This is a genomic window from Flavobacterium proteolyticum (assembly GCF_015223105.1).
In the GTDB taxonomy this organism is placed as follows: Bacteria; Bacteroidota; Bacteroidia; order Flavobacteriales; family Flavobacteriaceae; genus Flavobacterium; species Flavobacterium proteolyticum.
Genome location: NZ_JADFTZ010000002.1, coordinates 230,687 through 461,372, shown reverse-complemented (window position 1 = coordinate 461,372; position 230,686 = coordinate 230,687). Strand labels below are relative to the sequence as shown.

Here is a 230,686-nt window from a genome sequence, read left to right as displayed (position 1 = left end):
GGGTTTGGATATAATTTAAAATCTAGTTTTGTTACTTCTTCTTTGGTGTTTTCAACAACAGTTACTTCTTGTGAATTTCTTGTAATAGCTGCTGATGTTATGTTGATGGTATAATCTTCAACTTCTCCTGCAGAGAATGTTTCACATGGAGTTGGTAATACATTATATTTCATAGAAACTCTCATTCTAGTAGAACCTGTAAGTGCATCTGTAGGAATAGTTAAACTTCCACTAACTGATGATGTTTTTGATTTTGATTTAGTAAATACTAATTCTGTTGATTCAAAGGTTCCATTTTTATTAAAATCAATCCATACATTATAAGATTCAGCTCTTGAGGCACCAATCCATATTGGAGTAATCGTAATTTTTGATGTAGAGCCTAGAGCTAAATCGGTAGACATAGTAGTGTAGTTGCCATATCCATTGTTATTTCCAGAGGTGTTATTGATTGTGCCAACAATAACATTGTTGATATATTCTCTTGATGTTCCACCTGTTGAATTACAAAATGTAGGAGTAGTTACTAAACTTGTTATTGAAGAAGTTGTTATCGTAACGATATTACTAGCAGCAGATACATTACCAGTTACATCTTTTGCTTTTACATAGAAGTTATAAGTTGTTGAAGCAGTTAAACCTGTTATTGTAATCGATGTGTTAATTGTACTGGTTCTGTATACACCATTTTGATAGATATCATAACTTGAAACTCCTACATTATCAGTAGCAATAGTCCAAGATAAGTTTGTACTTGATGTTGTGGTGCCTGAAGCTGAAAGTGTTGAAGTTGACGGAGCAGTTATATCTGCCGGTGTTAGTGTTGTTATATTTACAGTATTACTAGCAGTTGAAACATTTCCGGCCGCATCTTTTGCTTTTACATAGAAGTCATATGCTGTGGAAGCATTTAAACCAGTTACAGATAGCGTAGTAGCATTTGTAGTAGTTTTTAACGTACCATTTTGGTATACATCATAACCTGTAATACCAATATTGTCTGTTGCAGAGGTCCAAGATAGATTTGTGCTAGTAGTTGTTGTTCCGGAAGCAGAAAGTATTGAAACTGTTGGAGCAGTAGTGTCAGTATTGACGTTGCCAGTAATAGTAAAGTTAGCATTGTTCACATCAAAGAAAATGTGGTTGGTTCCTTTCACCATTATTCGGTTAGTAGTTCCTGGAATATTTGGTATTACAATATTTTGAGTTCCATCATTTGGAGTTCCAGCAACTAAAACTGTTGGGAAGGTTTGTCCTCCATCTGTAGATAGTAAAATATCTACAAAGGCACAATTTACTCCATTTGCATCAGTACCTGCAACCGACCAATTAATTGTTTGAGTAGTTCCAACTACATATGTCATAGTTGTGTTTTGTGAATCTACTGTAAATGGGCCAGCTACATCATTAACAGTAATAATCATGTCATCTGAATTATTTGCTCCACCTCCAATTCTATTATCTCTTACTGTTAAGCGAAAATTTAAAGTACGAGCAACTCCAGGTAATTCTTCAACAGGAATTTGTGCTCCTGAAGTAGTTGTTAATCCTGCTAAAATAGTACTCATGTTAGGAAAATATCGTATTGGCGATGTTGACGGTGCATAGGATCTAAATAGAGGTCCTGTTGTTGCACTTGCGCTGGGTACAGATGTTGTAGCGGTTCCTAAATCCATTTCTTCCCAGCTATATGTTAATAAGTCGTTAGTGTTTTCATCAGTTGCAGAACCAATTAACATAAAAGGAGTTCTTTTAGGTATAGTATAATCCATTCCAGAATTCACAACAGGAACAGCATTTCCAGTTGAAATTACTATTGGACAGGTTTTTGTTTTAATATTATCAGTTACTTGTTGAATACTAATTGCATGAAAATAAGCATCTTTATTGTTTTGAACATTTTTACTTGTACCTCCAGCATAACTCATAATAGTAGAGCCACTTCCTGGTTCTAATTGTGCAATTGTTCCTTCGTTTACATGTGTAAAAGTGTGATTTGCACCTAATTGATGTGCCATCTCATGGGCAACTATATCGATAGTATAAAAGTCTGAATCTGGTCTGTAGGTTGCTGAATTTGATCTTGAGTAACCTCGTCCTTTTGAGGTGTCATTACAAACACATCCTCTACAACCAGCATCTCCACTGCCTACAGTTCCTAGGCCAAATAAATGTCCGATATCATAATTTGAAGCTCCAATAACAGTTGTTAAATTATTTTGGTTTTCTGTTCCCCAATTTGGATAGTTTGCTGGGTCTGAAAATGGATCTGTTGCTGTGTTTGTATAGATTATAGCATCATTATTAGCAATTAGTATCAATTTAACTCCGAAGTCTTTTTCAAAAACTCCATTAATTCTTGTCATAGAGTTATTCATTGCAGCTAATGCTCCTGCTTTAGTTCCTCCAAAGTAGTTAGCATATTCTCCAGTACAAGATAGAGCTAATCTAAAAGTTCTAAGTTTGGCATCATCAGCTCCTCTTAAATTATAATCTGTATTGCTTGGTTGAATTGCATCAATAGTCTCATCAATTACTCCGCATTCAAATTTTCCAAATCCTTTTTTCTTATCAGATTTTTTATAAACAGAGTAAGTAGTAAGATCACTTGATATAGGTTCAATAAAAACAGCAGATTGATCCGGATATAATATCATTGAATTGAATCCTAAAGGGGAAAAGCTAAAATAGGCACGAGCATTTGGGTTTTCAATACCAACAGCTAAATAAGATTTAATTTCAGGATATTTTGCCGCTAATTCTGGTACCATTATGGCATTTTCATAAACATAAAAATTTTCAAGTTGTCCTTCTCCGTTTGGTAATGTGATAATTAACTTAGATGCAGTATTAATATTTTCTCTCTTAGTAGAAGTACTTAACAATTTTTTCATTGTAGGTACATCTAATTCGAATACATTTTTTTGAGGTAAGTCTGTTTTTGTGATTTGTTTAGAACTTTCATTTGAATTACTTTTTTTCCACAAATTATTTTTGTTTTGTGCTATTCCGAAAGTAATTGTAAAAAGTAGAGCGGTAGAAATTAGTTTTTTCATTGTCATTGTCATTTTGTTAACCGCTTCAAAACTAAGTATTTAAAAATACATCATCGACGAAATTAACAATAAAATCGATGAAATACATTGTTTTTTAAAAGTTTGTAAGATATAAGCTAAAATTTCTGATATGTTTTTTAAGAAAAAAGTAACTATTTGATAATCAATTGATTTTTTATAAAGACACTAATTATTTTCTCTTTTGATTAAAAACAAAAAAACAGGATAAAAGTAACTCAAGTTATTTTTTTTAAATTTCTTTTTACAAATAAAAAGTACTTAAACGTTTTTTTTAATCGTTATATCTTATAATCTTAATTTTGATAAAAATATTGCCTTTTATGTTAGGTTTAAAAAATGTAAGTAATTGATAATTAATGTTTTGTTAAATAGTTAAAGTTTTAAAAACTCTCTTGATTGGGTTGGAATATTGATGGTAAATAAGTTAACTTTGACAAAACAAATCTGAATTATGTTTGTTTAAATGCGATAATGCTAGATTAGATTTAATGAATTAAATATTCTTTAATTTTTCTAATCAGTTTATGGGACGGTTCTATTGATTGTGTGATTGCAAATCGCAATTTTTCCCTTACAATAATCAATTAACAGTTTTCTTTTCTTTTATATTTAATTCTTTTTTAAAATTTCAATTCATGATTGGAAAGTTTTCATCTTTTTTTGATGCTCCTTCTATCTGAACTTACTAATGATATGGCACTAAAACCGTATTATTATGAAAAAATTTATTCTATTTTATCGTGAGAATACCCAATCGTTTGTTTGCTTGTGGCAAAAATTAACAAGGGTGTTTAAAGATTGGTCTTCCTATTTACAGGAAGTTGAATTTAATAAAAATTGGGTCTGTCGTTTTACAATTTTATTCCTAGTGTTAGGTCAGGTTTCTTTTTATGGACAGTCAAACACAAATAATTCTCAGTGGGGTAAAAATGGACCCGCTTCAGCGCCTGAAAGTCCAGTTAATTGGGCTAATGGTAATGCTCAAGGAACAAATTCTCATTTTACAGAAGGAGAATCTATTCCTACTCGTATCGAATTAGCTGGGTTAACTCCTAATGTTCCCGCATCTGTTACATTTGATATTAATATTATTCAAGGTACAGATGGTCAACATGCTTTTGATTTCTTTACTGGACCTAATCGTATTGAAGAAATTGTCAATCCACTAGACGGTTTAACAGGTTATAATCCAACAAAGTCAACTTACGTATTTCCTATACCTAATGCTGGAAATACAGGTGGAGTTCCTGCTAGTTATTATAATGAGACAGCACTTAAAATGGCTTGTCAACAGAATGCTGATGCAGCTTTTCCTGATAAAAATTCTCTTTGGATTTATAATGGTACGATTTCTAATATTACCTATGTTTGGGGAAATGAGAATGCTAGTAGTACTCAGAAAACCTATTGTACAGTTACATTTACACCTACTTCAACAAAAGCTTTGTTAGTATTGGGATGTCATATTGCTGCTGAATTAACTGTTTCTTGCGAAGGTTGGGGTGTTGGAAATGGAGCATCAACAATTAGTGGTTCTCCTTACCATTTTCATATCCAAAACATATGTTCTCCACTTAGTAATTGTGTAACATTAGGAAGTCAGGATCAACAAATGGCTTCTAGTTCTGTAATTGTTCCACCAACTTGTTCAATTACACCTTTATCTGCTTCAGTATGTTCTGGTGATACAGCTACTTTCACAGCAACAGGAATTAACGGTTCCGGAGGTGCACCATATACTTTTGTCTGGACAGGTCCAAATGGATTTACCGCCACAACGGCTTCAATAACGGTTGGTGTAGCAGGAACTTATTCGGTTGTAGTGAAAGATAAAAATGGTGTTCCAACTGAGAATCCTTGTTCGGTGAATTTGGTAGTTAATAATAACCCATCGCCATCTGTTGATGATGAACAAGCATGTGTAGGCGCTACTGCTACTTTTGCTACTGCATCTGTTCCAGGTTATACTTATCAATGGTATTTAAACAATGTTTTGATATCCGGAGCGACAAACAATAGTTATACTACTCCAATTCTTACTTCAGCTGATAATGGTGGCGTTTATAAAGTAATTGTTATAGATGGTAGTCATAATACAGCATGTGATGGAGAAGATGCAGGTATTTTAACCGTTAATGCATTACCAATAGTTGCTGCCAATGATGTATCTGTTTGTGCTGGATTTACCGTGCAATTAACAGCTTCACCAGCTGGAGGAACATGGAGTGGCAATCATGTAAGAGCTTCAGGATTATTTGATGCCTCAGGATTAGCTGCTGGTTCTTATAATGTAACCTATACTTATTCAGATGCAAATCAATGTAGTAATAGCGATGTTGCAGTTGTTACCGTAAATGGATTACCAATAGTTGCTGCCAATGATGCATCTGTTTGTACAGGATTTACTGTGCAATTAACAGCTTCACCAGCAGGAGGAACATGGAGTGGCGATCACGTAAGTGCTTCAGGATTATTTGATGCCTCAGGATTAGTTGCGGGTTCTTATAATGTGACATATACTTATTCAGATGCAAATCAATGTAGTAATAGCGATGTTGCAGTTGTCACCGTAAATGCATTACCAATAGTTGTTGCCAATGATGCATCTGTTTGTACAGGATTTACTGTGCAATTAACAGCTTCACCAGCGGGAGGAACATGGAGCGGCGATCACGTAAGTGCTTCAGGATTATTTGATGCCTCAGGATTAGTTGCTGGTTCTTATAATGTAACCTATACTTATTCCGATGCAAATCAATGTAGTAATAGTGATGTTGCAGTTGTTACCGTTAATGCATTACCGATAGTTGCCGCCAATGATACATCTGTTTGTACAGGATTTACTGTGCAATTAACAGCTTCACCAGCGGGAGGAACATGGAGTGGGGATCACGTAAGTGCTTCAGGATTATTTGATGCCTCAGGATTAGTTGCAGGTTCTTATAATGTAACCTATACTTATTCCGATGCAAATCAATGTAGTAATAGCGATGTTGCAGTTATTACTGTAAATGCATTACCAATAGTTGTTGCCAATGATGCATCTATTTGTACAGGATTTACTGAGCAATTAACAGCTTCACCAGCAGGAGGAACATGGAGTGGCGATCACGTAAGTGCTTCAGGATTATTTGATGCCTCAGGATTAGCTGCTGGTCCTTATAATGTAACTTATACATATTCCGATGCAAATCAATGTAGCAATAGTGATGTTGCAGTTATTACTGTAAATGGATTGCCAATAGTTGCTGCCAATGATGCATCTGTTTGTACTGGATTTACCGTGCAATTAACAGCTTCACCAGCGGGAGGAACATGGAGTGGCGATCACGTAAGTGCTTCAGGATTATTTGATGCCTCAGGATTAGCTGCTGGTTCTTATAATGTAACCTATACTTATTCAGACGCAAATCAATGTACCAATAGTGATGTTGCAGTTGTTACCGTAAATGGATTACCAATAGTTGCTGCCAATGACGCATCTGTTTGTACAGGATTTACTGTGCAATTAACAGCTTCACCAGCAGGAGGAACATGGAGTGGCGATCACGTAAGTGCTTCAGGATTATTTGATGCCTCAGGATTAGCTGCTGGTCCTTATAATGTAACTTATACATATTCCGATGCAAATCAATGTAGCAATAGTGATGTTGCAGTTATTACTGTAAATGCATTACCAATAGTTGTTGCCAATGACGCATCTGTTTGTACAGGATTTACCGTTCAATTAACAGCTTTACCAGCAGGAGGAACATGGAGCGGCGATCACGTAAGTGCTTCAGGATTATTTAATGCTTCAGGATTAACTGCGGGTTCGTATAATGTGACTTACACATATTCAGATGCAAATCAATGTAGTAATAGCGATGTTGCAGTTGTTACCGTTAATGCATTACCAATAGTTGCTGCCAATGACGCATCTGTTTGTACAGGATTTACCGTGCAATTAACAGCTTCACCAGCAGGAGGAACATGGAGTGGCGATCACGTAAGTGCTTCAGGATTGTTTGATGCCTCAGGATTAGTTGCAGGTTCTTATAATGTAACCTATACTTATTCCGATTCAAATCAATGTAGTAATAGTGATGTTGCAGTTGTTACCGTTAATGCATTACCGATAGTTGCCGCCAATGATACATCTGTTTGTACAGGATTTACTGTGCAATTAACAGCTTCACCAGCGGGAGGAACATGGAGTGGGGATCACGTAAGTGCTTCAGGATTATTTGATGCCTCAGGATTAGTTGCTGGTTCTTATAATGTAACCTATACTTATTCCGATGCAAATCAATGTAGTAATAGTGATGTTGCAGTTGTTACCGTTAATGCATTACCGATAGTTGTCGCCAATGATACATCTGTTTGTTCAGGATTTACTGTGCAATTAACAGCTTCACCAGCGGGAGGAACATGGAGTGGGGATCACGTAAGTGCTTCAGGATTATTTGATGCCTCAGGATTAGTTGCTGGTTCTTATAATGTAACCTATACATATTCCGATGCAAATCAATGTAGCAATAGTGATGTTGCAGTTGTTACCGTAAATGGATTGCCAATTGTTAATGCCAATGATGCATCTGTTTGTACAGGATTTACTGTGCAATTAACAGCTTCACCAGCGGGAGGAACATGGAGTGGCGATCACGTAAGTGCTTCAGGATTATTTGACTCCGAAGGTCTTGCACCAGGAACTTATAATGTAACTTACACATATAACGATGGGAATGAATGTACTAATAGTGATGGGGCAGTTGTAATTATAAATGCACTTCCAGTGCTTGAATGTCCTGATGATTCAATGGATAATCAAGTTCAATGTGGTGTTTCGGTTGCCTTAGCTCAATCTACTACAAATTCTAATTTTGATGCTTGGTTTAATTCTTTTGCAACATTAAATTCAGATCCTGATTTTGAAGTTATTAATGTAACCTACGTTTATACTCCACTGAATGCGGAACCAACTGAAGGTCATGCACCATTAAATCCTACACTTGGAGTAGCTGATGTTGTGGAGACATCTGTCCTTGTTACATGGACAGTTCAAGATGAAAACGGATGTTCTTCTTCTTGTTCAGCATCATTTAGGTTGTCGTATAATTGTAATTTGACTTGTGAGGCTTCTGTTACTCCTGTTCTTTGTAGTGGGGATAATTCGGGATCAATAAGAGTGATTTCAGGGGGTTCAACTCCTCCTTATACTTTGGTTATTTCTGGCGCAAATCTTCAAGAACCAATTGTTAAGGTATTTCAAGGTGATTTCGATGATACAACATCCAACTTGTTAGCAGGTACCTATGAATATTTGGTAACAGACGCTGTTGGAATTACTTGTAATACAGGCTCTCCACTTGAAATTATTCAACCTAATGCATTATCATTGTCATTAGAAATGAGACCAGAAAATTGTTCAGGTTCTGCAACTGGTAGTATTCAAGCTGTATTTTCAGGAGGTACACCTCCTTACTTTGTGAGTATTGATGGTGGAGTTGCTACAGAGCAGTCTTCTCCCTATACTTTTTTGGGTCTAAGTTCTGGTAGTCATTCTATTAGTATTGTTGATGCTAATGATTGTGAAATTTTAGATGAAATTAATGTGGAACTTATCCCATGTGATAATGATTACTGTACTTATACTCAAGGATTCTATGGTAATTATGCGGGACTTGGTTGTACGCAAGATTTAGGAGTCGTTAATTCTCAAATAATGATGAGAAAAGCGTTAGAGTTAGTTGGAGGTAGTTATAATTTTGGAAGTGTAACAACTGGAAATTTCTTTACTCTTAAACTAAGCGATGTTATTGGAATTGCAAACCCTAGAGATAACAATATTTATAAAATGTTACCAGGAGGTGGTAGTCCAAGAAAATTAATTGGTTTTGCAACATACGATATGTATTCAACTTGGTCTGATAATGATCCTCTTACTTCTAAAGGTTCGAGAAAAGGTTCAATTAATAATAACTTATTGAGTCAAACCATGACACTATTCTTTAATATTCAAGTGGATGGTGATTTAGGAGGTTTAGAGTTAGAAGCTACTTTTGCAACAGCGAAAACTATTGAATGTGGATCGAATATTCCTAACATGGAAACAGTTCAAGTATTTAGTATTCCGCAAAATGTTATTAATTATTTGAATTCAAATGGTGGTGCCACAGTTGGAAACTTGTTTGTCTTAGCGAATAAAGCTTTAGGAGGAGAAAATATTGGTGTACTTTCTCATTCCAATATTAATGCTGCGGTAGATGCTATTAATAGAGGTTATGATGAATGTAGAGTTGGAGTTCCAATACCTGAAGAAACAGATATTGCTGTTTCAGGTGATTTGGGAGATTTAAATATTACTGCTTATCCCAATCCTTTTAAAGAGTACATAACTTTAAATTATCAATTTGATTATGATTCGAGTGTGACTATTCAAATTTATGATATTAAAGGAACATTATTATATCAATTTGAAGATAAAGATGTTTACTTTGGAAAAGAATTAAAAATAGATCTTAATTTCAATCACTCAGGTGGAGAATTGTATATTCTGAAATTGATGACTACGAAAGAAGTTGTAACTCATAAAATAGTTTCTGGAAATCAATAGTTTAAATTTAAAAAAAGTGCTATCAATTTATTGATAGCACTTTTTCTTTATATTAATTCTAAAGTTTTTTCAAGAGCCATTCCTCTTGATCCCTTTATTAAGATTAAACTTTCTTCTGGTTGGGTTGCATTTAAAAACTTAGCAAATTGTTCAAAATTTTCAAAGAATTTAATGTGAGTATTTTGAATTTGATTAGCATAAAAATCTTTTCCAATGAAGTAGGTTGCTATATCGGTTTCAGGAATTAATAAATTTATTATTTTTTCATGTTCATCAAGACTTTCTTCCCCTAACTCGAACATGTCGCCAAGAATGGCAATTTTCTTCTTTTTTTCTAATTGAATAAAATTAGTAATTGCAGCTGACATACTACTTGGATTAGCATTGTAAGCATCTAAAATTATTTCATTTCCATTTTTTTGTATTAATTGAGAGCGGTTGTTTTCTGGAATGTAGTTTTCAATTGCTTCTTTAATTAATTCATCAGAAACTTTGAAATAATTTCCTATTGTAATAGCAGCATTGATGTTGTTTGCGTTGTAAATTCCAATGAGATGAGATTCAATAGTTTGATTGTTAAACATAATTCTAACCATTGGATTCGCTTCAATACTCGAAATTTTCACATCTGCTGTTAAGTCATTTAAGGAATAACTAAATCTTTTAATATTAGTTGATTTTTCTTTTTGTATCGAATCATCTAAATTTACAAAAACTATCTTGTTATTGTCTCTAAGGTAATCATACATTTCACTTTTACCTTTAATTACTCCTTCAACTCCACCAAAGCCTTCTAAATGTGCCTTTCCAAAATTTGTTATATAACCATAATCTGGTTGTGCAATTTTACATAAGAATTCAATTTCTTTCTGGTGATTGGCTCCCATTTCCACAATCCCAATTTCAGTTTCTTTGGTAAATCGTAATAAGGTAAGAGGAACACCTATATGGTTATTTAAATTACCAATTGTAGCAAGAGTATTGTATTTTTTAGAAAGAACTGCATGGATTAATTCCTTTGTAGTGGTTTTGCCATTACTTCCTGTTAAAGCTATGATTGGTAATCCTAAAAAAGTTCTATGATATTTAGCCAACTCTTGTAAGCCAACTAGTGAATCTTTTACTAGTAAAGTACGATTGTCAATTAGATAAGTTGGATTGTCAATTACCACATATTTTGCTCCTTTTTCTAATGCTTCTTTAGCAAAAGTGTTGGCATCAAAATTATCGCCTTTTAATGCAACGAATAAAGAGTTTTTTTCAATTTTACGCGTATCTGTTGAAACACTCGAACACTCTAAAAATAAAGAATGCAAATTTGCAATTGTGGTCATATAAGTTTTATTAAATTGAAACGAAGATAAAAAAAAGCCCTTTCGTTTGAAAGGGCTTTTTAAAGTATTTTGTATGAAAATTATTTTTTTGGATTTCCTCTAGGAGTCTTTTTGTTTGACTTAGGACCTACTTTAGACATTGCACATCTAAATCCGATGTAGTCTGTAGCCATATCTTGAGGGAAGAATCTTCTAGAAGCAGGGTCTAACCAATAAGCTCTATCTCTCCATGAACCTCCTTTGTAAACTCTAACATTGTCATCAATTAATGTAGTTCTTTTGTTAGATTTATCAAATTTCTTGTCCATTTTACCTAAACTATCTGCTGTAATAGAGTGTTTAGGAGCTTCGTACATTCTGAATTTTTCTTCGCTTCCGCCTTCACTTCCTTCTTCTGAATCATTAAATTTATAGTAACGAGTAGATTGTCTATCACCATCTCTATAATTTCTGTTGTCAGAAGTTGAGAATTGAGTTCTTAAATAAGTCTCGTTTTCATCAACTGGTACTTGAGCAATTTGACCAGGGAAATTTCTAGCCATAATTCTACCATTACTTAAAGTATCGTAAGTAATATTGTCAGAAGTCACTAATTCAACAACTCCATCTTCACCAATTTTGTTTTTTGTATAAACGTTACCTCTGAAGTAGTTGAAGTCATTTGCTTCGTCATCAACCATTGGTCTGTAAACGTCTTGTACCCATTCAGCTACGTTACCTGCCATATCGTATAATCCGAAATCATTTGGCGCATAACTTTTTACTTTATTAGTAATATCAGCTCCATCATCAGACCATCCAGCAATTCCTCCGTAGTCTCCTTTTCCTTGTTTAAAGTTGGCTAATTGGTCACCTCTGTATTGTCTTTTAGACGAACGAGTATATTGACCACTCCAAGGGTATTTCTTTTGTCCTTTGTAAATATTGTACTCTCTATTTCCTACTAAAGCAGTAGCAGCATATTCCCACTCAGCTTCTGTTGGTAATCTGTATTCAGGTAAAATTAAACCTGAACTTCTTTGAGCATAAACATTTTTAGCCGTGTCAGCTGCAGGTCTTCTTCCTCCACCCATTTCTTTTTTCAAAACAACTTCTTCATTACCACCAAATGTTTTAGATGGAGTATTGATATAAGTTTCAGTACTAAATGAGTTTTCAGCAGTTACATCAGAACCTAATTTGATTTTGTTGTCTTTTTTAAGATAACCTTCACGCTCTAAAATATTTTCATTTACACGATCAGTTCTCCATTTGCTAAATTCAACTGCTTGAATCCAGTTAACTCCAACTACAGGGTAGTCAGCGTATGCAGGGTGTCTTAAGTAGTTATTAGTCATCGTTTCGTTGTATCCTAAACGATTTCTCCATACTAAAGTATCTGGAATTGCTCCGTTGTAGATGTGTTTGTAATTTTCTTCTGTTGGAGGAAATACAGTTTTTACCCAAAATAAGTATTCAGAATACATTTTGTTTGTAACTTCTGTTTCATCCATGAAAAATGATTGTACGTGTTGTTGATTTGGAGAGTTATTCCAATCATGCATAACATCGTCTTGTACTTTACCCATTGTAAAAGTACCACCCTCTACCGAAATCATTCCTGGAGGTGTTTCTTGTTGTTTAAACTTGTCGTTAAACTGAAATCCACCTTTTTTGTCATTGATTTTCCATCCCGTAGCAGTAGAACCACCTTTGGTGCTTCCTTTTTTGCTACAACCCGTAAAACCTAATGCCAGTGCTAATACCACTAACACTTTTAAAGCCATAATTTTCTTAATTTTCATACTTTAGTAGGTAATAAATTTAGTGTCGCAAGATAATAATTATGAATTAAAATGCAACATGTTTTTAAAAATTTGTAAAAAAAAATTAATGTTATGTTAAAATCCTTTCTCTTACAACGTTTTATACTAAGTTTTATTGTAAAAAATTAGAATAAAATAAATAATTTTTTTCTCTTTGTAATATATATGTGTTATTCACGTTTTATAGCTAATGAAAAAGACTCTATTATTTTTGTTTTTATTTTATTTTGCGTTTGCTACTGCTCAGCAATCGGAAAAAGTTACGATTAATTGGAAATCGAATTCAGATTATAATATAGGTGAAACTACTATTAAAGTTCCGCAGTTTGATTTAGAGTTTTATAATTTGGATATTCCTTTGAAGAAAATTCAGTTTAGAAAGATTGTTTCTGTTTCAGCTGCCACTAATTCTTCTAGCCTTGTTATTTCAAATGTGTTATATCAAAATCTATCAGAATCTGAACTTTACGATTTAAATAAGGCTCAAATTCCAAATAAAATTCAAGCTTCTTTAGAAGTGGTTCGTGCTCGCGATGATTATAAAGGATTGTTGATTGTAAGTCCTATCATAAAAGAAGGTGGTGTTTATAAAAAAGTCCTGTCTTTCAATTATTCTTATCAAAATAATTTGTCAAACAGAAATCAAAGTTCAAATACGGTTCAATCGATTTCTAATTCCGTTTTGGCTACAGGTAGCTGGTATCGTTTTTATGTTGAGAAATCTGGGATTTATAAAATTTCAAAATCGTTTCTTCAAAGTTTAGGTTTTAATGTAAATGTAGATCCAAGAAATATCAAGATTTATGGAAATGGAGGAAGAATGTTGCCTTTGAATAATTCCTTGTCTTATTCGGATGATTTAGTGGAAAATGCCATTCAGTTTTCGGGTGAAGATGACGGTGTTTTTGATAATAATGACTATATTTTATTTTATGCTGAAGGAATAGATACATGGAATACAGAAAGTTTGACAAGTGTAAATTTGTTTGCAGATAAATCGTATTATTATGTTACTTCTTCAGGTGGCGCAGGAAAAAGAATTCAATTAGCCACAGAGCCATCAGGCACACCAACTTTTACTTTTTCTAAATTTGATGATGTTTTGTATTATGAGAAAGACCTAGTAAACGTTGGTAAAGTAGGGAGAAGATGGTTTGGAGAACAATTTAATATTACAAATGAACAAACTTTTGATTTTACAATTCCCAATCTTGATAACATTACTCCTGTTTCTATTTATGTAAATACGGCATCAAAATCTTTTGGAAATTCTTCATTTGCTTGTAAGGTGAATAATCAAGATTTTGGAACCATAAACTTTCCTGCATTAGTTGCTTTTAGTGGTGTTGAAGGTTATGAGTCGGCAATTAATAATACTATTTCTTTGACTTCAAATACTATTAGTCTTAAATTAACTTATAATAATGGTGGCGTTCCTAGTTCGAATGGCTATTTAGATTTTATCAAAATTTCTTCAAAGCGAAATTTGGTTGGTTATGGTAAGCAGTTTTCCTTTTTTAATAATGACGAATTAAGTAATGTTGGAATTGGGCAATATACAATTACATCTGCTGCCAATATTCCACAGGTTTGGGATGTGACGGATTTATCAAATGTGATCAAATACGAAAATACTTCTGGAGCTACTTTTGCCTTCAAGGTAAATCTTGGTAATCAGAAAAAGTATGTAGCGCTTGATTTGTCAGATACTTATACTCCTTTAAAAGAAGGAAATAGTGTGGTTCAAAACCAAAACTTAAAAGGAACAATTTTTAATAATAATCAAGGCAATTTTCAAGATATCGATTATTTAATCATAACTCCTCAATTCTTAATTACTCAAGCAGAACGTTTGGCTAATTTTCATAGAAATAATTCTGGATTAAGTGTTCGTGTTGTTACATTAGAAAAAATCTATCAAGAATTTTCATCCGGTAAACAAGATATAGCGGCTATTCGTAATTTAATTAAGTATGTATATTGGAATGCTTCTGCTCCTGATAAAAGAGTGAAGTATGTTAATTTATTTGGAGATGCTTCTTATGACTACAAAAGCAGGCTTTTTAGTAACACTAATATAGTTCCTGTTTTTCATGGTTTTAATCCTTTTTCTTCTGATATTAATAACATTTCTAATATGTCCTTGTATTCGTCTTTCATGTCAGATGACTTTTTTGGTTTAATGGATGCTGGAGAAGGGCAAATGATTGGTGGTTTTGATGGTATTGATATTGCTGTTGGTCGTATGTTAGTTTCTAATTTGAATCAGGCAAAAGAAATGGTGGATAAAGTTGTTGAGTATCATGATGAGAAATCCTATGGTAGATGGCGAAATAATTATGTTATTTATTCTGATGATGCTGATAATGATACCGATGCTACACTTCAATTTGGATTAGACAACTTAGCGAATACACTAACAGCTCAAAAGCCTTTTGTAAATGTAAAAAAAATACACACCGATGCATACATTCAGCAAGTGGCAGCTGGTGGTGAACGTTATCCAGAAGCTAAAAGTGACTTCTTAGATGCTTTAGAGCAAGGAGCGTTAGTTTTTAATTATTTTGGTCACGGAAACGAGGAAGCGTTAGCTCGTGAACGGCTATTTGAAAAATTAGATGCCCAAAATTTAACCAATCGATACCGATATCCGCTTTTTATCACAATAACTTGTGAATTTACACGTTTTGATGATCCAAACCGTTTTACAGGTGGCGAATATATGTATTGGAATAAAAGTGGTGGAGCCATCGCTTTAGTTGCAACAACACGTCAAATAGGAGTTACTACTGGGTTTGTTATGAATAACTATTTGAGTGAATATTTATATGCTTTTGGGTCTACGAATTATCCAACAATTTCTGAGGCACTTCGATTGACCAAGTTGTCCACAACATCAGATAACAGAAGAGTTGTTTCTTTTATAGGAGATCCGGCGGTTAAATTGGCAATTCCAAGACCGAAAGTGGTTTTAACAAAAGTAAATGATGTTCCAGTGAATCAACCACTACCTGTTTTGCAAGCACTGAGTTTGGTTAAAATTTCAGGAGAAGTTTGGGATGAAAATAATGCTGTGATTTCAAATTATAATGGTGATTTAGCGGTTCAGATTTTTGATAAAGATATTAACAGAAGCACCTTAGGTAATAATGGTGTTACCGATGCAAACGGACTTATAATAATGAATTTTGTAACTTTAGGGGAAACTGTTTTTAGAGGTAATGCATCTGTAATAAATGGTCAGTTTGAGTTTAGTTTTGTTGTGCCTCAAGACATTAGAGTTCCGGTTGGAAATGGTAAAATTAGTTTTTATGCAAAACGCAATGTGCCAAATCTTGATAATCAATCAGGTTATGATAAAACAATCCAAATAGGAGGGGTTAACGTAAATGCTCCTAGTGATAGCAATCCGCCAACGGTTCGTTTGCATATGAATGATGAAGGTTTTGTTTCGGGTGGAATTACAAATTGTTCTCCAATATTGTTGGCCTTTTTGGAGGATGAAAATGGGATTAACACAGCAAGTGGAATTGGTCATGATATTGTGGCTATTTTAGATGGAGATGAATCAAATCCATATGTATTGAATGAATATTATGAAACTGAAAATGATGATTATACTTCGGGAAGATTACGATTTCCGTTCCGAAATTTAACGCCTGGCATGCATACCATTTTGTTCAAAGCTTGGGATGTGTATAATAATTTGGTAACGGCTGAAATTCAATTTAATGCAGTTTGCTCTGATGACGGTTTGCGTATTGAAAAAGTGTTGAATTACCCAAATCCATTCGTGAGTTACACCGAATTTTGGTTCAATCATAATATGCCATTTGAGCCTTTAGATGTTCAAGTTCAAATTTTAACAGTTTCGGGGAAATTGGTTAAAACGATTAATCAACAAGTAACTACAGACGGATTCTTGTGTAGAGAAGTTACTTGGGATGGGAGAGATGATTTTGGAGATAAAATCGGTAAGGGTGTTTATGTTTACAAACTCACAGTTAGATCAGCTACGACAGGTAAATCTGCAGAAAAATATGAGAAACTTGTTATCCTATAATAAAATACTATATTTGTCAAATTAATATTAATGAAAAAAATGAAAAAAATTGCTTTATTATTAACCCTTATGGTGGTTAGTCAATATGCAAAAGCACAAGAAGATAATCGTGTAATTACTACAGGTGTTCCATTTTTACTTATAGCTGCTGACGCTCGCTCAGCAGGTATGGCAGATATGGGTGTTGCAACGTCAACTGATGCTTTTTCACAACAATATAATCCAGCAAAATATGCTTTTTCTCTAGAAAAACAAGGTTTTTCTGTAAGTTATACTCCATATTTAACTAGTATCGCAAATGATATTTCTTTAGGTCAATTGACTTATTTTAATAAGATTAATGATAGAAGTGCTTTTGCAGGTTCTTTTCGTTTTTTTGGATTAGGAGATATTGAATTAAGAGAAACTGGTGATCCAAATGAAATTCCAAGAACAGTAAATCCGAATGAGTTGGCTCTAGATGGTTCTTACTCACTAAAATTAAGTGAACGATTTTCAATGGCAGTTGGAGGTAGATTTATTCGCTCAAATTTAAAAATTGCTGGTGCTGGTACCGATGCAACTGCTGCTTCAACTTTTGCTGTTGATATAGCGGGTTATTATCAGTCTGAAGAAATTGCTTATGATGACTTTAATGGTCGTTGGAGAGCAGGTTTCAATTTTCAAAACATGGGACCAAAAATTAGTTATGATAATGATGATTTAAATGATAATTTCCTGCCAGCTAATATGCGACTTGGTGGAGGTTTTGATTTTATTTTTGATGAATATAATAAAGTGAGTGTTAGTGCTGAGGTTACGAAGCTATTGGTCCCAACTCCACAGAAAGTTATAGATTTTGATGAAGATGGAGATATTGATAGTTCTGATTATGCTGAAGCAAATAATAGATACAGAAAAACAAGTTGGGTAAGTGGTATCTTTAAATCATTTAATGATGCGCCTGATGGGTTATCTGAAGAGTTAAAAGAATTTACATGGGCTTTAGGAGCTGAATATTGGTACCAAGACTCATTTGCATTACGAATGGGTTATTTTAATGAAAATGAATTAAAAGGAGCAAGAAAGTATTTTACCTTAGGAGCTGGATTTAAATACAATATTGTTAAAATCGATGTGTCGTATTTGTTTTCTACTTCAACAGTTAAAAATCCATTGGAAAACACATTGCGTTTCTCGCTTACATTTAATTTCGGTGATAAATACGATGAACTGTAATTTTTAAAATAAATTAATAAACAATCCAAATTCTTATTTTAGAATTTGGATTTTTTTTCCTAACATATGAAGCAAATTTCAATAAACACTACCATTTCGGTACTGTCAAAAGACGAATTATCGCAAGAAGAAACAAGTTTAATGTCTCAAGCATTTGAAGCAAGAAGTAAAGCCTATGCGCCTTATTCTAAATTTACTGTAGGAGCAGCCATTCTTTTAGATAACGGAATCGTAGTTCAAGGTTCGAATCAAGAAAATGCAGCTTATCCTTCAGGTTTGTGTGCTGAGCGCGTTGCTATTTATTATGCAGGTGCAACTTATCCGAATGCAAAAATTGTGAAAATGTTTATCACAGCATCTCCTCAAGATAGAGATTTAGAAGAGCCAATTCCACCATGCGGAAGCTGCAGACAAGCTATTGCTGAGTACGAGTTCAAACAAGATACACCAATCGCTATTTTCTTTATGGGAGCAAAAGGAGATATTTATAAATCAGATTCGCTGAAAAATATCTTACCATTAGTTTTCGATAAAAATCATCTATAACGATTTCGTAACTTTTTTTATCGATTTTGTTATAAAAAATACAAAAATCGTAGAATTTAATTTTTTCAATCAGGTTCTATGTAGTATTTTTGCTGTTCGTAAAATTGGGATTGATAAATAATGTCTTTACCAATTCAATTGTATTAAAAAAACAAACAAAAATGAAACCAATTACAAGAGAAGTTTACCTAAAATGGTATGAAGATATGCTATTTTGGAGAAAGTTTGAAGATAAACTTGCCGCTGTTTATATCCAACAAAAAGTTAGAGGATTTTTGCACCTTTATAATGGTCAAGAAGCAGTTTTAGCTGGAGCTTTACATGCAATGGACTTGTCTAAAGATAAAATGATTACCGCTTACCGTAACCACGTTCAGCCAATTGGAATGGGTGTAGATCCAAGAAAAGTTATGGCGGAGTTGTACGGAAAAGTAACAGGTACTTCAAAAGGTATGGGTGGATCGATGCATATCTTCTCTAAAGAACATGGTTTTTATGGAGGACATGGTATCGTTGGAGCACAAATTCCAGTAGGAGCAGGTATTGCTTTTGCAGACAAATATTTTGAAACTGGCGGAGTAACTTTAACTTATTTTGGTGATGGTGCTGCACGTCAAGGTTCATTACATGAAGCGTTCAATATGGCAATGAACTGGAAATTACCAGTGGTTTTCATCGTTGAAAATAACGGTTATGCCATGGGAACTTCAGTAGAAAGAACTGCAAATCATACAGATATTTGGAAACTTGGTTTAGGATACGAAATGCCTTGTGGACCAGTTGACGGAATGAATCCAGTAAAAGTAGCTGAAGCAATGCATGAAGCAATGGAAAGAGCTCGTCGTGGAGATGGACCAACTTTCTTAGAAATGAAAACGTATCGTTACAGAGGACACTCAATGTCTGATGCACAATTGTATAGAACTAAAGAAGAAGTGGAAGAATACAAAAAAATCGATCCAATTATTCAAGTTTTAGATGTAATCAAAGAAAACAACTACGCTACAGAAGCTGAAATTGAGGCAATCGATCAAAGAGTAGCTGATTTAGTGGCTGAATGTGAGAAATTCGCTGAAGAATCACCATTCCCAGAAGCACAACAGCTATATGACGTAGTATACGAACAAGAAAATTATCCTTTCATTCCACATAAATTATAAGAACTATGGCACAAATTATAACAATGCCCCGTTTGAGTGATACGATGACCGAAGGAGTTGTAGCAACTTGGTTAAAAAAAGTGGGTGATACAATCAAAACAGGTGATATTCTTGCCGAAATTGAAACGGATAAAGCTACAATGGAATTCGAATCTTTCTATGACGGTGTTTTATTACACATCGGAATTCAAGAAGGACAATCTGCTCCAGTAGATTCTTTATTAGCTATCATTGGAACAGCTGGTGAAGATATTGCTGCTTTATTAAATGGTGGAACTGCTACTGAAACTAAAGAAGAAAAAGTAGTTGAAGAAGCAAAACCAACTTCTGCTGCAGTTGAAATTCCAGCTGGAGTAAAAGTAGTAACAATGCCTCGTTTGTCTGATACTATGACAACAGGAACAGTTGCAACTTGGTTAAAGAAAGTTGGAGATACTGTAAAAGAAGGCGACATTTTAGCAGAAATCGAAACAGATAAAGCTACGATGGAATTTGAATCTTTCAATGCAGGAACTTTATTATATATCGGAGTTCAAGAAGGTGATTCTGCTCCAGTTGATACCATCTTAGCAATTTTAGGACCAGCAGGAACTGATGTTTCAGGAATTGCTGCTAACTACAAAGTAGGTGCAGTTGTTGAAGCTCCAAAAGCAGAAGAAGTAAAAGCTGTTGCTCAAGAAGTTGTAGTAACAGAACAAACTACTTCAGGAAGAGTTTTCGCTTCTCCATTAGCTAAAAAAATTGCTCAAGATAAAGGAATCAACTTGTCTCAAGTAAAAGGTTCAGGTGAAAATGGAAGAATTGTAAAATCGGATGTAGAGAATTTCTCTCCATCTGCAGTTGCAACCCCAGCACAAGCGGTTGCAGAAGCTACAAATGCCGTTACAGCAGTTAAACCATTTGTTCCAGCAGGAGAAGTATTCCAAGAAGAAATCAAAAATTCGCAAATGCGTAAAACCATTGCGAGACGATTATCAGAATCTAAATTTACAGCACCGCATTACTATTTAACCATTGAGTTAGATATGGACAATGCAATTGCTTCAAGAAATATGATTAACGGATTACCAGATACGAAAGTTTCTTTCAACGACATGGTAATCAAAGCAAGTGCGATGGCATTGAAAAAACATCCACAAGTAAATTCACAATGGAGAGATGATGCAATGGTAATCAATCACCACGTGAATATTGGTGTTGCTGTTGCTGTTGAAGACGGTTTAATGGTTCCAGTATTGAAATTTACAGACCAAATGAGTTTAACTCAAATTGGTGCAAATGTGAAAGATTTAGCTGGAAAAGCAAAATCGAAAAAAATTCAACCAGCTGAAATGGAAGGAAGTACGTTTACAATTTCTAACTTAGGAATGTTCGGAATTCAATCATTTACATCGATTATCAATCAACCAAATTCAGCTATTTTATCTGTTGGTGCTATTATTGAAAAACCAGTAGTCAAAAATGGTCAAATAGTAGTTGGAAATACAATGACAGTTACTTTAGCTTGCGATCACAGAACAGTGGACGGGGCAACAGGAGCTCAATTCTTACAAACGTTCAAAGCGTTTATGGAAAATCCAGTAACAATGTTAGCTTAATAAGTGTTAAATTTATCATACTAAATCCCGATTTACTCGGGATTTTTTTATTTTTACTTAAAACTATAAACTATGAAAAAAATCATATTCCTAATTTCTTTCGTTGGATTGTCAATGCATGCACAAACCAATGTTACTTCCAAAAACATTTCTAATGTCAATTACCAAGTTTCAGAAGAAAACGTTATTAAGACTTTATCTTATTTGACTTCTGATGAATTAGAAGGAAGAGATTCGGGAAGTGAAGGAATTGAAAAGGCTGCGGTTTATTTAGAAAATCTATTAAAAGAAAACGGAATCAAACCGTATTTTAAAACTTATCGTGATACGTTATCAAATTTTGACAAACCTGCTTTCAATATTGTAGGTTATATTGAAGGAACGGATAAAAAATTAAAAAATGAATTTGTTGTAATCGGAGCGCATTATGATCATATTGGCATGTTGCAAAATGGAGTAAATGGCGATGTAATTGTAAATGGTGCAAACGACAACGCAACAGGAACCACAGCGGTTACTGAAGTAGCTAAATATTTCGCTAAATTCAAAAATAATAAGCGAAGTGTACTTTTTGTATTCTTCTCTGCAGAAGAAAAAGGACTTTTAGGTTCAAAACATTTGGCTGCGAAATTAAAAAGCCAAAAAATGGATTTGTATTTCATGTTCAATTTTGAAATGATAGGAGTGCCAATGAAAGACAAAGGAATGGATTTCTATCTTACAGGTTTCGGAAAATCTAACATGGCGACGACAATGAACGAATATGCAAGAGAAAAGTTAGTGGGTTATTTACCAATTGAAACCAAATATATGTTGTTCAGAGCTTCGGACAATTATCCGTTTTTCACTGAATTTAATGTTCCAGCACAAACGGTTTCGACTTTTGATTTTGAAAATTTTCAATTCTATCACCAACCTGATGATGAGTTTGAATTAATGGATACAAAACACATGACCACTGTAATTTCAAAAACAATTCCAGTTTTAGAAAAAATGATTAATGCGCCTAAAAAAGAAATTAAATTGAATTAAATTCCGTTCATTCGATTCAAAATTTCTAATAAACTGGCTTTCTTTCTTTTGGAAACAGGTAACGAACTTTTGTCGCTCATTACCACATAACCGCCATCTTTAAAAATAAAACTGGTAAGATGGTTGAGGTTGATTATATGTGAATGATGAATGCGCTCAAAACCATTATTGCAAAGTAAATCTTCAAATTCTTTCAACGGTTTTGAAATGAGTAGTTTCTTTCCATCGATGAAGTGAATGTGAGTGTAATTTCCTTCTGAAGTACATTTTAAAATGGATTTAATTTCATGAATAAAAATACCTTGAGAAGTTTGTAATGCTATGCGCTTATTTTGATTTTGAAGCGATTGATTTTTAATAAAATTCTCAATTTGAACCTGAACTTCGGAGGAGTTTATGGTTTTTGCTTTGGCTACAGCTGCTTTTAATTCATCGCCATTTATAGGTTTTAATAGATAATCTAAAGCACTAAATTTAATTGCATTAATCGCATATTGACTATAAGCAGTAGTGAAAATTACATGAAATTCGCCTTTCTGAAACGCTTCTAAAATTTCAAAACCCAATCCGTCTGTTAATTGAATATCCAAGAAAACTAGTTCAGGTTTATTCTCTTTTATTAATTGAATAGCCTCGTCAACACTGCCTGAAGTTCCAATAACTTTTAGTTCGGGACAATAGCGATTTATATCTGCTATTAGAGCAGAAATTGCTTGTATTTCGTCTTCAATTATTATTGTTTTCATTACCAAATGGTTTTATATGGGATTTGAATTATTACCTTAGTTCCTGATGAGTTTCCTAAACTATCTGTTATTTCATTAATTTCAAAAATTACTTCAGTCGCTTCCTCGTTTTCAATTAAGGCTAGACGTTCTTTAGTTATGGAAATCGCTTTCGATTCGTGTTGACGTTGTTTTTGTTTTTCTAATGATGCTTTAATGCCAATTCCGTTATCAATAACTTGACATAAAAGCGAATTTTTATTTTTGGTAAACGAAATGGTAAGTTGTCCGTGTTCTTTTTTCGGAGCTAAACCATGAATTATCGCATTTTCAACAATAGGTTGTAGTAATAAAGTTGGAATTGCCGTGTCTTCCAAGTTTATTTCTGGGTCAATTGAAATGTGATAATCAAAAACGTTTTTATATCTAATTTGAGTCAATTCAATATACAATTTTAGCATTTTTACTTCGGTTCCTAATGGAATTGTTTGTTCGGTGTTTTCTAATAACATTCGGAGCAACATCGAAAATTTCGAAATATAATCTCCCGCTTTTTCATCATTTCCTTCCGAATAATAACCTTTAATCGTATTCAAAGCATTAAAAATAAAATGCGGATTCATTTGCATTCGCAACGCTTTTTGTTCTAATTCAATCATTTGTTTTTCTAGATTGGCTTTGTCGCGTTCCATTTCAATTTGGTGGCGTTCTGTTTCAAATTTTTGATTTAAATTTCGAATCCTTTTTTTCCAAATAATAAAAAATGCCAATCCAAACATGCCAAATAGAATAGCTAAAAACCAATACGTTTTCCAAAAAGGTTTCTTGATAGTGAATGCTATCTTTTCAACTTTACTTTTTACTCCAGAAGCATTGGTGGCATAAATTTGAAATTCGTAATCACCGGGTTCTAACCCTTGATAATTAATTTGACGTGTTTTTGTGGTATTCCATTTTTCGTTTTGTTTGCCTAATTTAAAAAAATAGGTAATGTTTTTTTGTGAGTTAAATGAAAGTCCAGTGTAGTTTATGCTAATATCGTTTTCTGAATATCGAAATGATAGCTCGGGTTTCATGGCTATGTTTTTGCCATTTACTAAGAATTCTTCAATTTTTAGATTTGGAAGAACCGTACTCGCTTGCAATGAATTAATGTCTAGATATAACAAACCATCGTCGGAAGCAATGAGTAATTCGGAATCAATAATTTCGGTATCGTTAACTTTTAGATTTTCTACACCAATGTATTTATTTAAGTTTTCAAAAATGAATTTTTTATCAGAAAAAGTAATTTGATTCACACCTAAATTAGTGCTAATTAGTAACGAATTTGGACGAAACCCTGTTTTAATCGAATATAGAATATTACTATTTAATCCATCTTTTTTTGTAAAATGTTGGATGAGTTTATCGTTTTGAAAAACAAATAAGCCATTAGAATTAGTGGCAACAAAAAGTAAATTCGTTCCTTTGTCAAAATATAATTTTGAAATTATGGTTTGGGTTTTCGGATAGTTTTTGGATAAATAAATTGGTGTGTTGTTTTCAATCTTATAAATACCATTATTTGTTCCTGCCCAAATGGTTTTATCATTTCTAATTAGCGTATTAGTTCTTTCTTTTAAAATTACTCTTTTATCAAAAGAGTAAAGATTAAAATTTGAAAGTTTATCGACTTCATTTTTTGGAACCTTTAAAAGGTAATTGGCGCCAATCCATAAATCACCAAATTCGTCCTCAATTATAGTTTTAGCTCCAATAAATGGGATGTTTTTATTTTTTTTACCTTGAATTAAAATGGCGTGTTTCCCAATGACATATTGATTTTCGTTAGAAAAGTAAATTTGAAAAATATAGTTTTTAGATTGAATACTTGATTTGGCATCAAAACCTTTAATTACTTTTGACTTTTCAACTTTATAGAATAAATCATTAGCCGTTCCACACCATAAGTTTCCAAATTTATCTTTAGTTAAACAAGTTGAAATCAGTGGTTCTTTAGTGTTGGTTTTTAAGATTTTAGCAGTTGTGTTTGGAATGTAGTAAATGCCGTTATCAAGTGTTGTTATCCAAATTCTATTCTCAAAATCTTTTTGAACACTTGAAATAGCGTTTTCTTTAAAGAAAATTTCAAAATTTGGTTTTATGTTGTTTAAATCGTTTACATAAATACCATTTCGAGTACCTATCCAAATTTTATTTTCAGCATCTATAAATAAACTAATTATGCCTGTTTCAGGTACAGGAACGTCAAATAATTTGGTACAAACATTATTCTTGATTGTGTAAATCGTATTCAGGTGTGAAAAATAGAGCGTATTGTCCTTAAGAATAGAGCGTACGATTACAAATCCGTTTAAGTTTTTTTGAGGTAATTTTTTAATTAATTTAAACTTGTTGTTATGAATTCCGGTAGGATTAATGAAGTAGTCTTTATTATTTTGGATGTAATGTAATATGATTTGTTTTCCATCTATAAAGGTATTAGAGTTTTTTTTCAAATTCAAAATGCGAACATTACCATTTGAATAAATTATAATGATTTCCTCTTTTGTGTTTTCGGTAATGCGCGAAATGTAACCGTTCTTTTTGTTAGTCTTTAAAAGAGCATAGTTGGATTCATTATATATTTTATTATCAAATAAGAATGAAATTTTTCCATTGTAAGAAAGAAACCAAATTCGATCTTTTGAATCCTGAAAGCAACTAAAATTTTCATTATCAGCTAATCCATCCTCCGTACTTAATAATGAAAAAGAATAACCATCATATTTTAAGATTCCTAAATCACTAGAAAACCACTGGTAACCATTTTTATCTTGTAGTGAATGATAAATATTTAATGAAGGCAATCCATCTTTTCTTGCAAAAGAAACATGATATGGTTCTTGAGAAAGAGCAATTTGAGTGATTAAAATCAGAAAAATGTAGACTTGTTTTAGATGCATTTTTGTTCCTTATGATAACAAATGTAAAATATTTAATTTATTTGAAATTGAAATCTCATTACAATTACAACTTCTTGCTGACCACTTTTCCTTTTTTATAATTCATTTAATAAATAATGTCGACCACTTTTCATTTATAAAAATCCCACTTTACTATAATTTGTTGTTTTGTTTCATAATAATTCAAAATCAAACAATTATGAAAAGAATTTTACTTTACTCGTTTGGCTTTTTTTTAATTCAAAATTTAAATGCTCAAACACAGATTGGATCAAATATTACAGGTAGTTCTGATAATGTTTTAGGGTTTACTGTATCATTAAGTTCAAATGGTTCGCGTGTTGCTGCTGGAGCACCTTATAATACAGGTACAACTGTTAATGGTTATGCGCATGTACATGAAAAAGTAAGTAATGTTTGGACTTTAAAAGGTACAGCTATTAGTGGAGAAGCAAGTGGAGATAATTTTGGAAAAGTAGCTTTGTCTGGAAACGGAAATAGATTGGCTGTTGGGGGTAATACTAATGATGGTAATGGTGCAGATTCTGGACACGTAAGGGTGTATAATTTTAATGGGACAAACTGGGCTCAAATGGGTACAGATATAAATGGGGAAGCTGCTGGAGACAATTCAGGTGTACGAGTGTCACTTTCAGAAGATGGTTCGGTTGTTGCGATTGGCGCACATTTAAATGATGGTGCAGGCGCAGATGCAGGTCATGTAAGAGTATATTCTTGGAATGGAACTACGTGGACTCAAAGAGGAGCTGATATAAATGGAGCTGCTGCAGGTGATGAGTTTGGAGCTGCGTTATCCTTATCTCCTGATGGAACAAAATTGGCAGTGGGTGCAAAAAAATATGATGGTTTTGCACAAAATACGGGACATGTGAAAGTATATAGTTGGAACGGTACAAGTTGGGTGCTAATGGGATCTGAAATTCAAATAACATCAGGTGCGCTTGCCAATGATAACTTTGGATCTTCAGTGGCGATTTCAAATACAGGAACTAGAGTTGTTGTTGGAGCATCTTTAGCAGATAATGGAGCTACTACAAACTGTGGTCAGGTTCGTGTTTATAATTATAATGGTTCGGCATGGTCGCAATTAGGAAGTACTATTTTTGGTAGCCAAGTAGATATGTATCTTGGTAATGCGGTTGCGATTAACGGAGCGGGTGATGCTATTTTTATTGGTGCGCCAGGTTATGACACATCAGCAACAAATACAAATAGAGGTTGGGCAAGATATTATAAATGGAATGGAACAGCATGGAATACTGTTGGAACAGCAATTACAGGAAATGGTCAAAATGGAGAGCAATTAGGTTATGCTGTTGCTTTGTCAAACGACGGAAATACAGCTGCTGTAGGTATTCCAACAAATCCAGCATATGGATATGTTCAATTATATGATTATACAGCAGCACTTTCAACTAATGATTTTCAATTAAATAATAAATTCTCGGTTTATCCTAATCCAATGACTAATCAGTTCCAATTAAAAACTGATATTTCAATTGAAAAGGTAGAAATATTAAATCTTCAAGGACAAGTTATCAAAACATTTGAAAGTCAAGAATATTATAATATTAATGATTTATCTGCTGGGATTTATTTAGTGATGATTCATTCAGAAGAAGGAAAAGGAATCAAAAAAGTAATTAAAAATTAGTAATATGAAAAAGTTTTTAAAATCGATTTTATTGGTTGCTGTAACATTAACTATTAGTTCGTGTAGTAATGACGATGATAATCAAGCTTCAAATAATATGAGTTTTACTCAAGTGGTAACTACGGGTGCGTTGCCATTAGGATTGAGAGGACATCAAATGATTGAATTTAATAATAAATTATGGATTATTGGAGGTACAAATGATTCTAATGTCATTACAAATACAGTTTTAAATAGTGTTGATGGAATTGTTTGGAATTCAGTAACCACAACTGGCGATGCAATTCCAGCTAGATCTTATCATAAATGTATTGTTTTTAATAGTAAACTTTGGATTATTGCAGGTTACGATGGCTCTGGGCGAAGTGATGTATTTTCATCTACTGATGGTGTAAACTGGGTTGAAGAAACTACAAACGTTGCTTTTGGTAATCGTTATGCGTTTGATGTTGTGGTTTACAATAGTAAATTGTGGTTAATTGGAGGTGTAAGCGGAAATAACACGAATTTTCACAACGATGTTTGGTCGAGTACAGATGGTATTTCATGGACAGAAGAAGAAGATTTAACTTCTTTTGAAAAACGCGGTCATCATAAAGCATTTGTTTACAACAATAGAATGTGGATTTGCGGAGGTAACGGTGACGGAAATACTTACGGAGATATTCAATCTTCTACTGATGGAATAAACTGGACACAAGAAGTAATTACGGGTTTTAATCCAGTTTACGGGCATCAATTAGTTGTGAAAAATAATGAATTTTATATTCTAGGTGGTCGCGATGCCAATTTCTATTACAATACTATTATGAAATCAACAGATGGTAAAAATTGGTCAGAAGTTGAGGTTTCAAATCCTTTTACAGCTAGTTGTTATCATCAAGCAACTTTATTTGATGGTGATATCTTTGTGTATGGGGGTTCAGATGGAAGTTCTTTAAATGTTTCTAGTATGTGGAAATCCAACTAAAACGATTTGTCATGAAACAACTTTTTTCATCCATAGATAAATACAGATTAGAGTTATTGCTTTTGTTGTTATATATTCTAATAGGTTTGGTTATTATTGCTATTGTATAATTTAGTTTGTTAATCTAAATCCCGAAATTTCTTCGGGATTTTTTTTATTCCTATTTTTACAAAAAAATAAAGTTGTGAGTAAAAACATCATCATCACAGGAACGTCTCGCGGAATTGGTTACGAGTTAGCATTGCAATTTGCAAATTCCGGACATCAAGTTTTAGCAATTTCTCGAAAAACACCAAAAGAGTTAATCGAAAATCCAAATATTACGTGTTTGTCTATTGATATTTCAAATCCAGAAGAATTGCTTCAAGTGGAAAATTTTATTAATAGAACTTGGAAAAAAGTTGATGTTTTAATTCATAATGCAGGAAGTTTGTTGCATAAACCATTCACACAAATTACTTCAGAAGAATTCCAAAACATATATAAAGTCAATGTTTTTGCTGTTGCTGAATTGACAAAAATCTGTATTCCATTCATGGAAAAAGGAAGTCATGTGGTAACTATAAGTTCAATGGGTGGAATTCAAGGAAGTATGAAATTCGCAGGTTTAGCTGCTTATTCATCAAGCAAAGGAGCGGTAATTACCTTGTCAGAATTATTAGCGGAAGAATACAAAGAACAAGGAATTGCTTTCAATGTTTTAGCACTTGGGGCAGTAAATACCGAAATGTTACAAGAAGCTTTTCCAGGTTACGAAGCGCCACTTTCAGCAAAAGAAATGGCAGATTATATCTTTAATTTCGCCTTAACCGGAAACAAATATTACAACGGAAAAGTATTGCAAGTTTCATCTTCAACGCCTTAAATATGAAAAGCATTATTTCATTTTTATTTTTCATTTTTTGGATAAATTTTTCATTTTCTCAATTGAAAGATACTCTTTATGGTAATGTAAAATCGGTTAGAGAGGAATTAACCTTCTTAGACAAAGACAGACAAAATTATAGACTCTTTAGTGTTGATGGAGATTATGGTCATTCAGGATTTTCAAGTAATGTTTATACTAAATCGAGATTTTACAATAATTGGTACCATTCTTCTTTCGTACATTATCTGAATTACTATAAAGAATTTAATGAAAAAGGGAAAGCAACTATTGAATATTGGTTTTATAAAAATGGTGATACAGTAAGATCATATAATTACAAATACAACGAAAAAGACAAACTAATTCAAGTTAAAGAAATTTTTGATTCGGATTATTTTAAAGTAACAAATTATAGTTATAATAGATATGATGGTAATTTAATTTCTGAATTGGTATATTATTCAGACACTCCGGAGGTGTATAGATATGATTACTATGTTTATGACAAAGAGAGTAAAAATTTAATTGAAGCGAATAATTTTAATTATGAAGGGCATGTTGGAGGCTTAAAATTTGTCTATGATGAATTTGGAAGGAAAAAGAAGAAAATTAGCCAAGATTACTGGGTTTATGAATCTCATAATGATGGGTCTAGTTCGGTTTTTTTAGGAAATGTAAAAAGAGATAAAATAAAAGAAGAATATTTTTATGATGAAAAAGGTAATCTTCAAGAAACATGGCTTTATAAAAATAAACCTAAAGATGAAAATCAAGTTGAGTTAGGTAGTAAAACAAAATATTACTATTCAAATAAAGGATTGCTTGAGTATTCAATTGTAACCACTGCACACGATACTCTCACTAGTTTAATTGAATATAGATATGATAATAGAGGTAGAAAAACAGAAGAGATTTATATAAATAGAAAATTTATAAAGGATAAATCTGATATTTTATTTGATAAGAAAGACATAAAAATAAATAGTATAAAATTCCCCAAAAATAATCTCATTATTCAGAGAAAATTGAGTTATAAATATGATAAAAATAATCTTATCGAGTTAAAAGAAACAGATACTTTTGGAGATATTGTCACAATAACTTGTAAATTTGAATATGTTTTTGATGAAAAAAATAATTGGATTGAACAAGTAAAATATATTAATGGTGAAAAGTTATATGTTTGGAAGAGAAAAATTGTGTATTGGTAAATAATAATGAGCGACGTATTAAAAAAATACTTACCTGAACACGCAGTTCATCCTTGTTTTGAATTAATCAAAGCGAATCATGTGCATCTAAAAATCGTGAACGAACGCCAAACACGTCATGGTGATTATCGAAAAGATGCGCAAGGTTATCATTTGATTACCGTAAATTCAAGTTTGAATAAATACCGATTCTTAATTACACTAATTCACGAAATTGCTCATTTGGTAGCTTTTGAAAAATATGGCAGAAACATAAAACCGCATGGCGACGAATGGAAACTTACTTTTCAACGCATGATGGTGCCGTTTATTCGACCTGAAATATTTCCAAATCAATTGTTGCCGTTGCTTGCGAAACATTTTAGAAATCCAAAAGCGAGTAGTGATACTGATACAAAATTAGCCATTGCATTAAAACAATTTGACCAAAAAGAAACCGATAAAAATTATATCTTTGAAATTCCTATGGGAAGTCATTTTAGAATTCACAATGGAAAAATTTTTAAGAAAATTGCATTACGAGTAAAGCGATACGAATGTTTAGAAATAAGTTCTGGACGTTTGTATTTGTTTCAACCTAATGCTGAAGTCGAATTGTTGCCAAATAAGTTCTAGCAACAAAAAATATACAAAATGAACAAAAATTATTACGCAATTATAATGGCTGGAGGAGTTGGATCTCGTTTTTGGCCAGTCAGTACTACCGAGTTCCCTAAACAATTTCATGATATGTTAGGAACAGGTGAAACTTTAATTCAAAAAACCTTTACTCGTTTGTCTCAAATTATTCCTAAAGAGAATATATTGATACTAACAAACGAGGTTTACAATGATATCGTTTTGGAACAATTGCCTATGATTCAACAAGAACAAATTGTTTTAGAACCTGCAATGAGAAATACAGCACCTTGTATTTTATATGCTTCTTTAAAAATTAAAAAACAAAATCCAGATGCTGTCATGGTGGTGGCGCCCTCTGATCATTGGATTGAGGATGAGTTGCAGTTTTGTTCTAATCTTCAGTATGCTTTTGATTTTTGTGAGCGTGATGAAAACTTAATGACATTAGGTATTTTACCCACATTTGCCAACACAGGTTATGGCTACATTGAATTCGATAAATTGGATTCTAGACCTATTAAAAAAGTAAAACAATTCAGAGAAAAACCAGATTATGCAACTGCAAGAAAGTTTATACAAAGCCGAAATTTCCTTTGGAATGCAGGAATTTTTGTGTGGAGTGCGAAAACGGTTTTAAAAGCGTATGAAGAGTTTCAACCTGTGATGTATGATCATTTCATGAACGGTTATGAAGCTTTAAATACACCAAAAGAAGAAGCTTTTATAAGAGATAATTATCCGCTAGCGCAAAACATTTCAGTAGATTATGCTATCTTAGAGAAAGCGCAAAATGTTTATGTGTTACCCGCTACTTTCGATTGGAATGATTTGGGAACTTGGGGTTCGTTATACGATAAATTACCAAAAGACGAACAAGAAAATGCCGTAGTGAATGCTTCTGTTTATCTAGAAAATGCAACGAATAACATCATCAGAACAGAAGGTAAAAAACTAGTCGTAATTGATGGATTAACCGATTACATCATTGTAGATAAAGATGATGTTTTGTTGATTTATCCAAAGAATAAAGAGCAAGATATCAAGCAAATAGTATCTAAAATTCAGTAATACTATTTTACATCATCTTCTAAATACATTTTTCTAACGCGCTTGAATAATTCAGAAGAATAAACAAAATCGGTAACGGCTTCGTTATCGGTTTTGAATATTTCTTTGTTCGAACCTTCCCATTCTAATAGACCATTTTTCAAGAAAACAATTTTTTCTCCAATTTCCATTACCGAGTTCATATCGTGCGTATTAATCACTGTAGTAATGTTGTATTCTTGCGTAATTTCCTGAATCAAATTATCAATTACAATTGCCGTTTTTGGGTCTAATCCCGAATTTGGTTCATCGCAAAACAAATATTTCGGATTATTTACAATTGCTCTAGCAATGGCAACACGCTTTTGCATTCCACCCGAAATTTCAGATGGTCGTTTTTGATGCGCATTAACTAAGTGAACTCTGTCAATAACAAAATCAACGCGTTCTTTAATTTCTTTTGCCGATTTATTCGTAAACATTTTCAAAGGGAATCCAATATTTTCCTCAACTGTCATACTATCAAAAAGCGCACTTCCTTGAAATACCATTCCAATTTCGGTTCTCAATTCACGTCTCTCATCATTAGAAAGTTCAGAATAAATTCTGCCGTCAAAAGAAATTGTACCACTATCTGGCGTGTGAATTCCTAATAACGATTTTAAGAAAACAGTTTTTCCAGAACCACTTTGTCCAATGATTAGATTGGTCATTCCTGCTTCAAAACGAGTAGAAACTCCTTTTAAAACGGTTTGTTCGCCAAACTTTTTTACGATATTTTTTACTTCGATCATTAGCTTAAAAGAAGTTGTGTTAATATAAAGTTCATTAAAATGATAACTACTGATGTCCAAACGAATGAAACGGTACTCGCTTTTCCTACTTCTAAAGCGCCACCTTTCATATAATAACCATGAAAAGAAGGAATTGTAGCTAAAATGAAAGCAAAAACAATAGTTTTTATAAAGGCATAAGCAATATGAAACGGAATAAATTCAGTTTGAAGCCCGGTTGTGAACTCGAAGCTTGTGGTAAAACCACCATAAACTGCTGCCATCCAACCTCCAAAAACGCCTAAAAACATACTCATTCCAATTACGAATGGATATAAAAGTAAAGCAATTATTTTTGGAAAAACTAAGTAATTCAGGGAGTTAACGCCCATAACTTCTAGTGCGTCAATTTGTTCGGTTACACGCATGGTTCCTATACTTGATGTAATGAATGAACCCATTTTACCCGCCATAATAATGGAAATAAAAGTAGGGGCAAATTCTAATACAACCGATTGACGTGTTGCAAATCCAATCAAATATTTTGGTATTAACGGATTGGTTAAATTTAATGCGGTTTGAATAGCTACAACGCCACCTACGAAAAATGATATAAAAGAAACAATTCCAAGCGAGTCGATAATTAAATCATCAATTTCTTTAAGAATTAGTTGTTTCATCGCCGACCATTTAGTAGGCTTGTTGAAAATTTCTTTCAACATGATGAAGTATTTTCCTATTTGCGATAAGTAGCGAATGAGCATCATTTTGATAGTGTTCTGTATTCAGTTTCTTGTAAGCAGTAAAAATACTATATTTTTATGTAAAAGATTAAAATAACTTCTTTTTCATCTTCTTCCAACGATATTTTCTAACAAATTTTGCTTGCTCAGGAGTAACCAACATGGTTTTGTTTTCTCTTTTGGCTTTCCAAAAACCTTTGATGTAATCTAAAAATAATAAAGGTTTTCCTTTTCGCATCGCTAATTTTAAGGAAGCAACAGCTGTGATGAAAAATCCATAACCTAGAGTGTAAAACGCTTCCCCTTGTTTGAATCTAGCGGCTTGATTGTAGCTAGCGCCTGTAGGTTTTAGGTGTTTTACGTGTAAACTTTCATCAGTTACCACTTTCCAATTGTAAAATTTACAAAGTAATTCGTCAACGGTATCCCAACCCATTTGTGGTTTTAGTCCGCCTATTTGTTTAAAGGTTTCTTTTCTGTATGCCTTTAAAGCACCACGAATATGGTCTTTATCGGTTAAATTCTCTAAAATCCAATTGCCGTTTTTTTCGATGTAACAAAAGCCACCCACCATTCCAATTTTATCGTCTGATTGAAAATGTTTGATGATGGTTTCGAAATAGTTTTTTGGAAAAATCAAATCAGCATCTACTTTTACAATGATATCGTACTTGTCGTCGATGTGTTTTTCTCCTTCATGGAATGCTTGAATCACTTTACTTCCAGGTAAATGAATAGCATTCGATTTTTTATTCACTAAGGTAATAAATGGATATTTGGAAGCAAATTCAGAAACAATTTCCGGAGTTTTATCGGTAGAATTATCATTTACCACTACAATTTTTGTTGGTATAACAGTTTGTTCTACTAACGATTGCAAAGTTAAGCTCATAAAAGCTTCTTCGTTGTAAGCTGGAATGATAACGTAATATTTCATTTGATTTATCACTTTTTACTTGTCACTTTTCACTCTTTCGGCGTAAACCAAATAATATCTCGGAGTAAACCATCTCAACAATGGTCTAAAACCTAATTTCTTAACTGGATGTGTAAATTTCACTCGGTCTACAATTTTAAAACCAGCTTTTTCCAAAAGCCAATCCAATTGCCAATCTTCAAATTCGTGATAATGTCTGTCCCACATATCGGTTTTACTTCTATACGCAGAAGAAAACCACAAACGTAAAGGAATCGAAATCAAAATTTTATCCGCTTTTACGTTTTGTAAAACAGTGTATGGATTTAGTAAATGTTCGAAAATTTCAAAACCCGTAAACACATCGTAATTCTCAGTTTGAAGCGCCGATTGGTCGTTGTCAATGTCTTCTCCTTTAGTATTGATAACAGCATAACCATTATCTACCATAATTTTTGAAAAAGGATTTGGAACGCCTAAATCAAAAATGGTTTCAGACGTTTTAATGTGTTTTTTTAGAAAATCTAAAGTGATATTAAATCGTTTACTCGGGTATGTTTTTTCGTACATTAATTAACTTTTGAATATTGTTTTAGCAAAAGTAATATAAAGACAGTTTATTATATCAATATTGGTCAATTTTCTGAATTATCTCTTTACAACTTTTATCAAATCTATTATTTTTTCAACTTTCTCGTTTGTAATTGGTAAATGTTCTTTATTGGTTAATTCAATGCTTCCGCCTTCCGATTTTGTATATGAAACAATTTCATTAACGTTGACAATATATGATTTATGAATTCTAATTAATTCTGGTTGGTCTTCTATGGTTTCTTCAAAGTTTTTTAAGTTTCTGCTTACGGTATGTTTTGTGCCATTTTTTAAAACTACAACCGTATATGAGCCGTCGCCTCTTATATATAAAATATTTTTTGTTTCAATGAAGAGTAAGGAACTTCCTGAAGGAATAGCAATTTTTCCTATGGATTTAGATAAGATATTTTCTTTTAAAATTTCATAGCTATGTTTTGTGTTTATAATCTTACTTGCTCTTTTTACTGCATCTTGTAATAATAACTCGTCTATAGGTTTTAATAAATAATCTACTGCAGAAAGTTTAAAAGCTTTAAGAGCGAATTCATTATAAGCGGTAGTAAATATAATTTGAAATTTAATGTCTTCATCATCAAAAAAATCTAAAAGTTCTAAGCCACTATGTCCTGGCATTTCAATATCTAAAAACACTAAATTGGGTTTTTTCTTTATTATAGCTTTCACACCTGAGGATAAATTTTCACATTCTTCCAAAATTTCAACTTCAGGGCAATATTCGTTCAATAAATATCGAAGAGAAACTCGAGCTCTTTGTTCGTCATCAATTAAAATTGCTGTCATCTTAAATAGGTATTTGAATAGTAACAATAGTGCCGCTTTCTAATGAGTCCTCTATATCGGTATACTGAATACTAATTTTTTTATTTTGGTTTAGGTTTAATATTTCAATTCTCTTCATCAATGCTTCGGTAGCAAAAGAGATATGATTTCCCCTTTTTAGTAGGTTTAATTCTTGGCTTTTTTTTCTACCAATGCCGTTGTCCTCTATTGAAATAGTTAAATATTCTTTGTGTTGATTAAATTGAATTGCAATCTTTTTTATTCCATTTTTATGAAGTAAGCCATGTTTAACTGCATTTTCAATAAAAGGTTGTAAAAGCATGGCGGGTACTTTTATTGATTCTTTTTGTGTAGATATTTGGGTTTCAATATTAAAGAAAAATTCATTTTCATTAAATCGTGCTTTTTCAATTTCAAGATATAATTCTAGAGTTTTTATTTCATCTTCTAATGAGATGTATTCTTTTTCTGATGTTTCTAATATATTTCGTGTCAAAACTGAAAATTTCTTCAAATAATACAACGCTTTTTTATTATCCCTAGTTAAGATATATGATTGGATTGTATTTAGAGCATTAAAAAAGAAATGAGGATTCATTTGCGATTTTATAGCTGTTAATCGTGATTTGTTTAGTTCGTTTTCTAAGTTAACTTTTTCTAATTTCTCCTTGTTTCTTAAATTAATTTTTTTGACATGATTTTTAAAAACTAAATAACATAATATAAAAATGAATGCTAAGAGCGCACTTAAAAAAAGAGGCGTTTTCCAAAATGGTGGTTTTATTTCAAATGTGTAACTTAATAGATCGTATTTTTGAATAGAGGGATTGTATACTCTGAATTCAAGTTGATAAGTGCCAGGAGAAAGTTCGTTTAAAATTAATTTTCTACTGTTGTTTTCTAAGGTATACCATTTGTTATTATTGATTTTATATGATATCGCATTGGAATAACTTGTGCTAAAATTTAAAACTGAGAAATTAAATTTTATATTATTTTGATCAAAACTCAATGTTTTAGGTAATTGAGAGTAATCTACATCGTTTATAGTTATGTGGTTTAATATGAATTTTTGATTATGTATTAAATTTATATCCTCAAGGTTTTGGGCTATCATTCCTTTTTTTGTAGCAAATAGGATTTGATTATTTAATTCCCCTATGTCTGTTACATCAAATTCTTGATTGTTTGTTAATATTTCAATTTTAGTTTTATTAGATAAATTATATAGAAGAATATTTTTTTTGGTAATTATAAACAAATGATTTCTGATGATTTTGATTTTATTAATTTCTTCAGATGTTATTGGAATCGTTTTAATCTTGTTTTGATTATCAATTTGAATGAGACTTCCGTTTGCATTAACTCCAAAAATGTAATTCTTCCATGTGTTTAGATGATTAATGTAGAGCGGTTTATTTTTGTAAAAAAGTGTTTTTTTTTCGTGAAATGTTTGTGTTATTACTCCTAAGTTAGTGCTTATGTATATAGTTTTGTTTACAGGGTTATAAGCTATTGATTTAGCTTTGATATTCGACTCGATTCGAGCTTCATTTAAGACGTCTTTTTCTTTTTTTCTTATATTATAAAAAGTGTCCCATTCGCTCTTAAGTTTTGTGTCGAAGCATAAAATCCCACAAAACCCACTTGCAGCTACTCCAAAGTATTTGTGGTCAATAGGGATGATATTTTTTACAGCTACTTTTTTTTCTAGAATTAATTTTGTTTTATTGTTGTAAACTCTAAATTGTGAAGAAGTTGCAAAAAAATAGTCATTTACTTTTTTTAATAAATAAATTTCATGATTATCGAGATCCTTATGTATTTTTTGTTGTTTATGAAGGGTTAAATCAAAAGAGTAAATAGAGTTATTTACTGTTCCTATAAGAAGTTTGTCTTCTAAGAAGTCAAATTGAGAAATTGTCTCTGGAAATTGATAAAGCTTGGTGTTTAAATTAGGTATTAAAAACAAACCCTCATTTAAAGTTGAAATCCAATAATTTTGAAAACTGTCTTTGAAAAAATAAGATATGTTATGATTTTTAAACCAATGTTCAACATCATTTTTATCATTTAATTTAAAAATTCCATTTGTTGTACATAACCAAATCTGATTATCAACAAATGCAATATTTTGTATGATGTTTTCTGGAATAGGTAAATAATGTTTTTTGAAAGAACCCTTTTCAAAAATGAAATAAGATTGTCTGTACTTATTAAAAAAATATAGTTTTCCATTTCCGTATTTTAATAATTTAGCTTCACTTATATTATTTAATTCTTCTGGAAGTTTTATTTTTTCAATCTTTAAATTTTGATCAATTTTATAAAGACAATCACTTAGAATATAATAACAATTATCGCCTCTTGTTGAGGTAACAAAGGTGTTATGATTAAATGCGAATTTTTTAATGATTTTCAAATCATTAATGTCATAAACAATAATATTATTTTTTTCAGTAGTTAAGATTTTGTTGTTTAAAATTCCAATTGGACTATAACCTAAAGGTTGATTTTGAGGGACGGGTTCTAATATTTCATTTTTATTATAGTAAATATATCCATCAAAATTACAATAGTATATAGTATTGTTGTTGTCTACAACTAAACTTGAACCAGCTTTTGAAGTAACTTTTTTTGTGCTTAAGTTAGAAAATGAAACTCCATCATATTTACATACACCTTCATTAGTTGCAAACCACATAAACCCTTTTTGGTCTTGTGTAATGTCGTAAATCGTATTACTTGGTAATCCTGTCGACTTATCAATTTTATTGAAGTACGGATTTTGTCCTGATAAATTATAGGTTACAATTAAAAGTAGTAGTAGAATTGACTTGTGATTGTGCATTATTGCGTTCAAATTTCTTGTTTACAAATGTATAACTATGTTCTTTTAAAAAAAACAGCTAAACAAACTCAAAGTGGGTTTTTACAAACTTGAAAATTGTAATACCTTTTTTTGAAAATACTTTTGATAAGAATTAAAAATAAAATATGAAAAAATTATTACATTTAGTTACGATTTTGTTAGTCTCCACAAGCTTTTATGGACAAACTCCACTGTGTCAGTTTAATTTCGATAATTCAATTGCTAATGTAGGAAACACAGTTATATTATCAAATTTAGGTGACCCAGTAACTTATGTTGCTGACAGATTTGGGAATGCCAATGCGGCTATTAATTTTGCTGCCAATAATGTACTATGGAGTAATTCAATGACAAATTTACCTACAGGAAACGCAACTTTATCTGTTTCGTTTTGGGTAAAGTATAACGCTGTAGCTACAAATGATATTTTTGGTTATGGAACGAATTCTTCTTATGGAGCAATTGGTTTTCAGGAGTATGTTAGCAACAGTTCTACATCTTCATCGGGTATAGCAATAAGGCAACCAAGTGGAACAGTATCATTATCTGTTAATCATTTTACATTTATTAATACTTGGTATCATTATGTTGTAACAACAGCGCCTGGCTCAGGTGGTTCTGTTACAAAAGTTTATAGAAATGGTGCGTTGATTTATAATACTACTGCTCCTTTTCGAAATATTCAATTAGATACGTTTACAATTGGTAATTATATTTTTTCAAGTAGTTCAAGTTTTAATGGTGCTTTAGACGACTTTAGAGTGTATAATTCTGAGTTAAATACAACACAAATAAATCAAATTTATACAGAAAATAATCCAACTGTAACAGCACCAACAATTAGTTCTATTACTACCTCAAATATTACATCTAACTCTGCAACAATTGGCTATGGAATTAACGCCAATGGTGCAAATGCTACAACTGTAATTCGTTATGGCACTAATTCTTCAAATTTGAATCTTACTTACAATTGCCCAAGTACAACCACAACTGCCGTTTTTTCAGAAACTTTAGTCGGTTTAACTCCAAGTACAACGTATTATTATAAAATTGAATCTACCAATTCTTCAGGTACAACAATTACTCCGATAACGTATACGTTTACCACAACTGCAGCATCATCAAGTATAACTAATGGATTAGTAGCGTATTATGGTTTTGAAAATTTTAATAGTCATAATGGTTTACACAATTTAACACAGTCTGCCTCAGCGCCAATATTGGACGGAGTAGGAGGAAAGGTAGGTTTAGGAGCAAGATTTGAACCTGCTTTACAGCAACAGCTGGTTAATACTTCTTCATTAAATACAGCATTAGATGGTACAGAGTTTACAATTTGTTATTGGGTAAATTCACAAGCAAATTCATCAAGCATGACTTTTCCTACTCATTTTGAAATGTTTGGTTCTGGTTTCGTTAGGCAACAACAAAATACGGGCTATGCTTCTCTGACTAAAGGATATGCAATTAATGCAACAACATTTAATACAGGTAACACCACTGTAACAAACATCAATGGGACATGGAAACACATTGCATTAGTGCACAAATCGGGTACCACAAATAACAAGCAAATAGAATTATATGTTGATGGCGTTTTACAAGGTGGATTTTCTCCAATAGCGAATGTACCAGTTTTGTATAAATTTAATACTGATTTTTACATTGGAGGAGGTGGCTCGGCTGTTAAATATTTTAAAGGCTATATTGATGAGTTTTACATTTACAATAGAGTATTAGATGGAACAGAGATTAATGCAGTAAAAGATAATACAAACGCTCCACTTACTTCAGAAAGTCATAACTCAGCTTTAAAATTCAGTATGTATCCAAATCCTGCGAATGATTGGGTCACTTTAGAAACTGAAGAAGAAATTAAATTGATTGAAGTATATTCTTTACAAGGACAAACAGTGCTTTCGTCGACAGAAAAGCAATTAAATATCTCAAGTCTATCTAGCGGAATATATGTGATTAAAATAGAAGATGTTGAAGGGAAAATTAGTATACAAAAATTAATAAAAAATTAGTAAAAAAATTAATTAAAATTTAAATTATGAAAAAAATATTTATCACTCTGATGATTCTTTTGCAAGTAAACATAATGCTTGCACAAAATGATGCTGACGTAGACTTGCCATTTATTAATGGAATTGCTCCCCCTGGTGCAGGAATAACAGTAAATTCTGTAGCCAATCAGACTGACGGTAAAATGTTTGCGGGCGGTTTTTTTACTTTTGCTAATAGTACAGCAATTAATCATTTAGCTAGGTTTAATTCTAATGGTACAACTGATACAAGTTTTAATACAGGATCTGGATTTAGTCATGAAGTTAAAGTTGTTTTTGTGCAACCTGATGGTAAAATTTTAGTTGGTGGTGATTTTAATTCTTTTAACGGAAGTGCTCAAAATTATCTAGTTAGATTAAATTCAGACGGAACCAAAGATACAACTTTTAACATTGGTACAGGATTTAATACTTCTGTATATGCAATTACTTTACAGAGTGATGGTAAAATTTTAGTAGGAGGTAATTTTACCAATTTTAATGGATTGACTCAATCGAGTTTAGTTCGATTAAATACAAATGGAACAAAAGATACTACTTTTTCTATTGGCACAGGCTTTGACGGAATGGTTATGTCACTTGCAATTCAGCCAAATGGTAAAATAATTGTAGGGGGCTATTTTTCTAATTATAATGGAGTTGTTCAAAATTCACTGATACGATTAAATGCAGATGGGACTAAGGATACTACATTTAATGTAGGAACAGGTTTTACTCCAGCAGCTAGTGTTGGTGTTAAAGCTATTTCTATCCAAAATGATGGAAAAATTGTTGTAGGAGGAGATTTTACAATATATAATGGAGTGCAATCAAGAAGAATTATCCGCTTAAATACTGATGGTACTAGAGATAGTACCTATATGATAGGAACAGGCTTTAATGCCCCGGTTATCGCAGTTTTAAAACAAGCAGATGGCAAAATGTTAGTTGGAGGCCAATTTTCAGATTATAATGGGAATTCTCCAAACAATAAAATTATTAGACTAAATACTGACGGAACAAAAGATGCAACTTTTAATAGTTTAGGAGGATTTAACGGCACTGTTGTTAATTCATTTGCTATTAACTCGAGTGGTAATATTCTTGTTGGAGGCATGTATACAACTTACAGGGGTAATATTTCTCATTATATTACAAGGTTGTTAGGTAATACAACGTTATCAAATGAGAATTTTAATACAAGATTAAAATTCTCATTATATCCAAATCCAGCTTCTGATATTTTGAATATTGAATTGGATTCAGATATAAGAAATATAGAAGTGTATTCATTACAAGGTCAATTAGTAATGCAGTCTACAATGAAAAGTTTTTCTGTAAATTCATTAAATCAAGGCGTTTATCTTGTAAAAATTACAGATGTAAATGGGGTTACAAGTACTCAGAAATTTGTTAAAAATTAGTCCTATGAAAATAATTACTAAATATCGGTTAGAATTAACCTTAACAGTTTTGTATTTATCACTGTTTTTAATAATTTTTAATTTAATATAATTATAATAGAATGAAAAAGAGGGAAGAAATTCCCTCTTTACAATAAATAATATATATGAAAAAAGTGTTTTTTATAAATTTTATGAATAACAACATGCTAATTTTTAAAAATTAGCTATATTATCGTTTAATTAAGGTGATTTTTTCCATTATAAAATCTACTTTATCTAGCGAAATTGGGATGCAAGTTTTATTATTAAATTCTAAATTTCCACCATCAGATTTATTGTAAACAGAAACATAGTTTAGATTGGCAATATATGATTTTTGTACCCGTAAAAAGTTACTGTAATTTGAAAGTATGTCTTCGAAATTTTTTAAATAGCGACTACATATTATCTTTTCGCCATTTAATAAGACAATTTCGCAATAAGAACCTTCGCCTTTTACATATAAAATTTGGTCGGTTTCTAAGAATAAAATGCTATTACCTGTTGGAACAGCAATTTTGTTTAATTTGTTTTGGTCTAAATTTTCTTTAAGTATTTTGATGTTTTGCGATTTAATTTTTTCAAAACGTTTTACAGCCTCTACAAGCTCTTCAGGATGAATGGGTTTAAGCAAATAATCAATTGCTGAAAATTTAAACGCTTTTATTGCGTATTGACTATAAGCTGTAGTAAATATTACCGAAAAGTCAATTTCTTCTTCGTTGAAAAAGTCAAATAATTCTAAGCCGCTATGTGCTGGCATTTCAATATCTAAAAATACGATATTTGGTTTAAATTTATTGATTGCTTTGATACCTTCAGCTAGTGTTTCGCATTGTTCTATAACTTTAATATTTGGGCAATATTCTTCCAAAAGTAATTGTAATGAAACACGAGCTCTAACTTCATCATCTATAATAATTGCATTTATTTCCATGTTGTAGGTATGTTTATAATTACTGTTGTTCCTATAGCTTCATCAAATTTATATTTGTCAATATATGCAACGGTAATTTTATTGGTTTTGTTCAAATTTAAAATCTCTAATCTTTTTTCAATTGCATTTGTTGCAAATGAAATGTGGTCTTTTCTGTTGTTGAGGTTGAGTTCTTCGCTTCTTTTTCTTCCTATACCATTATCATCAATGCTAATTTCTAAAGAATGATTGGTTTTTTTAAATACAATGTTTATTGTTTTTTCACCTTTTAAATGTAAAAGTCCATGTTTTATAGCGTTTTCTATAAAAGGTTGCAATAACATGGTTGGTATTTTAATAGATTCGGTATCAATTTCTTTGTCAATTGAAATGGTGTAATTAAAATCGTTAAAAAAACGGGCTTTTTCTAAATCGAGATATAACGTAATTGTTTTGATTTCTTCATTTATAGAAAGGTAATTTTTTTCGGTTAATTCTAAAATGGTTCTGGTTAACGAAGAAAATTTATTTAAGTAAATAATGGCTTCTTTTTTATCGTTTGACAAAATATAGGATTGAATTGTGTTTAACGCATTGTAAAAAAAATGCGGATTCATTTGCGATTTAATAGCCGTTAATTTTGACTGATTCAGATTGTTTTCTAAAGTAATTCGATTGAGCTCAATTTGGTTTTTTTTCTGAATTTTTTTAAGCTTCGATTTGTAAAGAAAATAGAATAGAATTGCCAAAAGTAAAATAGAAAATAAGATGAAAATTGTACTTTCCCAAAATGGTTTCTGAATTGAGAAATTATAATTGATAATGTTTTTATCTGTTTTTTCTATGTTTTCAATCTTAAATTGGATGGAATAATCCCCAGCAGCTAGTGATGATAGTTTTAAACTTCTTTGATTATCCTCTAAAGTTACCCAATTTCCATTATTAATTTTATATGAAATAGGAAATTTTGTATTTGGTAAATATGCTAAAACCGAAAAATCAAAGCTTAAATTGTTTTCATCAAATTCAAAATTAGTCGCTGTTTTTTGTTTATCGTTGATGAGTACTTTATTTAAAATAAATTTTGGTAACGATTCGTCGTTTAAGTTAGTATTTGATTTTATTATAAGTCCGCTAGAGGTTGCAAGTATAGTTTTATTAGATAAAGTAGCAATATCACTAACTGAAATATTAGGAGTAATATTCTGAATTTTTGTTGCTTTTTTTGTAGATAAGTTAAATTGAAAAATAGCATTGTTTGTAAAAATATAAAGAATATCATCAATTAGTTTAATGTTTTTAATTTCGTCAGTAATTAAATTTTTAGAAACCGTTTCAATTGAAATAGTGTTGTTGTCATCAATTTTTAATAACTCATATTCGTTTGATAACAAGTAGATGCAATTGTTGTAATAGTATATTTTTTGACAAAAAACAGGTTTGTTTTTATACTGTATTTCTTTCTGTGTATTTAAGGTTTGAGCGTAAAGCCCCACATTTGTTGCAAAAAAGATAGTCTTGTTGTTTGGATTATAAGCAACCGATTTTCCTCTAACGCCAACTAAAATTTTTGACTCATTTAAATCAGACGGTGTTTCAGTAAAATATTTGGTGTATAAATTATCCCATTCAGATGTTTTTTTATTATCTAAGCTAAATAATCCACAAAGTCCACTAGCAGCAAAAGCATAATATTTATCATCAACTTTTACAAGATCTTTAACTGCTATGTTTACTTCCTTTATTTTGTTATTTATAATTTTAAAGTTATTTGATGTGATGAAATAGTTGGTTTCATCTTTAAAAACTTTATAAATTTCATGATTAGAATTGCCTTTGAAAATTATTTTTTCTTCGTAATTATTTGGGTTGAACTCACTTAAAATATCATTTTCATAACCAATAGCAATTGTGTTATTGTCAGAATTTAAGGTAACAGGTTTGTAATTGCATTTCCACAAAATGGAAGAAAAATTTGGAATATAGAGTAATCCATTTGTTAAGGTAGAAATCCAAAATTTATTTTCTTGGTCTTTAAAAATGGTTGAAATATTGATTTCTCTATAGTAATTGACAAAACTCTTGTTTTTATATTCAAACAAACCACTAGTGGTGGCGAGCCATAATTTATTGTCAACAAAACTTAGATTTTGAATGATGTTTCCCTTTAAAACAGCTTCTTTTTCAAAAGTTTGATTAGAGTATTTGTAGAGTTGTCCATTTGCTTTTGATACAATAAATAAATCATCTAAGTGGCTTTCAACAACAATAGATTTTGTAGTAACAAGTTCGCTTGGTAAACTGGTTATTGTTGTGTTTAAGTTAGAATCAATTTTTAGTAATTTATTGGTAAAAACATAGAAATATTTTTTTGATAAATGTGTAGCTTTGAAGTAGGTGTTGTCAAATTTTATCTTTTTAATGAGTTTTAAATTTTTCAAATCATAAACTTCAATTGAATTTTTTTGAATTGTAAAAAGTTTATTGCCAATAATTCCAAATTCATAATAACCAATGCTGTTTTTTTGTTTAAAAGCTTGCAATTGATTGTTTTCGACATAATATAAATAACCATCAAAATTTATGTACCAAACCCTGCCAAAATTATCTTCAATAATATTCGAACCACTTTTACTCGTTTGATTTTTTGTGGTGAATGAATAAAATTTTGTTCCGTCATATTTGCTCAAGCCTTCGCCAGTAGCAAACCACATAAAACCTTTTTTGTCTTGATAAACATCATAAACTGAATTGGAAGGTAATCCAACAGATTTATCGATTACATATGAGTATGGATTTTGAGCAACTAATTTATAACAGTTGAGTGATAGTGATATGAATAGTAGAAAAAAGGTTTTCAATAGCATCAGTTATTAATATTACAAATATAGAAGTTAAGTTGATTGAGGACAATTTAATGATGATTTATAAACTGAATTTGATGAACTCGAAACCTAGTTTAATGAATTTGACTTATAATTTTAGAAGCTACATCTGTAGTTTTGAGTCAAATTTTAAAATTATAATTATGAAAAGATTATTACAATTACTGTTTTTACTTAGTGTATTTACCTCATTTGCTCAAGCTCCTTTAGTAAGTAATCCAACACAAGTAAGTTCAACTATTAAATCAATTACATTGTCAACAAGCATAACAGCATATGGTACTGCTAATGTTTCATTATTGGTTTCAACTAGTCCCTTTTTTACAGATCCACTTACTATTAGAGAAATACCATCAGTAGGTAATGTAAATGGGTCAACAGCTGTTACGGTTAGCTACATGATAGAATGTTTAAAACCACAAACAACATTTTATGTAAAAGTAAAAGCAACTAATGCTAACGGGACAACTACCTCTGGTTATACGACAATGACAACAAATTCTTATGCAGGTGTAGGTGTTAATTCGCTTCAAGCTTTGGATGTTGACTCTAATTCAGCTTTGATTAGAGCTTCTTTATTTGTGCCCAGTGGTGTTACAGATGCCACTGCTCAAATTTATTACGGTACAAATCAAACAAATTTAAACTTCGCTGTTTCATTATCAGGTATCACTACAGGAACTAATATTGTTATAGATCAGCTTTTAACTAATGGTTTGTCGCCAAATACAACATATTTTGCATACTTAGAACTTAATCACAGTTCAGGTTCAGTTTGTTACAGAAGTGAGTTTATAAGATTTACAACGCCTCCTGCAGCTTCTTTACTATATCATTTTCCATTTAATAATTCGTATTCTTCGGTTACTTCAAATCCAGGCACTTTTTTTTCAATGCAAGGAGCTCCATTTGTGTCTAATCAAAGTGCCGCGGCAAGTGCAATAAGAGTCGCAGTAGGAGATAATGATACTTCAAGAGCAACAAGTGCACCAACTGCAAATTTACCGTTATTGCCAGTTGGAGGAGCTGCAAGATCTGTAGTCTACAGAGTAAAATTTAATACTTTGGGTTCATCAAGTAATTTTGTTTTTTCTTACGGTACAGGTTCTGCTAATCAGGCTTTTGGTGTAAATAATACGGCCTTAACTTCTACATTTTATGCATGGTCTAATGATATTTCTTATAATCCTTCATTTAACACTACAAATTGGTACACAATAACAGTTGTTTATAATGGGGCTAATATTAAGCATTATGTAAACGGAGTATTCGTACAAAGAAATTATTTGTCTAATTCAGTATTAAATACTACTGGAACGAATTTTAATATTGGAAAATCTCCTACTACAAATTTTGGATATGGAAACTTTGATATAGATGATTTAAGAATTTACTCAGGAGTTTTAACGCCTTCAGAAATTTCTTCATTGCACAATAATTTACTTTCAAGTACTGATTTTAATAATGGTAATTTAAATTTCAAACTTTATCCTAATCCTACTAATGATATTATCAATTTAGAATTGAACAATGAAGTAAAAAATGTTGAGATATATTCATTACAAGGACAAAAAGTATTGGCTTCAACAGAAAAACAAATAAATGTTTCAAATCTTGCTAATGGTATTTACATGGTAAGAGTTGAAGATGAAAATGGAGCAGTAGCTACTCAAAAATTAATTAAAAGGTAATGAAGGTAATTGCTAAATATCGTTTAGAATTAACACTGACAGTAATGTATTTACTTATATTTCTAATTATTCTGAGTTTGTTATATTAATATAAAGTTTTAAAAAGAGGGAAGAAATTCCCTCTTTTACATTTCATATACAATCGCATTAATATTCATTCCAGAGCCAACGGATGCAAAAATGATAACATCACCTTTCTTAAGTTCCTGATTTTCTAATTTGCCTTTCATCATTAAATCGAAAAGTGTAGGCACTGTTGCAACACTAGAATTTCCTAATTTATGAATACTCATTGGCATAATACCTTCTGGTGGGGATTGTTTATATTGTTTGAAAAATCGATGAATAATGGCTTCATCCATTTTTTCATTAGCTTGATGAATCAATACTTTTTTGACTTTTTCTATTGGGACGCCACTTTTTTCTAAACAAGAAGCCATTGCTTTCGGAACGTTACTCAGTGCAAATTCGTAAATTTTTCTTCCGTGCATTTTAATGTAGCGCACATCTGGGTCGTGGTCTTTGTTGAAAGAATTTCCAAAAAACAAATAATAAGCTTCGTCATAAGTAAATGTAGCGGTTTCGTGTGCCAAAATTCCACCTTCGTCATCCGTTGCTTCTACGATTGTAGCGCCAGCACCATCGGAATAAATCATAGAATCTCTGTCGTGTAAATCTACTACTCTTGACAAAGTTTCGGCACCGATTACCAAACATTTCTTAGCCATCCCCGCTTTGATAAAGGCGTAAGCTTGTATGACACCTTCTACCCAACCAGGGCAACCAAAAAGAATATCATAAGCAACACATTTCGGATTTTTAATTTTTAATCCATGTTTTACTCTAGTGGCTAAACTTGGTAAAATATCTGATTGAATGGCTCCTTTTTTTACATCACCAAAATTGTGTGCTAAAATGATATAATCAATAGTTTCTCTATCAATTTTAGCATCTTCAATCGCTTTTTCTGCAGCAATTAAAGCGATGTCAGAAGTACATAAATTATCAGTTACATAACGGCGTTCTTGAATTCCTGTAATTTCTAAAAATTTTTCAGCTACGACATCATTTGGATGAGGAAACGGAGTTCCGTCATCATTTAAAAAAGTGTGTTGCGCAAAATCGATATTGGAAACTACTTCGGTAGGAATATAGCTTCCTGAACCTGTTATTTTGATATTCATTCTATTGTTTTTTGGTTACTCGAATTTACAAAATATTGTTGTTAATGATTTGGTAACCTATTGGTTTTTACCATTTTTATGAATATCGTAGTAAAATTGGTTTAAAAAAGTGAAATTCTAAAATTAATACCTTTTAATTGAATTTTATCTGCATTATGGTCGCCATACTCAGCGCTTGTGTTTTCATTTGTTCGGCATATTTACCTGCAAAATGCTCATCAATTGTCGAATTGAAATGGCTTAACCAAGTTTCAAAGTGTTCTTTAGTAAAAGCATGCTTGTCATGAACGTCTTTATGAATAGAAAACATGTTATTAAAATAACCGCCTTTTAAAAATAACGATTGCTCCCAAAATGTAGCCAAAATCTCGAAATGCGCTTCTAAATGTTGGTCAACAGAAGTAACTTTGGTAAAGAAAAAATTAATCGAATCATCCGCTAAAAGTTTATCGTAAAACTTGCGCATGATAAGTAAAATATCTTCTCTGTTCTCAATATCATTCATTGTAAAATTTATTAAAAAAGGCTCAAAGTAAAAACTTGAGCCTTTTGATTTATTACTTTGTACTTTTAATTTTGTACTTCGTATTTCGAATTACATATAAGCTTCAATTGGTGCACAAGAACAAACTAAATTTCTGTCACCATACGCTTCATCAATACGACGAACTGTTGGCCAAAATTTATTCTCAGCAATGTAATCCAATGCATAAGCAGCTTGTTCTCTTGTATAAGGGAAAACCCATTCGTTAGCTGTAACCATTGCTAATGTATGTGGCGCATTTCTTAAGATGTTGTTCGCATCTTCTTTAGTTGAAGCTTCAATTTCTTTGCGAATTGAAATCATTGCATCACAAAAACGATCTAATTCTGCTAAATCTTCTGATTCAGTTGGTTCAATCATTAACGTTCCAGCTACAGGGAAAGAAACGGTTGGTGCATGGAAACCATAATCCATTAAACGTTTTGCAATATCCGTTACTTTGATTCCTTTTTCTTCGAATGCTCTACAATCTAAAATCATTTCGTGAGCGGCTCTTCCCATTTCTCCAGAATATAAAACTGGATAATGTGCTTCTAAACGCGCTTTCATGTAATTTGCATTTAAGATAGCATATTTAGTAGCGTTTGTTAAGCCTTCAGCACCTAACATTGTAATATAGCCATAAGAAATCAAACAAACTAAAGCTGAGCCATAAGGAGCAGAAGAAATCGCTGTGATTGCTTGACTCCCTCCAGTAGGAATAACTGGATTCGTTGGTAAGAATGGAACTAATTTTTCATTTACACAAATTGGTCCAACACCTGGTCCACCACCACCGTGAGGAATAGCGAAGGTTTTGTGTAAGTTTAAGTGACAAACATCAGCACCGATAGTAGCAGGATTCGTTAATCCAACTTGAGCATTCATGTTCGCACCGTCCATATATACTAAACCTCCATTTTCGTGGATGATATTTGTAATTTCGATAATAGCACTTTCAAAAACTCCGTGAGTTGATGGATAAGTTACCATTAAACAAGATAAGTTGTCTTTATGAAGAATTGCTTTTGCTCTTAAATCTTCCACATCGATATTTCCATTATCCATGGTTTTAGTTACGATGATTTCCATTCCTGCCATAGCAGCAGAAGCTGGATTCGTTCCGTGAGCAGACGCTGGAATCAAACACACATTTCTGTGGTTATCGCCTCTTGATAAATGGTAAGCACGAATCGCCATTAAACCAGCGTATTCACCTTGAGCGCCTGAATTTGGTTGTAACGTTGTTCCTTGGAAACCAGTTACTACATTCAATTGTTGCTCTAATTTTTTCAACATGATTTGGTAACCTTCTGCTTGTTCAATTGGTGCAAAAGGGTGAATGCTGTTCCAATTTGCCATAGATAAAGGCAACATTTCTGCGGCAGCATTTAATTTCATCGTACAAGAGCCTAATGAAATCATGGAATGATTCAACGATAAATCTTTACGCTCTAATTTTTTGATATAACGCATCAATTGCGATTCTGAATGATGGTTGTTGAAAACATCATATTGTAAGAAAGTTGATTTTCTCACTAAATTTTCAGGAACCATAACTTCATTTGCTAATTGATTTATCGTAAACGCATCTTTTCCAGTAGCTTCAGCAAAAATGGCAATAATTTGGTTAACGTCATTTACAGAAGTCGTTTCGTTAAATGAAATCGAGATCGTTTCAGCATCTGGATAGAAGAAGTTTACTTCGTGTTTTTCAGCAATAGCTTTTACTTTAGCAGCATCAGCTTTTACTAAAATCGTATCGAAGAAAGCCGTATTGGTTTGGTAAACCCCTAATTTATTTAAAGCATCGGCAGTGGTAACCGCAGAAGCATGAACTTTATTAGCAATATATTGTAAACCTTTTGGTCCGTGATATACGGCATACATTCCAGCCATCACCGCCAATAAAACTTGAGCTGTACAAATGTTTGAAGTTGCTTTTTCACGTTTGATGTGTTGCTCACGAGTTCCTAAAGCCATACGTAGCGCACGGTTTCCGTTAGCATCAATAGAAACACCGATGATTCTTCCTGGCATCGAACGTTTGTATTCTTCTTTCGTTGCGAAATAGCCAGCATGAGGTCCGCCGTAACCCATTGGAATACCAAAACGTTGCGTAGTTCCAACTACAACTGCAGCGCCCATTTCACCTGGAGGCGTTAATTTTGCTAACGATAAAATATCAGCAGCAACTGCTACTTTGATTTCGTTTTCAGCCGCTTTTGCAATGAATCCCGCATAGTCATAAACTTGACCGTATTTTCCTGGATATTGTAAAATAGCACCAAAGAAATCAGTAGAGAAATCAAATGTTTCGTGATTTCCAACTACTAATTCAATATTTAATGGAGTTGAACGTGTTTGTAAAACCGATAAGGTTTGTGGTAAAATTTCTTCCGAAACGAAGAATTTCGATACATTATTTTTCTTTTGATCGCGAGTTCTTACATCAAAAAGTAACGCCATTGCTTCTGCAGCAGCTGTTCCTTCATCAAGTAACGATGCATTTGCGATTTCCATTCCAGTTAACTCGATAACGGTAGTTTGGAAATTCAAAATCGCTTCTAAACGACCTTGCGCAATTTCGGCTTGATAAGGAGTGTAAGCTGTGTACCATCCTGGGTTTTCAAAAATATTTCTTTGAATAACCGCCGGAACGATTGCTGGGTGATATCCTAAACCGATATACGATTTGAATACTTTATTTTTCTTTCCTAATTCTTGAATGTGAGTTAAATACTCATACTCAGTCATTGGAGCGTCTAAATTTAAGTCGTTTTTTAAACGAATATCATCTGGAATTGTTTCGAAAATTAATTGGTCTAAAGTTTCTACACCAACCGTTTTAAACATGTGATTTAAGTCACTTTCACGTGGCCCTAAATGTCTCAAAGCGAATGCATCTGTTCTCATTTATTAAAAATGTGTATGTGTGTTATTATGTGTTGTTTTGGACAACAAAAGTAATTATTAATCTTGTAATTTTTTGTTTTTAAAATGTGAAATTTTGTGATTTTATCAACTAATTTCAAGTCTTATTAACAGATTGATTAATTTTGTTGAATGTTGATTTTTAAGAAAATTCTCGATTTTTATATCAATAGTAGTTTGCATGTCGCATTATCAGCTTTTGCGCTGGTATCGATGACGCAATATTTCTTTGGTGTTGAAGGTGATTTTTCGGTAACTTTATTTGCTTTTTTTGGAACTGTGGTTGGTTATAATTTCGTGAAGTACGATGCCATTACAAGGTTAAACAAAACCGAAATCAAAAAAGAATTAAAAGCCATCGTTTTTTTGAGTTTTATTTCGTTGTTGGCTTGTTTTTATTTTTTCTTGCAATTGAGTTGGGATTCTAAACTAAGTGCTTTCATTTTTTTTGGACTAACACTTTTATACACATTACCCTTTTTTCCAAACAAACAAAATGCCCGAAATTGGAAAGGCGTAAAAATCTATATCGTTGGAATTACTTGGGTAGGCGTAACGGTGATTTTACCTTTGGTAGAAGCTGAAATTCCGTTTTCTACAGATGTGCTTTTAATGGCTTTTCAGCGATTTTTATTAGTATTCTCCATTGTTTTAGTGTTTGATATTGTAGATGTAAAATACGACGATATTCATTTACAAACTGTTCCACAGAAAATAGGAGTGAAGTTGACGAAAAAACTTGGTTATCTATTATTGTTTTTATTACTGCTTTTAGAGTTTTTCTATACCAATAATCAACATTTTTTACCATTCTTTTTCAAACTTTTGGTTTGCGGAACGATTGCAATTTTTCTCTTTTTTGCCAATGAAAATCGTTCCCGATATTACGCTTCATTTTGGTTAGAAAGCGTTCCGATTTTGTGGTGGTTGGTGTTAATCCTGACAGGTTTCAAAAACCTGTCAGGATTGTGAATTTATCCATTAATCACAATTCGTTGTTCTACTTGTGCTTGACTTGCTTTTCGTTTTCCTCTAAAGAAGAAATATAAGTTTAAGAACAGCATAATACCTAAATAAATTGAAAATCCACCAATTTTATAACTCAGTTTTTCAATTAGCACTTGATAACTATCATCATACATATTCATTTCTAATATCATAAGTGCAAAACCTAAATTCAATAAATAAAATCCGGTTTCGAATAGTTTGTTGGTGGCGTTTGCAATTTCATCTCGACCTTTAAAAATATCCAACATATAAATTTTACTGTTTTTAAAAAGCGTTTTTGAAACATAGTAGGTTAAAAATAAAGCAATGGGAAGATAAATTGCATAACCGATTAAAATTTTTGTAGTTTCCATAATACGAGTGTTTAAATTAATTTTTTGATGTAATTCGTTAATAAGATAATATTGATGTAATGCATCACGGCAATCGCGATAATAATAAAAGCCGATTTTGAAGTAATCACTTCAATGAGTTGTTTTATATTTTCAATTTGTTCCCAAGAAATTATCGTCATCGCACAATAACCAATATTTAAGAGATAATATCCCACCAAAAGCAATTGATTTATTTTATGACACAAGTCTTTATGATTTGGAATCAATTGTGAAACGAATATGTTTCCATTGTTGTAGCAAATTCTTCCAACCTTCACAATGATAATCCCTGTGATGCTGAAATAGATGAGATAGGCGATGATGTTGAGGTTCATGATAATAAGTTTTTAAACGTTTTATCTAAATCACCAAATTCAAACTCAAAGCCGTTTTCTGTTAATCGTTTTGGGATTACATTTCTACTTTTTAAAACCAATTCAATTTCAGTTTTGATGATTTTTGCCCCAAATTCAAGTAGTGATTTTGAGATAGGTAATCCAAACGGAATTCCAATTGCTTTTTGAAGTTTTTTCATAAATTCTTTATTTCGAATCGGTTTTGGAGAAACAACATTGATGCTCCCAGAAAGTTCTTTTTCAATTATAAATTCGACAGCTTTTGCAAAATCTTTTTCGTGAATCCAACTAACAAATTGACTTCCATTTCCGTTTTTTCCACCTAATCCAAAAAGTGTTAGTTTTTTTAAAGGAATAAAACCGCCTCCATTTTTACCTAATACAATTGAAGTCCTTATTGCTGTTTTCAATGTTTTTGGTGTTTCAACTTCGTAAAATGTTTTTTCCCAAGTTTTGGCAACGTTCATAGAAAAATCATTACCAATTTCTCCTGTATATTCATCCATTTCTTTATCTTCTGAATGACTATAAATAGTTGCAGTTGATGAGTTGATAAAATGTTTTGGTGGATTTTCGCATTGTAAAATGGCTTCGTTTAAAATTTTGGTACTATCAATTCTTGAAGCTAAAATTTCGGCTTTATTTTTTTTGGTATATCTACAATCAACGGATTTTCCAGCTAAGTTTATGACAACATCTACATTTTCTAATTCTTTTTCCCAACCTGAAAATGATTTAGCATTCCAATTTACATATTTGATTTGGTTCTTAATTTCAGATTTTCCTCTGGTTAAGATTACAATTTCTTCAAATTTATTTTTGAAATGTTGGATTAAAACGTTTCCTAAGAATCCGGTTCCTGCTGCTATGATTAGTTTATTTTTCATTTTGTTTTGCTATTTTATTTAATGTTATTGTAAAATATATTGCAATTGTCATTGGTAGGATCATTATAGTTGTAAGCAATATTATGTAATTGTCTAAAATACTTTTCTCTTCTAAAAACAAGTAAGTGGAAAAGGAAAAATATAAGAAAACATAAATCCAATAATTTATAATTTGATATTTGAGTTTTTTCTCAAGTCTTTTAAAGTTGAATGAAATATATAGAGCAATACACAGTTGAGTGAACCTAAGTATAATCTGCGCATATAAACCAAATAGAATTGTAAAGTCTAATATTATCGTTATTATTAATAGAGCTTTATTGATTTTATTAATTATTTTCATATTATCTATATTTTTAAACTTTCAGAAATAATTGAAAGTTTTAATTAAATTTTTTATTTCATAATCTTTACCACCAGTTTTGCTAACCAATTGTCTTTGTATTCTGTGATTTTATCCAAAACGTTATCCGCTTTTAATACGAAGTCGTACAATTTTGTGGTTTGATCTACGAAATGTTTTTCCGCTTCGGTTCCATCAGATTTTATTGTAGAAACTTCTTTTAAAACTTTTAAAGCGGGTTTGATTTCACGTTTGCTTCTTTCTCTTGAAATTTTAACTGCCAATTCATCTAAATCTTTTTCTGCGGTGAAAAATTCACGTCTTTCGCCTGCTTTGTATTCTTTGTACACGATGCCCCAATCCATCAACGCTCTTAAATTCATAGAAGCATTACCGCGCGAAATTTGTAATTCTTCCATAATGTCTTCCATAGAAACAGGTTCGTGCGAAACCATTAACAACGCATGTATCTGTGCCATGGTTTTGTTAATGCCCCATTGAGAACCTAAAGCTCCCCAGGTTTGAACGAATTTATTTTTTGCTTCTTTGAATTCCATTTTTTAGAATTATTTCATTTTGATAGGACAAAGTTAAGTAAAAGTTTTTAAAGTTTCAAAAAAAAATGAAAGTTTTTTTCAAATTGTAAAAAAGTTAATATTGGTGAATATAATCACTAAAAAATATATAAATTTGGTGAATACAATCACTGAAAAATATATAAATTTGGTTAATACAATCACTGAAAAATATATAAATTTGGTGAATAGAAATAAAATATATAATTTTGTTTAAAATTTAAGGTATGATTTTTAGAGATTTAACTGCTAATTTGGAAGCAAAATTACACAAAGGAAAAGTTATTGTGTTAATTGGTCCAAGACAAGTAGGAAAAACAACTTTAATTAATTCCATTTTAAAAGATAAAGAGTATTTGTTTTTGGATGGAGATGATAATACTGTTGCTGAAACTTTAGCGAATGCTAACACAGAAATTTTGAAAAGTATTATTGGTAATTATAAATATATTTTTATTGATGAGGTACAACGTATTCCAAATATTGGTTTGAAGTTGAAAATTATAGTAGATCAAATAAAAGATGTGCAAGTTGTTGTTAGTGGATCTTCTTCTTTAGATATTAATAACGTTACGCAAGAACCATTAACAGGGAGAAAGTTCGAGTTTCATATGTTTCCCGTTTCATGGAAGGAATTTGAAAATAGTGTGGGTTACATGAAAGCCCAACAACAACTTGAAATTCGATTACTGTACGGAATGTATCCAGATGTAATTAATAATTTTGGTACTGAATATGAAATTTTGAAAAACTTGGTTTCGAGTTATTTGTACAAAGATATTTTAGCTTTGGCAGGTATAAGAAAATCTGAAGTTTTGGAGAAAATATTACGTGCTCTTGCTATGCAAGTGGGAAGTGAAGTTAGCTACAACGAAATTGCTCAGTTGGTTGGAGTTGATAAAAACACTGTAAATAATTATATCGATTTGTTAGAAAAAAGCTTTGTGATTTTCCGTTTGACAAGTTTTTCAAAGAATATTCGAAACGAAATTAAAGCAAATAAAAAAATATACTTTTATGATAATGGTGTGCTGAATATGTTAATTGGTAATTTTAATGCTTTTGAATTCAGACAAGATAAAGGTGCATTGTGGGAAAATTTTTTAGTTTCTGAACGATTGAAGCAATTATCTTATACACAAAGTATAGCAAAATCTTATTTTTGGAGAACCACAACCCAACAAGAAATTGATTATATTGAAGTCAATACAGATGAAATTAGTGCTTTTGAATTCAAATGGGCAACCACTAAAAAAGCAAAATTGCCAAAATCTTTTTCGGATGCTTATAACCCAAGTTTTTTGGTGGTGAATAAGGATAATTTTAGGGAGTTTTTGAAGTAGATTTTAAATAACACCGACAGAATTAAGAATTCTATCGGTGTTGATTATTTTACAAAAGTCCCGCTCTCTTCAACAACGCCTCAACTTTTGGTTCCTGACCTCTGAATTTTTTATACAATTCCATTGGTAATTCGGTGCCGCCTTTTGAAAGTACGTTGTCTTTGAATTTGGTTGCGACTTCTTTATTGAAAATTCCTTTTTCTTGGAAATACGCAAATGCATCGGCATCTAAAACTTCCGCCCATTTGTAGCTGTAATATCCCGAAGAATATCCGCCTTGGAATATATGTGAAAACGAAGTACTCATGCAATTTTCTTCCACATCTGGATATAACGATGCGATTTCCATAGCTTGTTTTTCAAAGGCTTTTACATCAGCAATTGTTTGTGATTTGCCATGATACGCCATGTCTAAAATTCCGAAACTTAATTGTCGTAATGTTGCCATTCCTTCTAAGAAACTCGCACTTTCTTTGATTTTTTCTACATACTGATGCGGAATAATTTCACCTGTTTCGTAATGTTTTGCAAATAAAGCCAATGCTTCAGGTTCATAACACCAGTTTTCCATGACTTGACTTGGTAATTCCACAAAATCCCAATACACCGAAGTTCCTGATAAACTTGGATAAGTAGTATTGGCTAACATGCCGTGTAAAGCGTGCCCAAATTCGTGAAACAAGGTCGTTACTTCGTTGAAAGTCAATAATGATGGTTTCGTTTCGGTTGGTGGTGTGAAATTACACACTATAGAAACATGTGGTCGTTCGTTGATTCCGTCCTTAATATATTGTGGTTTGTAGGATGTCATCCAAGCGCCATTTCGTTTTCCTTTTCTCGGAAAGAAATCTGAATAGAAAACAGCGACTAATTGTTCTTCGAAATCTAAAACTTCAAAAGTTTGAACGTCTTCGTGGTATTTGTCAATATCAAAAACTTCTTTGAACGTGATTCCAAATAACTTTTCAGCAATTTTAAAAGCGCCGTTCAACACATTTTCCAATTGGAAATAGGGTTTCAACAACTCATCATCCAAACTGAATAATTTTTGCTTCAATTTTTCCGAATAATAAGCGCCGTCCCATTTCTCTAATTGGTTAATTCTGTCTAATTCTTTGGCGAAAGCGGTTAATTCAGCAAATTCTTTATGAGCAGCTGGTTTTGCTTTTTCCAATAAATCATTCAAAAACGATTGTACTTTTTCTGGATTTTGCGCCATTCGTTCCTCCAAAACAAAATGCGAATGAGATTGATAGCCCAATAAATTAGCGCGTTTGTGACGTAATTCAACAATGCGTTTTACGTTTTCTGTGTTATCGAATTCGTTATTTTGAAACGCTTTTTTTCCAGCTGCGATTGCAATTTCTTTTCGCAATTCACGATTTTCGACATAAGTGACAAAAGGCAAATAACTTGGAAAATCTAAAGTAAAAACCCAACCTTCCAAATTTTTTGATTTTGCCAAACTTGCCGCCATTTCTTTAGCACCATCAGGTAACCCTTTTAAATCGGCTTCGTTAGTAATGTGTAATTGATAGTTATTTGTTTCTGCCAAAACATTTTCTCCGAAAGTCAACTTTAATTTCGCTAGCTCAGTATCAATTTCGCGTAGTTTTAATTTATCTTCTTCCGAAAGTAACGCTCCATTTCTAGAAAAACCTTTGAATTTTTTATCTAATAAAGTCGCTTGCTCAGTAGTTAATGTCAAAGTATCTTTTTGATCATAAACTGCTTTTACTCGTTTGAATAAGTCTTCGTTCAAAGCAATATCATTACTAAATGCTGTAAGTAAAGGCGAAACTTCTTGCGCAATTTTTTGCATTTCTTCACAAGTTTCTGCCGAATTCAAATTGAAGAAAATATTCGATAAACGATCTAATTGTTCTCCAGAATAATCCAAAGCTTCAATTGTATTTGAAAAAGTAGGTGCTTCTGTGTTTTTTACGATGTTATCGATTTCAGCACGAGCGAGTTCGATGGTTTTTTCGAAAGCCTCTTTATAATCTGAAAGATTAATCTTACTAAAAGGTGCTGTATTGTGCTTTGTTGTAAATTTTTTTAAAAAAAGTGTCATAAAAATTTGTTTTTATCGATAAAGTGTATAATTTTGTCGATGAAATGATGTAGGAACATCCTTTTTGCCCCAAACAGAGAGAGAGTAGAATTTTTTTATAGTTGTCACTTAATTGTGAGTAGAAATCCCGAATTAGCAATAACTCGGGATTTTCTATTTTTATTTCAATCCTTCTGAAGCTTTTAAAACGGCTTGTTTTAATCCTTCTTTGTAAGCGATTATTTTGTCTAAAACGCATTTATCAGAACTTCCGATAATTTGTGCGGCTAAGATTCCCGCATTTTTTGCTCCGTTTAAAGCAACGGTTGCTACAGGAACTCCACCTGGCATTTGAAGAATCGATAAAACCGAATCCCATCCATCAATAGAATTACTCGATTTTACAGGAACTCCAATTACAGGAAGTGGCGACATAGAAGCAACCATTCCAGGTAAATGAGCCGCACCACCAGCTCCAGCAATAATTACTGAAATACCTCTTTCGTGTGCATTTTTACTGAAATCAAATAATTTTTCAGGTGTTCTGTGTGCCGAAACAATATCTACTTCAGTTTCGATATCAAATCCTTTTAATATGTCGATGGCTTCTTGCATTACCGGCATATCCGAAATGCTGCCCATTATTATTGCTACTTTACTCATTTGTTTTAATTGTTTAACACGAATTCCACTAATTTACACCAATTAAATTAGTGATAATTCGTGAAATTGGTGTTTATTTTACTTCGCTAATAACTCTAATGCTATTCTTTACTTCTTCCGCAATTTTTCTCGCTTCCGTCATGTCTTCATTTACGATGGTAACGTGTCCCATTTTTCTGAAAGGTCTTGTTTCTCTTTTTCCGTAAATGTGTGGAGTTACGCCATCAATTGCCATGATTTTCTCTATGTTTTCGTAAACTACTTGTCCAGAATAACCTTCTTCACCTACCAAATTTACCATAATTCCGGCAACTTTGCTATCGGTATTTCCTAAAGGTAAGTTTAAAATCGCACGTAAATGATTTTCGAATTGCGAAGTATAACTCGCTTCAATCGAATAATGTCCCGAATTATGTGGGCGAGGAGCAACTTCGTTTACCAAAATTTCATCGTCTTCCGTTTGAAACATTTCAACTGCTAATAAACCAACATGATTGAAAGCTTGCGAAACTTTTAAGGCAACTTCAGTAGCTTTTTGCGCTACTTTTTCATCAATTCGAGCAGGACAAATTACATATTCTACTTGATTCGCTTCAGGATGAAATTCCATTTCTACCACTGGATAGGTTTTTACTTCTCCAGAAACAGAACGCGCTACAATTACGGCTAATTCATTTTTGAACGGAACCATTTCTTCGGCAATACATTCCACATCGGGTAATTTTACCAAGTCTAATGCAGAACGACAAATTTTAACACCATTCCCGTCGTAACCAAATTGCGCACATTTCCATACGAATGGAAATTCTAGTTCGTCTTTCGCTAATGCAGTTCTCAAATCGTTCAAATCAACAAATCGTTGGTGTGACGAGGTGGGAATATCGTTTGAAACGTAATAATCTTTTTGTTTTCCTTTGTTTTGAATCAAACGTAAGGTTTTTGGCGAAGGGTAAATCGGTAATCCTTCTGCTTCTAATTTATCTAAAGCGTCTAAATTTACATTTTCAATTTCGATAGTTAACAAATTTACCATCTTACCAAATTGATAAACGGTGTTAAAATCCATTAAACTGCCTTTGTAAAATCCGTTGCAACTGTATCGTGCTGGAGCTTCTTCACTTGGTTCTAAAACTAAAGTTTGAATATCGAATTTTCGAGTTTCGGTCAAAAGCATTTTTCCTAATTGACCTCCTCCTAAAATTCCTAATTTAAAATCAGAAGAAAAATAATTCATTTGTTGTAGTTGTTGTTTGCGCAAAGATACTCAGACAATTGATAATTAACAATTGATAATTAACAATTTGTTACTTGTTGAGTTTTTTCAAAAGATTTCGTGTTGCCGCTTGGTAAGCCGCGGTATGATTCGAATAATCTTGAGAAATAATCGTTTTTAATTCTTCGTGAACCCAATCGTATTTCTTTCCCAAGACAAAAAGGGCTTTCATGGCATACACTTTTGCTGCTACTTTTTCGTCTTGAATCAATCGGTCAATTAAGGCTTCAATTAAATTGTGTTCTTGTTGTTGTGTGAGAGAAATTCCGTTTTTTCTGTGATTACTTTTGGCGAGAAAAAAGGCAATTTTAGTCGCTGGTCGTAATGCTGAATCGTCTTTTATTTTTGGAAGAATGGTACAGAAATCTTCAATGTAAGGAACAAATTGTTTCAGTTTCTTTTCGCAAACCAAATCCAAACTCCAAAAGGCTTTTACATGTAATTCATGTTTTGTGTCAAAAGCTAATTCAATCATTTTGCTAAGATTTTTTTTATCTTTCATAGCAAAATTGCTTACCATTTTTCGGCTGGCAACATGACAAGTGCTTTCTTCGATTTTCTGATATATTTGGCTTTTCATCCGGTAAATATATCAAATTTGCAAAAAAGTTGAAATACTTTGTAGCTATTCATTTGACTTTCTTAAATTTGTTGTTTATTTCTAAATCTAACCAAAGTGATACAACTACAAGATAAGAAATTTGAAGTTTTTATTTCGGGAGAGGAAATTAACTTCGCCATTGAAAACATGGCAAAACAAATTGAAGACGATTTTTGCGATGATGTTCCTGTTTTTATTGGCGTTTTGAATGGTGCTTTCATGGTCGTGGCTGATTTATTGAAAAAATACAGTCACAATTGCGAAGTTTCATTCGTAAAAATGGCTTCGTATGAAGGAACGCAAACTACTAATGAAGTAAAAGAACTAATTGGTTTGAACCAAAGTTTAGAAGGTCGTTCTGTAATTATCGTGGAAGATATTGTAGATACTGGAAATACAATTGAAGAATTAAAAGCAATTATGAAACAACACAATGTGAAACATTTCAAAATTGCTACTTTGTTTTTAAAACCTGAAGCTTATAAAAAAGATATTAAATTGGATTATGTTGGGATTCGAATTCCTAATAAATTTATTGTAGGCTATGGTTTAGACTATGATGGTTTAGGAAGAAATTTAAAAGACATTTATCAATTATCTGAGTAAAGAAAATAGAATAGAGAAAATAGAATAAAGACTAAAATTTATAAACACAACAAAAACAATGATCAATATCGTATTATTTGGAAAACCTGGTGCAGGAAAGGGAACGCAAGCCGATTTTTTAAAACACAAATACAATTTAGTACATTTATCTACTGGTGATATTTTTAGATTTAACATGAAAAATGACACTGAATTAGGAAAATTAGCAAAATCATACATTGATAATGGTGATTTGGTTCCAGATGAAGTGACCATTAATATGCTGCAAGATGAAGTAGAGAAAAATCCACAAGCAAAAGGATTTTTATTTGATGGTTTTCCAAGAACAATTGCACAAGCGGAAGCTTTAGATAAATTTTTGGCAGGAAAAAATCAAGAAATAACAGCTACAGTTGCTTTGGAAGCAAATGATGAAATCCTAGTACAACGTTTATTAGAACGAGGAAAAACTTCGGGAAGAGCGGATGACCAAGACGAAGAAAAAATCAGAAATCGTTACCAAGAATACAACGAAAAAACTGCGCCATTAATGGATTATTATAAAGCCCAACACAAATTTTACGCAGTGGATGGCATTGGAACAATTGAAGAAGTTACCGAGAGATTAAGTTTAGTTTTAGATACATTTCAATAAGAAAATAAGGGCCGAGAGATAAATTTCGGGCTTTCATTTTTTTTTTCGATATTTGCAAACGGAAAAGAGCGATTTCTTAAAACGGAATCTTGCTCTTTTTTTGTAATTTTAACTATGGAAATTTTAATTATTCTTTTTCTTATTGTCTTGAATGGCGTTTTTTCAATGTCGGAAATCGCATTGATTTCGGCTAGAAAGAATCGACTAGAAACTGCGGCTAAAAAAGGAAATAAAAATGCTAAAGCCGCTTTAGATTTAGCCAATTCACCAAACGAATTTTTGTCAACCGTTCAAATTGGAATTACCTTAATTGGAATTTTAACGGGTATTTATTCAGGAGATAAAATCACGACTGATGTTCAGAATTTTGTTTCAGGGTTTGAAGCATTAAAACCGTATTCGGAATCAATTGCTGTTGGAATTGTAGTTGTAGTGTTAACCTTTTTCTCTCTAGTTTTAGGAGAATTATTGCCAAAAAGAATCGGTTTGAATTATCCTGAAGGAATTGCAAAAGCAGTTGCTGTTCCAATGAAATTGGTTTCAACAGTTACGATGCCTTTTATTTGGTTGCTTACTACATCAACAGAGTTTTTATTGAAAATTTTTCAAATAAAACCAACAGCTGATGGAAAAGTTACGGAAGAAGAAATCAAAGCTATTATTAAAGAAGGGACAGAAGTAGGTGAGGTTCAAGAAATTGAACAAGATATAGTAGAGCGAGTTTTCCATATTGGCGATAGAAAAGTCAATTCGTTAATGACGCATCGAAAATCGATTGTTTATTTGTCATACGAAGATACAATTGAAGAAATCAAAGCAAAAGTTTTAGATGAATTACACTCGGTTTATCCCGTTTGTGAAGATAATTTAGATGATGTAGAAGGAGTAGTTTCTTTAAAAGATTTGTTTGCTAGTTTTGAGCAAGGTAATTTTGATTTGAAGAAAATTACTCAAGAACCTGTTTATTTTATTGAACATACTTCGGCTTACAAAGCATTAGAAAATTTCAAAAAAACAAAAGTGCATTACGCATTAGTTACCGATGAACACGGAGTTTTTCAAGGAATTATCACATTGAATGATATTTTAGAAGCTTTAGTAGGTGATGCAGCAGATTTCTATGAAGATGAATTTAAATTAGTAGCAAGAGAAGATGGTTCGTGGTTGGTTGACGGACATTATTCTTTGCACGATTTCTTAACTTATTTTGATATGGATGATTTAATTGGTGATTACGAGGTAACTACTGTGAGTGGTTTAATCGTTACCGAATTAGGAGTAATCCCCAAACAAGGACAAAAGTTAATTTGGAACAAACTAGAGTTTGAAGTTATTGATATGGACGGTGTTAAAATTGACAAAGTTTTAATTACCAATTTAAAAGAATAATAATTAAGTATTCAGTGTTCAGTATTTAGTAATCAGTTCTAAATAGTGTACATTGAGAATAACAAATTGTCATTTGAAGAGTTTTTTAGATTTTAAGAATCACTGAACACTCAAAACTGGCAACTGAACACTCAAAAAAATGACAGAGGGAAATTTTGTAGACTACGTAAAAATATATGTTTCTTCCGGAAAAGGAGGAAAAGGGTCTTCGCATTTACACAGAGAAAAATTTATTGAAAAAGGTGGGCCAGATGGTGGAGATGGTGGTCGTGGTGGACACGTATATATAAAAGGAAATAAAAACCTTTGGACATTATTTCATTTGAAATTTTTGAAACACGTTCGTGCGGGTCATGGAGGTGATGGTGGAAGTTCAAGAAGTACAGGACATGATGGAGAAGATAAAATTATTGAAGTACCATTAGGAACAGTTGTAAAAGATCAAGAAACAGGTGATGTTTTGTTTGAAATTACAGAGCATGATGAGATGAAAATCCTAGCAGAGGGCGGAAAAGGTGGTTTAGGAAACTGGCATTTTAGAAGTGCTACGAATCAAACGCCTCGTTATGCGCAACCGGGTATGCCTGTAAAAGAAGTAGATGTTACTTTAGAATTAAAAGTCTTAGCGGATGTAGGTTTAGTAGGTTTTCCAAATGCAGGAAAATCAACCTTACTTTCTGTTTTAACTTCGGCCAAGCCAAAAATTGCCGATTATCCGTTTACAACTTTAAAACCTAATTTAGGAATTGTAGCTTACAGAGATTTTCAATCGTTTGTAATGGCTGATATTCCAGGTATTATTGAAGGTGCTGCTGAAGGGAAAGGATTGGGACATTACTTCTTGCGTCATATAGAAAGAAATTCCACTTTGTTATTTTTAATTCCTGCTGATGCGGATGATATTAAAAAAGAATACGAAATTCTGTTAGATGAATTACGTCGTTACAATCCAGAAATGTTAGACAAAGATCGTTTGGTTGTCATTTCAAAATGCGATATGTTAGACGATGAATTAAAAGCAGAATTGAAAAAACAATTGGATAAGGAATTTAAAGGAACTCCATATATGTTTATTTCTTCTGTTGCGCAACAAGGTTTACAAGAGTTGAAAGACAAATTGTGGCAAATGTTGAATGTAGAAGAAAAATAAAAGATTATAAAAAGTAAGAAAAAGCATCTTCATTTTGAAGGTGCTTTTTTGTTTTTAAATCAGTTTATATAATAAAAAGTTAAAATTACTTCAATCTAATCTTATTTTGAAATGATAATTTTATCGAAATCGTATTTTTAAGTATATTCGCCACACAAATCAAAAGAACACAGATTTATTATGAAAAAATTATTATTATTTGTCGTTTCTGCTATTATGCTTGTGCCAGCTTCGGTAAAAGCAGACGAAGGAATGTGGTTTTTAATGTTCATTGAGCGTTTAAATCACCGCGACATGCAAAAAATGGGCTTACAATTAACAGCCGAAGAAATTTACAGTATCAACAACCACAGTTTAAAAGATGCTATTGTGCAATTTAACGGTGGATGTACTGCAGAATTAATTTCTAAAGACGGATTAGTATTAACCAATCACCACTGTGGATATGATGCCATTGCAGAATTGTCATCAGCAGAAAAAAACTACTTAAAAAACGGGTATTGGGCAAAAAACAGATCAGAAGAACTTAAACCATCAAGTTTATATGTACGTTTCTTTGTACGTATGGACGATTGTACAAAAAGAATCTTATCTGTTGTTAATCCAAGTATGAGCGAAGCGGATAGAGAAAAAGCTATCAATGCTGAAATCGCTAAAATTGAAAAAGAAAACAACGATGGTGGGAAATATACGGTTTCTGTTCGTCCGTTTTTCCAAGGAAATGAATACTACTATTTCGTTTATCAAGACTACAAAGACGTTCGTTTAGTAGGAACTCCACCAGAAAGTTTAGGAAAATTTGGTGGTGATACTGACAACTGGGAGTGGCCACGTCATACAGCAGATTTCTCTATGTTTAGAGTGTATGCTGATGCAAACGGTAATCCAGCTGACTATTCTCCAAACAATGTTCCATTACAACCAAAACACTATTTACCTGTAAACATTGGAGGAGTTAAAGAAAATGACTTCGCTATGATTTTAGGTTATCCAGGTAGAACTAACCGTTGGATGCCAGCAGGTGGAATTGAGCAAAACGTAAAATTTGCTTATCTAGCTTGGGTTGAGGGTTCTAAAACAGGAATGGACAACATGAAAAAATACATGGTTCAATCTGATGCTTTAAACCTTATCTATGCTTCTAAATTTGCAGGAGTAGCAAACTACTGGAAAAATCGTCAAGGAATGATTGATGCATTATCAAAATTTGGTACAGCTAAAACAAAAGCAGCTCAAGAAGCTAAATTCCACAAATGGGCTAACCAACCAGCGAACAAAGCTAAATATGGTAATGTAGTTCCTACAATCAATAAATATTATGCAATGACGAATGAAAAATCTCGTCATGATAATTATATGATGCAATTGTTTAGAACTTCTGCATTCGGTACAGTAAGTAGAGGTTTAGGAAGACAGTTAGAAAACTATGCTAAAGCAGATGCTACAAAAAGAGCGCAAATGGCTCCAGCAATTATAGAAATGGCTGAAGGAATGCATAGTGAATTACATATTCCTGCAGAAAAAGATATTTTAGCAGCTCAATTGAATTTATATGCTAAAAAAGCAGGATATAAATTAGCTCCAATGGTTGAGAAATTAGCTGCAGAAAACAATGGTGATTTTACAAAATATGTAAACGCAGCATTCGATTTAAGTATTTTTACTTCTGTTGATAGAGTAAAAGCATTCTTAGATTTACCATCTGAAGAATTACTTAAAAACGATCCACTTTATGTTTTAACTAATGATTTATTTACACACTACAGCTTTAGAAGTGAGGAGTTAATTAAAGCGCAAAACGATTTTGGAGCTTCTTTCCGTTTATTAGTTGAAGGGTTAAGAGAATCTAAAATTGGAGAAATCAAATATCCAGATGCAAATTCAACGTTACGTTTAACCTATGGAAAAGTTCGTTCTTTACCAGCTGACAAACGTAATGATGCAACAATTAATAACTACACTACATTAGCAGGTCAAGTTAAAAAATACAAAAAAGGGGATTTAGAATTTGATTTACCTACAAGAGTATTAGAAATGAATGCTAAAAAAGAGTTTGGTCGTTATGCAGATAAAGACGGTTCTTTACACGTTTGTTTCTTGACAGACAACGATATTACAGGTGGAAATTCAGGTTCTCCAGTATTAAACGGAAAAGGTGAGTTAATTGGTTTAGCATTCGACGGAAACATTGAAGCTATGGCTGGTGACGTAATCTTCGACAAAAAATTACAAAGAACAATCAACGTTGATATTCGTTACGTGTTATGGGTAATTGAGAATTTCTCAGGAGCTAAACACATTGTAGACGAAATGACAATTGTGAAGTAATTTCTAAATACAATAAAATTAAAACGACTTGAGAAATCAGGTCGTTTTTTTATGTGAAATATCCAAAATCATTTCACTATTTTTGAAAAATGAAAATTATCCAAATCTTTTTTCTATTGCTTTCGTTTTCAGTCTTTTCACAATCAACGTTTGAAAAGGCGGAAAAATTGTATGCACAAAAAAAATACAACGAAGCCGAGAAACTATTTTCCGAATATTTAAAATCGCAACCTAATCACGCTAAAACAATTGAATATCTTGGCGATATTGCCGGACATCAAAAAGATTGGGATGCTGCGATTACCAACTATAAGAAACTAAAAGTTAGTTATCCCAAAAACGCTAATTATTGGTACAAATATGGTGGCGCATTAGGAATGAAAGCTAAAGAGTCCAATAAATTCAAAGCCTTAGGAATGATTGACGAAGTAGAAGAATCGTTTTTAACCGCTGCAAAATTAGATCCAAGACATATCGATACACGTTGGGCATTAGTGATGTTATATATCGAATTGCCAGGAATCATTGGAGGAAGCGAAAAAAAAGCACAAAAATATGCCGATGAATTAATGGTGCTTTCAAAAGTCGATGGTTATTTAGCAAAAGGATATATTGATGTCTATTTCAGTCGCTATGCAAAAGCCGAAATCCATTATAAAAAAGCACACGAAATTGGCAATTCAAAAACTACTTTCGAAAAATTATATGACTTATATTTGAATAAGTTAAAAGATAAAGCGAAAGCCAATAAGTTAAAAGAACAATTTGAAAAATAGGTTAAAAGGTTATAGGTTTAATAGTTTAAAAGGCAATGTGCCCAAACTTTTCAACTCATAAACTTTTCAACTCATAAACTATACTAATGAGAACACATTTCATAGCAATCGGCGGAGCAGCCATGCACAATTTAGCATTAGCTTTACACAACAAAGGATATCACGTAACAGGTAGCGATGACGCTATTTTCGAACCATCCAAATCACGTTTAGAGAAAAAAGGATTGTTGCCAGCAGAGGAAGGTTGGTTTCCAGAAAAAATAACAACCGATATTGAAGCGATTATTCTGGGAATGCACGCAAAAGCGGATAATCCGGAATTATTGAAAGCTCAAGAATTAGGTTTGAAAATATATTCATATCCCGAATTTTTATACGAACAATCGAAAAACAAAACCCGAGTAGTAATCGGAGGTTCGCACGGAAAAACCACAATTACTTCGATGATTTTACACGTAATGCATTATCACAATATTGAAGTGGATTATATGGTGGGGGCTCAATTAGAAGGTTTCGATACGATGGTGCATTTAACCGAAGATAACGATTTTATTGTGTTAGAAGGCGATGAATATTTGACTTCTCCAATCGATTTGCGACCAAAATTCCATTTGTACCAACCCAATATTGCGTTGTTATCTGGAATTGCTTGGGATCATATCAACGTATTTCCAACGTTTGATAATTATGTAGAACAATTTAGAATTTTTGCCAACCAAATCACGCGTGGCGGAATTTTGGTGTACAACGAAGAAGACGAAGCCGTAAAAGCAGTAGCCGAAGGAACCGAAAATCCAATCCGAAAAATTGCGTACCAAACACCAATTTACACTGTAGAAAACGGAACCACTTTATTAGACACACCAGAAGGTCCAATGCCAATCGAAGTTTTCGGCGCACACAATTTAAGTAATTTAGCTGGTGCTAAATGGATTTGCCAATGCATGGGCGTGGACGAAGCCGAATTTTACGAAGCCATTGCTAGTTTCAAAGGCGCTTCAAAACGTTTAGAAAAAATCGCCGAAAGCAAGAATAAAGTTGCTTATAAAGATTTTGCACATTCTCCAAGTAAAGTTTCAGCTACTACAAAAGCGGTAAAAGCTCAATATCCAGATAGAAAATTAGTTGCTTGTTTAGAATTGCACACCTACAGCAGTTTAAATGCCGAGTTCTTAAAAGAATACCAAGGTGCTTTAGACGCAGCCGATGTTGCGGTTGTTTTCTATTCACCCGATGCAGTAAAAATTAAACGCTTGGAAGAAGTAACTTATGATCAAATTGCACAATCGTTCCAAAGAGAAGATTTGATTATTTATACCAATCCAACCGAATTTAAAGACTTTTTATTCAGCCAAAATTTAGAAAATTCAGCTTTATTATTAATGAGTTCAGGAAATTATGGCGGATTGAATTTTGATGAAGTGAAAGATTTAATCAATTAGTCAATATGCCAATTGATCAATGTGTCAATTTTACTAGAGATTTAATTGGCACATTGAAAATTGTCTAATTGCCATATTTATAATGCCCCACAATTTTCCAACTCAGCAAACAATCTTCCAAAACTTGTCCGCTTCCTACGTTGTGAACAATCATAGGGTTTCCGTTTTCTGATTTAATATGTGTTACAATACCAATATGTGGTAATTTATCACCAATCATCCAAGTAACTAAATCACCTGCTTTGTAATCGTTTGGATTTTGGGTAATGGGTAAAGTTGTTCCTTTTCGTGTAAAGAAAACTTCTAAATTTGGAACTCTTCTGTGGTCGATGTTTTTATCTGTAGTTTTCAAACCCCATTTTTCTAAATTGGGATACAATGAAAAGTTCGCTTTCATATCTTCATGAACTTCTTTCTGCAAATCAATTCCTAATTTTCGATACGCACGAATCACCACATCCGTACAAACGCCCGTTTTTGCAGGAACATCACCATTTGGATATTTTATCCCAACATATGCTGGAGTATAAACCACTTCAGGGTCAATTATCGAAATTGCTGCATTGGATAGTTTTTGATAGAAATCAGTTGGTTTTTCTATGGGTTGAGTTGTTGGTTTTGATTCTGTTATGTTTTCAGAAATAGTTTCAGATTTCTTGCATCCAAAAGAAAAGCAGATTAAAAGTAATGGAATAAATAGTTTCATGTTTTATTTATGGTTTGTTGAATTAAACGCAATTTTTAAGCCATTTATTTTGAAGATTTTCTATAACCACATAGAAACATAGAAAAATAAGAATTTTATAGTCAATAAATTGATTCACGTAGCTTCTTTGTGACCTATCTAAAATAAAATGCCTAATTAAATGAAAAGTAAACCTATGCTTCTATGTGGTAAAACTTTTGATTTTTTTCATTTTTTAGATTTTTTCAATTATTTTTGTTCTCATTAAACGCCAAAATAAATTTTTATGTACACGCCAATCAATCAATGGGCTGAAGACGATCGCCCACGTGAAAAATTTCTTCTAAAAGGTAAATCTACCTTATCTGATTCCGAATTACTTGCTATTTTAATTGGTTCCGGTTCTCGAAATGAGAGTGCGGTGCAATTGTGCCAACGTGTTTTAGCTTCCTCCGAAAACAACCTGAATACCTTAGGAAAAATGTCAGTTTCCCAACTCATGCAATTCAAAGGAATTGGAGAAGCTAAAGCCATTTCAATCGCCGCTGCATTAGAATTAGGAAGAAGACGCAGAGCCGAAGACGCTATTGAACTCGAAAAAATCACATCCAGTAAAGCCGTTTTTGATATCATGCAACCTATTATTGGTGAATTGCCTCACGAAGAATTTTGGGTTCTATATCTTAATAATTCCAATAAAGTCATCTACAAAGCCCAACTCTCAAAAGGCGGAATCACAGGAACTGTTGTAGATATTCGATTGATTTTTAAAATAGGTTTTGAACAAAATGCAACAGGAATAATCTTAACGCATAATCATCCGTCAGGAAAATTAATGGCTAGTGAAGCGGATTTGAAAATAACCAAACGAATCAAAGAAGCAGGTCAAACCTTAGAAATTCAAGTTTTAGATCATCTTATTATTATCGAAAATGGGTATTTGAGTTTTCAGGATGAAGGGATTTTTTGATTTTTTTTGAAACACATAGTCACATAGTTTTTTTATTATGACAAAAAAGGAAATTGATAATTTGTCGTTTCAAATTATTGGAGCGGCAATTGAAGTGCATAAAAATTTGGGAGCAGGTTTGTTAGAATCGGTTTATCATGAATGTATGAAAGAAGAGTTACGATTAAGGAAAATAAATTTTCACACAGAGAGAATAGTGCCAATTATTTACAAAGGAAATCAGTTAGAAGCTAATTTAAGATGCGATTTGTATGTCGAAAATCTTATTGTAGTAGAATTAAAATCTACTATTGAAATGCATAAAGTTTTTGAATCTCAAATTCTAACGTATATGAATTTACTCAATGCTCCAAAAGGAATTTTGATCAATTTTAATTGTAAAAATATTTTCAAAGAAGGACAAAAAACATTTGTAAATGAAATCTACAGAAATTTACCATAAAGCTATGTTTCTCTATTGACAAAGTAAAACCACTTTTTATACACAAACATAAGCTTATGTGTTTGTGTGTTTCAAAAATTAAATTAAACGCATAGTCATATAGCAAACTTGATTCTATGTTTTTTTAATGTCAGAGTGAAACGACTTTTTTTACACAATCCTAAACTTATGTGGCTATGTGTTTAAAAAAGTTACATAGTTTTTAATTACAATCTATGCGTTTAAACCCAACAATTATGGAAATTTTAAGATTTGGTAGTTTTTTATCTAATCAATAAGCCGTATTTTTATCAAAAATTAAAATATCATGAAAAATATAAAACTTTTAGTTGTAACCCTTTTAGTAACAATATCCGCTTCGGCGCAGTTTACACAAAAAGCTTTGCCTTATGCGTACAGTGCTTTGGAGCCATTTGTAGATGCGCAAACTATGGAAATTCATTACAGTAAGCATCATGCAGGATATGTGAAAAATTTAAATAAAGCCTTAGAAGGTACTGCAGATGAAAAATTAAGTTTAAACGAAATCTTAGCTAAAGTTTCTACTTTATCCACAGCTATCAGAAATAACGCAGGAGGTCACTATAATCATGAGTTGTTTTGGTCAGTTTTAACACCTGAGAAAAACACTAAAATGTCGGCTGATTTAGAAAAAGCTATTAATGAAACTTTCGGAAGTTTAGACGGATTGAAAGAAAAATTAAATGCCGCTGGAGCAAGTCGTTTTGGTTCGGGTTGGGCTTGGTTGGTGGTTACTAAAGAAGGAAAATTAGTAGTAACTTCAACTCCAAATCAAGATAATCCATTAATGGATATTGCAGAAGTAAAAGGAACTCCAATCTTTGGAATCGATGTTTGGGAACACGCTTATTACTTAAAATACCAAAATAAAAGAGGCGATTATCTATCTGCTTTATGGAATGTTGTTAACTGGACAGAAGTTAGCAAAAGATACAAAACAGCAATGCCAAAACCAGATACTTTTGCTTCTTGGCCAGAAATTAAAGCTTTTCATAAAGTAATGTCGCAAACATTCCATCCAAGTGAAGAAGGAAACTTACAACCTATAAAAGAAAGAAGTGCTGAAATGGCTGAAAAAGCAAACGCTTTAAAAATGGCTAAAATTCCAGCTGAATTCAACAAAAAAGAAATTATGGCTGCCGTTAATAAATTAGCAAAAGACAGTAAAGCATTAGATAAATTAGTAAAATCAAAAGCTTCTGACGAGAAAATCACTAAAGCTTTAAAAGGTTTACATGACACTTTTCATACAATTGTGGGATTGTGTACTCATGATGAAGATTAAATATTGAATTTATATAGAAAAACCTTGTACTTCCATACAGTGCAAGGTTTTTTATTAAAACTTAATTGAGAAATTTTTCTTTGTAATTTGTTATATTGCAACACTAAAATTAATGTTGGTTGAACTATGATTAGCACAAAAAAAATAACATTTTCTTATAATAAAGATCAACTGTTTCATATGCCCGATTTGCATTGTGATGCAGGAAGTACTATTTTAATAACTGGAGATTCTGGTAAAGGAAAAACTACTTACTTACATATTTTAGCGGGTTTGTTGAAACCTAAAACTGGAGAAATTGTAATTGATAACACCGATATTGTTTCTCTTTCAGAAAAGGCAACCGATAAATTTAGAGGAAAACACATTGGTGTGGTTTTTCAAAAATCGCATTTTATTGGCGCTTTAACTGTTTTAGAAAATTTGGAAATGGCAAGTTGGTTAGCAACGGGTAAAAAACATACCAAACGTGCAAAGAAATTATTAGAACAATTGGGAATCGAAAACCAAGCATCTAAATTGCCATCGCAATTAAGTATTGGTCAACAACAACGTGTTTCGATTGCGCGAGCTTTAATTAACGAACCAAAAGTGTTATTGGCAGACGAACCCACATCAAGTTTAGATGATAAAAATGCGGAAAAAGTAATCGAATTGTTGACTTCTTTATCGAAAGAATACAAAGCGGCTTTGCTAATCGTTACGCACGACAACCGAATTAAAGAAAGATTTATCAATAAAATTACCTTGATATGATAGCAAAATTAGCATGGAAAAATATATGGTTCAAACCATTAAATACCATCTTGAGTGTTGTTTTGCTAACCTCAAGTGTTGCGATTATTACCACTTTAGTTTTAGTCGAAAAACAATTTGAAGAAAAGTTTTCAAGCAATATTGACGGAGTTGATTTGGTAATGGGCGCTCAAGGAAGTCCGTTACAATTGATATTGTCTTCGGTGTATCAAGTAGATTCTCCTACAGGAAATATTAGTTACGATTCGGCAAAAGTTTGGATGCAACATCCGTTTGTTCAAAAAGCGATTCCGTTAGCGTTTGGTGACAATTATCGCGGTTATAAAATCTTAGGAACAACGCCCGATTATTTAGAAAAATATGGAGCAACAATTTCCGAAGGAAAACTATTTGAAAAAAACTTCGAAGTCGTAATCGGAAGTGATATCGCTCAAAAATTAAGTTTGAAAATTGGAGATGAGTTCTTTGGTTCGCACGGTGATGCAGCAGAAGGAGAAGTTCATGATCATTACGGATATAAAGTAGTTGGAATTGCAAAACCAACAGGAAAAGTAGTCGATAATTTAATTTTATGTACAATTCCAAGTGTTTGGCAAATGCACGGCGGACATGGTGAAGAAGAAAATCCGGCTCACGGGGAAGAAGGTCACGTTCATGTAGAAGGAGAAGAACATCATGAAGAAGCTGATATGACTTTAGACGAACCTGGAATGGAAATCACAGCCGTTTTACTAAAATTCCGCAACAAAATGGGAATTGTAACTTGGCCAAGAATCATCGCACAAAATACTAAAATGCAAGTTGCTTCACCAGCAATTGAAGTAAATCGTTTGTTTTCTTTATTCGGAATTGGAATTTCAGCTTTGCAATATTTGGCATACGGAATCATGTTGATTTCAGGAATTTCGATTTTCATTGCACTTTACAACACATTAAAAGAACGTGAAAAGGAATTTGCCTTAATGCGTGTCAACGGAGCCAAAAGACTACAACTTTTAAAAGTCGTGATGATTGAAAGTTTGCTTTTATGTGTTGTTGGGTTTATTTTTGGTACGATTTTGGGAAGAGTAGGATTAAGTATGTTGTCCAACTCAGCCGAAGAAGATTTTAAAATGAGTTTTAATCCATACGAATTTATTTGGGAGAAAGAGGGAACTTTATTTTTACTAACTATATTTGTGGGCTTTATTGCTGCGTTAATTCCAGCTATAAAAGCATACAATTTAAATATTTCAAAAACATTAGCAAATGCGTAATTATATTAAATTAAGTTTGGCTTTAGTCGTTTTTATTTCGATGATGAGCTTTTCAGATAGAACAACTTCAGTTGTAAAAGCTACTACTAAAACATCAGTAGCAGCAGATACACTAACATGGAAAATGTTGGGCGATATCAAATACGTTCGTAAAAAACACGCAACGTATGGTGAAGTGGAATTCCCTCAAGTGAACATGAAATTAAAAATGATGCAAAAGAAAACCGTTTTCATGAGCGGATTTATTGTACCAATCGATAACAAAAACTATGCGTTAAGTAAAAACGTTTTTGCCGCTTGTTTCTTCTGTGGAAAATCAGGACCAGAGACTATTGCTGGAATCAAATTTAAAGGTGGCGCTTTTCCAAAATTAAAAACAGATACTTACGTGACTTTAAAAGGAACTTTTAGATACAACGAAACCGACGTAGAAGATTGGATTTACCATATCGAAGACGCCGTAATTATATCTCAAAGTAAATAATTTAGAAGCCCATTCGTTTGGGCTTTTTTTAATGGTTTGGACCCGCTGTCCGCTATACAAGGTGTCGCTCCCATCGGGGCTAAAACAATCATAAGGCTAAAAAATCAGTAGTAAATTAGAAACATCCCGAAATTCAAAATTGGTGACAATTCGTGAAATTCGCGTTTAAAAGTAAAATGAAATCATTCCAACATAAGAAACATCTCTTTTTCGATTTAGATCATACGCTTTGGGATTTCGATAAAAATTCGGGATTTGCGTTTGACATGATTTTCAAACAGCAAGGTTTTGATATTGAGTTATCGGATTTTCTCAATATTTACATTCCAAGAAATCAGCATTATTGGAAATTGTACCAAGTGAATCAAATCTCGCATGATGATTTACGGTATTATCGTTTAAAAGACGTTTTCGATGCCTTGAATTTTGAAGTTTCAGACGAAATGATTCATCATTTATCAGAAGAATACATCAAATATTTACCCGAATACAATCATCTTTTTGATGGCGCTATTGAGTTATTGGATTATCTAAAACCGAAATATCAATTGCATATTATTACGAATGGTTTTGCATCGGTTCAAACCAAAAAGATGAAAAATTCCAAGATTGATCATTATTTTGAAACGATTACCAATTCGGAAATGGCAGGAGTTAAAAAACCACATAAAAACATATTCGATTTTGCATTATCTTTGGCAAACGCTTCAAAAGAAGAAAGTGTAATGATTGGCGATAGTTACGAAGCGGATATCATTGGAGCACAAGAAGCCGGAATAGAAGCTATATTTTTCAATGAGCAAAATATTGAAGTAGAAAATCCTGTTTTTCAGGTAAAACATTTATTAGAATTAAAAAATATTTTATAGTTATGAAGAAGTTAGTTTTGTTATTCGTTTTGTTTGTTTCCTCATTTTCTTTTGCCCAAGAGAATTATAAATATATTATTGTTCCTAAAAAGTTTAGTTTCTTTAAAGAAGAAAATAAATATAATTTGAATACGACTACTAAAGCTTTCTTTGAAAATAATGGTTTTGAAGTGTATTTTGATACCGATGAATTTCCTAAAGAATTAGCTGAGAATCGTTGCTTAGCATTAACTGTTAATGCAATTGAAAACAATAATGTATTCCTGACTAGAATAAATATCGAGTTAATAGATTGTTATAACAAATCGATACTGCTAAGTGATCTTGGAACAAGTAGAGAAAAGGAATATCAAAAAGCCTATACCGAAGCATTTAGAAATGCATTGACTTCGTTAAAAGGTCAATTGAATGTTAAAAGAACTTCTCCTAAATCTACTGTTTTGATAGATAATATGGTTGCATCAAATCCAATTTCTGTAAAAGCTAATACAATTATCGATGTTTCTCAATTGAAAGCTATTCCAACTGAAACAGGCTATAATTTAGTGAATCATACAAATAATATAGTTGTAATATTACATAGTACTTCCTTAGAAAACGTTTTTATCGCTTCTAAAGATATTTTTAAAGGAGTATTAATTAAAAAAAATACCGGTTGGTTTTTTGAATATGATTTTGAAAATAAAGTGTATTCAGAAAAAATAGAGGTTAAGTTTTAATCTTAATATCCATATTTATCCTTCCAACGATTCTTTAAAAACTGACGTAATTCTTTTTCACGAGCATTTTCTCCTGGTTCAAAAAACTTAGTTTCGGATATTTCAGTAGGTAAAAACTCTTGTTCGGCAAAGTTGTTGGGGAAATCGTGTGAGTATTTGTATTCTTCTCCGTAACCTAATTCTTTCATTAATTTAGTTGGCGCATTTCGTAAATGGATTGGTACAGGTAAATCACCAGTTTGTTTTACCATTTGTTGCGCTTTCCCAATAGCCATGTAACTCGCGTTGCTTTTTGCTGAAGTTGCTAAATAAATTGCACATTGACTCAAAATAATTCGGCTTTCAGGATAACCAATTGTCGTTACCGCTTGAAATGTATTATTCGCCATAATCAAAGCCGTTGGATTCGCATTTCCAATATCTTCACTAGCTAAAATCAGCATTCTACGGGCAATGAATTTTACATCTTCGCCGCCTTCAATCATTCGGGCTAACCAATAAACCGCACCATTTGGATCGCTTCCACGAATCGATTTTATGAATGCGGAAACAATATCATAATGTTGTTCGCCAGTTTTGTCATACAATACGGTGTTTTTTTGTACCAATTGCATTACTTTTTCATTCGTAATTTCTATGGTATCGCTTTCAGTAGCATTGATTACCAATTCGAAAATATTTAATAATTTTCTACCATCACCACTTGAAAGCCTTAATAAAGCCTCGGTTTCTTTTAATTGGATATTTTTATTTTGTAGCTGAATATCAGTTTTCATCGCGCGATGTAACAACGCTTCCAAATCGTCCTTGGTAAATGCATTCAATACATATACCTGACATCTTGACAATAAAGCGGGAATGACCTCAAAACTCGGATTTTCAGTGGTAGCACCAATCAAAGTTACCCAACCTTTTTCCACCGCAGCCAATAAAGAATCTTGTTGCGATTTGCTAAAACGATGAATCTCATCAATAAATAAAATGGGGTTTTTTGCGGTGAATAAACCACTACTTTGTTTCGCTTTTTCTATTACCTCGCGAATGTCTTTGACACCCGAATGTATTGCACTCAGTTGGTAAAACGGACGTTTGCTTTCTTGCGCCATAATTTGCGCCAAGGTTGTTTTTCCGGTTCCTGGTGGTCCCCATAAAATCAAACTTGGAATTAAACCTTTGGCAATTTGTTGTGTTAACGAACCTTCAGGTCCAACTAAATGCAATTGGCTGATGTAATCCGATAATTGTTGTGGGCGAATGCGTTCGGCTAATGGTTGATTCATGTCGTAAAATTACAAAAATATGCGATTCTTTTTTAGATTTTTACCACACAGAAACATAGGTTCTAAAATTATTAATTAAAGGCATTTCATTAATTTAAGATTATATAGATTTTGCTTTGTGAACTATGTTAAGTGTAAAGCCTTTTTTAACAAAAGTCAAACTTATGTGTCTATGTGTTTTAAATAAGTCTGCCATTATTTCATAATTATCTTTTTGGCTTTATCTTTGAATTTAAATCAGTATGGAAAAACAGCAAGATAATCCTTTTCAGTTTACAAAAGCGGTCATTTTATTACCGCTCTTTTTTGTATTCACTTTATGGTTGGTTTTTTGGTATGAATTGCAATTTAAACATAATTTATCGCATTTTGGAATTTATCCAAGAGAAGTGTATGGATTAAAAGGAATTCTATTTAGTTCATTTTTGCATGGCGATATTGAGCATTTGGCAAATAATTCCGTTGCATTATTAGTGTTGTTGCCTATTTTGAGATATTTCTACAAAGAGCAATCGTTTGTAGTTTTGCTGTTTGGAATTCTATTTTCCGGATTAGGAACATGGTTATTGGGAAGACCAAGTTATCATATTGGAGCCAGCGGATTAATCTATGCTTTAGTGAGCTTTATTTTCTTTAAAGGAATCTTTACTAAATATTACCGATTGGTAGCTTTATCATTTACCATCGTGATTTTATACGGTGGAAGCGTTTGGTATATGTTTCCGAATGTAAAAGAAGGCATTTCGTGGGAAGGACATTTAGCAGGATTTCTTGTGGGATTAGCCTTGGCTTTAGTTCTAAAAACACCGCAATTTTCAAAACCGATTTTCTACGACTGGGAAAAACCCGATTTCAATCCAGAACTTGATCCATTTATGAAAAACTTCGACGAAAAAGGAAATTTCAATCCGCCACCAAAACCAGAGGAAGTGATTCGAGAATACTTTAATTCTTCAATGAAAGTGGTTTATGAGTTTTTGGGAGGGAAGAAGTAGGTTTTTATTGAATTGATTTGTAAAGAATTATTCTTTTACTTCTTCTATTTTTTGATAAATATTTAAAAACGATTTTCTTGTCAGAAATTTTTATGATTTTTAAAAGAGAAGTTTCGTTCTTTTCATCATCATAAGTTAATGTGATTAAATTATCTGAAAAAAGATATTTTCCGGTCAAAATTATACCAACATCAAGTCTGATTTCCTCAACAAAACTTCCGTCATTATTAAAAGTAATACATCTTTCTTGAATAGTTGATATTGTTTTTTGTTCAGTTAGATTAGAACAAAATTTTCCTATCAAATCATTTTGGCTATATGATAAGGTTGAAAAAAGAAAAATTAAACAAAAGAATATTTTTCTCATAATTATTAATTTTGGACACTGAACTACATTCTCTGTCTCAAAGCTTCATACAAAAAAGCACCGCAAGCTACCGAAACATTTAATGATTCAATCGTGCCAAACATAGGTAATTTTGCTTTTTCATCTACAATTTTCAATACTGAAGGATTCACGCCTCGGTCTTCGCTACCCATAATAATCGCAACGCCTTCGTTGAAGTTGATGTTGTAAATGTGTTGCTCAGTTTTTTCAGTTGCAGCAACGGTTTTAATTCCAGAACCTTGCAAATAAAAAATCGCATCTTTAATATGGTCTACTTTACAAATAGGTACATTAAAAACAGCACCAGCTGAAGTTTTAACCGTATCACCATTCACAGGAGCCGAACCTTGTTTTTGGATAATGATTCCATCAACACCAGTACATTCTGCTGTTCTGATGATAGCACCGAAGTTACGCGCATCAGATAATTGATCTAAAATTAGGAATAAAGGTTTTTTACCACTTTCAATAACACTTTCCACCATAGTTTCTAATGCAACAAAAGAAATAGGAGCAATGGTTGCCACCGCACCTTGGTGATTATTTGGAGTTAATCGATTTAGTTTTTCAACAGGAACGTAGGAGAAGTTGATGTTATTTCTTTTCATTGTCTTCATCAAATCCTGCATCAAGTCGCCTTGTGCATCTTTTTGAACGAATACTTTATCAATTTCCTTTTTAGCGTTAATTGCTTCAATTATTGCTCTAATCCCGAATATTTGGTTGTCTTTTTCCATGGTGCAAAGATAGGATTTTAGTTTGATTTTTGGAGTGTTTCTGATTTAGTGAATTAGAAATTCGTTTTAAAACTTATATGCACAATAGAATTCGAAAGTTTTATCGCTTGTTCGCTCGTACTTCCATTAGCATAAACTAAATTGAACAAACCATTTTTGGTAAATAATCCAAATCCAAAACCTAAACCTAATAGTCGGTCTTCAATATTGGAAGTTTTGTCTTGGAAATAGCCGAAATCGGTAATGGAATGTAAATATAAATTAGAAGCTAATAAATAACGATATTCTGCTATGATTCCAGTGAAAGCATTGGCTTGTAAACTATTTTCATTAAAACCTCTAATCGAATTAATACCTCCAAATCGGAACAATTCGTTAATCACATAATCATCACTTTGTAAATAAAAAGTCTGATTTCGAACAAAAATACTGTTTTTGGAATTTAGATTGAAATTGTAATTCATGTCTAATTGTGTAAAAAACTGACTTGTTTTTTGAGATGCAATCGTTCGATTTCCTGTTCCAAATTTTACAAAAACTTTTGCTTTTTCGGGAAAAATAAAACTATCAAGGTTCAATTCAAGATGTTCAAAACTTGAAGTTAAAAAGGTGTTGGTAAAATCATTCAAACTAAATGAATTGGTATTTTGAATGTCAACAGAAGTAGTTTTTTGATAACCAATATAAGCTTTGGTGTTATACGAAAAATAGTAACCCAAATTCAAATCAGTCACAGTATTCTGAAAAGTGGAATCTTGTTTAAAAATTCTCAAATTGGCTTTTATTCCAACTGGTGTTTTAAAAATGTATGGTAATTCTGTTCCGATGTTAAACGAAGTTTGTCGGTTACCATCGTTTTTCCAATACAAATTGAATTTTTCTCCGGTATTTAAAATGTTCTGTAATTGTAAATCCAAGTAGCCGTTAAAAGTTAATTTGCTTTGGTCATCGTTTGAAAATCCTATAAAACCATCAAATTTATTGGGTTTCGATTTTTCAACGTAAACGAAAATCTTGGTGGAATCGGTGGTGAATAAAATTTCAGGATATTTGATTTGATTCACGAATTGTAATTTTTCAAAAGTATCGTTAATCTGTTTTAAGTTGTCTTGGTTGAAAGTGGCTTTTTTTGCTTTTTTGGTAATTGCTTTTTTTATTCCAGCTGGAAATTTATCGTAACCTACAATGACTAAATCGGTAATATTTCTTTTAGCATTGAGTTTTACTTGTAAATCGGAAATTAAATTATTTTCAATTCTTCGCTGATTGACTAACTGTAAGTTGGCAAGGGAATACCCTTTCTTTTCTAAAAGCGCAATTTTGCTCTTCATGAAATTTTCAACTTCACTAGTAGTTATAATTAAAGTGTCTTTTTCTAATTGCAATAACGATTTTTCTTCAGCAGAAAGTTTACCAACATATATGGTGTTGTTTTTTAGAGCATTTCCTAAACTGAATTTAAAAACAAAACTGCTGTCGTTCACTTTTTTCTGTTCTAATAACTGCCAATCAAAAAAACCTTGATTCGTTAACTTGTTTTCAAAACGTTTTTGTTCTTCTAAAATAGAAGCCACCGAAGCGTGTTTGTTTTCGTATTGCAAACTATCAATGGTTTTGTTTTCAACTTCAGAAGTTCCTTTTATGTTTAAATAGAAATTTTGTCCCAACGAAAATTGGAAGCAAAAAAACAGTAGTAAACCCAAGAGTAATTTCATAGCAGTAAAGAAACGAAAAAAAGTAAAATAAATTTTATATCTACTTTGTCATTCTGAACTTGTTTTAGAATTTAAAGAAACAATTCATGTGATTTTTTGATCTTTCTTTTTTGTAACTCAATACCAATCAAAATACTACAAAATTACAATTGCATTGAAAATTAATAAATTATGATTTGGAAAGTAAAAAATAATTCCTACATTTGCAACCCCGTAAAAAGCGGGAATTTTAAACAGTAAAAATTTTTAGTATTTAATTATGCCAACAATTCAACAATTAGTAAGAACAGGGAGAACCCAAATAACTAAGAAGAGTAAATCGGCTGCTTTAGATTCTTGTCCTCAAAGAAGAGGTGTGTGTACTCGTGTTTACACAACAACTCCTAAAAAACCAAACTCAGCAATGAGAAAGGTAGCTAGGGTTCGTTTAACAAACGGTAACGAGGTGAATGCATACATTCCTGGAGAAGGTCACAATCTACAAGAGCACTCGATAGTATTAGTTAGAGGTGGAAGAGTAAAAGATTTACCAGGTGTACGTTACCACATCGTACGTGGAGCATTAGACACTGCGGGTGTTGCAGGAAGAACACAACGTAGATCTAAGTATGGAGCAAAACGTCCAAAACCAGGACAAGCACCTGCACCAACTGGAAAGAAAAAGTAATTTAAAAATCTTTTAAAGAAAAGACATGAGAAAAAGAGCGGCCAAAAAAAGACCCCTTTTACCGGATCCGAAATTTAACGATCAGTTAGTAACACGTTTTGTGAATAACTTAATGTGGGATGGTAAAAAATCAACAGCTTTTAAAGTTTTCTATGATGCATTAGAAATCGTTGAAACTAAAAAGCAAGATGCAGAAAAAACTGCTTTAGAGATTTGGAAAGATGCATTAACAAATGTTATGCCTCACGTAGAAGTTCGTTCACGTAGAGTGGGTGGAGCTACATTCCAAATTCCAATGCAAATTCGTCCAGATAGAAAGATTTCTTATGCTATCAAATGGATGATTCTTTATGCAAGAAGAAGAAACGAAAAATCAATGGCAGGTAAATTAGCTTCTGAAATCTTAGCTGCGGCTAAAGAAGAAGGTGCTGCTGTTAAGAAAAGAATGGACACTCACAAAATGGCAGATGCTAATAAAGCATTCTCTCACTTTAGATTTTAATTCGTATAGAAATGGCTAGAGATTTAAAATATACAAGAAATATTGGAATTGCTGCTCACATTGATGCTGGTAAAACAACAACAACTGAGCGTATCTTATTCTATACAGGAAAATCACATAAAATTGGTGAAGTACACGATGGTGCTGCAACAATGGACTGGATGGCACAAGAGCAAGAAAGAGGTATTACTATTACTTCTGCTGCAACAACTTGTGAGTGGAATTTCCCAACAAACCAAGGTAAAATTTTACCTGAATCTAAACCGTATCACTTTAACATTATCGATACTCCTGGTCACGTTGACTTTACAGTAGAGGTAAACCGTTCGTTACGTGTATTAGATGGTTTAGTATTCTTATTTAGTGCGGTTGATGGTGTTGAGCCTCAATCTGAAACTAACTGGAGATTAGCAGATCAATATAGAGTTCCTCGTATGGGATTCGTTAACAAAATGGACCGTCAAGGTTCTAACTTCTTAGGAGTTTGTCAGCAAGTTAAAGATATGTTGAAGTCAAACGCAGTAGCGATTACTTTACCAATTGGTGAAGAGGCTGATTTCAAAGGAGTAGTTGACTTAGTGAAAAATCAAGCTATTGTGTGGCATGATGAAACACAAGGTGCTACTTTCGATATTATCGATATTCCTGCTGATATGGTTGACGAAGTAAAAGAGTACCGTTCAATTTTAATTGAAGAGATTGCTACTTACGACGAAAACTTATTAGAAAAGTATATGGAAGATGAAAACTCAATTACTGAGGAAGAAATCAACAATGCTTTACGTGCTGCTACAATCGACATGGCTATCATTCCTATGATTGCTGGTTCTTCTTTCAAAAACAAAGGAGTTCAATTCATGTTAGATGCAGTTTGTAAGTATTTACCATCTCCATTAGATAAAGAAGGTATCGAAGGAATTCATCCTGATGATGCTGATTTATTAGAAGAAGATCAAAAGAAAATTATCCGTCGTCCTGATACAAAAGAGCCTTTCGCGGCTTTAGCATTCAAAATTGCTACTGACCCTTATGTTGGTCGTTTAGCTTTCTTCCGTGCTTATTCAGGTCGTTTAGATGCTGGTTCTTACATCTTGAATACACGTTCAGGAAACAAAGAAAGAATTTCTCGTATCTACCAAATGCACGCTAACAAACAAAATCCAATCGAATTTATTGAGGCTGGAGATATTGGAGCTGCTGTTGGATTTAAAGATATCAAGACTGGAGATACAATGTGTGATGAAAAACACCCAATCATCCTTGAGTCTATGAAATTCCCTGATCCAGTAATTGGTATCGCGATTGAGCCTAAAACAAAAGCTGACGTAGATAAAATGGGTATGGCTTTAGCGAAATTAGCTGAGGAAGATCCAACGTTTACAGTTAGAACAGATGAGGCTTCAGGTCAAACGATTATTTCAGGTATGGGTGAGTTACACTTAGACATTCTTGTAGATCGTATGAAACGTGAGTTTAAAGTTGAGGTTAACCAAGGTGAGCCACAAGTAGAATATAAAGAAGCTTTCACTAAAGCGGCTCAACACAGAGAGGTTTACAAAAAACAATCTGGAGGTCGTGGTAAATTTGGTGATATCGTTTTCCGTTTAGAGCCTGCTGATTTAGTAGATGGTAAAGCTCCTATGGGATTACAGTTTATTAATGAAGTTAAAGGTGGTAACGTACCAAAAGAATATATTCCTGCTGTAGAAAAAGGATTCAGAGAAGCTATGAAGCAAGGTCCTTTAGCTGGTTATGCAGTTGATAGTTTAAAAGTTACTTTATTAGATGGTTCGTTTCACCCTGTGGATTCTGATGCATTGTCATTCGAATTAGCAGCTAAAATGGGTTATAAAGAAGTAGCTAAAGCTGCAGGAGCTGTTATTCTTGAGCCAATCATGAAAATCGAAGTTATTACTCCAGAAGAAAACATGGGTGATATCGTAGGTGACTTGAACCGTCGTAGAGGTCAAGTAAATGATATGGGTGATAGAAATGGTGCTAAAACTATCAAAGCTAATGTTCCTTTATCAGAAATGTTTGGTTATGTTACTACATTAAGAACATTATCTTCTGGTAGAGCTACATCTACAATGGAGTTCTCTCACTATGAAGAAACACCTTCTAACATTTCAGAAGCTGTAATCAAAAAAGCAAAAGGTAACGCTTAATTTTTAAAGAGATGAGTCAAAAAATCAGAATAAAATTAAAATCATACGATCATAACTTAGTAGATAAGTCTGCTGAGAAAATCGTTAAGACTGTAAAAAGTACAGGTGCTGTGGTAACGGGTCCAATTCCATTGCCTACTCACAAAAAGATTTTTACTGTATTACGTTCTCCACACGTTAACAAAAAATCAAGAGAGCAATTCGAATTAAGTTCTTATAAGAGATTGTTAGATATCTACAGTTCTTCTTCTAAAACTATCGATGCTTTAATGAAATTAGAGTTACCTTCAGGAGTTGAAGTAGAAATTAAAGTGTGATAAACACCATTGCAAAAAAGCAATGATTAAATAAAAAAAACCGTTAATGTGAAAGCATTACGGTTTTTTTCTTATCATTTTTAGCGGGTAAAATCTCCTTTTTTGAAGGAAATTTTACTTAACTATTTATTTTTGCGATAATTAAAAAATAATTTATATATTTGCACCCTCAAAATGAGTAGTGTGCAAATACTATTTGTATTATAAATAAGAGTTTAATTAATAATTAGTTTAATATGTCTGGGTTAATCGGAAGAAAAATTGGCATGACTAGCATCTTTGATGAGAACGGGAAAAATATTCCTTGTACTGTAATCGAGTGTGGTCCATGCGTTGTTACCCAAGTCAGAACCAATGATGTAGATGGCTATGAAGCTATCCAATTAGGTTTCGATGACAAAACTGAAAAGCATTCAATTAAAGCTGAGTTAGGTCACTTTAAGAAAGCTGGTACAGTTGCGAAAAAGAAAGTTGTTGAATTCAAAGGTTTTGAAACGGAGTACAAGTTAGGCGATGTAATCGCTGTTGACTTATTCGCTGAAGGTGAATTTGTTGATGTAATTGGGGTTTCTAAAGGAAAAGGATTCCAAGGGGTTGTTAAACGTCATGGTTTTGGCGGTGTTGGACAAGCAACACATGGTCAGCATAACCGTTTAAGAGCACCTGGTTCTGTAGGAGCTTCATCTTATCCATCTAGAGTATTCAAAGGAATGCGTATGGCTGGAAGAATGGGAGGAGATAATGTAACAGTACAAAACCTTAGAGTTTTAAAAGTAGTTGCTGAAAAGAACTTGCTTTTGGTTAAAGGAGCGATTCCTGGACACAAAAACTCTTATGTAATCGTTCAGAAGTAATGGAAGTAAAAGTTTTAGATATCAACGGAAAAGAAACTGGAAGAAAAGTTCAACTTTCTGATTCAGTTTTCGCAATTGAGCCAAACAAGCATGCGGTTTACTTAGATGTAAAGCAATATTTGGCTAATCAAAGACAAGGTACTCACAAAGCTAAAGAAAGAGCTGAGGTTGCAGGAAGTACTCGTAAAATCAAAAAACAAAAAGGAACTGGTACTGCTCGTGCAGGATCTGCTAAGAGTCCAGTTTTTAAAGGTGGAGGTACTATTTTTGGACCTAGACCAAGAAGTTATTCTTTTAAATTAAACAAAAACTTAAAAAGATTAGCTAGAAAATCTGCTTTATCTTTAAAAGTGAATGAGTCTAATTTGGTAGTGGTAGAAGATTTTACATTTGATACACCAAGCACTAAAAATTTCATTAACGTATTGAAAGCTTTAGGGTTAGAAAACAAAAAATCATTATTTGTGTTGGGTGATACAAATAAAAATGTATATTTGTCGTCACGCAATTTAAAAGCGTCTAGCGTTGTAACTACTTCGGAATTAAGTACTTATGCAATTTTAAATGCAAAAAGTTTAGTTCTTTTAGAGGGTGCAGTAGACGGAATTGAAGCTAATTTAAGTAAATAATAAGATTATGAGTATCATAATTAAGCCTATTATAACTGAAAAAATAACTAAAGATGGTGAAGTTTTTAACCGTTTTGGTTTTGTAGTTGCTAAAAATGCAAATAAAATTCAGATCAAAAATGCTATCGAAGCAGCTTATGGTGTGAATGTAGTTGCAGTTAATACAATGAACTACAGAGCTGATAGAAGTGTTAAATATACCAAAAGTGGTTTAATCAGTGGCAAAACAAATGCTTACAAAAAAGCAGTTGTTCAAGTACAAGAGGGAGAAACAATAGATTTTTATACTAATATCTAATAGAAAATGTCAGTTAGAAAATTAAAACCTATTACCCCGGGTCAGCGTTTTAGAGTTGTTAATAGCTTTGACACTATTACAACTGATAAGCCGGAGCGTTCATTAATTGCACCGAAAAAAAACTCAGGAGGTAGAAATAGTCAAGGAAAGATGACCATGCGTTATACAGGCGGTGGTCACAAACAAAAGTATCGTATCATTGATTTTAAAAGAGCTAAAGTTGGAATTCCAGCAACAGTTAAAACTATCGAGTACGATCCAAATCGTTCAGCTTTTATTTCATTATTGTACTATGCAGATGGAGCTAAAACTTACATCATTGCGCAAAATGGATTACAAGTTGGACAAACTGTAGTTTCAGGTGAAGAAGCATCTCCAGAAATTGGAAATGCAATGCCTTTAAGTAAAATTCCTCTAGGAACTGTTATTTCGTGTATCGAATTAAGACCAGGTCAAGGAGCTGTAATCGCTCGTTCAGCAGGAACTTTCGCTCAGTTAATGGCAAGAGATGGAAAATATGCTACAATTAAAATGCCTTCTGGAGAAACAAGATTAATCTTGTTAACTTGTATGGCTACAATCGGAGCAGTTTCTAACTCAGACCACCAATTAATCGTATCAGGTAAAGCTGGTAGATCAAGATGGTTAGGTAGAAGACCAAGAACAAGACCAGTAGCAATGAACCCAGTTGATCACCCAATGGGAGGTGGTGAAGGACGTTCATCTGGAGGTCACCCACGTTCAAGAAAAGGTTTACCTGCTAAAGGTTATAGAACTCGTTCTAAAGTTAACCCGAGTAATAAGTATATTGTAGAACGTAGAAAGAAATAATTAGATAGACATGGCACGTTCATTAAAAAAAGGACCATTCGTTCACTATAAATTAGAGAAGAAAGTTCAAGAAAATATCGCAGGTGGTAACAAAGGTGTTGTAAAGACTTGGTCTAGAGCATCTATGATTACTCCAGATTTTGTTGGGCAAACTATCGCAGTTCACAATGGTCGTCAATTTGTTCCAGTATATGTAACTGAGAACATGGTAGGACACAAATTAGGAGAGTTTTCACCAACAAGATCTTTTAGAGGTCATGCTGGGGCTAAAAATAAAGGTAAAAAATAATAGGAAGCTATGGGAGTTCGTAAAAGAGAAAGAGCAGAGCAGACTAAAGAGGCTAAAGCACAAGTGGCTTTCGCTAAATTAAATAACTGCCCTACTTCACCTAGAAAAATGCGTTTAGTTGCAGATTTAGTTAGAGGTCAGAAAGTAGAAATGGCTCTTAATATATTAAGATTTAGTCAAAAAGAAGCTTCAAGAAAATTAGAGAAATTGTTGTTATCAGCAATTAATAACTATCAGCAAAAAAATGCTGATGCTAATTTAGAAGAAGCTGGCTTATTTGTAAAAACGATTACTGTAGATGGTGGAATGATGTTAAAAAGACTTCGTCCAGCTCCACAAGGTCGCGCACACAGAATTAGAAAGCGTTCTAACCACGTAACAATCGTGTTAGGATCAAATAATAACACACAAAGCAATTAATAAACAGTATGGGACAAAAGACAAATCCAATCGGAAATAGACTTGGTATCATCAGAGGATGGGACTCAAACTGGTATGGAGGAAATGATTACGGTGATAAAATCGCTGAAGATGCTAAAATCCGTAAATACATCCATGCACGTTTATCAAAAGCTAGTGTATCAAAAATAATTATCGAGAGAACTTTAAAACTTGTAACCGTTACTATCACTACTGCTAGACCTGGTATCATTATCGGAAAAGGTGGTCAAGAGGTAGACAAGTTAAAAGAAGAACTTAAGAAAATTACTGACAAAGAAGTTCAAATCAACATCTTTGAAATCAAAAGACCTGAGTTAGATGCTTACTTAGTAGCAACTTCTATCGCTCGTCAAATCGAAAGCAGAATCTCTTACAGAAGAGCTATTAAAATGGCTATTGCTGCTGCAATGAGAATGAATGCTGAAGGTATCAAAGTTATGATTTCTGGACGTTTAAACGGTGCTGAAATGGCACGTTCTGAACACTTCAAAGAAGGTAGAATTCCTTTGTCAACTTTCAGAGCTGATATTGATTATTCATTAGCTGAAGCACATACTACTTATGGTAGAATGGGTATCAAAGTATGGATAATGAAAGGTGAGGTTTATGGAAAAAGAGATCTTTCTCCGTTAGTAGGTATGGACAAACAAAAGTCTAAGCCTTCAGGATCTTCTGCTCCTAAGAGAGATGGTAAACCAAACGCACGCAAAAGAAAGTAATTATTTAAACTAAAGAAAAATGTTACAGCCTAAAAGAACAAAATACCGTAAGGTACAGAAAGGAAGAATGAAAGGCGTTTCTCAAAGAGGACACGAGCTTTCAAATGGAATGTTTGGTATTAAATCTTTAGATTCTTCATTTATTACTTCTCGTCAAATTGAAGCAGCTCGTATCGCAGCAACACGTTTCATGAAAAGAGAAGGTCAATTATGGATCAAAATATTTCCAGATAAGCCTATTACAAAGAAACCATTAGAAGTACGTATGGGTAAAGGTAAAGGTGCAGTTGAATATTGGGCTGCAGTTGTTAAACCTGGTAAAATTATGTTTGAAGTTGGAGGTGTGCCTCTATCAGTAGCAAAAGAGGCTTTACGTCTTGCTGCTCAAAAACTTCCTGTTAAAACTAAGTTTATCGTTGCTAGAGATTTCGAAGCATAATCAAAATTTATTATGAAACAATCAGAAATTAAAAATCTATCTGCAGCTGAGTTACAAGAACAACTTAGTCAGTTAAAGAAAACGTATACCGACCTAAAAAATGCTCATGCAATATCTCCAATTCAAAATCCTCTTCAGTTAAGAACTTTAAGAAGATCAGTTGCGAGATTACACACAGAGTTAACTAAAAGAGAGTTACAATAATTGTACACTAGCTGAAAGATGGAAAAAAGAAATTTAAGAAAAGAGAGAATTGGTGTGGTGACTTCAAACAAAATGGAGAAATCTATTGTTGTGTCACAAACTACAAAAGTGAAACACCCATTATACGGTAAGTTCGTGTTGAAAACTAAGAAATATGTTGCACACGACGAAACAAACGATTGTAACATTGGAGATACTGTAAGAATTATGGAAACACGTCCATTAAGTAAATCTAAATGTTGGAGATTAGTTGAAATCATTGAAAGAGCGAAGTAATTATGGTACAACAAGAGTCAAGATTAAAAGTAGCAGATAACACAGGAGCGAAAGAAGTTCTTACGATCCGTGTTTTAGGAGGAACGAAACGTCGTTATGCCTCTGTTGGTGACAAAATTGTAGTTTCAATTAAAGATGCAACTCCAAACGGAAACGTTAAAAAAGGAGCAGTATCAACTGCAGTAGTTGTACGTACCAAAAAAGAAGTGAGAAGAGCTGATGGATCTTACATCCGTTTTGACGATAACGCATGTGTATTGTTAAACGCTGCAGGAGAAATGAGAGGAACTCGTGTTTTTGGTCCGGTTGCCAGAGAACTTCGTGAAAAACAATTCATGAAAATTGTATCATTAGCACCTGAAGTGCTTTAATTCTTATACAAATGATAAAGCTAAAAATTAAATCAGGAGATATCGTAAGAGTTATTGCTGGAGACCACAAAGGTTCTGAAGGTAAAGTTCTTAGAGTTCTTCGTGAGAAAAACAAAGCGGTTGTTGAAGGAGTTAACATGGTTTCGAAACATACAAAACCAAGTGCTAAAAACCCTCAAGGAGGAATCGTTAAGAAAGAAGCTCCTATTCATGTGTCTAACTTGTCTTTAATTGACCCAAAGTCAAAAGAAGTAACTAAAGTTGGTTTCAAACAAGAAGGAGACAAGAAAGTGAGATTTTCAAAAAAATCTAATCAAGTACTATAGTTATGGCATATATTCCTAGACTAAAAGAAGAATATAAGAGTAGAGTTATTGCTGCTCTTACAGAAGAGTTCGGTTACAAAAATGTAATGCAAGTTCCTAAACTTGAGAAAATTGTTGTAAGCCGTGGAGTTGGTGCAGCTGTATCTGATAAAAAATTAGTAGATTACGCTGTTGAAGAATTAACAAAAATTACTGGGCAAAAAGCAGTTGCTACTATTTCTAAAAAAGACGTTGCGTCTTTCAAATTAAGAAAAGGTATGCCAATTGGTGCTAAAGTAACTTTACGTGGAGAAAGAATGTATGAATTCTTAGATAGATTGATTACTTCATCTTTACCACGTGTAAGAGACTTCAACGGAATCAAATCAACTGGATTTGATGGTAGAGGAAACTACAATTTAGGAGTGTTAGAACAAATCATTTTCCCAGAAATTGATATTGATAAAGTAAATAAAATTGCTGGTTTTGATATTACTTTTGTAACTTCTGCTGAAACAGACAAAGAAGCAAAAGCATTATTAGCGGAATTAGGATTACCTTTTAAAAAGAATTAAGACATGGCTAAAGAATCAATGAAAGCCCGTGAGGTGAAAAGAATTGCATTAGTAGAAAAGTATGCTGAGAAAAGAAAAGCTTTAAAAGAAGCTGGTGATTTCGAAGGTTTACAAAAATTACCAAAAAATTCTTGTCCAGTTAGAGTACACAATCGTTGTAAATTAACAGGTAGACCAAGAGGGTATATGCGTCAGTTTGGTATTTCTCGTGTAACATTCCGTGAAATGGCAAATCAAGGATTAATTCCAGGTGTTAAAAAAGCATCTTGGTAATTCCAAAAAAAGTTATTACTTTTGCAATCCAAAAAATAAGTTTAATTGGTTAAAGGTTCAATCCGCTGAGGGCGGATTGAAAACCATAACCGCAAATCTATACATATGTATACAGATCCAATTGCCGATTATCTAACGCGTGTTAGAAATGCAGTAAGAGCCAACCACAAAGTGGTTGAAATTCCTGCTTCTAATATGAAGAAAGAAATCACAAAGATTTTATTCGATCAAGGATATATCTTAAGTTACAAATTTGATGATTCTACTGTTCAAGGTACAATCAAAATTGCGCTTAAATATGATAAGGACACGAAAGAGTCTGTAATCAAAGATATCCAAAGAATTAGTAAACCAGGTTTACGTAAATATGCTGGTTCATCAGACTTACCAAGAATCTTGAATGGTTTAGGTATTGCTATTGTTTCTACATCAAAAGGATTGATGACAGGAAAACAAGCTAAGCAATTAAATGTTGGTGGAGAAGTAATTTGTTACGTATATTAATAAAAAGACGAGACAATGTCAAGAATAGGTAAAAATCCAATTGCAATTCCGGCTGGAGTAACTGTAGAAGTTAAAGATGCTGTAATTACAGTAAAAGGAAAATTAGGCGAGCTTACTCAAGAATTTTCTGATGTAACCGTTAAAATCGAAGATAACCAAGTTATCGTTGAACGTTCATCTGATTATAAAACTGAGAGAGCGAAACACGGACTTTATCGTGCATTAATCAACAATATGATTGTTGGTGTTTCTGAAGGTTTTACAAAAGAATTAGAATTAGTTGGAGTTGGATATAGAGCTTCTAATCAAGGTCAAAAACTTGATTTAGCTTTAGGTTTCTCTCACAATATCGTTCTAGAAGTTGTAAAAGAAGTTACTGTTGAAACAGTATCAGAAAAAGGTAAAAATCCGATAGTGAAATTATCTTCATTCGACAAACAATTATTAGGTCAAGTAGCTGCGAAGATCAGAGGTTTCCGCAAACCTGAGCCATATAAAGGAAAAGGAGTTAAGTTTGTAGGAGAAGAACTAAGAAGAAAAGCAGGTAAATCAGCTTAAAAATTAAGACTATGTCATTAACAAAATCTGAAAGAAGACAAAGAATTAAGTTCAGAATCAGAAAGATTGTAAGCGGAACTGCTGCTCAACCAAGACTTTCTGTATTCAGAAGTAATAAAGAAATCTATGCTCAAATCATAGATGATGTAAACGGTACAACTTTAGTTGCTGCTTCATCGAGAGATAAAGAAGTTGCTCAAGGAACTGCTGTTGAAACTGCAAAAGCAGTTGGTAAATTAGTTGCTGAAAAAGCTCTTAAAGCAGGTATCACTACAATCTCTTTTGATAGAGGTGGGTATTTATACCATGGACGTGTGAAATCATTAGCTGAAGGAGCTAGAGAAGCTGGACTTAAATTCTAAGAAATTATGTATCATAATTATAAAAACGTAGAGATTGTAAAACCAGGAGGTCTTGAATTAAAAGATCGTTTGGTGAGTGTAAATCGTGTTACTAAAGTTACTAAAGGAGGTAGAGCATTTGGTTTCTCTGCTATCGTAGTAGTTGGTGATGAAAACGGAGTAGTGGGTCATGGATTAGGTAAATCTAAAGATGTTTCTGAAGCAATCGCTAAAGCGGTGGAAGATGCTAAGAAAAACTTAGTTAGAATTCCTCTTCAAGGACAATCTGTTCCTCATGAGCAAAAAGGTAAATTTGGTGGTGCTAGAGTATTCTTAATGCCTGCTTCTCACGGTACTGGAGTTATTGCTGGTGGTGCTGTTCGTGCGGTATTGGAGTCAGTTGGTGTTCACGATGTATTATCTAAATCGCAAGGTTCATCTAACCCTCACAATGTGGTAAAAGCAACTTTTGATGCTTTATTACAAATGAGAAGTGCTGCTACTGTAGCTAAACAAAGAGGAGTATCTTTAGAAAAAGTATTCAAAGGTTAATTAACAGGAAATCATGGCAAAATTAAAAGTAAAACAAGTAAGAAGTAAAATCAATTGTCCTCTTGATCAAAAGAGAACTTTGGAAGCTTTAGGTCTTCGTAAAATGGGACAAGTTGTTGAGCATGATGCAAATCCTGCTATCCTTGGAATGGTAAATAAAGTTAAACACTTAGTTTCTGTTGAAGAAACTAAATAACACTATACAGTTATGAATTTAAGTAACTTACAACCAGCTGAAGGTTCAGTTCACAACCAAAATAAAAGAGTAGGTAGAGGAGAGGGTTCTGGTAAAGGTGGTACTGCTGCACGTGGTCACAAAGGAGCTAAGTCTCGTTCTGGATACTCTAAGAAAATTGGTTTTGAAGGAGGTCAAATGCCACTTCAAAGACGTGTTCCTAAGTTTGGTTTCAAGAACATCAATAGAGTAGAATATCAAGGTATTAATCTTGATTCGTTACAATTATTAGTAGATAACGGTGTAGTAACTGATACAGTTGATTTTTCTGTATTTGTAGATACTCGTTTAGCTACAAAAAATAGCTTAGTAAAGATTTTAGGAAGAGGTGAGCTAAAAACAAAACTTAAAGTAAGTGCTCACAAATTTACTGCATCTGCAAAAGCGGCTATCGAGGCTGCTGGTGGAGAAGCTGTAACTTTATAATCCTTTAGTAAAATGAAGAAATTTATAGATTCATTCATCAACGTTTGGAAAATCGAAGAGTTAAAAAATCGTATTTTATTAACTCTTGGATTATTATTAGTGTACCGTTTTGGTGCGCAAGTAACCCTTCCGGGGATTGATGCTACTAAATTAACAAATCTTACAAACCAAACTGATGAAGGTATCGGATGGTTAATCAATGTATTTACAGGAGGTGCGTTTTCGCAAGCTTCTGTATTTGCATTAGGTATCATGCCATACATATCAGCTTCTATCGTAGTTCAATTAATGGGAATTGCGGTACCATATTTACAAAAATTACAAAAAGACGGTGAAAGTGGTAGAAAGAAAATTAACCAAATTACAAGATGGTTAACAATCTTAATTACTTTAGTTCAAGGTCCAGGTTATATTTATAACTTGTACAGAACATTACCTGGTGAAGCATTTATGTTAACTGGGCCAACTTTCATTTACTCTTCAGTTCTTATCTTAGTAACTGGAACTATTTTTGCAATGTGGTTAGGAGAAAAAATTACTGATAAAGGTATTGGTAATGGTATCTCTTTATTGATAATGGTAGGTATTATTGCAAGAATGCCACAAGCTTTTATTCAAGAGTTTTCATCTAGAACTTCTCAGGCAAATGGTGGAGTTATGATGATTGTAATTGAATTAATACTTTGGTTCTTAGTGATAATTGCATGTATTTTATTAGTAATGGCTGTAAGAAAAATTCCAGTACAGTATGCAAGACGTACCGTTTCTGGGGATTTTGAAGAAGACATGATGGGTGGTAACAGACAGTTTATCCCATTAAAGTTAAATGCATCAGGTGTTATGCCGATCATTTTTGCTCAAGCTATTATGTTTATTCCTGCTGCTGTTTCTGGTTTGGCTAAAGAATCAGATACTGCACTTTCTATTGCAGGAATGTTCAACGATCCATTCGGTTTAGTATATAATATTGTTTTTGCTTTGTTAATCGTAATTTTTACGTACTTTTACACCGCAATTACAGTGCCTACTAATAAGATGGCTGATGATTTAAAAAGAAGTGGTGGTTTCATTCCGGGTGTTAAACCAGGTGTTGAAACTGGAGATTACCTAGATAAAATTATGTCTTTAATTACTTTTCCAGGTTCGTTATTTCTTGCTTTAGTAGCTGTGTTCCCAGCTATTGCAGTAAGTTTACTTGGAGTACAAGGTGCTTGGGGTTATTTTTATGGTGGTACTTCTTTACTAATCATGGTTGGAGTTGCAATAGATACTATTCAACAAATAAATTCTTATTTATTGAATAAACACTATGATGGTTTGATGAAAAGTGGTAAAAATAGAAAAGCAGTAGCTTAATTTTTATGGCAAAGCAATCAGCAATAGAACAAGACGGAACAATTATTGAAGCATTATCAAATGCTATGTTTCGTGTAGAATTAGAAAACGGGCACGTTGTAATTGCTCATATCTCTGGTAAAATGCGTATGCATTACATTAAGTTGTTGCCAGGTGACAAGGTTAAACTTGAGATGAGCCCTTACGATTTGTCTAAAGCAAGAATTACTTATAGATACTAAAGCTATTAAAATGAAAGTAAGAGCATCAGTTAAAAAGAGAAGTGCCGAGTGCATTATTGTACGTAGAAAAGGAAGATTATACGTTATTAACAAAAAGAATCCTAGATTTAAACAAAGACAAGGATAATTATGGCAAGAATTGCAGGGGTAGATATACCTAAACAAAAGAGAGGAATCATTGCTTTAACATACATTTTTGGTATTGGTAAAAGCAGAGCTAAAGATATTTTAGCTAAAGCTCAAGTGAGCGAAGACAAGAAAGTTCAAGATTGGAATGATGACGAAATCGGAGCAATCCGTGACGCGGTATCATACTACAAAATTGAAGGTGAATTGCGTTCAGAAGTTCAATTAAACATCAAACGTTTAATGGATATCGGATGTCAAAGAGGAATTCGTCACAGAGCTGGACTTCCATTAAGAGGTCAAAGAACTAAAAACAACTCTAGAACTAGAAAAGGTAAGAGAAAAACTGTTGCTAACAAGAAAAAAGCAACTAAATAATAAGTAATAATATGGCTAAAACAACTGCAAAAAAACGTAAAGTTATCGTTGAATCTTCGGGAGAAGCACATATTAATGCTACTTTTAACAACATCATCATTTCTTTAACAAACAAGAAAGGTGAAGTAATTTCTTGGTCTTCAGCTGGTAAAATGGGCTTTAGAGGTTCTAAAAAGAATACTCCTTATGCAGCTCAAATGGCAGCAGAAGATTGTAGTAAAGTAGCTCTTGAAGCTGGACTTAAAAAAGTGAAAGTTTATGTGAAAGGTCCAGGTAATGGTAGAGAATCTGCTATTAGATCAATCCATAACTCAGGAGTTGAAGTTACTGAAATCATTGATGTAACTCCAATGCCTCACAACGGATGTCGTCCTCCGAAAAGAAGAAGAGTATAATTTAAGTATAACACGGGTAGGTTTAAAATTATCGAAGGATATAGACCTGAATTCATAATTCCTACCTTTTTTAATTTTTTAAAATGGCAAGATATACTGGTCCAAAAACAAAAATTGCTCGTAAATTTGGCGAAGCAATCTTCGGAGATGATAAAGCCTTCGAAAAAAGAAATTACCCTCCAGGGCAACATGGTTTAGCTAAAAAGAGAGGTAAAAAATCTGAATATGCTGTTCAGTTAATGGAAAAGCAAAAAGCTAAATATACTTATGGTATTTTAGAAAAACAATTCAGAAACTTATTCAAAAAAGCATCTGCTGCTTCTGGAGTAACAGGTGAAATTTTATTACAATTATGTGAAGCTCGTTTAGATAACGTAGTTTACAGAATGGGTGTTGCTCCATCCCGTAGAGCTGCTCGTCAAATTGTATCTCACAGACACATCACTGTTAATGGTGAAGTAGTTAATGTACCTTCTTACCACCTAAAACCGGGTGATAAAGTTGCTGTACGTGAAAAATCAAAATCTCTTGAAGCTATTGACCGTTCTTTAGCTGCATCTTCTCAAGTTTATGAGTGGATTACTTGGAATAATGATACTAAAGAAGGAACTTTCGTTTCTGTTCCTCAAAGACTTCAAATTCCAGAAAATATTAAAGAACAACTAATCGTTGAGTTGTATAACAAATAATAATTGACATTAGTCGAAATATGGCAATATTTAATTTTCAAAAGCCCGATAAAGTTATCATGATCGATTCTACGGATTTCGAAGGTAAATTTGAATTTAGACCTTTGGAACCTGGTTACGGATTGACTGTTGGTAATGCACTTAGAAGAGTTTTGCTATCTTCTCTTGAAGGATATGCAATTACATCAGTAAGAATTGAAGGTGTAGAACATGAGTTCTCGACAATCTCTGGTGTTGTTGAAGATGTTACAGAAATTATTTTAAATCTAAAACAAGTACGTTTCAAGCGTCAAATTGAAGATATTGATAATGAGTCTGTTTCTATCTCTCTTTCGGGGAAAGACAAGATTACTGCAGGTGATTTTCAAAAATTCATCTCTGGTTTTCAAGTTTTAAATCCAGATTTAGTTATCTGTAATTTAGACAGTAAAACAGCTATCAATATGGAACTTTCTATCGAAAAAGGTAGAGGTTATGTTCCTGCTGAAGAGAACAAAAAATCAAATGCTCCAATAGGAACTATTTTTACAGATTCTATTTACACTCCAGTAAAGAATGTAAAATATGCTATTGAGAATTTCCGTGTGGAACAAAAAACAGACTACGAAAAATTAGTTTTTGAAATCATTACAGATGGTTCTATCCATCCTAAAGATGCATTAACTGAAGCAGCTAAGACGTTAATCCACCATTTTATGTTGTTCTCTGACGAAAGAATTACTCTTGAGGCAGATGAAATTGCTCAAACTGAGTCTTATGATGAAGAATCACTTCACATGAGACAGTTATTGAAAACTAAATTAGTTGATATGGACTTATCTGTTAGAGCATTAAATTGTTTAAAAGCGGCTGAAGTTGATACATTAGGTGATTTAGTATCTTTCAACAAGAACGACTTAATGAAGTTCCGTAATTTTGGTAAAAAATCATTAACTGAATTAGATGAGTTAGTGGCTAATAAAAACCTAACTTTTGGAATGGATTTAACTAAATACAAGTTAGATAAAGAATAATTGCTTCATATTTTGCGCTCCGAAAAGGATTGATGCAAGATGAAGATAAATAATAGACGTCATGAGACACGGAAAAAAATTCAATCATTTAAGTAGACAAAAAGGACATAGAGCTGCTATGTTAGCTAACATGGCTTGTTCTTTAATCGAACATAAACGTATCAACACTACTGTTGCTAAAGCGAAAGCTTTAAAACAATTTGTTGAACCATTAGTTACAAAATCAAAAGAAGATACTACTCACAATCGTCGTATTTGTTTTTCTTACTTAAGAAACAAATATGCAGTTACAGAACTTTTCAGAGAAGTTGCTGCTAAAGTAGGTGACCGTCCAGGAGGATACACTCGTATCATCAAGTTAGGAAACCGTTTAGGAGATAACGCTGATATGGCAATGATTGAGTTAGTAGATTTCAACACATTGTACAATGGTGGTAAAAAAGAAGTTAAGAAAACGACTCGTCGTGGAAAAGCTAAAAAAGCTGAAAGTGCTACACCAGAAGCTCCAGCTGCTGAAACTTCTGAAAATACTGAAGCTACAGAATAATCATGATACCATTCATGTAAAAATAATAAGGATAGACTTTTTTAAGTTTATCCTTTTTTTTTGGTTTTACGATTCAAACAGTTGAAAAAAACAACTTTTATAACTAAATTTGCACTCACAACAACACAACACAATGAAATACAACAATCGTTCTAAAGCCGTTTTACTTCTTAAAGACGGTACTATTTTTCACGGAAAATCAATAGGAATTGAAGGGGTTACTTTTGGTGAAGTCGCTTTTAATACGGGAACAACAGGTTATCAAGAAATTTTTACAGATCCTTCTTACTTCGGGCAAATCATGGTTACTACTAATGCTCACATTGGAAATTATGGTGTTAACGACAAAGAAGTGGAATCTGATTCAGTGAAAATTTCAGGATTAGTTTGTAAAAACTTCAGCTTTAATTATTCACGCGTAGATGCTACTGAAAGTTTGTTTGATTATTTAAGTAAACAAAATCTTATCGTAATTTCCGATGTAGATACTAGAGCTTTGGTAAGTTATATCAGAGATAACGGAGCAATGAATGCGGTTATTTGTACGGATGGAACTCCAATTGAAGAATTAAAAGAAAGATTAGCTCAAGTTCCAGATATGAATGGTTTGGAATTGGCTTCTAAAGTTTCTACTAAAGAACCTTATTTCTTTGGAGAAGAATCAGCAAAATATAAAATTTCAGCTTTAGATTTAGGAATCAAAACGAATATTCTTAGAAACTTAGCGAAAAGAGATTGCTACATAAAAGTTTTTCCATACAATGCTTCTTTTGAAGATTTGAAAGCATTCAATCCTGATGGGTACTTTTTGTCAAACGGACCTGGTGATCCAGAACCTTTAGAAACCGCTCAAGAAGTAGCACGTCAAATTCTTAATGAGAATAAACCTTTATTTGGTATCTGTTTAGGACATCAAATCATTGGTTTAGCTAATGGAATTTCAACTTATAAAATGTTCAACGGTCACCGTGGAATCAATCATCCAGTAAAAAATGTGATTACTGGAAAAGGGGAAATCACTTCTCAAAATCACGGTTTTGCTATTGTGAGAGAAGAATTAGATAAACATCCTCATTTCGAATTAACACACGAACATTTGAATGACGGAACTGTGGCGGGAATGCGAATGAAATCGAAAAACTGTTTTTCAGTGCAATATCACCCAGAAGCAAGCCCTGGACCACACGATTCCAGTTATTTATTCGATCAATTTATCGAAAATATACAAACTGCAGCTAACTAAAACGTTATCGTTTATAAGTTTTTTGAGTTTTTCAGTATCATTATAGTTTAAATTATAAATTTGTTATTATTCACAAGATAGTAACTTAAAAAAATATAAAATGAGTATAATTATCAAAGTTCACGCTAGACAAATTTTAGATTCGCGTGGAAATCCAACAATCGAAGTTGATGTAGTTACAGATAATGGAATTTTAGGAAGAGCAGCTGTTCCAAGTGGCGCTTCTACTGGAGAGCATGAAGCAGTAGAACTTCGTGATGGTGGTAAAGCTTTCATGGGTAAAGGTGTTTTAAAAGCAGCTGAAAATGTAAATACAAAAATTGCAGAAGCGATTGTGGGAATGTCGGTTTTTGAACAAAATTTAATCGACAAAATGATGATTGATTTAGACGGAACAGCAAATAAATCAAATCTTGGTGCTAATGCAATCTTAGGTGTTTCTCTTGCTGTGGCAAAAGCAGCAGCTAACGAATTAGGGATGCCATTATATCGTTACGTTGGCGGTGTTTCTGCTAATACATTGCCAGTTCCAATGATGAACATCATTAATGGTGGTTCTCATTCTGATGCTCCAATCGCATTTCAAGAATTCATGATTATGCCTGTCAAAGCAAAAGATTTTACTCATGCGATGCAAATGGGAACTGAAATTTTCCACAACTTGAAAAAAGTATTACACGATAGAAATTTATCTACTGCAGTAGGTGATGAAGGTGGATTTGCTCCAAATTTAGCTGGAGGTACTGAAGACGCTTTAGATTCTATCAAATTAGCAGTTACCAATGCAGGTTATACTTTTGGTGATGATGTAATGATTGCTTTAGACTGTGCCGCTTCAGAATTTTATGTAAACGGAAAATACGATTACACTAAATTTGAAGGGGAAACTGGAAAAATCAGAACTTCTGAAGAGCAAGCTTCTTACTTAGCAGAATTGACAGAAAAATATCCAATCATTTCTATCGAAGACGGAATGTACGAAGACGATTGGGAAGGTTGGAAATTATTAACTGAAAAAATCGGTGATAAAGTACAATTAGTAGGTGACGATTTATTCGTAACGAATGTTGAAAGATTATCTCGCGGAATTAGTCAATCCATTGCGAATTCTATTTTGATTAAAGTAAACCAAATTGGTACTTTAACGGAAACAATTGCAGCTGTAAATATGGCGCATAATGCTGGATATACTTCAGTAATGTCACACCGTTCAGGAGAAACAGAAGATAACACAATTGCTGATTTAGCAGTTGCTTTAAACTGTGGACAAATCAAAACAGGGTCGGCTTCACGTTCTGATCGTATGGCAAAATACAATCAATTATTAAGAATTGAAGAAGAATTAGCTGATGTGGCTTATTTTCCTGGCGTAAATGCTTTTAAAGTAAAAAAATAATTACTTTTAGATATCATTTTTAAATCCTGTTGTAGTATTTTATAGCAGGATTTTTTATGTATATTATTTAACCATAAATTATAGATAATTTCTTTATTGTTTGATTATTATTTGTTAAATTCGCAATTCACATTAATTTTATCATAAAATATCATATAAATAATATGTCAAAAACTGCAATATTAGAGCTTGATGGCAAAAAGTATGAGTTTCCAGTAATTGTGGGAACTGAGAATGAGGTTGCTATCGACATAGACAAGTTGCGTAGTGCATCTGGTGCTATTACTATTGACCCTGGTTATAAAAACTCAGGTTCATGTACAAGTGAAATTACTTTCTTAGATGGTGAAGAAGGAATTCTACGTTATAGAGGATATTCAATCGAAGATTTAGCCGATAAAGCTGATTTTCTAGAAGTTTCTTATTTGTTAATTTTTGGAGAACTTCCAACAGCAGCCCAATTAGAAAAATTCGAAAACGATATTCGTAAATATACATTAGTTAACGAGGAAATGAAAAACATCATTGATGGTTTCCCAAAAACGGCTCATCCAATGGGTGTTTTAGCTTCTTTAACTAGTGCTTTAACTGCTTTCAATCCTAAGTCAGTGAATCCTCACAACGAAAAAGAAATGTATGAAGCAGTTTGTAAAACTATGGGTAAATTCTTAGTAATTGCTACATGGACTTACAGAAAAACTATGGGTTATCCATTAAATTATTACGATAATACTAAAGGTTACGTTGAAAATTTCATGCGCTTAATGTTTGAATTACCAACTGGACCTTACAAAGCAGATCCAAAAGTTGTTGCTGCTTTAGATAAATTATTCATCTTGCATGCTGACCATGAGCAAAACTGTTCTACTTCTACAGTAAGAATCGTTGGTTCTTCTCATGCTGGTTTATTTGCTTCAATTTCTGCTGGAGTTTCTGCTCTTTGGGGACCACTTCACGGTGGAGCTAATCAAGCGGTATTAGAAATGTTACAAGAAATCCATGACAATGGAGGGGATGTTGCTAAATTCGTTTTAAAAGCAAAAGATAAAGACGATCCATTCCGTTTAATGGGATTCGGTCACCGTGTTTACAAAAACTTTGATCCAAGAGCAACGATCATTAAAAAAGCAGCTGATGATGTATTAAGTTCGTTAGGAGTTGATGATCCATTATTAGATATTGCAAAACAATTAGAAAAAGTAGCTTTAGAAGACGAATATTTCAAATCAAGAAACTTATATCCAAACGTAGATTTCTATTCAGGAATTATCTACCGCGCTATGGGTATTCCAGTTGAAATGTTTACCGTTTTATTTGCTATTGGTCGTTTACCAGGTTGGATTGCACAATGGAAAGAAATGAGAGTAAATAAAGAACCAATTGGACGTCCAAGACAAGTTTATACAGGTTATACATTACGTCCTTTTAAAGAAGTTAAAGACAGATAATAATAAAAAATCCCACTGAAAAGTGGGATTTTTGTTTTTATAAATGTACGATTTATTCAGTAGGTTTTTGTGCTTCTTCTTCTGTGCTTCCTGTTAAATCTTCTACCTTATCTTCTACAGTTTCAGCGGCATTTTGTAATGATTCTTTTAAGTTGTGTGCTTTTTCTTCAACCCAACCCGCAGCTTCGGCTGTTTTTTCTTTAGCGACATCAACAAATTCGTTTACTTTTTCAGGCACACCCATTTCTTCCAATTTGTCTGAAACTTTTTCGGCTACATTTTCAACTGTTTCTTTTACGTCTTCGGCTACATCTGCAGCTTTTTCAGCTACATTTTCTGCAACTTCACTTAAATTTTCTTTGGCTATTTCTGCTTTCTCTTTAGCTTTTCCAAAAAGAGAACTGAAAAAATTTGATAATCCCATGATAATTTGTTTTTTATAGTTTTCTCAAATTTAATCATTTATATCTAAAAAGAATCTTTTTGAAGCGAATTTATAATAGTTTACTAATTTATATTCTCGTTTCCTTTTTCTATATTTGCCAAAAGCCGAAAGCTATGTTACAATTAAATGTAAAAAACGAAACCTCCCGATTAAGGGCTGTGGTGTTAGGAACTGCTACAAGTAACGGTCCAACACCTACCATTGAAGAAGCCTATGATCCTAAATCATTAGAGCATATTAAAGCTGGAACCTATCCTGTGGAAGCAGATATGGTAAACGAAATGGAAGCTTTTAACAAAGTGTTCCAAAAATACGACGTAAAAGTCTTCAGACCTCAAATTATTGAAAATTACAACCAAATTTTCGCCAGAGACATCGGATTTGTAATCGATGACATTTTTATCAAAGCCAATATTTTACCGGATAGAGAGCGTGAATTAGACGCGATTCAATACGTAATCGATCAAATTGATCCTAAGAAAGTGGTGCGTCTGCCAGAAGAAGTACATATTGAAGGTGGCGACGTCATGCCTTGGAACGAATATATCTTTATAGGAACTTACAAAGGTTCGGATTATAAAGATTACATCACGGCAAGAACCAACATGCAAGGAGTAAATTATATTAAAGAATTGTTTCCAAATAAAATTGTGAAAGAATTTGATTTAGTAAAATCAAAAATTGAACCTCGTGATAACGCTTTGCATTTAGATTGTTGTTTTCAACCTGTGGGAACCAATAAAGGAATTATATACAAAAGTGGTTTCCGTGAAGAAGCCGATTATATGTTTTTAGTGAATTTATTCGGAAAAGAAAATTTATTCCACATCGAAAGAGAAGAAATGTATCACATGAATTCCAACGTGTTTTCCATTGCTCCCGATGTAGTAGTTTCTGAAAAGAATTTCACCAGATTAAACAATTGGCTTCGCGAAAATGGATTTACAGTAGAAGAAATTCCATATGCAGAAATTGCAAAGCAAGAAGGTTTGTTGAGATGTTCAACTTTGCCTTTGATTAGAGATTAGGCTATGCTTACTGCAATCTATTTTTATGTGGTTTTTCCAATAATTGTAGTTAGTGCAATAGTATATGTTGTAAAGAATACTAAGAATCCAAATAAAAATAATGTCGTAATCAAAAAATACGATTTATCAGAAAAAAATAAAGAAGAAAAACATGAACCAAACAACTAACTCCATATTGATGATTCGTCCGGTAGCATTCCGTATGAATGAACAAACAGCGGTGAATAATTATTACCAAAAAGTATTGGATAATTTAACACCAGCTTCGGTTAATGCAAAAGCACAAGAAGAATTTGATACTTTCGTTCAAAAGTTAAGAATGATTGGACTGAATGTTGTAGTGGTTGAAGATACATTAAGTCCAGATACGCCAGATAGTATTTTTCCAAACAACTGGATTTCATTTCATGAGAATGGAGATGTAGTTTTATATCCAATGTTTGCTGAAAATCGTCGTTTAGAAAGAAGAGAAGATGTTTTAGATCATTTAGAAAATGAAGGTTTTGTAATCAATGAAATTATGGATTACACTTCAGCTGAAGATGATGATATTTTCTTGGAAGGAACAGGAAGTATCGTTTTAGATAGAGCTAACGGAAAAGCGTATTGTGCTTTATCTCCAAGAGCAGACGAAGAACTATTCATCGAATTTTGTGAAGATTTCGAATTTACTCCCGTAATTTTTGAAGCGTTTCAAACAGTAAATGGGGAAAGAAAACATATTTATCACACGAACGTAATTATGTGCGTGGGCGAAACATTTGCGGTTATTTGTGCAGATTGTATCGACGATAAGAAAGAACGTAAAATGGTCTTAGATAGTTTAAAAGGTGATGAAAAAGAAGTAATTCTTATCACCGAAGACCAAGTAAACAATTTCGCAGGAAATATGTTAGAGGTAAAAGGAACAGATGACAGAAGATATTTAATTATGAGTGCATCAGCTCACCAAAGTTTGACTAAAAAGCAAATTGCCCAATTAGAAGAACATGTGACTATTGTAAGCTCAAGTTTAGATACTATTGAAGCTTGTGGTGGTGGAAGTGCGCGTTGTATGATGGCTGAAATTTTCTTGCCAAGAGAATAATTTTTCAAACGATATAAAAAAATCCCAAATTCTATTAAGTAAGAATTTGGGATTTTTTATTTGGTAATATTTTTAATCATTCCTCCAAAAATAAAAAAGTGAAAAGGCACTAAGCTGTACCAGTACAAGCGTCCTAAAAGTCCTTTAGGTCTAAAAGTTGCGATTTGATGTAGTTTGTTATTGTTGTCAATTCTGAATTCCAGCCAAGCTTCACCGGGTAATCGCATTTCGGCATAAAGTAGTAATCTTTTTTCTTCTTTATTAGCCACCAAAACGCGCCAAAAATCAAGCGCATCTCCATTGTCCAAGTGGGTTGGGTGTGTTCGGCCTCTTCTTAATCCTACACCTCCAAAAAGTTTGTCTAAAAAACCACGAATTTTCCACATCCAATTTCCATAATACCAACCTTTGTCACCTCCAATAGACCAAATGTTGTCAAGTGTTTTTTCTACATCAGTTACGGATCTAATTTTATGATCTTTCAAACATCCATAAGTGGGAATTTGAATAAATTCTGAAAAATTTTCTTTGAATCGACTACTCACCAAGCTATCTTTCCAGCTCGAAATCACAAGATTTTGTTCGATTTTTAAAAAAGCTAATTTTATAGCGTCTACATACGTAATGGGTTTAATTCCTAATGCTTTTTGAAGGTCGTTATTTTTACAAACGACTTCCATTTTCATACTATCAACTAAGTTTGTAGCTAGTTTGTAAGAAGTAGAAGTTACAAAGTATAACCAATAAGAAGAGAGTTTAGGTGTCATTACAGGTAGTGTGAAAATCCAAAGTTTAATACCTCTCGTTTTAGCATACAAAAGCATCATCTCTTTGTAAGTAATTACATTAGGGCCACCAATATCGTAGGATTTATTATAATGTTCTTTTTTTAGTAAAACGCCAGTTAAATAATGAATCACATCACGAATAGCAATAGGTTGGCATTTCGTTAAAACCCACTTTGGAGTAATCATTACGGGCAATTTTTCACACAAATCACGAATGATTTCAAAAGACGAACTTCCTGAGCCAACTATAATTCCAGCACGAAGAACCGTAGTATGGAAATTGCCTTCAAATAATATGTCCTCTACATTTTTTCTAGATTGCAAATGTTTTGAAAGTTCGGAGTTGTTTACAATTCCACTTAAATAAATAACTTGTTTTACTCCAATTTCGTTCATGTACAAATTGAAATTATGAGCCGATTTCCCTTCCATAACATCAAAGTCAGAAGTAGAAGAAGTCATGGAGTGAATTAGATAATAGACTACATCTATATTTTTAGGTAGATTTTCTAGATTAATTGGGAGTAAAAAGTCGACTTCCCAAAGCGTTATTTTTTCTAGAGTAGTTTTGTCTAATCCAAGTCGGTTTTTATCTCGAACACAACAAATTACTTCATGCCCTTGAGATAAAAGTTCTGGGAGTAATCTTCGTCCCACATAGCCGTTAGCACCCGTTAATAAAATTCGCATTTTTTATTAAAGGTACAAAAGGAAATTTTTAAATGCCTCTAACAATAGTTAAAATAGCACTAATAATGTACTGAATACCAATAGCAATCGTTAGGAAGCCAATAATTCTTGAAATAGCTACAATTCCAGACGAACCAAGTAATTTTGCTAAATAATGTGCGCTTCTTAGAACTAAATAAATAGTAGCTGCAACAACAGTAATTGAAATTGTTGAAATTATAATTTCAGATGTAGTATTGTGTTCTTGATAATAAGCAATAAGTAAAGAAATTGAACCAGGTCCGGCCAACATTGGCATTGCTAAAGGAGTAAGTGCAATATGAGTTCTGTTTTGAACTTCTTTCTGCACTTTTTTATTGATTCCTTTGTTTTTACTGAAATTTCCATTCAATAATCCGAAACCTGAACTGGTAATGATGATTCCTCCAGCAATTCGTAAAGCCGTAATTGTGATGCCGAAGAAACTCAATACATATTGCCCAATAAAAAATGAAATCAACAAGATGATTAAAACGTTAATACTGGTAATTAATGAAACTTTTGCTCGTTCAGCACTTGTGTAACCTTCGGTTAAGGCAACGAAAATGGGAACGGTTCCAATTGGATTTAATACAGAGAATAAGGCGGCGAATAAATAAATAAATAATTCCATTGTTTTTTTACAAATTTAGTACAAGGTAATTATTTTATTTACGAATCAAAAAAAAATCTTCTTTACTTTTAGGTTTCCTTAATGTAAGGAAGGTTAATAAGCATCTAAAGGAGAGTAAAAGGTGTTTTTTTCTTTTTCCAATTCAAGTTTATCAATGAATTTTTGAACGCCTTTACTGTTTTTTGAACAGTCAACCGAGATGTAATGATGGTCGATATGAAATGTAATTGAGTTTCCTGGTTTAAACAGAACCAATTTATAATAAGGAATTACCAATGCATAAACGTCTAATCGAGATTGAAAGCCAATGATAATGCCATTTGGACGTAATTCAATGTTGCAGAATTTTACCGAGTTGTTGACGTGTAATAAATCATAGATGGCTGAACTGCATCTAGTAATAAATAATTTTGGAGAACCGATGCCTCCTTTTTTAAAATTGTCAAATATTGAAAAAGGTTTTCCAACTAATTCGTTGATTTCTCTTTCAATTTTTAAATCTTTGTATGAGATGTTATAAAGCATTTTTGTTTAAAATTACTTCAAAAATGGTTTCGAAATCAGACTTTAGAAAATTTTTATTATTTGTTTATTTATCGTAACTTTAAATTTCTAAATAAAAATAAAATGAAAACATTAGTTATAGGAGCTTCCACAAATAAAGAGCGATATTCATACAAGGCAATTCACAGTTTAGTAGATAAAAGCCATCAAGTAGTAGCCATTGGAGCTAAAAAAGGAATGGCATTTGATATTCCAATCGAAACCGAAAAATTAGATTTTCATGCAGTGGATACAGTGACTTTATATCTTAATCCAAAAGCACAACAAGACTATTACGACTATATTTTATCGTTAAAACCAAGACGTGTTATTTTTAATCCAGGAACCGAAAATCCGGATTTTTATAAAATATTGAAAGCAAATAATATCAAATATGAAGTTGCTTGTACTTTGGTGTTATTGGCAACCAATCAATATTAAAATTTAGTTTGACTTGTTGCGGGTTTGCTAATTAACAATAAGCCAATAAAAGTAATAACACCGTTTACGATAATTAATTCGTTGTCAATTACGTAATCTCCGAAAAGTGCTGCCGAATTTTTGACCAACAAAAAGCAAATCAATGGAGAAATAACACAGATAATGGGAACTAATTTATCGTGAACGGTTTTTGATTTCATAAACAATCCAAACGCATACAATCCTAAAAGTGGCCCATAAGTATAACTCGCTACTTTAAAAATCATCGTTACTACTGATTTGTCATTCAACGAATTGAAGATGATAATTACCAAAAACATCAATAAAGAAAATCCAACATGCACAAAATGACGCGTTCTAACAGCATTGGATTTATTTTGGTTTTCCGCTTTATCCATTCCAAGGAAATCTACACAAAAAGATGTGGTTAAAGCAGTCAAAGCAGAATCTGTTGTAGCAAAAGTTGCTGCGGTTAATCCTAATAAGAAAACGACTGCTGGAATTATATTTAAATGATTAAAAGCAATTTCTGGGAACAATAAATCGGTACGTTTTACACCATCAACCATTGGAACCGAAATGCCATTTTTCTCCGCGTACAAATAAAGCAAAGCACCAACACTTAAGAAGAAAATATTGATGATCACAAAAATTCCAGTGAAAGTGAACATGTTTTTTTGTGCTTCGCTAATGTTAGCACAACTCAAATTCTTTTGCATTAAATCTTGGTCTAATCCAACCATAGCTATGGTTACGAAAATGCCGCCTAAAATTTGTTTCACAACATAATTGCCTTTTAGATAATCTTCATAGAAAAAGACTTTAGAATAATTACTGTTTTTAACGGTTTCAAAAGCATCAATAAATCCTAAATCTAAACTATTACAAATAAAAATAATCGTCAAGAATACGGATGAAACTAAGAAAAACGTTTGTAAAGTATCGGTAATAATAATCGTTTTCAAACCACCACGATAGGTGTAAGCAAAAATTAAGGCCAATGAAATTAAAACTGTAACTGCAAACGGAACTTCAAAATCATCAAAAACAAAACGTTGCAACACAATCACTACTAAATACAAACGAAAAGCCGAACCAATTGTTCTGCTTATTAAGAAAATGGTAGCCGCAGTTTTGTAACTCACAACGCCTAATCGTTGTTCGATGTAACTGTAAATCGAAGTCAAGTTCATGCGATAATACAGTGGAAGTAAAACGGTAGCGATGATGAGAAAACCTATAGCATTTCCTAAAACAAATTGAAAATATTTAAACTGTAAATCAGGATTTCCTACTTCGCCTGGAACTGAGATAAAAGTTACGCCAGAAAGCGCTGTTCCAATCATTCCAAAAGCTACCAAATACCATTTCGCATTTTTGTTTGCCTTAAAAAAAGCATCATTGCTACTGTCTTTTTTACTAACAAAATTGGAAATCAAAATCAGAATTCCGAAGTAAATAATAATAATAGCTAAAATAGTTCCTGAAGTCATACATTGGTTTTTAGTTGTGCTAAAATAGAAATAAATGAGAAAATGGAGCATAGAAAATGGAAAAAAGACAATATGAAAAATTTTAACCTTCTATTTTCTGTTGTCTATTTTCTTTTTTCAAAATTGACTACTTTTGCTAAATGGAATTACCATCAAAATTATTGGAGAACGCGGTTAACGAAATGGCTCAATTACCAGGAATTGGTAAAAGAACGGCATTGCGTTTGGTATTGCATTTATTAAAACAGCCTTCAGAACAAACTGAGGTTTTGTCTTCAGCTTTAATAGCTATGCGAAATGATATTCAATACTGCAAAGAATGTCATACCATTTCGGATGCTGATGTTTGTGCTATTTGTTCTAATTCTTCTCGAGATAAATCGATAATTTGTGTGGTAGAAGATGTTCGAGATGTGATGGCATTGGAAAACACAGGAATGTTTAAAGGAGTTTACCATGTTTTGGGAGGGAAAATTTCACCCATCGAAGGTGTTGGACCAAGTCAATTAAAAATCACTTCGCTTGTTGAAAAAGTAAAAGCAGGAAACGTAGCTGAAATCATATTTGCATTAAGTTCCACCATGGAAGGTGATACGACTAATTTTTACATTTACAAACAGATTAAAGAATTCGAAATTAAAACATCAACTATCGCAAGAGGAATTGCTGTTGGAGATGAGTTAGAATATGCAGATGAAGTAACCTTAGGAAGAAGTTTATTAAATCGAATTCCATTCGAAACGTCAATAAAGCCATATTGATAAAATTTTAATCAAAAATCGCGAATAGCTTCGTTTTTTTAATTGTAAAAACTATATTTGTTACCTAATTTAGTTTGGTTTGTCTTTTGTTGTGTTTTATTTACTAAAGGCAAGCATTATCAGTATAGTTAACTCATGAAAAAAATATTTTTTTTAACCATATTTTCGGTTCTACTAACTTCGTGTATTTCTACAAAGGATTTAACGTATTTGCAACCAAATCCCATATCAAAATCCGATTCGATTAAAGTTTCTCAAGAGGTTTCTAAACCTTACAGAATTCAAACAAATGATGTGATAAGTATTAATATAAAAGCTCTAGATCAAAAGTTAGTAGATATGTTTTCTGCATCTTCAGGTGGATCTAGTCAAACTCAAAAGTCTCCGCAAACTTTATACTTTGACGGATATACTGTAGATGATCATGGAAATATTAGAGTGCCAATTCTTGGAGAGCTAAATGTTTTAGGATACACCACTGATGAAGTTAGAATAAAGATAGAAAAACAATTATTGGAAGAATACTTTAAAAAAGAAGCTAATATTTTTGTTACGGTGAAACTATCTGGTTTAAGATATACAATTAATGGAGAAATCAACAGTCCAGGTATGGGTGTCTTGTATCAGGATAGGGCTACTATCATGGAAGCAATTGCAAATTCAGGTGATATTACAATTACAGGGAATCGCAAAGAAGTGCAAATAATTAGAAAATTTGCTCACGGATTTGAAACCTATAGTATAGATTTGACAGATGCTAATGCAGTAAATTCTCCCTATTTTTATATACAACCAAACGATTATATTATCGTTAAACCTTTAAAGCAAAAGTCTTGGGGGACTGGAGTAACAGGTATGCAATCTGTGGCAACAATTATGTCGGCTATTTCTTTAATTACAACATTGTTAGTGTTGTCTAAAACATTGTGATTTAAATGTTAGATACTAAAGATTTTAATTTTTTCGAATCTCAGAATTCGTTTGATTTCAAAGGATTTCTTTTGAAAATTGTAGGATATTGGAAATGGTTTGTATTATCTCTAATAGTCACTTTTATTATTGCTTATAATGTTAATATTAGGAAAGAAAGTGTTTATGGAATGGAATCTTTGATTGTTGTTGAAGATCAAAATAATCCTTTTTTTACTTCTAATACTAGTTTAGTCTTTAACTGGGGAGGTACTTCAGATAAGGTTCAGACTATAATTACCACTTTAAAATCGCGTTCACATAATGAAATTGTGGTAGATAAATTACAATACTATATCAAGTATTTAAAACAAGGGGAGTATTATTTCCAAGATGCCTATGGCGAGGTGCCTTTTTATGTGGAAATTGATAAAACAAAAGGGCAGCTATTTGGACAATTGATTAAAATTAAGTTCCTTTCTCCATCACAATATGAATTGAGTGTTGATTTTGGCCAAGCAACATCAGCTTCAGTAATTCAATATGCTGATTTAGCTGTTAAGCCAGTAAATGTTTCGGGTGGAGAATACAAAAAGGTTTTTAAAATTAATGAAGCTGTAGATTTGCCATTTTTACATCTTAAATTAATGATTAAGCCTGAAGCATACGAATACACGAATCAAGAATATTTTGTAAGTTTTGATGATTTTAACGGAACTGTAGCTTCCTACAGAGGAATCGATGTTAGTGCGGATGCTAAAGCCTTATCGGTAGTACGTTTGCAGTTGGAAGGGACTAATAAACATAGATTAGTAGAATATTTAAATACAACAGTTGATGTGTTAAGAAAAATCCAATTGGATAGTAAAAATCAATTTGCAAATAACACTATAGGTTTTATTGACAGTACATTAAGAGAAATGGAAGGTCAAATCAAAGAGGCTGAAAACGAATTGAAAGAATTTAGAAAAGGTAAAAATATTTTTGAATTAGAAGAAGAAGGTGGTGGAGGTCTCTTAAGTGCAAGATTATCTGAATTTGATATCCAAAAAGATGCAATTAACAGAAAAATTGCCTATTACAATTTACTTAAAAATTATTTAGAGAAAACTACGGATTATGCTAAACTACCAGCACCAACAGTGGCTGGTATAGAAGATCCAAATGTTATTTCAAATGTAGCTAAATTAATCCAACTTTCTGCTGAACGTGCTAGCATGTCATATTCTGTTAAAAACAAGAAATTGTTTTCAGACTTTGATGTAGAAATGGAATCCATAAAAAAAGTATTATTAGAAAACATTGCTAGTGCTAAAAGTGCTCTGTCTTTAGATTTATCATTGTTGAATAAAAACATTGCTAAAGCGGAAGGTGAAGCTAGTTTGTTGCCAGAAAACAAACAAGAGCATATTAAAATTACGAGAAAATATAATCTAAAAGACAAAATATACAGCACCTTTTTAGAAAAAAGAAGTGAAGCTGAGATTGTAAAAGCAGCTAATATTTCAGATATTAAATTTTTAGATCCAGCAAAAGATGTTGGAGGAGGATTGAGAGGTCCTAAAACCAGTATCAATTATATTTTGGCTGCAATGTTTGGTTTTTTACTTCCTCTACTAGTAATATTTGTATTAACGCTATTAGACAATAGTATCAATACAACCGAAGATATTAGAAAACTAACTGCAATTCCATTAATTGGGGTTATAGGGAAGAAAAATACAGATAATAACCTGTCGGTATTTGAAAAGCCAAAGTCACCACTTGCGGAATCATTTAGAGCAATTCGTTCTTCATTGCAGTTTATGTATAAAAAACAGCAAAAGGAAGGTGCTAAAATTTTAATGTTAACTTCTTCTGTAAGCGGTGAAGGTAAAACGTTTTGTTCCATTAATTTAGCAACAGTTTTTGCCTTGAGTGATAAAAAAACGGTTATCGTAGGTTTAGATTTAAGAAAGCCAAGAATTTTTGGTGATTTCAATATTGATAACATTACCGGTGTTGTGAATTATTTGATTGGTCAAAAAACAATGGATGAAGTTGTTCAAAAAACACATATTCCAAATTTAGATGTGATACCTTCAGGACCAATTCCACCCAACCCTTCCGAATTATTGATGAGCGAGGCAATGGGAGAAATGATAGAAGAGTTAAAAGCTAAATACGATTATATAGTACTAGATACACCGCCAGTTGGGTTGGTTTCAGATGCCTTAGAATTGGCTCATTTTTGTGATGCTACTTTATATGTAACGAGACAAGGATACACTAAGAAAGGGATGTTAAATGTAGTAAATGACAAACATAAAAGAGGAGAATTACACAACATAAGTATCGTATTTAATGGTTTTCAAAACAAAGCTAAATATGGTTATGGCTATGGTTATGGATACGGTTATGGCTATGGCGCTTACGGTGAGGCTTACCACGATGAGGTAAAACCTAAATCGGGATGGAGAAAAGTATTGGGTAAATTCCAGAAAAACAGTTAAAACTTTTCTTAAGAAGAATACATGACAAAGATTACAAATAAAAAAATATTAATCACGGGTGGTGCAGGTTTTATCGGTTCCAATCTTTGTGCGTATTTTTTAGAAAATAATGAGGTCGTTTGTTTGGATAATTTTTCGACAGGGTATCGTCATAATATTGAGCGTTTTCTGTTGAATCCAAAGTTTACTTTAATTGAAGGTGATATCAGAAATTTTGAAACCTGTGTGCAAGCCGTTTCTGGTGTTGATTATGTGTTGCATCATGCAGCATTAGGAAGTGTGCCGCGCTCTATTAATGATCCGATTACTTCTAATGAAGTAAATGTTTCAGGTTTTTTGAATATGTTGACGGCTTCAAGAAATGCGCAAGTAAAACGTTTTGTATATGCAGCAAGTTCTTCTACTTATGGTGATTCGGAAGCGTTGCCAAAAATGGAAGAGGTAATTGGGAAACCATTGTCGCCTTATGCTGTTACTAAGTATGTAAACGAATTATATGCCGATGTATTCAGTAAAACTTACGGAATCGAAACTATCGGGTTGCGCTATTTTAATGTTTTTGGAAGAAATCAAGATCCAAATGGTGCATATGCCGCTGTAATCCCTAAATTTGTAGCCCAATTTCTGAATCATGAAAGTCCAGTGATTAATGGTGATGGGAATTTTTCTCGTGACTTCACTTATATTGATAACGTGATTCAAATGAATGAATTGGCTATGTTGACCGAAAATCCAAGAGCATTAAACACTGTTTATAACACTGCTTTTGGAGAAAGAACTACTTTAAATGAATTAGTTAGTGCATTAAAAGAATTCTTGTCAGTCTATGATAATGAAATTGCTAATGTTTCCATTATTTATGGACAAAATAGAATAGGCGATATTCCACACTCATTAGCAAGTATTGAAAAAGCAAAAGAACTACTAAATTACCAACCTAAATTTTCTATGAAAGAAGGTTTAAAAGAAGCGGTAAAATGGTATTGGAATAATTTGCAAGAGAAAAGTAAAAAGTAAAAAGATAACACAATGATTAAAAATATCTGTTGTATCGGTGCTGGATATGTTGGAGGGCCAACAATGGCTGTTATTGCTCAAAAATGTCCACATATTAAAGTTACAGTCGTAGATTTAAATGAAAAAAGAATTGCCGCTTGGAATGATAAAGATGTGAATAATATTCCTATTTATGAACCAGGTTTAAGTGAAGTCGTGGCTGAGGCTCGTGGAAGAAATTTGTTTTTTTCAACTGAAGTAGACAAAGCAATCGACGAGGCAGATATGATTTTTATTTCGGTAAATACACCAACAAAAACCTATGGTGTTGGAAAAGGTATGGCTGCTGATTTAAAGTATATTGAGTTGTGTGCGCGCCAAATTGCACGTGTAGCGAAAAATGATAAAATTGTTGTTGAAAAATCAACTTTACCAGTAAGAACGGCAAGCGCTATTAAAGATATTTTAGAGCATACGGGTAATGGCGTAAATTTCCAAATTTTATCTAATCCTGAATTTTTAGCAGAAGGAACAGCTATTGAAGATTTGTTCGCCCCAGACCGAGTTTTAATTGGTGGAGATACAACACCAGAAGGTCAAAAAGCGATTCAGGCTTTAGTAGATATTTATGCTAATTGGGTTCCAAAGGATCGAATTTTAACCACAAACGTTTGGTCTTCTGAATTGTCTAAATTAACAGCAAATGCCTTTTTAGCACAACGTGTTTCTTCTATTAATGCCTTAAGTGAATTATGTGAAAAAACAGGTGCTGATGTTAATGAAGTAGCAAGAGCTATAGGTATGGATAGTCGTATTGGTTCAAAATTCTTGAAATCTTCTGTTGGTTTTGGAGGTTCTTGTTTTCAAAAAGATATTTTGAATTTAGTATATATTGCCAAATCCTACGGTTTAAATGAAGTAGCAGATTATTGGGAGCAAGTAATCATTATGAACGACCACCAAAAACGTCGTTTCGCAAAAAATATTATCAAAACTTTATACAATACCGTTTCGGGTAAAAAAATTGCGTTCTTAGGTTGGGCTTTCAAAAAAGATACTAACGATACTAGAGAATCAGCCGCTATTTATGTAGCTGATGATTTATTGAGCGAGCAAGCAGCTGTTGCGGTTTATGATCCAAAAGTAGGTGAAGAACAAATTCAATTTGATTTGAATTATTTAGAAACACGTTCGGAATCTGAAAATCAAAAAGGAGTTCAAGTAATGACAAATGCTTATGATGCATGTAAAAATGCACATGCAATTGCCGTTTTAACCGAGTGGGATGAGTTTAAAACCCAAGATTGGCAAAAAATTTATGACAATATGTTGAAGCCAGCTTTTGTTTTTGATGGTAGAAACATTTTGAATAAAGAAGAATTGGAAAAAATAGGATTTATTTACCAAGGTATTGGGTCAAGATAATGAGTGAAAAAATTGCAATAATAGGTTTAGGTTATGTTGGACTTCCTTTAGCTAGGTTGTTCGCTACTAAATATTCAGTAGTTGGTTTTGATATTAATCAACAACGTATTTCCGAATTAAATCAAGGAATTGATTTGACTTTGGAAGTAGAAGAAGAATTGCTGAAATCAGTTTTAGTTGCGCAATCTTCAAATGAAAAAGGATTATATTGTTCTAATCAATTAACCGATATTGCCGATTGTAATTATTATATAGTGACTGTACCAACGCCAGTTGATAAACACAATAAGCCTGATTTAACTCCACTTTACAAAGCAAGTGAAACCGTTGCTAAAGTGTTGAAAAAGGGAGATATCGTAATTTACGAATCAACAGTTTATCCTGGAGTTACAGAAGAAGAATGTGTGCCTGTTTTAGAAAAATTATCAGGATTAAAATTCAATGAAGATTTCTTTGCGGGATATTCTCCAGAACGAATTAATCCAGGTGATAAAGAACATACGGTTGAAAAAATATTAAAAGTTACCGCAGGCTCTACCCTAGAAATTGGTAAAAAAGTAGATGCTTTATATAACAGCGTTATTACGGCAGGAACGCATTTAGCGCCCACCATTAAAGTGGCGGAAGCAGCTAAAGTTATCGAAAATTCGCAGCGTGATATTAATATTGCGTTTGTAAATGAACTGGCAAAAATTTTCAATATATTAGAAATAGACACCAAAGCAGTTTTAGAAGCAGCAGGAACCAAATGGAATTTCCTTCCTTTTAAGCCAGGTTTAGTGGGCGGACATTGTATTGGAGTAGATCCGTATTATTTAGCGCAAAAAGCTTTAGAGGCTGGATATCATCCTGAAATTATTTTAGCGGGTCGTCGTATGAATGATAGTATGGGCGAGTATGTAGCTTCGCAAGTAGTGAAGTTGATGATTAAAAAAGAAATCGTACTTCATGAAGCACAATTGTTGCTTTTAGGAGTGACTTTCAAAGAAAATTGCCCTGACGTTCGAAATACAAAAATAGTAGATATTGTTCATGCTTTAAAAGAATACGGAATCCATATCACTATTTATGACCCATGGGCAAAACCAGAAGAAGTAATGCACGAATATGGTATAGAAACGATTCAAAAATTGCCAAGATTCAAATACGATGCATTGGTTTTAGGGGTTTCACACAAAGAATTTGCTGATTTGGATATTGCTGCTTTAACAAAGGAAACGAATGTAGTTTACGATGTTAAAGGGTTCTTGTCCGGAAAAGTGGATGGGAGGCTTTAATATTGGGGCGCTGATGAAACGGATTCGCTGAAGCGAAGCGCTGGTGTTGGCGGATTTTTTCGAAATACATAGACACATTAGTAATGCCTTCTGTGTGTTTAGAGCGTTGCATTTGGCATAAATCACAATAGACTCTAAATTCGTTTGTCATGTTGTTAATTTTTTCTTTTATGAACTTTTTAAATTAATTACAACTTTTTTACTTATATGTTTTAAAAATTGAAGTTGATTTTTGAATTTGTACTTAATAAACTATGTATCAAAATGGAATAAAAATAGTGTTAGATAAAATTGTCGCATTGCTGACTTTTTTAATTGTAAGTCCTATTTTTATTTTGGTTATATTGATTCTTTTTCTTCTGCAAAAAAAAGTGTTTTTTATTCAAACTCGAGTTGGTAAGAATCAAAAGCGATTTTCCATTTATAAATTCCAAACTATGTCTGAAGAGCGAGATGTTGATGGGGAGTTATTACCAGATGATGCTCGAATTACTACTTTCGGAAAATTTCTACGAACCACTTCCTTAGACGAATTACCACAGCTGTTTAATGTTTTACAAGGCAATATGAGTTTGGTTGGACCAAGACCTTTGTTGCCCGATTATGCTCATTTGTATTCCTATTATCAAAATCAGCGCCATAAAGTTTTACCAGGAATAACGGGCTATGTTCAAGTAAAAGGAAGAAATGCCCTAACTTGGGAAGAACGTTTTGATTTGGATGTATATTATGTACAGCATATTTCTTTTATTTTTGACTGTAAAATACTATTTTTAACCTTTATTACTCTTTTTGATTTCAATAAGAGTCGCCCACAAAAAGGTATTTCAATCGAGCCTTTTGAAGGGCAATGGTAATTAGTAAAGAGCAGTTATGAATTCAAAACGTATCCTTTTATCGCCACCTCATATGGGAGGAACTGAGCAAACTTATATTGCTCAAGCTTTTCAAGATAATTGGATTGCACCTGTAGGACCTCACATTGATTTATTCGAAAATCGTTTGGTTGATCTTTTAGGAGAAAAACGTCAAGTAGTGGCTTTAAACTCTGGAACAGCTGCTATTCATTTGGGGTTGCAATTGCTTGGCGTACAAAAAGGTGATGTTGTTTTATGTCAAAGTCTTACATTTATAGCATCGGTAAATCCAGTTCTTTATTTAGGTGCAACTCCTGTTTTTATTGGAAGTGAAAAAGAAACTTGGAACCTATGTCCCATCGCATTAGAAGAAGCTATTTTGAATCGATTGGAAAATGGAATTCAACCTAAAGCCATTTTAGTAGTGCATTTATACGGCATGCCTGCCAAAATGAATGAAATTATAGCCCTTTCAAAAAAATATAATATTCCCATTTTAGAAGATGCTGCGGAAGCATTAGGAAGTTCGTATCAAGGAAAACCTTGTGGCACTTTTGGTGATTTTGGAGTTTTCTCTTTCAATGGAAATAAAATCATTACCACTTCGGGTGGTGGTGCTTTGCTTTGTCATTCTGAAATAGATAAGAAAAAAGCTGTTTTTTTAGCTTCACAAGCCAAAGAAGATGCCGTTCATTACGAGCATACTCAAATAGGCTATAATTACCGAATGAGTAATGTTTCAGCGAGTATTGGGTTGGGACAACTAGAAGTTTTATCAGAACATATACAGCATAGAAAACAAAACCATCTTTTTTATAAACAACTTTTTGAAAACCTTTCAGAAGTTACTTTACATCAGGAACCAAGCGAAAATTTTATTTCAAATCATTGGCTAACTGTAATTCAATTAGCTTCTTTTGAACAACGAGAAGCGTTACGTTTGCATTTGGAAAAGTATAACATCGAATCGCGACCTGTTTGGAAACCGATGCATTTGCAACCTTTGTTTCAAGATAATTTATATTTTGGAGATGATTTCGCCAATATATTATTCGATAACGGATTGTGTTTGCCTTCTGGGTCTAACTTGTCTGAGGAAGATTTCAATCGTATTAAAGAAGCAATACGTTCGTTTTTTATATGATAAAAACTACTTGAAAAAGCTATTTTTCTTCATTACTTCTGTAATTTTATCTCCATTGTTTCCTGTAATTTTATTTTGAAAAGCCTTGATATGATTTTTATGGTGAATATCAGAACCTGTAAAATCGTACATTTCTTTTTTTAATAAATAATTGGCAATATCGGCAGCATCTTTACCATAGTATCCAACTGTTGACAAAAGGTTTAATTGAAACAAACAGCCTGCTTTTTTTAATTTTTGATATTCTTTTTTATTGGAATGAAGATATGAATAACGTTCTGGATGTGCCAAAACTACATGATATCCTGAGAGTTGCAATTGGTATAAAAAATCATATAGTTGAATTGGTGCATTCAAATAGGATAATTCCACTAACACAAAATTTCCTTTTAGCGTTAGCAGTTCTTTGCTTTTCGCTTTGGTAATTACCGATTCGTCTAATAAATACTCCGACGCCGCTTCGATTTCAAAGGGTAAACTTAATTCTGATTTTGTTTTCGTAAGTGCGTTTTGAATCGATTCGGGTGTATTATCCCAAACATTATTCATCGTGTGAGGTGTTGTAATCACTTTAGTAAATCTCAGTTGTTTCATTTCCTCTATAAGAAATTGTGTGTCCTTCAAAGTTGAAGCACCATCATCTATTCCTGGTAAAATATGAGAATGAATATCCACATAACCTGTCGGAATTAACTCTGAAAGTTTAGGTCTACTTTTGAAAAGCGATAACATGTTTTGCAATTTTTGGCGAAATTACGAATTATTTTATTGTTTTAAGTTTAAACTTGAATTTGAACTTGTTCTTGCACTTGCTATTTAAAAAAGACTTTACTTAATAAAATTTGTCCTTCCGTTAAAAAAGTTTAAATTTGGCACAAGGTCTTATGCGTTACGACCTGCCAATTAATTTGTGTTAATGAGTCAAAAAAATACTACAGTTGAACATTGGGATTCCGTAATTGAATCGAAACATTCTCTTTTTGATATTAATCTGAAAGAACTTTGGCATTATAGGGATTTATTGGTTTTGTTTGTACGTAGAGATTTTGTCACGGTTTACAAGCAAACGATTTTGGGACCGTTATGGTTTTTTATTCAACCCTTATTAACGACCATAACTTTTACGATTATCTTCGGGAATGTCGCACAATTGTCTACAGAGGGTGCTCCAAAAATTATTTTCTACATGGCAGGAATCACGTTGTGGAACTATTTTTCCACTTGCTTAACTACGGTTTCGGGTGTTTTTAATGCCAACGCGAGCATTTTTGGCAAAGTGTATTTTCCAAGATTAATAATGCCATTAACAATAGTGATTTCCAATTTGATGAAATTTGCAGTGCAGTTCTTATTGTTTGTTGGTTTTGTTGGATATTTTACTTTTCAGAATGAAATACAACCCAATAGTTGGATTTTATTAACGCCTTTTATCATCATTTTGATGGCGTTGATTTCTATGGGAATCGGTTTGATATTGTCTTCCATGACCACGAAATATAAAGATTTGAATCAGTTGATTGGTTTTGGTGTACAATTGTTTATGTATGCAACACCCGTAATTTATCCAAGTTCATCGGTACCCCAAGATTATCAATGGTTAGTTGAGCTTAATCCGTTGGTAGGTCTATTTGATTATATGCGTTATGCCTATTTAGGGATTGGTGATTTTGACTTTTCTAATTTGGTTTATCCGTCTCTATTTTCAATTGTTATTTTAGCTCTTGGAATTTTGGTGTTTAACAAGACGCAGAAAACGTTTATGGATACGGTTTAGGTGTTTTGAATGTTGAATTTTGATTAACGAATGTTGAATGTTGAATAAATAATGAGTAAAGTAGTAATAAAGGCAGAACATATTTCCAAGCAATATCGTCTCGGGCTCGTTGGAACGGGGACTGTTAGAGATGATATGAAGCGTTGGTGGTATAACTTGCGCGGTAAAGAAGATCCTTTTTTGAAAATTGGGGAAGCAAATGACCGAAGCAGTAAAGGCGAAAGCGATTACGTTTGGAGTTTGCGCGACATCAATTTTGAGATTAATCAAGGGGATTCTGTTGGGATTATTGGACGAAATGGTGCTGGAAAATCTACTTTATTGAAAATATTAAGTCAGGTGACGCAACCTACCACGGGTAAAATTTATACCAAAGGTAGAATTGCTTCCTTATTAGAAGTTGGAACTGGTTTTCATCCTGAGATGACCGGACGAGAAAATATCTATTTGAATGGCGCCATTTTAGGGATGCGCAAGCACGAAATTACCCGTAAATTTGATGAAATAGTAGCATTCTCTGGAGTAGAACGCTATATCGATACGCCTGTAAAACGCTATTCTTCTGGAATGTATGTGCGTTTGGCTTTTGCTGTTGCCGCACATTTAGAATCAGAGATTTTAATTGTAGATGAGGTGTTGGCAGTTGGAGATGCCGAATTCCAAAAGAAGTGTTTAGGTAAGATGAATGATGTGAGTAAGGGTGAAGGAAGAACGGTCTTGTTTGTGAGTCATTCCATGGCAAGTGTTAAAAAATTGTGTAACAAAGGAATTGTTTTACATCATGGAGAAACTGTTTTCAATGGAAATGTTGAAAGCGCTATTAATTATTATGAAAATAATTTAATTGCTACAGATAGAAATTTATCTATCGAATATTCAGATTCACCAAGTTTACCAATGCAAATTAAAAGCGTAAATTTGTTGAATAGTAAACTAAATAAACTTTTTACAACAGAAGATGAATTAGTTTTTGAATTTGAATTTTTAACCCGAGAAAATGTTGAAGGCGCTTATATTACAATCGATTTAAAAGATAGTAATGATGAGTTGGTATATTGGTCGGGCGACTACACTAGTGACCGTTTTAAGAATAAGGTTATTGGGCATTCAAAGTTGCTTTGTAAACTTCCTAAAGGTCTTTTAACATCAGGAATTTATAATGTTTCTTTTGCGGTTTATTCTCCTGTTAAAGGAGTTGTACAAAATGAATTTTCAAAAATAATTTCATTTGAAATAGAAGAAAGTCAACATTCTTATTTAAGTCAATTTAATATTAATTATCCTGGACGAATTGGAATTCCAAGTCAGTGGATACACATTGAGTAAATTATGAACAACCAAATAAAAAATAAAGTATTATTAATAACTGGTGGAACAGGTTCTTTTGGAACTGCAGTTCTAAACCGATTTTTAAATACCGACCATTTTAAAGAGATTCGCATTTTTTCAAGAGATGAAAAAAAGCAAGATGACATGCGTAATCACTATAAAAATGAAAAAATTAAATTTTACATCGGCGATGTGAGGGATTTTATCTCGATTGAATCAGCAATGATTGGAGTGGATTATGTGTTTCATGCAGCAGCTTTAAAACAAGTACCCTCTTGTGAATTTTTTCCAATGCAAGCCGTAAAAACTAATGTAGAAGGTACTCACAATGTGTTACGAGCAGCCATTCAAAATAAGGTAGAAAAAGTAATTTGTTTGTCTACCGATAAAGCAGCTTATCCTATCAACGCTATGGGAATGTCAAAAGCTATGATGGAAAAAGTAGCTATTGCAGAGTCGAGAAACACCACCAAAACCACTATTTGTTTAACCCGTTACGGCAATGTAATGGCTTCAAGAGGTTCTGTTATTCCTCTTTTTTTAAGTCAAATTGAAAAAGGAGAAGATTTAACCGTAACCGACCCAAGTATGACGCGTTTCTTAATGTCGCTTGATGATGCTGTTGAGTTGGTGTTATTTGCTTTTGAAAATGCGAATCCAGGGGATATTTTTATAAATAAAGCGCCAGCTTCCACTATTAGCGATTTGGCAAAAGCAATTTTAGAAATTAAAAACGCTTCAAATCCAATTAAAGTTATTGGAACTAGACACGGAGAAAAATTATATGAAACGTTGTGTACCCGTGAAGAAATGGCGAAAGCTGAGGATATGGGCGGATTTTTCCGTATTCCAGCCGATAATAGAAATTTAAATTACAGTCAATATTTCTCTGAAGGGAAAGATATTTTACCTGAAATTCAAGATTATAATTCACACAATACAACCCAATTAGACGTTGAAGGTGTGAAAAATTTGTTGCTTACCTTAGAAGAATTTAAATGATTTATTGCAAATGAGAAAGTTAAAACTAGCAACAATATTAGGAACAAGACCTGAAATTATTCGATTAGCTGAATGTATCAAAAAAAGTGACACTTACTTTGATCATATTCTAATTCATACTGGTCAAAATTACGATTACGAATTAAACGAAATCTTTTTTGAAGATTTAGGGCTAAGAAAACCGGATTATTTTTTAAATGTAGCCGGAAGTCATTTGGGAGAAACCATAGGTAATGTTATTGCAAAATCCTATGAAGTATTGTCAAAAGAAAAGCCAGATGCCCTTTTGGTTTTAGGAGATACCAATAGTGTATTGAGCACCATTGCTGCCAAGCGATTAAAAATTCCAATTTTTCACATGGAAGCAGGAAATCGTTGTTTTGACCAAAATGTGCCTGAAGAAATCAATAGAAAAATATCCGATCATATTAGCGATATCAACCTAACTTATACTGAGAATAGCAGACGTTATTTGTTAAGTGAAGGTTTTCGTAAAGACCATGTTTTTGTGATTGGTTCTCCATTGAAAGAGGTTTTACATGTTCATTCTGGTAAAATTAATTCGAGTAACGTTTTAGAACAATTACAGCTTACTCGTCAAAAATATATTGTAGTTAGTTCGCATCGTGAGGAAAATGTAGATATTGATGCTAATTTTATTGCCTTAACGAATGCCCTAAATAAAGTAGCCGAAAAATATCAATTACCCGTTATTTTTTCAACCCATCCAAGAACTAAAAAAAGAATCGAGTCTCAAAAAATTGCTTTTCATCCTTTGATTCAAAATGTGGCACCACTTGGATTTTTTGATTATGTACAGTTGCAACAAAATGCATTCATAGTGTTGTCTGATAGCGGTACTATCAGTGAAGAATCAGCGATGATGAAATTCCCAGCAGTAAGTATTCGTACCAGTACGGAGCGACCAGAAGCCGTTGATGCCGGAACTATTATTCTAGGGGGAATTAAAGAAGACGAAATCATAAATTCGATTGAAATTACAAAAGGATTATTCGATAGCGAAATACAAATTCCATTCGAATATGAAGTTTTAAATAGCTCAGATAGAGTTATAAAAGCGATTATGAGTTACACTAAAATTGTAAATCAGGTAACTTGGAATAAATAATTTATGAAGAAAATTTTAATTATTGGTTCTAAAGGTATGGCGGGTCATGTCATGCACCGTTATTTTACTGCAATCGATACTTTCGAGGTGTATACTGTTGCCCGAAATATTTCGGAAAATGACAAAAGTTTTAATGTCGATGTAAGTGATACGGAACAACTTCAAACCCTAATTAAATTTCATGAATTTGATGTGGTGGTCAATTGTATTGGAATTTTAAACAAAGATGCCGAAGATCATCCGTCAAAGGCAGTTTGGTTCAATAGTTATTTTCCCCATTTTTTAGAAGAGATTACTAAAAACACTCAAACCAAAGTAATTCATATCAGTACCGATTGTGTGTTCTCAGGCAAAAGAGGCAATTACACGGAAGCCGATGTAAAAGACGGCATTGGGTTTTATGCCCAATCAAAAGCACTAGGCGAAATTGATAATCCAAAAGATGTCACCATCAGAACTTCTATCATTGGTCCCGAAATTAATTCAAACGGTATTGGATTGTTGCATTGGTTTTTGAGTCAACCTTTAGAAACTAAGTTGAATGGTTATTCTAATGCTTATTGGACAGGTTTAACAACATTGGAATTAGCAAAAGTGGTTCATGAAGTAATTCATCAAAACATTTCAGGAATCATTCAAGTGGTGCCAAGCGAAAAGATAAATAAATACGAATTGTTGCAATTGTTTAATTCCATATTTAGAAACAACCAGTTGGAAATTGTGGATTACGATGCTTATCAAGTGGATAAAAGTTTACTTTTCACACGAAAAGATTTTAACTACCACGTTCCTACATACGAACAAATGTTAATAGATTTGAAAGCCTGGATTTTAGACCACAATACCCTATACAAACACTATTCATTATAATATGATATCTGTAGTTACTGCTTATTACAACCGAAAAAAGTTATTTACTCGTACTTTACAAAGTATGTTGCCTTATTATGGTAAAATCGATTTTGAAGTTATTGTAGTCGATGATGGTAGTGATGAAGCAGAACGATTAGAAGATTTACAAACCGATTTCCCTTTTTTAAGAGTAATTCGTTTAGAAAAGCAAAACAAATGGTACAAAAATCCTTGTATTCCTTTCAATATTGGTTTTGAGGCGGTTAAAGGCGATAAAATCATTATTCAAAATCCAGAGTGCTATCATTTTGGTGCGATTTTAGCCTATGTGGATGCGCATTTAAAAGAGAACGAGTATTTAAGTTTTGGATGTTTTTCAATGGATAAATTGAATACAGACGATGATGCGCTTTTTTTTGATGAAAAGAACATTGCGAAACTTATCGAAAACAATAATAGATCTTTCACAACTGATGGCGATTTAGGTTGGTACAATCACTCAAAATTTCGACCAGAAGCCTTTCATTTTTGTGCGGCAATGATGAGTTCTGATTTGTTCGATTTGGGAGGATTTGATGAACGCTATGCAAAAGGAGTAGGATATGACGATGATGAATTGATTTGGCGTATCAAAAACAAAAAGATGCAGATTAAATTCATTGATGACCAAATTGTGTTACACCAAAACCATTACGTTGCGCCTGATGATTTGGTAGAAGCCAATAAAAGAAGATTTGAAAGCTACAAGCGAAACAAACTCATCTTTGAACAAATTACGAAATGCAATTCGCATTGGAAGGTAAACTATATTGAAAATCCTTTCTATGAAAATTCAAAAGAGAATAGAACCGAAAGCAATTATTTTTTTGAATTCAATAAGTTAACCAATGTTATTATTAAAAGTAAAATCAAAAGGAAAATTGGTTTAAAGATATTGAAACTACTAGCTAAAATTTAAAATTGAATATCTCCGTCATCATCCCCGTTTACAATGCTGCTGCTTATATTGAAAAAGCGGTTACTTCTGCTTTGTTTCATAAAGAAGTAAAGGAAGTAGTTTTAGTAAACGATGGAAGTACCGATGATTCACTAGCCATTCTTCAAAAATTACAACAATCCGATGCTAGAATTAAAATCTATCATCATGAAAATAATGCCAATAAAGGACGTTCCGCAAGTCGCAATTTAGCGCTGCAAAAAGCTACTATGCCTTTTATCGCTTTTTTAGACGCGGATGATTTTTACTTGGAAAATCGTTTTGAAATAGATAGCAAAATTTTTGCTAGCGATGCTACAATTGACGGTGTTTATAATGCTATTGGAGTTCATTTTTATAGAGATTTTTCAGATGAAGAACACAACGAATTAGCTTTAACCACGGTTACAGAAGCTATTCCGCCAAAAGAATTATTTGACTATCTATTAAACGGGAAAAAAGGGTATTTTTCTATTGATGGTTTAACCATTAGAAAAGAAGTGCTAACCAAAATCGGACTTTTTCAAGAACATTTAGTTGTGGCGGAAGATACCGATTGGTTGCTTAAAATGGCACTCACTTCTAAATTAGTAGCTGGAAATATAACGGAACCCGTAGCTATGCGAGGTGTTCATGAAACTAATATTTTCAATCAAACCGAGCAATATAAAGTACATCGTCAAAAAATGTATGAATCGGTTATCCATTGGAGTTTTCAAAATAACATCGGAAAAGCTAAAATTGATTTACTGCTGAATTGGTTGTTTTATTACCGATACAAAGAAAAGTATAACTTAATAGCTGAGTTCAAGTATTGGTTTTACCTGCTAAAATCGAATCCAAAGTTGCTGACTTCTACTTTAGCGATTAAATACTGCCCAATTATTAGGAAAAGAAAGCAACTTTTCCCAATTTTGTTCCGATAAATACAAACAATTTGCAACCACTGGTTTCCATAATTATTCCCACTTTTAACAGTAGTAAGCATATTAAAGCCACTTTAAATAGTGTGCTTACGCAAACCTATACGAATTGGGAATGTATTTTAGTAGATGATGGTTCTATCGACTTAACCGAAACTATTTCTGTAAATTATCAAGAAAAAGACAATCGTTTTCAATTATATATACGACCAGACCATTTACCAAAAGGACCTTCTTCGGCACGAAATTATGGCGTAACAAAAGCTAAAGGAGAATATCTTATTTTTTTAGACGCCGATGATTTATTAGCCTCTACTTGTTTGGAAAATCGAGTAGCGCAATTTCAACAACATCCAGAATGTGATTTCTTAGTGTTTCAAATGGAACGTTTTCTCGATGAGCCTGATTTTTCAAAAAAGGAAATTGTTGCTGAACAAGATAAAAACCAAGTATTAGAATCTTTTATTCAATTGCATGGTCAATGGCCTATTACAGCTCCAATTTATAAAACCACTTTTTTTAAAACTATTGGTTTTAATTCGGAATTAGTGGTTTTTGAAGATTTAGAAGTAGCTATCAAAGCCATTGTTCAAGCTTCTGATTTTAAAATATACCCTGCGATTGATTGTTATTATCGAAACGATGCCAATTACAAAGAGAAGTACAATTCCATTGAAGTTAAAACTAAAATGGTCAAGTGTTTTGCTCATTTGTTGGTAAGTTTGGTTGCTGTAATGCAAAATAACAAGGAAAATCGATTTCAAAATAAGGATATAAAAGCGTACTTTGTACAATCGTATAAGACATTTTTTCGTTTCACTATTTTAGAAAATAGCCGCGCTTTTCAGGATGATAATAAGAAAATAGTACATTTGTTGGCGGCACACTCTTTTTTAGATACTAAAACTTTTTTTAAGTTTATTTTAGTTGATCGCGTTTTGTTGCCTTTCGCCAGCATAAAAGGAAGTGGCGTTTCCAGAATCATTAAAAAACTATATCAGTAACATGGCAGATTTTAGCTTTCAAAATAAAACGGTTGTTATCCTTATCAAGGATGCAATTTTGGGTGGAGCTGAAAGACAAGCCTTAGGTTTTGCTAAATATGTAAAAGAAAATTTTAATTGTTCTGTTTCAATTGTTGTTACTTATTCAAATGAGCAATCTGTTGAATTTCAAAATTTTTTAAATGAAATTGGTTTAGATAAAGTATATTATTTTGGTCCACCTTCGCTGTCGATTAAAGAAGAATTTTCTATTAAAAATCTAAAAAAAGCTATAAGAGCCTTAAAGTATTTAGTAAAAATAACATTAGGAATTAGAAAGTTGAATCCTGATATTTTAATACCTTTTATGAATGGCCCCTCTAAAATCGCTTCATTAATTTATAATTTTACAGGAGCAAAAACAACTTTTTGGCATCAGTTAGGTTTGGAAGTTTGTTTTTATGATTGGTTAGAAAAAATCGCAGTTAAAAAAGCACCTGCAATTATTGCAAATGCAGAAAATGGATTAGAGGTATTTAAAGAATATTATAAAGTTCCTAAAGATAAGATACATGTTTTACCTCAATTTTTAGCTATTGAAAGAAAGAGTCTAGATAAAGAAAATTTAAAAAAACAATTGTCAATACCAAGTAATTCTTTAGTTATTGGTATGATAGCACATTACAGAGAAGAAAAATATCAAGAGTTATTAATAGAAGCATTCTCTGAAATCAAAATAGACACTAAAATTCATTTAGTATTTTTAGGAAATAAAGATAACAACGAGAATACATTTAATAAATATCACCAACTAATTGAATTGACAAAAAAGCTCAATATTGAAGATAAAGTAACTTTATTGTCGGGAATTAATGTACATGATGTGCTAAATGTTTTAGATATTGGGGTTTTAGTTTCCGAAATAGAAGGCACACCAAATGTGGTTATGGAATACATGTTATATGGATTGCCTGTTATTGCATCAAATCATAAAGGTTGTTGCGCTCTTTTAGGAGATTCTTCTTTTTTAATTTCAAATGATAAAAATATTTTGGCTCAGAAAATAGAAGAGTTAGCAACGGATGAAGATTTAAGAAAAAAAGAGGGAGAAAAAAACTTAAAAATGATTAGTCAAAATTCGGCTGAAAATTATTTCAAAGAATTACAAATAATATTGAACAACTAAAATGAAAATTCTACTAATATCAATGCATTCTATTCATGCTACCCGTTGGATTGAAAATCTAAAGGAATCGGGTCATGAATTATATTGGTTTGATATTATTGGAAAAGGAAAAATTCAAACTTTAGAGGAAGTTACACAAATAACAAATTGGAAAAAAAGAAAACTACCTTACATAAAAGGAGAATATTGGTTATCTAAAAAGTTTCCAAAATTGTATCACTTTATAAGGCCATATTTAGAAGTAACAGAGAATGAAGCCTTAGAAGCATGCATCAAAAATATGCAACCTGATTTAGTGCAGAGTTTTGAAATGCAAACGTGTTCTTATCCTATTGTGAAAACCATGTTGCAATTTCCAAAAATTAAATGGTTATACAATTGTTGGGGTAACGATATTTTTTATTATCAAAATTTACCGAGTCATAAAACCAATTTGAACCAAGTGTTATCAAGAATCGACTACATGACTGCTGATTGTAAACGAGATGGTATTTTGGCAAGTCAGAATGGTTTCAAAGGGAAATTTCTTGGTGCAATACCAACAGGGGGTGGATATGATTTGACGTATTTTGAAAATTATAAAAAGCCATTTGAAGAGCGAAAAATAATTATAGTAAAAGGGTATCATCATCTTTTTGGAAGAGCCTTGAATGTTGTAAAAGCCTTAGAAGAAATAAAAGATGATTTACAGCAATTTTCTGTAGTCGTTTTTGGAGCTCACAAGGTTGTTGAGGATTATATTAGCAATAAAAAACTTCCTTTTCAGGTCTATGATAGACACGGTTTAAAACAAGAAGAAGTATTGAAATTAATGGGGCAGTCTGCAATTTACGTTGGGAATAACATCTCTGATGGCATGCCAAATACGTTGTTAGAAGCCATGATTATGGGCGCTTTCCCAATTCAATCGAATCCTGGTGGTGCAACAGCTGAAATTATAGAGGACGGAAATAATGGATTTTTAATTCATAATCCTGAAGATATAGAAGAAATTAAAAAATTAATTTTGAAAGCGATTCAAAATCAAGATTGGATTAAATCAGCCACTTTAGAAAATTATAGTGTTGCAAAAGCGTATGTTGATTTAAATGCCAATCAACAAAAAATAGTAGCATTATACCAACAAATTGAAAACGATACATGCGAGTAGGCTTCAACCCTAATAAAGATAAAGTACTTCCAAAATCTGAGTTTACGCATCAGGTTATTGTTCCTGTTTATATACCGCATCAAAAAGATTATTTTAAAGACAGTTTTCAGATTTTACAGTTTTGCTTAGAGTCTTTAATAACAACAAGTCATTCCAAAACCTATATTTCGGTTGTTAATAATGGAAGTTGCGAAGAAGTTATCGTTTATCTAAATCAATTGCAACAAAATTGTAAAATTCAAGAAGTTATTCATACTACTGCCATAGGAAAACTAAACGCTATTTTAAAAGGGTTGACGGGACATCAGTTTCCTTTAATCACGATTACTGATGCTGATGTAATGTTTTTAAACGATTGGCAAAAAGCTACTTATGAAGTGTTTGAAGCTTTTCCAAAAACGGGTTTGGTGTGTACAACGCCTTCTTCTAAATCTTTTAATGATAAAACATTTAATATTTTAACCGAAAGATTCTTTTCAAAGAGTTTAGCTTTTTCTAAGGTTAAAAATCCAGTGGCTTTTGAAGCTTTTGCTACAAGTATTGGAAATCCCAATTTTTACAAGTCGGTTCATTTTGAAAAATATTTGACTTTGACTAATGATAAGGTAAGTGCAGTTGTAGGAGCAGGACATTTTGTAGCTACTTATCGCGGCGATATTTTTTCTGATTTAGGAGTGACAGCAACACCATTTAGTTTGGGTGGTACTAGTGAAGCTAAAATTTTAGATTTACCCGTAATTCGTAAAGGCTACTGGCGTTTGTCAACCGATGATAATTATACGTATCACTTAGGGAATGTCCAAGAAGCTTGGATGCAAGAAACATTCAATGCCTTGAAAAAACAAGATATGGTAATTGATTTTGCTTTGCATAAACCTTTAAAACAGCCTTCAAATTTCCTTTTTTGGTTAAAAAACACATTGCCTGAAAAATTGTTCTATCGCAAAGCGATTCGCAGGTTCTTTTTGAAATATAGAGGATTAACATCAGAGGAAGTTGTAAATTATTAATTTCTCAATATATTTACTCTTTAGATTAAATTAAAGGCATGAAAAAAATCGCTAAAATAATCATTACAGAGCAGGCTATTCCTTATCAAAAGAATGGTTCTTGGTCACAGCGTTTGGAATATTTTTTAAAAAGCGACCAAAATGTAATTGATTATTTTATTTGCGGCGAAACCAATCAGTCATTAAATACGACCACTACTTTTTACAGAGAAAAGCAAGTGCAATCGAAGTGGAGATTAAAGTTTTTTCCAAATACAAGATATCAGCATTATACCAACCGTTTGGAACAATTGGTTAATCAACATTCTCATGCAATAGTTTGTGTGGTTGATAATGTAAAATTGATGTTGGCTGTTAGCGAATGTATCGAACAAAAAAAACTCAAAAATAAAGTTACACTACTTTTTTACTGCTGTGGTCATTCTTATTTATTGGATGATAATTTGCAGAAAAAGTTTGTGAAAAATTGTGATGAATTCATTTTTCTTACTAAAAAAGCCTACGCTTTCAATAAAGAACGTTACGATGAATTTATTCCTGAAGTAACCATTTTGAATAATCCGATTGAGAAAAATACATATAAGCCAATTTCGGTTGCTGAAAAAGAAACGCTACTTCAAAAACATCAGTTGACTGGAAAAAAAGTGTTTTTATGGTTATCACATGATCGCCCTAAAAAAGGACTAAGCATTGTTTTAAATGTTTGGAAAGATTCGGAAAAGTTACAAAATGAAGCCGTACTTTTAGTAGTAGGAGCAAAACGAAATGAATCTATTAAAGGCGTTCAGTTCGTTGGCCAAGTTCCAAATGATGAAGTAGTAGCTTATTATCAATTGGCTCATGTTTATTTGTTTCCAACTCTTTGGAAGGAAGGTTTCGGATTGAGTTTGGCACAAGCAATTTGTAGCGGTTGTTATAGTATTGCTGCTGATAATGGCGGTGTGTCTGATTTTTTTACTAGCAAAGATGGTGTATTGTTAACAGAACCAAATGTAGTTTCACATTGGGTAACAAGTATGGAAATGGCATTAGAAGAAGTTGCTTCAGGATGGGAAAATAAAGAGGCAGGAAATCAAATTTTAGATTATCCAGAATGGTCGCAACAATTTGCTGCTATTTTTACCAAATGGGAAAGAAGATTCCAAAACCAATAAAGAATTATGTGCGCAATAAATGGAATTATTAATTGGAACGGCGTTTCCAATCTTCATAAGGAACAAATCATCGTTTCTTTAAAGGAAATGGAATATCGAGGTCCCGATTTTTCCAATACCCATTCCGATGCGAACAGTATTTTAGGTCATAATCGCTTAGCAATTGTAGATTTGAATCCAAGATCAAATCAACCCATGCTTTCGGAAAACAAACGCTATGCTATTGTTTTTAATGGTGAAATCTACAATTACAAAGATATTAAGAACGACTTAGAGCAAAAAGGATATCACTTCAACAGTGTTTCTGATACCGAAGTTTTACTAAATGGCTTCATTGCATATGGAAAAGAAATTGTCCACAAACTTAGAGGTATGTTTGCCTTTGTGATTTGGGACACAGAACAAAAAGAAGCGTTTGTGGCTCGAGATAGATTTGGTGAAAAACCGTTTTATTATCATTACAATTCTGATGGTGTGTTTGGTTTTGCTTCTAATTTGGCAGGAATAGTTCCTTTATTTGGAAAAGAATTGCAAATTAGCAAACAAGCTATTTATGAATTATTTAGTTTGCAATACATTGATGTCAATTCTTGTATTTATGAAGGGATTCAAAAGTTGGGACCAGGTTGTATGATGACTATCAATGCTTCAGGAATTAAGACGGAAACGTATTGGACTCCCAATTACAAAGATAAGACGAATTCAAATTTTGAAACGAATAAAGAAAATCTACATCAATTAGCCAAAGAAGCAGTAGCCGAACAATTAGAGGCAGATGTTCCTGTAGGTTTGTTTTTAAGTGGAGGAACCGATTCTACTGTTATTGCGGCATTAGCTTCAAAACAAAAACAAGACATAACGGCACTAACCATGTCGGTTCCCGATAATAAAAATTCGGATGAAGCAGAAGCAGCATCTTTTGTGGCTAATACCTTAAAAATAAAACATAAAATCGTCAATCTAGACAACAATTGTGTGGCCGATTTACCTTATGTTTTACAAAATATAGAGCCATTAGCGGATGCATCTTTGCTTCCCGCTATGGCAATTGCTAAAGAAGCAAAAAGAGAATTTACTGTAATGCTTTCAGGTGATGGCGGTGATGAGATTTTTGGCGGATATAAACGACCATTACAGTTTCGAAAAAACACCTTTTCAGGAAATAGCCTAACGAAGAGTTTAGTGGAACTTGTAATAAAAAAATCAGATACAAAACCTTTTGATTACGGATATTCAAAAATTACCGATGCCCGAATTTATAAATGGGCAGGAGTAGAAACCCTATATCATTTAAAATCATTACCCCAAAAACAATCGCAATTCCTTTTTAAAACGAATCAAAAGTTTGAAAATCAACTGATAAAAAAATATAAAGAAGCTGCAAATTTTGCTTCTTCAGAAGAAGATAAAATGTTGTATGTGGGAGTGAAATCCAATTTAACAGACGATTTTTTACTTAAAATGGATACAGCTAATATGTTTCATTCGGTAGAATCGAGATGTCCGTTTTTAGATTATCGTATTTTAGAATATACGTCGCATTTAACCATAGAACAGTTAATGCCTAACGGAATTGATAAAGAATTATTGAAAAGCATAGGTTCAGATTATATTCCTGCAGATTTTTTTAAATTACCTAAAAAAGGTTTTTCTATTCCGTATTACGATTATTTAAAAACTTCATGGGGCGACATTTTACAACGTTTCATGCAAGAAGGCATTTCATCCGACATGAATCTGATTGATTCTAAAACTGTGATACAACTTATTTTAAGTTACAGAGCCAATCCTTCATTTAAAATGGGGAAATTATTATATAGTATTTTGGTTTTTGAAATTTGGTTACGTGTTTTTCATTTGAAAATGAATCCCGAATCCATTAAATTGAATTAATTATGAGTAAGACCATAGCCATAATACCAGCACGAGGAGGATCAAAACGCTTACCCGGAAAAAACATAAAGTTATTAGGCGAAATTCCTCTTATTGCTCACAGTATTTTGTATGCGAAAGAGCATGATTTTATTGATGAGGTTTACGTTTCCACAGATGACGTGGCTATAAAAGAAATAGCTTTGCAATATGGTGCTATCGTAATTGATAGACCTCAAGAAATTTCAGGCGATTTGGAACCCACTGTTTCAGCTTTAAAGCATGTTTTAGAATCCATTGATGGAGCAGTTGAAAATGTAATATTATTACAAGCTACCAATCCCTTACGACCAAAAAATCTAGTACAAGAAGCTTTTACGATTTTTCAAGAGCAACAAGTAGATAGTTTGTTTACCGTTTCGCGCAGTCATCATAAATTAGGAAAAATTACAAACCATAAATTCATTCCTTACAATTATGAAGTAGGGCAACGCAGTCAAGACTTAGAACCTTTATATTACGAAAATGGGTTGCTTTATATTGCAAAAGCATCTGTAATATTAAATAATGAAATCATTACAAAAGAAGCTTTTCCGTTGGAAGTAAATCATCCTTTTGCTAATGTAGATATCGATACACAAGAAGATTTTGATTACGCAGAATTTCTTTTAAATAAAACCAATCACTAATCACTAAACATATGAATCCCTACATAGAAATAGCAGGAAGAAAAATAGGACCCGATTTTCCACCATTAGTTATCGCTGAAATCGGTATTAATCATGAAGGTTCGCTTCAAGTAGCCAAAGAAATGGTAGATGCTGCACACAGATCAGGCGTTGAGGTGGTGAAACACCAAACCCATATCGTAGCAGACGAAATGAGTGGTGCCGCTAAAAAAGTCATTCCAGGCAATGCTGATGTGTCTATTTATGAAATTATGGAGCGTTGTGCTTTAAACGAAGAAGAAGAACTCGAATTAAAAAATTATGTGGAAAGCAAAGGCATGATTTTTATCTCAACTCCTTTCTCTCGTGCTGCGGCCGAACGTTTGAAAAAGTTTGATATTCCAGCTTATAAAATTGGTTCGGGAGAATGTAATAATTATCCCTTATTAGAGCATATTGCCTCTTTTGGGAAACCAGTCATTTTAAGTACGGGCATGAATACCATAGAAAGTATTCAAAAGGCAGTAGCTGTTTTTGACAAACATAATATTCCAGTAGCGTTATTGCATACTACGAATTTATATCCCACACCAATTCATTTAGTACGATTTGGTGCTATGATGGAAATGCATCAAGCGTTCCCTAATAAAGTTTTTGGATTGTCTGATCACACCCTAAATAATAACGCATGTTTAGGAGCAGTAGCTTTAGGAGCATCCATTTTAGAGCGCCATTTTACTGACCACATGAACCGAACAGGTCCAGACATTGTATGTAGTATGGATGAACAAGCGTGTAAAGAATTAATCATTAATAGTGCCGAGATGGCGCAAATGCGTGGCGGAACAAAAAAACCAGCGGACGAAGAACAAGTGACTATTGATTTCGCTTTTGCAACGGTTTGTTCTATTGCTTCTATCCAAAAAGGAGAAGTGTTAACGAAAGAAAACATTTGGGTCAAACGTCCAGGAACCGGAAAAATTTTAGCAGAGCATTTTGATTCGTTGTTAGGAAAAAAAGCTACAAGAGCTATTGCCAATGACGAGCAATTGGATTTTGGGGATTTTGAGTAATTACATATAATTACAAGACCTGATAGGTTTCAAAAACCTGTCAGGTCTTTGTATAATCATTAACCAAAAATCCTATATTTGCAACACGATAGCATACAAAAAATGTCCAAAAAAATCCTATTTCTTACTGGTACTCGTGCCGATTTTGGTAAAATAAAATCCTTGATTCAAATTTTGGAAGCACATCCCGAATTTGAACCATTTATTTTTGTTACAGGTATGCATTTGCAAAAAGAATATGGTTATACTTTGCTAGAAGTAGAACGATGTGGATTTACTAATATTCATACATTCGAAAATCACACGCACGAAACCACGATGGATTTGACTTTAGCGAAGACCATTGAAGGACTTTCTACTTATGTAAAATCTTGTGAGCCTGATATGATTGTCATTCATGGAGATAGAGTGGAAGCCTTAGCTGGTGCGATTGTAGGAAGTTTGAATAACATTTTAGTAGCGCATATTGAAGGAGGTGAAGTTTCTGGAACTATCGATGAGTTAATCCGTCACTCCACTAGTAAAATGAGTCACGTTCACTTTGTTTCTAATAAACAAGCCAAAAAACGTTTGATTCAAATGGGCGAATTAGAAAATGCTATTTTTACAATCGGTTCTCCGGATGTAGATATTATGTTTTCTAATACATTACCCGATTTAGAAACTGCTAAAAAGTATTATGAAATTGCATATGATAAATATGCAGTGGCAATGTTTCATCCAGTGACAACAGAAGCCAAATTCATGCAAGAATACGCAGACAATTTTGTAGAAGCTTTATTAGCGGATCATCATAATTATGTAGTCGTATATCCTAATAACGATTTAGGGAGTCAAACCATTTTAAAAGCGTATGAAAGATTAAAAGGAAATCCTCGTTTTCGAGTTTTTCCATCGTTGCGTTTTGAATATTTTTTAACTCTATTAAAAAAATCTCAGTTCATTATTGGAAATAGTAGTGCGGGTATTAGAGAAGCTCCTTATTATGGTTTACCCATTATCAATATCGGTACACGACAACAAAATAGAGCCCTTCACGCCGATATCATCAATGTAGATTATACATCAGAAAGTATTTCTAATGCTCTGAATGTTATAGATACTCATAAAGTACAACCAACAGAAAGTGATTTTGGAAAAGGAAATAGTGCCGAGTTGTTTTTGAAATCCTTATTAAATGAGGATATTTGGCAACTTAATCATCAAAAACAATTCAGAGATAGTTAATGCTTTTTAATACCCTACAGTATTTTATTTTTCTACCCATAGTATTTATTATTTACTGGTGGGCTAATAATAAGTCCTTAAAACTTCAAAATATTTTATTGCTAATTGCAAGTTATTATTTTTATGCTTGTTGGGATTGGCGGTTTTTATTTTTGCTTATTTTCTCTACTGGACTAGATTACTACACAGGGCTAAAGATGTATGATGCATCAACGATAAAAAGTAAGAAATTTTGGTTCTGGTTAAGCGTTGTTGTTAATTTAGGTTTTTTAGGTGTTTTCAAATATTATAATTTTTTTGCTGCATCATTTGCTGATTTTTTAAGCCATTTTGGTTTTCAGGTAAATATAGGAACACTTGAAATTATTCTACCTGTTGGTATTTCTTTTTACACGTTTCATGGTTTGTCTTATGTGATTGATATTTATAAAAATCGTATCGAACCTGAGCGTAATATTGTCGATTACTCATTATTTGTGAGTTATTTTCCTTTATTGGTAGCAGGTCCAATTGAAAGAGCGACTCACTTGTTACCTCAATTAAAAAAGAAAAGAGATTTTTCCTATTATAATGCGGTAGATGGGCTAAGACAAATTTTATGGGGGTTGATTAAAAAAGTAGTAATAGCTGATAATTGTGCTCTTTATGCTAATGCGATTTTTGACAATCCTGAAAGCCATTCGGGTAGTAGCCTAGTTTTAGGAGCTGTGTTTTTTGCTTTTCAGATTTATGGTGATTTTTCGGGTTACTCGGATATTGCTTTAGGAAGTTCTAGATTATTAGGAATAGAATTATTGAAAAACTTTAATTATCCTTATTTTTCTAGAGATATTGCCGAGTTTTGGCGTCGTTGGCACATTTCATTATCTACTTGGTTTCGCGATTATTTATACATTCCTTTAGGTGGAAGTCAAGGCGGCATGTGGATGAAAGTTAGAAATACCTTTATTATCTTTTTAGTCAGTGGTTTTTGGCACGGTGCTAATTGGACTTTTATCGTTTGGGGCGCATTAAATGCCCTTTATATTATGCCGTCTATTATTTTAAACACGAATAGAAATAATTTAGAGATTGTAGCAAAAGGGAAATTTTTGCCTTCAGTTAAAGATTTTTGCCATATTCTATTAACTTTTGGTCTTACCGTAATAGCCTGGATATTTTTTAGAGCAGCATCTGTTAGCCAAGCTTTTTTGTATTTAAAAGGGATTTTTTCAAATTCTATACTTTCGATACCTGAGAATTTACCCAAAATGGAACTATTACTTTGTGGCTGTTTTTTATTGATGGAATGGTTAGGAAGAGAAAATAATTATGCGATAGCTAATTTTGGAAAGAGTTGGTATGTTATTTTTAGATGGAGTTTTTATCTGTTCCTGATTTTGATGTTGATTTATTTTGGTGCCAAGGAGCAGAATTTTATATATTTTCAATTTTAATTGATGAAAAGATTTATTAAAAGAATATTTGTTTTTTCTTTATTGACATTCATAATGTTAATTGGGATTATTGTGTCATCCAACATTTTAATTAATAAAGATTCCAATTTTTCAATTGATAAAAATTACGCGTATATTGTACTAGGTCACTCACATCCTGAAGAAGCTTTTAATGATTCTGTAATTCAAAAAACAAAAAATTTTGCTAGAGGTGGAGAACATTATTTTTATACTTATTTAAAAGCAAAAAAAATTATAGAATCCAATCCAAATGTTAAAGTAGTTTTTTTAGAACTTACTAATAATCAGATTTCTACTGATATGACTAAGTGGATTGAAGATACTCAAAAAAATCTTGTGAATATTCCCAATTTTGCTCCCGTTATGACTTTTGAGGATCATTCTTTTTTGATAAAACAGAATCCATGGAGTTATTTTAAATCCCAAGAAATGGTTATCAAGAATAATTTAAATTTTCTGTTATATCGAAAAAAAAACATATTGGATCAACGTGATTGGGGTAGTTTTTATGCCAACCCTAGACAGAAAGTAGATTCCATTATTAAAAGTAATGAAAAGCAGAAAAAACTTAACTCTACGAAAATAGTAGTCGATACTACTAATCTACCCTTTGTTGATAAAATAGCATCGATTTGTAAAAAAAGAGGAATCCAATTATTTTTAATAAGATCGCCACAACACCCCAAATATGCTTATTGTGAAAATGAAGAACAATTACAAAAAAATTTAAAAACTAGATATTCACAACTGTTTTATTTAGATTTTGAAAACTTCTATTTGTTAAATGATGATTATGCCGATTTAGAGCACTTAAATTATAAAGGTGCTAAGAAATTCTCATTATTTTTTGATGCTTTGCTCAAGAAAGGACTTGTTGAAAGTTCTAATCCCGAACAATTGGTTCAAGATGAAATTGTAAAGCACAATACAATCAAATAGTGTTTTTCTAATTCTTTAAATAGTTTCTCAATTCAAAGAAATACCCGATATTTGGCAACTAAATCATCAAAAACAATTTAGAGATAATTAAATGTTTTTCAACTCCTTATCCTTCGCTATATTTTTACCCATTGTATTTTTACTGTATTGGTTCGTTTTTAATAAAAACAAAACCACGCAAAATGCGGTATTAATTGTAGCGAGTTATTATTTTTATTCGTGTTGGGATTGGCGTTTTCTGTTTTTATTGGTGTTTTCTACTTTGTTGGATTACTTCAGTGCCATTATGATGGAAACCAGTACGACCGATAAAAAGCGAAAGTTTTGGTTGTGGTTGACTATTGGAATCAATTTAGGATTTTTAGGTGTTTTCAAATACTATGATTTCTTTGCGCAATCTTTTGCCGATTTGTTGCATGGTTTCGGAGTTCAAACCAATCCTGTTTTATTGAAATTGATTCTTCCTGTTGGAATATCCTTTTATACGTTTCACGGCTTGTCGTATGTGATTGATATTTATTACAAACGCATTACTGCCGAACGCAATTTTATCGATTACTCGTTATTCGTGAGTTACTTTCCGCTTTTAGTAGCTGGGCCTATTGAAAGAGCGACGCACTTATTACCGCAAGTGAAAATCAAACGTTATTTTAATTTTGAAAAAGCCAAAGAAGGGGTTTGTCAAATTATTTGGGGACTGGTCAAAAAAGTAGTAATTGCGGATAGTTGTGCTACTTATGCTAATGCTGTTTTTGATAATTACGAGTCCATGAATTCGTTATCCTTAATATTAGGAGCGGTCTATTTTGCTTTCCAAATTTATGGCGATTTTTCAGGGTATTCTGATATTGCATTAGGAACCTCAAAATTATTTGGAATCGATTTATTAAAGAATTTCAATTATCCCTATTTTTCCAGAGATATTGCCGAATTTTGGCGTCGTTGGCATATCTCATTATCATCATGGTTTCGTGATTATTTGTACATTCCGTTAGGCGGAAGTCAAGGTGGTATGTGTATGAAAGTGCGAAATACCTTCATCATTTTCTTAGTGAGCGGATTCTGGCATGGCGCTAATTGGACGTTTATTGTGTGGGGTTTGTTGAATGCGATTTACTTCTTGCCTTTGTTGTTACAAAATAAGAATCGTTCTAATATGGGCGAAATTGTAATGAGTTGGGATTTCAATAGCGTAAAAACCATTTTAAATATTTTAGGCACGTTTGTTTTAACCACTATTGCTTGGATTTTCTTCAGAGCCAAATCTATTTCAGAAGCTATTGGGTATATCCAAAAAATGGTAACCGATTTCCATTTTGATTCGCAGTATTTGAGTAACGAACGTTATAGTTTTGAATTGCTATTTTTGGTATTGGTTTTTGTATTTGTAGAATGGTTCAATCGTACCAAAGTAGAGCCTTTATCAGGAAAGGCAAGTTGGCTTAAAGTAACTTTAGCGATTTTAGCTTTATTGGCTTTAGGTGTGTATTCCGATTATAAAGAATTTATTTATTTCCAATTCTAATGAAACAGTTTTTAATCTTTATAGGGAAAATTTTGTTGGTGCTTTTGCTCTCTGCTTTTGCATTGGATTTTATTTATACTACTGTTTTTGCGCAATCGGAAACTCGAAATAAAGTGGAACACGTTATCAATTCGAAACCACAAAACTATGATGTGATTATTTTAGGAACTTCTAGAGCCAATAATCATTTTGTATCCGAATTGTTTGAAAAAGAAGGTCTGAAAACCTTTAATTATGGAATGAGTGGCGCCCATTTGTTTGAAACTTCATTACTTTTAAAATTGATGGTTGAAAGAGGATGGAAAATAAAAAATGTAATCGTAGAAACCGATTTGAATTTATCCAACGAAAAACGTGATGATGGTACTTTCGGTCGCTTTATGCCTTTTATGCACCAATCGAAAACTATAACGAAACATTTTAAAAACGAACCCGATTTTACCGAATTGTATTATGTGCCGTTTTATCGTTACATACAATTTGATGCTAAAGTAGGTTTTAGAGCTTGGTATAAAACATTGGTAAACGAACCAACCAATACTTTGTCTAATAACGGATATTATCCTCTTGGATTTAATCCTAAGGCCAATATGAAAAATAATATTGAAAGTTTAGTGCCTTTACGTAACCGTTATTTCGAAGAAATTAAGCAAATTTGTAAAACTAATCATATCAATTTAATTGCCGTTACAACTCCAATGTGTTCTAATGTAAAAGGAATGGATTACTTTAAAAAAGTAAAAGCGTTGTATCCTGAAATTAAAGAGTACGAACATGTAGTGGAGGGAGATCAATACTTTTCATCTTGTGGCCATTTGAATGATAAAGGAGCTAGGTTGTACACCGCAAAAATTATTGAAGATTTATTTAAAAAATAGTACATGCTTTTTAACTCGTTAGAATTTTTACTTTTTCTACCTACTGTTTTTTTCTTGTATTGGTTTGTATTTAAAAACCAATTGCGAGCACAAAATATATTGTTGTTGGTAGCCAGTTATATTTTCTACGGTTGGTGGGATTGGCGTTTTCTATCTTTAATTATTGCAAGTACTTTTCTAGATTATTTTGTTGCGATTCAATTAGGAAAAACAGCCATTTCCAAAAAGCGAAAATTGCTATTAGGAATTAGTTTGGTCGGGAACTTGGGAATGTTAGGATTCTTTAAGTATTACAATTTTTTTGTGGCAAGTTGGATAGAAGCTTGGTCAAGTGTCGGAATTACCATGGAAGCCAGTACCTTAAATATTATACTTCCCGTAGGGATTTCATTTTATACCTTCCAAACATTGAGTTACACCATTGATGTGTACCGAAAGGAAATGGAACCTACAAAAAGTTTCATCGATTTTGCTGCTTTTGTTACGTTCTTTCCACAGTTAGTAGCGGGACCAATTGAACGAGCCTCGCATTTATTACCTCAGTTTTATAAAAACCGAACTTTTGATTATCAAAACGCGGTGGACGGTGTCAAATTGATTATTTGGGGAATGTTCAAAAAGGTTGTAGTAGCAGATAACTGTGCTTTTTTTGTCAATAAAATTTTTGAAAATCCAGAAGCGTATTCCAGTGGTGAATTGTTTGTAGGAATGGTATTCTTCGCTTTTCAAATTTATGGGGATTTTTCAGGATATTCAGATATCGCTATTGGATTATCCAAACTTTTTGGATTTGATTTAATGGTGAATTTTAAGTTTCCTTATTTCTCACGCGATATCGCAGAATTTTGGCGTCGTTGGCACATTTCATTATCTACTTGGTTTCGCGATTACATTTATATTCCACTTGGGGGTTCAAAAGGTTCGCAAGTGTTTCAAATTCGAAACGTGATGATTATCTTTTTGGTAAGTGGTTTTTGGCATGGTGCCAACTGGACTTATGTAGTTTGGGGTTTATTTCATGCCTTACTATTTTTACCATTATTACTTTTCAACATAAATAGAAGTCACTTGATTACCAAATCTTATGGTTGGCTCGATTTTGCTAAAATTGGTTTAACCTTTTTAGTAGTTTGCATCGGTTGGGTATTTTTTAGAGCAGATTCTATATCAGATGCTTTTCAGTATTTAGCGCATCTATTTGAATTGAAAAATTTAGGATTATCCTTATTCTATAAAACTAATGCTAATTTGATGATTTTTGCACTAAGTGTATTGGCAGTCGGAATTTTAAGTATGCAAGAATTACTTTGGGTGACTAAAAAAAGAGAATTGCCTAAAATCTCCGCTTTTGGAGCTTTGCTTTTAGTGTTGTTGATTTTCTTTATGGGCAGTTTTAAAAATCAAATGGACTTTATTTATTTTCAATTCTAATGAAAAAGTTTTTAACCAAAATCGTACTTTATACTTTTTTCATTCTTTTGATTGGAAATGGAATCGCATGGCTGTCTTTATATTTCATTGGAAAATCGAATTTATACAAACCTCAATTTGTCAAAAACGGTGTAAAAGAAAAGCATTTTGATTATGTGGTATTAGGTTCTAGCACAGGATTAACTACGTTAGACACGAAATTAATTGACGAAAAATTAAAAACAAAGGGCTTGAATATTAGTATGGATGATTCCGCTTTGAGTTCTCATTATTTGATGTTGCAATTTTTCTACCAACAACAAAAAACAACGGATTATCTGGTTTTAGCAGTAACGCCTTGGGATTTAGCCAATGAAAATCCAGTTTTGAATAATAACGATTATCGCTTTTTATCAGAACGCAATACAAAGGCTGTTAGCGGGTATTACCAATCTATTCCTTACGAAGGATTTCCTGTTTTAAAATATGCTACTTATTTCCCTTTGGTGGGAGTTAGTTATTACAATACGGAACTTTTTTATCCTTCTTTATTCACCATTTTGAAACCAGAAAAGCGTAATCGATTTGATGAAAAAGGAAATTATAGTTATCCCAATTTAGGAGCTCCATTACAAGCAGAAGTAACGACTACAGCAATACAATTTAAGAATCCTTATTTCAAAAAAATAAAAGATTTTTGTCAAAAGAATGGCATTACATTGGTTTTATACCAATCGCCATTATATAAAAATTCGGTACAAGTTACTACAAAAGATTATTTTGTAAATCATTCCGATTTTATTTCGGTAGATTCCTTATTTTATGATAATTTGCACGTGAATAGTTTAGGTAGAGCCCAATGTTCCCAAGATTTTGCTGTCCAATTTAATACCATTCGAAATGCTAACCGTAAGTAATTATCATTACATAAGGGAAGATTATTCTGCTCCTTATCCGAGTATTTTTGGAGTTACTCCGACAGCATTTAAAAAGCAGTTGAAATTGTTTAAAAATGAAGGTGATTTGATTACACCTTCTGAGTTTTTGGCAAATTATGAGGAATTGGTTGTTTCAAAAGATAATTTTTTCTTTATCACTTTCGATGATGGTTTAAAAGAACAATTCGATTTTGCTCTTCCCATTTTAGATGAATTGGGTATGCAGGCTATTTTCTTTGCCAATTCCATGAATACTGAGGAAGGTCGCGTGAGTACGGTGCATAAAATTCATTTATTGCGTTCGGTTATTCCATCTCATTTGTTGTTGGATTATCTAAAAGAGCAGAAGATTGCGATGCTAACACAAGAAGAATTGCAAAAAGCTACAACCAATTACAGATTTGATGATACAGCGAGTGCAGAATTAAAGTATTTGCTTAATTTTAAAATCTCATTTGATGTACAAGAATTGTTAGTGCAATCAATTTTTGAAAAGCATTTTTTAGAAAGTGAAATTTTAGAATCGCTATACATGTCGAAGTCACAATTGCAGTATTTGGCAAATATAGATTGTTTAGGTAGTCATACGCATACACATTATCCATTAGGATTGTTGCGTGAAGATAAATTGATTTATGAATTAGAGCATAGTAAAAACTATTTGGAACAACTATCGGGTAAAGCTATCCAAATGATTGCTTATCCTTATGGAACGCCAGAAGCTTGTACTGATTTAGTGGCTGAAACTGCTAAAAAAGTCGGATATTTGTATGGTTTTACTACAAAGAAAGGGATTATCGAGAAATCTCAAAATAAATTGCTTTTGAACCGATTTGATTGCAATGATGTAGTAGGAGGTAAGAATTATAAACCGTAAGAAGTTACACTATTAAAATAGCAATATGAAGGATTTTTCTCAATTGAGGAAAAATTTAAAAAAGGATTTTTCAGGATTTAAGTCTTTAAAAGTAGCCATATTAGGAGATACTTCCACTCAGTTTTTGTCTCAAGCTATCCGTGGTGAAGGTTTTGATGCGGAATTAGATTTGCAAATTTGGGAAGCTGATTTTAACCAAATTGAAATGCAGGTATTTAATTCTGATTCCGAAATGTATGCCTTTCAACCTGATATCATTGTACTTTTTTTGTCTTCTCATAAATTGCTAAACAAGTACAACAAACTTAAAGTCGAACAACAATCAAGTTTAGCAACGAGAGAAATTGAAAATATTGAGGCTATTGTTGCTAATATTTCTTCGAATTCAACCGCTAAAATCATTTATTACAACTATAATGAAATCGATGATGCCGTTTTTGGAAGTTATGCTACTAAAACGGAAACATCATTTTTATACCAACTTCGAAAGTTAAATTTCGAGTTAATGCATATCGCAAATCGAACTACAAATTTTTATATCTGCGATTTAGCTACCATTCAAAATCAAGTGGGAAAAGCCAATTTTTTTCATACTTCAGTTTACATTAGTACTGAAATGGTTTTAAGTTTAAATGTGCTACCATTAGTAGCTCAGAAAACTGTTGACATCTTAAGCGTACTAAATGGGAAGTTGAAAAAATGTGTTATTCTCGACTTAGACAATACTGTTTGGGGAGGAATTATCGGTGATGATGGTATAGAGAATGTTCAAATTGGAAGTTTGGGAATTGGAAAAGCATTTACTGAATTTCAATATTGGATTAAAAAGCTTAAAAATAGAGGGATTATTGTTGCCGTTTGTAGTAAAAATACAGAATCAATTGCAAAAGAACCTTTTGAAAAGCATCCGGATATGGTGTTACGATTGGAAGATATTTCCGTTTTTATTGCCAATTGGGAAAACAAAGCCGATAATATTAGAGATATTCAACGCATTTTAAATATAGGTTTTGATTCTATGGTTTTTTTGGATGATAATCCTTTCGAACGTAATTTAGTACGAGAAAATATATCTGGAATTACGGTTCCCGAGTTACCTGAAGACCCAGCGGAATATTTAGAATACCTGTATACTTTAAATTTATTTGAAACCAATTCCTTTTCAGATGAAGATAAAGAACGTACTAAATTGTATCAAATAGAAGCGCAACGCACGGTTACCAAACAGAAGTTTACAAACGAAGATGATTTTTTGAAAAGTTTGGATATGATTTCTGTAGTCGCTTCTTTTACTAAATTTAATATTCCAAGGGTCGCCCAATTATCGCAACGATCTAATCAATTTAATTTAAGAACTGTTCGTTATACCGAATCGGATATCGAAAATCTTGCAAAATCCAATGAATATGCTACTTTTGCTTTTACCCTTGAAGATAAATTTGGGGATAATGGTTTGATAGCAGTTGTTGTTTTAAAGAAGAATAGCGAAACAGATTTGTTTATTGAGTCTTGGTTTATGAGTTGTCGTGTATTAAAACGCGGAATGGAAAACTTTATGTTGAATACTTTAACAGCGTATGCAAAAGCGAATGGTTTTGAACGTATTATAGGTGAATATATTCCAACTCCAAAAAACGAAATTGTAAAAAATCATTATCAAAATTTAGGTTTTGAGCAAGAAAATGATTTCTGGTTTTTACCATTGAAAGCATATAAAGAAAGAACCAATTACATCACTTTGAAGTCACATGAATAATTTATGAGTACCATTTTAAAGGTTATATTAGATAAGATTAAAGCAAAAAATCCAAAGCATTACGAAAAATTAGTGGCTCATTTGGAAGGTTATGGTACTGATTATGAAAACTTAGCCAATTCTTTTTTCAATAAATACAATGAATATCTAGAGCGTAATCAAAAATCAATCGATTTTGGTGTGGATTGTTATCTTCATATGATTGAAGATATGTTAGAAGAACGATTCAAATTCATTAGAGAAGGAAAGTATTCTAATAGTTCTTTCGATGATGTAGAAAAAAGAATCTACGGTAATCCCGAAATCATGACGTATCACATGCATGGTTTGGTTTTGGCCCAATTTCTTTGGTTTGATCAATATGAACGCATTTTGTTTTTTATTGAAAACATTAATAAATACGCTAAAGGCGGAAAAAAATATTTAGAAATTGGTGGCGGACACGGTTTGTATATGAACGAAGCCGTAAATTTGCTAACGAATATCGAAAAATTTGATTTGGTTGATATTAGTCAAAGCTCATTAGATTTAGCACAAGGTATTATTAATACGAATCAAGTAAACTATTTTCTAAAAAATATTTTTGATTTTAGAGAAAGTGAAACCTATGATTTTATTACCATGGGTGAGGTGTTAGAGCATGTAGAAGAACCGCTGAATTTGTTGAATAAAATCAACCAATTGTTAAATAAAGATGGAGTTTGTTATATTACTACTCCAATTAATGCCCCAATGATTGATCATATTTATTTGTTTCACAATGAAACTGAAATTAGAGATATGCTAAATCAGGCAGGTTTTGAAATCATTGAAGAAAGAATTGTAATTTCTGAAAAAATAACAGAAAAGCAAGCAGCAAAATTCAAAGTACCAGTAATGTATGCTGCTTTTATAAAGAAACAATAAGTATGGAAAGAGAACAAATATTAAAAGATATTAATGCAATTTTTATTGATATTTTAGATAACGAAGACATCGTTTTAACTAATGAAACCACAGCAGCTGATGTAGATGGTTGGGATTCATTAACACATATTCAATTAGTGGTAGCTTTTGAAAATCATTTTGGTATTCGATTTACCACTATGGAAATTCAAGGTTGGGAAAATGTAGGTGCAATTGTAGCTTGTATTAGTTCTAAATGTTAGACAAACATCTCATACGCTTTGCAACATTAGAAGATGTTGATGCTATAATGACTTTCATTAATGAAAATTGGAAAGAAGGTCATCTATTGGCAACCAATAAGTCTTTTTTTCTTTACGAATACCAATGTGGAGAACGTATTAATTTCGCTTTAGCGATTGATGTTACAAATAATAAAATTGTAGGACTTTGTGGTTTTATAAAAAACACAGAAGCCTATCAAAACAGTTGTATTTGGGGTTCTATATGGAAAGTAATCAAAACTGATGACCCGATGTTGGGAATCAAGATTTTAGAATACTTACATACACAATCTGATTGTAAAATCTTTTCTTCATGTGGGATAGCTCCTAAGACCATTCCAATTTATCAATTCTTACGTTTTAAGACCGGAAAATTGAATCATTATTATAGATTGAATGATAAAGAATCGTATAATATTGCAAAAATTGTTTCCAAAGAAATTCCAGAATTTGTAGAAAACATTAAAGTTTCTTTCAAGGAATTTAATACTTTTTCCGATTTACAAGCGCATTTTGATATATCATCTTTTTCTGAAGCATTACCATATAAAGACGCTTGGTATCTAGAAAAGCGCTATTTCAATCATCCCGTTTATCAGTATAAAATTTTTGGTATTGATGAAAATTTGGGACAGCTAAATTCGATTCTAATTACAAGAGAAGTTGCTTATAATGGAGTAAAAGTACTAAGAATAGTTGATTTCATTGGAGATTATACGCAATTAGCAGGAATTGGATATGCGATTCAACAGGTAATGAAAAAAAATGATTATGAATATGTTGATCTTTACGCTGGCGGATTACAGTTAGATGTCATTGAACAAGCAGGATTCCAATTAAAAACAGATGCTGATTTGAATTGCATTCCAAATTATTTTGAGCCGTTTGTTCAAGAAAATACAGCGATACATTATTTTACCACTTCCGAACAAGATTTTTTAATTTTTAAAGGAGATGGTGACCAAGATAGACCTAATTTTATTCCCCAATCCTAGCTAAAATTTATAGATGAGAGTTGTATTAATAGTACCAGATGGTGTAGCGGTTAGAAATTATTTGTATTCGAGTTTTATAAACGAATTGCAAGCAAAAGGTGTTGAGGTAGTTCTTTACCATCAAATATCAAATGCGGCTATTGAAGAAGTAAAAAGAGTGCAACCTACTTTGACAGAAATCAAAGCTATCCCTCATTTTATAGAAAAACCAAAAGCCCGACTTTTACGAGAAAGTTTGGCTTATGCCCGTTTGAAGGTTAATACTAAAATATTAAAGAATCCTACTGTAATGGATTTTTGGAATCGCAACCAAAAAAGCCTAAAACAAAAAATGTTGTATCGATTGGCAGAAGTTTTGGGAACCGTTTTTTCTTGGAATTACAATTTAATTTTAAAAATGGAAGCGTTGTATGATGCCGAAATTTCTAAAGATGCTATTTTCGAAAAGATTGCAAAAGATATCGAGCAATTAAATCCCGATTATATTTTAAACTTACATCAACGTGCCCCAATAAGTGCTCCAATTATTGCTGTTGCTAAGAAGAAAAAAATTCGAACAGCAACTGTAATTTTTTCATGGGACAATGTGCCAAAAGCACGTTTGATTTCAAGATATGATAAATACTTGGTTTGGTCTGATTTAATGAAGAATCAACTAACATTGCTTTATCCTGAAATCAAAATGGAACAAATTAAGGTGGTAGGATCGCCTCAATTTGAATTCTATTTTAGAGATGAATTTATTGAATCAAAAGAATTGTTTTTTAGTAAACATGGTTTGGATATCAACAAAAAGACAGTTTGTTTTTCAGCAAATGATGCAACATCACCTTATGAACCAAATTATTTAGAAGATATTTGTGAAGAAGTTTCAAAAATTGATGAATCAATTCGACCTCAAATACTGTTTAGAAAATGTCCAGTTGATAAAACAAATCGATTTGATAATATAATAGAAAAATATAAGAGTTTTGTTTTTCCAATTGATCCTGATTGGAGAATGGATGCAGGTTCTGGTAATTCTTTTTCTAGTATATATCCAGCTTTTAATGATGTATATTTATTAGTTAATACTTCCAAACATTCAGATGTTGTTATTAATTTAGGAAGTACAATGGCTCATGATTTTGCTGTTTACGATAAGCCCTGTTTATATTTGAATTATGATCCTGTTGAAAATTCAACTTGTAAAGTTGCCATGTGTTATGGATTTCAACATTTTAAAAGTATGGAGGGATTAGAAGCTGTAGGTTGGATTAATAGTAAAATAGATATTTCACGTAAAATAATTTTAGCTATTAATCATCCTGAGGAAACCGGACCTGATAGAAAGAAATGGATGCAGCGTATTGTTAATTATCCGTTGGATAAAAATAGTACTCTTCTAAGTGAGGCTATTGTTCAATAAATTTATTAATTGATTTTGGAATGAATTGAATTTCATTTTAGTAATCTATATATTAAGATGATGATAAATTTTGTAAATTTCTTATTAAAAAAAGTATTTCAACCTCAACCTATAAAGGATGAATATATAATTGAAGCATTTCATAAAACAGTTGCAGATGTGAAATTTCATAGTAAAATTTCAGATGAGGAAGTTAAGAATCGTATCATTACTAATAGTAATGACTTAGCTGTTTTTTTGTTTCGATTAGGAGAAATTTTGCATATTAATAATGAAGAACAATTAAAGCCTCAAATTCATTGGTTATTAAAAGAACTATGTTCATGCGAAATATATTTTAATAATCGAATAGATGTTGGATTTAATGTTACCCACGGACAAGGAACCGTTATTGGTAGTAGAAATAAAATAGGTAAAGGATTTATTATTCATCAAGGGTGTACTATCGGACATAAGAAGAATGGAAGTGGAGCAGGTAATATTATCGGAGATAATGTTACACTTTATGCGAATTCTTCAATAATTGGAGAATTAAATATAGGTAATAATGTAATTATTGGAGCCCATGTTTTAGTCACTAAAGATATTCCAGATAACACTGTGGTAACTATTAAAAATAATCAAAACTAATGCATATCTGTTTCCTAACTAACGAATATCCAAAAGCAGGCTTTCCACACGGAGGCTTGGGTAGTTTTGTAAAAACTATGGCGGAAACTTTAGTAGCTAAAGGAGTTCAGGTTACCGTTGTGGGTTTGAATTATGTTTTTTCTGATGAAATCGAAAATGTTAATGGTGTTAACGTTATTCGAATACGAAAAAGTAAAGTAAAAGGATTAGCTTGGTATTTCAATTCAAAAAATATCGGGAAAACTATTGCAGCCATTCATAAAAAAAATCCAATTGATATCGTAGAAGGAGCCGAATTGTCTCTTGCGTTTTTACCTAAAATTAAAGAGATAAAATACATCATTCGCTTACATGGTGGTCATCATTTTTTTGCTGAAGGAGAAAATAGAGGAATCAATTGGTGGAAAGGATTTCAAGAAAAGCGTTCTTTTAAAAAGGCAGCTGCTTTTATCGCGGTTTCTAATTATGTTAAAAGCCATACTGCAACCTATTTGAGTTATCATAACAAACCAATTGAAGTTATTTTTAACCCCATTAATAGCCAATTGTTTCAACCTAAAAACGTAGCAATTGAACCTAATAATATAACTTTTGCGGGAACTATTTGTGAGAAGAAAGGTGTACGTCAGTTGATTCAAGCTTTTCCATTAGTAAAAGAGCAATTTCCAAATGCTATTTTGAATTTGTATGGAAGAGATTGGTTGTTTCCTGATGGTAGTTCTTATATCAAAATGTTGAAAGAAATAGAGTTGCCAAAATTGGGTGAATATGCTAAGGATGTTGTTTTTCATGGTGCTGTTTCCTTTACTGAAATACCAAATGCTTATGCAAAAGCAGCGGTTTGTGTATTTCCTTCCCATATGGAAACTCTAGGATTAGTAGCTCCAGAAGCCATGGCAATGGAGAAACCTGTTGTTTTTACTAAGTTAGGACCAGGTCCAGAAGTAATTACTGATGGTGAAACCGGTTGGTTATGCAATCCTCATGAACCAAAAGATATTGCGAATGCCATCGTTGAAGTTTTAAGTAATCCTGAAAAAGCACAAGCAATTGCAAAACAAGCAAAGCGATTTGTTTCGGAAAAGTTTGCTCTACATGAAATCGCTCAAAATAATATAGATTTTTACAAAAAAATACTGCTTTTTTGATATTTGATTAGACTTTACCAGGTAATGTACAAATCTCTAGCCAGAAATTTTCTATTTTTAATATAGCTTCAAGAAAATCATCCATATCTAATGGTTTTTTTACATAACTGTTGCAATTGTTTTCGTAGGCTTGACTAATATCGTTTGCAAAAGAAGATGTAGTGAGCATTATAACAGGAATCTTCTTTAGATTAAGATCTGTTTTAATTTGTTTTAGTACTTCGTGTCCGTTGAAAATGGGTAGATTAATGTCTAAAAGTATAAGGTCTGGTCTTTTAGCTTCAATGAAATTACTTCTGTTGTATAAAAAGTCTAAAGCTTCTTGACCGTTTCTTGCTACACTGATTTCTGTATTTATTTTACTTTCTTCAAAAGCATCAATCGTAAGTAATATATCTCCTTCATTATCTTCTACCAAAAGAATATGTGCTGTTTTTTTTGAGTCCATTTTACTTCGTTTTTAAATTATAATCTACTTATTTCTTTTTATTCGACGTGTTTGTACTTATATGTTTTTTTCAACTTAATGTTCATTTGTTTTAGGGATTTCAAAATAAAATGTTGTTCCTTTTTCTAGTTCCGATTCTACCCAAATTTTACCTCCTAAGAAATCGATATGGCGTTTGACTATAGAGAGCCCAATACCTGTTCCTTCGTATTCTTCGCGATTATGAAGGCGTTGGAAAATAATGAAAATCTTACTATAGAATTTAGGGTCAATACCTATACCGTTATCTTTTACTGCAAATGTCCATTTGTCTTTTTCTTCTTTACAAGTAATTTTAATATTTGGAGCTTCTTCTTTTTTTGAATATTTAATAGCGTTGTCTAATAGTGAGTGGAATACCTGAGTAATTCCTGTTTTATAGGTTTTAATAACTGGAATAGCATCGGAAGTAATCACTGCTGATTTTTCAGCAATAATTTTTCCTCTTAATAGTTTGAAATCCGTAATTATTTCATTGATGTCTACTTTTTCAATTAAATCTGTTGGTCTTCCTGCTCTAGAATAATCTAAAAGATCTAAGATGATTTGCTTCATACGTTTTGAACCGTTTGTAGCAAATTCTATGTATTGTAGTGCTTTGTCATCTAATTTGTCCTCATATTTGCGTTTTAGCTGATCCATGAAGCTTGAAATCATTCGTAGCGGTTCTTGTAAATCGTGAGATGTAATAAAAGCAAATTGTTCTAATTCTTCGTTAGATCGTTCTAGTTCTTTGGCATACGATTGTAATGATTCGTTCAAGGCAATGAGTTGGGCTTCATGATTTTTTTGTTCTGAAATATCAGTCATAGCTCCAATCACTCGTACTACTTTTCCAAGATTATTTCTTAAAAATGTAGCGCGATCAATTACATAAGCTATAGATCCGTCTGCTTTTGTAAATCTATATTCTTCGTGCCAGTTTTTGAGATTTGGATCTTGCATGTATTGCCCTATTTTGCTTGTGATGCGTTCTCTATCGTCTTCGTGGATTAATGAAGCTAATAGTTCAAATGATGGTTTGGTGACTTCCAAGTCGTAACCGAATAAGGTTTGAAACCCTTTCCCCCAAAACAGCGTATTGTTTGCCACATCGTAGTCCCAAATAGCGTCATTAGTTGCTTCTGTTACTTTTTCAAAGCGTTCTTTTGCTTGTAGAATACTCGTTTCTGATTTTTTACGTTCTGTTATATCTCTAATGAAGGCACAGAAAAACAAATCTTCTCCTTGTTTTATGGGAATTACTGTTAATTCTATTGGAAATTCTTCGCCACTTCGTTTGATGGCACTTAATTCTAATAGTACATTTAGTGCTTTTCCTTCACCTGTTTTGAGATAGTGTTTCATGCCTTCTCTATGGTATTTTCGAAATGGTTCAGGTACAATTAGTTCGGATAGTTGTTGCCCAAGTGCTTCTGTTTCCTTCCAACCAAAAATTTCTTCGGCTTGCTTGTTCCAAAAAGTAATAGCTTCTGTCGTGTCGATACAAATGATGGCATCTAATGCGCCACTCATGATTAATTTTCTTTTTTCTTCGCTATCACTAATTTCTTTTTCGGTTCTTTTACGTTCTGTTATATCAACTATTATAGCTAAAAATCTTCTTTGGTTATTTTCTGTAACTAATTGTAAGTGCACTTCTACTGGGTAAAGAGTGCCATCTTTTCTTTGATGGTTTGTAAAAAAGATTAGTTTTTCCTTTTCTTTGTTTATTAAAGGCTTAGCCAGATCTTTAAACGAAGCTAGTTTATAATCGGGATTAATATCTAATGGTGTTAGTTTTTTTATTTCATCTGCAGTATAACCAATATTATTTATTGCACCTTTGTTAACGTAAATAAATTGAAAAGTATCTGCATCAAATAGATAAATCTCATTTAAACTGTTTTCTAGAGTGTTTTGTAGGCTGTTTTTTTGTAGTTCTACTATTTTTTGGTCATGAATGTCTTGAAAACTTCCATATAAACGTATGCATTTTTCATTTTTCATTTCAGCATTTCCTATGCATCTTACCCAACGTTCTTTGTTTTTGTCTGTCACTATAATGGCTTCGAAATCAAAAGGTATTCCCGTTTCTAAACTTATTGCTGTTTTTTCTGCCACCATTTGTCTAAAATCTTCTCTGTAGAAATTGATACCATCCTCTAAATTGGGTATAAACGTTTTAGGGTCGGTTTCATGAAGTTCGTACACGGTGTTTGACCAATACATTTTATTTTCTATACAATCAAGTTCCCAACTTCCTATTTTGGCTAATTTGGTTACTTGCGCTAATAGTTCTTCGTTTTGAGTTTCTTGCGTAATATCTAATAAAATGGAATTAAAAAGAATGGTGCCGTCTATAGAAAATTCAGGTTTTCCATAACCTTGAAGCATACGTTTTTCTCCATTAGGAGCAACCGAACGGAATTTAATTGACCAGTTTGTTCTGTTTATGATAGAATCAACAATGCTTTGCTTTACTGCCTCAAAATCGCCTCCTGCTTTGATTTGATTCCATGCTAAGTCAATATTGTTTGTAATTGTATCGGCTGTATATCCCCAAATTTTTTCTGCGCCTTTGCTTACATTTTTAATTTCTTCGCTGCCATCAGGATGAAGTAGGTATTGATAAACTACTCCCGGAATGTTATCTGATATGTTTTGTAATCGTTCTTCTGTTTCTTTACGATCGGTTATGTCTTGAAAACTACCTACAAATTTTACGCATGTACCATTTTCATATTCAGGATTTCCAATTACTCTTATCCATCGTTCTTTGTTACTTTTATTGATGATAATAGCTTCATAATCTAAATAGGCTCCTTCTGTAATGCTTTTGGTTATGCATTCTGTAACATAAGCTTTATGCTCTTCTTTGTAAAAGTTTATGGCTGTATTTACATCTGGAATGAATGTGTTTGGATCTGTTTCGTGTAAACGATGTACTTCTACTGACCAGAATAAATGGTTTTCAATTAAATTGTATTCCCAGCCGCCCACTTTGGCAAGTTCGCGTGTTTGTCTGTTGAGTTCTTTTATCTTTTTTTCCTCGGTAATGTTTTTTGCAGTGGCATAAATTAGTCCAACCTCCGAAGCAGTTCTAGATGTCCAGCTTAGCCAAATTACTTTTCCGGTTTTGGTTATGTATCTATTTTCAAATCTTAAAGTTGTTTGTCCTTTAGTGGTATTTTCAAGTTCTTCAATAGATCGGTTTTTGTCATCCGGATGGACAAATTTGTTAAAGGGTTGGTGCAGAATTTCGTTTTCTGTATAGCCTAATAAGTCACAAGCTGCTTTGTTTATTTTTAAAAATTTACCTTCAAAATCTGTTACGCATAGTAAATCAGGGATGGTGTTGTATAAATAATCTAAATCGTTTTCTAGTTTTTTTCGGTTGATTTCTGATCCTATGAATTGCTTTAAATGTTCAAAAAGTTTGATGTGTTTTTTTAAATGATTTATTTCTTTTTGTGTGGCTATTAGTAATACCCCTACAATATTGTTGTTTTGAATTAGCGGAAAACCAGCTGCATTTTTAAGTGCCGTTTTTTCAGCGGCTTCTTTGCGAATAAAATCATTATTCGTGTTAATTTCTTCCCAAAGTAAGGTCTTCTTTTTGCTCCATACTGTTCCAGGAAGACCTTCGTTTAGTTTAAAGTTTTGTACTTCTTTTGTTAATTCAGAAAATGAAGTTGCATTTGAAGAAGCTACATTATTTGTGATCAATTGTAGTAATGTATTTTCGATATTTGGCATCCATAATTCCACAAGGTCAAATCGGCCATAGTCGCAAATAGTTTGACAAAGTAATTTAGAAGATGCTAATAAATTTTTTTCGGAAGAGAAGTCTAGACTTATTTTTCCTAAAAGTTCTTTTTCAAGTTCTTTTTGTTTTTGCTCTGTTACGTCTCTTTGTATGGCTATCCAATGGGTATATATTCCTTTTTCATCAGCTACAGGCGATATTTTAAAATTATTCCAAAACTCTTCTCCGTTTTTTTTGTAATTTACTGTTGTGATTTCGTAGGATTCCCAATTTTCAATAGCTCTGCTCAATTTTTTAAGTTCCTCATGATCGGTATTTGGGCCGTGAAGGATTTTAGTTGTTTTTCCAATTACTTCAGCAGCATCATAACCTGTCATTTTCGTGAAAGCATCATTTACGTATATGATTTTGGGTCCAGAATAATCAATGAGTTCTACCTCTGTAATTACGACTGAATCTTTAGTATTTGTTACTACGCTACTTAGCAGCCTTAGTAGTTGCTCTTCTTCTCTTTGTTTTGTAATATCTCTAGAATTGGCAACAATTCCTCTAATGGCAGGATTGTCAATCATATTGGTTAACACTGTTTCAATCCATCTCCATTCGTTATTACCATCTTTAAGTCTGAAAGGTTCTACGATTACTTTTTTTTCTTTAGCTATTCTTAGCATGTAGTTTGAAGCTTTCTCGATATCTTCAGGATGGATAAAATCAAAAATTGTATTGCCTTGAAACTCTTCAGGAGTTATTCCTAAAATAGCGGTTGTTGTAGGGCTTGTATAACTATATTTACCATCTGCGTCAATAATGCTTATCATGTCGCCCCCTTCTTGTACTAAGGATTTGAAGCGTTGTTCACTTTGCAGTATTAGTTCTTCTTGTTCAATTCTTTTGGTAATATCTTGGCAAACAACCAATATGCACTCTTGGTTGTTGAAATCGATTTTATGACCATTAATTTCTACTTGAATAAGTGTTCCATCTTTTTTTAAATGGGTAAAAACGCCAAAATAGATATTTCCATTTTGGTTTTTAATAGTTGCATGAGCATTAAGAAGTTTTTCTATTTCATGCGGAGGTCTAATGTCCTTAATGGTTAGCTCCAGAAATTCTTCTTTTGAATATCCATAGTTTTCAATGGCAGCAATATTTACATCTAGAATTTGGAACGTTTGAAAGTTGTATATCCACGATGGTAAAGGGTTAAGGTTGAAAAGATTATAGTTTAAATGGTCTTTACTCATTATTAATTGCTTTTATATTGAACTAAAGTTTCGATGCTTAAATTAGTGATAATTTATTGATTGTCAACTTTTTATTTTTAATTTTATTGAATATAGTCCAGATTTTAAAGTAGGTCGATTTTGGAAGTGGGTGGGGTATTTCTATTTATTTTACAATTTGTATTTTTCTTTAATTTCAATTAGTATCTTTTTATCAATAGGTTTTGATATGTATTTTTCAATTAATGAAAATTGCGTTGTTTTTTCCATATCTGCTTTGTTGATAGACGAAGTGAGTACATAAATTGTTGTGTTATGTGATGAAATCACATGCTTTACTTTGTCTAGGAATTCCCATCCGTTCATTTCTGGCATATTGAGGTCAAGGAAAATTATATATTTATCTTCTTTTTGATATTCTTTTTCTAAAAAGTTAAAAGCATCTTTACCGTTATTAAATGTTTCAATTCCTTTAAAAACTGCAATAAGTTCTAAATTTTTTTTTAGAATTATAGTAGAAATTGGATCGTCATCTATTATGAAAATGTGTTTTTTCATAGGCAAAGATTTTTTAGTTACATAGCATGCGTTTTATTTACTATTTCATTGATGCTGTTATCTAGTTCTTGTACTGATTGGTTCAGGTGAAGAAGCAATTCTTTATCTTTTACGGATTCGGTTTCATTTATTAATTGAATAAGTCCTAAAATATTTGTAAGTGGTGCTCTAACAATGTGGGATTGAATCCAAGCGATATCCTTTAACTTTGTGTTTTGACTTTCGATTTCATTAAGATGTTCAATACTTTTCGTGATATCATTACTTACGATTATTATTGCTTCTTTATTGTTATGGATGATTTTATTATATTTTACTTCGGAGATGATTTTCTCTTTGTTCTTTTTTTGATGGGTTTGTGTAATTATGGTTTGATGGTTGTCAAAAATAGTTTCCTCGTCTTTAAAAATAGTTGTAATAGATTGATTTAATAATTCTTCCTTTTTAAATTCGTACAATTTTTCACAGGCTTGGTTTACATCTAAAATTTGTAAAGTTGCGGCATCAATTACAAAAATAGGTTGCGGACTTAGTTCGAATAAGTCGTTGTATAATTGTTCCGATTCTTTAATTTTAATTATGTTTTTAAAGCGTTCGATATTGTATACGATACTTTTGTAAAGGGTTACACTGTTAAGTTCATCTTTTAAGAGGTAATCTGAAGCTCCTAATGCAATTGCTTTTAAAGCAAACGAAAAATCTGAATATCCTGTTAATACTACTACAGGGATATTTTTTGCAATTTTTAGTACACTTTCTACTAACTCTGATCCGCTTTTGTCAGGTAATGAAAGGTCTAAAAAAATAATATCATACTGGCCCACTTCGTCTTTGAAGTCATTTAGTTCACTAAATCGTTCTAGATGCTTAATAGTAGGATTTTTGATTTTTTCACTTACATATTCTTCTAAAAGGAAAAAATCGCCAAAGTTGTCTTCGATGACTATAATATTATACTTTCTTTCGTCTACAAACATATCATTTCTTAGCTGGTAATTTACAAATGTTAAACCAATAGTTGCTTAAACTATTAATTGTTTCAAAAAAATCATTAATATCAGCGGGTTTTGTAATAAAGGAATTAGCAAAATTTTCGTAAGTTAAGTTGATATCGCTGATAGCAGAAGAAGTTGTTAAAATTACAACTGGAATGTACTGTGTTTTTTCATTTTCCTTAATTTTTTTTAATACCTCATGTCCGTTCAATAAAGGTAAATTAATGTCTAGGAGAATTAAATCTGGCAATTGGGCATCGTCACTCTGATCAAACAAGATATTAATGGCTTCTTTACCATTTCGAGCTACTTGAATATTTGTTTTACAGCCACATTCTTCAAAAGCTTCTGAAGTTAAAACGATATCTCCTTCGTTATCTTCTACTAGTAAGATTTGATTTTTTTTCATAGCTATGGGGGTAGTTTTGTTGTTTGTTTTATAAAGATACTTTAATTTCTCTAAAAAAAAATCAAAAAAAGAGTTAAATATCATTTTTTTATCTCTTTTTTCTTATATAATTTTGATTTTAAATTGATTAAACTTGGTGTTTTATTGCTTTTTTGGTAATGTGAAATAAAATGAACTGCCTTGATTTCGAGTTGCATCAATTTGAATTTTTCCTCCTAAAATTTCAACTGCTTTTTTAGTAATTGATAAACCTACGCCAGTTCCTTTATTTTCAATGTTTGAATTCAAGCGTTGGAATAATTGAAAAATTTTTTCATGATACTCTTCATCAATTCCGATACCATTATCTGAACAAGTGAATTCCCAATGATCAGGGTGCTCTTTGTAAGTAATTGAGATGTGTAGCTTTTCATTATCTTTTTTAAATTTAATTGCATTTTCAATTAAATTTTTAAAAATTAGGTATATTAAATTTCCATCTGTTTTTATAATAGGTAGCCTAGATAAGGTTATATTATCGGGTGTTAACGTATTTTCATATTCTTTTAGTATGTTGTTAATGACCAGATTTAGATCTATGTTTTTGTAATTTAAGTTTTTACCTATTTTAGTGTGTTGTTGTAAGTTTAAAATACTTTTGCGCATGTAGTACGCACCATCAATGGCGAATTTGATGTATTTGTGTCCTTGTTCATCAAGACTGTTTTTGTGTTTTTTTTCAAGATTTGTTAAGAAACTAATGATGGTTCTATTGGGCTCTTGCAAATCATGAGAAGCCAGAAAAAAGTAATTTTCAAGTTCGTTATTGGTTTTTTTAAGTTCTGAAGATTTTTCTTTTAGTTCTTCAATTTTTTGTCGAATGGCAGAATTATGTCTTTTAAGTAAGGTAAATAAGAGCAATCCGGTTGAAATAACAAAAAAACAGCCTTTAATATTTTGAAAATTAGTGATTTGTTCTTGGGTGTTTTTTGTGATAAATAAAAGCACAAAATGGTCGCTTAAGAATATCCACAATATTCCAATGGTAATGTATAAAAGTGTTATCTTAAGTTCCGATTTCATCTTTATTCCTTTTCTTTTGGTAGTGTAAAGTAAAATGTACTGCCTACATTTACCTTCGATTCTACCCAAATGGTACCGTTCAGATTTTCTATAATTTTCTTTACAATGGCTAATCCCATTCCACTTCCTTTGTCGCCTTCTCTTGTGTGTAATCTTTGAAAAAGAACAAATATTTTTTCCAGATATTCATTTTCTATTCCAATTCCATTGTCTTTAATTGCAAAGGTAATTTGTTTGTCGTTTTCTTCTATTACTTTAACCGACACAATTGGGGCTTCATTTTCCTTAGAATATTTAAAAGCATTACCAATTAGATTTTGAAATATTTGAATTAATGGCGATTTATATGAATTTATAGTAGGTAGATTTTCATAAACTAGTTTGCCATGTGGGAATTCGAGTTTATGGAAAGATTCAATTTCTTGAACGATTTCATTTAAGTTAATCGCTTCTTTTTTGTCGTTGTATTTTCCAACTCTTGAAAATTCTAAAATATCTAGAATAATATTCTTCATTCTCTTAGCACCATCAACCGCAAAGTAGATGTATCTTTTTCCTTTGTCGTCAATTACATCATTGTATTTCTTCTCTAGTTGGGTTAAAAAACTAGTAATCATTCTCAGTGGCTCTTGCAAGTCATGCGAAATGATGTAAGCAAAATATTCTAACTCTTTATTTACTTTCGTAAGTTCTTTTGCTCTGTTTTCTAATTCTAAATTTAATTTTTCTAAATCGGCAGTTTTTTTATCAACTAAGGTTTCCAGTTTTAATGGTTCTTCTGCTAGTTTTCTTAGGTACAATGCAATTATTATGCTTAAAATAATTCCGTAAATTAAAAACTCGACGGATCTGTTTAAATATTTTGGTTCTTTAAGTTTTACATACAAGTACCAATCACCAGCAGGTAAGAAAGATTTGTAAATAATTCCTTTGCTAAAATCGGCATTGTTTTTAAAAAACTTAGGACCTTTTAAATCGTTTTCTTTTTGAACAATTTGATAATCAAACTTTGAATTGCTCCCAAGGTCGTCTAAGTGAATCGCTTTTAAAAAAGTTTCGGTTTTAATAATCACAGCAGAAAACCCCCAAAATTTACCATTTTTATAAATAGGTTCTCGGCCTACAATTCCCATTCCGCCTTGAACTAACTCGAATGGTCCTTCAAAAAATATTTTATTTTTTTTTATTGCATCTTTTGCTGCTTTTTCATGAAGTTTGTTTAGTGTAAGGTTGTAGCCAATACTTTTTTCATTTCCGAGTAAAGGATGTGTTTTTATAATCTTAAATCCTTTGACCAATTGAATTCCATCAACATATTTGTTTTTTTCTACTAGATTTTTTGCAACAGGTTCAAATTCTTGTTCTTCTAAATTCTTTTCGGCGATAAAACTAATTACTTTAACTACGTTAGAACTGTAATTGATGGTACCTTCCAATTGGTTTTTTATCTTGAAAGACTCTTCTTTTACCTTAATTAATTCATTGCCATATTCATTGTTGTAAATTCTATAGGTTAAGAATATATTAATGATAAGTAAAATAAAAAAAGATATAATGGCCAGCTGATTTGGCCAGTAATCTAAACATTTATTTATTTTTCTAAGTAGGTTCATTTTTTTGGTAATGTAAAATGAAACGTTGCACCTTTATTTACTTCGGATTCAACCCAGATGGTTCCATTTAGATTTTCAATAATTTTTTTCACAATTGCTAGTCCCATTCCAGAGCCGCTATATTCTTGTTTGGTGTGTAATCTTTGGAAAATTACAAAAATTTTATCCTGAAATTCTTTATCTATTCCAATGCCATTGTCTTTAATTTTAAAATGCCAATTTTTATCTTTTTCTTCAACTTTAATTTTTATGATAGGTATTTTGTTAGCTTGTTGGTATTTGAGAGCGTTTCCGATTAAGTTATGTAAAATTTGAGTTAAAGGTGTTTTGTAAGAATTAATTATTGGTAATTTGTCATAAATAATTTTAGCTTGTTTTTCGTTTATTGTTTGATGGTTTATTTTGCAAATTTCCTCAATAAGTTTGTTCAAATCGATTTTGTCGCTTTCTTCTTTTAGTTTTCCTACTCTTGAGTATTCTAGAATGTCTAGAATAATATTTCGCATTCTATTAGCACCATCAACGGCAAAGTAAATATACTGCTTTCCTTTTTCATCAAGCACATTATCGTATTTTTTTTCCAAGTGCGTAAGAAAACTAGTTACCATTCTTAACGGTTCTTGTAAATCATGAGAAGCTACATAAGCAAATTGTTCTAGCTCTTGATTGGAATTTAGTAGTGCTTTTGTTTGTTTTTCTAGTTTTTTGTTTAGAATGCGTAGCGAGTCTTCTTGTTCTTTTAGGTGTGTAATGTCTTGTAGTGCCCCTACAATTCGTGTTGCAACTCCATCTTCATTTCTGATAATAACTCCGTTGTTTATAATGAAAGCATATTCGCCATTTGCTTTTTTATACCAATATTCCTGGTGCCAATTTTGTTTTTCAGGATTATTAATTGCTTCTATTAATGAATTGATTACCTCATCGGCTTGGTCAGGTCTTACTCTTGATTTTATTAAGTTTAGTATGTTGGTGTCATTAATAAAACTTGGAACTTTATATCCAAAAGATTTGTAAAAACCTTCACCACGATACATGGTGTTTTTTTCAATATCCCAGTCCCAAATAGCATCATTTGTGGCTGAAGTAGATTTTTCAAAACGATCGTTTGAAGCTTTTAGGGCATCTTCATAAGCTTTAGTGTTTGTGATGTCTTTGTAATAGATAGATAATCCTGTTTTTGAAGGATATACACTAATTTCTACCCATAAGTTGAGCTTGTCTAAAAAAGTTTGAAAATATACTGTTTTCTGTTCTAATAGCGCTTCTTTGTATTTTGTTTCTTGGATGGTATTTTTGATTTGAGGAAATAATTCCCATAAATTTTTACCAAATACTTCTGCTCTATTAAGTCCAATAATTTTTTCTGTTTTGTTGTTCCAATAGGTGATGTTCCAATTTTTATCTAGAGAAATAAAGGCATCTCCTATACTTTCTAAAATATTGTTTTTTTCGTCTAGTGATTTTTGAAGTGCGATGTTAGTTTTAATTCTCTGAATGGTAGTAGCTAGGTTGAAAACTATATTTGAAAGAAAACTTAATTCGCTGATTGACCAATTGCGTTCAGTAGTACAATCATCAAATCCAATAAAACCATGGAATTCGTTGTTGATAAAGAGTGGTAAAACTAAAAATGATTTGATGTTTTGACTCGTTACATTATCTTTTAAATTTCCTTCTGGTAATTGGGAAGTAATTGCAGAAACTAGTTTTCCTTCCATTAAAGGATCGAAAAAATCAGTAAAGACTTCCATTGGTACTCTTTGTAATTCTGGATTTTCTATTTGAGGGGCTATGTCCTTTTTTGTCCATTCTAATTTTTGACTGCATGTTCTAGGTTCGTCATTATTTGTTTCGTCTATTTCAAAATAGTAAATTCTATCTACATTGATATTGCTTCCTGTTATTTGAAAAACTTTACTTAATGATTCGTACCAATCATCGGCATTAATTAATTCTGTAATCACGCTAGTGATAGAGGAAAGAAAAATGTTTTTTTGCGCTAAATCGAGTTCATTTACTTTTTGATGGGTTATATTTTGAATACTTCCCAGAATTTTGGTCATTTTATTTTCAAAGTTGTATTCGGGTTTTCCGATACATCTTACCCATTTGGAGTTTCCTTTTTTGGTTGTAATTTGGAATTCGATATCAAATTTTTTACCCCTATTTATTAATTTATAAAATGCATTTTCTGTTTTTTTTCGATCATTTTCGTAGGTGAAGTTCAGTAAGGTTTCTAGATCTATGTTTTCGTTCGTATCTAGTTCTAAGATGTCTTTTACTACACTTGATAAAAAGAAAAAGGGCAGTTGAGTATTGGTGTAATATTCCCAGCTTCCAATTTCTGCTAACTTTGCTGTTTCTTGAAAGAGGTATTGTAGTTCAGTAATCTCTGTAATATTTCTACCATAAGAAAAAGCATTGTTTTCATCTCCAAAAATTTCAGAAGAACTCCAAGAAATCCATTTGTAATCTCCGTTTTTTGTTCGGTATCTATTTGCGAAATTATTTGCTTTTCTGTTTCCAGATATGGTTTCTATATATTCTACCTCAGATTTTTTTAAATCATCAGGGTGTAAGAAATAGGTATAAGGTTTTGAAGTTATTTCGTCTTCGGTATATCCTAATAAATCGCAAAATGCTTGGTTTACTTTTGTGAAATGGCCATAAGCATTTGCTATAGCAATAATATCTGGTGCGCTTTCAAACATCAACGTATTCATTTCCTCATTCATTTTGCGTTTTATCTCCGATCCCAGATAATGACTCAGCGAAAGATAAGGTTCAATTTTTATTTGGTCTAGAGTAAGGTCGTCTTTAGAAAAGAATACTAAAGAGCCTATGAAGTCATTATTGTTGAAGAGTGGCACTCCTAGAAGTGATTTTACTTCTAATTCATCAGCTAATTCTTTTCTGAAAAAATAGTTGTTGATGTCTTCTTTTTTCCAGATTTTGTGTTTTTTTTCTTTCCAGATGATTCCGGGAAGTCCTTGGTTTTCTGTGAATCTAGAAAAATTATATGTTTTTTCGTAGCTTTTTTTTATGTTATCGTTTTGGGTTGCCCATTTCTTTAAAGTGATGTTTGTTTTGCAGGAGTTTAACAGCCATAATTCAGTAGCAAGAAAATCGTCGTATTTAGTTAGATATTGCAGAATATCTTCAAGAATATCTTCTGTTTTTTTCTCTTCTTTAAAAAATATGGAAATTTGATTTTGTATTTTTTTTTGGATGCTAATGATTTTTCTTGCAGAGATGTCTCTTAAGAGTCCAATCATTTTAATTGGATTGCCATTGCCGTCTCTAATTATAATGGCGTTTTCCTCAACGTATGCATATGAATTATCACTTTTTTTAAAGCGAAATTCTTTGCTCCATTGGCTCGCATTTGGGTTATAAAAAAAAGCATACCATTCTTCTCGATGTGTTTCAGTGTCAATAGGGTGCATTAATTTATTCCAATCTTCGAGTTTAAATGGGTTGTCTCCAAAATCATGTCCAAATAGTCGTGTGAAACTTTCGCCCCAATTAAAGACATCATTTTCTATATCCCAATCAAAAATTACATCTTTAGTGATTTTATTGAGTAGTTCAATTTTTTCATTTGTTTCTACAAACTCTGTGATGTCTTGAAATACTCCTATCAATTTGATAGCCTTGTCGTTTTCGTCTTTAATTACTTTACCAGAAGATATGATGTGTTTGATTTTGTTGTTGGCGGTTATAAATCTTTTTTTGATTCGGTATTCGATTCCTTGATTTATTGCCAGTGTCATTTTTTCGAGTGCTATTTCTCTGTCTTCAGGATGAATGACTTCTAAGCCTACATTAATGTTTAATTTTTCAGCTGAAGGTTCTATTTCCAAAATTCTGTATACTCCTTTTGACCAATGCAATTCATTTGATATTAGGTCTAATTCCCAACTTCCTGTTTTTGCAACTGTTTCAGTTTGATCAATTATTTCGGCATTGAAGGTGTTACTTTTTTGCATAATAAGTTTGAAGATAAAAGAATTAAAAGAGATTCTTATTATGGTGCTCTAGGTATGTAAATATACAAAAAATAATACAAAAATAATATAAATTGTAAGTGAAGTTTAATTTGAAAAAAAAATATAAGTATTTGTTTTAAAGATATTCTGAGTGCAAGAACAGTTATTAATAAAATCTTTACAGTTATTACTTAGGCGTAGGGAATGAACCAAGGTTACTACAAATTTGTACTTGTTCAAACAGTAATTATTCCCTAAAATAAAGAGTTATGAATACAAAAATACTTAAAATAAATTCAAATTTGCCGCTATTTGTGCTTGTGGTTTTCTCTCTTTTATTTTGTGAAAATGCATACACGCAATGTGCCAATGGTTCAGTTAGACCGGCAGATGATTTTGGTTATAGCTTTGTTTCACCAAGATGTTTTAATGGTGCAGATGGTGAGATTCGCTTGACAAATATTCACAGTACTTTGGGACAAAATGATTTTACGAATCAAAATTATCAAATTCGAATTTTAAGTGGACCAGGAGGAGCAAGAAACTTTAGCCTTTCTCAAAATACTAGTTCATATGTGGTTACTGGTTTGTTAGCAGGTACCTATGTAGTGGATGTGATGGACTCATGTGGTGGAAATAGCGCTGATAAAACTATTGTTATTGCAAATGGTTTAAATAATGCTGTTTCGGTTGTTACTTATGTAAGTTTAGTAGATAGAATTACTACTTTAAACTCTAATACTTGCGGTGACTCCTTTAAATTTAGATTCAAAACTATTTCCAATACAGGTACAGGTAATGTCAATTATACACTAGTAAATAATTTAGGGAATACAATTGAGTTTGTTTCTAATTTTCCTCAAACAGAGCCGTACATTCAAACCAACAAAAGTGTAGATATAATTATTCCAGTTTCTTTTTTTAATGGAAGTTCTATAACTTATTCTGGGTTTAATAATTGCGGATCTATACCTGGAGGCGTTGTTAATATGCCTGTAAATAAGAATATCATTTTTGATGCTCCAAGAATTTCTGTTTTTATCGATCCTAATAATTCATGTGCTTATGGATATGATGTTAAATTCTTTAGAGATAATGTTGTAAATCCTGTTCAAGTTTCAGTTGAAGAAACAAGTAATCCGGGGAATGTTCCTGTTAATATATTTGGCAATCCTATTACCACTCAAAGTGTTGATTTATCTCATATTAATGGTACACCGACAGGAGGTGCAATTTCTGTAGCTTTAGGTTTGAAATATGGTATTGAATATCGTGTTACATTAATTGATGCGTGTGGTTTTACAGTTCAAAGGTTAATTAGAGAAGATGTTACTCCTTTTAATCCCTCTATGGATTCTAATTTTAGTGCCTCATTTATTGATCAAAGTGCGTATTTTGATGATGTTTCTTTAATTCGATTGAATGAGCTTCCTGTTTCTAGTTTTGTTGTTGGTCCTGTTGCTTTAACTGTAAATTCTGGTCCTGCAAATTATACTACTCAAGCAAATGCTGGTTCTAGTCTTACTTCTAGACATGTTTCATATCCTTATTCAATGACATTTACCAATCCATTTGCTACCAATTCTTTATCTTATAGTGATTCAAGATCATTTCCTCCAGGAACCTATAATTTTACTTTGACTGATGCTTGTGGTAAAACCAAAACCTTTGAACATACAACAGCTCATACTAGAAATTCTGAGATTACTCATGATGTTATTAGCTGTGGCTCTATAACAAATATGGTTCCTGTAGTTTTGACTTTACCAGTTGGATTAGTGTTTACTTATGTTGCTCTTTATAATCAGTCTGGAGCTGTTGTTTTCTCAGGAGATATAGGCTATGGTAGTCCATTTAATTATAACAGCACCAATAGAACTATTACTTTTTCAGTGCCTAATAATCAGCAATATTATTTCCGTTATGGAGGAGTTCGTAATGGTCAGGTTGTTGAACCTAGACAATTAGGAGGTGTTAATGGTTTACCTCGTTTGCAAGGTGGTTTTTTATATGAGTATGCCTTTACAGTAGCATTAGCTCCTTTTACTTTTGAATCTATAGTTGCTTGTGAAACTACCGTGAATATGGTAGCAACAGGAGGAAGAGCTCCCTACACTTATGCGTTGTATGATGCTAGCGGTACGCAACAAATTTATAATTATCAAAGTTCAACAGTTTTTAGTGGATTACAAGCTGGTACAACTTATTTGGCAAAAACTAAAGATGCTTGTGGACGCGAATTTGCACAGTCTTTTTACGTGTACAATGCACCAAATCCAACAGTTTCGATTGTTAATTCAGTAGGGTGTGACGAATCTTTAGCCTCAGTTTTATTGTCTAATTTGCCTGGGCAGTGGACTGTAAGTGAGGTTACAACTGGAGCACAATATCAAGGAACTACTTCTACTTTTTTGGTTGAAAATTTAAGCGTGGGGAATTACCAGTTTATCTGTACTGATTTAACCACTCAATGTACTAGTCAGCAACATATTTCAGTAGCTATTTTAGCTCCTTCATGTCCGGTTGCTAGTGATGATGTTTTGACATATTCACCTAACTCCACTATTACTATTAACGCTTATCAAAATGATACCGTTGGAGCAGTTGTTAATCCTACTCGAATTCGATTTTTTGAGCCTGCTAATGCTCAAAATAAAGCCTATTGCTCAGAAAATAATTTAATTGGATTTGATATGCCAAATGAAGGTAGATGGAGTATTGATATCGTTTCTGGATTAATTCAATTTGTTCCTCAAGCTACTTTTTATGGAACTCCAACTAGTGTTACTTATTTTATACGTGATTATAATGAAAATATCAGTAATGAGGCTGTAATAAGTTTTGATTTATTACCTGTTACACAATCTGATTTCTCTCGTTATATAATGGGGCAAACAGTTACAATAGACTTGATTCAGAATGATATTCTTGGTGATGTTGTTAATCCAGCTACTTTAGAGTTTGTTACTTCTGCCACTTCAAATACAACTGTTACTCCTAATGGAAATTCCGTTCAAATGCAGGTATCAGGAGAAGGGGTTTGGAATTTGAATACTGTTAATGGAACTGCAACTTTTATACCTGATGCATCATTTGCAGGTGTTCCATCTGTTCGATCTTATCGTATTCAAGATTTTCAGGGAAATTGGTCGAATGTTTCAGATATTCATTTGGATTCTAGATGTATAACTGATGTAGTTTGTCCCGTTTTTATAGATGAAATCGTTCCTTGTTATGCTACTATCCCTTCTGAAACGGAATTAACTGTAGCTGCTTTTGAACAGTTGGGAATTCATGCAGGAGAAATTATTGGTGAGGAATGTTCAACAGTTGTTATTAGTGCTGTTAATACAGGAGCTGCCACATGTGGTAGTACCGTGGTACGCACTTATACAATTACTTTTTATGCGAATCAAAATAGAAATAGTTCAGAAATTCTAAATCAATTTACTTGTAGTCAAACTTTTTTAATTCAAGATGATGTGGCTCCTGTAATTGTGACTCAAATTCCAAGAACTTTATACTTATCTGTTCAAGATGTGTTACCTGTTTATACTATTGAAGCGACTGATAATTGCGCTTCAGAAGTTACAGTAACTTATGAGCAAGAATTAATTACAGGTACTTGTAGTTCTAATTCTGAAATTATCCGTTATTGGTTGGCTACTGATTCTTGTGGTAATGTTAGTGAATTGAGTCAACATGTTTTTGTTCAAGATATTAAAGCTCCAATTTTTACTACTTCAGTAGCTGAGGTAATTTATTCCGATTGTGAACAAATTGCAGCTATACCCGAAGTTTTAGCAACAGATGATTCTAATATGGTTTCTGTTACGTATGAAGAAACTCAAGAAGCCGGAGATTGTGCTAGTCAATCTAAAATTTTTAGAAAATGGACAGCTTCTGATGCTTGTGGTAATGTATCCATTTTAGAACAAGAAGTAGTTTTAAGTTGTGGTGTTAAAATATACAATGCTTTGACTCCGAACGGAGATGGTAAAAATGATATTTTTTACTTAGAAGGCATAGAGTGTTATCCGAATAATAAGGTTGAGATTTTCAATCGTTATGGTGCTAAAGTATTTGAAACTTCTAGTTATGATAATGTAACTCATGTTTTCAAAGGTGTTTCCGATAGTTCATTAAACGTATCGAGTGGCATGTTGCCTCAAGGAACCTATTTTTATGTGATTTCATACGACAATATTGTTGATAATTTAAAAAACGTACAAAAAACAGGATACTTATATATAGCATCCAATTAAGGCATTCATTTTATGGATATTTTGGGGAAGCTTATTACTCTGAAAGGAGTTGTTTCAACTCCTTTCTAGTAGTAAGTATTTATTCACCCTGATATCGTAAAATTCTCATCATTAAATCCCCCAAAATACAAAATGAGAAAGTTAATTCAATTATTAGTGGTAACTCCTATGTTGTTGCTGCTAACTGCGGAACGTGTGTTTTCGCAACAAGATCCACAGTTTACTAATTACATGTACAACACTACTGTTATCAATCCGGCTTATGCTGGTACTCGTGATGCTTTGAGTGTATTAGCTCTTTATCGTTCTCAATGGGTTGGCCTTGAAGGTGCTCCTGAGACTGCTTCTGTTTCTGTTCATTCTCCTATGAAAGACTCAAATATGGGTTGGGGACTGTCTGTTATTAACGACGAAATTGGTCCGTCAATTGAGCAAACCCTGTCAGCGGATTTTTCTTATCGCATTGGATTTGAGAATTTGTCTCAGTTGTCATTTGGATTTAAAGCTACTGCCAATTTACTGAATGTAGATTATACCAAGTTAAGTATATATGATCCGAGTGATCCGTTGTTGCAAAATAATGTGGACAATCGATTTTCTCCTAATTTTGGTGCAGGATTTTATTGGTATTCTGATCACTATTATTTGGGATTATCTGTGCCTAATTTTTTAGAAACAAAGCACTACGATGATAATACACGATCTTCAACAGCAACTAAAAGTATGCATTACTATTTTATGGGAGGCTACGTTTTTGATTTGAGTGATACCGTAAAATTTAAACCCGCTTTCTTATCAAAATTTGTTTCGGGTTCTCCTTTGCAAGTTGATTTAACAGCAAATTTTTTATTCTATGATAAATTAACAGCAGGTGGCGCTTATCGTATTAATGGCGCTGTAAGTGCTTTGGTTGGATTTCAGGTATCTGATTCCATTTTTGTTGGGTATTCATATGATACAGAAGCTGCTCAATTGGCTAATTATAATTCGGGTTCGCACGAATTCTTTTTACGCTTTGAGTTTCTTAAGTCAGATGCAAAAGTTTTTTCTCCAAGATTCTTTTAAAAAAATACATTATGAAAAGTAGCTACACTATTTTTATGTTGATGCTTTTTTTTATTGGATTTTCACAAGAAAAGAAAATAAAAGAAGCTAATGCTGCCTTTGAAAAATTAGGCTATATGAATGCTGTTTCTATTTATATTGAAGTAGATAAAAATGGGTATGGTTCTCCTGATATTTATAAAAAAATAGCCGATTCCTATTATTTTAATGCCAATTATTCGGAAGCTAATGTTTGGTACGAAAAATTAATAAAGTCTACTGAGGATATTGATTATGAATATTATTATCGCTATTCACAAACCTTGAAAACGATTCCTGATCTTGAAAAATCAAATTATTATCATGCTTTGTTTTCAAGAATGAAAAAAGCCGATTCAAGAGCCCAACAATTTGAGGCGCAATCCAATTATTTATCTCAAATTAAAACCGATAGTAAACGTTATACAATTTCGAATTTAGAAATTAATTCTGCCTTTAGCGATTATGGTGTTTTTGAATCAAAAGATGGAATCATTTTCACAAGTGCTAGAGCGTCAAAAGAATCAAAACTTGATAGTTGGACTAAGCAGCCTTTTTCTGCCTTGTATAGTAGTAAAGTGAATGCATCTAATCAATTCGAAAATTCAGAATCATTTCTTAAGAATACTATCTTTAATAGTAATGAGTCTACCGCTGTTTTAACAAAAGATGGTTTAACGCTTTATTTTACTCGAAATAATTTTAAAAAAAATAAACAAAAGAAAAATAACAAGGATGAGGTTTCTCTTAAAATTTACAGCGCTCGTTTAAAAAATGGACAATGGACTGATGTTGTGGAATTGGCTTTTAATAGCGATAATTACAATTGTGCACATCCAACTTTGAGTCCAGACGAGAAGACACTTTATTTTTCTTCCAATATGCCAGGTACATTAGGGCAGTCTGATTTGTATCGAGTAGCAATTTTAGCTGATGGAAAATTTGATGCTCCAGAAAATTTGGGTGCCACTATTAATACAGAAGGACGAGAAACATTTCCTTTTTTATCCTCTAATGGCGAACTGTATTTTGCTTCAGATGGTCATTTAGGTTTGGGTGGGTTAGATGTTTTTGTTTCAAAAATGAATGAAGATAGAAGCTTTTCCAAACCTGTAAATTTGGGCAATCCTATTAATACTGCTTATGATGATTTTGCTTATGTTATAAATTCAGAAACACAAATAGGATATCTTTCTTCCAATCGACCAGAAGGAAAGGGAAGCGATGATGTTTATAAATTTATCGAAAATACTACTATATATTCAGTTGAAGCGCAAGTTTTTACTGGTAAGTTGCAAGATGCCTTGTTTGGAACTCCCATATCAAATGCTACTGTTTCGTTATTTGATGATTCTAGAAAAATAGTAGATAAAACTACGACAAATGCTAATGGAGAATTTATTTTGAATAATAATTATACCACATTGGGTTGGTATTTAAGGTATGAACATGATGCTTACGAAACAAAAGAAGATTATATAAAATCGCAATTAATTTCAAATAAAAACACTTCAATTGTTTTGTTGCCAAAAGAAATACAATTAAAACAGGGAGTTGATTTGGCTAAGTTTTTCTCCATTCAAAACATTCATTTTGATTTAGATGATTCTAAAATTAATGCTAAAGCAGAAAAGCAGATTGCCATACTTTTACATGTTTTACAACAATATCCAGAGCTAAAATTGGAAATTAAATCGCATACCGATAGTAGAGCTTCAGCTGATTATAATTTAGAATTGTCTAATAAAAGGGCTTTGGCTACCCTTAATTGGTTAGTAGCAAAAGGAATTCATGTAAGTAGAATTACTAGCAAAGGTTTAGGTGAAAAAGAACCTATCAATCGTTGCGTTGATGGCGTTACATGTTCAGAAGAGGAGCATCAAATGAATAGAAGAAGCGAATTTATTGTAACGGGATATTAATTTTTTTTGTATTTTAGAACAATGGAAAATAAGATATTAAATCATCAGGATTACAGTCGAGTAAAGGCTTTAGAAAATTATAAAATTCTAGATACTTTGCCAGAAGAAATGTATGATGATATTACTCGTTTGGCTTCATGTATTTGTGATATGCCTATTGTGTTACTTAGTTTGATTGATGATAAACGTCAGTTTTTTAAATCTAAGGTAGGTGTTGATTTACAAGAAACTCCGATTGAGCATTCCATTTGTTTTCACGCCTTGCTTTCAAATGAAGAACTATTTGAAGTGCCTGATTTAAGAACAGATAGTAGATTTCAAAATAGTCCTTTAGTAGAAAATGATCTAAACATTGTTTCTTATTATGGCGTTCCATTACAAAATTCGTCAGGAATTGCTTTCGGAACTTTGTGTGTTATTAGTCAAGAAGAACCCAAAACAATTTCTGAAGAAAAAAAACAAATTTTAAAACGTCTTGCCAAACAGATTGTTTATTTACTCGAACTTAGAAGACAAAATTTTGAGTTAAAACGATACCAAGAAGAGGTTGAGTATTATTCAAAACAAATGGAAGAATTTGCGCACACTGCTGCACATGATTTACGTGCTCCCTTACGTTCCATTAAGTCTTTTTTACAACTTATTGAAATGAAACGCGAAGGTCAAATAGATGAAAAAGAGCAAAAATACTTTCAGTTCATTAATACCAATGTAGATACCATGAATCAATTGATCGTTGATTTGTTGGATTATGCCAAATCTGATAGTAAAATTGACGAAAAAGAGTCGATTGATTTGAATGTTTTTCTTGAGCAAATTTTCCATAATTTGGTGGAACACCATCATTCCTCAGATTCTAATTTGGTTATTCAGTCAATGCCAGCCATTTATTATTCTAAATTGGCTTTGCACATGATTTTTTACAATTTGATTGATAATGCTTTGAAGTACAGAAGTCAGGAGCGTGCCCTAGAAGTTAAAATTAGTTATAAATCGGACTTGTTTCATTACTATTTTGAAGTTGAAGATAATGGTATTGGTATTGCAACAGAGTATTATGATTCTATTTTCAAACCTTTCAAAAGATTGCATACCAAATCAGAATATGCAGGAAGTGGATTAGGTTTAGCCACTGTTAAAAAAATCATACAAAAGTTAGGTGGCGCCATAACTGTAAAATCGCAATTGGGTAAAGGAACTAAATTTTTAATTACAATTCCTAAAGAATAAGTAAAATACCATAAAAAAATAATTATCTTTATGGAGTTTTAATATCTAAATTCATTCTATGCGATTACTGAAATCCATCATTATTGATAGTAACTCTGATGTGGTAGCACAACTTTCAAAATTTGCTGATGAAAATTCGGTAATACTCGAAATTTGCGGTTTTGCAAATAGTTTGTCTGAAGCTATGACTTTAATTAGAACGCACAAGCCTGAGCTGATATTTTTAGATCCAACGGCCACTAATTTAGCTGAATTTTATTTGATAAAACAATTGGATTTTAATATTCCTAAGTTCATTTTTGCGTCAACTGATATCAATAAAGCGTATGATGCTTTTCGATTTGGAGCTGCTGATTTTCAGTTAAAACCGCTTGATTTTAATGAGCTTATTGTTTCTCTTTACAAGGTTATTAAGTTGATTGAGATGGAATTGAGTTTTCAAAATCAGAAGGTCAATCAAATTAAAAGTTATGGTAGTGAAACGAGTGAGAATGGTTTTATCGCGATTTCGTCATCTGATAAAATCGAATTGATTAAAGTGGAAGATATTATGTATTGCAAGGCGGAAGGAAAGTATACAGAGTTTGTTTTGTCTAACAAACAAAAAATTCTGTCAAGTAAAAACCTTGGAGAGTATAATTCTCTACTTTTGAATAATTATTTTTTTAGAATTCATCATTCTTATGTTGTTAATATAAAAAAAATAGTTAAAATTGTAAAAAAAGATGGGTTTTATTGTGAGTTTGATTACGGAATTTCGTTACCCGTAGCCAAGAGAAGACAAGAAGAATTTGTGAAATTTATTAAAATATAAAGTAATGAAAGCTAAAGTAAAAAAAGTAATGATTGTTGATGATAATGAGTTTGATTGTTACTTTACCTCAAAAATCATAACTAATTTTGATGAATCAGTAGATATTATGGAATTTAATTCTTCCGTAACGGCTATTCAATATTTAGAAGAATTTCAAAATGTAACGGCTAAATTACCGGATTTGATTTTTTTGGATATCTATATGCCACTTTTAGATGGATTTGCATTTATTGAAAAGTTTAATTCTTTGTCAGATACGTTAAAAAATCATACTAAGATATGTATTTTATCTACTACTGTTGATGATTTGTATATACATAAAGCTAAGGTAGATGAATCGGTTTTGTTTACCAGCAAGCCTATTACAAAAGAATTTATCGAAAATATTTTTTAAGATAGAAACGTTTTCTTGTTTAGTTTCAACATAGTTGTATATTTACTTTTAAATAAAAAAAGTAAATGAGTCTTTTACATTTAATTAGCACTGATTATAAAAAATATAAAAAATACGGTGGAAATTTTTTTACCATCGTATTTTTTACGCAAGGTTTTTGGGCTGGTTTTCAATATCGTATCGCTCATGCGGTTTATAAAATGCCCATTCCTATTGCAAAGCAACTGTTGCAATTATTTTGCTTAGTTTGGCAAAAAATAATTGAAATCACAACAGGTATTTCGATCCCGGCTTCAGCTCAAATTGGTCATTCTTTCTACATTGGACATTTTGGAGGTGTTATTTTAAACGCAAAAACGCATATTGGTGACAATTGTAACCTATCGCAAGGCGTTACTATTGGGGTTTCGGGACTAGGAGAAAATAGAGGAGTTCCAAAAATCGGAAATAATGTGTATGTTGGCGCTAATGTGGTAATTGCAGGGAATATCAACGTGGAAGATAATGTGTTAATTGGAGCTTGCTCACTTGTTAATATGAATGTTTCTGCAAATAGCGTAATGCTTGGAGTACCGGCTGTAAAGGTTTCAGAAAAAAGTTCGGAGGGCTATATTTAATTATGAGGTTACTAGTAATTTCATCTGCGCCAATTGTTCAAAAAGATAATCAAAATCATCTTTACGCACCTTATGAAAAAGAAATGCAATTATGGGCAAAATATGCTCATTCAATTCAATTTTGTTGCCCTATTTGGAGAGAAGATAAAAAACTTTTAATTGCGCCTATCTCTTTTGAAGTGGAAAAAGTTATTGAACTTCAGGAATTTGATATCACTTCATTTAAAAATAAACTGAAAGCAATTCCTCTTGCCTTTGTGGCTTTAGTAAAAATCTTCAAAGCTATGAAACAAGCCGACCATATTCATTTGCGTTGTCCAGGAAATATTGCTTTATTGGCTTGTTTGATTCAAATTTTATTTCCTAATAAACAAAAAACGGCTAAATATGCAGGAAACTGGGATCCTAAAAGCCAACAACCTTGGAGCTATCGTATTCAAAAATGGATTTTATCTAATACTTTTTTAACCCGAAATATGCAGGTTTTAGTCTATGGGGAATGGTCGAACCAGACAAAAAATATTAAACCGTTTTTTACAGCTACATACAGTGAAGAGGAGATTGGGCGATTGGGAGACGAGGAGACGGGGAGACGAGGAGATGACGTGAAGTTTTTATTTGTGGGGACACTTTCGCCTGGAAAGCAGCCTTTATATGCTATTCAATCAGTGGAAGCACTGTATCGACAAGGGAAAAAAGTACAAATTGATTTATATGGAGAAGGGGTTTTAAGAACGGATTTAGAACGTTACATTACTGAAAATAAATTAGAAAACATAATAACCTTAAAAGGGAATCAATCTAAAGAAGCGGTTTTAAAAGCTTATCAGACGAGTCATTTTTTAATTTTACCCTCCAAAAGTGAAGGTTGGCCAAAAGTAGTGGCGGAAGCTATGTTTTGGGGTTGTGTGCCTATTGCTTCTCCTGTTTCTTGTGTTTCCTTTATGATGGGGAATGGAAGTAGAGGTATTGTTTTGAAAGAACAACTACACAACGATGTAAGTCAAATAATGAACGTTTTAAACAATCAAGAAGAATATAAAAAAATGGCTTCAGAAGGGCAATCTTGGTCTAGACAATTTACAACCGATAAGTTTGAAGTTGAGATTAAGAAATTGTTGAGAGGGTGATTTTGTGACAGGGAGATGGGGAGACTAGGGGACGGGGTGTTTGATATTGATTTTTGTTCTTGTGTTTGATTTTGTTCTTTTGATTTTTTCTATTTTTACAACCTAATCATAATAAGTAAAACCATTTGGCTTCACCTAAAGAAATACGTGTTATTCAATTAATTGATAGTCTAGAACCTGGCGGAGCGGAACGTATGGCGGTTACTATTGCAAATGGACTTTTAGAAGAAGTAGGATATTCTGGCTTAGTAACGACCCGATTGGAAGGTGGGTTGAGAAACACAATCAATCAAAAAGTAGGGTATGCTTTTTTGAATAAAAAGAAAGCTATTGATTTTAGTGCGCTACTTCGCTTGAGAACTTTTGTCAAAATAAATAAAGTAAATACGATTCACGCTCACGGGAGTTCCTATTTTTTTGCTGCTTTATTAAAGATGACAATGCCATCAGTACGAATTTTTTGGCACGATCATTTCGGGAATCGAGTAAAATCACAAAAGGGTTATTTTTTACTCCGTTTTTTTTCTATTTTTTTTAGTGGTGTTTTTACGGTGAATGAAGTACTAAAAGATTGGGCACAAAAAAAGCTAAGAGTTAAAAATGTGGAATTTCTATCCAATTTTACTTCGACATCTGAAGACGAGATACCCGTAACCATTTTAAAAGGAACTTCCGATAAAAGAATCGTGTTTTTAGCTAATTTACATCACCCTAAGAATCATATCTTAGCATTGCAATCTTTTTTAGCTAGTCAAATTGCTAATGAAGGTTGGACGTTGCATTTGATTGGAAAAGATAATCAAGATCATTATTCAGAGAAATTGAAAAATTTTATCAAGGAAAATAATTTGCAACAAGCTGTTTTTATTTATGGTTCTTGTACTGATGTGAAATCTATTTTGAAGCAAGCTAAAGTCGGGATTTTAGTCTCAAGTTATGAAGGGTTTCCTGTAACGTTATTAGAATATGGAATGGCAGAACTGACTGTAATTAGTACCGATGTCGGCTATTGCAGCACGATTATTCAGAATGAGGTAACAGGTTATTTAATAGCGTCAGATGATGAAGCGCAACTTAAAAACGCTCTTATAAAAATAGCAAATGAATCCTATAAAAATGCTACTCTAGCTAAAAAATTGAATACTTTTGTCAAAAATAATTATGCACCTGAAAAAGTGATTCAAAAAATAACAGCAGCCTATCAAAGAAAATTATGAATAGCGAAACCATACAGTATTTAAAATTTGTAATTATCCATGCTCTAATTGGATTGGTTATTTTTTTGGTTCCGCCTATTTCAAAGGTATATGCCGTTACTATTATTTTGGTTGGTTTTCGTTATGTGATTTTAAGAAAAAATGCTAATAATGAAGCCTTATATGTGGCAGCTTACATTGTTGGAGCAGAAGTTTTTTTGCGGATGACTCAAGGTATTATTTTTGAGCAGTATGCCAAATATGGGGTAATGGGGATCTTAATCATAGGAATGCTTTTTAAGGGGTTTTCAAAAAATGCTGTCTTGTATTGGATTTTTGGACTGTTATTGATACCGAGTGTTATTCTCTCGTTCTTTACCTTAGATTATGAAACGGATGTTAGAAAAGCTATTACCTTCAATATCGTTGGACCTATTTGTTTAACAGTTTGTTCTATATATTGCTATCAAAGAAGGGTAACACTTAAACAAGTATTAACTATCATTGATATGTTGGCTTTTCCTTTAATTGCTACTTTGGTATACATGTATTTGTACACACCAAGCGTAAAAGAAGTGGTTTTTAATACGCAGTCTAATTTTAAAACTTCTGGAGGATTTGGCCCCAATCAGGTTTCTACAATTTTAGGGTTAGGTATTTTTCTTTTTTTTACCAAAATTGTCCTCAGTTCCAAAACAAAAGGAGTTTTATTAATCAACTTAATTTTGTTTCTATTTATAAGTTTTAGAGGAATTGTTACATTTTCAAGAGGTGGAATCATTACTGGAGTTTTAATGATAATTCTATTGATGATTTATTTGTTTTTCAATACAAATTCAAAAGCAAAAAATAAGATTGTGTTGTTTGTTGTAGTTGGTTTTATTGCTTTTTTAGGCGTGTGGACTTACAGTTCACTTCAAACAAGCGGATTAATAGATAAGCGTTATGCCAATCAAGATGCCAAAGGAAGGGTAAAGGAAAGTAAGTTAACTGGAAGGGAACAACTAATCGAATCAGAATTTAATATGTTCTTAGATAATCCAATTTTTGGTGTTGGAGTAGGAAAAAACAAAGAATACAGAGAAGAAACAACTGGAATTGAAGCGGCTTCCCATAATGAAATTACAAGAATGTTAGCCGAACATGGTTCACTTGGATTGTTAGGATTGATAATTTTGCTTACAACGCCATTAGCTTTATATTTCAATAATAAGCAAAATATTTTTCTTTTTTCTTTTGTTGTTTTTTGGATTTTAACCATTAATCACGCCGCTATGCGATTAGCAGCCCCAGCCTTTGTGTATGCTTTATCACTTTTAAAAGTTCAATTTGTAGATGAAACTGCTGTATCTAGGGAATCGGTTAAGTAAACATGGTTTTAATAAAACTACTATAGAAACTTTAGGTCTTCAACTAGAGCAGGAAGGTTTTACTGTTTTTTATGCTTCTAATAAAAAATCTTTTCCATTGCGCTTGTTAGACATGATGTGGTCTGTTATTAATTATCGTAAACAAGTGTCTTACCTTTTGATTGATACCTATAGCACAAAAGCGTTTTGGTATGCCTTTTTATGTAGTCAACTGGCGCGTTTTTTCAATATTAAATATATTCCCATTTTACATGGTGGCGATTTACCTAATCGTTTAAAAAAGAATCCCATGTTATGTCGGATTCTATTTTCAAATGCTTATAAAAATGTAGCACCCTCAGGTTATTTGAAACAAGCTTTTGAAAAAGAAGGTTTTAAAAATGTAATTCATATACCAAACACTATTGAAATCGAAAAGTACGAGTTTAAATTACGAACTGAATTAACTCCAAATTTACTTTGGGTTCGCGCTTTTGCTTCTATTTATAATCCAAAAATGGCGGTTAAAGTTTTACAACAGCTTCAAGAACAATATCCCTCTGCTACTTTAACTATGGTTGGTCCGGACAAGGACGGAAGTTTACAAACTACAAAGGATTTTGCAAAGTCTCTAGGTATTGCAGTAAATTTTTCTGGACAATTAACAAAAGAAGAGTGGTGGGAATTAGCTTCAAAACATGATATTTTTATCAATACAACTCATTTTGATAATACTCCCGTTAGTGTAATGGAGGCAATGGCATTAGGTTTGCCAGTAATAAGTACTAAAGTTGGTGGAATTCCATTTTTGTTGGCCAATGAACAAAATGCCTTATTAGTTCCAGACAATGACATTACGGCTATGACAAATGCAGTGTTAGATTTATTAGAAAACAAACCCAAAAATAATTTATTAATAACTAATGCCAGAACTTTTATAGAGCAGATGGATTGGCAATTAGTAAAGCAAAGCTGGGTTTCCATATTGAAATAATTTTACTTTAATATAGTTTTTAAAGTTTCTTTAATGGAATAATAAAAATACTACATTTTGTAAAATAAACGAATGATAATACTTTGTATTAATATTATATTGATAAAAAAGCGATAGTTGTTTCCTTATTTCTCTTAAATTCGTTACTTTGCGTTAGAATAATAATAAAATGAGCGCCTCCCAAAAAATACATTTTGAAATTTCCGAACGCAAAATCTTATTGCGTGTTATGGATGTCGTGTTTACGGTGCTAACGTTGGCGCTAATTGGGCATTATACTCAATTCGATTATTTCAGAGTTTCTCAAACTAGTTTTTACTGGACAATCGTTTTAGCTCTTTATTTGGTGTTCTTCGGTACAATTTTCGAAATGTACAATTTGCAAATTGCTAGTAACCGTTTTCAAATTTCTAAAAGTATTATCTTAACTACTTCTGTTACGGTATTGTTTTACTTGTTAACTCCTTTCTATACTCCCGTGTTGCCCTCTAATCGTTTGCAAATTATATTGTTTTTCTTTTCCATTTTAATTTCATTGTTGGTCTGGCGCTATGCCTATATTGTATTTTTGGCTTCTAACCGATTTATGAAAAAGGTGCTTTTTGTTGGAAGTAGTAAGGAAGTTGATACATTAGTAGCTGAATTAGCAAAATTTAATCCACATTATAAGGTAGTAGGATATATCGCAGTAGATAATGAACCCAATAAAACAAGTTTAGGGCGTATTTTAGCAGAAGATATAGATGCGTTTGTACAGCAAAATTATATTTCTGAAATTGTAGTAGCAAATGCAAAAAACAAATTAACTTCAGTAGATTTATATAACAAGTTACTTCGATTGCTCGAAAAGGGAATTGTAATTAGAAAGTACAATCAAGTTTACGAATATAGTACGTATCGATTACCCATTCATTTTGAAGATAGAGAATTGTATAAGTTTTTTCCGTTTAGTAGAAGCAATCAAAACAAATTATATGTGTATTACAGTCGTTTTTTTGATATCGTTTTTTCGCTAGTTGGATTAATTGGTTTTTTTATATTGGCGCCTTTTTTATGGATTATCAATCTTTTTGTTAATAGAGGAAGTTTCTTTTATACCCAAGAGCGTGTAGGTAAAAACGGAGTTCCATTTACGATTTACAAAATGAGAACTATGGTACAAAATGCCGAACAAAACGGAGCTGTTTTTGCTACAACAAATGATAGCCGAATTACTCCTTTTGGAAAATTTCTTAGAAAAACAAGATTAGACGAATTACCTCAATTTATCAATGTGTTAAAAGGCGATATGGCGATCATTGGTCCACGTCCAGAGCGACCTGTGTTTGTTGAGCAAATTGCTAATGCTATTCCTTTGTATCAAACACGCCACGTTATTAAACCTGGACTTACAGGTTGGGCACAAGTAAATTATCCTTATGGTTCTAACTTAGAAGATAGTTTAATGAAACTTCGCTACGATTTGTATTATATCAAACATCGAAGTTTATTTTTAGATATCAATATTGTAGTAAAAACGATGAGCACTGTTTTGTTCTTTAGAGGACAGTAATTAGTTTTCAGTAGTCAGTTTTATTAGCGCGCTAAATTTGATTTCTTAATTTGTAAAACAATTTTTCCTATCCAATAAAAGTGTAAGGCAATAAAAGGCCAAACGATTTCCAGATGAATTTTTGTAGTCATATACGCTAGATAAACCAATAACATCGCTAGAATAATTTGTCCAAATAGCACAATTCTTTCTTTAATTCCTTTTTTAAGATACCAAGCAAAAATTAATAAAAGCGGATTGAATAGTAAAATATTATAATTCCATAAGATTTCTTCGTGCAATGAGTATAATCCTACCAAAGAGAAGAAAAGTCCTAATAATCCAGCAAAGACAAAGTAGCTAATTTTTATCCATTTTTTGTTTAAAAGAACTAAAATCAAAAGCGCTGTAAGTAAAGAATAAATTGAGTTTAACCAATTAAATGGAGTTTCGGCTTTGGTTACTTGCAAAATTTTTGAATTACTCTTTTCAATTTTATTTCCATTTATTTTTGCAGTTGAAATAGCGTCTTTGAATTCGTAAGGTAAAAATAATCGAGTTGCTGGTTCATCTACTTTTGTTCCGAAAATCAATTGAATTCCTAATTTCATATAAAAATCCGACATGTAGGGATACAGAATTTCTCTATAGGATTGATTGGAAGTATCTGATTTGACAGCTTCTTTTCCTAAAATCTCATTGATTTTATCTACCACCATCGTTGTGCAATTTCTGTCGATGAATTTATAGGTATAAAATCGGTCCTCACTATAAACCGATTGATTTAATTGTTGAAACAGGGTGTTAATTTGAGATGGTTTAAGGTCTAATTCTTGTTCAATAATTTCACGATTTTCCGCTTGATAATTGTAATAAAAATCGATAAAACTACCGTTGGTAACAAAATATTGTAAATCGCCTTTTATAAATCTACCAATAAAATTAGGTGTGCTAAAATCAAATGCACCATAATTGTAAACTACATCAATTCCATAAATACTGTCTTGAATACGAATTCCTGTATGTCCATACATAGCATATGATTCTGGACCTAAACCACAAGTTAAAATACTAACTTTTGCTTTTTCAGAAAGAGTAATATTTTGGGCAAACCCACAAAAAGAAATTAAAATAAGTAAAGCGAAAAATAATTTTTTTGTCATTTTATATAAAGTCTTTCTTCTGGTTTCTGAAATTATCTAAACAATTCCCAATCTACTTTTATCGAAAAAATATTAGAATATAAAGCCGCACTTTGGTCACCTAAGTCAGTTAAAGCATAATCCACTTGAATGCCTTTGTATTTGAATCCCAATCCAATATTCGGTTGAAAACTTAATTTTTTTGAATCATCAATTTGAGTTATTTGCTGAAAATTTCCAACACCAGCTCTCAAATAAACCAAATCGATATAGCCAAATTCCAAACCAAGTGCAGGATCAATACTTACAGTGTTGGTTGAAATAATATCATTAGTTCTTGCAAATTGCATGTTTAAATTGGTCGCTGCTAACAAACTATAATCATAGCGAATAATCCATTTTTTTGACATTCCCAATTGCGCTTTCGGTAATGTGATTTCACTAGTTTCTGGTAATTCTTGGTTTTCACCAGGGATCGCATCAGCAATTTCTTGAAACTTCTCTTCATCAATTGTCCAAGTATTGTAAGTAGTGGTGATATCGCGAATCATTAAACCAAATTTCCAATCTTCGTCATCACTTATGTACTGAATTCCTAAATCCAACCCAAAACCCCAAGAATTGGCAAAATCTCCAATTACTCTTCGTATTACTTTCGCATTTACTCCATAATTTAAACCTTCAATAGGTAAACTTCTAGCATAAGAAACGGTTAAACCATAATCGGCAGTAGAAAAAAGTGAAATTCTGTTGTAGTCGATATTTCCTTCGCTATCAATTAATTGGGTTGTGTTTAAAATGTCATCAACTCCAAAACGAATTAAGGAAATTCCAATCGCACTTCTGTCGTCGATTGGCATCGCAAAACCAGCGTAATCATATTGGGCAATATTCGCAAAATAATTGGCATGCATTAATGAAAACTGTTTGTCTTCTAATTTTAATAATCCCGCAGGATTCCAATAGCCAGAATTTACATCGCCAGTATGAGCCACAACAGCATTAGACATCCCTAAAGCAGCAGCGTCAACTCCAATATTCATAAACTCATTTGAATATTTCCTAACGGTTTGCCCATAGGTTGCCCCACAAAAACAAATTAAAAGTAATAAAATGGTCTTTTTCAATGCCAATTTTTTTACAAAGATGAAATAAATTTCTCAAATAGTAAACTCTAAAAGTATTAACTTATTGTATTACATTTGCTGTAAATTAGGGAAGGCTTGTTTTTAGGTCTTTTTTAGTTGTAATTTTGCAATTCATTTTAGTTGCAATAACAGCATTAAATTAAGTAAAGAGTTTATAAAGTCACGTTATATGAATATCAAAAAGCACATTCCCAATCTAATCACTTTGCTAAATTTAGCATCTGGATTGTTAGCCATTATCGCTATTTTTAAAGGCTATTATGATGAAGCGTTTATTTTTGTTTGTTTGGGTATTTTCTTTGATTTTTGGGACGGATTTTTAGCTAGAAAATTCAATGTTGCCGGACCTTTAGGTGTGCAATTAGATTCTTTAGCAGATATGGTGACTTGTGGCGTAGTGCCAGGATTAATGATGTTTGTATTGTTTCAAAATATTCAAGAAGATTCTACTTCGGTTTATTATTTAACGGAAGAGTATTTTTATATGGGATTTGTGCCTTATTTAGGCTTTTTAATTACGTTGGCTTCTTGCTATCGTTTGGCAAATTTTAATATCGATACACGCCAAACGGATTCTTTCATTGGATTGCCAACACCTGCAAACGCTTTGGTAATTATGAGTATTCCGATGATTCAATACGCAAATGATTTTGAAGGATTGACTACAGTTTTGTATAATCCTTATGTGTTGTTATTTATCACGATTTTGAGTTCGTATATCTTAAACGCTGAAATTCCGTTGTTTTCATTGAAAATTAAAGAATTTACTTGGGCGAAATATAAAATGCAAATCTTGTTTTTAATTGGTTCTTTATTGTCCTTTTTTATTTTAGGATTTGTTGCAATTCCTTTGATTATCATAAGTTATGTACTGGTTTCGGTAATCAGTAATAAAATGGTAGCTAAGGCGTAATGGCGTCCAAAAGTTACAGACGAAAACCTGCCACAAAACGAAAATCCAACGCTACAAGTAAATGGATTTTCTATCTGATTTCTTTTGTGTTATTTCTATTTGTTGCGATTGGAATTTATAAATTTCGCGATGGTTTCCTGTATTATTTAGGTTTTAAAACCGATAAAAATGTTGAAAATTTATCGAAAGAAGAACGAAAGTTAGCCGATATCCGCATTTACGAAGTGTTGCACAAACATGATGACAAAGCAATTGGTTTTGATGTTTCGGAATACCAAAGTGAAATCGATTGGGAACAAACCTATCATATTGATGAATCGTTTGAATTGTCTTTTGTTTTTATTCGTGCTACTGCTGGAAAAAATAAGGTAGATTCAAGATTCAAAGAGAATTGGAAAGCTTCAAAAGAGCGAGAACTCATTCGAGGCGCTTATCATTATTATCGTCCCAACGAAAATTCGATTGAACAAGCCGAAAATTTTATCAAAACTGTAAAATTGCAAAAAGGTGATTTACCTCCTGTTTTGGATATTGAAAAATTATCAAAATCCCAATCAATAGACAGTTTAAAAGTAGGATTACGTCGTTGGTTAAAAAAGGTAGAAAAGCATTACAAAGTCAAGCCAATTATTTATTCTGGTGAAAGTTATTATACCGATTTTTTAAAAGAAGAATTTTCAGAATATCCGCTTTGGATTGCCAATTACAATTTTTGGAGAAACGATTTAGAATCCGATTGGCAATTTTGGCAATTCACAGAAAAAGCTCAAATTGAAGGTGTTGAAGGCATGGTGGATGTTAATATTTTTAATGGAAATAAGAATAAGTTGTTGTTGAAGTGTATTCGATGATTAAAATTGCAAAATAAAAAATCCCTCAAATTGTTGAGGGATTTTTTTATTCTTCTTTATTCAAATTCAGTTCTCCTTTACCGTGAATGATAGTGGTTTTAGGTGCTTCAAAATCAATTTTAGTTCTTCTTAATTCGAAATTTTGTCCTAAGTATACACGTCTAACCACTTCATCTGATGCTAATTCCTCTGGTTTTCCAGCTTTCAGAATTCCTCCTTCAAACATTAAATAGGTTTTGTCGGTAATTGCTAAGGTTTCTTGAACGTTATGGTCGGTAATTAAAATCCCGATGTTTTTATTTTTTAATTGGGCAACAATTCTTTGAATGTCTTCTACGGCAACAGGGTCAACTCCTGCAAACGGTTCGTCCAAAAGAATGAATTTTGGATCGGTTGCTAAAGCGCGCGCAATCTCCGTACGACGGCGTTCTCCACCAGAAAGTAAATCTCCACGATTGGTTCGAATGTGTTCCAAGGCAAACTCAGCAATTAATTCTTCCATTTTAGCTTCTTGCTCAGCTTTTGTAAGCGTGGTTAATTGCAAAACACTCAAAATGTTATCTTCGATACTTAGTTTTCTAAAAACAGAAGCTTCTTGTGCCAAATAACCAATTCCGTTTTGTGCGCGTTTGTACATTGGGAAGTTGGTAATATCCATATCATCAAGATAGATATTTCCGCTATTTGGTTTTACTAAACCTACAATCATGTAGAACGAAGTGGTTTTTCCGGCACCATTTGGACCTAATAAACCCACGATTTCTCCTTGGTTTACTTCAACGGAAATCCCTTTTACTACACTTCTTTTTTTATAGGTTTTAACTAAATTTTCTGCTCTTAATTTCATTCTGAGGTTTAAATGTTTAGAAGTTTGATTGTTTAATCGATTTACAAATAAACGAATAAACAATTTAACAATTTATCTTTTAACAATTATTTAGTTTGCTCCTCTAAAGCTTCCCAAAATTCGTAAGCTCTTCTTAAGTGAGGAATTACAATAGTTCCACCTACTAAAGTGGCAATTCCCATGCTTTCCATCATTTCTTCTTTCGTAACGCCGTTTTTGTAAGCCGTTTCTAAATGATATTTGATGCAATCATCACAACGTAAAACTGCTGAAGCTACTAAGCCTAACAATTCTTTTGTTTTAACATCTAAAGCGCCTTCCATGTAAGCATTGGTGTCTACATTGAAAATTCTTTTGATGACTTTGTTATTGTCTGCTAATAATTTTTCGTTCATTTTTGAACGATAATCGTTGAATTCTTTTACTAAATCTGCCATTTTTTTATGCTTTTAATTTTTCTCTTTCTTGACTTTTTACCACTAAAACACTAATTAAAATACTAACTTCGTATAATATCATAATCGGAATTGTAACGATAATTTGACTCAAAACATCAGGAGGTGTAATTACTGCCGCTACAATTAATACGACAACTAAAGTGTATTTTCTGTATTTTCTTAAAAATTCGGGAGTGACTAATCCAATCTTGGTTAAGAAGAAAATGATGATAGGTAATTCAAATAACAATCCACTTGCAATAGCGGATGTTTTCATCAAACTCATGTAGGAATCAATATCAATCGAATTACTAATTTCTGGACTCACAATGTAACTGGCGAAGAATTGAACGGATAATGGTGCAATTAAATAATAGCCAAACAAAACTCCAATAAAAAATAATATAGAAGAAATAATGATAAACGATGCCGCGTATTTCTTCTCTTTTTCATACAAAGCCGGACTAATAAATTTCCAAATTTCCCAAAGAATAAAAGGGAAGGCGAAAATAAACCCTACCGTAATGGAGGTCCACATGTGCATTGAAAACTGTCCGCCCATTTCTCTGTTTTGAATAGGAAGGTTGATTTCGGTGATGCACATTGTATCGCCCATATCAAATTGTTTTCCTAAATCGCAAAAGAATTGGTACGTGACAAAATCGGGACTTTTAGGGCCAAAAATAATTTCATTGAAAATAAAATCACTGAAAAAGAAAGCGACAATTCCGCAAATTAGTATGGCTGCCGAACTTCTTACTAATAACCAACGTAATTCTTCGAGATGGTCTAAAAACGACATCTCTTTTATATTTTTATCTGCCATTATACGATTCCTTCTTTTAAAATATCGTGTAAGTGAAGTATTCCTTTGTATTCATTATTGTCAATTACAACCAATTGTGTAATCGAATTGTTTTCTAAGATATTTAACGCTTCCGAAACTAAAATGCTGGAATTAATGTTTTTTGGATTTTTTGTCATGATGTCTTGCGCTGTTAAATCGGCAAAAGTATCACGATTGTTCAGCATTCTACGAATATCTCCATCTGTTACAATGCCAATTACTTGATTGTTTTCAATAACTGCTGTTACACCCAAACGTTTTTCGGAAATCTCCATAATTACTTTTTTGATAGAAGCATCTGGAGTAACCATTGGTTTGTGCGACGTATCTAACATATCTTTTACGCGCAACAATAATTTTTTCCCTAAAGCGCCACCAGGATGATATACAGCAAAATCTTCGCTTTTAAAGTTGCGCATTTCCATTAAGCAAACAGCTAAAGCATCGCCTAATACTAATTGAGCTGTAGTACTGTTGGTTGGTGCTAAGTTGTTTGGGCACGCTTCGCTTTCTACATACGCATGTAAAATATAGTGTGATTCTTTTCCTAGAAACGAATTTTTATCAGCCGTCATCCCAATTAAGGTATTGCCAAAACGTTTTAATAACGGCGCCAATACTTTAATTTCTGGGCTATTTCCGCTTTTTGAAATACAAATGATGATGTCTTCTGGTTGTACCATTCCTAAATCACCATGAACCGCTTCTGCGGCGTGTAGAAACATAGAAGGAGTTCCAGTTGAATTCAGAGTAGCTACAATCTTTTGAGCGATTAAAGCGCTTTTGCCAATTCCAGTTATAACTAGTCTTCCTTTGGTGTTGAAGATTTCGGTAACACTTTTTGCAAAGTCTTCGTCAAGATAATTCACTAGATCTGCGATGCTTTTACTTTCCGAAAGTAAAGTTCGTTTTGCGGTAGCTAAAATCGTATCAGTTGTGCTCAAAATAGAAATATTAAAAAATTTGTGTGTATAAAAGAAAATCGTATCTTTATGTTTGCAAATTTAGGTAAAATCATATTAATAGAGAATGAATCCACACGAAATTGATTTACATAAAGAATTAAAGAAATATTTTGGTTTTAACCAATTCAAAGGACTTCAAGAACAAGTAGTTAAAAGTATCATCACAGGTAATAATACTTTTGTGATTATGCCTACTGGTGGTGGAAAGTCGCTTTGTTATCAGTTGCCAGCATTGGTGTTAGACGGAACTGCGATTGTAGTTTCTCCGCTTATTGCGCTGATGAAAAACCAAGTTGATGCCATTCGAAGCTTAAGTTCAGAGCAAGGAATTGCTCATGTTTTGAATTCTTCATTAAATAAAACTGAAATTGCCAAAGTAAAAAAAGACATTACTTCGGGCATCACTAAATTGTTATACGTAGCCCCTGAATCGTTAACAAAAGAAGAGTATATCGAGTTTTTAAATAGTGTGAAATTGTCTTTCGTAGCTATCGATGAGGCACATTGTATCTCGGAATGGGGACACGATTTTCGTCCAGAATACCGTAATTTACGAAACATCGTTCGTCTTTTAGGCGATGTACCCATGATTGGTTTAACTGCAACCGCTACTCCAAAAGTGCAAGAAGATATCTTGAAAAACTTGGATATGCCGGATGCGAATACTTTCAAAGCTTCGTTTAATCGTCCTAATTTATACTACGAAGTACGTACTAAAACTAAAAATGTGGAATCGGATATTATTCGATTCATCAAACAACATAAAGGAAAATCAGGTGTTATTTACTGTTTGAGTCGTAAAAAAGTGGAAGAAATTGCTCAGGTTTTACAAGTCAATGGTATTAGTGCCGTGCCTTATCATGCTGGTTTAGATGCTAAAACGCGTGCCAAACATCAAGACATGTTCTTAATGGAAGATGTGGAAGTGGTAGTAGCAACCATCGCTTTTGGTATGGGAATCGATAAACCCGATGTTCGTTTTGTAATTCACCATGATATTCCAAAATCATTAGAAAGTTATTATCAAGAAACAGGTCGTGCCGGTCGTGATGGTGGCGAAGGACATTGTTTGGCGTATTATTCATATAAGGATATTGAAAAATTAGAAAAATTCCTTTCAGGAAAACCTGTTGCCGAACAAGAAATTGGATTTGCGTTGTTACAAGAAGTGGTAGCTTATGCTGAAACTTCGATGTCGCGTCGTAAATTCCTATTGCATTATTTCGGTGAAGAATTTGATGATGTCAACGGAGAAGGTGCCGATATGGATGATAATGTTCGTAATCCAAAGAAAAAAGTCGAAGCGCAAGACCAAGTGGTTACCTTGTTAAAAGTAGTTCGCGATACCAAGCAATTGTTCAAGTCTAAAGAAGTGGTTTTAGCACTTGTAGGTAAAGTAAATGCAATTATTAAAGCACAAAAAATAGATGCACAACCTTATTTTGGTAGTGGTTCTGGTTTTGATGAAAAATATTGGATGGCATTAATTCGCCAAGTTTTAGTGGATGGCTTGTTGACAAAAGACATTGAGACCTATGGTGTGCTAAAGATGTCAGAAAAAGGAGAAGCTTTCATTAAAAAGCCAGTTTCTTTTATGATGTCAGAAGACCATGAATATAATGAAGAAGAAGATGAGGCAATAGTAACTGCAGCTAAATCTTCAGGAACGGCAGATGAAGCTTTAATGACAATGTTGCGCGATTTGCGTAAAAAAGAAGCTAAAAAATTAGGAGTTCCACCGTTTGTGATTTTTCAAGATCCTTCTTTGGAAGATATGGCGTTGAAATATCCAATTTCTATTGATGAACTAAGTAATGTTCATGGGGTAGGAGAAGGAAAAGCTAAAAAATATGGAAAACCATTTGTTGATTTAATCAATAGATATGTAGAAGATAACGACATTATTCGTCCAGATGATTTAGTAGTGAAATCTACTGGAGCAAATTCTGGATTGAAGTTGTATATCATTCAAAATGTGGATCGAAAATTAGGCTTAGACGATATTGCGAAAGCCAAAGGCTTGGATATGGATGGTTTGTTGAAAGAAATGGAACAAATCGTGTATTCAGGAACCAAATTGAATATCCGCTATTGGATTGATGAAATTTTAGACGAAGACCAGCAAGAGGAAATTCACGATTATTTTATGGATTCAGAATCCGATAATATCAAAGACGCTTTAAAAGAATTCGATGGCGATTACGATATCGAAGAACTTCGTTTAATGCGAATTAAGTTTATTAGCGAAGTAGCGAATTAATTCTTAATTTTTGAAATTAGGAACACAGATTGAAATAATTTGAGAAATTCTAAAAATATAAAATCCAAACTCTTTAATTGAGTTTGGATTTTCTTTTTACATCGAATACTCCTTAAACATATAAATCCAAATAATTCGCGATAGTTTGATGTTGACTAAAGTTAAACTTAAAATGACAACTCCAATAATTGGAATAATTCGTAAATCGAAGGTTTCTTCAAAAAATGGCATGCAGATAAAGTAGGTAATTAAAGCTTCAGCAACGCCAAGTCCGTAACTAACAAACATTCCTCCAAAGAAAAAACCGGGTTCTTTTTCAAATTTTGTTCCGCAATTGGAGCAATTTTCATGCATTTTTGGAAAACTAAAGCTAAAATGCAATAATCCTTTTTCAAAAATCTTTCCTTTGTTGCAATTGGGACATTTGTTCCCGAATATGTTTATAATGGTTTTTAACATTGCTTTATATTTTTAGCAAATTTAAGCGATTATAATTTAAAAGAGGTTTTGTATTTTCGCATATTATAGCACAAAAAAGACATTTTTGATATGAAGAAAAACGAAGTTTACGAAATTAAGAAGTTTAAACGCAATTTCTTTCATCACAATTTATATGTCAATACCTTTCAAAATCATTTAAAAGAACATCGTTTTATCGAATCGTTGCACCGACATGATTTTTATGTTTTGGTTCTATTTACTCAAGGAACGGGTTTGCATAAAATAGATTTTGATGAATTTGCAATTGCAAAAGGAAGTTTTTTTCTAATGCAACCCGGTCAAATTCATCTCTGGGAACTTTCTTCAGATATTGAGGGTTACATTGTTTTCTTTTCCAAAGAGATTTATAATTTGCATTTTCGAGATAAGAAAATCGAAGAATATTTGTTTTTTCAATCGTCTAAAAATAATCCCGAATTGCAATTGAAGGGTAATGAAATGAGGCAAATTCAGCCTTATTTTGATTTAATGGTAATTGAAAGTGAACAAGACGAATTGCATAAAAAAGACAAAATGCTCAACTTGTTAGATTGCATTCTGATTGAAATTTTAAGAATTTATAATGTCGATTCTAATCATTTAACTTCTACCTACAATCATAAGTTAAAAGAATTTGAATTGTTGTTAGAGCAATATTATAGAACCGAAAAGTCGCCTTCGTTTTATGCAGATAAAATGGCAATTACCTTAAAACATCTCAATAGAATTTCAAAAAATATATTGAATATTACCATAACGGAATTAATTACCAGAAGAGTAATTTTAGAAAGCAAGCGTATTATGGTAGACCAAAACAAAACAATTGCTCAAATTGCAGATGAATTAGGCTATTCTAATTATTCTTATTTTTCAAAATTGTTTAAGAAAAGTGTAGGCGTAACTCCAACAGAATTTATAAATCAACTTAAAAATTAATTCTGATAAATTTCGCCTCTGTGAGGTTTTAAAATATCTCTAAAAGTAATCATATCTTTTTCATCTACCACAATGAAAGCAATCGCATGCATTTCATTGATAACTTCAAAGCCTGTTTTTTCTAATGTGATTTTCTCTTTTTTTAAGTATTCATTTAGATGAATATCATGATGTTCCGCTGTTTTGGCTGCGGCTTCACCTCTAAAATCCCAAATTAGTTTTATTTTTCTTGACATTTTTTTGATAAATAGCTTCACGGTTTTATCCGTGAAGCTTATTTTGTATTTAAGTTAGTTTTTAATGATTTTCATTGTTCCAGTTCCTTTTTCTGAATCAATTTTAAGAAGGTATACTCCTGATGACAAATCTGATGTATCTAAGGTTGTAGAGTTTGATGCTGATTTAGAAATTATTATTCTTCCATTCAAGTCTAAAACTTGTAAAGAAATATCTGAAAATTCTGCAAAATCTATGAATAATAATGAATTTGTAGGATTAGGATAAATGTTAAAATTATTTTTTATGAAATCACTAGAAGATAAATTGTTTACGATAGCGGTTGCGTATTGTAATTGTCTTGGATTGTTTGGGGGACCATAATTTGGATTGCCTCCTGTAGCTGCAGGGTCAGTAAAATGATCAAAAGTAATCATTGCATTTTTACTATTATTAAATTCAGCAGAAATAAATTGTCCTGTTCTTAAATTACCTGTAAATACACTTCCCGTTTGCCAAGTGCTATATCCATTGAATAAACAAGCATAATTTACTTGTCCATTATTTGTAGTGTTTGGGGAAGCATTATATGCTAAAAACAAATCATTTGAACTGTTTCTTGTAAATGCGTTATAGCTATCTGTAGCTGAAATTATTCCAGAAGTTAAACTTGAATTTATTTGACTTCCTACCCATGAACCTGTTTTGTTGGTTGTGTAGATAAGTTTAAAAGTAGTGTTGTTTTCTCTGTAAATTATATGTTGTTTGTTGTTGGTGTCAGATAAAATATTAACTCTATCAGCAGCGGGTGATCCTGTTGCTCCAGTAACTATAAAAGTAGGTGCAGTCCAACTTCCTGAAATATTATTAATATACAATAAGCTTCCGTCTGTTCCGCTTCCATTTGTTTCAGCTACGAACCCTATGTGAGATTTGTTATTGCTATCTATACAAGCGGCCATCATGTTAATGTCGTTAGCACCGGTTCCATTTCCTCCCGTTTGTGAATATGCGGTTTCGGTTGTCCAAGTACTTCCGTTATAAAATTTATGTATAACAGAATAAACTCTAGTAGAAATGCCACCAGAACCAATATTTTTTATAACATAATACACATGGGGATAATTCGTATTATCTAATTTCAATTGTAAATTAGTGAAACTATAGTTTGTTTGATTGTTTGAATGGTCTACGGTTGTGTAAGTCCAACTTGCTCCATTGCTACTATATGCGTATTTTAATTCACTACCATTACTTGTGTAAACATTCATTAATATGTGAAAACCTCCAGATGAGTCAACTTCTAATGCAATGCCATCATTAAACATAGTAGTACCAGATGTAATTATTACACCTGGAATATTTGCAGCGTCTAAATTAGAAACAGAAACCCAGCTAGAACTTCCAGATTCCCACCTTACTAAACGATAAACTGGATTTATATTGTTTGATACATGCGTTACAGTTCCATCATTAAAAAAGCAATAAAATTTACCATCAGCTCCAATTGATGTTGTGCTAAAGATATTTGAAGATCCATTTCCTTGCTCAATCATTCCAGAAGTAAAGGTTTGAGAATTAGAAGTCAAGCAAATGAAAATAAAAATTGAGAGTAGTTTTTTTTTCATAATTTTAAGTTTGAGAGTTAGACGTAATGAATTAATTTTTAGTTGTTTACAAATGTAAGAATTTTTTGAATTCCGTTTAAAATAATTCGATGAATTTGATAAATAAATTATTTAATTGTGTGGAAAAAATTAAATTTGCACTCTTAAATTTATGATATGCCACGCGAATTTCAATTTCAAGTTTCACCTGAAGTAGCCGCAAACGAAAGTTTGTTAGCCCAACATGTAGCCAAGTTATTTCAGGTTAGCCCAAAAGAAATTCAGAAAGTGGTGGTTGTAAAACGTTCGATTGATGCACGTCAGAAAGCGATAAAAATCAACATTAAAGCCAATGTATTCTTGGTTGGAGAAGAATATGTAGCGCAAAAAATTGAATTACCTGATTATCCAAATGTTGCCAACCAACAAGAAGTAATTGTAGTAGGAGCAGGTCCAGCTGGATTATTTGCTGCTTTGCAATTAATCGAATTAGGCTTAAAACCAATCGTTTTAGAACGTGGAAAAGATGTACGTGGTCGTCGTCGCGATTTAAAAGCGATTAATCGTGATGGTATCGTAAATGAAGATTCCAATTATTGTTTTGGAGAAGGTGGAGCCGGAACGTATTCCGACGGAAAATTGTACACTCGCTCAAAAAAGCGCGGTGATGTAGATAGAATTTTGGAACTTTTGGTAGGTTTTGGAGCTACACCTGAAATTATGGTAGAGGCACATCCGCACATTGGAACTAACAAATTACCACAAATTATTCAGGATATTCGTGAGAAAATCATTGCCTGTGGCGGACAAGTATTGTTTGAAACTCGTGTGACTGATTTTGTTATCAAAAACAACGAAATGCAAGGTGTTGTCCTTCAAAATGGAGATGTGATTTCGGCTAACAAAGTCATTTTAGCTACGGGACATTCCGCTCGTGATATTTTTGAATTACTACATAAAAAAGGCGTTCACATTGAAGCGAAACCCTTTGCTTTAGGCGTTCGTGCAGAACATCCACAAGAATTAATAGATCAAATTCAATATTCCTGCGATTTTAGAGGTGATTATTTGCCGCCAGCACCGTATTCGATTGTAAAACAAGTGAATGGTCGTGGGATGTATTCGTTTTGTATGTGTCCCGGTGGTGTTATTGCACCTTGTGCTACGTCTCCAGGTGAAGTCGTTACCAATGGTTGGTCACCTTCAAAGCGTGATCAAGCGACAGCGAATTCTGGAATTGTAGTAGAGTTAAAGTTGGAAGATTTCAAACCTTTTGTAAAATTCGGGCCTTTAGCAGGAATGGAATTTCAAAAAGCTATCGAGCAAAAAGCATGGCATTTAGCGGGTTCAACCCAAAAAGTTCCTGCACAACGAATGGTTGATTTTACACAAAATAAAGTTTCGGCAGCCATTCCAAAAACGTCTTATGTTCCTGGTACTACTTCGGTTGAATTAGGGCAAGTTTTCCCTGGATTTTTAACTCAAATCATGCGTGAAGGTTTTGTGCAATTTGGAAAATCAATGCGAGGTTACATGACAAATGAAGCCATTTTACACGCGCCAGAAAGTAGAACTTCTTCACCAGTGCGCATTCCAAGAGATAACTTTTCATTAGAACACGTTCAAATCAAAGGCTTGTATCCATGTGGCGAAGGAGCAGGTTATGCTGGTGGAATCATTTCCGCAGCAATCGATGGTGAAAAATGTGCCTTGAAAATTGCAGAGAGTTTAGGGAAATAAAAATACGAATTACACGAATTTTTACTAATTGTGTTCTTATGATAAACAAAAAAAAATCACAGTGCAAGCTGTGATTTTTTTTTGGGATAAAAAGGGGATTATATTTTTTTAACGTTTACAGCATTCATGCCTTTAGCGCCTTTTTCTAAATCGTAAGTTACTAAGTTACCTTCTTTAACTTTGTCTATTAAACCACTGATATGAACAAAATATTTCTCTCCAGTTTCTACTTCTTTGATGAAACCAAAACCTTTAGATTCGTTAAAGAAATCTACGGTTCCTCTTCGTTCTGTAGGTGCTTCATCTGATTCAGTTTTTCTTGAAACACCAATTTCGATACTTTCTAAATCAATTTCAATTCTTTTAGAAGGGTCTGGAGGTGTGCTTGTTAAGTGCCCGTTTTCGTCTACATATACATATAAATCCTCTCCTGATAATTTAGGATTGGCTTTACGAGCTTCTTTTTTTTCTTGTTTTTCTTTCTTTTTTTGTGCTCTTAGTTTTTCTTGTTCTCTTTTGTTGAAGGTTTCTTGCGGTCTTGCCATTAAATTCAATAATTTTAATTAGTATTTTTTAAAAGTAAACGGATAAAAACACACAAGCGAAATAAACAAGAAATTTATAAAGTACTTTTATTCAAAGTATTGCGAGAAGAAATTCATATCATTACTAATGATGCAAAGATAGTGAAAAAAGTGTTCTGTTCTTAAAAAGCTACAATTTAATCAATAGTTCGATTTTCAAATAAGCTGTATTCAACACACGTTAAACTTATCACAAACTCAAAAACTAGCTTTCATTCCTATCTTTTTTCGTATTTTTGACAAGCATTATACTACTATGATAGAAGAACAAGTAATTTTAGTTAACGAACAAGATGAGCCAATTGGGCTTATGAATAAGATGGAAGCGCATGAAAAAGCCGTTTTACACAGAGCTTTCTCGGTATTCATTTTAAATGATAAAAACGAAGTGATGTTGCAACAACGCGCCCATCACAAATACCATTCACCTCTTTTGTGGACGAATACTTGTTGCAGTCATCAACGCGCTGGTGAAACCAATATTGAAGCCGGAAAACGTCGCTTGTTTGAAGAAATGGGTTTTAAAGCTGAATTGAAAGAGTTGTTTCATTTCATTTATAAAGCACCTTTTGATAACGGTTTAACCGAACACGAATTAGATCATGTAATGATTGGATACTATAATGAAGCTCCGATAATTAATCCAGATGAAGTAGAAAGTTGGAAGTGGATGACTATTGAAGCTATTAAAGAAGACATGGTTGTTAATCCAGATGCTTATACCGTTTGGTTTAAGATTATATTTGACGAGTTTTATCATTATCTAGAAGATCATAAATTGTAAATTTCATTTAGGGAACGCAGATTGAAGAAATTGGATGAATTTTTAAAATCGTATTCCTTAAAATTTTAATATAAAACGACATTCTGAATTCAAATTTCTAAATTCTAAATTACCATGAGAGTAACTGTTTCAAGAAAAGCCCATTTTAATGCTGCACATCGTTTGTATCGCAAGGATTGGTCTATGGAAAAAAATCAGGAAGTGTTTGGAAAATGTAACAATCCGAACTTTCATGGGCACAATTACGAATTGATTGTTTCGGTAACAGGTGAAGTGGATAAGGAAACGGGTTATGTGATTGATACTAAAGTCTTATCCGATTTAATCAAAGAACATATCGAAGAAGCTTTTGATCATAAAAATTTAAACGAAGATGTTCCAGAGTTCAAAGATTTGAATCCAACTGCGGAACATATTGCTTACATTATTTGGCATAAACTTCGTGTTTTGATTGATGCTAATAAAGAGTTGGAAATTACATTATACGAAACTCCGAGAAACTTTGTAACTTATAAAGGTTTGTAATATGGCAATTCAAATTGGAGATAAATTACCAAGTTTTAAAGCAACTAAGCAGGATGGAACTGCTTTTGATAGTCAGGAAGTGAATCAGAAACCCGTTGTAATTTACTTCTATCCAAAAGATTTTACACCAGGTTGTACTACGCAAGCTTGCAGTTTTAGAGATGCCTATCAAGATTTTCAAGATTTAGGTGCTGAAGTAATTGGCGTTAGTGGAGATTCAGCTAGTTCGCATCAGAATTTCCAACAGAAATACAAATTGCCTTTTATTTTACTTTCGGATGCAGATAGAAAACTGCGACGTTTGTTTGGAGTTCCAACGGCGCTTTTAGGTTTATTGCCTGGTCGCGTAACGTATGTTTTTGATGCTAAAGGCTATTGTATTTATATTTTTGATAGTATGAGTGCGAAAAATCATATTGAAAGAGCTTTAAAAGCCATTCAGAAGGCAAAATAATAAATCCAATAACTCTAAATTTTAGGATTTTAATACTTTTTTCGCATCTTTGTACTTCACTATTTGACTATGAAGTTTTATCCTTTAACCTTTACACCTATACTTAAAGACCGCATTTGGGGCGGAACCAAGTTGAAAACTTATCTCAATAAACCCATAGTTTCTGAAACTACAGGCGAGAGTTGGGAAATTTCAACCGTTCCTGGCGACATTAGTGTGGTTAGTAATGGCGTTTTAAAAGGAAAAAACATCAATGAAATTATCGATTTGTATCCGGAAGAGATTTTAGGAAAATCGGTAATTGCTCGTTTTGGAAAACAATTTCCTTTACTTTTTAAATTCATTGACGCGAAGGAAGATCTGTCGATTCAATTGCATCCGAATGATGCTTTAGCTAAAGAACGTCACAATTCTTTCGGGAAAACGGAAATGTGGTATGTAATGCAAGCGGACGAATCGGCACGTTTGGTTGTTGGGTTTAAAAAGGATTCCAATCAACAAGAATATTTAGCGCATTTAGAAAATAAAAATCTAATTGATTTACTTAACGAATATCCTGTTTCAAAAGGCGATGTGTTCTTTTTAGAAACCGGAACCATACATGCCATTGGAGCAGGAGTAGTGGTAGCGGAAATTCAGCAAACGAGTGATGTTACGTACCGTATTTACGATTGGGATCGAGTGGATGCTAATGGAAATGGAAGAGAATTGCATACGGAATTAGCTTTAGATGCTATCAATTACCAAACAACACCTTCTAAAATTGACTATGAAGAAGAAGCTAATAAAAGCGCAGCCATAGTAGATTGCCCGTACTTTGTTACGAATATCATTGCTTTGCAGGAGACTTTTATTTGGAAACGTACCAAACAAGCTTTTACGGTTTTTATGTGTACTAACGGTCAATTTGAAATGATTGTAAATGGAGAAATCTTGCGTTACCGAATGGGCGACACGATTTTGATTCCGGCATGTATTGAAAACTTAACGGTTAAAGGAAAGGCTACTTTGTTAGAAATTTCGATATAATGTATTGAGAACAAAATATATTATGTAATTTTGCTTCAAATTTTAAATTTATACAAAATGGCAAGCGTTAAAAACTTGAAAAAAGAAATCAACTACGTTTTAGGGGATATTGTAAACATCGTTTACATTTGGGAAATGTCTACAGCTGGAAAACCAACTGAAGCATCTGATAAATTAGTTGATGAAATCTACGAAACTTTTGATACTTTAATGACTAGAGCGAATCAAAAAGACGTTGAGAACAAAAAAGCGCATTTTAAACAAATTCGTAAAGATTACGAAGCGGCTGCAAATCAATTTGTTGCGAAAATAAACGAATTAAACTAAAAAATTGCGATAAAAAAGTGCAGATTTTTTTTGGAAATTTAAATTTCAGAACTATATTTGCACCGCAATAGAGTTGCCGGTGTAGCTCAGCTGGCTAGAGCAGCTGATTTGTAATCAGCAGGTCGTGGGTTCGAGTCCCTCCATCGGCTCTAAAGTAGAAACCATCACAGCAATGTGGTGGTTTTTTTTGTTTTATGTCGTTCTAAGTTTTTCAGAATTTTTAAATGCTAGCGCAAGCGTCACGCTTGTGCACACAAAGTATAAAATAGCTTTCTGAATGTTTGAAAATATGTAGTCACGAGCAAGATGCTCGCGCTAGCGGTGGTTTTTTTGTTTTTGAATGTTTCTTTTTTTGTCACAGTTTTTAAATACCAGTATATTTGTATTGGTGGTCTATCTATAAAAACAAAAAAAATGGCTGTTAGTTTTGAAAATATTTTTAACCATACAATTCCAATTGATGATTTTCGTTTGAAATGGCGTTTCTCGGATGAAAAATACGATAAATTACCTAATGATCATCTTGATCAATTGAGACCTTTGAATAATGATGCTTCAAAGTTTTTGTGGGATTTTATTAACCAAAATAATTTACACTGTGAAATTCCATTTAAAAAAGATATTTTTAGAATAATTGATAAAGCAAAAATTTCTGGCGATAATGAAAAAGAGATTAAAAAATGGCTCTACCATCGTGGACTTCCATTTGATAAACAAGTTTTTTTATCATGGCAACAAACAGATGCAATGATTGTTCCTTGGAAAATTTTTATAAAATATTTTGATAGTTTCTATTATGGAGGTTCAGATGATTTAACAATTATAGACCAAAGTTTGAATTGGGCTTTATTGTTTTATCATGAAGATGAAATATATTTTGGAACAAATGAAAAATACCAACCTTGTAAAACCTTTGAAAAGTTTGATTTTATATGGTGAAAATTAGCCTAACATAAACGTTATATGTTAAAAGTTAAAAAAAAGCGGTCAAAAATTGACCGCTTTTTTTATTTTTGAACTTCAATTTCTTTTCTCTTCTTAACATATTCATTTAACATTTTTCCATATTTCGATTTCGCTACTTCTGGTGTCATGCTTTTTTGAATGGTGTCTAAATAAGGCGTGTTAATGTCAGCAATTTCAGAAAGTGCTAAGTAAGGCGCAATTTCTTTGTTTGCATTTGAAACAGCAAAATGGGCTGTGTAACGGTATTTTCGTTTTAAAAGTTTTTGATACGCTTGTTCAATGCTGTCTGCTGTTGCTTGATTAGGCTTAACTTCGTTTCTAAGACGTTTTGTTATTAGTTTTAGATTCTCTTCATTAAAACGCTTGTTAATACTATCAAACTTTACCCATAAATCATGATTTTTTGATCCTGTAATTTTAGCATCAGAGAAAAAATGTTGTAAGGTAGTTTCAATATGAATATTTCCTGGTTCAGCAAAGAAATATAAATTGTCATCAACTGATTTGGTTTGTCCTCGGTCTAAATTCAAATATAACATTTCTGGACTATCTAAGTTAATATGACTTTCAAACTTAGAATCGCCATTAATAATTATACTATCAATAGTTACAAAAGTAGAATCTTGTATTCTTTGTAAATATAATTTTCCTTGGCTCAATCCTTTTATGTTACCTGTAATATGCACATTTGCATCGGATTCTTTATTATTACAAGCTACTAATGTGATTACGGCAATTATGGCTAAAACTATCTTTTTACTCATGGTCTTATTTGTTGTATTTTGGATTTCGTGAATCTTCGATTTCATCGTGAATTTTTAATTTGTGTTCGCAAAGTAAATAAAAAAATCCTCAAAATACTAAGTACTTTGAGGATTTTCAAGTGCAATATCAATTGCGAAATTCAAAATCAATTTCAAATTCAAGTTCAAGAATCAAGATATGTGCCCCTTCAAACTTAAATTTAGCCTCTTAACCAAGCTTCGCGAACTGCTTTTTTAGTAGCATCTGTTGATTGGTAGCCGTCTTGTTTTTCTTTTGGCATTACTACTTTTCCTTTTACGATTTGCTCTTTGCCGTCTCTTTTAATTTTAACGGTAATAGCGTCTCCATCTTTCCAGTTCATACTCGCCATGATTAAATCGTAGATATTGTCTAAGTTGTAACTTTTATCGTTGAAAGCTAAAAGGGTATCGTTGTTTTTCAAACCTAAAGTGGTCATGAACACGTTCAATTCGATTTCAGGTAAAATCATAATCTCTTTTGTACTTGGATTTACTGTGATATAAGGTTCTCTTTGTCCTTTTAAGAATGGATTTCCTGCTACTTCAATAGATGCTTCTGTTACACCCATTTTTGCGAAATATTGCTCATATGGAATCGGAGTTTCACCTGCTACGTGTTTGTTTAAAAACTCACCAACCGCTGGGTATGTTAACGAAGTGATTTTAGCGAATAACTCATCGTCTTTAAATGCTTTTTTAGTTCCGTATTCTTTGGCTAATTCTTGCATAAGATTTAAAATGCCTTTTTGCCCGTTGCTATTTTCTCTAATTAAAATATCAACACACATGGCAATTAAAGCTCCTTTTTGATATACATTTAAGTATTGATCTTTGTAAGGTGCATTCAATACGTTTTTACTCATTTTAGTAAAACTCATGTTGTCATTCATTTGACGTGATTGTGCAATTTTACCTGCCATTCTTTCAAAGAATTCTTTTTCGTCAATTAAGCCTTGATTTACTTGGAATAAGTTGGCAAAGTATTCGGTAACTCCTTCATACATCCATAAATGTTCTGACATTTGAGGATTGTTGAAGTCGAAATATTGGATTTCGTTTGAATGAATTGTTAATGGTGTTACAATATGGAAGAATTCGTGCGAAACTACATCTTTTAATTGCTCTTGTAACATTTCTAATCCCATCATCTCTGGCATTACCACTGTTGTTGATGTTGGATGTTCTAAAGCTCCAAACCCTTTTGCATCTTTAGCTTTCATATCAGACAAATACAATAAAATAGCATATTTTTTTGTAGAGTTGATTGGGCCTAAGAAACGTTTTTGTGCTTTCATCATCGTTTCCATGTTTGGTGTAATTTGTTTTGCAGTATATTTTCCTGTTGGAGAATATACGCTGATGATAATTTCCATATCATCCACCATGAATGAAGTGTAATCAGGTTTTGAATACATGATAGGCATTTCTACCAAACTTGCATATTTTGGCATATAAAATACATCCGAAGTTGCACTTGTGTCTGAATCTGTCATGGCAGATACTCCCATTAAAGTTTCAGGATGAGTTACGGTTAATTTGTATGGTGTTTCTTCTTTTCCTTTGAAGTAACCAATGAATCCGTGTGTGTTCAACATGAAGTTAACGCCGGCGTTGATGTTAGTTCCAGCTGGAGAAAATACATCTTCGCTTTCTCCAAAACCAGCACCACCTTCAGTATCATAGGTGTCGTTAACTAGATAAGTGATTTTAGCCAATTTAGTTGCATCCGAAATAGAGTAAGAGTTTTCATCTATTTTCGCAATTTTAAGCGCATTTCCTTTAGCATCAAAAGCTTTTACGTTTTCAATAAAACGCCCATAATCGTCTTCTGAATAAGTTCCTGGAACTGTTTTAGGGAAATGAAAAGTTACAGTTTCACTTGTAAATGTTGGAGGTGTAACGGTTACCATTACTTTGTCGTCTTTTACATTGATTAAATCGATAGTCACCGCAACATCATTTTGTTTTGTAGTCGTTTGAGTTGGACTACAGCTCCATAAAAATCCCATTATAGATAGGGATAGTATTATTTTTTTCATTTTATCTTAATTGAATTATCAATAAGTAGATTAAATGGGATTATTGTTACAATTCGTGTTTAGAAATTTTATAGGATTGTTTTAGTCTTTCAAATTAGTGCCAATAAAAAAGCTCTAAATTAGTTAAGAGCTTTAATTTTAGTCGAATTTATTTTTGAAATAATATTTGCTGTCTAAGTCTTCGTCTTCCAATTCGTTATATTTTATTGGTTTCGGTTTTGGCTTACTCGCAGTCACTTTCTTTTTCCAAAGTTCAAAATTATCTTTGGACAATCTTTTTCGCATTAATTCGGTAACTTCGTTTTCTGTTACTCCGAATTCCTCTTTTAAAACTTCAAAAGGTTTTTTTTCCTCTTGCGCCATAGCAACAACTCTATCTAGTGTTTCGTTGTCGAATTCTGAAATTTTCTTCTTTTTCATGAAGTAAATACTATTTCTGTCTAGTTTATTGGTTAATAATTCAATATTAGTAAAAAAATAAATTCAAAAATTAGGCCAAATACTTTTTCTGAAATTTTTAAAAATTTTCTAAAGATGGTTGTCGTTTTTGAGGAATATTTACAGAATTGTTCTAAACGTTAAATTTATTCTTGAATTTTTAGGTTGTGTGGCTTTCGGAATTTGGTGTTTGTAGTGAATTTGGCTTCCTTCTTTCATCAATAATAAACTTCCGTGGTTTAAATTCAAGGTCATTTTTGCTTCCGGGTTGGTAATGTGTTTCAATTGAAACTTACGTTCTTCGCCAAAACTTACTGAGGCAATTATTGGATTTCGGCCTAATTCTTTTTCGTTATCGGCGTGCCAACCATTGCTATCTTTTTCATTTCGGTATAAATTAGCCAAAACGGTGGTGAAGTTGTGATTAGCCACTTGTTCTACTTTGTCTTTAATAAACATTAAAGTGGAATTCCAAGCATGAGGTTGCATCGTTAAACCCGAATAAGAATAAGGTTTACCTTCGTTTCCAAACAAACACGTTAATCGGGGTTGGGCAATTTTCTTACCAAAAATGGTGATGTCATCTTGTTGCCAAGGTGTTTCGTTTAGTAATTTATCCCAAAGTAAATCCGCTTCTTCTTTGTTGAAGAAATTCGGATAAAATTCAAAAACCGCATCGGGTAGTGGAAGTATTATTTTTTCTTTTGGGAATAAATCGAGCATAAAAAAAGCGATGAATTACATCGCTAATTTATTTATTTTTTCTTGAATTGTATGTTCATAATTACGATTGCGGTAATAATTAACAGAATTCCAATCCATTGAATGAATAATACTTGTTCGTTTAAAAGAAAAAATGCCATCATTACCGAAACGGGTAATTCTAAAGAAGAAACAATACTTCCCAATCCAATTCCCGTATGAGGAAATCCTGCGTTTAATAACATAGGTGGAATTATTGTACCGAATAAGGCTAATACAATTCCCCATTTCGCAAAAATTTCAAAGTTGAAAGGAGTAACTTGCGTGTATAGGCTGAAACCAAATACGATAACTGCACCACCTAATAACATATACAGACTTCTTTGTGCAGAAGAAATTCCTAATGCTACTTTGTTGGCTGTGAACATTGTTGTTGTAAAAGAAGCAGCAGCTAATAATCCCCAGAATAATCCGTTGGCCCAATCGATTGTTGGGTCATTAAAATCGATTTTGAAAATATTAATAGCCAAAGCTGTTCCAATTAATACAATGATTACCGAAATTATTTTTTGAAAAGAAGGTGCTTTTTTATCCAAAAACCATTCTAATAAAACACCCATCCAAACGGTTTGCATTAACAATACAATTCCAATAGAAACAGGAATGTATTTTACAGCTAAATAATAAAAAACACTTGTCATTCCTAATGAAGTTCCGGCCAACATTAGTTGAAAAATATTTTTTGGAGAAGCTTTTGCTGCTGTATTTTTATTTTTAGTGCGTTGGAATAAGTTGATGATTAAAATCCCAATAATTCCATAAATGAATTGTGATGAAGTTACTTCGGCTGTTGTAAAATCTTCTTTGTAAGCTAGTTTAACGAAAGTAGCTAACATACCATAACTCGTTGCGCCTAATGCAACCAAGAAAACACCTTTGATAATATTGTTGTTTGACATATCCTAAATTTTTAAGGGGGCGCAAAGATAGGGTAAAAAGAAAAAAGAGAATAGATAAATGAAGAAAGATTTTTTGAGGGTTTAATTTTAGTACGAATTTAACATCATTGTTTTAAATAAAAATTCGAAAGTGGAGTTATATTATTTTAATCCCATTTCTATGAAGCATTTTTTACTATTAATTGCCGTTTGTTTTTTATGTTGTAATAATTCGGAAGTAGAACCTTTAGCTGTAAAAGATTACAGTTCTATTCATGCAGAAGCAGCTTCCTTTTGTAAAGAAAATAATTATAATGAATCGTATTATTTTTTAGTTGATTTGAGTGTGCATTCTGGAAAGAATCGTTTTTTTATTTATGATTTTGCAAGTAAGAAAGTGTTGGATAAAAATTTGGTTACACATGGCAGTTGCGATCAATTTGAAGAGAATCCAGACAAATGGGAAAAGGTAAAATTTGATAATAGAGTAGACAGTCATTGCTCGATGAAGGGGAAATACAAAATAGGAAGTCGCGATTATAGTTCGTGGGGAATCAACGTTAAATATTGGTTACACGGATTAGAATCAACCAATAAAAATGCGGTAAAAAGGGTAGTGGTTTTGCATTCTTGGAGCGCGGTTAAAAACAAAGAAATTTATCCGCGACACAGTCCTTTAAGTTGGGGTTGTCCAGCAGTTTCGGATGCTTTTATGGAAAAGTTAGATGAACGTTTACAACAATCAGTAAAACCAGTTTTGTTGTGGGTTATTGAATAATAAAAATCTCGTTTAATCTAAACGAGATTTTTATTTCATCTTTATATAAATTGTCGTTACCTTCTAGCACCACCACGACGTTTTGTTTTAACAACTGTAGTTTTTCCTCTTTTGTTTTTGTGTACAACTGTTGTTCCTCTTCTGTTATGAACTACTATAGTTGATCTGCTTCTTCTTGGGGAATATACTTTTCTAGCGACAACAACTCTATGTGTTGCCGTTCTGTGATAATATACGCGATGCTGTGCGCATCTTCCATAAAATACAGAGTAACGATATGGTCTCCATGGCTTCCACCATCTTGGATAGAATCCCCATCTATGTGGAGAAACCCAAACGACATAACCTGGTGCATATAAAAAGCGCACACTTGGCCAAAACCAAACATTTACTACAACTCCTGTTGGTGTAATTTCCAATGCATTGGGACCTCCTTTTGATTTTTCCATTTTTTCATCTATTTCAAAAGGTTCAATAATGGTGTTTTCAGCATATAATTCTGAATCACCTTCAATTTGTAAGATGGCTGATTCATTTCCCGTTTTTTCAATTCCAATAATTGCGATATCTTGTTTTTCTTTTTCGTTTAAAAAAGTACTTAAAACAATTACATGTGTGTCTTTTTCTTGTATATCTTGCACTACAATGTAATCTGTTTCGCCATCATTATTTAAATCAAGATTATTAACATTATTGTTTTCTTCATTGATTAATTTTTCAAATTCTTCTAGTGAATTTGCTTTTTTAAATAATGCCAAAGCACCTTCTAAACTAAAATTGTCACCAGTAAATTCAGGAAAATCATTTTTATCATTTTCTTGACCAAAGCTTGCTGTAATTCCAAGAATTAGCAACAAAAAAACAGATAATTTTTTCATAATTAAAATACTTTTTTTATTATGAATTTGACATTATAAAATTAAAAAGGTTTAATAAAGAGTCAAAAATTATTCGACATCTTCTGATAAATCCTTTAAATGAACTCTTAATGCATTGACAGAAATACTTATCTCCCAAAATGAGATTCCTAATGAAATCAATAAGCAAAATAAACTACCTCCAAATAGATAAATTCCAAAATCTCCATGATTTATATAAAGTAGCAACATTGCAAAAACAGATAAGAACAAACACATTACTCCAAAAAGTTGCATGTAACGGATTAGCGTTAATCGTAAGTTTAAATTTTTGATTTCCAGTAAAATGCTTTTGTTATGATTGTCGTCGTAGTTTTTCTTCAAGTTACGGATGATTTGAGCAATCGTTAAAAATCGATTAGTATAAGCTAATAGGATTAACGAGGTTGCGGAGAATAATAAAGCTGGAGTTTCGATTGAGAGTGTCATACTATTTTTATAAAATATAAAATTACAAAAAATCCTGAGAGGTTTTTGAAACCTGGCAGGATTAATATTTAAAGGTTTTTTTTTACTTATTTAACAATGCTTTGATTTTCGTTTTCAATTCATCAAAATCATCTTGTTTGAATCCTATTGATGTGTAAATAATAGTCCCTGTTTCGTCAATAAGATAATTTCTTGGGATGAATTGTGTTGCGAAAAGTTTATAAATGGCTCTTGCTTCATCAGGATAAATAGGAAAAGTGAATTTTTTCTTTGCGATAAAAGCATTGGTTTCTTCTAATTTGTGCTCTCTACCAAAACTCATCAAAATGAAATTATCGTTTTTATAGACATTCCAAATTTCAGATTCTAAGTGTGGCATTTCTTGCATACACGGACCACACCAAGTGGCAAAAAAATTAATAAGGATTATTTTTCCTTTATGCTCTGATATGTTTTTCGATTCTCCTTTTTCATTTAGATAACTAAACATTGGTAGTTTATCTCCAACCTTTAAAATGTTTGTTTTTTCATAATTTACATTGTCTTGTGCTGATACAAGATTGAAAAGAAAAAGAATTGATACTAATGCTAGTTTTTTCATATTTTATTTTTTCATGTTTTTATATAATATATTCTCCTGCATTTCTTTTTCCTTTTCTTTTTCTATTTTTTTGAAAATTGAAGTAAAATTTCCTTTAAAATTCTCTTTTAAATTTTTAACGCCTAACTTTTCTAAGCTGTATAAATATATGTTTATTGCTTTTTCAGAATCATTCTTCATATAAGGAGCAGTTAGCCAAAATACCTGTGCTGCAAAATCATATACACCTAAATCTAATGCAATATCAGCGTATTTGTATATGTCATTTAGAATTTCATTTTTATTTTTAAATAAAGATTGAATTTCTTGACGTCTAAATAATAAATAACCTTCTTTTGGGTTGCTCGCTCTAACATCCATATTGTATAAAGGATTGTGCTGGTAAATCTCTATTTTGGCTTTATCCCATTGTGATCTATCGTTTGTTTCAATTTTTTTATCATTTAGATCTTTTGTGTTTTGTGAAAAATATAATTCGTACAAGTTCCATGATGAATTTGGATATACTTTTTTAATATTTTGATAAATTTCAATTGCTTTGTCATAGTTTTTTTTGTCATGCTCAGTAATTCCTTTTGCAATTTCATCATTTATTTCATTGTTGAAAAGTTCTAATCGAAACTCAATTTCTTTTAAATAGTCAGTTGAGATGCTTTCTTTGTCTGCAAAAAGTTTTAATATTTCAATGTATTTGTATGCATAATCAAACTCGCCTTGAGAAACTAACATAAAAGTTTTTGTTATAGGAATCAATAGATTTCCATTCGACATTTCCATACAAGCTCTCCAATAGTCTGAATTTTTATCCGTTAACTCAGCAATGTTTTGAGTTTTTGTAAAATCGGTTTTCTCAATTAGTTTGCCAAAATTTTTAACCCCAGCAAATTTATCATCAACAATAACTTGATAAGCACTTAAAACAGGAAGAACTTCATTAATAGCATAATCTTTATTTAGCTGTATTTTAGTTTCTAGATTAGCTTTTTTATATTCCTCTAATTTTTGTTTAATTGGGTCTACATAATCTTTAAAGTCAGTTATTTCTTTTTCTGATTTTGTATTGACAGAAATGAATACCGGAAAATCAACAAGTTTTGTGTTTTCTAATTTATATGCTTTTATATCGGTTATTATTTTCTGCTCTTTAATCGCATCGATTTTTGGATCAGAATATACCTTAATTGTTGGGTCTCCAGTTTTATGACTAATGATTAAAACTCCAATTTTTTCTTCTTTTGGTAGTGTTTTATATTCTATTTCAAAATATTTGATTATTTTTCCAATAGTCGCAATGTATTTATCTTCATTAATATTGACTTCTGAAATTTTATCATTCGCCAATATGTTTAATGATATTTTTGGTTTGTCTTCTTGTGAAAACATTGCATAACTTATAAGAAAGAAAACAGTTAATAGGGTTTGATTGATTTTCATTTTGAATATTTTTTGTAAATAACAATATTACAAAAAAAACCTACAAGATTTAAAATTCTTGTAGGTTTTTAGATTGTTTTTTATCTTATACTTCTTACTTCAAAGTCTCAAAACTTCTCTTCACAAAAGCTGTCAACTCTTCACCCTTTAACAATCCTTGAGAAAGTTTAGCTAAATCTAAAGCTTGTTTAACCAAGTCTTTTTGTGCATCTTCTGAACTGTTCAAAATAGTAGCAGCTAATTCTGAATTTGTATTTACTACTAAATTATACATATCAGGAAAGTTGCCCATGCCAAACATTCCGCCACCACCGGTTGCGCTCATTTCTTTCATTCTACGCATGAATTCTGGTTGGGTAATAATGAATGGTGCTGTATTGCTGTCTAAATTTTCTAATTGCACGGTGTAGTTTTCTTTCGGAACTACTGTTTCAATAGATGTTTTTAGTTTTTCTTTTTCGTCATCTGATAATTTCGAAATCGTTTCTTCTTCTTTCTGAATTAATTTATCGATATGATCCGCATCTACACGAGCAAAAGTTAAATTCTCATTATCCGCTTCTAATTTTTGAATCAAATGTGAAACAATTGGCGAATCTAATAGTAAAACTTGATATCCTTTTTCTTTTGCAATGTCAATGTAACTGTGTTGTGCATCTTTGTTCGAAGCATAAAGCACAACTAGTTTTCCGTTTTTGTCGGTTTGATTTGGCGCAATAGCTTCTTTTAATTCCGCTAATGTGTAATATTTGTCTTCAGTTGTTGGATACAATACAAAATCGCCTGCTTTTTCATAGAATTTTGGTTCCGAAAGCATTCCGTATTCCAATACCACTTTGATGTCGTTCCATTTTTGTTGGAAATCTTCACGGTTTTCATTGAATAACGATTTTAATTTATCCGCTACTTTTCTAGTGATGTAATTTGAAATTTTCTTTACATTTCCATCCGCTTGTAAGTACGAACGTGATACGTTCAATGGAATGTCTGGCGAGTCTACCACACCTTTTAACATCATTAAGAATTCAGGAACAATTCCTTCTACGTTATCCGTTACGAAAACCTGATTTTGGTACAATTGGATTTTGTCTTTCTGAATTTGTAAGTCAGATGATAATTTTGGGAAATATAAAATTCCAGTTAAGTGGAACGGATAATCTACATTTAAATGAATGTTGAATAACGGTTCATCAAATTGCATTGGATACAATTCACGATAGAAATTTTTATAATCTTCATCCGATAAATCACTTGGTTGTTTTGTCCAAGCTGGATTTGGATTATTGATGATATTATCTACATCAACATATTCTGTTTTGTAATCCTCAGGAGCGTCTTCTGGTTTTGGAAGTGCTTCTTTTTTTGTTCCAAATTTAATCGGAATCGGCATGAATTTGTTGTATTTGGTCAACAATTCACGGATTTTGAATTCTTCCAAAAATTCTAATGAATCTTCAGCGATATGTAGGATGATTTCTGTTCCTCTTTCTGTTTTGTCATGAGAAGTTAAAGTAAATTCCGGACTTCCGTCGCAAATCCAATGTGCGGCTGGCTCGTCTTTGTATGATTTAGTGATGATTTCCACTTTTGAAGCCACCATGAACGCCGAATAAAATCCTAATCCAAAGTGACCAATAACACCTGAATCTTTGGCAGAATCTTTATATTTTTCTAAGAATTCTTCTGCGCCTGAGAATGCGATTTGGTTGATGTATTTTTCCACTTCATCGGCTGTCATTCCTAAACCTTGATCGATAATGTGAAGTTTTTTTCCTTCTTTATCGATTTTTACTTCGATCTTAGGATTGCCATATTCTACTTTTGCTTCGCCAATGCTAGTTAAATGTTTTAATTTTAAAGTAGCGTCGGTTGCATTCGATACTAATTCACGAAGAAAAATTTCGTGGTCACTATACAAAAACTTTTTGATTAAGGGAAAGATGTTTTCTACTGAAACATTAATTTTTCCTGATGCCATATTTAAAATTTTAAGTTAAACAATTTGATGTTTATCTATCTTTCAAAAGAAATACCAAACTTAAATTGGTGACAAATTGACATAATTTTTAATCTTATCTTTGTAAAAAAAATAGTCATGCTGTCTGTTCAAAATATTACTTTTTCTTACATCGATACACCTAATTTACATTCCATTTCTCTAAGCTTGACTAAAGGGAAAAATTTGGCTTTAATTGGAGAAAGTGGTTGTGGAAAAAGTACCTTATTAAAATTGATTTACGGTTTGTATGACTTAGATGAAGGTCAGATTTTTTGGAATGATATAGAAGTGTTGGGTCCGAAATATCATTTGATTCCAGGTATGCCTTTTATGAAGTATTTGGCTCAAGATTTCGATTTGATGCCTTTTATTACGGTTGCTGAGAACGTGGGAAAATACCTTTCTAATTTTTATCCTGAAGAAAAAAAAGCCAGAATTGCAGAGTTATTAGAAATCGTAGAAATGACAGAATATGCCAATATAAAAGCTAAGTATTTAAGTGGCGGTCAAATGCAACGTGTGGCTTTAGCAAGGGTTTTGGCTCTTGAACCGGAAGTTTTATTGTTGGACGAGCCTTTTAGTCATATCGATAATTTCAGAAAGAATAGTTTGAGAAGAAAACTGTTTGGTTATTTAAAAGAAAAAGGAATCACTTGTGTTGTTGCCACTCATGATAGTACGGATGTTCTATCTTTCGCAGATGAGGTAGCGATTATTAAAGAAGGAAAAATCATTGAAAGTGGTATTCCAAAATTCATTTACGATAATCCAAGAGACAAATATGTAGCTTCGTTGTTCGGAGATGTTAACGAAATTGAAATCAACGGCGAACCAAAATTTGTTTATCCACATCAATTAAAAGTGGTGTTGAATTCCGATTTAAAAGTAGAGATTGTCAATTCTTATTTTAGAGGAAGTCATTATTTGATAGAAGCGAAATATGGTAATCGAATTTTATTTTTTGAAAATGATACGATTTTGGAGAATGGGGAAGTGGTTTGTTTGAAAAAAGTGTAACATCCCCCTAACCCCCTTCAAAAGGGGAATTGCAAATAAGATATGAAAGAAATTAAGAGAAATAAAATTATCCCATACAATCCGAAATTAAAAGAGTTGGCTAGAGAATTAAGGAAAAATAGCAAACCAGCAGAAATTGTATTTTGGAAAATGGTGAAAGGTAAATCTTTAGGTGTAGAATTTCATAGGCAAGTTCCAATGTTAAATTATATTGTGGATTTTTATTGTCATGAAATTGGTTTAGCAATTGAATTAGATGGAACTATTCATGATAATGCTTTTTTGGAAGATGCAAAACGACAAGGAGAATTAGAACAACAAGGAGTCGTTTTTTTAAGGTTTTTAAATGATGAAGTGCTCCAATATAGTCATCACGTCTTGAACGAGTTATCTGCGAAAATTAAAGAATTGAATAGTGATTCGTAGAAAAAGTTCCCCCTTTGAAGGGGGCTAGGGGGATGTAAAAAAAAATAGACCTTCAAATCTCTCAATTCAAAGGTCTATCTTCTTTACTCTATGTTTTTATGTCATCCTGAGCTTGTCGAAGGACTAATTCTTTAAATACTTTTCTAAGAATTGATCTTGTTCCCATAACAAATGTAAGATGTTTTCTTTGGCAACATAACCATGGCTTTCTTTAGGTAAAATCACTAATCTAGCAGGTCCACCTAAACCTTTTAATGCTTGGAAATAACGCTCCGATTGTAAGGTAAAAGTTCCAGGATTGTTATCGGCTTCACCATGAACTAATAATAATGGTGTTTTCATTTTTTCGGCATTCATAAATGGCGACATAGTATTGTATACTTCTGGAACATCCCAATAATTACGTTGTTCGCTTTGGAATCCGAAAGGCGTTAATGTTCTGTTATAAGCACCACTTCTTGCAATTCCACAAGCAAATAAATTCGAATGCGTTAATAAATTAGCCGTCATGAAAGCTCCGTATGAGTGACCTCCAATTGCTACTTTTTTACGATTGATGTAACCCAATTTATCTACTGCATCAATTGCTGCTTCTGCATTAGCCACTAATTGTGGAATAAATGTGTCATTAGGTTCTGTTGTTCCCTCTCCAATAATTGGAAAAGCCGCGTCATCTAAAACCGCATAACCTTTGGTTACCCAATACACAAACGAACCATAGTTTGGGAATGTAAATTCATTCGGGTTTTTATCGTTTTGTCCAGCCGAATTTTTGTCTTTGTATTCTGCCGGATAAGCCCAAATTAATAAAGGTAATTTTTCTTTTTTCGTTTTGTCATATCCTGCAGGTAAATATAAAGTTCCCGAAAGTTCTACACCATCATTTCTTTTGTATTTGATAACTTCTTTATGAACGTTTTTGATACTTTCGAATGGGTTTTTGAAAGTGGTAATTGGCGTTAATTTGTTTTTGGACTTGATGTTTCTAAAGTAGTAATTTGGATATTCATTTTTAGACTGAATCATCACTAATACTTCTCCTTTTTTGAAATCTTCAATCGACATCAAATCTTCTTTTTTGTCTTTCATGTTAGAAGTATACAATCTCGTTTTTTTCAACGTATTGAAATCGTATTCATCAATAAAAGGGAATTGTCCTTCTTTTGTATGTCCAGCTCCAACTAAATAGCCTTTATTGTTTTCAATAGCAATTACATATCTTCCAAATTCGTTCTTTTTCATTTCGAAATTGCCAGGATCTGAATAAATGTCTTGTGAATTTCTGTCTTCAATAATTTTTGGAGCAATTGCTAAATTCGATGGGTTGAATAAATATGCTTTTGTATTTCTAGTGTCGTACCAAGAATCGGCTACAATTGCAATATTGTCGTTTGCCCACATGATACCTCCGTAACGTTGTTGCGTTTTGATTAAGCTTGTTGGATTAGAAGTAAATGGCGCTTCCCATAAGAAAACTTCATCTCTGAAATCTGCTTTTACTGCTTGGTCTCCACCATCTAAAGCTTCAACAAAATATAAAGTTGCTGCTTTGTCGGCTCTCCATCCCATGCTTCTTTTTCCTTTACGTACCGATGAAAAACCTTTCGGCATGATTTCGGTTAAAGGTACTTCGTTTACCATTTTAACTTCTTTTCCGTTGGCGTCATAAACAGTAGTTTTTTGAGGAAAACGACTCATCGGAACAATATAAGAATAGGGTTTTTGAATGGTGGTTAGCATTAAATAATTGCCATCTGGAGAAAAACTTTCTCCTGCGTAAATATCAGCACCTTTAAATAAAGTAGTATTTCCAGAAAGACTAACTTTATACAATGCTGAAGTAACTAAAACATCAAAATTAGCTTCATCTGTTTTGTTTTTCAATAAGTCTTGATACGTTCTGTTTTGTGATTTTGAACCATCACTCGTTGAAACTGTTGGTCCTTTTGGTAAATCCTTATTGCTATCGATTAAAGCTGGACGATTTTTTGGTAACACTTTTACCAATAAAGTTTCGTTGTCCTTCATCCAATTAAACGGACTTCCAAGATTCGCATTCAAATTATCAGAAGTTAATTTTTTAGCGGTTGCCGTTGCTACATCAATTACCCAAAGTTCTACGCCTTGATTCGTGGTGTTCGTAAAAGCGATTTTCTTTTCGTTTGGTGACCAAGAAACATTCGTAATTCTAGCATTTGCAGGTAATCCGCTAACTTGAATTTCGTTTTTGTCTTTGATTTTTCTAATCTTTAGATTGTTGATATACGTCACTGTACTTGAAATATTAGTAACAGGATTAATACGTAATCCGCCTAATTTCATTTCGGTCTGATTTAAATCGTCTAATGTTTTGTACGTATTTCGATAACTTAAAAGCATGTATTCTTTTTTAGTATCCATACTTACCGATGGTGCTCTTTCGTAATCAGCCAAAGCTAAAATTTCTGCTGATGGCTTTTGATACGTTACATTTTCTTGTGCCATTGTGGAGAATGTTCCCACAAAAACGAACAAAGAAAGGAGTTTTAGTTTCATTGTTTTTGGTTTTATAATTTGCTCTAAAATTATTTTTTTAGTTACAATTTTTTTACAATTATTTGTTAATTTTTCTTACCTTTATAATTCGTTAAAACAATAAAAACATTTTAAATTATGGGAAAATTTGTAATTTCAACAAGAAAAAACGGAGAATTTCAATTTAGCTTAAAAGCTGGTAATGGTCAAGAAATTTTAGCTAGTGAAGGATATACAACTAAAGCAGCTTGTTTAAATGGTGTTGAATCTGTGAAGAAAAATTCACAAGACGAAGCTCGTTTTGATAAGTTAGAATCAAAAAATGGTAAATTTTATTTCAATTTGAAAGCTACTAATGGTCAGATTATAGGAACTAGCGAAATGTATGAAAGCACTGCTTCAAGAGACAACGGAATTGCTTCAGTAGCTAAAAATGCTCCAGATGCTTCTGTTGATGATCAAACAGCGTAAATTTAATAAATAGATTTATAAAGTGTCTACCTAAAAAGTAGACACTTTTTGTTTTTAGATTTGTCAAAACAACAAAAAAAAGATTCCAAATTAATAATTTCGTATTTTTGTAGCTTAATTTAGAAAGAAAAATATGTATCATTCAAAAATTTCGGGTTTAGGTTATTACGTTCCAGATAATGTAGTAACTAATGATGATTTGTCAAAAATAATGGATACAAACGATGAATGGATTCAGGAACGAACTGGAATTCAAGAGCGTCGTCATATCATAAGAGGAGAAGATACTACCACTTCGATGGGAGTAAAAGCTGCTAAAATAGCCATAGAACGTTCAGGTGTTGCTAAAGAGGATATCGATTTTGTAATTTTCGCGACATTGAGTCCCGATTATTATTTTCCTGGTCCAGGAGTTTTAGTACAACGCGATTTAGGGTTAAGAACTGTTGGTGCTTTAGATGTTCGTAATCAATGTTCTGGATTTGTTTATGCGATTTCAATTGCGGATCAATACATCAAAACCGGAATGTATAAAAACGTTTTAGTTATTGGTTCCGAACTCCATTCAACAGGTTTAGATATGACGACTCGCGGAAGAGGAGTTTCTGTAATTTTTGGAGATGGAGCAGGAGCGGCGGTACTTTCAAGAGAAGAAGATTTGACTAAAGGAATTTTATCAACTCATTTACATTCAGAAGGGCAACATGCTGAAGAATTATCATTAATTGCTCCAGGAATGGGGAAACGTTGGGTAACCGACATCATTGCTGATAACGATCCAAACGATGAAAGCTATTATCCATATATGAACGGACAATTTGTATTTAAAAATGCAGTAGTTCGTTTCAGTGAAGTCATCAATGAAGGATTGCAAGCGAATAATTTACAAGTTTCCGATATTAATATGTTGGTACCACATCAAGCGAATTTGAGAATTTCACAGTTCATTCAACAGAAATTCCGTTTAACAGATGACCAAGTATTCAACAACATTCAAAAATACGGAAATACTACCGCAGCTTCTATTCCAATTGCTTTAACAGAAGCTTGGGAACAAGGTAAAATTAAATCAGGAGATTTAGTAGTTTTAGCTGCTTTTGGTTCTGGATTTACTTGGGGAAGTGTTATTATTAGATGGTAATGAAAGCATTTTATTTAGATAAATTCAAGTATAATTTAGATAAGAATCAGCAAATGATTCAATTTCTTGTTGAGCATGAAAATGAACTAAGCGAAAAGATACACGTTCTGATTTCACACATTTTAAATGCTCATGAAATTTGGAATACTAGAATTTTAAAAGTTCCAACACAATATGGAGTTTGGCAATTGCAAAATTGGAAAGAAATGCTTGAAGTAGATATAAAGAATTATGAAATTTCTTTGTCTATTTTAGAATCAAAAGAACTAGATGCTAATGTAGATTACATAACTTCAACAGGTGAACATTATTCTAATTCCATTCAAGATTTGTTGTTTCATGTAATTAATCATTCAAATTATCATAGAGCGCAGATTAATTCAGAACTGAAAAGTTTAGGATTAAAGCCTTTAATAACTGATTATGTTTTTTACAAAAGAAAATAAAAAAAAACGCTCTGAATTTTCAGAGCGTTTTTTTACTTCTTTATTGAAAATTCCAAGTTGAATATTCAATATTATATTAAATAACGAATGTTGAATTTTGAACAACGAATATTGAAGTTTTAGAACATTCCGCCGCCACCACTAGTTTCGTTAGCATCTCTTTGTTTTCTTGCTAAAGCACGGTTTTTACCGCCGCCAAAAATGTAGTTGAATCCTACGTAAAATGTTTGACTTTCCCAGTAAAAAGCTCCTTGTTGTCTAAACGGAATATTACCATCAAAAGCAAAACGCATATTTTCGAAAACGTCATTATAACGAGCTGTTATCGTACCTTTTCCTTTTAAAATGTTATAGGTGGCTCCAAGATCCATTTTATACATTGGTTTTCTATCGTATTGTAAGCCTTTGTCTTTTCCTCGGTACATTCCAAATAATTGAAAGCGTAAATCTTTAGTTGCTGTAAAGGTGTTGTTGATTCTGGTGTTAAAAGTCACCACATCTACTGAAGCATTTTCTAATGCGTTTGTGTTTGCATTTTGTACGGTTCCTTTAGCGGTTTTAAAATATATATCCGAACTAGCATTAACTGCCCACCATTTTGTGAATTTTAAATTTGCAGAAGATTCAATTCCAAAAGCATCATTATTTGCAAAATTGGCATACGATAAAATATTACGGTTTGGATTGTTTGGGTCGTTATAAACCGTTCTTGAAATCTCATCCGAAATACTTCTATAGAAAACACCACTTGTGATTGAGCCAATTTTTGTAGTTCTAGTGTAATTCACTTCAAATGAGTTGGTAAATTGTGGTACTAAAGCTGGATTTCCTCTTGATTCCATTAAAGGCGTTGTCCATTCTCTAATTGGGCTAATTTGTCCAATGCTTGGTCGATCAACTCTTCTTGAATAATTGAAATTAAATGAGTTTTTATCGTTTGCTGTATATGTTAAAAATGCCGATGGATAAGCCGTGAATAAATCATCAGAAATATTTTGGGCATCAGAAAAACTTGGATTGGTTTCGTTGATGGCAAAATCGGCATCTAAATCAAAATATTCTAAACGAACACCAAGTTGACCACTCCATTTTCCAATTTGCTTCCCTAAATTGGCATAAGCCGAATAAATATTTCTACCAAATTCAAACGAATTATTAGCGCTTGTAAAACTCGGATTAATATCATTAAAACTATTACCCGAATTCTGAATTCTCGTTTCCACTCCCAATTCTAATTTCGTGCTTTCGGTTAACGGATTTACATAATCGGCATTAAACTGAAAATAATCGGTTGTTCCTTTTACTAAATTGGTTCTTTCGTAAGTTTCTGTTGGGTTTGAAACTGTTTCATCATAAACAGTATTCTCATCATTAACGGTATGGGAATAGTTGAATTGAAGTTCTAAATTTTCATCTTTCTTTTCAAAGTCATGCTTAAAAACCATGTCATAGGTTTGGTTTTTGTTGTTGCTGTTGCTTCCAAAAAGCTGAGTTGTATTTCGGTTTGTAATTGCATCGTCGTAAACAACAGTTGTCAAGCCTGTCCCGGAGCCGTTAGTAAAACTTTGATTGGTATAAGCTGACAATGTGTTTTTTTCGTTAATGTAATAATCCATTCCTAGTTTTAATAGATGTGAATTATTCTTATTTCGGAAATTAAAATCTTGACGATTTTCTTGATTGGTTCTTTCGCTATCTACATAACCATTGTTTGCGTTAATTCCGTGATTAAAACCATAATTGGTATAAAAATTTACTTTTCCTACGCGGTAATTCATGTTTAAAGCCGAGTTGGTTTTTGGCGTGATTCCGAAAGTAACGCCTGTGTTGATAGAACCATTAAAACCATCTTGTGAATTTTTATGCAAAATAATATTGATGATTCCGCTCATTCCTTCTGGATTATATTTTGCCGAAGGATTTGTAATCAACTCAATTTGTTTAATTGAAGCCGATGGAATTTGTTGTAACAATTGCTCCACCGAAACATTCGAGGGTTTTCCATCGATAAGTACACGAACATTGCTGTTTCCTCTCATACTAATTTCTTTCGTTTGAGGGTCAATGCTTACTGTTGGGATATTATTCATAATTTCAGAAGCAGTAGTTCCAGAAGCAATTAAATCTTTACCAACGTTAATTACTTTTCTATCAATTTTTTGCACCATGTTGGAACGTTCAGCCACCACTTCAACATCTTTTAATTCGGATACGTCTTCAGAAATAGCAATTGTTCCTAAGTTTTGATTAGCATCAGCAGTCAAATCAATGTTTTTTACAACCGTTGTGTATCCAATAAATTGAATTTCGACAGTGTATTTTTGTATGGCTAATTTGTTGATGGCAAAATTTCCGTCTTCTGTGGTTACACCTCCTGTAACAATCTTGTCATTATCTTTAAGAATAATGTTAACGTAAGGTAAAGGTTCATTAGTTTTTTTGTCAATAACCTTTCCTTTGATAGTTCCCGAATTTTGTGCAAATCCAAAAGCAATGGAACACAAAAAACAGGTAGTAATTAATTTAAGTTTCATTTGTTTGTTTTTAATTATATGATTGATGATTGTGTTTAATAGACTTCAACAATTGTTAATTGTTACAGTATTTTTGAAATATTTTTTTAATCAAAAAAAAACTAATCACTATTTACTAATCGCAAACTACTATTTATTACCTTTGCACGTTCAAAAAAATAAGGTAAAATGACATTACATCACACATTAACAACACACATCCAAAAAGCGGTTGAAGAATTGTTCAATATTTCTATTGAAAAAGTTGAATTTCAAGCTACTAGGAAAGAGTTCGAAGGTGATATTACTATGGTAGTTTTTCCTTTGGTAAAAGCATTAAAAGGCAATCCAGTTGAAATTGGAAATCAGATTGGAAATTACTTAGTGGCGAACGTAAATGAAGTTTCTAAGTTCAATGTAGTAGGCGGATTTTTAAATATCGTGATTTCGGATGCTTTTTATGTGGAATTTTTCAATTCAATAAAAAACAACGAAACATTTGGTTTTGTAGCTCCAAAAGAAGGAGAGAAAGCTGTAATGGTAGAATATTCTTCACCAAATACTAATAAACCATTGCACTTAGGTCACATCAGAAATAATTTATTAGGTTATTCGGTTGCTGAGATTTTAAAAGCTTCAGGAAAAAAAGTATATAAAACCCAAATCATCAACGATAGAGGAATTCATATCTGTAAATCGATGTTGGCTTGGCAGAAATTCGGAAACGGACAAACGCCAGAATCAACAGGGTTGAAAGGTGATAAATTGGTTGGGAATTTCTATGTGGAATTCGACAAACAATACAAAAAAGAGATTTCAGAATTAATTGCTCAAGGTAAAAGCGAAGACGAAGCAAAAAAACTAGCACCATCTATTTTAGAAGCACAACAAATGCTTTTAGATTGGGAAAATGGAAAACCAGAAGTTATTGAACTTTGGAAAACCATGAACCAATGGGTGTATGATGGTTTTGCTCAAACGTATAAAAATCTTGGCGTTGATTTTGATAGCTACTATTATGAATCCAACACGTATTTACTTGGAAAAGAAGTAGTGCAATTTGGTTTAGAAAAAGGCATTTTCGAGAAAGACCCTGATGGTTCGGTTTGGATTGATTTAACGGCTGATGGTTTAGATAGAAAAATCGTGCTTCGTTCTGATGGAACAGCGGTTTATATGACGCAAGATATTGGAACCGCAATCCAACGTGTGAAAGATTTTCCAGATGTTGGTGGAATGGTTTATACGGTAGGAAACGAGCAAGATTACCATTTCAAAGTATTGTTCTTAATCTTGAAAAAGTTAGGATTTGATTGGGCAGATAGCTTATATCATTTATCATACGGAATGGTAGAATTACCTTCTGGAAAAATGAAATCGCGTGAAGGAACCGTTGTAGATGCAGATGATTTAATGGCAGAAATGACGACTACTGCACAAACTATTTCGGAAGAATTAGGGAAATTAGATGGATATTCTGAAGAAGAGAAAGCGGTTTTATTCAAAACAATCGGTTTAGGTGCGTTGAAATATTATATGTTGAAAGTTGATCCTAAAAAACAAATGATGTTCAATCCAGAAGAATCAGTTGATTTTGCAGGGAATACAGGACCATTCATTCAATATACGTATGCTCGTATTCAATCGATTTTGAGAAAAGCAGATTTTGATACTTCAATTTCAATTTCGGAATTAGAATTACACGAAAAAGAGAAAGAATTAATCAAACAAGTGCAGTTATTCCCTGAAGTAATTCAAAATGCTGCAGAAAATCACAGTCCGGCGTTGATTGCGAATTATGCGTATGATTTGGTGAAAGAATTCAACTCGTTCTATCAACAAGTTTCGATTTTAGGAGAAGAAAACCACGATAAAAAAGTGTTTCGAGTACAATTGTCAAAATCAGTTGGAAACACCATAAAAAATGCATTTCAGTTATTAGGAATTGAAGTTCCTGAAAGAATGTAATAAGAGTATTGAGTTTGAAGTTATCCTTGATTTTTGAATTTGCTCTTGAACTTGAAATTTATTAAATGAATACATCAAAATATTTTTTTCAGACTTTAATCGTGGTAATCGTTTCTGGATTGTCTTTTTTGGCATTCAAAACGTTTTTGCCTAAGAAATTATTTGCCGATAGTAAATTAGATTCCAAAAATGTAGTAGTTGATAGTTTGCTTTTGGAAGCAATTGCCGAAGACGAAGGTGCAATCGTCGAAGATTCAATGGCTAAAACCATTATCGATTATAAAGTTGTGAATGGAATAAAATTTCCACCAGAAACATTCGAAGAATATACTGGAAATCAATATTTAGCGACTTTTTTTGAAAAACTGTTCCAATTAGAAACTAAAAAAGAAGGTAATGTTCGTATTGCCTATTTTGGTGATTCGATGACGGATGGTGATCTAATTGTAAAAGATTTTAGAACCTATTTGCAAGAAAAATTTGGAGGTCATGGTGTTGGATTTGTTAATATTACATCAGAATCAGCTGCTTCAAGAAGTTCCATTACACATGAATTTTCAGGAAATTGGAAAACCCAATCCTATTTAAAAGTAAAACGTCCGTCGAATCCATTTGGTGTAAACGGTCATGTGTTTTATGCGAATGATACAGCAAATGTAGCTTGGGTTAAATACAAAGCAAACAAAACAAGATTTGCATCAGAATTACCGCATCCAACTTTATTCTACGGGCGTTCGTCTAATAAAGATGGGAAAATTAAATATGTAATTGGTACTGATACTATTTCTAAAAAATTAACACCAAATGCTTTAGTAAATACAGTTGTCCTTTCTGAAAGTAATTTGAAAAGCATCAAAGTGAATTTCAAAAAAGCCGATTCTATTCCAATTTACGGATTCAATTTTGATGATGGAAAAGGCGTTCACGTAGATAATTTTTCGAATAGAGGAAACTCAGGATTGCCAATTGGTAGTTTTGATGTTGCTACTATGCGTGCTTTTCATTCGAAATTAGATTACGATTTAATTGTATTGCAATATGGAGCTAACGTGTTGAATTACGGTTCGTTGAATTATTCTTGGTACGAAAAACGAATGGCAAAAGTGGTAGCGCATTTGAAAGAATGTTTCCCAGGAGTTGCAATTTTAATTGTCTCAACGGCTGATAAATCAACCAAATACGATTTAGAAATGAAAACTGATTCTGCAGTTGTTCCCTTGAATACAGCACAAAAGCGTTATGCTATTAAATCAGAATCGAGTTTTGTAAACATGTATACCTTAATGGGTGGTGATGGTTCTATGATTCAATGGGTAGAACAAGAGCCAGCAAGAGCAAATAAAGATTATACGCATTTTAATCACAGAGGTGCAAAAGAAGCTGCAAATTTAATTTTTACCCAATTAAATAAAGGCTATGAAATGTATAAAGAATTGAGAAAAAAGCGTAAAAAATCTGCTGCGCCAGTGAAAAAAGATAGTATAATCACCAATAAAGATTCGGTATATGAAGAATAGATTTTTGATGTTTTTATTGGGATTTTCTTTTTTTGGATTTGCTCAAGATACTTTGTTAGTTCCTATAGATTCTGTTGAGGTAGATCTTCCTATTGTCGATTCTATTGAAGTTACTTTCACTGGAAATGATATTCATAATCCGAATGCACTTTTGGCTTTTTATGAAAAAATGTACCAATTAGAGCAAAGTAAATCGGGAAAGATTAACATTGTTCATATTGGCGATTCGCATATTCAAGCCGATTTGTTTACTGCAAAAATCCGTACTCAGTTTCAAAAAGTCTATGGGAATGGTGGTTTTGGATTTACTTTTCCGTATAGCGTAGCTAAGACAAATAATAGCGCTCCGATTCGTTATTCCGCTTCAGGAAATTTTCAAAGTTTTAGAAATTTATATGCCGATGCTAATCGTCCTGTTGGCTTGAGTGGTTTTTCTATGGAAACTACTTCAAAAGATTTTGCGATTCAAATGAATGTAAAAGATGCACAATATTATTTCACGAAATTGAAAGTAATCACGCCTCAGAATGTCAATTTATTTGATGTATCAATTTCTAATAAAAATATTGTCATTGAACGAAAAGTTCCGAAAAAAATCACACATAAAGTTAAGCCAGGTGAAGTTTTAGGAGGAATTGCTGATAAATACAACGTTTCTTTAAAAGCTTTGAAAAAAGCAAACGGCTTAAAAAGTGATATGATTCGCGATGGAAAAGTGTTGATGATTCCAACGAAAGGAACACAATCAAAAACCACAACCAAAACGGAATATATTCCTATCGAATTACAACCTTCTTTGTTTTCAAACGATTATATTTCGGAAACGCCTTTAGATAAAATTGCGATTGTTCCCAATCAAGAAATTGAAGATTTTGCTTTGAATGGATTGGTTTTGGAAAATAATAATTCGGGTGTTATTTATCACAGTATTGGTGTTAATGGTGCGAAAGCTTCTGATTACAATAAATTCAGATTGTTCAATGAGCAATTGCCAGTATTGAATCCAGATTTAGTGATTATTTCTTTGGGAACGAATGAGAGTTTTGATAAACAATCGGGCGAACAATATTTTGCGCATTTGGACCAAATGATTCAAGAAATTAAAGAGAAAAATCCGCAAGCATGTGTTTTGGTGATGACTTCTCCACCTTCGGTTTTACATCGAAAATATAAAAACACTTTCATTGAAAAATATGCAGAACTCATAGAAGATAATGCTCGAGTGAAAAATTATGCCGTTTGGAATCTTTTGGATGTTTTTGGTGGGAATAAATCCATAAAACGCAATGCAGCAAAAGGCTATATGGCCAAAGATAAAGTGCATTATTCAAAAGCAGGATACGAAAAACAAGGCGAATTATTTTTTGAAGCCTTTTTACAATCATACGAATTATTTAAATCGACAAAGCAGTAGTGAAAGCACTTTTTAGCATACAAAATTGGTTTCTTGAAAATGTAGGGAATATCGATTTAGCCACCATTAAAAATTGGTTTTTATTCAATCCAAAACAGCCGCTATTATTTAATAGTGCCATTTTTTTAGGATTCTTTTTAGTTTTCTATGTTATTTACATTTTATCTAGGAAAACTCATACTTTTCGCATTACTTATGTGGTTTTGTTTTCTTTGTTTTTCTATTACAAATCAAGCGGAATTTACTTTGGATTATTGATTTTTTCCTCGGTCGTCGATTATGTTTTGTCGCGATTAATTTATGAAGAAGCCAAGCAAGGATATCGTAAATTTTACATGATATTGAGTTTGTTGATTAACCTTGGAATGTTGGCGTATTTCAAATACACGAATTTTTTCATTGATAATTACAATACACTTTTCAGTGGAAATATGAAGTTTGAAGATATTATTCTTCCTGTCGGAATTTCATTTTATACGTTCCAAACCTTAAGTTACACAATTGATGTATATCGAAGAGAATTAGAGCCTACGAAAAGTTTCATGGATTTCTTGTTCTTCGTATCGTTTTTCCCGCAATTAGTAGCAGGACCAATTGTAAGAGCGAGTGATTTTATTCCTCAGATTTATGAGAAATTAAAGTTAACGAAAGAAGATTTCAATCGTGCTTTATTCTTAATTATTGGAGGATTATTAAAGAAAGCGGTAATTTCAGATTATATTTCATCCAACTTTGTCGACCGTGTTTTTGATGCACCAAATAGTTATACTGCCTTTGAAAATTTAATGGCGTCTTATGGTTATGCTATCCAAATTTATTGTGATTTCTCAGGATATTCTGACATCGCAATCGGATTAGCTTTATTAATGGGATTCTGGTTGCCTGATAACTTTAGAACGCCTTATCAATCAGGTTCTATTACCGAGTTTTGGAGAAGATGGCATATTTCGTTATCGAGTTGGTTGCGAGATTATTTATACATTTCATTAGGCGGAAATCGAAAAGGAAAAATCAGAACCTACTTCAACTTGTTCATGACCATGTTATTAGGAGGTTTATGGCACGGCGCTTCGTGGAAATTCGTAGTTTGGGGTGTTTTACACGGATTGGCTTTAGTAGTTGAGAAATTCTTTGGTCAGTTTATAAAATTGCCTAAAAATGTTTTTGTTAGAACAATTCAGGTTATCTTGACTTTCCACTTTGTGGTTTTTTGTTGGTTGTTTTTTAGAGCGAAAGACTTTGCTACGGCATTT

The 230,686-nt window shown here is 32.5% G+C and carries 208 protein-coding genes, 1 tRNA gene and 1 pseudogene (2 of these 210 cut by a window edge); 145 read left to right on the top strand and 65 right to left on the bottom strand.

The window, feature by feature from the left end; genetic code table 11:
• Window positions 1-3,056, bottom strand: partial view of a reprolysin-like metallopeptidase gene (locus IM755_RS07510; RefSeq protein ID WP_194095338.1) — the 5' portion only. The gene continues 199 nt to the left of window position 1, outside the view; the window shows 3,056 of its 3,255 coding nt (coding positions 1-3,056); it begins with the start codon at window positions 3,054-3,056; its stop codon lies beyond the left edge, outside the window.
• A 736-nt stretch (window positions 3,057-3,792) separates the two neighbouring features.
• Between IM755_RS07510 and IM755_RS07505 the strand changes: the two genes are divergently transcribed.
• Window positions 3,793-9,672, top strand: coding sequence for a T9SS type A sorting domain-containing protein (locus IM755_RS07505; RefSeq protein WP_194095336.1), 5,880 nt, complete (start codon window positions 3,793-3,795; stop codon window positions 9,670-9,672).
• A 47-nt stretch (window positions 9,673-9,719) separates the two neighbouring features.
• Here the strand turns inward: IM755_RS07505 and IM755_RS07500 are convergent, their stop codons facing one another.
• Both IM755_RS07500 and gldJ read right to left on the bottom strand, forming a co-directional pair.
• Window positions 9,720-11,006, bottom strand: a complete 1,287-nt coding sequence (locus IM755_RS07500) for a UDP-N-acetylmuramoyl-tripeptide--D-alanyl-D-alanine ligase (RefSeq protein ID WP_194095334.1) — start codon at window positions 11,004-11,006, stop codon at window positions 9,720-9,722.
• An 80-nt stretch (window positions 11,007-11,086) separates the two neighbouring features.
• The gene (gene gldJ, locus IM755_RS07495) at window positions 11,087-12,790 is read right to left on the bottom strand and encodes a gliding motility lipoprotein GldJ (protein WP_026725698.1); all 1,704 of its coding nucleotides are present in this window, start codon (window positions 12,788-12,790) and stop codon (window positions 11,087-11,089) included.
• Window positions 12,791-13,001: 211 nt separating this feature from the next.
• Between gldJ and porU the strand changes: the two genes are divergently transcribed.
• The 6 genes from porU (at window position 13,002) to IM755_RS07465 (ending at window position 22,428) form a co-directional block, all read left to right on the top strand.
• On the top strand, window positions 13,002-16,874 hold the full coding sequence (gene porU, locus IM755_RS07490; protein ID WP_194095333.1) for a type IX secretion system sortase PorU: 3,873 nt from the start codon (window positions 13,002-13,004) through the stop codon (window positions 16,872-16,874).
• A gap of 39 nt (window positions 16,875-16,913) precedes the next feature.
• Complete coding sequence (gene porV, locus IM755_RS07485) at window positions 16,914-18,092, top strand: type IX secretion system outer membrane channel protein PorV (RefSeq protein WP_194095331.1); 1,179 nt, start codon at window positions 16,914-16,916, stop codon at window positions 18,090-18,092.
• 66 nt (window positions 18,093-18,158) lie between these two features.
• Entirely contained in the window at window positions 18,159-18,638 is a 480-nt protein-coding gene (locus IM755_RS07480) for a cytidine deaminase (RefSeq protein WP_194095329.1), read from the top strand.
• 161 nt (window positions 18,639-18,799) lie between these two features.
• The gene (gene pdhA, locus IM755_RS07475; protein WP_194095327.1) at window positions 18,800-19,798 is read left to right on the top strand and encodes a pyruvate dehydrogenase (acetyl-transferring) E1 component subunit alpha; all 999 of its coding nucleotides are present in this window, start codon (window positions 18,800-18,802) and stop codon (window positions 19,796-19,798) included.
• Between the two features lie 5 nt (window positions 19,799-19,803).
• Window positions 19,804-21,396 carry a 2-oxo acid dehydrogenase subunit E2 gene (locus IM755_RS07470; protein WP_194095326.1) on the top strand — a complete coding sequence of 531 codons (1,593 nt, stop codon included), beginning with the start codon at window positions 19,804-19,806 and terminating at the stop codon, window positions 21,394-21,396.
• A gap of 72 nt (window positions 21,397-21,468) precedes the next feature.
• Window positions 21,469-22,428, top strand: coding sequence for a M20/M25/M40 family metallo-hydrolase (locus IM755_RS07465; protein WP_194095324.1), 960 nt, complete (start codon window positions 21,469-21,471; stop codon window positions 22,426-22,428).
• Here the strand turns inward: IM755_RS07465 and IM755_RS07460 are convergent.
• Both IM755_RS07460 and IM755_RS07455 read right to left on the bottom strand, forming a co-directional pair.
• Window positions 22,425-23,174 (bottom strand): LytR/AlgR family response regulator transcription factor, encoded by a 750-nt coding sequence (locus IM755_RS07460; RefSeq protein ID WP_194095321.1) that lies wholly within the window; start codon window positions 23,172-23,174, stop codon window positions 22,425-22,427. The two genes, IM755_RS07465 and IM755_RS07460, sit on opposite strands and share 4 nt — an antisense overlap.
• The gene (locus IM755_RS07455; RefSeq protein ID WP_194095319.1) at window positions 23,174-26,101 is read right to left on the bottom strand and encodes a sensor histidine kinase; all 2,928 of its coding nucleotides are present in this window, start codon (window positions 26,099-26,101) and stop codon (window positions 23,174-23,176) included. The genes IM755_RS07460 and IM755_RS07455 overlap by 1 nt, the downstream gene beginning before the upstream one ends.
• 199 nt (window positions 26,102-26,300) lie before the next feature.
• Between IM755_RS07455 and IM755_RS07450 the strand changes: the two genes are divergently transcribed.
• The 6 genes from IM755_RS07450 (at window position 26,301) to IM755_RS07425 (ending at window position 32,514) form a co-directional block, all read left to right on the top strand.
• On the top strand, window positions 26,301-27,776 hold the full coding sequence (locus tag IM755_RS07450; protein ID WP_194095317.1) for a T9SS type A sorting domain-containing protein: 1,476 nt from the start codon (window positions 26,301-26,303) through the stop codon (window positions 27,774-27,776).
• A gap of 4 nt (window positions 27,777-27,780) precedes the next feature.
• The gene (locus tag IM755_RS07445) at window positions 27,781-28,746 is read left to right on the top strand and encodes a Kelch repeat-containing protein (RefSeq protein WP_194095315.1); all 966 of its coding nucleotides are present in this window, start codon (window positions 27,781-27,783) and stop codon (window positions 28,744-28,746) included.
• Window positions 28,747-28,930: 184 nt separating this feature from the next.
• Entirely contained in the window at window positions 28,931-29,611 is a 681-nt protein-coding gene (locus tag IM755_RS07440; RefSeq protein WP_194095313.1) for an SDR family NAD(P)-dependent oxidoreductase, read from the top strand.
• A 2-nt stretch (window positions 29,612-29,613) separates the two neighbouring features.
• Window positions 29,614-30,825 carry a hypothetical protein gene (locus IM755_RS07435; protein ID WP_194095311.1) on the top strand — a complete coding sequence of 404 codons (1,212 nt, stop codon included), beginning with the start codon at window positions 29,614-29,616 and terminating at the stop codon, window positions 30,823-30,825.
• A gap of 6 nt (window positions 30,826-30,831) precedes the next feature.
• Window positions 30,832-31,440 carry a SprT-like domain-containing protein gene (locus IM755_RS07430; RefSeq protein ID WP_194095309.1) on the top strand — a complete coding sequence of 203 codons (609 nt, stop codon included), beginning with the start codon at window positions 30,832-30,834 and terminating at the stop codon, window positions 31,438-31,440.
• Between the two features lie 18 nt (window positions 31,441-31,458).
• Entirely contained in the window at window positions 31,459-32,514 is a 1,056-nt protein-coding gene (locus IM755_RS07425) for a mannose-1-phosphate guanylyltransferase (RefSeq protein ID WP_194095307.1), read from the top strand.
• A 2-nt stretch (window positions 32,515-32,516) separates the two neighbouring features.
• On the opposite strand, the gene IM755_RS07420 is transcribed toward IM755_RS07425, so the two are convergent.
• The 6 genes from IM755_RS07420 to IM755_RS07395 form a co-directional block, all read right to left on the bottom strand.
• Complete coding sequence (locus IM755_RS07420; RefSeq protein WP_194095305.1) at window positions 32,517-33,287, bottom strand: ABC transporter ATP-binding protein; 771 nt, start codon at window positions 33,285-33,287, stop codon at window positions 32,517-32,519.
• Window positions 33,287-34,033 (bottom strand): MlaE family ABC transporter permease, encoded by a 747-nt coding sequence (locus IM755_RS07415; protein ID WP_194095302.1) that lies wholly within the window; start codon window positions 34,031-34,033, stop codon window positions 33,287-33,289. The genes IM755_RS07420 and IM755_RS07415 overlap by 1 nt, the downstream gene beginning before the upstream one ends.
• A 64-nt stretch (window positions 34,034-34,097) precedes the next feature.
• Window positions 34,098-34,946 carry a glycosyltransferase gene (locus tag IM755_RS07410; protein WP_194095300.1) on the bottom strand — a complete coding sequence of 283 codons (849 nt, stop codon included), beginning with the start codon at window positions 34,944-34,946 and terminating at the stop codon, window positions 34,098-34,100.
• Between the two features lie 15 nt (window positions 34,947-34,961).
• Window positions 34,962-35,495 (bottom strand): class I SAM-dependent methyltransferase, encoded by a 534-nt coding sequence (locus tag IM755_RS07405; RefSeq protein WP_194095297.1) that lies wholly within the window; start codon window positions 35,493-35,495, stop codon window positions 34,962-34,964.
• 78 nt (window positions 35,496-35,573) lie between these two features.
• Window positions 35,574-36,320 carry a LytR/AlgR family response regulator transcription factor gene (locus IM755_RS07400; RefSeq protein WP_194095295.1) on the bottom strand — a complete coding sequence of 249 codons (747 nt, stop codon included), beginning with the start codon at window positions 36,318-36,320 and terminating at the stop codon, window positions 35,574-35,576.
• A 1-nt stretch (window position 36,321) separates the two neighbouring features.
• Complete coding sequence (locus IM755_RS07395) at window positions 36,322-39,171, bottom strand: sensor histidine kinase (RefSeq protein ID WP_228063916.1); 2,850 nt, start codon at window positions 39,169-39,171, stop codon at window positions 36,322-36,324.
• Window positions 39,172-39,317: 146 nt separating this feature from the next.
• On the opposite strand from IM755_RS07395, the gene IM755_RS07390 reads away from it, so the two are divergent.
• Both IM755_RS07390 and IM755_RS07385 read left to right on the top strand, forming a co-directional pair.
• On the top strand, window positions 39,318-41,225 hold the full coding sequence (locus IM755_RS07390) for a LamG-like jellyroll fold domain-containing protein (RefSeq protein WP_194095290.1): 1,908 nt from the start codon (window positions 39,318-39,320) through the stop codon (window positions 41,223-41,225).
• Window positions 41,226-41,251: 26 nt separating this feature from the next.
• On the top strand, window positions 41,252-42,667 hold the full coding sequence (locus IM755_RS07385) for a T9SS type A sorting domain-containing protein (RefSeq protein ID WP_194095288.1): 1,416 nt from the start codon (window positions 41,252-41,254) through the stop codon (window positions 42,665-42,667).
• Between the two features lie 211 nt (window positions 42,668-42,878).
• On the opposite strand, the gene IM755_RS07380 is transcribed toward IM755_RS07385, so the two are convergent.
• Both IM755_RS07380 and IM755_RS07375 read right to left on the bottom strand, forming a co-directional pair.
• Complete coding sequence (locus IM755_RS07380) at window positions 42,879-43,625, bottom strand: LytR/AlgR family response regulator transcription factor (protein ID WP_194095286.1); 747 nt, start codon at window positions 43,623-43,625, stop codon at window positions 42,879-42,881.
• Window positions 43,616-46,465, bottom strand: a complete 2,850-nt coding sequence (locus IM755_RS07375; protein WP_194095283.1) for a sensor histidine kinase — start codon at window positions 46,463-46,465, stop codon at window positions 43,616-43,618. The genes IM755_RS07380 and IM755_RS07375 overlap by 10 nt, the downstream gene beginning before the upstream one ends.
• Window positions 46,466-46,632: 167 nt before the next feature.
• On the opposite strand from IM755_RS07375, the gene IM755_RS07370 reads away from it, so the two are divergent.
• Window positions 46,633-48,180, top strand: a complete 1,548-nt coding sequence (locus IM755_RS07370; RefSeq protein ID WP_194095281.1) for a T9SS type A sorting domain-containing protein — start codon at window positions 46,633-46,635, stop codon at window positions 48,178-48,180.
• 125 nt (window positions 48,181-48,305) lie between these two features.
• Here the strand turns inward: IM755_RS07370 and IM755_RS07365 are convergent, their stop codons facing one another.
• From IM755_RS07365 to gcvP, 3 genes are all read right to left on the bottom strand, one after another.
• A complete protein-coding gene (locus IM755_RS07365) occupies window positions 48,306-49,364 on the bottom strand; it encodes a 3-oxoacyl-ACP synthase III family protein (protein WP_194095279.1) in 1,059 nt (352 codons plus the stop codon).
• A 133-nt stretch (window positions 49,365-49,497) separates the two neighbouring features.
• Window positions 49,498-49,869 carry a group III truncated hemoglobin gene (locus IM755_RS07360; protein WP_194095277.1) on the bottom strand — a complete coding sequence of 124 codons (372 nt, stop codon included), beginning with the start codon at window positions 49,867-49,869 and terminating at the stop codon, window positions 49,498-49,500.
• A 90-nt stretch (window positions 49,870-49,959) separates the two neighbouring features.
• Window positions 49,960-52,803, bottom strand: a complete 2,844-nt coding sequence (gene gcvP, locus IM755_RS07355) for an aminomethyl-transferring glycine dehydrogenase (protein ID WP_194095275.1) — start codon at window positions 52,801-52,803, stop codon at window positions 49,960-49,962.
• A gap of 150 nt (window positions 52,804-52,953) precedes the next feature.
• Here gcvP and IM755_RS07350 point away from each other — a divergent pair, with 150 nt between their 5' ends.
• On the top strand, window positions 52,954-53,793 hold the full coding sequence (locus IM755_RS07350) for a UbiA prenyltransferase family protein (RefSeq protein WP_194095273.1): 840 nt from the start codon (window positions 52,954-52,956) through the stop codon (window positions 53,791-53,793).
• Between the two features lie 2 nt (window positions 53,794-53,795).
• Here IM755_RS07350 and IM755_RS07345 read toward each other — a convergent pair whose 3' ends face one another.
• The 4 genes from IM755_RS07345 to IM755_RS07330 all read right to left on the bottom strand — a co-directional run bounded on the left by IM755_RS07345 (window position 53,796) and on the right by IM755_RS07330 (window position 56,346).
• Entirely contained in the window at window positions 53,796-54,182 is a 387-nt protein-coding gene (locus IM755_RS07345) for a hypothetical protein (RefSeq protein WP_194095271.1), read from the bottom strand.
• 11 nt (window positions 54,183-54,193) lie between these two features.
• A complete protein-coding gene (locus tag IM755_RS07340) occupies window positions 54,194-54,538 on the bottom strand; it encodes a hypothetical protein (RefSeq protein WP_194095269.1) in 345 nt (114 codons plus the stop codon).
• Window positions 54,535-55,446, bottom strand: coding sequence for a TIGR01777 family oxidoreductase (locus tag IM755_RS07335; protein ID WP_194095267.1), 912 nt, complete (start codon window positions 55,444-55,446; stop codon window positions 54,535-54,537). Before IM755_RS07335 ends, IM755_RS07340 begins: the two co-directional genes overlap by 4 nt.
• Before the next feature lie 396 nt (window positions 55,447-55,842).
• Window positions 55,843-56,346, bottom strand: a complete 504-nt coding sequence (locus tag IM755_RS07330; protein WP_026725674.1) for a GbsR/MarR family transcriptional regulator — start codon at window positions 56,344-56,346, stop codon at window positions 55,843-55,845.
• Between the two features lie 245 nt (window positions 56,347-56,591).
• Here IM755_RS07330 and IM755_RS07325 point away from each other — a divergent pair, with 245 nt between their 5' ends.
• Entirely contained in the window at window positions 56,592-57,707 is a 1,116-nt protein-coding gene (locus IM755_RS07325; protein ID WP_194095265.1) for an ATP-binding protein, read from the top strand.
• Between the two features lie 49 nt (window positions 57,708-57,756).
• On the opposite strand, the gene IM755_RS07320 is transcribed toward IM755_RS07325, so the two are convergent.
• The 4 genes from IM755_RS07320 to IM755_RS07305 all read right to left on the bottom strand — a co-directional run bounded on the left by IM755_RS07320 (window position 57,757) and on the right by IM755_RS07305 (window position 62,276).
• On the bottom strand, window positions 57,757-59,781 hold the full coding sequence (locus IM755_RS07320) for a M3 family metallopeptidase (protein WP_194095263.1): 2,025 nt from the start codon (window positions 59,779-59,781) through the stop codon (window positions 57,757-57,759).
• Between the two features lie 159 nt (window positions 59,782-59,940).
• Window positions 59,941-60,423 (bottom strand): 5-(carboxyamino)imidazole ribonucleotide mutase, encoded by a 483-nt coding sequence (gene purE / locus IM755_RS07315; RefSeq protein ID WP_008254544.1) that lies wholly within the window; start codon window positions 60,421-60,423, stop codon window positions 59,941-59,943.
• A gap of 73 nt (window positions 60,424-60,496) precedes the next feature.
• Window positions 60,497-61,657, bottom strand: coding sequence for a 5-(carboxyamino)imidazole ribonucleotide synthase (locus IM755_RS07310; RefSeq protein ID WP_194095261.1), 1,161 nt, complete (start codon window positions 61,655-61,657; stop codon window positions 60,497-60,499).
• Window positions 61,658-61,727: 70 nt separating this feature from the next.
• Window positions 61,728-62,276, bottom strand: coding sequence for a hypothetical protein (locus IM755_RS07305; protein WP_194095259.1), 549 nt, complete (start codon window positions 62,274-62,276; stop codon window positions 61,728-61,730).
• Between the two features lie 96 nt (window positions 62,277-62,372).
• Between IM755_RS07305 and hpt the strand changes: the two genes are divergently transcribed.
• From hpt to IM755_RS07270, 7 genes are all read left to right on the top strand, one after another.
• The gene (gene hpt / locus IM755_RS07300; protein WP_194095257.1) at window positions 62,373-62,903 is read left to right on the top strand and encodes a hypoxanthine phosphoribosyltransferase; all 531 of its coding nucleotides are present in this window, start codon (window positions 62,373-62,375) and stop codon (window positions 62,901-62,903) included.
• A gap of 58 nt (window positions 62,904-62,961) precedes the next feature.
• A complete protein-coding gene (locus IM755_RS07295) occupies window positions 62,962-63,537 on the top strand; it encodes an adenylate kinase (RefSeq protein WP_194095255.1) in 576 nt (191 codons plus the stop codon).
• Between the two features lie 165 nt (window positions 63,538-63,702).
• A complete protein-coding gene (locus IM755_RS07290) occupies window positions 63,703-64,926 on the top strand; it encodes a hemolysin family protein (RefSeq protein ID WP_235677427.1) in 1,224 nt (407 codons plus the stop codon).
• A 139-nt stretch (window positions 64,927-65,065) separates the two neighbouring features.
• A complete protein-coding gene (obgE, locus tag IM755_RS07285; protein WP_194095251.1) occupies window positions 65,066-66,076 on the top strand; it encodes a GTPase ObgE in 1,011 nt (336 codons plus the stop codon).
• Window positions 66,077-66,256: 180 nt separating this feature from the next.
• Window positions 66,257-68,404, top strand: coding sequence for a S46 family peptidase (locus tag IM755_RS07280; RefSeq protein WP_194095249.1), 2,148 nt, complete (start codon window positions 66,257-66,259; stop codon window positions 68,402-68,404).
• Between the two features lie 89 nt (window positions 68,405-68,493).
• Window positions 68,494-69,180, top strand: a complete 687-nt coding sequence (locus tag IM755_RS07275; RefSeq protein WP_194095247.1) for a tetratricopeptide repeat protein — start codon at window positions 68,494-68,496, stop codon at window positions 69,178-69,180.
• Window positions 69,181-69,266: 86 nt separating this feature from the next.
• Window positions 69,267-70,622 carry a UDP-N-acetylmuramate--L-alanine ligase gene (locus IM755_RS07270; RefSeq protein WP_194095245.1) on the top strand — a complete coding sequence of 452 codons (1,356 nt, stop codon included), beginning with the start codon at window positions 69,267-69,269 and terminating at the stop codon, window positions 70,620-70,622.
• 64 nt (window positions 70,623-70,686) lie between these two features.
• Here IM755_RS07270 and IM755_RS07265 read toward each other — a convergent pair whose 3' ends face one another.
• The gene (locus tag IM755_RS07265; RefSeq protein WP_194095243.1) at window positions 70,687-71,328 is read right to left on the bottom strand and encodes a DUF1287 domain-containing protein; all 642 of its coding nucleotides are present in this window, start codon (window positions 71,326-71,328) and stop codon (window positions 70,687-70,689) included.
• A gap of 265 nt (window positions 71,329-71,593) precedes the next feature.
• On the opposite strand from IM755_RS07265, the gene radC reads away from it, so the two are divergent.
• The 8 genes and pseudogenes from radC (at window position 71,594) to IM755_RS07225 (ending at window position 78,109) form a co-directional block, all read left to right on the top strand.
• A complete protein-coding gene (gene radC, locus IM755_RS07260) occupies window positions 71,594-72,277 on the top strand; it encodes a RadC family protein (RefSeq protein WP_194095241.1) in 684 nt (227 codons plus the stop codon).
• A gap of 37 nt (window positions 72,278-72,314) precedes the next feature.
• Window positions 72,315-72,719, top strand: coding sequence for a GxxExxY protein (locus IM755_RS07255; protein WP_194095239.1), 405 nt, complete (start codon window positions 72,315-72,317; stop codon window positions 72,717-72,719).
• Between the two features lie 307 nt (window positions 72,720-73,026).
• Window positions 73,027-73,686: pseudogene (locus tag IM755_RS12805) on the top strand (superoxide dismutase); the annotation flags it as partial.
• A 519-nt stretch (window positions 73,687-74,205) separates the two neighbouring features.
• Window positions 74,206-74,781 (top strand): ABC transporter ATP-binding protein, encoded by a 576-nt coding sequence (locus tag IM755_RS07245; protein ID WP_228063913.1) that lies wholly within the window; start codon window positions 74,206-74,208, stop codon window positions 74,779-74,781.
• A complete protein-coding gene (locus IM755_RS07240) occupies window positions 74,778-76,037 on the top strand; it encodes an ABC transporter permease (RefSeq protein WP_194095233.1) in 1,260 nt (419 codons plus the stop codon). The genes IM755_RS07245 and IM755_RS07240 overlap by 4 nt, the downstream gene beginning before the upstream one ends.
• Window positions 76,030-76,521, top strand: coding sequence for a hypothetical protein (locus tag IM755_RS07235; RefSeq protein WP_194095231.1), 492 nt, complete (start codon window positions 76,030-76,032; stop codon window positions 76,519-76,521). The genes IM755_RS07240 and IM755_RS07235 overlap by 8 nt, the downstream gene beginning before the upstream one ends.
• Window positions 76,522-76,697: 176 nt before the next feature.
• Window positions 76,698-77,390 (top strand): YjjG family noncanonical pyrimidine nucleotidase, encoded by a 693-nt coding sequence (locus IM755_RS07230; RefSeq protein ID WP_194095229.1) that lies wholly within the window; start codon window positions 76,698-76,700, stop codon window positions 77,388-77,390.
• A gap of 2 nt (window positions 77,391-77,392) precedes the next feature.
• A complete protein-coding gene (locus tag IM755_RS07225) occupies window positions 77,393-78,109 on the top strand; it encodes a hypothetical protein (RefSeq protein ID WP_194095227.1) in 717 nt (238 codons plus the stop codon).
• Between the two features lie 2 nt (window positions 78,110-78,111).
• Here IM755_RS07225 and IM755_RS07220 read toward each other — a convergent pair whose 3' ends face one another.
• Window positions 78,112-79,389 carry a replication-associated recombination protein A gene (locus IM755_RS07220; RefSeq protein WP_194095224.1) on the bottom strand — a complete coding sequence of 426 codons (1,278 nt, stop codon included), beginning with the start codon at window positions 79,387-79,389 and terminating at the stop codon, window positions 78,112-78,114.
• A 242-nt stretch (window positions 79,390-79,631) separates the two neighbouring features.
• Here IM755_RS07220 and IM755_RS07215 point away from each other — a divergent pair, with 242 nt between their 5' ends.
• A complete protein-coding gene (locus IM755_RS07215; protein ID WP_194095222.1) occupies window positions 79,632-80,384 on the top strand; it encodes a rhomboid family intramembrane serine protease in 753 nt (250 codons plus the stop codon).
• 4 nt (window positions 80,385-80,388) lie between these two features.
• Here IM755_RS07215 and IM755_RS07210 read toward each other — a convergent pair whose 3' ends face one another.
• From IM755_RS07210 to IM755_RS07200, 3 genes are read right to left on the bottom strand one after another with little or no spacing between them, the layout of a single operon-like run.
• On the bottom strand, window positions 80,389-80,751 hold the full coding sequence (locus IM755_RS07210) for a hypothetical protein (RefSeq protein WP_194095220.1): 363 nt from the start codon (window positions 80,749-80,751) through the stop codon (window positions 80,389-80,391).
• A gap of 23 nt (window positions 80,752-80,774) precedes the next feature.
• On the bottom strand, window positions 80,775-81,509 hold the full coding sequence (rlmB, locus tag IM755_RS07205) for a 23S rRNA (guanosine(2251)-2'-O)-methyltransferase RlmB (protein WP_194095218.1): 735 nt from the start codon (window positions 81,507-81,509) through the stop codon (window positions 80,775-80,777).
• 53 nt (window positions 81,510-81,562) lie between these two features.
• Window positions 81,563-83,176, bottom strand: a complete 1,614-nt coding sequence (locus IM755_RS07200; protein ID WP_228063912.1) for a BamA/TamA family outer membrane protein — start codon at window positions 83,174-83,176, stop codon at window positions 81,563-81,565.
• A gap of 307 nt (window positions 83,177-83,483) precedes the next feature.
• On the opposite strand from IM755_RS07200, the gene rpsL reads away from it, so the two are divergent.
• The 35 genes from rpsL (at window position 83,484) to IM755_RS07025 (ending at window position 104,810) form a co-directional block, all read left to right on the top strand.
• Window positions 83,484-83,891 carry a 30S ribosomal protein S12 gene (gene rpsL, locus IM755_RS07195; protein WP_026725646.1) on the top strand — a complete coding sequence of 136 codons (408 nt, stop codon included), beginning with the start codon at window positions 83,484-83,486 and terminating at the stop codon, window positions 83,889-83,891.
• Window positions 83,892-83,916: 25 nt separating this feature from the next.
• Window positions 83,917-84,393 carry a 30S ribosomal protein S7 gene (gene rpsG / locus IM755_RS07190; RefSeq protein ID WP_026725645.1) on the top strand — a complete coding sequence of 159 codons (477 nt, stop codon included), beginning with the start codon at window positions 83,917-83,919 and terminating at the stop codon, window positions 84,391-84,393.
• 11 nt (window positions 84,394-84,404) lie between these two features.
• Window positions 84,405-86,561 carry an elongation factor G gene (gene fusA, locus IM755_RS07185; RefSeq protein WP_194095214.1) on the top strand — a complete coding sequence of 719 codons (2,157 nt, stop codon included), beginning with the start codon at window positions 84,405-84,407 and terminating at the stop codon, window positions 86,559-86,561.
• An 11-nt stretch (window positions 86,562-86,572) separates the two neighbouring features.
• Window positions 86,573-86,878 carry a 30S ribosomal protein S10 gene (gene rpsJ / locus IM755_RS07180; RefSeq protein WP_009779180.1) on the top strand — a complete coding sequence of 102 codons (306 nt, stop codon included), beginning with the start codon at window positions 86,573-86,575 and terminating at the stop codon, window positions 86,876-86,878.
• A gap of 236 nt (window positions 86,879-87,114) precedes the next feature.
• Window positions 87,115-87,732, top strand: a complete 618-nt coding sequence (gene rplC, locus IM755_RS07175; protein ID WP_194095212.1) for a 50S ribosomal protein L3 — start codon at window positions 87,115-87,117, stop codon at window positions 87,730-87,732.
• Window positions 87,732-88,361, top strand: a complete 630-nt coding sequence (rplD, locus tag IM755_RS07170) for a 50S ribosomal protein L4 (protein WP_194095210.1) — start codon at window positions 87,732-87,734, stop codon at window positions 88,359-88,361. Before rplC ends, rplD begins: the two co-directional genes overlap by 1 nt.
• A gap of 7 nt (window positions 88,362-88,368) precedes the next feature.
• Window positions 88,369-88,659 (top strand): 50S ribosomal protein L23, encoded by a 291-nt coding sequence (gene rplW, locus IM755_RS07165; RefSeq protein ID WP_194095209.1) that lies wholly within the window; start codon window positions 88,369-88,371, stop codon window positions 88,657-88,659.
• Window positions 88,660-88,665: 6 nt separating this feature from the next.
• Window positions 88,666-89,490 carry a 50S ribosomal protein L2 gene (gene rplB, locus IM755_RS07160; RefSeq protein WP_026725640.1) on the top strand — a complete coding sequence of 275 codons (825 nt, stop codon included), beginning with the start codon at window positions 88,666-88,668 and terminating at the stop codon, window positions 89,488-89,490.
• Between the two features lie 10 nt (window positions 89,491-89,500).
• On the top strand, window positions 89,501-89,779 hold the full coding sequence (gene rpsS, locus IM755_RS07155) for a 30S ribosomal protein S19 (protein WP_073583326.1): 279 nt from the start codon (window positions 89,501-89,503) through the stop codon (window positions 89,777-89,779).
• A gap of 9 nt (window positions 89,780-89,788) precedes the next feature.
• A complete protein-coding gene (gene rplV, locus IM755_RS07150; protein ID WP_194095206.1) occupies window positions 89,789-90,199 on the top strand; it encodes a 50S ribosomal protein L22 in 411 nt (136 codons plus the stop codon).
• Between the two features lie 8 nt (window positions 90,200-90,207).
• Window positions 90,208-90,939: a 30S ribosomal protein S3 gene (gene rpsC, locus IM755_RS07145; RefSeq protein WP_194095197.1), complete on the top strand. Its 732-nt coding sequence runs from the start codon at window positions 90,208-90,210 to the stop codon at window positions 90,937-90,939.
• A gap of 19 nt (window positions 90,940-90,958) precedes the next feature.
• Window positions 90,959-91,378: a 50S ribosomal protein L16 gene (rplP, locus tag IM755_RS07140; RefSeq protein ID WP_008254483.1), complete on the top strand. Its 420-nt coding sequence runs from the start codon at window positions 90,959-90,961 to the stop codon at window positions 91,376-91,378.
• Between the two features lie 12 nt (window positions 91,379-91,390).
• On the top strand, window positions 91,391-91,582 hold the full coding sequence (rpmC, locus tag IM755_RS07135) for a 50S ribosomal protein L29 (RefSeq protein WP_073583320.1): 192 nt from the start codon (window positions 91,391-91,393) through the stop codon (window positions 91,580-91,582).
• An 18-nt stretch (window positions 91,583-91,600) separates the two neighbouring features.
• Entirely contained in the window at window positions 91,601-91,858 is a 258-nt protein-coding gene (gene rpsQ, locus IM755_RS07130; protein WP_026725636.1) for a 30S ribosomal protein S17, read from the top strand.
• Window positions 91,859-91,860: 2 nt separating this feature from the next.
• On the top strand, window positions 91,861-92,229 hold the full coding sequence (gene rplN / locus IM755_RS07125) for a 50S ribosomal protein L14 (protein WP_007803649.1): 369 nt from the start codon (window positions 91,861-91,863) through the stop codon (window positions 92,227-92,229).
• An 11-nt stretch (window positions 92,230-92,240) separates the two neighbouring features.
• A complete protein-coding gene (rplX, locus tag IM755_RS07120; protein ID WP_026725635.1) occupies window positions 92,241-92,555 on the top strand; it encodes a 50S ribosomal protein L24 in 315 nt (104 codons plus the stop codon).
• Between the two features lie 2 nt (window positions 92,556-92,557).
• Window positions 92,558-93,109 carry a 50S ribosomal protein L5 gene (gene rplE, locus IM755_RS07115; RefSeq protein ID WP_194095195.1) on the top strand — a complete coding sequence of 184 codons (552 nt, stop codon included), beginning with the start codon at window positions 92,558-92,560 and terminating at the stop codon, window positions 93,107-93,109.
• Window positions 93,110-93,112: 3 nt separating this feature from the next.
• A complete protein-coding gene (gene rpsN, locus IM755_RS07110) occupies window positions 93,113-93,382 on the top strand; it encodes a 30S ribosomal protein S14 (protein ID WP_014387709.1) in 270 nt (89 codons plus the stop codon).
• Window positions 93,383-93,487: 105 nt separating this feature from the next.
• Complete coding sequence (rpsH, locus tag IM755_RS07105) at window positions 93,488-93,886, top strand: 30S ribosomal protein S8 (RefSeq protein ID WP_026725633.1); 399 nt, start codon at window positions 93,488-93,490, stop codon at window positions 93,884-93,886.
• Window positions 93,887-93,901: 15 nt separating this feature from the next.
• A complete protein-coding gene (rplF, locus tag IM755_RS07100) occupies window positions 93,902-94,444 on the top strand; it encodes a 50S ribosomal protein L6 (protein WP_194095193.1) in 543 nt (180 codons plus the stop codon).
• Window positions 94,445-94,455: 11 nt separating this feature from the next.
• Entirely contained in the window at window positions 94,456-94,806 is a 351-nt protein-coding gene (rplR, locus tag IM755_RS07095; RefSeq protein WP_194095191.1) for a 50S ribosomal protein L18, read from the top strand.
• A 6-nt stretch (window positions 94,807-94,812) separates the two neighbouring features.
• Window positions 94,813-95,337, top strand: a complete 525-nt coding sequence (gene rpsE, locus IM755_RS07090; protein WP_035693159.1) for a 30S ribosomal protein S5 — start codon at window positions 94,813-94,815, stop codon at window positions 95,335-95,337.
• Between the two features lie 13 nt (window positions 95,338-95,350).
• A complete protein-coding gene (rpmD, locus tag IM755_RS07085; protein ID WP_111566953.1) occupies window positions 95,351-95,533 on the top strand; it encodes a 50S ribosomal protein L30 in 183 nt (60 codons plus the stop codon).
• Window positions 95,534-95,545: 12 nt separating this feature from the next.
• Window positions 95,546-95,998 (top strand): 50S ribosomal protein L15, encoded by a 453-nt coding sequence (gene rplO / locus IM755_RS07080; RefSeq protein WP_073583310.1) that lies wholly within the window; start codon window positions 95,546-95,548, stop codon window positions 95,996-95,998.
• 12 nt (window positions 95,999-96,010) lie between these two features.
• Window positions 96,011-97,354, top strand: coding sequence for a preprotein translocase subunit SecY (secY, locus tag IM755_RS07075; protein WP_194095189.1), 1,344 nt, complete (start codon window positions 96,011-96,013; stop codon window positions 97,352-97,354).
• 5 nt (window positions 97,355-97,359) lie between these two features.
• Window positions 97,360-97,575, top strand: a complete 216-nt coding sequence (gene infA / locus IM755_RS07070; protein ID WP_026725626.1) for a translation initiation factor IF-1 — start codon at window positions 97,360-97,362, stop codon at window positions 97,573-97,575.
• A 10-nt stretch (window positions 97,576-97,585) separates the two neighbouring features.
• Window positions 97,586-97,702 (top strand): type B 50S ribosomal protein L36, encoded by a 117-nt coding sequence (gene ykgO / locus IM755_RS07065; RefSeq protein ID WP_002987490.1) that lies wholly within the window; start codon window positions 97,586-97,588, stop codon window positions 97,700-97,702.
• 2 nt (window positions 97,703-97,704) lie between these two features.
• Window positions 97,705-98,079 (top strand): 30S ribosomal protein S13, encoded by a 375-nt coding sequence (gene rpsM, locus IM755_RS07060; RefSeq protein ID WP_073583306.1) that lies wholly within the window; start codon window positions 97,705-97,707, stop codon window positions 98,077-98,079.
• A gap of 11 nt (window positions 98,080-98,090) precedes the next feature.
• The gene (gene rpsK / locus IM755_RS07055; RefSeq protein ID WP_111566950.1) at window positions 98,091-98,474 is read left to right on the top strand and encodes a 30S ribosomal protein S11; all 384 of its coding nucleotides are present in this window, start codon (window positions 98,091-98,093) and stop codon (window positions 98,472-98,474) included.
• 83 nt (window positions 98,475-98,557) lie between these two features.
• Window positions 98,558-99,163 (top strand): 30S ribosomal protein S4, encoded by a 606-nt coding sequence (gene rpsD / locus IM755_RS07050; RefSeq protein WP_194095187.1) that lies wholly within the window; start codon window positions 98,558-98,560, stop codon window positions 99,161-99,163.
• Window positions 99,164-99,183: 20 nt separating this feature from the next.
• Entirely contained in the window at window positions 99,184-100,176 is a 993-nt protein-coding gene (locus IM755_RS07045) for a DNA-directed RNA polymerase subunit alpha (protein ID WP_194095178.1), read from the top strand.
• Between the two features lie 61 nt (window positions 100,177-100,237).
• Window positions 100,238-100,723: a 50S ribosomal protein L17 gene (rplQ, locus tag IM755_RS07040; protein WP_194095176.1), complete on the top strand. Its 486-nt coding sequence runs from the start codon at window positions 100,238-100,240 to the stop codon at window positions 100,721-100,723.
• A 133-nt stretch (window positions 100,724-100,856) separates the two neighbouring features.
• Window positions 100,857-101,966: a glutamine-hydrolyzing carbamoyl-phosphate synthase small subunit gene (gene carA, locus IM755_RS07035; protein WP_194095174.1), complete on the top strand. Its 1,110-nt coding sequence runs from the start codon at window positions 100,857-100,859 to the stop codon at window positions 101,964-101,966.
• Between the two features lie 100 nt (window positions 101,967-102,066).
• The gene (gene eno, locus IM755_RS07030; RefSeq protein WP_194095164.1) at window positions 102,067-103,362 is read left to right on the top strand and encodes a phosphopyruvate hydratase; all 1,296 of its coding nucleotides are present in this window, start codon (window positions 102,067-102,069) and stop codon (window positions 103,360-103,362) included.
• Window positions 103,363-103,526: 164 nt separating this feature from the next.
• Window positions 103,527-104,810: a citrate synthase gene (locus IM755_RS07025; protein ID WP_194095162.1), complete on the top strand. Its 1,284-nt coding sequence runs from the start codon at window positions 103,527-103,529 to the stop codon at window positions 104,808-104,810.
• A gap of 52 nt (window positions 104,811-104,862) precedes the next feature.
• On the opposite strand, the gene IM755_RS07020 is transcribed toward IM755_RS07025, so the two are convergent.
• A complete protein-coding gene (locus tag IM755_RS07020; RefSeq protein WP_194095152.1) occupies window positions 104,863-105,234 on the bottom strand; it encodes a hypothetical protein in 372 nt (123 codons plus the stop codon).
• 134 nt (window positions 105,235-105,368) lie between these two features.
• Between IM755_RS07020 and IM755_RS07015 the strand changes: the two genes are divergently transcribed.
• The 3 genes from IM755_RS07015 to ctlX are packed head-to-tail and all read left to right on the top strand — an operon-like array spanning window position 105,369 to window position 107,370.
• Complete coding sequence (locus IM755_RS07015; protein WP_194095150.1) at window positions 105,369-106,283, top strand: dimethylarginine dimethylaminohydrolase family protein; 915 nt, start codon at window positions 105,369-105,371, stop codon at window positions 106,281-106,283.
• Window positions 106,284-106,286: 3 nt separating this feature from the next.
• Window positions 106,287-106,451 carry a hypothetical protein gene (locus IM755_RS07010; protein ID WP_194095148.1) on the top strand — a complete coding sequence of 55 codons (165 nt, stop codon included), beginning with the start codon at window positions 106,287-106,289 and terminating at the stop codon, window positions 106,449-106,451.
• Complete coding sequence (gene ctlX / locus IM755_RS07005; RefSeq protein ID WP_194095146.1) at window positions 106,435-107,370, top strand: citrulline utilization hydrolase CtlX; 936 nt, start codon at window positions 106,435-106,437, stop codon at window positions 107,368-107,370. Before IM755_RS07010 ends, ctlX begins: the two co-directional genes overlap by 17 nt.
• A 56-nt stretch (window positions 107,371-107,426) precedes the next feature.
• Here ctlX and IM755_RS07000 read toward each other — a convergent pair whose 3' ends face one another.
• The 3 genes from IM755_RS07000 to IM755_RS06990 form a co-directional block, all read right to left on the bottom strand.
• The gene (locus tag IM755_RS07000; RefSeq protein WP_194095144.1) at window positions 107,427-108,848 is read right to left on the bottom strand and encodes an SDR family oxidoreductase; all 1,422 of its coding nucleotides are present in this window, start codon (window positions 108,846-108,848) and stop codon (window positions 107,427-107,429) included.
• A gap of 28 nt (window positions 108,849-108,876) precedes the next feature.
• Window positions 108,877-109,500 (bottom strand): MarC family NAAT transporter, encoded by a 624-nt coding sequence (locus tag IM755_RS06995; protein WP_194095142.1) that lies wholly within the window; start codon window positions 109,498-109,500, stop codon window positions 108,877-108,879.
• A 93-nt stretch (window positions 109,501-109,593) separates the two neighbouring features.
• The gene (locus IM755_RS06990; RefSeq protein WP_194095139.1) at window positions 109,594-110,025 is read right to left on the bottom strand and encodes a hypothetical protein; all 432 of its coding nucleotides are present in this window, start codon (window positions 110,023-110,025) and stop codon (window positions 109,594-109,596) included.
• Between the two features lie 102 nt (window positions 110,026-110,127).
• Here IM755_RS06990 and IM755_RS06985 point away from each other — a divergent pair, with 102 nt between their 5' ends.
• Entirely contained in the window at window positions 110,128-110,484 is a 357-nt protein-coding gene (locus tag IM755_RS06985; RefSeq protein WP_194095137.1) for a CoA-binding protein, read from the top strand.
• Here IM755_RS06985 and IM755_RS06980 read toward each other — a convergent pair.
• Window positions 110,481-111,977 carry a sodium:solute symporter gene (locus tag IM755_RS06980; RefSeq protein ID WP_194095135.1) on the bottom strand — a complete coding sequence of 499 codons (1,497 nt, stop codon included), beginning with the start codon at window positions 111,975-111,977 and terminating at the stop codon, window positions 110,481-110,483. The two genes, IM755_RS06985 and IM755_RS06980, sit on opposite strands and share 4 nt — an antisense overlap.
• A gap of 140 nt (window positions 111,978-112,117) precedes the next feature.
• Here IM755_RS06980 and recR point away from each other — a divergent pair, with 140 nt between their 5' ends.
• The 8 genes from recR to IM755_RS06940 all read left to right on the top strand — a co-directional run bounded on the left by recR (window position 112,118) and on the right by IM755_RS06940 (window position 121,838).
• Complete coding sequence (recR, locus tag IM755_RS06975) at window positions 112,118-112,738, top strand: recombination mediator RecR (protein WP_194095133.1); 621 nt, start codon at window positions 112,118-112,120, stop codon at window positions 112,736-112,738.
• 135 nt (window positions 112,739-112,873) lie between these two features.
• On the top strand, window positions 112,874-113,668 hold the full coding sequence (locus IM755_RS06970; RefSeq protein WP_194095132.1) for a polysaccharide biosynthesis/export family protein: 795 nt from the start codon (window positions 112,874-112,876) through the stop codon (window positions 113,666-113,668).
• A 5-nt stretch (window positions 113,669-113,673) separates the two neighbouring features.
• Window positions 113,674-116,139 carry an exopolysaccharide transport family protein gene (locus tag IM755_RS06965; RefSeq protein WP_194095130.1) on the top strand — a complete coding sequence of 822 codons (2,466 nt, stop codon included), beginning with the start codon at window positions 113,674-113,676 and terminating at the stop codon, window positions 116,137-116,139.
• Between the two features lie 21 nt (window positions 116,140-116,160).
• Window positions 116,161-117,156: an SDR family oxidoreductase gene (locus IM755_RS06960; protein WP_194095128.1), complete on the top strand. Its 996-nt coding sequence runs from the start codon at window positions 116,161-116,163 to the stop codon at window positions 117,154-117,156.
• Between the two features lie 12 nt (window positions 117,157-117,168).
• The gene (locus IM755_RS06955; protein WP_194095126.1) at window positions 117,169-118,560 is read left to right on the top strand and encodes a UDP-glucose 6-dehydrogenase; all 1,392 of its coding nucleotides are present in this window, start codon (window positions 117,169-117,171) and stop codon (window positions 118,558-118,560) included.
• Window positions 118,560-119,837 carry a nucleotide sugar dehydrogenase gene (locus tag IM755_RS06950; protein ID WP_194095124.1) on the top strand — a complete coding sequence of 426 codons (1,278 nt, stop codon included), beginning with the start codon at window positions 118,560-118,562 and terminating at the stop codon, window positions 119,835-119,837. The genes IM755_RS06955 and IM755_RS06950 overlap by 1 nt, the downstream gene beginning before the upstream one ends.
• A gap of 254 nt (window positions 119,838-120,091) precedes the next feature.
• Window positions 120,092-120,694 carry a sugar transferase gene (locus IM755_RS06945; RefSeq protein ID WP_194095116.1) on the top strand — a complete coding sequence of 201 codons (603 nt, stop codon included), beginning with the start codon at window positions 120,092-120,094 and terminating at the stop codon, window positions 120,692-120,694.
• Window positions 120,695-120,710: 16 nt separating this feature from the next.
• Entirely contained in the window at window positions 120,711-121,838 is a 1,128-nt protein-coding gene (locus tag IM755_RS06940; RefSeq protein WP_194095114.1) for a DegT/DnrJ/EryC1/StrS family aminotransferase, read from the top strand.
• 6 nt (window positions 121,839-121,844) lie between these two features.
• Here IM755_RS06940 and IM755_RS06935 read toward each other — a convergent pair whose 3' ends face one another.
• Complete coding sequence (locus IM755_RS06935) at window positions 121,845-122,570, bottom strand: tyrosine-protein phosphatase (RefSeq protein ID WP_194095112.1); 726 nt, start codon at window positions 122,568-122,570, stop codon at window positions 121,845-121,847.
• A 184-nt stretch (window positions 122,571-122,754) separates the two neighbouring features.
• Between IM755_RS06935 and IM755_RS06930 the strand changes: the two genes are divergently transcribed.
• The 30 genes from IM755_RS06930 (at window position 122,755) to IM755_RS06785 (ending at window position 155,276) form a co-directional block, all read left to right on the top strand.
• Complete coding sequence (locus tag IM755_RS06930) at window positions 122,755-123,612, top strand: ABC transporter permease (protein WP_194095110.1); 858 nt, start codon at window positions 122,755-122,757, stop codon at window positions 123,610-123,612.
• Window positions 123,613-123,663: 51 nt separating this feature from the next.
• Complete coding sequence (locus tag IM755_RS06925; protein WP_194095108.1) at window positions 123,664-124,938, top strand: ABC transporter ATP-binding protein; 1,275 nt, start codon at window positions 123,664-123,666, stop codon at window positions 124,936-124,938.
• Window positions 124,939-124,941: 3 nt separating this feature from the next.
• On the top strand, window positions 124,942-125,943 hold the full coding sequence (locus tag IM755_RS06920; RefSeq protein WP_194095099.1) for a polysaccharide biosynthesis protein: 1,002 nt from the start codon (window positions 124,942-124,944) through the stop codon (window positions 125,941-125,943).
• A 10-nt stretch (window positions 125,944-125,953) separates the two neighbouring features.
• On the top strand, window positions 125,954-127,072 hold the full coding sequence (gene wecB / locus IM755_RS06915) for a non-hydrolyzing UDP-N-acetylglucosamine 2-epimerase (RefSeq protein ID WP_194095097.1): 1,119 nt from the start codon (window positions 125,954-125,956) through the stop codon (window positions 127,070-127,072).
• 3 nt (window positions 127,073-127,075) lie between these two features.
• On the top strand, window positions 127,076-127,942 hold the full coding sequence (locus IM755_RS06910; RefSeq protein WP_194095095.1) for a dTDP-4-dehydrorhamnose reductase family protein: 867 nt from the start codon (window positions 127,076-127,078) through the stop codon (window positions 127,940-127,942).
• Between the two features lies 1 nt (window position 127,943).
• Window positions 127,944-128,882, top strand: a complete 939-nt coding sequence (locus IM755_RS06905) for a glycosyltransferase family 2 protein (protein WP_194095093.1) — start codon at window positions 127,944-127,946, stop codon at window positions 128,880-128,882.
• A 2-nt stretch (window positions 128,883-128,884) separates the two neighbouring features.
• The gene (locus tag IM755_RS06900) at window positions 128,885-129,826 is read left to right on the top strand and encodes a glycosyltransferase family 2 protein (RefSeq protein WP_194095091.1); all 942 of its coding nucleotides are present in this window, start codon (window positions 128,885-128,887) and stop codon (window positions 129,824-129,826) included.
• A gap of 11 nt (window positions 129,827-129,837) precedes the next feature.
• Window positions 129,838-130,827 (top strand): glycosyltransferase family 2 protein, encoded by a 990-nt coding sequence (locus tag IM755_RS06895; RefSeq protein ID WP_194095088.1) that lies wholly within the window; start codon window positions 129,838-129,840, stop codon window positions 130,825-130,827.
• Window position 130,828: 1 nt separating this feature from the next.
• Window positions 130,829-131,992 (top strand): glycosyltransferase, encoded by a 1,164-nt coding sequence (locus tag IM755_RS06890; protein ID WP_194095086.1) that lies wholly within the window; start codon window positions 130,829-130,831, stop codon window positions 131,990-131,992.
• Window position 131,993: 1 nt separating this feature from the next.
• Complete coding sequence (locus tag IM755_RS06885; protein WP_194095084.1) at window positions 131,994-133,142, top strand: glycosyltransferase; 1,149 nt, start codon at window positions 131,994-131,996, stop codon at window positions 133,140-133,142.
• Window positions 133,133-134,152, top strand: a complete 1,020-nt coding sequence (locus IM755_RS06880; protein ID WP_194095082.1) for a glycosyltransferase — start codon at window positions 133,133-133,135, stop codon at window positions 134,150-134,152. The genes IM755_RS06885 and IM755_RS06880 overlap by 10 nt, the downstream gene beginning before the upstream one ends.
• Before the next feature lie 38 nt (window positions 134,153-134,190).
• Window positions 134,191-135,306: a glycosyltransferase family 4 protein gene (locus IM755_RS06875; RefSeq protein WP_194095080.1), complete on the top strand. Its 1,116-nt coding sequence runs from the start codon at window positions 134,191-134,193 to the stop codon at window positions 135,304-135,306.
• 6 nt (window positions 135,307-135,312) lie between these two features.
• Window positions 135,313-137,199 carry an asparagine synthase (glutamine-hydrolyzing) gene (gene asnB, locus IM755_RS06870; protein ID WP_194095078.1) on the top strand — a complete coding sequence of 629 codons (1,887 nt, stop codon included), beginning with the start codon at window positions 135,313-135,315 and terminating at the stop codon, window positions 137,197-137,199.
• Between the two features lie 2 nt (window positions 137,200-137,201).
• Complete coding sequence (locus IM755_RS06865) at window positions 137,202-137,867, top strand: acylneuraminate cytidylyltransferase family protein (RefSeq protein WP_194095076.1); 666 nt, start codon at window positions 137,202-137,204, stop codon at window positions 137,865-137,867.
• Window positions 137,868-137,878: 11 nt separating this feature from the next.
• A complete protein-coding gene (gene neuB, locus IM755_RS06860) occupies window positions 137,879-138,919 on the top strand; it encodes an N-acetylneuraminate synthase (RefSeq protein ID WP_194095074.1) in 1,041 nt (346 codons plus the stop codon).
• Window positions 138,920-139,021: 102 nt separating this feature from the next.
• Window positions 139,022-140,146, top strand: a complete 1,125-nt coding sequence (neuC, locus tag IM755_RS06855) for a UDP-N-acetylglucosamine 2-epimerase (protein WP_194095071.1) — start codon at window positions 139,022-139,024, stop codon at window positions 140,144-140,146.
• Entirely contained in the window at window positions 140,146-141,582 is a 1,437-nt protein-coding gene (locus IM755_RS06850; RefSeq protein ID WP_194095069.1) for an MBOAT family O-acyltransferase, read from the top strand. The genes neuC and IM755_RS06850 overlap by 1 nt, the downstream gene beginning before the upstream one ends.
• Before the next feature lie 3 nt (window positions 141,583-141,585).
• Window positions 141,586-142,542 (top strand): hypothetical protein, encoded by a 957-nt coding sequence (locus IM755_RS06845; RefSeq protein WP_194095067.1) that lies wholly within the window; start codon window positions 141,586-141,588, stop codon window positions 142,540-142,542.
• A gap of 91 nt (window positions 142,543-142,633) precedes the next feature.
• Window positions 142,634-144,067, top strand: a complete 1,434-nt coding sequence (locus IM755_RS06840; RefSeq protein ID WP_194095065.1) for an MBOAT family O-acyltransferase — start codon at window positions 142,634-142,636, stop codon at window positions 144,065-144,067.
• Window positions 144,067-144,945, top strand: a complete 879-nt coding sequence (locus tag IM755_RS06835) for a hypothetical protein (protein ID WP_194095063.1) — start codon at window positions 144,067-144,069, stop codon at window positions 144,943-144,945. The genes IM755_RS06840 and IM755_RS06835 overlap by 1 nt, the downstream gene beginning before the upstream one ends.
• Window positions 144,946-144,948: 3 nt before the next feature.
• Entirely contained in the window at window positions 144,949-146,376 is a 1,428-nt protein-coding gene (locus IM755_RS06830) for an MBOAT family O-acyltransferase (protein ID WP_194095061.1), read from the top strand.
• Window positions 146,376-147,272: a hypothetical protein gene (locus IM755_RS06825; protein WP_194095059.1), complete on the top strand. Its 897-nt coding sequence runs from the start codon at window positions 146,376-146,378 to the stop codon at window positions 147,270-147,272. Before IM755_RS06830 ends, IM755_RS06825 begins: the two co-directional genes overlap by 1 nt.
• Window positions 147,256-148,170 carry a polysaccharide deacetylase family protein gene (locus IM755_RS06820; protein WP_194095057.1) on the top strand — a complete coding sequence of 305 codons (915 nt, stop codon included), beginning with the start codon at window positions 147,256-147,258 and terminating at the stop codon, window positions 148,168-148,170. Before IM755_RS06825 ends, IM755_RS06820 begins: the two co-directional genes overlap by 17 nt.
• Before the next feature lie 25 nt (window positions 148,171-148,195).
• Complete coding sequence (locus IM755_RS06815; protein WP_194095055.1) at window positions 148,196-149,926, top strand: HAD-IIIC family phosphatase; 1,731 nt, start codon at window positions 148,196-148,198, stop codon at window positions 149,924-149,926.
• A gap of 3 nt (window positions 149,927-149,929) precedes the next feature.
• Window positions 149,930-150,832, top strand: a complete 903-nt coding sequence (locus tag IM755_RS06810) for a class I SAM-dependent methyltransferase (RefSeq protein WP_194095052.1) — start codon at window positions 149,930-149,932, stop codon at window positions 150,830-150,832.
• Between the two features lie 2 nt (window positions 150,833-150,834).
• Window positions 150,835-151,074 carry an acyl carrier protein gene (locus IM755_RS06805; protein WP_194095050.1) on the top strand — a complete coding sequence of 80 codons (240 nt, stop codon included), beginning with the start codon at window positions 150,835-150,837 and terminating at the stop codon, window positions 151,072-151,074.
• Window positions 151,068-152,090 carry a hypothetical protein gene (locus tag IM755_RS06800; protein WP_194095048.1) on the top strand — a complete coding sequence of 341 codons (1,023 nt, stop codon included), beginning with the start codon at window positions 151,068-151,070 and terminating at the stop codon, window positions 152,088-152,090. Before IM755_RS06805 ends, IM755_RS06800 begins: the two co-directional genes overlap by 7 nt.
• A 13-nt stretch (window positions 152,091-152,103) precedes the next feature.
• Window positions 152,104-153,498 carry a glycosyltransferase family protein gene (locus IM755_RS06795; protein ID WP_194095046.1) on the top strand — a complete coding sequence of 465 codons (1,395 nt, stop codon included), beginning with the start codon at window positions 152,104-152,106 and terminating at the stop codon, window positions 153,496-153,498.
• Window positions 153,499-153,558: 60 nt separating this feature from the next.
• Complete coding sequence (locus IM755_RS06790) at window positions 153,559-154,128, top strand: LbetaH domain-containing protein (RefSeq protein WP_194095044.1); 570 nt, start codon at window positions 153,559-153,561, stop codon at window positions 154,126-154,128.
• Window positions 154,128-155,276, top strand: a complete 1,149-nt coding sequence (locus tag IM755_RS06785; RefSeq protein WP_194095042.1) for a glycosyltransferase family 4 protein — start codon at window positions 154,128-154,130, stop codon at window positions 155,274-155,276. The genes IM755_RS06790 and IM755_RS06785 overlap by 1 nt, the downstream gene beginning before the upstream one ends.
• A 7-nt stretch (window positions 155,277-155,283) precedes the next feature.
• On the opposite strand, the gene IM755_RS06780 is transcribed toward IM755_RS06785, so the two are convergent.
• The 8 genes from IM755_RS06780 to IM755_RS06745 form a co-directional block, all read right to left on the bottom strand.
• Window positions 155,284-155,724 carry a response regulator gene (locus IM755_RS06780; protein WP_194095040.1) on the bottom strand — a complete coding sequence of 147 codons (441 nt, stop codon included), beginning with the start codon at window positions 155,722-155,724 and terminating at the stop codon, window positions 155,284-155,286.
• Window positions 155,725-155,799: 75 nt separating this feature from the next.
• Complete coding sequence (locus IM755_RS06775; RefSeq protein ID WP_194095039.1) at window positions 155,800-160,755, bottom strand: PAS domain S-box protein; 4,956 nt, start codon at window positions 160,753-160,755, stop codon at window positions 155,800-155,802.
• Between the two features lie 150 nt (window positions 160,756-160,905).
• The gene (locus tag IM755_RS06770; RefSeq protein WP_194095037.1) at window positions 160,906-161,292 is read right to left on the bottom strand and encodes a response regulator; all 387 of its coding nucleotides are present in this window, start codon (window positions 161,290-161,292) and stop codon (window positions 160,906-160,908) included.
• Between the two features lie 17 nt (window positions 161,293-161,309).
• Window positions 161,310-162,269: a response regulator gene (locus IM755_RS06765; RefSeq protein ID WP_194095035.1), complete on the bottom strand. Its 960-nt coding sequence runs from the start codon at window positions 162,267-162,269 to the stop codon at window positions 161,310-161,312.
• A gap of 1 nt (window position 162,270) precedes the next feature.
• Window positions 162,271-162,696 carry a response regulator gene (locus IM755_RS06760; protein ID WP_194095033.1) on the bottom strand — a complete coding sequence of 142 codons (426 nt, stop codon included), beginning with the start codon at window positions 162,694-162,696 and terminating at the stop codon, window positions 162,271-162,273.
• Between the two features lie 141 nt (window positions 162,697-162,837).
• Complete coding sequence (locus IM755_RS06755) at window positions 162,838-163,758, bottom strand: sensor histidine kinase (RefSeq protein ID WP_194095031.1); 921 nt, start codon at window positions 163,756-163,758, stop codon at window positions 162,838-162,840.
• Between the two features lie 2 nt (window positions 163,759-163,760).
• Entirely contained in the window at window positions 163,761-165,371 is a 1,611-nt protein-coding gene (locus tag IM755_RS06750) for an ATP-binding protein (RefSeq protein ID WP_194095029.1), read from the bottom strand.
• Window positions 165,368-169,363 (bottom strand): PAS domain-containing protein, encoded by a 3,996-nt coding sequence (locus IM755_RS06745; protein ID WP_194095027.1) that lies wholly within the window; start codon window positions 169,361-169,363, stop codon window positions 165,368-165,370. The genes IM755_RS06750 and IM755_RS06745 overlap by 4 nt, the downstream gene beginning before the upstream one ends.
• A 269-nt stretch (window positions 169,364-169,632) precedes the next feature.
• Between IM755_RS06745 and IM755_RS06740 the strand changes: the two genes are divergently transcribed.
• From IM755_RS06740 to IM755_RS06685, 12 genes are all read left to right on the top strand, one after another.
• The gene (locus IM755_RS06740) at window positions 169,633-173,628 is read left to right on the top strand and encodes a T9SS type B sorting domain-containing protein (protein ID WP_194095017.1); all 3,996 of its coding nucleotides are present in this window, start codon (window positions 169,633-169,635) and stop codon (window positions 173,626-173,628) included.
• Between the two features lie 132 nt (window positions 173,629-173,760).
• Window positions 173,761-174,693, top strand: a complete 933-nt coding sequence (locus IM755_RS06735) for a PorP/SprF family type IX secretion system membrane protein (protein WP_194095015.1) — start codon at window positions 173,761-173,763, stop codon at window positions 174,691-174,693.
• 11 nt (window positions 174,694-174,704) lie between these two features.
• Window positions 174,705-176,633, top strand: a complete 1,929-nt coding sequence (locus tag IM755_RS06730; protein WP_194095013.1) for an OmpA family protein — start codon at window positions 174,705-174,707, stop codon at window positions 176,631-176,633.
• 21 nt (window positions 176,634-176,654) lie between these two features.
• Window positions 176,655-177,863, top strand: a complete 1,209-nt coding sequence (locus IM755_RS06725) for a sensor histidine kinase (protein ID WP_194095011.1) — start codon at window positions 176,655-176,657, stop codon at window positions 177,861-177,863.
• 58 nt (window positions 177,864-177,921) lie between these two features.
• Window positions 177,922-178,677, top strand: coding sequence for a LytR/AlgR family response regulator transcription factor (locus IM755_RS06720; RefSeq protein ID WP_194095009.1), 756 nt, complete (start codon window positions 177,922-177,924; stop codon window positions 178,675-178,677).
• Window positions 178,678-178,681: 4 nt separating this feature from the next.
• Window positions 178,682-179,071: a response regulator gene (locus tag IM755_RS06715; protein WP_194095006.1), complete on the top strand. Its 390-nt coding sequence runs from the start codon at window positions 178,682-178,684 to the stop codon at window positions 179,069-179,071.
• Window positions 179,072-179,136: 65 nt separating this feature from the next.
• Complete coding sequence (locus IM755_RS06710; protein ID WP_194095004.1) at window positions 179,137-179,688, top strand: serine O-acetyltransferase; 552 nt, start codon at window positions 179,137-179,139, stop codon at window positions 179,686-179,688.
• Between the two features lie 2 nt (window positions 179,689-179,690).
• Window positions 179,691-180,818 (top strand): glycosyltransferase family 4 protein, encoded by a 1,128-nt coding sequence (locus IM755_RS06705; RefSeq protein WP_194095002.1) that lies wholly within the window; start codon window positions 179,691-179,693, stop codon window positions 180,816-180,818.
• A gap of 125 nt (window positions 180,819-180,943) precedes the next feature.
• The gene (locus IM755_RS06700; RefSeq protein WP_194095000.1) at window positions 180,944-182,035 is read left to right on the top strand and encodes a glycosyltransferase; all 1,092 of its coding nucleotides are present in this window, start codon (window positions 180,944-180,946) and stop codon (window positions 182,033-182,035) included.
• Window positions 182,032-183,384: an O-antigen ligase family protein gene (locus tag IM755_RS06695; protein WP_194094997.1), complete on the top strand. Its 1,353-nt coding sequence runs from the start codon at window positions 182,032-182,034 to the stop codon at window positions 183,382-183,384. The genes IM755_RS06700 and IM755_RS06695 overlap by 4 nt, the downstream gene beginning before the upstream one ends.
• On the top strand, window positions 183,350-184,357 hold the full coding sequence (locus IM755_RS06690) for a glycosyltransferase family 4 protein (protein ID WP_194094995.1): 1,008 nt from the start codon (window positions 183,350-183,352) through the stop codon (window positions 184,355-184,357). The genes IM755_RS06695 and IM755_RS06690 overlap by 35 nt, the downstream gene beginning before the upstream one ends.
• Before the next feature lie 169 nt (window positions 184,358-184,526).
• Window positions 184,527-185,909 (top strand): sugar transferase, encoded by a 1,383-nt coding sequence (locus tag IM755_RS06685; RefSeq protein WP_194094993.1) that lies wholly within the window; start codon window positions 184,527-184,529, stop codon window positions 185,907-185,909.
• A 23-nt stretch (window positions 185,910-185,932) separates the two neighbouring features.
• Here IM755_RS06685 and IM755_RS06680 read toward each other — a convergent pair whose 3' ends face one another.
• Window positions 185,933-187,051 carry a lipoprotein N-acyltransferase Lnb domain-containing protein gene (locus IM755_RS06680; RefSeq protein WP_194094990.1) on the bottom strand — a complete coding sequence of 373 codons (1,119 nt, stop codon included), beginning with the start codon at window positions 187,049-187,051 and terminating at the stop codon, window positions 185,933-185,935.
• 32 nt (window positions 187,052-187,083) lie between these two features.
• On the bottom strand, window positions 187,084-188,157 hold the full coding sequence (locus IM755_RS06675; protein ID WP_449532724.1) for a putative type IX sorting system protein PorV2: 1,074 nt from the start codon (window positions 188,155-188,157) through the stop codon (window positions 187,084-187,086).
• Window positions 188,158-188,347: 190 nt separating this feature from the next.
• Between IM755_RS06675 and IM755_RS06670 the strand changes: the two genes are divergently transcribed.
• Together IM755_RS06670 and IM755_RS06665 are read left to right on the top strand one after the other, a co-directional pair.
• Window positions 188,348-189,091 (top strand): CDP-alcohol phosphatidyltransferase family protein, encoded by a 744-nt coding sequence (locus IM755_RS06670; protein ID WP_194094988.1) that lies wholly within the window; start codon window positions 188,348-188,350, stop codon window positions 189,089-189,091.
• The gene (locus IM755_RS06665; RefSeq protein WP_194094986.1) at window positions 189,091-189,942 is read left to right on the top strand and encodes a glycoside hydrolase family 25 protein; all 852 of its coding nucleotides are present in this window, start codon (window positions 189,091-189,093) and stop codon (window positions 189,940-189,942) included. Before IM755_RS06670 ends, IM755_RS06665 begins: the two co-directional genes overlap by 1 nt.
• A gap of 46 nt (window positions 189,943-189,988) precedes the next feature.
• Here IM755_RS06665 and lptB read toward each other — a convergent pair whose 3' ends face one another.
• The 4 genes from lptB to IM755_RS06645 all read right to left on the bottom strand — a co-directional run bounded on the left by lptB (window position 189,989) and on the right by IM755_RS06645 (window position 193,017).
• A complete protein-coding gene (gene lptB / locus IM755_RS06660) occupies window positions 189,989-190,789 on the bottom strand; it encodes an LPS export ABC transporter ATP-binding protein (protein WP_194094984.1) in 801 nt (266 codons plus the stop codon).
• A gap of 86 nt (window positions 190,790-190,875) precedes the next feature.
• Entirely contained in the window at window positions 190,876-191,226 is a 351-nt protein-coding gene (locus IM755_RS06655; protein ID WP_026724505.1) for a carboxymuconolactone decarboxylase family protein, read from the bottom strand.
• A 4-nt stretch (window positions 191,227-191,230) separates the two neighbouring features.
• The gene (gene tatC / locus IM755_RS06650) at window positions 191,231-192,052 is read right to left on the bottom strand and encodes a twin-arginine translocase subunit TatC (RefSeq protein ID WP_228063911.1); all 822 of its coding nucleotides are present in this window, start codon (window positions 192,050-192,052) and stop codon (window positions 191,231-191,233) included.
• Window positions 192,052-193,017, bottom strand: a complete 966-nt coding sequence (locus IM755_RS06645) for a KpsF/GutQ family sugar-phosphate isomerase (RefSeq protein WP_194094982.1) — start codon at window positions 193,015-193,017, stop codon at window positions 192,052-192,054. The genes tatC and IM755_RS06645 overlap by 1 nt, the downstream gene beginning before the upstream one ends.
• Before the next feature lie 85 nt (window positions 193,018-193,102).
• Here IM755_RS06645 and recQ point away from each other — a divergent pair, with 85 nt between their 5' ends.
• Window positions 193,103-195,298, top strand: coding sequence for a DNA helicase RecQ (gene recQ, locus IM755_RS06640; protein WP_194094980.1), 2,196 nt, complete (start codon window positions 193,103-193,105; stop codon window positions 195,296-195,298).
• 96 nt (window positions 195,299-195,394) lie between these two features.
• On the opposite strand, the gene IM755_RS06635 is transcribed toward recQ, so the two are convergent.
• The gene (locus tag IM755_RS06635; RefSeq protein WP_194094978.1) at window positions 195,395-195,757 is read right to left on the bottom strand and encodes a DUF983 domain-containing protein; all 363 of its coding nucleotides are present in this window, start codon (window positions 195,755-195,757) and stop codon (window positions 195,395-195,397) included.
• A gap of 90 nt (window positions 195,758-195,847) precedes the next feature.
• On the opposite strand from IM755_RS06635, the gene IM755_RS06630 reads away from it, so the two are divergent.
• Window positions 195,848-196,714, top strand: coding sequence for a helix-turn-helix domain-containing protein (locus tag IM755_RS06630; RefSeq protein WP_194094976.1), 867 nt, complete (start codon window positions 195,848-195,850; stop codon window positions 196,712-196,714).
• Here IM755_RS06630 and IM755_RS06625 read toward each other — a convergent pair.
• Entirely contained in the window at window positions 196,711-196,950 is a 240-nt protein-coding gene (locus IM755_RS06625) for a hypothetical protein (RefSeq protein ID WP_194094974.1), read from the bottom strand. The genes IM755_RS06630 and IM755_RS06625 overlap by 4 nt on opposite strands.
• 54 nt (window positions 196,951-197,004) lie before the next feature.
• Window positions 197,005-198,558, bottom strand: a complete 1,554-nt coding sequence (locus IM755_RS06620; RefSeq protein WP_194094972.1) for a T9SS type A sorting domain-containing protein — start codon at window positions 198,556-198,558, stop codon at window positions 197,005-197,007.
• 156 nt (window positions 198,559-198,714) lie between these two features.
• Between IM755_RS06620 and IM755_RS06615 the strand changes: the two genes are divergently transcribed.
• Complete coding sequence (locus IM755_RS06615; protein ID WP_194094970.1) at window positions 198,715-200,277, top strand: NAD(P)/FAD-dependent oxidoreductase; 1,563 nt, start codon at window positions 198,715-198,717, stop codon at window positions 200,275-200,277.
• A 98-nt stretch (window positions 200,278-200,375) separates the two neighbouring features.
• On the opposite strand, the gene IM755_RS12800 is transcribed toward IM755_RS06615, so the two are convergent.
• A complete protein-coding gene (locus tag IM755_RS12800; RefSeq protein ID WP_228063910.1) occupies window positions 200,376-200,822 on the bottom strand; it encodes a cold-shock protein in 447 nt (148 codons plus the stop codon).
• A gap of 295 nt (window positions 200,823-201,117) precedes the next feature.
• Here IM755_RS12800 and idi point away from each other — a divergent pair, with 295 nt between their 5' ends.
• The 7 genes from idi (at window position 201,118) to IM755_RS06575 (ending at window position 204,919) form a co-directional block, all read left to right on the top strand.
• Window positions 201,118-201,645: an isopentenyl-diphosphate Delta-isomerase gene (gene idi / locus IM755_RS06605; RefSeq protein WP_194094968.1), complete on the top strand. Its 528-nt coding sequence runs from the start codon at window positions 201,118-201,120 to the stop codon at window positions 201,643-201,645.
• A 114-nt stretch (window positions 201,646-201,759) separates the two neighbouring features.
• Window positions 201,760-202,170 carry a 6-pyruvoyl trahydropterin synthase family protein gene (locus IM755_RS06600; RefSeq protein WP_194094965.1) on the top strand — a complete coding sequence of 137 codons (411 nt, stop codon included), beginning with the start codon at window positions 201,760-201,762 and terminating at the stop codon, window positions 202,168-202,170.
• A 1-nt stretch (window position 202,171) separates the two neighbouring features.
• Window positions 202,172-202,624, top strand: coding sequence for a peroxiredoxin (locus IM755_RS06595; protein ID WP_194094963.1), 453 nt, complete (start codon window positions 202,172-202,174; stop codon window positions 202,622-202,624).
• 69 nt (window positions 202,625-202,693) lie between these two features.
• Entirely contained in the window at window positions 202,694-203,653 is a 960-nt protein-coding gene (locus tag IM755_RS06590; RefSeq protein ID WP_194094961.1) for a type I phosphomannose isomerase catalytic subunit, read from the top strand.
• Between the two features lie 57 nt (window positions 203,654-203,710).
• Window positions 203,711-203,980: a hypothetical protein gene (locus IM755_RS06585; RefSeq protein WP_026724519.1), complete on the top strand. Its 270-nt coding sequence runs from the start codon at window positions 203,711-203,713 to the stop codon at window positions 203,978-203,980.
• A gap of 75 nt (window positions 203,981-204,055) precedes the next feature.
• Window positions 204,056-204,129 (top strand) — tRNA-Thr (locus tag IM755_RS06580).
• 265 nt (window positions 204,130-204,394) lie between these two features.
• Entirely contained in the window at window positions 204,395-204,919 is a 525-nt protein-coding gene (locus IM755_RS06575; protein WP_194094959.1) for a hypothetical protein, read from the top strand.
• Window positions 204,920-204,987: 68 nt separating this feature from the next.
• Here the strand turns inward: IM755_RS06575 and IM755_RS06570 are convergent, their stop codons facing one another.
• The 5 genes from IM755_RS06570 to IM755_RS06550 all read right to left on the bottom strand — a co-directional run bounded on the left by IM755_RS06570 (window position 204,988) and on the right by IM755_RS06550 (window position 209,869).
• Complete coding sequence (locus IM755_RS06570; RefSeq protein WP_194094957.1) at window positions 204,988-205,710, bottom strand: DUF4369 domain-containing protein; 723 nt, start codon at window positions 205,708-205,710, stop codon at window positions 204,988-204,990.
• 200 nt (window positions 205,711-205,910) lie between these two features.
• Complete coding sequence (locus IM755_RS06565) at window positions 205,911-207,770, bottom strand: M61 family metallopeptidase (RefSeq protein WP_194094954.1); 1,860 nt, start codon at window positions 207,768-207,770, stop codon at window positions 205,911-205,913.
• Window positions 207,771-207,908: 138 nt separating this feature from the next.
• Window positions 207,909-208,190: a TIGR03643 family protein gene (locus IM755_RS06560; RefSeq protein WP_194094952.1), complete on the bottom strand. Its 282-nt coding sequence runs from the start codon at window positions 208,188-208,190 to the stop codon at window positions 207,909-207,911.
• A 138-nt stretch (window positions 208,191-208,328) separates the two neighbouring features.
• On the bottom strand, window positions 208,329-208,931 hold the full coding sequence (locus tag IM755_RS06555; RefSeq protein WP_194094949.1) for an alpha-ketoglutarate-dependent dioxygenase AlkB family protein: 603 nt from the start codon (window positions 208,929-208,931) through the stop codon (window positions 208,329-208,331).
• Window positions 208,932-208,963: 32 nt separating this feature from the next.
• Complete coding sequence (locus IM755_RS06550) at window positions 208,964-209,869, bottom strand: EamA family transporter (RefSeq protein WP_194094946.1); 906 nt, start codon at window positions 209,867-209,869, stop codon at window positions 208,964-208,966.
• 160 nt (window positions 209,870-210,029) lie between these two features.
• Here IM755_RS06550 and IM755_RS06545 point away from each other — a divergent pair, with 160 nt between their 5' ends.
• On the top strand, window positions 210,030-210,626 hold the full coding sequence (locus IM755_RS06545) for a murein L,D-transpeptidase catalytic domain-containing protein (protein ID WP_194094944.1): 597 nt from the start codon (window positions 210,030-210,032) through the stop codon (window positions 210,624-210,626).
• Between the two features lie 56 nt (window positions 210,627-210,682).
• Here IM755_RS06545 and IM755_RS06540 read toward each other — a convergent pair whose 3' ends face one another.
• From IM755_RS06540 to htpG, 5 genes are all read right to left on the bottom strand, one after another.
• A complete protein-coding gene (locus IM755_RS06540) occupies window positions 210,683-211,504 on the bottom strand; it encodes a hypothetical protein (protein ID WP_194094941.1) in 822 nt (273 codons plus the stop codon).
• A gap of 69 nt (window positions 211,505-211,573) precedes the next feature.
• Complete coding sequence (locus tag IM755_RS06535; protein ID WP_194094937.1) at window positions 211,574-211,972, bottom strand: DUF2721 domain-containing protein; 399 nt, start codon at window positions 211,970-211,972, stop codon at window positions 211,574-211,576.
• Window positions 211,973-212,054: 82 nt separating this feature from the next.
• The gene (locus IM755_RS06530; RefSeq protein WP_194094935.1) at window positions 212,055-212,573 is read right to left on the bottom strand and encodes a TlpA family protein disulfide reductase; all 519 of its coding nucleotides are present in this window, start codon (window positions 212,571-212,573) and stop codon (window positions 212,055-212,057) included.
• A 3-nt stretch (window positions 212,574-212,576) separates the two neighbouring features.
• Window positions 212,577-214,007 carry a hypothetical protein gene (locus IM755_RS06525; RefSeq protein WP_194094934.1) on the bottom strand — a complete coding sequence of 477 codons (1,431 nt, stop codon included), beginning with the start codon at window positions 214,005-214,007 and terminating at the stop codon, window positions 212,577-212,579.
• A gap of 94 nt (window positions 214,008-214,101) precedes the next feature.
• A complete protein-coding gene (gene htpG / locus IM755_RS06520) occupies window positions 214,102-215,985 on the bottom strand; it encodes a molecular chaperone HtpG (RefSeq protein ID WP_194094931.1) in 1,884 nt (627 codons plus the stop codon).
• Between the two features lie 117 nt (window positions 215,986-216,102).
• Between htpG and IM755_RS06515 the strand changes: the two genes are divergently transcribed.
• Entirely contained in the window at window positions 216,103-217,023 is a 921-nt protein-coding gene (locus tag IM755_RS06515) for an ABC transporter ATP-binding protein (protein ID WP_194094927.1), read from the top strand.
• Between the two features lie 42 nt (window positions 217,024-217,065).
• The gene (locus IM755_RS06510; RefSeq protein ID WP_194094924.1) at window positions 217,066-217,449 is read left to right on the top strand and encodes an endonuclease domain-containing protein; all 384 of its coding nucleotides are present in this window, start codon (window positions 217,066-217,068) and stop codon (window positions 217,447-217,449) included.
• A 123-nt stretch (window positions 217,450-217,572) separates the two neighbouring features.
• Here IM755_RS06510 and IM755_RS06505 read toward each other — a convergent pair whose 3' ends face one another.
• Window positions 217,573-219,984, bottom strand: a complete 2,412-nt coding sequence (locus IM755_RS06505; protein WP_194094922.1) for a S9 family peptidase — start codon at window positions 219,982-219,984, stop codon at window positions 217,573-217,575.
• 117 nt (window positions 219,985-220,101) lie between these two features.
• Here IM755_RS06505 and IM755_RS06500 point away from each other — a divergent pair, with 117 nt between their 5' ends.
• The 3 genes from IM755_RS06500 to IM755_RS06490 all read left to right on the top strand — a co-directional run bounded on the left by IM755_RS06500 (window position 220,102) and on the right by IM755_RS06490 (window position 222,021).
• Window positions 220,102-220,434, top strand: a complete 333-nt coding sequence (locus tag IM755_RS06500; RefSeq protein ID WP_026724533.1) for a YegP family protein — start codon at window positions 220,102-220,104, stop codon at window positions 220,432-220,434.
• Window positions 220,435-220,567: 133 nt separating this feature from the next.
• A complete protein-coding gene (locus IM755_RS06495) occupies window positions 220,568-221,575 on the top strand; it encodes a 3-oxoacyl-ACP synthase III family protein (protein ID WP_194094920.1) in 1,008 nt (335 codons plus the stop codon).
• Window positions 221,575-222,021 (top strand): DinB family protein, encoded by a 447-nt coding sequence (locus IM755_RS06490; protein WP_194094918.1) that lies wholly within the window; start codon window positions 221,575-221,577, stop codon window positions 222,019-222,021. The genes IM755_RS06495 and IM755_RS06490 overlap by 1 nt, the downstream gene beginning before the upstream one ends.
• 119 nt (window positions 222,022-222,140) lie before the next feature.
• On the opposite strand, the gene IM755_RS06485 is transcribed toward IM755_RS06490, so the two are convergent.
• Entirely contained in the window at window positions 222,141-224,555 is a 2,415-nt protein-coding gene (locus IM755_RS06485; RefSeq protein ID WP_194094916.1) for an outer membrane beta-barrel family protein, read from the bottom strand.
• A 168-nt stretch (window positions 224,556-224,723) separates the two neighbouring features.
• On the opposite strand from IM755_RS06485, the gene argS reads away from it, so the two are divergent.
• The 4 genes from argS to IM755_RS06465 all read left to right on the top strand — a co-directional run.
• The gene (gene argS, locus IM755_RS06480) at window positions 224,724-226,502 is read left to right on the top strand and encodes an arginine--tRNA ligase (protein WP_194094913.1); all 1,779 of its coding nucleotides are present in this window, start codon (window positions 224,724-224,726) and stop codon (window positions 226,500-226,502) included.
• 65 nt (window positions 226,503-226,567) lie between these two features.
• The gene (locus tag IM755_RS06475; RefSeq protein ID WP_194094905.1) at window positions 226,568-228,019 is read left to right on the top strand and encodes an SGNH/GDSL hydrolase family protein; all 1,452 of its coding nucleotides are present in this window, start codon (window positions 226,568-226,570) and stop codon (window positions 228,017-228,019) included.
• Window positions 228,009-229,433, top strand: a complete 1,425-nt coding sequence (locus tag IM755_RS06470) for a GDSL-type esterase/lipase family protein (protein ID WP_194094903.1) — start codon at window positions 228,009-228,011, stop codon at window positions 229,431-229,433. Before IM755_RS06475 ends, IM755_RS06470 begins: the two co-directional genes overlap by 11 nt.
• Window positions 229,433-230,686 carry the 5' portion of an MBOAT family O-acyltransferase gene (locus IM755_RS06465; protein WP_194094901.1) on the top strand. 261 nt of this gene lie beyond the right edge of the window, so only the first 1,254 of its 1,515 coding nucleotides appear in the window; the start codon lies at window positions 229,433-229,435; its stop codon lies off the right edge, out of view. The genes IM755_RS06470 and IM755_RS06465 overlap by 1 nt, the downstream gene beginning before the upstream one ends.

Coding starts and splice junctions, on each gene's coding strand:
- IM755_RS07505 (WP_194095336.1), top strand. CDS start 3,793: ATGAAAAAATTTATTCTATTTTATCGTGAGAATACCCAATCGTTTGTT.
- IM755_RS07500 (WP_194095334.1), bottom strand. CDS start 11,006: ATGACCACAATTGCAAATTTGCATTCTTTATTTTTAGAGTGTTCGAGT.
- gldJ (WP_026725698.1), bottom strand. CDS start 12,790: ATGAAAATTAAGAAAATTATGGCTTTAAAAGTGTTAGTGGTATTAGCA.
- porU (WP_194095333.1), top strand. CDS start 13,002: ATGAAAAAGACTCTATTATTTTTGTTTTTATTTTATTTTGCGTTTGCT.
- porV (WP_194095331.1), top strand. CDS start 16,914: ATGAAAAAAATTGCTTTATTATTAACCCTTATGGTGGTTAGTCAATAT.
- IM755_RS07480 (WP_194095329.1), top strand. CDS start 18,159: ATGAAGCAAATTTCAATAAACACTACCATTTCGGTACTGTCAAAAGAC.
- pdhA (WP_194095327.1), top strand. CDS start 18,800: ATGAAACCAATTACAAGAGAAGTTTACCTAAAATGGTATGAAGATATG.
- IM755_RS07470 (WP_194095326.1), top strand. CDS start 19,804: ATGGCACAAATTATAACAATGCCCCGTTTGAGTGATACGATGACCGAA.
- IM755_RS07465 (WP_194095324.1), top strand. CDS start 21,469: ATGAAAAAAATCATATTCCTAATTTCTTTCGTTGGATTGTCAATGCAT.
- IM755_RS07460 (WP_194095321.1), bottom strand. CDS start 23,174: ATGAAAACAATAATAATTGAAGACGAAATACAAGCAATTTCTGCTCTA.
- IM755_RS07455 (WP_194095319.1), bottom strand. CDS start 26,101: ATGCATCTAAAACAAGTCTACATTTTTCTGATTTTAATCACTCAAATT.
- IM755_RS07450 (WP_194095317.1), top strand. CDS start 26,301: ATGAAAAGAATTTTACTTTACTCGTTTGGCTTTTTTTTAATTCAAAAT.
- IM755_RS07445 (WP_194095315.1), top strand. CDS start 27,781: ATGAAAAAGTTTTTAAAATCGATTTTATTGGTTGCTGTAACATTAACT.
- IM755_RS07435 (WP_194095311.1), top strand. CDS start 29,614: ATGAAAAGCATTATTTCATTTTTATTTTTCATTTTTTGGATAAATTTT.
- IM755_RS07430 (WP_194095309.1), top strand. CDS start 30,832: ATGAGCGACGTATTAAAAAAATACTTACCTGAACACGCAGTTCATCCT.
- IM755_RS07425 (WP_194095307.1), top strand. CDS start 31,459: ATGAACAAAAATTATTACGCAATTATAATGGCTGGAGGAGTTGGATCT.
- IM755_RS07420 (WP_194095305.1), bottom strand. CDS start 33,287: ATGATCGAAGTAAAAAATATCGTAAAAAAGTTTGGCGAACAAACCGTT.
- IM755_RS07415 (WP_194095302.1), bottom strand. CDS start 34,033: ATGATGCTCATTCGCTACTTATCGCAAATAGGAAAATACTTCATCATG.
- IM755_RS07410 (WP_194095300.1), bottom strand. CDS start 34,946: ATGAAATATTACGTTATCATTCCAGCTTACAACGAAGAAGCTTTTATG.
- IM755_RS07405 (WP_194095297.1), bottom strand. CDS start 35,495: ATGTACGAAAAAACATACCCGAGTAAACGATTTAATATCACTTTAGAT.
- IM755_RS07400 (WP_194095295.1), bottom strand. CDS start 36,320: ATGACAGCAATTTTAATTGATGACGAACAAAGAGCTCGAGTTTCTCTT.
- IM755_RS07395 (WP_228063916.1), bottom strand. CDS start 39,171: ATGCACAATCACAAGTCAATTCTACTACTACTTTTAATTGTAACCTAT.
- IM755_RS07390 (WP_194095290.1), top strand. CDS start 39,318: ATGAAAAAATTATTACATTTAGTTACGATTTTGTTAGTCTCCACAAGC.
- IM755_RS07385 (WP_194095288.1), top strand. CDS start 41,252: ATGAAAAAAATATTTATCACTCTGATGATTCTTTTGCAAGTAAACATA.
- IM755_RS07380 (WP_194095286.1), bottom strand. CDS start 43,625: ATGGAAATAAATGCAATTATTATAGATGATGAAGTTAGAGCTCGTGTT.
- IM755_RS07370 (WP_194095281.1), top strand. CDS start 46,633: ATGAAAAGATTATTACAATTACTGTTTTTACTTAGTGTATTTACCTCA.
- IM755_RS07365 (WP_194095279.1), bottom strand. CDS start 49,364: ATGAATATCAAAATAACAGGTTCAGGAAGCTATATTCCTACCGAAGTA.
- IM755_RS07360 (WP_194095277.1), bottom strand. CDS start 49,869: ATGAATGATATTGAGAACAGAGAAGATATTTTACTTATCATGCGCAAG.
- gcvP (WP_194095275.1), bottom strand. CDS start 52,803: ATGAGAACAGATGCATTCGCTTTGAGACATTTAGGGCCACGTGAAAGT.
- IM755_RS07350 (WP_194095273.1), top strand. CDS start 52,954: ATGTTGATTTTTAAGAAAATTCTCGATTTTTATATCAATAGTAGTTTG.
- IM755_RS07345 (WP_194095271.1), bottom strand. CDS start 54,182: ATGGAAACTACAAAAATTTTAATCGGTTATGCAATTTATCTTCCCATT.
- IM755_RS07340 (WP_194095269.1), bottom strand. CDS start 54,538: ATGAACCTCAACATCATCGCCTATCTCATCTATTTCAGCATCACAGGG.
- IM755_RS07335 (WP_194095267.1), bottom strand. CDS start 55,446: ATGAAAAATAAACTAATCATAGCAGCAGGAACCGGATTCTTAGGAAAC.
- IM755_RS07330 (WP_026725674.1), bottom strand. CDS start 56,346: ATGGAATTCAAAGAAGCAAAAAATAAATTCGTTCAAACCTGGGGAGCT.
- IM755_RS07325 (WP_194095265.1), top strand. CDS start 56,592: ATGATTTTTAGAGATTTAACTGCTAATTTGGAAGCAAAATTACACAAA.
- IM755_RS07320 (WP_194095263.1), bottom strand. CDS start 59,781: ATGACACTTTTTTTAAAAAAATTTACAACAAAGCACAATACAGCACCT.
- purE (WP_008254544.1), bottom strand. CDS start 60,423: ATGAGTAAAGTAGCAATAATAATGGGCAGCATTTCGGATATGCCGGTA.
- IM755_RS07310 (WP_194095261.1), bottom strand. CDS start 61,657: ATGAATTATTTTTCTTCTGATTTTAAATTAGGAATTTTAGGAGGAGGT.
- IM755_RS07305 (WP_194095259.1), bottom strand. CDS start 62,276: ATGAAAAGCCAAATATATCAGAAAATCGAAGAAAGCACTTGTCATGTT.
- IM755_RS07295 (WP_194095255.1), top strand. CDS start 62,962: ATGATCAATATCGTATTATTTGGAAAACCTGGTGCAGGAAAGGGAACG.
- IM755_RS07290 (WP_235677427.1), top strand. CDS start 63,703: ATGTCGGAAATCGCATTGATTTCGGCTAGAAAGAATCGACTAGAAACT.
- obgE (WP_194095251.1), top strand. CDS start 65,066: ATGACAGAGGGAAATTTTGTAGACTACGTAAAAATATATGTTTCTTCC.
- IM755_RS07280 (WP_194095249.1), top strand. CDS start 66,257: ATGAAAAAATTATTATTATTTGTCGTTTCTGCTATTATGCTTGTGCCA.
- IM755_RS07275 (WP_194095247.1), top strand. CDS start 68,494: ATGAAAATTATCCAAATCTTTTTTCTATTGCTTTCGTTTTCAGTCTTT.
- IM755_RS07270 (WP_194095245.1), top strand. CDS start 69,267: ATGAGAACACATTTCATAGCAATCGGCGGAGCAGCCATGCACAATTTA.
- IM755_RS07265 (WP_194095243.1), bottom strand. CDS start 71,328: ATGAAACTATTTATTCCATTACTTTTAATCTGCTTTTCTTTTGGATGC.
- radC (WP_194095241.1), top strand. CDS start 71,594: ATGTACACGCCAATCAATCAATGGGCTGAAGACGATCGCCCACGTGAA.
- IM755_RS07255 (WP_194095239.1), top strand. CDS start 72,315: ATGACAAAAAAGGAAATTGATAATTTGTCGTTTCAAATTATTGGAGCG.
- IM755_RS07245 (WP_228063913.1), top strand. CDS start 74,206: ATGCCCGATTTGCATTGTGATGCAGGAAGTACTATTTTAATAACTGGA.
- IM755_RS07240 (WP_194095233.1), top strand. CDS start 74,778: ATGATAGCAAAATTAGCATGGAAAAATATATGGTTCAAACCATTAAAT.
- IM755_RS07235 (WP_194095231.1), top strand. CDS start 76,030: ATGCGTAATTATATTAAATTAAGTTTGGCTTTAGTCGTTTTTATTTCG.
- IM755_RS07230 (WP_194095229.1), top strand. CDS start 76,698: ATGAAATCATTCCAACATAAGAAACATCTCTTTTTCGATTTAGATCAT.
- IM755_RS07225 (WP_194095227.1), top strand. CDS start 77,393: ATGAAGAAGTTAGTTTTGTTATTCGTTTTGTTTGTTTCCTCATTTTCT.
- IM755_RS07220 (WP_194095224.1), bottom strand. CDS start 79,389: ATGAATCAACCATTAGCCGAACGCATTCGCCCACAACAATTATCGGAT.
- IM755_RS07215 (WP_194095222.1), top strand. CDS start 79,632: ATGGAAAAACAGCAAGATAATCCTTTTCAGTTTACAAAAGCGGTCATT.
- IM755_RS07210 (WP_194095220.1), bottom strand. CDS start 80,751: ATGAGAAAAATATTCTTTTGTTTAATTTTTCTTTTTTCAACCTTATCA.
- rlmB (WP_194095218.1), bottom strand. CDS start 81,509: ATGGAAAAAGACAACCAAATATTCGGGATTAGAGCAATAATTGAAGCA.
- rpsL (WP_026725646.1), top strand. CDS start 83,484: ATGCCAACAATTCAACAATTAGTAAGAACAGGGAGAACCCAAATAACT.
- rpsG (WP_026725645.1), top strand. CDS start 83,917: ATGAGAAAAAGAGCGGCCAAAAAAAGACCCCTTTTACCGGATCCGAAA.
- fusA (WP_194095214.1), top strand. CDS start 84,405: ATGGCTAGAGATTTAAAATATACAAGAAATATTGGAATTGCTGCTCAC.
- rpsJ (WP_009779180.1), top strand. CDS start 86,573: ATGAGTCAAAAAATCAGAATAAAATTAAAATCATACGATCATAACTTA.
- rplC (WP_194095212.1), top strand. CDS start 87,115: ATGTCTGGGTTAATCGGAAGAAAAATTGGCATGACTAGCATCTTTGAT.
- rplD (WP_194095210.1), top strand. CDS start 87,732: ATGGAAGTAAAAGTTTTAGATATCAACGGAAAAGAAACTGGAAGAAAA.
- rplW (WP_194095209.1), top strand. CDS start 88,369: ATGAGTATCATAATTAAGCCTATTATAACTGAAAAAATAACTAAAGAT.
- rplB (WP_026725640.1), top strand. CDS start 88,666: ATGTCAGTTAGAAAATTAAAACCTATTACCCCGGGTCAGCGTTTTAGA.
- rpsS (WP_073583326.1), top strand. CDS start 89,501: ATGGCACGTTCATTAAAAAAAGGACCATTCGTTCACTATAAATTAGAG.
- rplV (WP_194095206.1), top strand. CDS start 89,789: ATGGGAGTTCGTAAAAGAGAAAGAGCAGAGCAGACTAAAGAGGCTAAA.
- rpsC (WP_194095197.1), top strand. CDS start 90,208: ATGGGACAAAAGACAAATCCAATCGGAAATAGACTTGGTATCATCAGA.
- rplP (WP_008254483.1), top strand. CDS start 90,959: ATGTTACAGCCTAAAAGAACAAAATACCGTAAGGTACAGAAAGGAAGA.
- rpmC (WP_073583320.1), top strand. CDS start 91,391: ATGAAACAATCAGAAATTAAAAATCTATCTGCAGCTGAGTTACAAGAA.
- rpsQ (WP_026725636.1), top strand. CDS start 91,601: ATGGAAAAAAGAAATTTAAGAAAAGAGAGAATTGGTGTGGTGACTTCA.
- rplN (WP_007803649.1), top strand. CDS start 91,861: ATGGTACAACAAGAGTCAAGATTAAAAGTAGCAGATAACACAGGAGCG.
- rplX (WP_026725635.1), top strand. CDS start 92,241: ATGATAAAGCTAAAAATTAAATCAGGAGATATCGTAAGAGTTATTGCT.
- rplE (WP_194095195.1), top strand. CDS start 92,558: ATGGCATATATTCCTAGACTAAAAGAAGAATATAAGAGTAGAGTTATT.
- rpsN (WP_014387709.1), top strand. CDS start 93,113: ATGGCTAAAGAATCAATGAAAGCCCGTGAGGTGAAAAGAATTGCATTA.
- rpsH (WP_026725633.1), top strand. CDS start 93,488: ATGTATACAGATCCAATTGCCGATTATCTAACGCGTGTTAGAAATGCA.
- rplF (WP_194095193.1), top strand. CDS start 93,902: ATGTCAAGAATAGGTAAAAATCCAATTGCAATTCCGGCTGGAGTAACT.
- rplR (WP_194095191.1), top strand. CDS start 94,456: ATGTCATTAACAAAATCTGAAAGAAGACAAAGAATTAAGTTCAGAATC.
- rpsE (WP_035693159.1), top strand. CDS start 94,813: ATGTATCATAATTATAAAAACGTAGAGATTGTAAAACCAGGAGGTCTT.
- rpmD (WP_111566953.1), top strand. CDS start 95,351: ATGGCAAAATTAAAAGTAAAACAAGTAAGAAGTAAAATCAATTGTCCT.
- rplO (WP_073583310.1), top strand. CDS start 95,546: ATGAATTTAAGTAACTTACAACCAGCTGAAGGTTCAGTTCACAACCAA.
- secY (WP_194095189.1), top strand. CDS start 96,011: ATGAAGAAATTTATAGATTCATTCATCAACGTTTGGAAAATCGAAGAG.
- infA (WP_026725626.1), top strand. CDS start 97,360: ATGGCAAAGCAATCAGCAATAGAACAAGACGGAACAATTATTGAAGCA.
- ykgO (WP_002987490.1), top strand. CDS start 97,586: ATGAAAGTAAGAGCATCAGTTAAAAAGAGAAGTGCCGAGTGCATTATT.
- rpsM (WP_073583306.1), top strand. CDS start 97,705: ATGGCAAGAATTGCAGGGGTAGATATACCTAAACAAAAGAGAGGAATC.
- rpsK (WP_111566950.1), top strand. CDS start 98,091: ATGGCTAAAACAACTGCAAAAAAACGTAAAGTTATCGTTGAATCTTCG.
- rpsD (WP_194095187.1), top strand. CDS start 98,558: ATGGCAAGATATACTGGTCCAAAAACAAAAATTGCTCGTAAATTTGGC.
- IM755_RS07045 (WP_194095178.1), top strand. CDS start 99,184: ATGGCAATATTTAATTTTCAAAAGCCCGATAAAGTTATCATGATCGAT.
- rplQ (WP_194095176.1), top strand. CDS start 100,238: ATGAGACACGGAAAAAAATTCAATCATTTAAGTAGACAAAAAGGACAT.
- carA (WP_194095174.1), top strand. CDS start 100,857: ATGAAATACAACAATCGTTCTAAAGCCGTTTTACTTCTTAAAGACGGT.
- eno (WP_194095164.1), top strand. CDS start 102,067: ATGAGTATAATTATCAAAGTTCACGCTAGACAAATTTTAGATTCGCGT.
- IM755_RS07025 (WP_194095162.1), top strand. CDS start 103,527: ATGTCAAAAACTGCAATATTAGAGCTTGATGGCAAAAAGTATGAGTTT.
- IM755_RS07020 (WP_194095152.1), bottom strand. CDS start 105,234: ATGGGATTATCAAATTTTTTCAGTTCTCTTTTTGGAAAAGCTAAAGAG.
- IM755_RS07015 (WP_194095150.1), top strand. CDS start 105,369: ATGTTACAATTAAATGTAAAAAACGAAACCTCCCGATTAAGGGCTGTG.
- IM755_RS07010 (WP_194095148.1), top strand. CDS start 106,287: ATGCTTACTGCAATCTATTTTTATGTGGTTTTTCCAATAATTGTAGTT.
- ctlX (WP_194095146.1), top strand. CDS start 106,435: ATGAACCAAACAACTAACTCCATATTGATGATTCGTCCGGTAGCATTC.
- IM755_RS07000 (WP_194095144.1), bottom strand. CDS start 108,848: ATGCGAATTTTATTAACGGGTGCTAACGGCTATGTGGGACGAAGATTA.
- IM755_RS06995 (WP_194095142.1), bottom strand. CDS start 109,500: ATGGAATTATTTATTTATTTATTCGCCGCCTTATTCTCTGTATTAAAT.
- IM755_RS06990 (WP_194095139.1), bottom strand. CDS start 110,025: ATGCTTTATAACATCTCATACAAAGATTTAAAAATTGAAAGAGAAATC.
- IM755_RS06985 (WP_194095137.1), top strand. CDS start 110,128: ATGAAAACATTAGTTATAGGAGCTTCCACAAATAAAGAGCGATATTCA.
- IM755_RS06980 (WP_194095135.1), bottom strand. CDS start 111,977: ATGACTTCAGGAACTATTTTAGCTATTATTATTATTTACTTCGGAATT.
- recR (WP_194095133.1), top strand. CDS start 112,118: ATGGAATTACCATCAAAATTATTGGAGAACGCGGTTAACGAAATGGCT.
- IM755_RS06970 (WP_194095132.1), top strand. CDS start 112,874: ATGAAAAAAATATTTTTTTTAACCATATTTTCGGTTCTACTAACTTCG.
- IM755_RS06965 (WP_194095130.1), top strand. CDS start 113,674: ATGTTAGATACTAAAGATTTTAATTTTTTCGAATCTCAGAATTCGTTT.
- IM755_RS06960 (WP_194095128.1), top strand. CDS start 116,161: ATGACAAAGATTACAAATAAAAAAATATTAATCACGGGTGGTGCAGGT.
- IM755_RS06955 (WP_194095126.1), top strand. CDS start 117,169: ATGATTAAAAATATCTGTTGTATCGGTGCTGGATATGTTGGAGGGCCA.
- IM755_RS06950 (WP_194095124.1), top strand. CDS start 118,560: ATGAGTGAAAAAATTGCAATAATAGGTTTAGGTTATGTTGGACTTCCT.
- IM755_RS06945 (WP_194095116.1), top strand. CDS start 120,092: ATGTATCAAAATGGAATAAAAATAGTGTTAGATAAAATTGTCGCATTG.
- IM755_RS06940 (WP_194095114.1), top strand. CDS start 120,711: ATGAATTCAAAACGTATCCTTTTATCGCCACCTCATATGGGAGGAACT.
- IM755_RS06935 (WP_194095112.1), bottom strand. CDS start 122,570: ATGTTATCGCTTTTCAAAAGTAGACCTAAACTTTCAGAGTTAATTCCG.
- IM755_RS06930 (WP_194095110.1), top strand. CDS start 122,755: ATGAGTCAAAAAAATACTACAGTTGAACATTGGGATTCCGTAATTGAA.
- IM755_RS06925 (WP_194095108.1), top strand. CDS start 123,664: ATGAGTAAAGTAGTAATAAAGGCAGAACATATTTCCAAGCAATATCGT.
- IM755_RS06920 (WP_194095099.1), top strand. CDS start 124,942: ATGAACAACCAAATAAAAAATAAAGTATTATTAATAACTGGTGGAACA.
- wecB (WP_194095097.1), top strand. CDS start 125,954: ATGAGAAAGTTAAAACTAGCAACAATATTAGGAACAAGACCTGAAATT.
- IM755_RS06910 (WP_194095095.1), top strand. CDS start 127,076: ATGAAGAAAATTTTAATTATTGGTTCTAAAGGTATGGCGGGTCATGTC.
- IM755_RS06905 (WP_194095093.1), top strand. CDS start 127,944: ATGATATCTGTAGTTACTGCTTATTACAACCGAAAAAAGTTATTTACT.
- IM755_RS06890 (WP_194095086.1), top strand. CDS start 130,829: ATGGCAGATTTTAGCTTTCAAAATAAAACGGTTGTTATCCTTATCAAG.
- IM755_RS06885 (WP_194095084.1), top strand. CDS start 131,994: ATGAAAATTCTACTAATATCAATGCATTCTATTCATGCTACCCGTTGG.
- IM755_RS06880 (WP_194095082.1), top strand. CDS start 133,133: ATGCGAGTAGGCTTCAACCCTAATAAAGATAAAGTACTTCCAAAATCT.
- IM755_RS06875 (WP_194095080.1), top strand. CDS start 134,191: ATGAAAAAAATCGCTAAAATAATCATTACAGAGCAGGCTATTCCTTAT.
- asnB (WP_194095078.1), top strand. CDS start 135,313: ATGTGCGCAATAAATGGAATTATTAATTGGAACGGCGTTTCCAATCTT.
- IM755_RS06865 (WP_194095076.1), top strand. CDS start 137,202: ATGAGTAAGACCATAGCCATAATACCAGCACGAGGAGGATCAAAACGC.
- neuB (WP_194095074.1), top strand. CDS start 137,879: ATGAATCCCTACATAGAAATAGCAGGAAGAAAAATAGGACCCGATTTT.
- neuC (WP_194095071.1), top strand. CDS start 139,022: ATGTCCAAAAAAATCCTATTTCTTACTGGTACTCGTGCCGATTTTGGT.
- IM755_RS06850 (WP_194095069.1), top strand. CDS start 140,146: ATGCTTTTTAATACCCTACAGTATTTTATTTTTCTACCCATAGTATTT.
- IM755_RS06845 (WP_194095067.1), top strand. CDS start 141,586: ATGAAAAGATTTATTAAAAGAATATTTGTTTTTTCTTTATTGACATTC.
- IM755_RS06840 (WP_194095065.1), top strand. CDS start 142,634: ATGTTTTTCAACTCCTTATCCTTCGCTATATTTTTACCCATTGTATTT.
- IM755_RS06835 (WP_194095063.1), top strand. CDS start 144,067: ATGAAACAGTTTTTAATCTTTATAGGGAAAATTTTGTTGGTGCTTTTG.
- IM755_RS06830 (WP_194095061.1), top strand. CDS start 144,949: ATGCTTTTTAACTCGTTAGAATTTTTACTTTTTCTACCTACTGTTTTT.
- IM755_RS06825 (WP_194095059.1), top strand. CDS start 146,376: ATGAAAAAGTTTTTAACCAAAATCGTACTTTATACTTTTTTCATTCTT.
- IM755_RS06820 (WP_194095057.1), top strand. CDS start 147,256: ATGCTAACCGTAAGTAATTATCATTACATAAGGGAAGATTATTCTGCT.
- IM755_RS06815 (WP_194095055.1), top strand. CDS start 148,196: ATGAAGGATTTTTCTCAATTGAGGAAAAATTTAAAAAAGGATTTTTCA.
- IM755_RS06810 (WP_194095052.1), top strand. CDS start 149,930: ATGAGTACCATTTTAAAGGTTATATTAGATAAGATTAAAGCAAAAAAT.
- IM755_RS06805 (WP_194095050.1), top strand. CDS start 150,835: ATGGAAAGAGAACAAATATTAAAAGATATTAATGCAATTTTTATTGAT.
- IM755_RS06800 (WP_194095048.1), top strand. CDS start 151,068: ATGTTAGACAAACATCTCATACGCTTTGCAACATTAGAAGATGTTGAT.
- IM755_RS06795 (WP_194095046.1), top strand. CDS start 152,104: ATGAGAGTTGTATTAATAGTACCAGATGGTGTAGCGGTTAGAAATTAT.
- IM755_RS06790 (WP_194095044.1), top strand. CDS start 153,559: ATGATAAATTTTGTAAATTTCTTATTAAAAAAAGTATTTCAACCTCAA.
- IM755_RS06785 (WP_194095042.1), top strand. CDS start 154,128: ATGCATATCTGTTTCCTAACTAACGAATATCCAAAAGCAGGCTTTCCA.
- IM755_RS06780 (WP_194095040.1), bottom strand. CDS start 155,724: ATGGACTCAAAAAAAACAGCACATATTCTTTTGGTAGAAGATAATGAA.
- IM755_RS06775 (WP_194095039.1), bottom strand. CDS start 160,755: ATGAGTAAAGACCATTTAAACTATAATCTTTTCAACCTTAACCCTTTA.
- IM755_RS06770 (WP_194095037.1), bottom strand. CDS start 161,292: ATGAAAAAACACATTTTCATAATAGATGACGATCCAATTTCTACTATA.
- IM755_RS06765 (WP_194095035.1), bottom strand. CDS start 162,269: ATGTTTGTAGACGAAAGAAAGTATAATATTATAGTCATCGAAGACAAC.
- IM755_RS06760 (WP_194095033.1), bottom strand. CDS start 162,696: ATGAAAAAAAATCAAATCTTACTAGTAGAAGATAACGAAGGAGATATC.
- IM755_RS06755 (WP_194095031.1), bottom strand. CDS start 163,758: ATGAAATCGGAACTTAAGATAACACTTTTATACATTACCATTGGAATA.
- IM755_RS06750 (WP_194095029.1), bottom strand. CDS start 165,371: ATGAACCTACTTAGAAAAATAAATAAATGTTTAGATTACTGGCCAAAT.
- IM755_RS06745 (WP_194095027.1), bottom strand. CDS start 169,363: ATGCAAAAAAGTAACACCTTCAATGCCGAAATAATTGATCAAACTGAA.
- IM755_RS06740 (WP_194095017.1), top strand. CDS start 169,633: ATGAATACAAAAATACTTAAAATAAATTCAAATTTGCCGCTATTTGTG.
- IM755_RS06735 (WP_194095015.1), top strand. CDS start 173,761: ATGAGAAAGTTAATTCAATTATTAGTGGTAACTCCTATGTTGTTGCTG.
- IM755_RS06730 (WP_194095013.1), top strand. CDS start 174,705: ATGAAAAGTAGCTACACTATTTTTATGTTGATGCTTTTTTTTATTGGA.
- IM755_RS06725 (WP_194095011.1), top strand. CDS start 176,655: ATGGAAAATAAGATATTAAATCATCAGGATTACAGTCGAGTAAAGGCT.
- IM755_RS06720 (WP_194095009.1), top strand. CDS start 177,922: ATGCGATTACTGAAATCCATCATTATTGATAGTAACTCTGATGTGGTA.
- IM755_RS06715 (WP_194095006.1), top strand. CDS start 178,682: ATGAAAGCTAAAGTAAAAAAAGTAATGATTGTTGATGATAATGAGTTT.
- IM755_RS06710 (WP_194095004.1), top strand. CDS start 179,137: ATGAGTCTTTTACATTTAATTAGCACTGATTATAAAAAATATAAAAAA.
- IM755_RS06705 (WP_194095002.1), top strand. CDS start 179,691: ATGAGGTTACTAGTAATTTCATCTGCGCCAATTGTTCAAAAAGATAAT.
- IM755_RS06695 (WP_194094997.1), top strand. CDS start 182,032: ATGAATAGCGAAACCATACAGTATTTAAAATTTGTAATTATCCATGCT.
- IM755_RS06690 (WP_194094995.1), top strand. CDS start 183,350: ATGAAACTGCTGTATCTAGGGAATCGGTTAAGTAAACATGGTTTTAAT.
- IM755_RS06685 (WP_194094993.1), top strand. CDS start 184,527: ATGAGCGCCTCCCAAAAAATACATTTTGAAATTTCCGAACGCAAAATC.
- IM755_RS06680 (WP_194094990.1), bottom strand. CDS start 187,051: ATGACAAAAAAATTATTTTTCGCTTTACTTATTTTAATTTCTTTTTGT.
- IM755_RS06670 (WP_194094988.1), top strand. CDS start 188,348: ATGAATATCAAAAAGCACATTCCCAATCTAATCACTTTGCTAAATTTA.
- IM755_RS06665 (WP_194094986.1), top strand. CDS start 189,091: ATGGCGTCCAAAAGTTACAGACGAAAACCTGCCACAAAACGAAAATCC.
- lptB (WP_194094984.1), bottom strand. CDS start 190,789: ATGAAATTAAGAGCAGAAAATTTAGTTAAAACCTATAAAAAAAGAAGT.
- IM755_RS06655 (WP_026724505.1), bottom strand. CDS start 191,226: ATGGCAGATTTAGTAAAAGAATTCAACGATTATCGTTCAAAAATGAAC.
- tatC (WP_228063911.1), bottom strand. CDS start 192,052: ATGGCAGATAAAAATATAAAAGAGATGTCGTTTTTAGACCATCTCGAA.
- recQ (WP_194094980.1), top strand. CDS start 193,103: ATGAATCCACACGAAATTGATTTACATAAAGAATTAAAGAAATATTTT.
- IM755_RS06635 (WP_194094978.1), bottom strand. CDS start 195,757: ATGTTAAAAACCATTATAAACATATTCGGGAACAAATGTCCCAATTGC.
- IM755_RS06630 (WP_194094976.1), top strand. CDS start 195,848: ATGAAGAAAAACGAAGTTTACGAAATTAAGAAGTTTAAACGCAATTTC.
- IM755_RS06625 (WP_194094974.1), bottom strand. CDS start 196,950: ATGTCAAGAAAAATAAAACTAATTTGGGATTTTAGAGGTGAAGCCGCA.
- IM755_RS06620 (WP_194094972.1), bottom strand. CDS start 198,558: ATGAAAAAAAAACTACTCTCAATTTTTATTTTCATTTGCTTGACTTCT.
- IM755_RS06615 (WP_194094970.1), top strand. CDS start 198,715: ATGCCACGCGAATTTCAATTTCAAGTTTCACCTGAAGTAGCCGCAAAC.
- IM755_RS12800 (WP_228063910.1), bottom strand. CDS start 200,822: ATGGCAAGACCGCAAGAAACCTTCAACAAAAGAGAACAAGAAAAACTA.
- idi (WP_194094968.1), top strand. CDS start 201,118: ATGATAGAAGAACAAGTAATTTTAGTTAACGAACAAGATGAGCCAATT.
- IM755_RS06600 (WP_194094965.1), top strand. CDS start 201,760: ATGAGAGTAACTGTTTCAAGAAAAGCCCATTTTAATGCTGCACATCGT.
- IM755_RS06595 (WP_194094963.1), top strand. CDS start 202,172: ATGGCAATTCAAATTGGAGATAAATTACCAAGTTTTAAAGCAACTAAG.
- IM755_RS06590 (WP_194094961.1), top strand. CDS start 202,694: ATGAAGTTTTATCCTTTAACCTTTACACCTATACTTAAAGACCGCATT.
- IM755_RS06585 (WP_026724519.1), top strand. CDS start 203,711: ATGGCAAGCGTTAAAAACTTGAAAAAAGAAATCAACTACGTTTTAGGG.
- IM755_RS06575 (WP_194094959.1), top strand. CDS start 204,395: ATGGCTGTTAGTTTTGAAAATATTTTTAACCATACAATTCCAATTGAT.
- IM755_RS06570 (WP_194094957.1), bottom strand. CDS start 205,710: ATGAGTAAAAAGATAGTTTTAGCCATAATTGCCGTAATCACATTAGTA.
- IM755_RS06565 (WP_194094954.1), bottom strand. CDS start 207,770: ATGAAAAAAATAATACTATCCCTATCTATAATGGGATTTTTATGGAGC.
- IM755_RS06560 (WP_194094952.1), bottom strand. CDS start 208,190: ATGAAAAAGAAGAAAATTTCAGAATTCGACAACGAAACACTAGATAGA.
- IM755_RS06555 (WP_194094949.1), bottom strand. CDS start 208,931: ATGCTCGATTTATTCCCAAAAGAAAAAATAATACTTCCACTACCCGAT.
- IM755_RS06550 (WP_194094946.1), bottom strand. CDS start 209,869: ATGTCAAACAACAATATTATCAAAGGTGTTTTCTTGGTTGCATTAGGC.
- IM755_RS06545 (WP_194094944.1), top strand. CDS start 210,030: ATGAAGCATTTTTTACTATTAATTGCCGTTTGTTTTTTATGTTGTAAT.
- IM755_RS06540 (WP_194094941.1), bottom strand. CDS start 211,504: ATGAAAAAATTATCTGTTTTTTTGTTGCTAATTCTTGGAATTACAGCA.
- IM755_RS06535 (WP_194094937.1), bottom strand. CDS start 211,972: ATGACACTCTCAATCGAAACTCCAGCTTTATTATTCTCCGCAACCTCG.
- IM755_RS06530 (WP_194094935.1), bottom strand. CDS start 212,573: ATGAAAAAACTAGCATTAGTATCAATTCTTTTTCTTTTCAATCTTGTA.
- IM755_RS06525 (WP_194094934.1), bottom strand. CDS start 214,007: ATGAAAATCAATCAAACCCTATTAACTGTTTTCTTTCTTATAAGTTAT.
- htpG (WP_194094931.1), bottom strand. CDS start 215,985: ATGGCATCAGGAAAAATTAATGTTTCAGTAGAAAACATCTTTCCCTTA.
- IM755_RS06515 (WP_194094927.1), top strand. CDS start 216,103: ATGCTGTCTGTTCAAAATATTACTTTTTCTTACATCGATACACCTAAT.
- IM755_RS06510 (WP_194094924.1), top strand. CDS start 217,066: ATGAAAGAAATTAAGAGAAATAAAATTATCCCATACAATCCGAAATTA.
- IM755_RS06505 (WP_194094922.1), bottom strand. CDS start 219,984: ATGAAACTAAAACTCCTTTCTTTGTTCGTTTTTGTGGGAACATTCTCC.
- IM755_RS06500 (WP_026724533.1), top strand. CDS start 220,102: ATGGGAAAATTTGTAATTTCAACAAGAAAAAACGGAGAATTTCAATTT.
- IM755_RS06495 (WP_194094920.1), top strand. CDS start 220,568: ATGTATCATTCAAAAATTTCGGGTTTAGGTTATTACGTTCCAGATAAT.
- IM755_RS06490 (WP_194094918.1), top strand. CDS start 221,575: ATGAAAGCATTTTATTTAGATAAATTCAAGTATAATTTAGATAAGAAT.
- IM755_RS06485 (WP_194094916.1), bottom strand. CDS start 224,555: ATGAAACTTAAATTAATTACTACCTGTTTTTTGTGTTCCATTGCTTTT.
- argS (WP_194094913.1), top strand. CDS start 224,724: ATGACATTACATCACACATTAACAACACACATCCAAAAAGCGGTTGAA.
- IM755_RS06475 (WP_194094905.1), top strand. CDS start 226,568: ATGAATACATCAAAATATTTTTTTCAGACTTTAATCGTGGTAATCGTT.
- IM755_RS06470 (WP_194094903.1), top strand. CDS start 228,009: ATGAAGAATAGATTTTTGATGTTTTTATTGGGATTTTCTTTTTTTGGA.